This window comes from Halobacteriovorax sp. ZH5_bin.2, assembly GCF_043196375.1.
Taxonomy (GTDB): domain Bacteria; phylum Bdellovibrionota; class Bacteriovoracia; order Bacteriovoracales; family Bacteriovoracaceae; genus Halobacteriovorax_A.
The window spans coordinates 1-230,686 of record NZ_JBEBMJ010000006.1 but is presented as its reverse complement, the minus strand read 5'-3'; the positions used below and the strand labels follow the sequence as shown (position 1 = coordinate 230,686).

The 230,686-nt window shown below is 37.3% G+C and carries 226 protein-coding genes and 1 tRNA gene (1 of these 227 cut by a window edge); 135 read left to right on the top strand and 92 right to left on the bottom strand.

Annotated features, from left to right (window positions below; all coding sequences use genetic code 11):
- A protein-coding gene (locus tag ABMA76_RS15090) for an efflux RND transporter permease subunit (protein ID WP_393062062.1) crosses the window boundary here: on the top strand, nt 1-762 show its 3' end. The gene continues 2,394 nt to the left of window position 1, outside the view; only the last 762 of its 3,156 coding nucleotides appear in the window; the start codon falls outside the window, past its left edge; it ends in the stop codon at nt 760-762.
- On the top strand, nt 755-2,155 hold the full coding sequence (locus ABMA76_RS15085; protein WP_393062060.1) for an efflux transporter outer membrane subunit: 1,401 nt from the start codon (nt 755-757) through the stop codon (nt 2,153-2,155). The genes ABMA76_RS15090 and ABMA76_RS15085 overlap by 8 nt, the downstream gene beginning before the upstream one ends.
- Here the strand turns inward: ABMA76_RS15085 and rlmN (ABMA76_RS15080) are convergent.
- Nucleotides 2,133-3,179: a 23S rRNA (adenine(2503)-C(2))-methyltransferase RlmN gene (gene rlmN, locus ABMA76_RS15080; RefSeq protein WP_392857081.1), complete on the bottom strand. Its 1,047-nt coding sequence runs from the start codon at nt 3,177-3,179 to the stop codon at nt 2,133-2,135. The two genes, ABMA76_RS15085 and rlmN (ABMA76_RS15080), sit on opposite strands and share 23 nt — an antisense overlap.
- Nucleotides 3,180-3,230: 51 nt before the next feature.
- On the opposite strand from rlmN (ABMA76_RS15080), the gene ABMA76_RS15075 reads away from it, so the two are divergent.
- A complete protein-coding gene (locus tag ABMA76_RS15075; protein WP_392857079.1) occupies nt 3,231-4,004 on the top strand; it encodes a dienelactone hydrolase family protein in 774 nt (257 codons plus the stop codon).
- A gap of 51 nt (nt 4,005-4,055) precedes the next feature.
- Here the strand turns inward: ABMA76_RS15075 and ABMA76_RS15070 are convergent, their stop codons facing one another.
- Nucleotides 4,056-5,309 (bottom strand): hypothetical protein, encoded by a 1,254-nt coding sequence (locus ABMA76_RS15070; RefSeq protein ID WP_393062058.1) that lies wholly within the window; start codon nt 5,307-5,309, stop codon nt 4,056-4,058.
- A 122-nt stretch (nt 5,310-5,431) separates the two neighbouring features.
- On the opposite strand from ABMA76_RS15070, the gene ABMA76_RS15065 reads away from it, so the two are divergent.
- The gene (locus ABMA76_RS15065) at nt 5,432-5,809 is read left to right on the top strand and encodes a thiol-disulfide oxidoreductase DCC family protein (RefSeq protein WP_393062056.1); all 378 of its coding nucleotides are present in this window, start codon (nt 5,432-5,434) and stop codon (nt 5,807-5,809) included.
- Here ABMA76_RS15065 and rlmN (ABMA76_RS15060) read toward each other — a convergent pair.
- Nucleotides 5,804-6,841 carry a 23S rRNA (adenine(2503)-C(2))-methyltransferase RlmN gene (gene rlmN, locus ABMA76_RS15060; protein ID WP_393062066.1) on the bottom strand — a complete coding sequence of 346 codons (1,038 nt, stop codon included), beginning with the start codon at nt 6,839-6,841 and terminating at the stop codon, nt 5,804-5,806. The two genes, ABMA76_RS15065 and rlmN (ABMA76_RS15060), sit on opposite strands and share 6 nt — an antisense overlap.
- Nucleotides 6,841-7,200: a hypothetical protein gene (locus ABMA76_RS15055; RefSeq protein WP_392911253.1), complete on the bottom strand. Its 360-nt coding sequence runs from the start codon at nt 7,198-7,200 to the stop codon at nt 6,841-6,843. Before ABMA76_RS15055 ends, rlmN (ABMA76_RS15060) begins: the two co-directional genes overlap by 1 nt.
- Before the next feature lie 52 nt (nt 7,201-7,252).
- Here ABMA76_RS15055 and ABMA76_RS15050 point away from each other — a divergent pair, with 52 nt between their 5' ends.
- The 3 genes from ABMA76_RS15050 to ABMA76_RS15040 all read left to right on the top strand — a co-directional run bounded on the left by ABMA76_RS15050 (nt 7,253) and on the right by ABMA76_RS15040 (nt 10,256).
- Nucleotides 7,253-8,125 carry an RsmB/NOP family class I SAM-dependent RNA methyltransferase gene (locus tag ABMA76_RS15050; RefSeq protein WP_393062054.1) on the top strand — a complete coding sequence of 291 codons (873 nt, stop codon included), beginning with the start codon at nt 7,253-7,255 and terminating at the stop codon, nt 8,123-8,125.
- Nucleotides 8,126-8,131: 6 nt separating this feature from the next.
- Complete coding sequence (locus ABMA76_RS15045; protein ID WP_393062052.1) at nt 8,132-8,509, top strand: Kazal-type serine protease inhibitor domain-containing protein; 378 nt, start codon at nt 8,132-8,134, stop codon at nt 8,507-8,509.
- 157 nt (nt 8,510-8,666) lie between these two features.
- Nucleotides 8,667-10,256: a methyl-accepting chemotaxis protein gene (locus ABMA76_RS15040; RefSeq protein ID WP_392911261.1), complete on the top strand. Its 1,590-nt coding sequence runs from the start codon at nt 8,667-8,669 to the stop codon at nt 10,254-10,256.
- A 14-nt stretch (nt 10,257-10,270) separates the two neighbouring features.
- On the opposite strand, the gene ABMA76_RS15035 is transcribed toward ABMA76_RS15040, so the two are convergent.
- The 4 genes from ABMA76_RS15035 to ABMA76_RS15020 are packed head-to-tail and all read right to left on the bottom strand — an operon-like array spanning nt 10,271 to nt 13,390.
- The gene (locus ABMA76_RS15035) at nt 10,271-11,080 is read right to left on the bottom strand and encodes an ABC transporter permease (RefSeq protein WP_392911263.1); all 810 of its coding nucleotides are present in this window, start codon (nt 11,078-11,080) and stop codon (nt 10,271-10,273) included.
- Nucleotides 11,080-11,877: an ABC transporter permease gene (locus ABMA76_RS15030; protein ID WP_393062050.1), complete on the bottom strand. Its 798-nt coding sequence runs from the start codon at nt 11,875-11,877 to the stop codon at nt 11,080-11,082. The genes ABMA76_RS15035 and ABMA76_RS15030 overlap by 1 nt, the downstream gene beginning before the upstream one ends.
- A complete protein-coding gene (locus ABMA76_RS15025; RefSeq protein WP_392911267.1) occupies nt 11,870-12,862 on the bottom strand; it encodes an ATP-binding cassette domain-containing protein in 993 nt (330 codons plus the stop codon). The genes ABMA76_RS15030 and ABMA76_RS15025 overlap by 8 nt, the downstream gene beginning before the upstream one ends.
- A 6-nt stretch (nt 12,863-12,868) precedes the next feature.
- Entirely contained in the window at nt 12,869-13,390 is a 522-nt protein-coding gene (locus ABMA76_RS15020) for a TrmH family RNA methyltransferase (RefSeq protein WP_393062048.1), read from the bottom strand.
- Between the two features lie 37 nt (nt 13,391-13,427).
- Between ABMA76_RS15020 and msrA the strand changes: the two genes are divergently transcribed.
- A complete protein-coding gene (msrA, locus tag ABMA76_RS15015) occupies nt 13,428-13,907 on the top strand; it encodes a peptide-methionine (S)-S-oxide reductase MsrA (protein ID WP_392911271.1) in 480 nt (159 codons plus the stop codon).
- A gap of 236 nt (nt 13,908-14,143) precedes the next feature.
- Complete coding sequence (locus ABMA76_RS15010) at nt 14,144-14,398, top strand: hypothetical protein (RefSeq protein WP_392857052.1); 255 nt, start codon at nt 14,144-14,146, stop codon at nt 14,396-14,398.
- Between the two features lie 13 nt (nt 14,399-14,411).
- Here the strand turns inward: ABMA76_RS15010 and ABMA76_RS15005 are convergent, their stop codons facing one another.
- Nucleotides 14,412-15,368, bottom strand: coding sequence for a DMT family transporter (locus tag ABMA76_RS15005; protein ID WP_392911273.1), 957 nt, complete (start codon nt 15,366-15,368; stop codon nt 14,412-14,414).
- A gap of 254 nt (nt 15,369-15,622) precedes the next feature.
- On the opposite strand from ABMA76_RS15005, the gene ABMA76_RS15000 reads away from it, so the two are divergent.
- Complete coding sequence (locus ABMA76_RS15000; RefSeq protein WP_392911275.1) at nt 15,623-15,877, top strand: hypothetical protein; 255 nt, start codon at nt 15,623-15,625, stop codon at nt 15,875-15,877.
- Between the two features lie 33 nt (nt 15,878-15,910).
- On the opposite strand, the gene ABMA76_RS14995 is transcribed toward ABMA76_RS15000, so the two are convergent.
- A complete protein-coding gene (locus ABMA76_RS14995) occupies nt 15,911-17,914 on the bottom strand; it encodes a urocanate hydratase (RefSeq protein WP_392911277.1) in 2,004 nt (667 codons plus the stop codon).
- 163 nt (nt 17,915-18,077) lie between these two features.
- Here ABMA76_RS14995 and ABMA76_RS14990 point away from each other — a divergent pair, with 163 nt between their 5' ends.
- Nucleotides 18,078-18,551 (top strand): CarD family transcriptional regulator, encoded by a 474-nt coding sequence (locus ABMA76_RS14990; RefSeq protein ID WP_392911279.1) that lies wholly within the window; start codon nt 18,078-18,080, stop codon nt 18,549-18,551.
- A gap of 4 nt (nt 18,552-18,555) precedes the next feature.
- Here ABMA76_RS14990 and ABMA76_RS14985 read toward each other — a convergent pair whose 3' ends face one another.
- Complete coding sequence (locus ABMA76_RS14985) at nt 18,556-19,437, bottom strand: trypsin-like serine peptidase (RefSeq protein WP_393062046.1); 882 nt, start codon at nt 19,435-19,437, stop codon at nt 18,556-18,558.
- 189 nt (nt 19,438-19,626) lie between these two features.
- Here ABMA76_RS14985 and ABMA76_RS14980 point away from each other — a divergent pair, with 189 nt between their 5' ends.
- Together ABMA76_RS14980 and ABMA76_RS14975 are read left to right on the top strand one after the other, a co-directional pair.
- A complete protein-coding gene (locus ABMA76_RS14980; protein WP_392911283.1) occupies nt 19,627-20,916 on the top strand; it encodes a hypothetical protein in 1,290 nt (429 codons plus the stop codon).
- Nucleotides 20,909-21,379, top strand: coding sequence for a hypothetical protein (locus ABMA76_RS14975; RefSeq protein ID WP_392911285.1), 471 nt, complete (start codon nt 20,909-20,911; stop codon nt 21,377-21,379). Before ABMA76_RS14980 ends, ABMA76_RS14975 begins: the two co-directional genes overlap by 8 nt.
- Before the next feature lie 36 nt (nt 21,380-21,415).
- On the opposite strand, the gene ABMA76_RS14970 is transcribed toward ABMA76_RS14975, so the two are convergent.
- The 6 genes from ABMA76_RS14970 to ABMA76_RS14945 form a co-directional block, all read right to left on the bottom strand.
- A complete protein-coding gene (locus ABMA76_RS14970; protein WP_392911287.1) occupies nt 21,416-21,919 on the bottom strand; it encodes an NADPH-dependent FMN reductase in 504 nt (167 codons plus the stop codon).
- Nucleotides 21,920-21,935: 16 nt separating this feature from the next.
- Entirely contained in the window at nt 21,936-22,919 is a 984-nt protein-coding gene (locus tag ABMA76_RS14965) for a succinylglutamate desuccinylase (RefSeq protein ID WP_392911289.1), read from the bottom strand.
- Nucleotides 22,920-22,928: 9 nt separating this feature from the next.
- Entirely contained in the window at nt 22,929-24,149 is a 1,221-nt protein-coding gene (ilvA, locus tag ABMA76_RS14960) for a threonine ammonia-lyase (protein WP_393062044.1), read from the bottom strand.
- Between the two features lie 9 nt (nt 24,150-24,158).
- Complete coding sequence (locus ABMA76_RS14955; RefSeq protein WP_392911294.1) at nt 24,159-24,677, bottom strand: FxsA family protein; 519 nt, start codon at nt 24,675-24,677, stop codon at nt 24,159-24,161.
- A gap of 103 nt (nt 24,678-24,780) precedes the next feature.
- Entirely contained in the window at nt 24,781-25,539 is a 759-nt protein-coding gene (locus ABMA76_RS14950; RefSeq protein WP_392911296.1) for an SH3 domain-containing protein, read from the bottom strand.
- Nucleotides 25,540-25,591: 52 nt separating this feature from the next.
- Entirely contained in the window at nt 25,592-26,011 is a 420-nt protein-coding gene (locus tag ABMA76_RS14945) for a TerB family tellurite resistance protein (RefSeq protein WP_392911298.1), read from the bottom strand.
- Between the two features lie 202 nt (nt 26,012-26,213).
- Between ABMA76_RS14945 and clpS the strand changes: the two genes are divergently transcribed.
- The 7 genes from clpS to ABMA76_RS14910 all read left to right on the top strand — a co-directional run bounded on the left by clpS (nt 26,214) and on the right by ABMA76_RS14910 (nt 34,308).
- Nucleotides 26,214-26,570, top strand: a complete 357-nt coding sequence (clpS, locus tag ABMA76_RS14940) for an ATP-dependent Clp protease adapter ClpS (RefSeq protein WP_392857024.1) — start codon at nt 26,214-26,216, stop codon at nt 26,568-26,570.
- 18 nt (nt 26,571-26,588) lie between these two features.
- A complete protein-coding gene (gene clpA, locus ABMA76_RS14935; RefSeq protein WP_393062042.1) occupies nt 26,589-28,925 on the top strand; it encodes an ATP-dependent Clp protease ATP-binding subunit ClpA in 2,337 nt (778 codons plus the stop codon).
- A 377-nt stretch (nt 28,926-29,302) separates the two neighbouring features.
- Complete coding sequence (locus ABMA76_RS14930) at nt 29,303-29,821, top strand: hypothetical protein (protein ID WP_021266390.1); 519 nt, start codon at nt 29,303-29,305, stop codon at nt 29,819-29,821.
- A 292-nt stretch (nt 29,822-30,113) separates the two neighbouring features.
- A complete protein-coding gene (gene miaB / locus ABMA76_RS14925; protein WP_392911302.1) occupies nt 30,114-31,589 on the top strand; it encodes a tRNA (N6-isopentenyl adenosine(37)-C2)-methylthiotransferase MiaB in 1,476 nt (491 codons plus the stop codon).
- Nucleotides 31,590-31,683: 94 nt separating this feature from the next.
- Nucleotides 31,684-32,310 carry a hypothetical protein gene (locus ABMA76_RS14920; RefSeq protein WP_393062040.1) on the top strand — a complete coding sequence of 209 codons (627 nt, stop codon included), beginning with the start codon at nt 31,684-31,686 and terminating at the stop codon, nt 32,308-32,310.
- A complete protein-coding gene (locus ABMA76_RS14915) occupies nt 32,298-33,341 on the top strand; it encodes an aminopeptidase (RefSeq protein WP_393062038.1) in 1,044 nt (347 codons plus the stop codon). The genes ABMA76_RS14920 and ABMA76_RS14915 overlap by 13 nt, the downstream gene beginning before the upstream one ends.
- Nucleotides 33,342-33,357: 16 nt before the next feature.
- Nucleotides 33,358-34,308, top strand: coding sequence for a hypothetical protein (locus ABMA76_RS14910; RefSeq protein ID WP_392911309.1), 951 nt, complete (start codon nt 33,358-33,360; stop codon nt 34,306-34,308).
- Here ABMA76_RS14910 and ABMA76_RS14905 read toward each other — a convergent pair whose 3' ends face one another.
- Entirely contained in the window at nt 34,309-35,130 is an 822-nt protein-coding gene (locus tag ABMA76_RS14905) for a hypothetical protein (RefSeq protein WP_392911311.1), read from the bottom strand. It lies immediately after the preceding gene.
- 121 nt (nt 35,131-35,251) lie between these two features.
- On the opposite strand from ABMA76_RS14905, the gene ABMA76_RS14900 reads away from it, so the two are divergent.
- Nucleotides 35,252-35,674 (top strand): hypothetical protein, encoded by a 423-nt coding sequence (locus ABMA76_RS14900; protein WP_392911313.1) that lies wholly within the window; start codon nt 35,252-35,254, stop codon nt 35,672-35,674.
- Nucleotides 35,655-36,053, top strand: a complete 399-nt coding sequence (locus tag ABMA76_RS14895) for a hypothetical protein (RefSeq protein ID WP_392911315.1) — start codon at nt 35,655-35,657, stop codon at nt 36,051-36,053. Before ABMA76_RS14900 ends, ABMA76_RS14895 begins: the two co-directional genes overlap by 20 nt.
- Here the strand turns inward: ABMA76_RS14895 and ABMA76_RS14890 are convergent.
- Entirely contained in the window at nt 36,033-36,830 is a 798-nt protein-coding gene (locus ABMA76_RS14890; RefSeq protein ID WP_393062036.1) for a hypothetical protein, read from the bottom strand. The genes ABMA76_RS14895 and ABMA76_RS14890 overlap by 21 nt on opposite strands.
- Nucleotides 36,831-37,009: 179 nt before the next feature.
- On the opposite strand from ABMA76_RS14890, the gene ABMA76_RS14885 reads away from it, so the two are divergent.
- Entirely contained in the window at nt 37,010-38,470 is a 1,461-nt protein-coding gene (locus ABMA76_RS14885; RefSeq protein WP_392911319.1) for a hypothetical protein, read from the top strand.
- On the opposite strand, the gene ABMA76_RS14880 is transcribed toward ABMA76_RS14885, so the two are convergent.
- Both ABMA76_RS14880 and ABMA76_RS14875 read right to left on the bottom strand, forming a co-directional pair.
- Complete coding sequence (locus tag ABMA76_RS14880) at nt 38,471-40,099, bottom strand: ChaN family lipoprotein (RefSeq protein WP_392911321.1); 1,629 nt, start codon at nt 40,097-40,099, stop codon at nt 38,471-38,473.
- A 15-nt stretch (nt 40,100-40,114) separates the two neighbouring features.
- Complete coding sequence (locus ABMA76_RS14875) at nt 40,115-42,943, bottom strand: hypothetical protein (protein WP_392911322.1); 2,829 nt, start codon at nt 42,941-42,943, stop codon at nt 40,115-40,117.
- A 221-nt stretch (nt 42,944-43,164) separates the two neighbouring features.
- Between ABMA76_RS14875 and ABMA76_RS14870 the strand changes: the two genes are divergently transcribed.
- The 9 genes from ABMA76_RS14870 to ABMA76_RS14830 all read left to right on the top strand — a co-directional run bounded on the left by ABMA76_RS14870 (nt 43,165) and on the right by ABMA76_RS14830 (nt 60,663).
- A complete protein-coding gene (locus tag ABMA76_RS14870; protein ID WP_393062034.1) occupies nt 43,165-44,037 on the top strand; it encodes a hypothetical protein in 873 nt (290 codons plus the stop codon).
- A 28-nt stretch (nt 44,038-44,065) separates the two neighbouring features.
- Complete coding sequence (locus tag ABMA76_RS14865; protein ID WP_392911326.1) at nt 44,066-44,647, top strand: RsmD family RNA methyltransferase; 582 nt, start codon at nt 44,066-44,068, stop codon at nt 44,645-44,647.
- A gap of 51 nt (nt 44,648-44,698) precedes the next feature.
- The gene (gene coaD / locus ABMA76_RS14860) at nt 44,699-45,178 is read left to right on the top strand and encodes a pantetheine-phosphate adenylyltransferase (RefSeq protein WP_392911328.1); all 480 of its coding nucleotides are present in this window, start codon (nt 44,699-44,701) and stop codon (nt 45,176-45,178) included.
- On the top strand, nt 45,178-46,404 hold the full coding sequence (locus ABMA76_RS14855; RefSeq protein WP_393062032.1) for a pyridoxal phosphate-dependent aminotransferase: 1,227 nt from the start codon (nt 45,178-45,180) through the stop codon (nt 46,402-46,404). Before coaD ends, ABMA76_RS14855 begins: the two co-directional genes overlap by 1 nt.
- A gap of 64 nt (nt 46,405-46,468) precedes the next feature.
- Nucleotides 46,469-47,470: a hypothetical protein gene (locus ABMA76_RS14850; protein WP_392911332.1), complete on the top strand. Its 1,002-nt coding sequence runs from the start codon at nt 46,469-46,471 to the stop codon at nt 47,468-47,470.
- Nucleotides 47,471-47,473: 3 nt separating this feature from the next.
- Complete coding sequence (locus ABMA76_RS14845) at nt 47,474-48,607, top strand: hypothetical protein (RefSeq protein WP_392911334.1); 1,134 nt, start codon at nt 47,474-47,476, stop codon at nt 48,605-48,607.
- Nucleotides 48,608-48,722: 115 nt separating this feature from the next.
- Nucleotides 48,723-50,048: a PhoH family protein gene (locus tag ABMA76_RS14840; protein ID WP_392911337.1), complete on the top strand. Its 1,326-nt coding sequence runs from the start codon at nt 48,723-48,725 to the stop codon at nt 50,046-50,048.
- A gap of 14 nt (nt 50,049-50,062) precedes the next feature.
- Entirely contained in the window at nt 50,063-50,626 is a 564-nt protein-coding gene (locus ABMA76_RS14835; protein ID WP_392911339.1) for a PilZ domain-containing protein, read from the top strand.
- A gap of 239 nt (nt 50,627-50,865) precedes the next feature.
- Nucleotides 50,866-60,663 (top strand): beta strand repeat-containing protein, encoded by a 9,798-nt coding sequence (locus ABMA76_RS14830; RefSeq protein WP_393062030.1) that lies wholly within the window; start codon nt 50,866-50,868, stop codon nt 60,661-60,663.
- Nucleotides 60,664-60,759: 96 nt separating this feature from the next.
- Here ABMA76_RS14830 and ABMA76_RS14825 read toward each other — a convergent pair whose 3' ends face one another.
- Together ABMA76_RS14825 and ABMA76_RS14820 are read right to left on the bottom strand one after the other, a co-directional pair.
- Nucleotides 60,760-61,071: a hypothetical protein gene (locus tag ABMA76_RS14825; RefSeq protein ID WP_392856983.1), complete on the bottom strand. Its 312-nt coding sequence runs from the start codon at nt 61,069-61,071 to the stop codon at nt 60,760-60,762.
- Between the two features lie 135 nt (nt 61,072-61,206).
- A complete protein-coding gene (locus ABMA76_RS14820) occupies nt 61,207-61,818 on the bottom strand; it encodes a DedA family protein (RefSeq protein WP_392911343.1) in 612 nt (203 codons plus the stop codon).
- Between the two features lie 126 nt (nt 61,819-61,944).
- Here ABMA76_RS14820 and ABMA76_RS14815 point away from each other — a divergent pair, with 126 nt between their 5' ends.
- On the top strand, nt 61,945-62,685 hold the full coding sequence (locus tag ABMA76_RS14815) for a hypothetical protein (protein ID WP_393062028.1): 741 nt from the start codon (nt 61,945-61,947) through the stop codon (nt 62,683-62,685).
- Between the two features lie 39 nt (nt 62,686-62,724).
- Here ABMA76_RS14815 and ABMA76_RS14810 read toward each other — a convergent pair whose 3' ends face one another.
- On the bottom strand, nt 62,725-63,327 hold the full coding sequence (locus ABMA76_RS14810) for a peroxiredoxin (RefSeq protein ID WP_392911348.1): 603 nt from the start codon (nt 63,325-63,327) through the stop codon (nt 62,725-62,727).
- A gap of 285 nt (nt 63,328-63,612) precedes the next feature.
- On the opposite strand from ABMA76_RS14810, the gene ABMA76_RS14805 reads away from it, so the two are divergent.
- From ABMA76_RS14805 to ABMA76_RS14790, 4 genes are all read left to right on the top strand, one after another.
- Nucleotides 63,613-64,224, top strand: a complete 612-nt coding sequence (locus ABMA76_RS14805) for an ATP-dependent Clp protease proteolytic subunit (protein ID WP_021266245.1) — start codon at nt 63,613-63,615, stop codon at nt 64,222-64,224.
- A gap of 40 nt (nt 64,225-64,264) precedes the next feature.
- Nucleotides 64,265-65,572, top strand: coding sequence for an ATP-dependent Clp protease ATP-binding subunit ClpX (gene clpX / locus ABMA76_RS14800; protein WP_021266518.1), 1,308 nt, complete (start codon nt 64,265-64,267; stop codon nt 65,570-65,572).
- A gap of 336 nt (nt 65,573-65,908) precedes the next feature.
- On the top strand, nt 65,909-68,317 hold the full coding sequence (gene lon / locus ABMA76_RS14795; protein ID WP_392911351.1) for an endopeptidase La: 2,409 nt from the start codon (nt 65,909-65,911) through the stop codon (nt 68,315-68,317).
- A 129-nt stretch (nt 68,318-68,446) separates the two neighbouring features.
- Complete coding sequence (locus tag ABMA76_RS14790) at nt 68,447-68,671, top strand: hypothetical protein (RefSeq protein WP_392911353.1); 225 nt, start codon at nt 68,447-68,449, stop codon at nt 68,669-68,671.
- Nucleotides 68,672-68,694: 23 nt separating this feature from the next.
- Here the strand turns inward: ABMA76_RS14790 and asnB are convergent, their stop codons facing one another.
- Nucleotides 68,695-70,275, bottom strand: coding sequence for an asparagine synthase B (asnB, locus tag ABMA76_RS14785; protein ID WP_393062026.1), 1,581 nt, complete (start codon nt 70,273-70,275; stop codon nt 68,695-68,697).
- 128 nt (nt 70,276-70,403) lie between these two features.
- Between asnB and ABMA76_RS14780 the strand changes: the two genes are divergently transcribed.
- Nucleotides 70,404-70,865, top strand: a complete 462-nt coding sequence (locus ABMA76_RS14780; protein ID WP_392911358.1) for an Lrp/AsnC ligand binding domain-containing protein — start codon at nt 70,404-70,406, stop codon at nt 70,863-70,865.
- On the opposite strand, the gene ABMA76_RS14775 is transcribed toward ABMA76_RS14780, so the two are convergent.
- Complete coding sequence (locus ABMA76_RS14775) at nt 70,862-71,656, bottom strand: sulfite exporter TauE/SafE family protein (RefSeq protein ID WP_393062024.1); 795 nt, start codon at nt 71,654-71,656, stop codon at nt 70,862-70,864. The two genes, ABMA76_RS14780 and ABMA76_RS14775, sit on opposite strands and share 4 nt — an antisense overlap.
- Before the next feature lie 184 nt (nt 71,657-71,840).
- On the opposite strand from ABMA76_RS14775, the gene ABMA76_RS14770 reads away from it, so the two are divergent.
- Nucleotides 71,841-75,311: a hypothetical protein gene (locus ABMA76_RS14770; protein WP_393062022.1), complete on the top strand. Its 3,471-nt coding sequence runs from the start codon at nt 71,841-71,843 to the stop codon at nt 75,309-75,311.
- A 9-nt stretch (nt 75,312-75,320) separates the two neighbouring features.
- Here the strand turns inward: ABMA76_RS14770 and ABMA76_RS14765 are convergent, their stop codons facing one another.
- The 9 genes from ABMA76_RS14765 to folE2 form a co-directional block, all read right to left on the bottom strand.
- Nucleotides 75,321-75,890, bottom strand: a complete 570-nt coding sequence (locus ABMA76_RS14765; protein WP_393062020.1) for a hypothetical protein — start codon at nt 75,888-75,890, stop codon at nt 75,321-75,323.
- 21 nt (nt 75,891-75,911) lie between these two features.
- Nucleotides 75,912-76,715, bottom strand: coding sequence for a hypothetical protein (locus tag ABMA76_RS14760; protein WP_392911366.1), 804 nt, complete (start codon nt 76,713-76,715; stop codon nt 75,912-75,914).
- 156 nt (nt 76,716-76,871) lie between these two features.
- On the bottom strand, nt 76,872-77,366 hold the full coding sequence (locus ABMA76_RS14755) for a hypothetical protein (protein WP_393062018.1): 495 nt from the start codon (nt 77,364-77,366) through the stop codon (nt 76,872-76,874).
- A 241-nt stretch (nt 77,367-77,607) separates the two neighbouring features.
- The gene (locus ABMA76_RS14750; protein ID WP_392911370.1) at nt 77,608-78,168 is read right to left on the bottom strand and encodes a hypothetical protein; all 561 of its coding nucleotides are present in this window, start codon (nt 78,166-78,168) and stop codon (nt 77,608-77,610) included.
- 1 nt (nt 78,169) lies between these two features.
- Nucleotides 78,170-78,955 (bottom strand): hypothetical protein, encoded by a 786-nt coding sequence (locus ABMA76_RS14745; protein WP_393062016.1) that lies wholly within the window; start codon nt 78,953-78,955, stop codon nt 78,170-78,172.
- 97 nt (nt 78,956-79,052) lie between these two features.
- On the bottom strand, nt 79,053-79,553 hold the full coding sequence (locus ABMA76_RS14740) for a hypothetical protein (RefSeq protein ID WP_393062014.1): 501 nt from the start codon (nt 79,551-79,553) through the stop codon (nt 79,053-79,055).
- 241 nt (nt 79,554-79,794) lie between these two features.
- Nucleotides 79,795-80,289, bottom strand: coding sequence for a hypothetical protein (locus ABMA76_RS14735; RefSeq protein WP_393062012.1), 495 nt, complete (start codon nt 80,287-80,289; stop codon nt 79,795-79,797).
- 327 nt (nt 80,290-80,616) lie between these two features.
- Nucleotides 80,617-80,692, bottom strand: a tRNA-Val gene (locus ABMA76_RS14730).
- Nucleotides 80,693-80,811: 119 nt separating this feature from the next.
- Nucleotides 80,812-81,750 (bottom strand): GTP cyclohydrolase FolE2, encoded by a 939-nt coding sequence (gene folE2, locus ABMA76_RS14725; RefSeq protein ID WP_392911378.1) that lies wholly within the window; start codon nt 81,748-81,750, stop codon nt 80,812-80,814.
- Between the two features lie 239 nt (nt 81,751-81,989).
- On the opposite strand from folE2, the gene ABMA76_RS14720 reads away from it, so the two are divergent.
- Complete coding sequence (locus ABMA76_RS14720; protein ID WP_021266029.1) at nt 81,990-82,199, top strand: hypothetical protein; 210 nt, start codon at nt 81,990-81,992, stop codon at nt 82,197-82,199.
- Nucleotides 82,200-82,212: 13 nt separating this feature from the next.
- Nucleotides 82,213-83,055, top strand: coding sequence for a hypothetical protein (locus tag ABMA76_RS14715; protein ID WP_393062010.1), 843 nt, complete (start codon nt 82,213-82,215; stop codon nt 83,053-83,055).
- Here ABMA76_RS14715 and arsH read toward each other — a convergent pair.
- From arsH to ABMA76_RS14685, 6 genes are all read right to left on the bottom strand, one after another.
- Nucleotides 83,052-83,702 (bottom strand): arsenical resistance protein ArsH, encoded by a 651-nt coding sequence (gene arsH, locus ABMA76_RS14710; RefSeq protein WP_393062008.1) that lies wholly within the window; start codon nt 83,700-83,702, stop codon nt 83,052-83,054. The two genes, ABMA76_RS14715 and arsH, sit on opposite strands and share 4 nt — an antisense overlap.
- Entirely contained in the window at nt 83,702-84,712 is a 1,011-nt protein-coding gene (gene arsB, locus ABMA76_RS14705; RefSeq protein WP_392911384.1) for an ACR3 family arsenite efflux transporter, read from the bottom strand. Before arsB ends, arsH begins: the two co-directional genes overlap by 1 nt.
- A gap of 1 nt (nt 84,713) precedes the next feature.
- Nucleotides 84,714-85,130, bottom strand: coding sequence for an arsenate reductase ArsC (locus ABMA76_RS14700; RefSeq protein ID WP_392911386.1), 417 nt, complete (start codon nt 85,128-85,130; stop codon nt 84,714-84,716).
- The gene (locus ABMA76_RS14695; RefSeq protein WP_392911388.1) at nt 85,127-85,543 is read right to left on the bottom strand and encodes a MerR family DNA-binding protein; all 417 of its coding nucleotides are present in this window, start codon (nt 85,541-85,543) and stop codon (nt 85,127-85,129) included. Before ABMA76_RS14695 ends, ABMA76_RS14700 begins: the two co-directional genes overlap by 4 nt.
- 213 nt (nt 85,544-85,756) lie before the next feature.
- Nucleotides 85,757-86,248 (bottom strand): hypothetical protein, encoded by a 492-nt coding sequence (locus tag ABMA76_RS14690; RefSeq protein ID WP_392911390.1) that lies wholly within the window; start codon nt 86,246-86,248, stop codon nt 85,757-85,759.
- Nucleotides 86,249-86,386: 138 nt separating this feature from the next.
- Nucleotides 86,387-87,712: a dihydroorotase gene (locus ABMA76_RS14685; RefSeq protein ID WP_392911392.1), complete on the bottom strand. Its 1,326-nt coding sequence runs from the start codon at nt 87,710-87,712 to the stop codon at nt 86,387-86,389.
- A gap of 55 nt (nt 87,713-87,767) precedes the next feature.
- Between ABMA76_RS14685 and cysS the strand changes: the two genes are divergently transcribed.
- From cysS to ABMA76_RS14670, 3 genes are all read left to right on the top strand, one after another.
- On the top strand, nt 87,768-89,228 hold the full coding sequence (gene cysS / locus ABMA76_RS14680; RefSeq protein WP_392911394.1) for a cysteine--tRNA ligase: 1,461 nt from the start codon (nt 87,768-87,770) through the stop codon (nt 89,226-89,228).
- 99 nt (nt 89,229-89,327) lie between these two features.
- Nucleotides 89,328-89,828 carry a hypothetical protein gene (locus ABMA76_RS14675; RefSeq protein ID WP_392911395.1) on the top strand — a complete coding sequence of 167 codons (501 nt, stop codon included), beginning with the start codon at nt 89,328-89,330 and terminating at the stop codon, nt 89,826-89,828.
- Nucleotides 89,829-89,876: 48 nt separating this feature from the next.
- Complete coding sequence (locus tag ABMA76_RS14670) at nt 89,877-92,000, top strand: patatin-like phospholipase family protein (protein ID WP_392911397.1); 2,124 nt, start codon at nt 89,877-89,879, stop codon at nt 91,998-92,000.
- Here ABMA76_RS14670 and lgt (ABMA76_RS14665) read toward each other — a convergent pair.
- Entirely contained in the window at nt 91,987-92,766 is a 780-nt protein-coding gene (gene lgt / locus ABMA76_RS14665) for a prolipoprotein diacylglyceryl transferase (protein WP_392911399.1), read from the bottom strand. The genes ABMA76_RS14670 and lgt (ABMA76_RS14665) overlap by 14 nt on opposite strands.
- 57 nt (nt 92,767-92,823) lie before the next feature.
- On the opposite strand from lgt (ABMA76_RS14665), the gene priA reads away from it, so the two are divergent.
- From priA to ABMA76_RS14645, 4 genes are all read left to right on the top strand, one after another.
- Nucleotides 92,824-94,860, top strand: a complete 2,037-nt coding sequence (gene priA, locus ABMA76_RS14660; protein WP_393062006.1) for a primosomal protein N' — start codon at nt 92,824-92,826, stop codon at nt 94,858-94,860.
- Between the two features lie 3 nt (nt 94,861-94,863).
- The gene (locus ABMA76_RS14655) at nt 94,864-95,457 is read left to right on the top strand and encodes a LysE family translocator (RefSeq protein WP_393062004.1); all 594 of its coding nucleotides are present in this window, start codon (nt 94,864-94,866) and stop codon (nt 95,455-95,457) included.
- 103 nt (nt 95,458-95,560) lie between these two features.
- On the top strand, nt 95,561-97,027 hold the full coding sequence (locus ABMA76_RS14650; RefSeq protein WP_392911405.1) for a sensor histidine kinase: 1,467 nt from the start codon (nt 95,561-95,563) through the stop codon (nt 97,025-97,027).
- Complete coding sequence (locus tag ABMA76_RS14645) at nt 97,011-97,742, top strand: hypothetical protein (protein ID WP_393062002.1); 732 nt, start codon at nt 97,011-97,013, stop codon at nt 97,740-97,742. The genes ABMA76_RS14650 and ABMA76_RS14645 overlap by 17 nt, the downstream gene beginning before the upstream one ends.
- Here the strand turns inward: ABMA76_RS14645 and ABMA76_RS14640 are convergent.
- Complete coding sequence (locus ABMA76_RS14640) at nt 97,739-99,085, bottom strand: D-alanyl-D-alanine carboxypeptidase (protein ID WP_392911409.1); 1,347 nt, start codon at nt 99,083-99,085, stop codon at nt 97,739-97,741. The two genes, ABMA76_RS14645 and ABMA76_RS14640, sit on opposite strands and share 4 nt — an antisense overlap.
- Complete coding sequence (yidD, locus tag ABMA76_RS14635; protein ID WP_392911410.1) at nt 99,082-99,321, bottom strand: membrane protein insertion efficiency factor YidD; 240 nt, start codon at nt 99,319-99,321, stop codon at nt 99,082-99,084. Before yidD ends, ABMA76_RS14640 begins: the two co-directional genes overlap by 4 nt.
- 69 nt (nt 99,322-99,390) lie before the next feature.
- Here yidD and nth point away from each other — a divergent pair, with 69 nt between their 5' ends.
- The 3 genes from nth to ABMA76_RS14620 are packed head-to-tail and all read left to right on the top strand — an operon-like array spanning nt 99,391 to nt 101,523.
- Nucleotides 99,391-100,041 carry an endonuclease III gene (gene nth, locus ABMA76_RS14630; protein ID WP_392911412.1) on the top strand — a complete coding sequence of 217 codons (651 nt, stop codon included), beginning with the start codon at nt 99,391-99,393 and terminating at the stop codon, nt 100,039-100,041.
- The gene (locus tag ABMA76_RS14625; protein ID WP_392911414.1) at nt 100,038-100,715 is read left to right on the top strand and encodes an alpha/beta hydrolase; all 678 of its coding nucleotides are present in this window, start codon (nt 100,038-100,040) and stop codon (nt 100,713-100,715) included. Before nth ends, ABMA76_RS14625 begins: the two co-directional genes overlap by 4 nt.
- A 28-nt stretch (nt 100,716-100,743) precedes the next feature.
- Complete coding sequence (locus ABMA76_RS14620) at nt 100,744-101,523, top strand: DUF2797 domain-containing protein (RefSeq protein WP_393062000.1); 780 nt, start codon at nt 100,744-100,746, stop codon at nt 101,521-101,523.
- Here ABMA76_RS14620 and ABMA76_RS14615 read toward each other — a convergent pair.
- Nucleotides 101,500-101,868, bottom strand: coding sequence for a hypothetical protein (locus tag ABMA76_RS14615; protein WP_393061998.1), 369 nt, complete (start codon nt 101,866-101,868; stop codon nt 101,500-101,502). The genes ABMA76_RS14620 and ABMA76_RS14615 overlap by 24 nt on opposite strands.
- A gap of 63 nt (nt 101,869-101,931) precedes the next feature.
- On the opposite strand from ABMA76_RS14615, the gene ABMA76_RS14610 reads away from it, so the two are divergent.
- Nucleotides 101,932-102,783, top strand: coding sequence for an alpha/beta fold hydrolase (locus tag ABMA76_RS14610; protein WP_393061996.1), 852 nt, complete (start codon nt 101,932-101,934; stop codon nt 102,781-102,783).
- Here ABMA76_RS14610 and ABMA76_RS14605 read toward each other — a convergent pair.
- The gene (locus tag ABMA76_RS14605; protein WP_393061994.1) at nt 102,780-103,445 is read right to left on the bottom strand and encodes a type 1 glutamine amidotransferase; all 666 of its coding nucleotides are present in this window, start codon (nt 103,443-103,445) and stop codon (nt 102,780-102,782) included. The two genes, ABMA76_RS14610 and ABMA76_RS14605, sit on opposite strands and share 4 nt — an antisense overlap.
- Nucleotides 103,446-103,859: 414 nt before the next feature.
- Here ABMA76_RS14605 and ABMA76_RS14600 point away from each other — a divergent pair, with 414 nt between their 5' ends.
- Nucleotides 103,860-104,333 (top strand): hypothetical protein, encoded by a 474-nt coding sequence (locus ABMA76_RS14600; RefSeq protein ID WP_393061992.1) that lies wholly within the window; start codon nt 103,860-103,862, stop codon nt 104,331-104,333.
- Between the two features lie 8 nt (nt 104,334-104,341).
- Here the strand turns inward: ABMA76_RS14600 and ABMA76_RS14595 are convergent, their stop codons facing one another.
- Together ABMA76_RS14595 and ABMA76_RS14590 are read right to left on the bottom strand one after the other, a co-directional pair.
- A complete protein-coding gene (locus ABMA76_RS14595) occupies nt 104,342-104,530 on the bottom strand; it encodes a hypothetical protein (protein WP_393061990.1) in 189 nt (62 codons plus the stop codon).
- Between the two features lie 181 nt (nt 104,531-104,711).
- The gene (locus ABMA76_RS14590; RefSeq protein WP_393061988.1) at nt 104,712-105,968 is read right to left on the bottom strand and encodes a M48 family metallopeptidase; all 1,257 of its coding nucleotides are present in this window, start codon (nt 105,966-105,968) and stop codon (nt 104,712-104,714) included.
- Between the two features lie 32 nt (nt 105,969-106,000).
- Here ABMA76_RS14590 and ABMA76_RS14585 point away from each other — a divergent pair, with 32 nt between their 5' ends.
- The 3 genes from ABMA76_RS14585 to ABMA76_RS14575 are packed head-to-tail and all read left to right on the top strand — an operon-like array spanning nt 106,001 to nt 108,421.
- The gene (locus ABMA76_RS14585) at nt 106,001-106,759 is read left to right on the top strand and encodes an MBL fold metallo-hydrolase (protein ID WP_393061986.1); all 759 of its coding nucleotides are present in this window, start codon (nt 106,001-106,003) and stop codon (nt 106,757-106,759) included.
- 25 nt (nt 106,760-106,784) lie between these two features.
- Nucleotides 106,785-107,258 (top strand): thioredoxin-dependent thiol peroxidase, encoded by a 474-nt coding sequence (bcp, locus tag ABMA76_RS14580; protein WP_393061984.1) that lies wholly within the window; start codon nt 106,785-106,787, stop codon nt 107,256-107,258.
- Nucleotides 107,259-107,290: 32 nt separating this feature from the next.
- Nucleotides 107,291-108,421, top strand: coding sequence for a hypothetical protein (locus ABMA76_RS14575; RefSeq protein ID WP_393061982.1), 1,131 nt, complete (start codon nt 107,291-107,293; stop codon nt 108,419-108,421).
- 33 nt (nt 108,422-108,454) lie between these two features.
- Here the strand turns inward: ABMA76_RS14575 and ABMA76_RS14570 are convergent, their stop codons facing one another.
- Nucleotides 108,455-109,465, bottom strand: a complete 1,011-nt coding sequence (locus tag ABMA76_RS14570; protein WP_392911432.1) for a phosphatase PAP2 family protein — start codon at nt 109,463-109,465, stop codon at nt 108,455-108,457.
- A 163-nt stretch (nt 109,466-109,628) separates the two neighbouring features.
- On the opposite strand from ABMA76_RS14570, the gene ABMA76_RS14565 reads away from it, so the two are divergent.
- Nucleotides 109,629-110,726 carry a hypothetical protein gene (locus tag ABMA76_RS14565; protein ID WP_393061980.1) on the top strand — a complete coding sequence of 366 codons (1,098 nt, stop codon included), beginning with the start codon at nt 109,629-109,631 and terminating at the stop codon, nt 110,724-110,726.
- Nucleotides 110,714-111,313, top strand: a complete 600-nt coding sequence (locus tag ABMA76_RS14560) for a hypothetical protein (RefSeq protein WP_393061978.1) — start codon at nt 110,714-110,716, stop codon at nt 111,311-111,313. The genes ABMA76_RS14565 and ABMA76_RS14560 overlap by 13 nt, the downstream gene beginning before the upstream one ends.
- Here ABMA76_RS14560 and ABMA76_RS14555 read toward each other — a convergent pair.
- The 3 genes from ABMA76_RS14555 to ABMA76_RS14545 form a co-directional block, all read right to left on the bottom strand.
- Nucleotides 111,303-112,340, bottom strand: coding sequence for a thrombospondin type 3 repeat-containing protein (locus ABMA76_RS14555; protein ID WP_392911438.1), 1,038 nt, complete (start codon nt 112,338-112,340; stop codon nt 111,303-111,305). The genes ABMA76_RS14560 and ABMA76_RS14555 overlap by 11 nt on opposite strands.
- 20 nt (nt 112,341-112,360) lie before the next feature.
- Nucleotides 112,361-113,731, bottom strand: a complete 1,371-nt coding sequence (locus ABMA76_RS14550; RefSeq protein ID WP_392911440.1) for a hypothetical protein — start codon at nt 113,729-113,731, stop codon at nt 112,361-112,363.
- Nucleotides 113,732-113,829: 98 nt separating this feature from the next.
- Nucleotides 113,830-114,057, bottom strand: coding sequence for a DUF4911 domain-containing protein (locus tag ABMA76_RS14545; protein WP_392856875.1), 228 nt, complete (start codon nt 114,055-114,057; stop codon nt 113,830-113,832).
- 142 nt (nt 114,058-114,199) lie between these two features.
- Between ABMA76_RS14545 and ABMA76_RS14540 the strand changes: the two genes are divergently transcribed.
- The 7 genes from ABMA76_RS14540 to ABMA76_RS14510 all read left to right on the top strand — a co-directional run bounded on the left by ABMA76_RS14540 (nt 114,200) and on the right by ABMA76_RS14510 (nt 122,839).
- Entirely contained in the window at nt 114,200-114,928 is a 729-nt protein-coding gene (locus tag ABMA76_RS14540) for a hypothetical protein (RefSeq protein WP_392911442.1), read from the top strand.
- Between the two features lie 8 nt (nt 114,929-114,936).
- Nucleotides 114,937-117,147, top strand: coding sequence for a LysM peptidoglycan-binding domain-containing protein (locus ABMA76_RS14535; RefSeq protein WP_392911444.1), 2,211 nt, complete (start codon nt 114,937-114,939; stop codon nt 117,145-117,147).
- Nucleotides 117,148-117,234: 87 nt separating this feature from the next.
- Entirely contained in the window at nt 117,235-119,772 is a 2,538-nt protein-coding gene (gene topA / locus ABMA76_RS14530; RefSeq protein ID WP_392911446.1) for a type I DNA topoisomerase, read from the top strand.
- A 5-nt stretch (nt 119,773-119,777) separates the two neighbouring features.
- Nucleotides 119,778-120,698 carry a DUF368 domain-containing protein gene (locus ABMA76_RS14525; RefSeq protein ID WP_393061976.1) on the top strand — a complete coding sequence of 307 codons (921 nt, stop codon included), beginning with the start codon at nt 119,778-119,780 and terminating at the stop codon, nt 120,696-120,698.
- A gap of 91 nt (nt 120,699-120,789) precedes the next feature.
- The gene (locus ABMA76_RS14520) at nt 120,790-121,902 is read left to right on the top strand and encodes a hypothetical protein (protein ID WP_393061974.1); all 1,113 of its coding nucleotides are present in this window, start codon (nt 120,790-120,792) and stop codon (nt 121,900-121,902) included.
- Complete coding sequence (locus ABMA76_RS14515) at nt 121,890-122,414, top strand: FMN-binding protein (RefSeq protein ID WP_392911451.1); 525 nt, start codon at nt 121,890-121,892, stop codon at nt 122,412-122,414. Before ABMA76_RS14520 ends, ABMA76_RS14515 begins: the two co-directional genes overlap by 13 nt.
- An 8-nt stretch (nt 122,415-122,422) precedes the next feature.
- Entirely contained in the window at nt 122,423-122,839 is a 417-nt protein-coding gene (locus ABMA76_RS14510; RefSeq protein WP_393061972.1) for a hypothetical protein, read from the top strand.
- Here the strand turns inward: ABMA76_RS14510 and ABMA76_RS14505 are convergent.
- Genes ABMA76_RS14505 through ABMA76_RS14495 form a run of 3 tightly spaced genes read right to left on the bottom strand, consistent with a single transcriptional unit; the run spans nt 122,836 to nt 124,677 of the window.
- Nucleotides 122,836-123,327 carry a DUF501 domain-containing protein gene (locus ABMA76_RS14505; protein ID WP_392911455.1) on the bottom strand — a complete coding sequence of 164 codons (492 nt, stop codon included), beginning with the start codon at nt 123,325-123,327 and terminating at the stop codon, nt 122,836-122,838. The genes ABMA76_RS14510 and ABMA76_RS14505 overlap by 4 nt on opposite strands.
- Complete coding sequence (locus ABMA76_RS14500) at nt 123,324-124,055, bottom strand: hypothetical protein (RefSeq protein ID WP_393061970.1); 732 nt, start codon at nt 124,053-124,055, stop codon at nt 123,324-123,326. The genes ABMA76_RS14505 and ABMA76_RS14500 overlap by 4 nt, the downstream gene beginning before the upstream one ends.
- A complete protein-coding gene (locus ABMA76_RS14495; protein ID WP_392957769.1) occupies nt 124,042-124,677 on the bottom strand; it encodes a DUF3943 domain-containing protein in 636 nt (211 codons plus the stop codon). The genes ABMA76_RS14500 and ABMA76_RS14495 overlap by 14 nt, the downstream gene beginning before the upstream one ends.
- Nucleotides 124,678-124,752: 75 nt before the next feature.
- Between ABMA76_RS14495 and ABMA76_RS14490 the strand changes: the two genes are divergently transcribed.
- The gene (locus ABMA76_RS14490) at nt 124,753-125,763 is read left to right on the top strand and encodes a hypothetical protein (protein WP_392911459.1); all 1,011 of its coding nucleotides are present in this window, start codon (nt 124,753-124,755) and stop codon (nt 125,761-125,763) included.
- A 64-nt stretch (nt 125,764-125,827) separates the two neighbouring features.
- Nucleotides 125,828-127,417, top strand: a complete 1,590-nt coding sequence (gene gshA / locus ABMA76_RS14485) for a glutamate--cysteine ligase (RefSeq protein WP_392911460.1) — start codon at nt 125,828-125,830, stop codon at nt 127,415-127,417.
- Here the strand turns inward: gshA and ABMA76_RS14480 are convergent.
- Nucleotides 127,409-128,326, bottom strand: a complete 918-nt coding sequence (locus ABMA76_RS14480) for an aspartyl/asparaginyl beta-hydroxylase domain-containing protein (RefSeq protein ID WP_393061968.1) — start codon at nt 128,324-128,326, stop codon at nt 127,409-127,411. The genes gshA and ABMA76_RS14480 overlap by 9 nt on opposite strands.
- Nucleotides 128,327-128,501: 175 nt before the next feature.
- A complete protein-coding gene (locus tag ABMA76_RS14475; protein WP_392911463.1) occupies nt 128,502-129,608 on the bottom strand; it encodes a hypothetical protein in 1,107 nt (368 codons plus the stop codon).
- Nucleotides 129,609-129,747: 139 nt separating this feature from the next.
- Between ABMA76_RS14475 and ABMA76_RS14470 the strand changes: the two genes are divergently transcribed.
- From ABMA76_RS14470 to ABMA76_RS14445, 6 genes are all read left to right on the top strand, one after another.
- Entirely contained in the window at nt 129,748-130,389 is a 642-nt protein-coding gene (locus tag ABMA76_RS14470) for a GNAT family N-acetyltransferase (RefSeq protein WP_392911465.1), read from the top strand.
- Nucleotides 130,376-131,623 carry a diaminopimelate decarboxylase gene (gene lysA / locus ABMA76_RS14465; RefSeq protein WP_392911467.1) on the top strand — a complete coding sequence of 416 codons (1,248 nt, stop codon included), beginning with the start codon at nt 130,376-130,378 and terminating at the stop codon, nt 131,621-131,623. The genes ABMA76_RS14470 and lysA overlap by 14 nt, the downstream gene beginning before the upstream one ends.
- Nucleotides 131,624-131,632: 9 nt before the next feature.
- Nucleotides 131,633-132,196, top strand: coding sequence for a hypothetical protein (locus tag ABMA76_RS14460; RefSeq protein ID WP_392911469.1), 564 nt, complete (start codon nt 131,633-131,635; stop codon nt 132,194-132,196).
- The gene (gene dmeF, locus ABMA76_RS14455) at nt 132,186-133,118 is read left to right on the top strand and encodes a CDF family Co(II)/Ni(II) efflux transporter DmeF (protein ID WP_392911471.1); all 933 of its coding nucleotides are present in this window, start codon (nt 132,186-132,188) and stop codon (nt 133,116-133,118) included. Before ABMA76_RS14460 ends, dmeF begins: the two co-directional genes overlap by 11 nt.
- Before the next feature lie 152 nt (nt 133,119-133,270).
- Nucleotides 133,271-137,341: a tail fiber domain-containing protein gene (locus ABMA76_RS14450; RefSeq protein WP_393061966.1), complete on the top strand. Its 4,071-nt coding sequence runs from the start codon at nt 133,271-133,273 to the stop codon at nt 137,339-137,341.
- Between the two features lie 110 nt (nt 137,342-137,451).
- Nucleotides 137,452-138,231, top strand: a complete 780-nt coding sequence (locus ABMA76_RS14445; protein ID WP_392911474.1) for a hypothetical protein — start codon at nt 137,452-137,454, stop codon at nt 138,229-138,231.
- A 56-nt stretch (nt 138,232-138,287) separates the two neighbouring features.
- On the opposite strand, the gene acnB is transcribed toward ABMA76_RS14445, so the two are convergent.
- Nucleotides 138,288-140,852, bottom strand: coding sequence for a bifunctional aconitate hydratase 2/2-methylisocitrate dehydratase (gene acnB / locus ABMA76_RS14440; protein ID WP_392911476.1), 2,565 nt, complete (start codon nt 140,850-140,852; stop codon nt 138,288-138,290).
- Nucleotides 140,853-141,018: 166 nt separating this feature from the next.
- Between acnB and ABMA76_RS14435 the strand changes: the two genes are divergently transcribed.
- The 4 genes from ABMA76_RS14435 (at nt 141,019) to ABMA76_RS14420 (ending at nt 145,946) form a co-directional block, all read left to right on the top strand.
- Complete coding sequence (locus ABMA76_RS14435) at nt 141,019-141,912, top strand: hypothetical protein (RefSeq protein WP_392911478.1); 894 nt, start codon at nt 141,019-141,021, stop codon at nt 141,910-141,912.
- Nucleotides 141,913-141,979: 67 nt separating this feature from the next.
- Nucleotides 141,980-143,410 (top strand): beta-Ala-His dipeptidase, encoded by a 1,431-nt coding sequence (gene pepD / locus ABMA76_RS14430; protein WP_392911480.1) that lies wholly within the window; start codon nt 141,980-141,982, stop codon nt 143,408-143,410.
- Complete coding sequence (locus ABMA76_RS14425) at nt 143,410-143,763, top strand: hypothetical protein (protein WP_392911482.1); 354 nt, start codon at nt 143,410-143,412, stop codon at nt 143,761-143,763. The genes pepD and ABMA76_RS14425 overlap by 1 nt, the downstream gene beginning before the upstream one ends.
- Nucleotides 143,764-143,798: 35 nt before the next feature.
- The gene (locus tag ABMA76_RS14420; RefSeq protein WP_392911484.1) at nt 143,799-145,946 is read left to right on the top strand and encodes a hypothetical protein; all 2,148 of its coding nucleotides are present in this window, start codon (nt 143,799-143,801) and stop codon (nt 145,944-145,946) included.
- A gap of 36 nt (nt 145,947-145,982) precedes the next feature.
- Here the strand turns inward: ABMA76_RS14420 and ABMA76_RS14415 are convergent, their stop codons facing one another.
- The gene (locus tag ABMA76_RS14415) at nt 145,983-146,876 is read right to left on the bottom strand and encodes a 1,4-dihydroxy-2-naphthoyl-CoA synthase (protein ID WP_393061964.1); all 894 of its coding nucleotides are present in this window, start codon (nt 146,874-146,876) and stop codon (nt 145,983-145,985) included.
- A gap of 110 nt (nt 146,877-146,986) precedes the next feature.
- Between ABMA76_RS14415 and ABMA76_RS14410 the strand changes: the two genes are divergently transcribed.
- The gene (locus tag ABMA76_RS14410; RefSeq protein WP_393061962.1) at nt 146,987-147,283 is read left to right on the top strand and encodes a hypothetical protein; all 297 of its coding nucleotides are present in this window, start codon (nt 146,987-146,989) and stop codon (nt 147,281-147,283) included.
- A gap of 17 nt (nt 147,284-147,300) precedes the next feature.
- On the opposite strand, the gene ABMA76_RS14405 is transcribed toward ABMA76_RS14410, so the two are convergent.
- On the bottom strand, nt 147,301-147,651 hold the full coding sequence (locus ABMA76_RS14405) for a NirD/YgiW/YdeI family stress tolerance protein (RefSeq protein ID WP_392856824.1): 351 nt from the start codon (nt 147,649-147,651) through the stop codon (nt 147,301-147,303).
- 64 nt (nt 147,652-147,715) lie between these two features.
- On the opposite strand from ABMA76_RS14405, the gene ABMA76_RS14400 reads away from it, so the two are divergent.
- Nucleotides 147,716-148,126: a hypothetical protein gene (locus tag ABMA76_RS14400; RefSeq protein WP_393061960.1), complete on the top strand. Its 411-nt coding sequence runs from the start codon at nt 147,716-147,718 to the stop codon at nt 148,124-148,126.
- Here ABMA76_RS14400 and ABMA76_RS14395 read toward each other — a convergent pair whose 3' ends face one another.
- Complete coding sequence (locus ABMA76_RS14395) at nt 148,127-148,606, bottom strand: globin domain-containing protein (protein ID WP_393061958.1); 480 nt, start codon at nt 148,604-148,606, stop codon at nt 148,127-148,129.
- Between the two features lie 124 nt (nt 148,607-148,730).
- On the opposite strand from ABMA76_RS14395, the gene ABMA76_RS14390 reads away from it, so the two are divergent.
- From ABMA76_RS14390 to ABMA76_RS14380, 3 genes are all read left to right on the top strand, one after another.
- Complete coding sequence (locus ABMA76_RS14390) at nt 148,731-149,750, top strand: ABC transporter ATP-binding protein (protein WP_393061956.1); 1,020 nt, start codon at nt 148,731-148,733, stop codon at nt 149,748-149,750.
- Between the two features lie 93 nt (nt 149,751-149,843).
- Nucleotides 149,844-150,389 carry a YceI family protein gene (locus ABMA76_RS14385; RefSeq protein WP_392911496.1) on the top strand — a complete coding sequence of 182 codons (546 nt, stop codon included), beginning with the start codon at nt 149,844-149,846 and terminating at the stop codon, nt 150,387-150,389.
- Between the two features lie 86 nt (nt 150,390-150,475).
- Nucleotides 150,476-150,658: a hypothetical protein gene (locus ABMA76_RS14380; RefSeq protein WP_392957766.1), complete on the top strand. Its 183-nt coding sequence runs from the start codon at nt 150,476-150,478 to the stop codon at nt 150,656-150,658.
- Here the strand turns inward: ABMA76_RS14380 and ABMA76_RS14375 are convergent.
- Nucleotides 150,655-151,479 (bottom strand): RluA family pseudouridine synthase, encoded by an 825-nt coding sequence (locus ABMA76_RS14375; protein ID WP_392911500.1) that lies wholly within the window; start codon nt 151,477-151,479, stop codon nt 150,655-150,657. The genes ABMA76_RS14380 and ABMA76_RS14375 overlap by 4 nt on opposite strands.
- A gap of 6 nt (nt 151,480-151,485) precedes the next feature.
- Entirely contained in the window at nt 151,486-151,788 is a 303-nt protein-coding gene (locus tag ABMA76_RS14370; RefSeq protein WP_392911502.1) for a hypothetical protein, read from the bottom strand.
- A gap of 29 nt (nt 151,789-151,817) precedes the next feature.
- Here ABMA76_RS14370 and ABMA76_RS14365 point away from each other — a divergent pair, with 29 nt between their 5' ends.
- From ABMA76_RS14365 to lgt (ABMA76_RS14355), 3 genes are read left to right on the top strand one after another with little or no spacing between them, the layout of a single operon-like run.
- Complete coding sequence (locus ABMA76_RS14365) at nt 151,818-152,717, top strand: radical SAM protein (RefSeq protein ID WP_393061954.1); 900 nt, start codon at nt 151,818-151,820, stop codon at nt 152,715-152,717.
- A 22-nt stretch (nt 152,718-152,739) separates the two neighbouring features.
- Nucleotides 152,740-153,207 carry a DUF2489 domain-containing protein gene (locus ABMA76_RS14360; protein ID WP_392856806.1) on the top strand — a complete coding sequence of 156 codons (468 nt, stop codon included), beginning with the start codon at nt 152,740-152,742 and terminating at the stop codon, nt 153,205-153,207.
- Nucleotides 153,207-154,004 carry a prolipoprotein diacylglyceryl transferase gene (gene lgt, locus ABMA76_RS14355; protein ID WP_392911506.1) on the top strand — a complete coding sequence of 266 codons (798 nt, stop codon included), beginning with the start codon at nt 153,207-153,209 and terminating at the stop codon, nt 154,002-154,004. Before ABMA76_RS14360 ends, lgt (ABMA76_RS14355) begins: the two co-directional genes overlap by 1 nt.
- Here the strand turns inward: lgt (ABMA76_RS14355) and ABMA76_RS14350 are convergent.
- The gene (locus tag ABMA76_RS14350) at nt 153,961-154,167 is read right to left on the bottom strand and encodes a hypothetical protein (protein ID WP_021266340.1); all 207 of its coding nucleotides are present in this window, start codon (nt 154,165-154,167) and stop codon (nt 153,961-153,963) included. The two genes, lgt (ABMA76_RS14355) and ABMA76_RS14350, sit on opposite strands and share 44 nt — an antisense overlap.
- Nucleotides 154,168-154,258: 91 nt before the next feature.
- On the opposite strand from ABMA76_RS14350, the gene serS reads away from it, so the two are divergent.
- Entirely contained in the window at nt 154,259-155,539 is a 1,281-nt protein-coding gene (gene serS, locus ABMA76_RS14345; protein WP_392911508.1) for a serine--tRNA ligase, read from the top strand.
- 7 nt (nt 155,540-155,546) lie between these two features.
- Here the strand turns inward: serS and ABMA76_RS14340 are convergent, their stop codons facing one another.
- On the bottom strand, nt 155,547-156,083 hold the full coding sequence (locus ABMA76_RS14340) for a GNAT family N-acetyltransferase (protein WP_392911510.1): 537 nt from the start codon (nt 156,081-156,083) through the stop codon (nt 155,547-155,549).
- A gap of 104 nt (nt 156,084-156,187) precedes the next feature.
- Here ABMA76_RS14340 and ABMA76_RS14335 point away from each other — a divergent pair, with 104 nt between their 5' ends.
- Together ABMA76_RS14335 and ABMA76_RS14330 are read left to right on the top strand one after the other, a co-directional pair.
- Nucleotides 156,188-157,297 carry a ParA family protein gene (locus tag ABMA76_RS14335; protein ID WP_393061952.1) on the top strand — a complete coding sequence of 370 codons (1,110 nt, stop codon included), beginning with the start codon at nt 156,188-156,190 and terminating at the stop codon, nt 157,295-157,297.
- 2 nt (nt 157,298-157,299) lie between these two features.
- Nucleotides 157,300-157,713, top strand: coding sequence for a hypothetical protein (locus ABMA76_RS14330; RefSeq protein WP_392911514.1), 414 nt, complete (start codon nt 157,300-157,302; stop codon nt 157,711-157,713).
- Between the two features lie 286 nt (nt 157,714-157,999).
- On the opposite strand, the gene ABMA76_RS14325 is transcribed toward ABMA76_RS14330, so the two are convergent.
- Nucleotides 158,000-158,938, bottom strand: a complete 939-nt coding sequence (locus tag ABMA76_RS14325) for an HD-GYP domain-containing protein (RefSeq protein ID WP_392911516.1) — start codon at nt 158,936-158,938, stop codon at nt 158,000-158,002.
- A 509-nt stretch (nt 158,939-159,447) separates the two neighbouring features.
- On the opposite strand from ABMA76_RS14325, the gene ABMA76_RS14320 reads away from it, so the two are divergent.
- The 4 genes from ABMA76_RS14320 (at nt 159,448) to ABMA76_RS14305 (ending at nt 163,269) form a co-directional block, all read left to right on the top strand.
- Nucleotides 159,448-160,095: a 2-hydroxychromene-2-carboxylate isomerase gene (locus ABMA76_RS14320; RefSeq protein ID WP_392911518.1), complete on the top strand. Its 648-nt coding sequence runs from the start codon at nt 159,448-159,450 to the stop codon at nt 160,093-160,095.
- The gene (locus ABMA76_RS14315; RefSeq protein ID WP_392856785.1) at nt 160,092-160,649 is read left to right on the top strand and encodes a peptidylprolyl isomerase; all 558 of its coding nucleotides are present in this window, start codon (nt 160,092-160,094) and stop codon (nt 160,647-160,649) included. Before ABMA76_RS14320 ends, ABMA76_RS14315 begins: the two co-directional genes overlap by 4 nt.
- Before the next feature lie 97 nt (nt 160,650-160,746).
- Entirely contained in the window at nt 160,747-162,606 is a 1,860-nt protein-coding gene (locus tag ABMA76_RS14310; RefSeq protein WP_393061951.1) for a hypothetical protein, read from the top strand.
- 3 nt (nt 162,607-162,609) lie between these two features.
- On the top strand, nt 162,610-163,269 hold the full coding sequence (locus tag ABMA76_RS14305) for a Type 1 glutamine amidotransferase-like domain-containing protein (RefSeq protein ID WP_392911522.1): 660 nt from the start codon (nt 162,610-162,612) through the stop codon (nt 163,267-163,269).
- Here ABMA76_RS14305 and ABMA76_RS14300 read toward each other — a convergent pair.
- From ABMA76_RS14300 to cmoA, 3 genes are read right to left on the bottom strand one after another with little or no spacing between them, the layout of a single operon-like run.
- Nucleotides 163,264-163,644, bottom strand: a complete 381-nt coding sequence (locus ABMA76_RS14300) for a YbaN family protein (RefSeq protein WP_392911524.1) — start codon at nt 163,642-163,644, stop codon at nt 163,264-163,266. The two genes, ABMA76_RS14305 and ABMA76_RS14300, sit on opposite strands and share 6 nt — an antisense overlap.
- Nucleotides 163,644-164,573: a tRNA 5-methoxyuridine(34)/uridine 5-oxyacetic acid(34) synthase CmoB gene (gene cmoB, locus ABMA76_RS14295; protein WP_392911526.1), complete on the bottom strand. Its 930-nt coding sequence runs from the start codon at nt 164,571-164,573 to the stop codon at nt 163,644-163,646. The genes ABMA76_RS14300 and cmoB overlap by 1 nt, the downstream gene beginning before the upstream one ends.
- 7 nt (nt 164,574-164,580) lie before the next feature.
- Entirely contained in the window at nt 164,581-165,333 is a 753-nt protein-coding gene (gene cmoA / locus ABMA76_RS14290) for a carboxy-S-adenosyl-L-methionine synthase CmoA (RefSeq protein ID WP_392911528.1), read from the bottom strand.
- A gap of 169 nt (nt 165,334-165,502) precedes the next feature.
- Here cmoA and ABMA76_RS14285 point away from each other — a divergent pair, with 169 nt between their 5' ends.
- The 3 genes from ABMA76_RS14285 (at nt 165,503) to ABMA76_RS14275 (ending at nt 168,460) form a co-directional block, all read left to right on the top strand.
- The gene (locus ABMA76_RS14285) at nt 165,503-166,147 is read left to right on the top strand and encodes a hypothetical protein (RefSeq protein ID WP_393061949.1); all 645 of its coding nucleotides are present in this window, start codon (nt 165,503-165,505) and stop codon (nt 166,145-166,147) included.
- A complete protein-coding gene (locus ABMA76_RS14280; protein ID WP_392856771.1) occupies nt 166,144-166,896 on the top strand; it encodes a response regulator transcription factor in 753 nt (250 codons plus the stop codon). The genes ABMA76_RS14285 and ABMA76_RS14280 overlap by 4 nt, the downstream gene beginning before the upstream one ends.
- A 106-nt stretch (nt 166,897-167,002) precedes the next feature.
- Nucleotides 167,003-168,460 carry a nitrogen regulation protein NR(II) gene (locus ABMA76_RS14275; protein WP_393061947.1) on the top strand — a complete coding sequence of 486 codons (1,458 nt, stop codon included), beginning with the start codon at nt 167,003-167,005 and terminating at the stop codon, nt 168,458-168,460.
- Nucleotides 168,461-168,468: 8 nt separating this feature from the next.
- Here the strand turns inward: ABMA76_RS14275 and grxD are convergent, their stop codons facing one another.
- Together grxD and ABMA76_RS14265 are read right to left on the bottom strand one after the other, a co-directional pair.
- Nucleotides 168,469-168,858, bottom strand: a complete 390-nt coding sequence (gene grxD, locus ABMA76_RS14270) for a Grx4 family monothiol glutaredoxin (protein ID WP_021266492.1) — start codon at nt 168,856-168,858, stop codon at nt 168,469-168,471.
- A gap of 88 nt (nt 168,859-168,946) precedes the next feature.
- Nucleotides 168,947-169,600 carry an alpha/beta hydrolase gene (locus tag ABMA76_RS14265; protein WP_392911536.1) on the bottom strand — a complete coding sequence of 218 codons (654 nt, stop codon included), beginning with the start codon at nt 169,598-169,600 and terminating at the stop codon, nt 168,947-168,949.
- A 109-nt stretch (nt 169,601-169,709) separates the two neighbouring features.
- Between ABMA76_RS14265 and ABMA76_RS14260 the strand changes: the two genes are divergently transcribed.
- Both ABMA76_RS14260 and ABMA76_RS14255 read left to right on the top strand, forming a co-directional pair.
- Complete coding sequence (locus tag ABMA76_RS14260; RefSeq protein ID WP_392911538.1) at nt 169,710-170,345, top strand: 50S ribosomal protein L25; 636 nt, start codon at nt 169,710-169,712, stop codon at nt 170,343-170,345.
- Nucleotides 170,346-170,417: 72 nt separating this feature from the next.
- Nucleotides 170,418-170,864 carry a DUF962 domain-containing protein gene (locus ABMA76_RS14255; RefSeq protein WP_392911540.1) on the top strand — a complete coding sequence of 149 codons (447 nt, stop codon included), beginning with the start codon at nt 170,418-170,420 and terminating at the stop codon, nt 170,862-170,864.
- A gap of 2 nt (nt 170,865-170,866) precedes the next feature.
- Here ABMA76_RS14255 and grxB read toward each other — a convergent pair whose 3' ends face one another.
- Nucleotides 170,867-171,514, bottom strand: a complete 648-nt coding sequence (gene grxB / locus ABMA76_RS14250) for a glutaredoxin 2 (RefSeq protein WP_392911542.1) — start codon at nt 171,512-171,514, stop codon at nt 170,867-170,869.
- 82 nt (nt 171,515-171,596) lie between these two features.
- Between grxB and ABMA76_RS14245 the strand changes: the two genes are divergently transcribed.
- Nucleotides 171,597-173,483 (top strand): MFS transporter, encoded by a 1,887-nt coding sequence (locus tag ABMA76_RS14245; protein WP_392911544.1) that lies wholly within the window; start codon nt 171,597-171,599, stop codon nt 173,481-173,483.
- Between the two features lie 16 nt (nt 173,484-173,499).
- Here ABMA76_RS14245 and ABMA76_RS14240 read toward each other — a convergent pair whose 3' ends face one another.
- Both ABMA76_RS14240 and ABMA76_RS14235 read right to left on the bottom strand, forming a co-directional pair.
- Entirely contained in the window at nt 173,500-175,500 is a 2,001-nt protein-coding gene (locus tag ABMA76_RS14240; protein WP_393061945.1) for an alkyl/aryl-sulfatase, read from the bottom strand.
- Between the two features lie 115 nt (nt 175,501-175,615).
- Nucleotides 175,616-177,607, bottom strand: a complete 1,992-nt coding sequence (locus ABMA76_RS14235) for a transketolase C-terminal domain-containing protein (protein ID WP_392911548.1) — start codon at nt 177,605-177,607, stop codon at nt 175,616-175,618.
- A 548-nt stretch (nt 177,608-178,155) separates the two neighbouring features.
- Between ABMA76_RS14235 and ABMA76_RS14230 the strand changes: the two genes are divergently transcribed.
- The 5 genes from ABMA76_RS14230 to ABMA76_RS14210 are packed head-to-tail and all read left to right on the top strand — an operon-like array spanning nt 178,156 to nt 183,184.
- Nucleotides 178,156-179,586, top strand: a complete 1,431-nt coding sequence (locus tag ABMA76_RS14230) for an aldehyde dehydrogenase family protein (protein ID WP_392911550.1) — start codon at nt 178,156-178,158, stop codon at nt 179,584-179,586.
- Between the two features lie 19 nt (nt 179,587-179,605).
- Nucleotides 179,606-181,276 carry a hypothetical protein gene (locus ABMA76_RS14225; protein WP_392911552.1) on the top strand — a complete coding sequence of 557 codons (1,671 nt, stop codon included), beginning with the start codon at nt 179,606-179,608 and terminating at the stop codon, nt 181,274-181,276.
- Nucleotides 181,276-181,995, top strand: coding sequence for a glycerophosphodiester phosphodiesterase family protein (locus ABMA76_RS14220; RefSeq protein WP_392911554.1), 720 nt, complete (start codon nt 181,276-181,278; stop codon nt 181,993-181,995). The genes ABMA76_RS14225 and ABMA76_RS14220 overlap by 1 nt, the downstream gene beginning before the upstream one ends.
- Nucleotides 181,996-182,003: 8 nt before the next feature.
- Nucleotides 182,004-182,645, top strand: a complete 642-nt coding sequence (locus ABMA76_RS14215) for a hypothetical protein (protein ID WP_393061943.1) — start codon at nt 182,004-182,006, stop codon at nt 182,643-182,645.
- 8 nt (nt 182,646-182,653) lie between these two features.
- On the top strand, nt 182,654-183,184 hold the full coding sequence (locus ABMA76_RS14210; RefSeq protein WP_392911558.1) for an NUDIX hydrolase: 531 nt from the start codon (nt 182,654-182,656) through the stop codon (nt 183,182-183,184).
- A gap of 1 nt (nt 183,185) precedes the next feature.
- Here the strand turns inward: ABMA76_RS14210 and ABMA76_RS14205 are convergent, their stop codons facing one another.
- Both ABMA76_RS14205 and ABMA76_RS14200 read right to left on the bottom strand, forming a co-directional pair.
- A complete protein-coding gene (locus tag ABMA76_RS14205) occupies nt 183,186-183,707 on the bottom strand; it encodes an NYN domain-containing protein (protein WP_392911560.1) in 522 nt (173 codons plus the stop codon).
- Nucleotides 183,691-187,647: a hypothetical protein gene (locus ABMA76_RS14200; RefSeq protein ID WP_393061941.1), complete on the bottom strand. Its 3,957-nt coding sequence runs from the start codon at nt 187,645-187,647 to the stop codon at nt 183,691-183,693. The genes ABMA76_RS14205 and ABMA76_RS14200 overlap by 17 nt, the downstream gene beginning before the upstream one ends.
- 203 nt (nt 187,648-187,850) lie before the next feature.
- Between ABMA76_RS14200 and ABMA76_RS14195 the strand changes: the two genes are divergently transcribed.
- A complete protein-coding gene (locus tag ABMA76_RS14195; RefSeq protein ID WP_393061939.1) occupies nt 187,851-189,203 on the top strand; it encodes a hypothetical protein in 1,353 nt (450 codons plus the stop codon).
- 1 nt (nt 189,204) lies between these two features.
- Here the strand turns inward: ABMA76_RS14195 and ABMA76_RS14190 are convergent, their stop codons facing one another.
- Both ABMA76_RS14190 and ABMA76_RS14185 read right to left on the bottom strand, forming a co-directional pair.
- Entirely contained in the window at nt 189,205-190,968 is a 1,764-nt protein-coding gene (locus tag ABMA76_RS14190) for an ABC transporter ATP-binding protein (RefSeq protein ID WP_393061937.1), read from the bottom strand.
- A 143-nt stretch (nt 190,969-191,111) separates the two neighbouring features.
- Nucleotides 191,112-191,489 (bottom strand): hypothetical protein, encoded by a 378-nt coding sequence (locus tag ABMA76_RS14185; RefSeq protein WP_392911568.1) that lies wholly within the window; start codon nt 191,487-191,489, stop codon nt 191,112-191,114.
- A 103-nt stretch (nt 191,490-191,592) separates the two neighbouring features.
- Between ABMA76_RS14185 and ABMA76_RS14180 the strand changes: the two genes are divergently transcribed.
- Both ABMA76_RS14180 and ABMA76_RS14175 read left to right on the top strand, forming a co-directional pair.
- Nucleotides 191,593-192,207, top strand: coding sequence for a hypothetical protein (locus ABMA76_RS14180; protein ID WP_392911570.1), 615 nt, complete (start codon nt 191,593-191,595; stop codon nt 192,205-192,207).
- 44 nt (nt 192,208-192,251) lie between these two features.
- The gene (locus ABMA76_RS14175; RefSeq protein ID WP_393061935.1) at nt 192,252-192,857 is read left to right on the top strand and encodes a hypothetical protein; all 606 of its coding nucleotides are present in this window, start codon (nt 192,252-192,254) and stop codon (nt 192,855-192,857) included.
- Nucleotides 192,858-192,859: 2 nt separating this feature from the next.
- On the opposite strand, the gene ABMA76_RS14170 is transcribed toward ABMA76_RS14175, so the two are convergent.
- Nucleotides 192,860-193,687, bottom strand: coding sequence for an Fpg/Nei family DNA glycosylase (locus ABMA76_RS14170; RefSeq protein ID WP_393061933.1), 828 nt, complete (start codon nt 193,685-193,687; stop codon nt 192,860-192,862).
- 245 nt (nt 193,688-193,932) lie between these two features.
- Between ABMA76_RS14170 and ABMA76_RS14165 the strand changes: the two genes are divergently transcribed.
- From ABMA76_RS14165 to ABMA76_RS14135, 7 genes are all read left to right on the top strand, one after another.
- A complete protein-coding gene (locus tag ABMA76_RS14165) occupies nt 193,933-194,781 on the top strand; it encodes a hypothetical protein (protein ID WP_392911576.1) in 849 nt (282 codons plus the stop codon).
- A 146-nt stretch (nt 194,782-194,927) separates the two neighbouring features.
- Entirely contained in the window at nt 194,928-196,145 is a 1,218-nt protein-coding gene (locus ABMA76_RS14160) for an SIR2 family protein (protein ID WP_392911578.1), read from the top strand.
- 2 nt (nt 196,146-196,147) lie between these two features.
- On the top strand, nt 196,148-198,067 hold the full coding sequence (locus ABMA76_RS14155; protein ID WP_392911580.1) for an ATP-binding protein: 1,920 nt from the start codon (nt 196,148-196,150) through the stop codon (nt 198,065-198,067).
- Nucleotides 198,068-198,160: 93 nt separating this feature from the next.
- On the top strand, nt 198,161-198,337 hold the full coding sequence (locus tag ABMA76_RS14150; protein ID WP_392911582.1) for a hypothetical protein: 177 nt from the start codon (nt 198,161-198,163) through the stop codon (nt 198,335-198,337).
- A 261-nt stretch (nt 198,338-198,598) separates the two neighbouring features.
- Nucleotides 198,599-199,267, top strand: a complete 669-nt coding sequence (locus tag ABMA76_RS14145) for an ion channel (RefSeq protein WP_392911584.1) — start codon at nt 198,599-198,601, stop codon at nt 199,265-199,267.
- Between the two features lie 52 nt (nt 199,268-199,319).
- Entirely contained in the window at nt 199,320-199,919 is a 600-nt protein-coding gene (locus tag ABMA76_RS14140) for a hypothetical protein (protein WP_392911586.1), read from the top strand.
- A gap of 113 nt (nt 199,920-200,032) precedes the next feature.
- Nucleotides 200,033-200,578, top strand: coding sequence for a GNAT family N-acetyltransferase (locus tag ABMA76_RS14135; RefSeq protein ID WP_393061931.1), 546 nt, complete (start codon nt 200,033-200,035; stop codon nt 200,576-200,578).
- Nucleotides 200,579-200,700: 122 nt separating this feature from the next.
- Here the strand turns inward: ABMA76_RS14135 and ABMA76_RS14130 are convergent, their stop codons facing one another.
- Nucleotides 200,701-201,666, bottom strand: coding sequence for a tRNA-dihydrouridine synthase family protein (locus tag ABMA76_RS14130; RefSeq protein WP_392911591.1), 966 nt, complete (start codon nt 201,664-201,666; stop codon nt 200,701-200,703).
- 148 nt (nt 201,667-201,814) lie between these two features.
- Between ABMA76_RS14130 and ABMA76_RS14125 the strand changes: the two genes are divergently transcribed.
- From ABMA76_RS14125 to ABMA76_RS14110, 4 genes are all read left to right on the top strand, one after another.
- Nucleotides 201,815-202,102 carry a trypsin-like serine protease gene (locus tag ABMA76_RS14125; protein WP_393061929.1) on the top strand — a complete coding sequence of 96 codons (288 nt, stop codon included), beginning with the start codon at nt 201,815-201,817 and terminating at the stop codon, nt 202,100-202,102.
- Nucleotides 202,103-202,225: 123 nt separating this feature from the next.
- Nucleotides 202,226-202,597: a hypothetical protein gene (locus tag ABMA76_RS14120; protein WP_393061927.1), complete on the top strand. Its 372-nt coding sequence runs from the start codon at nt 202,226-202,228 to the stop codon at nt 202,595-202,597.
- 241 nt (nt 202,598-202,838) lie between these two features.
- The gene (locus ABMA76_RS14115) at nt 202,839-203,363 is read left to right on the top strand and encodes a hypothetical protein (protein WP_392911595.1); all 525 of its coding nucleotides are present in this window, start codon (nt 202,839-202,841) and stop codon (nt 203,361-203,363) included.
- A 22-nt stretch (nt 203,364-203,385) separates the two neighbouring features.
- A complete protein-coding gene (locus ABMA76_RS14110; protein WP_393061925.1) occupies nt 203,386-203,907 on the top strand; it encodes a hypothetical protein in 522 nt (173 codons plus the stop codon).
- A 61-nt stretch (nt 203,908-203,968) separates the two neighbouring features.
- Here ABMA76_RS14110 and ABMA76_RS14105 read toward each other — a convergent pair whose 3' ends face one another.
- Nucleotides 203,969-204,769, bottom strand: coding sequence for a DNA helicase (locus ABMA76_RS14105; RefSeq protein WP_392911599.1), 801 nt, complete (start codon nt 204,767-204,769; stop codon nt 203,969-203,971).
- 358 nt (nt 204,770-205,127) lie between these two features.
- Between ABMA76_RS14105 and ABMA76_RS14100 the strand changes: the two genes are divergently transcribed.
- The 4 genes from ABMA76_RS14100 (at nt 205,128) to ABMA76_RS14085 (ending at nt 208,573) form a co-directional block, all read left to right on the top strand.
- Complete coding sequence (locus ABMA76_RS14100) at nt 205,128-205,583, top strand: hypothetical protein (RefSeq protein ID WP_392911601.1); 456 nt, start codon at nt 205,128-205,130, stop codon at nt 205,581-205,583.
- A gap of 379 nt (nt 205,584-205,962) precedes the next feature.
- Nucleotides 205,963-206,712, top strand: coding sequence for a type 1 glutamine amidotransferase domain-containing protein (locus tag ABMA76_RS14095; protein ID WP_392911603.1), 750 nt, complete (start codon nt 205,963-205,965; stop codon nt 206,710-206,712).
- A gap of 118 nt (nt 206,713-206,830) precedes the next feature.
- Complete coding sequence (locus ABMA76_RS14090; RefSeq protein WP_392911605.1) at nt 206,831-207,583, top strand: substrate-binding periplasmic protein; 753 nt, start codon at nt 206,831-206,833, stop codon at nt 207,581-207,583.
- 69 nt (nt 207,584-207,652) lie between these two features.
- A complete protein-coding gene (locus ABMA76_RS14085) occupies nt 207,653-208,573 on the top strand; it encodes a glutaminase (protein ID WP_393061923.1) in 921 nt (306 codons plus the stop codon).
- A 4-nt stretch (nt 208,574-208,577) separates the two neighbouring features.
- On the opposite strand, the gene ABMA76_RS14080 is transcribed toward ABMA76_RS14085, so the two are convergent.
- From ABMA76_RS14080 to ABMA76_RS14070, 3 genes are all read right to left on the bottom strand, one after another.
- A complete protein-coding gene (locus ABMA76_RS14080; RefSeq protein WP_393061921.1) occupies nt 208,578-209,210 on the bottom strand; it encodes a hypothetical protein in 633 nt (210 codons plus the stop codon).
- Between the two features lie 93 nt (nt 209,211-209,303).
- Nucleotides 209,304-209,894: an HAD-IB family hydrolase gene (locus tag ABMA76_RS14075; protein WP_393061919.1), complete on the bottom strand. Its 591-nt coding sequence runs from the start codon at nt 209,892-209,894 to the stop codon at nt 209,304-209,306.
- A 71-nt stretch (nt 209,895-209,965) separates the two neighbouring features.
- On the bottom strand, nt 209,966-211,015 hold the full coding sequence (locus ABMA76_RS14070; protein WP_393061917.1) for a hypothetical protein: 1,050 nt from the start codon (nt 211,013-211,015) through the stop codon (nt 209,966-209,968).
- A 193-nt stretch (nt 211,016-211,208) separates the two neighbouring features.
- On the opposite strand from ABMA76_RS14070, the gene ABMA76_RS14065 reads away from it, so the two are divergent.
- Nucleotides 211,209-211,463 (top strand): hypothetical protein, encoded by a 255-nt coding sequence (locus tag ABMA76_RS14065; RefSeq protein ID WP_393061915.1) that lies wholly within the window; start codon nt 211,209-211,211, stop codon nt 211,461-211,463.
- Nucleotides 211,464-211,752: 289 nt separating this feature from the next.
- Nucleotides 211,753-213,120: an ATP-binding protein gene (locus ABMA76_RS14060; RefSeq protein WP_393061913.1), complete on the top strand. Its 1,368-nt coding sequence runs from the start codon at nt 211,753-211,755 to the stop codon at nt 213,118-213,120.
- Here ABMA76_RS14060 and ABMA76_RS14055 read toward each other — a convergent pair.
- Nucleotides 213,100-213,936: a protein-L-isoaspartate O-methyltransferase gene (locus ABMA76_RS14055; protein WP_392911618.1), complete on the bottom strand. Its 837-nt coding sequence runs from the start codon at nt 213,934-213,936 to the stop codon at nt 213,100-213,102. The genes ABMA76_RS14060 and ABMA76_RS14055 overlap by 21 nt on opposite strands.
- Nucleotides 213,937-214,050: 114 nt before the next feature.
- Here ABMA76_RS14055 and ABMA76_RS14050 point away from each other — a divergent pair, with 114 nt between their 5' ends.
- Nucleotides 214,051-214,599, top strand: coding sequence for a GNAT family N-acetyltransferase (locus ABMA76_RS14050; protein ID WP_392911620.1), 549 nt, complete (start codon nt 214,051-214,053; stop codon nt 214,597-214,599).
- 1 nt (nt 214,600) lies between these two features.
- On the opposite strand, the gene ABMA76_RS14045 is transcribed toward ABMA76_RS14050, so the two are convergent.
- A complete protein-coding gene (locus ABMA76_RS14045) occupies nt 214,601-215,605 on the bottom strand; it encodes a cytochrome-c peroxidase (RefSeq protein ID WP_392911622.1) in 1,005 nt (334 codons plus the stop codon).
- Nucleotides 215,606-215,753: 148 nt separating this feature from the next.
- Between ABMA76_RS14045 and ABMA76_RS14040 the strand changes: the two genes are divergently transcribed.
- From ABMA76_RS14040 to ABMA76_RS14020, 5 genes are all read left to right on the top strand, one after another.
- Nucleotides 215,754-216,359, top strand: a complete 606-nt coding sequence (locus ABMA76_RS14040) for a hypothetical protein (protein ID WP_392911624.1) — start codon at nt 215,754-215,756, stop codon at nt 216,357-216,359.
- A complete protein-coding gene (locus ABMA76_RS14035) occupies nt 216,360-217,553 on the top strand; it encodes a DEAD/DEAH box helicase (RefSeq protein ID WP_393061911.1) in 1,194 nt (397 codons plus the stop codon). It begins immediately after the preceding gene.
- An 89-nt stretch (nt 217,554-217,642) separates the two neighbouring features.
- The gene (locus tag ABMA76_RS14030; protein WP_393061909.1) at nt 217,643-218,953 is read left to right on the top strand and encodes an ATP-binding protein; all 1,311 of its coding nucleotides are present in this window, start codon (nt 217,643-217,645) and stop codon (nt 218,951-218,953) included.
- Nucleotides 218,950-219,342, top strand: coding sequence for a response regulator (locus ABMA76_RS14025; protein WP_393061907.1), 393 nt, complete (start codon nt 218,950-218,952; stop codon nt 219,340-219,342). The genes ABMA76_RS14030 and ABMA76_RS14025 overlap by 4 nt, the downstream gene beginning before the upstream one ends.
- A 63-nt stretch (nt 219,343-219,405) precedes the next feature.
- Nucleotides 219,406-220,245 carry a methyltransferase domain-containing protein gene (locus tag ABMA76_RS14020; protein ID WP_393061906.1) on the top strand — a complete coding sequence of 280 codons (840 nt, stop codon included), beginning with the start codon at nt 219,406-219,408 and terminating at the stop codon, nt 220,243-220,245.
- Here ABMA76_RS14020 and ABMA76_RS14015 read toward each other — a convergent pair.
- A complete protein-coding gene (locus ABMA76_RS14015; RefSeq protein ID WP_393061904.1) occupies nt 220,242-221,642 on the bottom strand; it encodes a hypothetical protein in 1,401 nt (466 codons plus the stop codon). The genes ABMA76_RS14020 and ABMA76_RS14015 overlap by 4 nt on opposite strands.
- A gap of 116 nt (nt 221,643-221,758) precedes the next feature.
- Here ABMA76_RS14015 and ABMA76_RS14010 point away from each other — a divergent pair, with 116 nt between their 5' ends.
- Nucleotides 221,759-222,673 carry a hypothetical protein gene (locus ABMA76_RS14010; protein WP_393061902.1) on the top strand — a complete coding sequence of 305 codons (915 nt, stop codon included), beginning with the start codon at nt 221,759-221,761 and terminating at the stop codon, nt 222,671-222,673.
- Here the strand turns inward: ABMA76_RS14010 and ABMA76_RS14005 are convergent.
- Nucleotides 222,670-223,050, bottom strand: a complete 381-nt coding sequence (locus ABMA76_RS14005; protein WP_392856656.1) for a response regulator — start codon at nt 223,048-223,050, stop codon at nt 222,670-222,672. The genes ABMA76_RS14010 and ABMA76_RS14005 overlap by 4 nt on opposite strands.
- Nucleotides 223,040-224,215 carry a PAS domain-containing protein gene (locus ABMA76_RS14000; RefSeq protein WP_393061900.1) on the bottom strand — a complete coding sequence of 392 codons (1,176 nt, stop codon included), beginning with the start codon at nt 224,213-224,215 and terminating at the stop codon, nt 223,040-223,042. The genes ABMA76_RS14005 and ABMA76_RS14000 overlap by 11 nt, the downstream gene beginning before the upstream one ends.
- 177 nt (nt 224,216-224,392) lie before the next feature.
- Between ABMA76_RS14000 and ABMA76_RS13995 the strand changes: the two genes are divergently transcribed.
- Genes ABMA76_RS13995 through ABMA76_RS13985 form a run of 3 tightly spaced genes read left to right on the top strand, consistent with a single transcriptional unit; the run spans nt 224,393 to nt 227,044 of the window.
- A complete protein-coding gene (locus ABMA76_RS13995; protein WP_392911642.1) occupies nt 224,393-225,052 on the top strand; it encodes a hypothetical protein in 660 nt (219 codons plus the stop codon).
- A gap of 13 nt (nt 225,053-225,065) precedes the next feature.
- Nucleotides 225,066-226,169, top strand: a complete 1,104-nt coding sequence (locus ABMA76_RS13990; RefSeq protein ID WP_392911644.1) for a serine protease — start codon at nt 225,066-225,068, stop codon at nt 226,167-226,169.
- Complete coding sequence (locus tag ABMA76_RS13985; RefSeq protein WP_392911646.1) at nt 226,169-227,044, top strand: GNAT family N-acetyltransferase; 876 nt, start codon at nt 226,169-226,171, stop codon at nt 227,042-227,044. Before ABMA76_RS13990 ends, ABMA76_RS13985 begins: the two co-directional genes overlap by 1 nt.
- A 25-nt stretch (nt 227,045-227,069) precedes the next feature.
- Here the strand turns inward: ABMA76_RS13985 and ABMA76_RS13980 are convergent, their stop codons facing one another.
- A complete protein-coding gene (locus tag ABMA76_RS13980; RefSeq protein WP_392856647.1) occupies nt 227,070-227,543 on the bottom strand; it encodes a hypothetical protein in 474 nt (157 codons plus the stop codon).
- Nucleotides 227,544-227,797: 254 nt separating this feature from the next.
- Here ABMA76_RS13980 and ABMA76_RS13975 point away from each other — a divergent pair, with 254 nt between their 5' ends.
- Together ABMA76_RS13975 and ABMA76_RS13970 are read left to right on the top strand one after the other, a co-directional pair.
- Nucleotides 227,798-228,118 (top strand): response regulator transcription factor, encoded by a 321-nt coding sequence (locus ABMA76_RS13975; protein WP_393061898.1) that lies wholly within the window; start codon nt 227,798-227,800, stop codon nt 228,116-228,118.
- Between the two features lie 70 nt (nt 228,119-228,188).
- Entirely contained in the window at nt 228,189-229,112 is a 924-nt protein-coding gene (locus tag ABMA76_RS13970) for an ATPase, T2SS/T4P/T4SS family (protein ID WP_393061896.1), read from the top strand.
- Between the two features lie 46 nt (nt 229,113-229,158).
- Here ABMA76_RS13970 and ABMA76_RS13965 read toward each other — a convergent pair whose 3' ends face one another.
- Complete coding sequence (locus ABMA76_RS13965; RefSeq protein ID WP_393061894.1) at nt 229,159-229,788, bottom strand: transposase; 630 nt, start codon at nt 229,786-229,788, stop codon at nt 229,159-229,161.
- Between the two features lie 48 nt (nt 229,789-229,836).
- The gene (locus tag ABMA76_RS13960) at nt 229,837-230,442 is read right to left on the bottom strand and encodes a hypothetical protein (RefSeq protein WP_393061892.1); all 606 of its coding nucleotides are present in this window, start codon (nt 230,440-230,442) and stop codon (nt 229,837-229,839) included.
- Nucleotides 230,443-230,686 lie beyond the last annotated feature (244 nt).

Below are 230,686 nucleotides of genomic sequence, written 5' to 3'. Positions count from 1 at the left end.
GACAAAATCCCTCTCTCTTCAATCGTGACAGTTAAAGAAAGCAGTGGCCCAGATTATATCACTCGCTACAATTTATACCGCTCGATCGAAATCACTGGTAGTCCTGCTGCTGGTTACTCTTCGGCCCAAGCTCTTAAGGTTATGGAGGAAGTTGCACGCCAAACACTAGATGAAGGGATGGGCTATGAGTGGTCAAATATGTCCTTTCAAGAAAAGAGATCACAAGGCTCAGGTGCAATTGTATTTGTTTTTGCTCTGATTTTTGTCTACCTCATTTTGTCTGCCCAATATGAAAGCTGGTCTCTACCTCTTAGTATTCTACTAGGCACACCTTTTGCGATTTTTGGAGCAATGCTCTTTGTTTATCTGGCCCGTCTTTTTAGCAATACCTACGAAAATAATGTCTTTATGCAAGTATCCCTCGTTATGCTTATAGCAATGGCCGCAAAGAATGCAATTCTCATTGTTGAATTTGCTAATATCAATTTTAGAGAAGAAGGGATGAGCTTATTTGATTCAGCAATGGATTCGGCCAAACAGCGTTTAAGGCCAATTCTTATGACGGCCGTCTCTTTCATCTTAGGGGTTCTACCTCTGGTCTTTGCTACCGGGACAGGTTCGGAATCTCGAAAAGTAATGGGAATGTCTCTGTTAGGAGGTATGACTATTGCTACTGTTATTGGAATCTTCCTCTATCCCATGCTCTTCGTCTTTATTGGCAAGTTATTTGGTTATGAGAAGAAGGAGAAGGATAGTGAATAGAATATCTCTTTCTTTATTCTTACTAGTTTTATTTGGTTGCGCTGTTGGCCCTGAGTATAAACGTCCTGATATGCCTGCTCCCTCTAAGTATCGCTATGACAATAACAAGAAAGATATTCAAATGAATGAACAGTGGTGGGAGGTCTTTAATGATAAACAATTGTCAAAATTAGTCGCTATTGGATTAAAGCAAAATTTAGATATTAAGATTGCATTGGCCAGAATAGAAGAAGCGGCAGCTTTTTATGGATTTAAAAAGAAGGATTTATATCCTTTATTCAATTATCAAGGTAATTTCCAAAAGGGCAATTATTCTCAAGGTGCAGTATTTCCAGACTCTGTTGAGTCATCATTTCTTACTGCTTCCGTTCAGTGGGAAATCGATTTTTGGGGAAAGCTTAGAAATGCTAACGAAGCGGCCCGTGGCCAGCTACTTTCCACTACGTATGCTTATGACTCAGTTCGACTACAAGTAAGTGCTGCAATTGCTACAGCATACTTTCAATTATTAAAGAATAAGGTTTCTTTAAAAATAGCTAAGGCAACAGTCGATACAAGGGAAGAGTCCTATCGAATTGTTAAGGCACGATTCTACAATGGAACTGTTTCTAAGTTTGACTTAAATCAGGCCCAGGCACAATTATCTTTTGCAAAAGCATCAGTCCCTCGATTTGAAAGGGCGATTATTGCCAGTGAAAATCTTATTCGTATTCTACTAGGCCATAATCCAGGTAAGCTTAAGATAAAAGTAACCCAAGACATAACACAGGCGATGATGGTGCCTGATATTCCTATCGGAATCCCCTCTGATGTACTTAGAAGAAGGCCAGACGTTGCCCAGGCCGAAGCAAGTCTTAGGGCCCAAAATGCAGAAATAGGAGTGGCCGAGGCCAATCTCTTTCCAACAATTAGCTTAACAGGTGTTGCTGGAAATTCAGATAGTAGCTTTAATCCTTTTAGCGGTGAATTTATATGGAACCTAGGAGCGAATTTAGTTGGGCCTCTGTTTCAGTGGGGACGAAATCTTGATTTGATTGATGTGGAAAAAGCACAGTACAAACAATTACTCTATTCTTATAAACAAATAGTTCTAGGGGCATTTCGAGATGTCGAAGATTCTCTTGTTGCAGTTAATACGATTAATCGTGAATCCATTAACTTCAGAGAGCAGGTATTGGCCCTTAGGGAAGCTAAGAAGATTTCTTTAAATCGTTATAATAATGGTGTGACTAGTTTCCTTGAGGTACTTGACAGTGAAAGAGCGCTTTTTGAAAGTGAACTTAATTATATAAGTATAAAGCAAGATAATCTCATCGCTTATGTAAATCTCTATAAGGCACTCGGAGGAGGCTGGGAGCTTAAAGAAGAAACTACTTCTGAGAAGGCAAATTAAGTTTTTCGTATTGTGTTTTTAATTGGCCACAAGCTGCTAAGATATCATCACCTTTTGTCTCTCTAACGGTACAAGTAAGTCCTGCTGCTTGTAGAGATCTTTGAAACCATTCAATATGTTCATCGCTTGGGCGCTTAAACTTACTTTCTGGGTATTCATTAAAAGGAATAATATTAATCTTTGATTCCTTCTTAGGAAGGTTTTCAATAAGCCCATCAATATCTTCTTGAGTATCATTAAGGTCTTTTATTAAGAGATACTCATACATAATTCGTCGAGAATTCTTAACTGGAATTGATCTTAGGGCCTCAAGAAGGTCATCAACTTGGTAGCGCTTATTAATTGGCATCAGCTCCGAGCGTAGATTATTTCTAATAGCATGAAGAGAGATGGCCACATTGACGTCAGGTAACTCTTCCCATTGCTTGATCTTTGGGACAAGTCCTGAAGTGGAAATCGTAACCTTGTGCTTACTAAGAGCGATTCCAAGTGGGTCTGTTAAAAGGTAGCAGGCCTTCTTAACATTTTCAAAGTTATGAAGGGGTTCACCTTGACCCATAAAGACGATATTTGAAATCTGATACTTCGGATCGACATTCTCTTGCATCCACTTAGAGACAGTTAGGTACTGTCCGACGATTTCTGATGTTTCTAGGTGTCTTGTTAGTCCCTGTGTGGCCGTATGACAAAAAGTACAACCAATGGCACAGCCGACTTGTGAGGAAATACACAGAGTCGATCTTAGGCGCTTATCATTCTCGCTTTCAATAAGTACGGCCTCAATTGAGTTCTTATCATCTAAACCAAGGAGAAATTTTCGCGTACCATCTTTGGAAAGGCCCTGCCAAAGAATCTTAAGTAGCGATAAGTCATATTCCTTTGCCTTTTCTCTGACAACACGTGGGGCATTCTCCCAAGTGTCAGGATTAAAATTTAACTTTTTATAGACCCACTTTCCCATGATTTTTGCTTCATCATATGGGAAACTTTCTAAAGTTAAATTATATAGGCTTGTTTTTGTCATAATGCATAATTATCTGATTGCGTTGTGGCAGTCAATATTTTAGGAGGAAAAATGAGAATTTTACTGCCAATTTTGATGGTGATGGGCTTTGCAAGCTGTTCATCTGTGACAACGAAGGATGTTGACTACAAAGTAGGGGATAAGAGTTATCGAGGCTATATGGCCCTTACTGGCGACGAGGATAATAAGAAGCCAGGCGTTGTCGTTGTTCACGAATGGTGGGGACATAATGATTATGCGAGAAAGCGTGCAGACCAGCTTGCAGCTCTTGGCTACAATGCTATTGCCCTTGATATGTATGGAGATGGAAAGACGGCAAACCACCCAAAAGATGCTATGAAGTTTTCATCTGAGGCCTTTAAGAACCCAACACTTCTTAAAGCAAAATTCAATAAGGCCGTGGATCTTTTAAAAGAACAGCCAAGTGTCGATGCTGAACGCATTGGTGCTATTGGATACTGCTTTGGAGGGGCCGTTGTTCTTTTTAATGCGACTCAAGGAGCTGACCTAAAAGGAGTGGTTTCATTCCACGGGTCTTTATCAGGTATAAAACAAGTGACGAAGAACTCAAAAGCAAAGCTTTTAGTCATTAATGGTGCCGACGATCCACTTGTAACAAAAGATGATATTACCAATTTTAAGAAGGTTATTAGAAGATCACAACTACCAATGAGGTTTGTGAATCTACCTGGTGCAACTCATGCCTTCACAAATCCAAAGGCGACTGAGAATGGAAAGAAATTTAATCTTCCTTTGGCCTATAATGAAAAGGCAGATAAAGAGTCTTGGGATTTAATGAGAGAGTTTCTACAGAATACACTTTAAATAAAAAAGGCCACTCATTGAGCGGCCTTTATATTTTTTTCTTTTTACTACTTATTCACAAGCTGGAACTTCTACCCAAAATCTATCTGCATGGTATCCATCTAGCGTATAATCTTCAAAGCTAAACTGTCTTGTAAGCTTCTCATCAACTTTGATTGTTTTCCAATTTGTTGTCACAGCGTTGTCACAATCAAGAGCGACATTTGCAAGATCAAGAGTTGAAAGAAATTTGTTCTTAAGTGGTAAGTTTACCTTACAAGCTTGGAAACTTCCTTTTTCTCCTTCTGTAGCACAAGTCGTTGCTTTTTCAGTTGCTAGAACCATTAGATTTGAATCTTTTCTAAAGATTGTAATATCTTGAGTAACAGTATCAAAAGCAGTCCCATTATTAACAAGGGTACTTTTTAGAGTATTTTTTAAGCTGCTAATTTTATCCCCAAGTTTATGTAGATCACATGCCGCTGGAGTTTCTGCATAGAACTTAGTCTGACATGCAAAATTTTCTGCAAGTGCAACTCCATCTCTGTCACTTACTTTTGTTCCAAAGTCTGCATCACCTTCAATTTTACCGTGAAGCATACCTGCTACTTTTCCATCAACTAGGACAGGAGAACCTGTTGAGTTCCAGTCGATAGCACAGTTTGAAAGAACAAAGTTCTTTGAATCTTTTGATCCGTTAATTGTTGTTAGTAGTGAATCTGTTAGACCGTTACACTTCTTCTTTGCTCTTGTGTATTTCCCTTCAGAAACAGCGTAGTTAACTTCAAATCCTCTTTTGAAACTTGTAAGTTCAAAAATCTTATTTTCTCCACCGAAGTTGATACCTTGGTTAGTTGTTTCAAGAAATCCAACTTTTGATTTCTGCTTTGTTGAAACAAGAACAATTTCTGAATATTTTTGGTTTTCAATTGAAGAACAAGTATATGTAAAGCCTTTAAGGTCTTTGAAAGCAACTTCTGAACAAGCTGAATCTAGCCAGTCTGAGTATGATTGATCTTTTTGTCTACTTGGAAGACATTTCTTAGCTGTTGCAATTAGGTTATCGCCAACAAAGAAGGCCGCACATGTTTGAAGCTTTCCACGATTAAGTTTACCCATCATTAACACTTGGTCGATACAACCATCTTTTGAGAAGCGGTCACATACGAAATTAGCTCCTGCAACTTCTGATGCAACAGCGTCACCTTTTAGCCCTTGGCTATTAATAGTTGGTCCCTTGTCCTCATAAATACTTGAACGGTTCCCACATGAAGTTAGGTTTAAAAGGGTAATGGCACTAACACCAAGAAGTAGAATTTTCTTCATAGATTGCTCTCTCGATAATAGGGTAAAAGTTGGCAAAATCTAGCATAATAAATATGAACAATGTAGTTCTAACTCAGCAAATATAATTTTTACAATTTCCCAGATGGTGTAGAATGGAGAGTATGAATATTATCTTTATCGACGGTAAGTGCTTAATATGTAATGGCCTCGTCAAGATTATTTATCGAATCGATCGCAAGAAGAAGGTTAAATTCTGTCATCTACAGGACCCAAAAGCGCTGGATTATCTTCAACAAGATTTTGTTAAGAATCTCTCAACAGTGGTTTTCTATCAGAATGGTGAGATTTCAACGAAGTCAGATGCGGCCATTGCGGTAATGGTGGAGTTAGGTCATTGCTATTTTAAAGTCTTTAAAATAATACCTAGGCCACTAAGAAATTGGCTCTATGAAGTCGTTGCAGAAAATCGTTACCGACTTGGTAAGGAGTTAGAGACTTGTCCGATTCCTGATAAGGATTTAGCAAGTCGCTTTCTATGAATCTTGTGATGTTAACTGGCCACAGGCCGCTAGTATATCATCGCCCTTCGTTGTGCGAATCATGGCGTGAAAGCCAAGTTCGATGAGGCCCTTCTTAAACTCTTCGACGGCCGCCATCTCTGGCCTCTTATAAGGAGCGCCTGGAAATTCATTAAAAGGAATGAGATTAAAAATAACGGGCATTCCTTTTAATAGTCGACCAATCTCTTCCACATGTTTTCTTGTATGATTTAAGTCGCGAATAATTAAATATTCAAAAGTTAGAAACTGGCGCTTCATTAATTTGATCGTCTTAAGCTCATCAATTAACTCTGCAATAGGGTAGGCTTTGTTGAGTGGAATGAGCTCATTTCTTTCTTCATTAAATGGAGAGTGGAAGCTGAGGGCAAAGTTAACACTTCCTAGTTCACTGAATCTTTTGATACCTGGTAAATATCCGGCCGTTGATAGTGTGATCTGTCTTGGGCCTAATCCCATGCCTTCTTTTGTTTTTAGAACTTCAATGGCATCCGCTACATTATCAATATTATGTAGTGGCTCACCTTGTCCCATGAAGACAATATTAGGGGCCGCCTGATGGCCTTCAAACTTCTCTTTGATATAGGCATAGGCTTGCATATATTGCAGAATAATTTCTTTCTTCTCTAGCGAACGTGTTAACCCCTGCGTTCCTGTAAAACAGAATGAGCACTTCATGGCACATCCAACTTGAGAGGATAGGCAAAGCGTATATTTCTTTTGAAAGGGGACACATACTGTTTCCACAGTTCGTCCGTCACTTAACTTAAAGAGAAGTTTAACTGTTTTATCATCAACTGATTCTTGAATCTTAGCGATTTCAAGTAGGTCAAAACAATATTTTTCTTCTAATAGCGAGTAGAGTTTTTGAGGTAGGCCAGTAATTTCTTTAAAGGATTCTGCCCCATGTTTATAAACTTGGGTATAGATCGTTTGAGCATGAACTCTGGTAAATCCATGCCCAGTGATGAAGTCTTCAAGACTTGAAAGTGGGGTAGAAAAGAATGATTCTATTAGATCATCCCCATTTTCTTTGCTTGTTCCATCATTTGCTCACGCTGCTCTGGAGACATATTCTGTAGCATTTCTTGCATTTTTTGTAGCTCTTCTGGTGACATTTGAGACATCATCTCTTGTGCCTTAGCATACATATCTTGCTGGTTTTCAAATTTTTTCATCGTAAAAATGATTTTCTCAGGGCCAATCTCACTGTCGATCATTTTCTTTTCTCTTAGTTCTTCGAGAACTTTATTAAGGCTTAGGCCTTTATTATCTGCAACTTCATACATCTTTTCAGTAGGAAGAGATACTTTCTTTTCAGGGAAGCCATTGGCGCTTAAATTCTTGATAATTTGATCAATAAATTTTTCCATTTCAACATCCTTTTCTTTGCTCGATTAGGTCATATTTAGTAACATGATGCGCATGAAAAACCAAGCTGCAGCAACGAAAGGCCCTGAGGGCTTTGAATATTTTTACTCACAAATGTGGGGATCCCGATGGAGTTCTCTAAAAGATTCTTTTACTAAGAAAGAAGAGAAGGCCTATCGTCGAAATAAGTGGTTTTCAGGAGAATTTATTGATTCAGATGAACTAATCCCAGATGTGTATGCCAAGGGAGAGGTAACGGAATCTGAAGAGATTAAGTCCCACTATGTGATGGATGCTGCTAGTGTTATTGTTGCTCGTAATCTCAAACCAACGCCCGGCTCCAAAGTTCTTGATATGTGTGCGGCACCTGGCGGTAAGAGCTTAGTACTATTTGAAGAAATGGAAGGTAAGGGACACCTTGTTCTAAATGAGCTTTCACGTAACCGTAAAGAGCGTTTACGTCGAGTTGTTTCAGAGTATGTCCCGGAAGAAATGAGAGATATCATTGATATCCGTGGTTTTGATGGTAATAAGTATGAGCTTAACTTAAAAAATGAATTTGACTTTGTTCTACTGGATGCCCCTTGCTCTGGAGAACGCCATACTATAAATGATCAAAAATATCTTAATATGTGGTCAAAGAAGAGAACGAGAAACCTTGCTGGTCTTCAATACTCTCTACTTTGTTCTGCTCTTCTAACGCTAAAAAGTGGCGGTGAAGTTCTCTACTCAACATGCTCTATTTCTAGTCTTGAAAATGATGAAGTGATCGCTAAAGTCCTGAAAAAGAAAGGCGATCAAGTTGAGCTTGTTCATGACCTAGATACTTTCGGTTTCGGTGAGAAAACTGAATATGGTACAATATTTCTACCTGATAAAGAGGGATCAATTGGTCCGCTCTATATGTGTAAACTTCGAAAAAAGTAGGTTGGTATGAAATTTCTTTTGGCCCTAATTCTTGCTGTAAACAGTTATGCATTTAAATGTACAAAAGAATATCGTCCGGTATGTGCTAACGGTAAAACATACTCAAATCGTTGCATGGCCCAAATGGTAGACGCCACGAATATTAAGGATGGCCCTTGTTCTAATGATAAGAATAACTCTCTAAATAAAAAACACTCAAGACCACAGGGAACTTCTCCGATGAAGCCTCATCGTCCAAAGGCCAAAGCTCCGTGTATCTGTCCAATGATTTGGATGCCAGTGTGTGGAGTTGACGGGAAAACCTACGGTAGTGCTTGTAATGCAAACTGCGAAAAAGTGCAAATAAAACACCAGGGCGCATGTGAGAAGATTGAAACCCACTAATTTTACTTTTGGCTTTTTTAATTTTTTTTCCTATGTAAGCTGTGAATTTTCAACAGGTCCAATTCTATTTATTTTCACCTTGTATAGGTTTAGTTAAAAGACTGAACTTTAATTAAAAATGACTCTGTACGATACTTCAGTGTATTCTGGAGGATTAATGAAGAATAAGAATTTTAAAGTTAAATTGATCTTATTATGTTTCTTTTTGTCAGTTGTCAGTATTGTCATTAGTACTGTCTCTTACTTTGGTGTAAGTGACTTAAGTGCGCAATCTAATTTCTTTAATGAAAATATTATTCCACGAAGTTCTCTACTTAGTGAGATGGATGTCAGTTATCAGAAAACGCGAATTCAAGTTAGGACCCTAGGACTTGAGGACTTAGATCGTAAGAATCGAAATAATGCGATCTCTAATACGATTAAGATGATTGATAATTATGAGTTAGCTGCAAATAAGTTACGTAGTATAATCACAGACCCTGAAGAACAAAAAATATTTAATGAGCTACAAGTTCAGTGGAGTGACTTTAAGAAAGTTGGTGCTAGAGCGCTTGAGCTTGCAAAGATTAATAATGAGGAAGCAAGAGCGGAACTGCATGAAATTTTCTTAGTTCATTGTCCAGAAGCTGCCGAAAATTATCAAAGAGTTCTAGATAAGTACAACACACGTTTATCAAGAGAAGTTATTTCTTCTGCATCTGTTGTTAGTGCAACAGCACGTAGTTTACAGATTACTCTTGTAGTTGTTTCATTAATTGGAATTGTTTTTGGATTCTCTATTGGAGTAGTGTACGCTTCAAATATTTCTCAAAAAATTAAAGCAACGATCTCTGCTCTTACAAATACATCTCGCTCCCTTACAAAGAGTGCAAAGAATATCGCAACAACTTCAAATGAACTATCTTTGTCTAGTGAAAGACAAGACTCTTCACTTCAAGAATCTTCTAGTTCATTAGAAGAGATAAGTTCAATGGTGAGAATGACGGCAGATAACGCACAAAAGTCTAATAATCTTGCACAAGATAGCTTAGCTAAGGCCGCTGTAGGTAAGAAGATTGTAAAGAAGATGATTCATTCGATGAATGGAATCGACAGCGATATTGACGTCATGGTTGAGGAGTTCTCAGATAATAACAAGAAAATGCTCCACATCGTAGAGCTTATTAATCGAATTGAGGAAAGAACTCAAGTTATTAACGATATTGTTTTTCAAACAAAGCTTCTTTCATTCAATGCATCAGTTGAGGCCGCAAGGGCCGGTGAAGCCGGGAAGGGATTCGCAGTCGTTGCCGAAGAAGTTGGGAAATTAGCACAAATGAGTGGGAATGCCTCTGTTGAGATTTCAGATATGGTTAGTACAAGTGTTAATGAAGTGAACTCAATTGTTGAAGAGTCAAATATGAAACTTTCTGGGTTAGTTCAGAAAGTAAGAAATAGTGTAACGTCGGGTTCTGATGTCGCTAATCAGTGTGGGCAAATTCTTGAAGAAATAGTTATTAGTGTAGAGAATGTGACAAATTCTATTACTGAGATTTCATCTGCAACCTTCGAGCAATCTAAGGGGATTACTGAACTGCAGAGCTCAATTTCAAGTATTGATGTGTCTTCAAAGTCTAATACGGGGATTGCAAAGGGAGCATCAAATATTGCGGATCAATTATTGAATGAAGTAAGTTTCGTGAACCGCTCAATTGGTGAGATCGAGCTTGTTTTCTTAGGTGAGGAAGAAAGAAAACAAGCCGCATAAGTTTAATTTTGACTTTAAGAAGAAGCCGAATCGTAGACTTGTAGTCCTCGCTCCCAAAGTTTTAATAAAATAAACCAAAATACACTAGTGGCAACTACCATAATAAGAAGGTAGTGCCACTTACTCATATCTAATAAGAAATGAATCGGTGCCGAACCTACTAGTAGTATCGGTACGAGGGTCGAAAACACTCTCTTTGTTGCTGCCCCGTAAATAAGATCAGGCCAGCGCGAAAGTTGCTGCATCTGCATTCTAAAGAAGTTAATCCCAACCCCTTCAACCAACCAAAACATAGCGCAGCTAATAACAAATTCCACGACAGCAAGTAGTGCAAGCGACAGCGTTAGAAGTAGAGGAATAAGTGCCCATTGTAATAGGTTAAAACCATTAAGGTTTGCATAGTAACTAAATACTGCGATTGCAGGAATTAGTGTTGGAATAGATGATGGCCTAATATTGCGAAAGAAGACACTGAAGATCGAACTTAGAGGTCTTAAGATCGTATAGTCTAGCTGTCCAGACTTAAGGTCATCACTAAAGCGCCAAAAATTTTGGCTTAAGATAATCATGTGAAAACCATCGACAAGTAAGACATAAGATAGAAAAAGCATAAATTGGTTTCGATTCCACCCCATAACCATATCCACGTGATCAAAGATAAAATCAACAGTAAAGTAAGCTGAACCAAAAAACATTAGATCCATCATAACCATGAGGACAAAACTTGTGCGAAAGCTCATAGCAACGGCCGTACTTGTTGAGATAAACTTCTTATATACTGATAGGTAGTGTTTAACTTCTGAACTAAAAGAACCAAATCTCATTACATCCCCGCCGCTGTATAAAGTCTAATTCCACGCTTCCACGTTAGAGCACAAATGATACTTACAAGAAGTAGCCAAGGACCTAAGATACTGAAGAAACTCGCGTAACTTACGGCCTCACCCATAAAAACTTTAATTGGATAATAAGTAAGATATGGAAAAGGTGTATACATTAGGATTTCTCTAAAGAAGTCCGGATATAGTTCTAGTGGAATAATTGCGCCTGATAAAAAAACTGTGACCATTTGAAGCATAACTCTTAAGATCCAAGTCTCTTCTAACCAAAAGGCCATAACACCAGTTAAGTATTGTAGAGAAAACCAAAAGAGGCTTACAAAGAGACAAACTCCAACACCGTTAAGTAGTGTCGGTAAGTCAACACTTGGTAAAATTCCAATTAGTGAAAATAGGAATATTGCAAAGCCTGTTACAAAAAGCTGAATGAATTGAAATCCAATAAATGAAGCCGTATGGAATTCCCAGAAATTAAAAGGGTAGATCAGATAAGTTGAAATTCTTCCCATTCTGATATCAAGGGCCAAATTAAGTGCCGTGTGCCCTTGAGCAAGCTGTGAAACCACAAAGGCCCAAACGTGATAAGTAAGCATGGCCTTAAGTGTATAGCCTTTAATTGTGGCACTTCCCGTACTTTCAAAAATGGCCGTCCACAGATTGTACTTAATAAAAAGAAAGACTAGTGCCGGTCCAATAATCTGGAGAAAGAAGTTTAGACGGTAGGCCGTGTACTTTACAATGGAGATCTTAATGGTTTGCCACCATTTGATAAGATTAGACATTACTTAGAATCTCCGGGTTCTCCATGATCTTCTTCATGACTTTCTCTATTGGAAGTTTTTCTGTATGAAAATCAATAACTGGGTATTTTGATAAAATGGCCGCAGAGATTTCTGAGAGTTCTTCTTTATCAACTCTTAACTCAACACTTGACCCATTATCTAGAAAGTCGCAATCAAGTTTAGACCAAAAATCTTCTTTGGTATCAATTGCTTTATCAAAGCTGAAATAGACAGACTTTTTATCCCCGAGAATCTTTTCAAGATTTTGAAGTGGCCCATCATATGCTTTCTGTCCTTTTGAAATAAGAACAAGGTCCTTACAGAGCGCCTGAACATCGGCCATATAATGTGAGGTTAGAATAATCGAGAGATCATTTTTAGCATGATATTCTTTTAAGAAATTTCTCATATTTTCTTGGGCCACAAGATCAAGTCCAATTGTAGGCTCATCTAAGAAGAGTACCTCTGGCTCGTGTAAGAGAGAGGCCATGAGCTCTAGCTTCATTCTTTCACCAAGAGAAAGTTTTCTTACATGGATATGAAATAGCTCAGTAACATCTAAAAGTTCCCCCATGTAGCCAAGTTTCTTTTTGAATTGGTCATCTGGGATTTCATAATATTTTTGAAGTAATTGGAATGAGTCCATTGCCGGGATATCCCACCACAGCTGCGACTTTTGTCCCATAACCAGAGCAATCTTCTTTCTAAATTCCTTATCTCGTTGCCAAGGCTTGTATCCTGCAATTGTGACTTCTCCGCTTGAGGGAACAATTATCCCTGTCAGCATCTTCATAAGGGTCGTTTTACCAGCTCCATTTGGACCTAATAAACCTTTGATTTCTCCCTTTTCAACTTTAAAGCTAAAGTCGTTTACGGCATACTTTGTAATGGGATTTCGATTAAAGAAAGATTTAATACTTCCTTTAAATCCTTCTTCTTTCTTATAACTGGTAAACTTCTTTGTGAGGTTATTTGTTTCAATCATTTTTTCTTACTCGCTAGCGTGTTGGTTAGTGTACTCGTACATGACAATACTGGCCGCAATGGAAACATTTAACGATTCAGTCATTCCATATTGCTTAATCTTAAGCCTTTTGATCCCTGGCATCTCTTTTAGAGGCCCAAACTCTTCATGGCCAAAGATGAAGGCAGACTTCTTAGGAAGTTCACTCTTATTTAGATAAGTTTGTGCATGAGAGTCTAGAGTTAGGGGAGTGTAGCCAAGTTCATTAATGCGCTCAACCGAATCTTCGATATTATCGTAGAAGAAAGTCTTCACTCTTTTAAGTGCACCTTTTGCAATTGTGACATCAAAGAATTTCGTTCCCACAATATGAACTTCGTGAACACTGTAGATTTCACAAGACCTCAGGATCTTACCAATATTAAAACCACCCTTTAGATGATCTAAAATAATGATGATTTCATGTTGTCCATGAACGGCTTTTTCTTTAGCTATTTCTAGCTCTTTTTCCAATTTCTTTTCTAAGAATTTTCTTGTTTTCTTGCTCATATGTCGGTTAAATTACGAAATAAATCGGAGGTTTGCAATGAACAATATTGAAGTCGCAGTATTTGGAGCAGGGTGTTTTTGGGGTGTCGAAGAAACCTTTCGAAAGCTTGCGGGAGTTCTTGAAACCGAAGTGGGCTATGCTGGTGGAAATAGTGATCATACAACATACGAAGAGGTCTGTACTGATACGACTGGGCACGCTGAAGTAGTTAAAATCACATATGATCCATCAATAATTAAATTTGAAAACCTAGTAGATATCTTCTTTAATAACCACAATCCCACAACCCTTAATCGTCAGGGAGTTGATATTGGCTCTCAGTATAGAAGTGTGATCTTCTACAGTAACGAGTCCCAAAAGGAAGCTGGAGCAAAGGCCATAAAAGAGCTTGAAGAAAGTGGTTGCTTTAGAAATCCTATAGTTACTAAATTGGAATTATTGAATAATTACATCAAGGCAGAAGAGTACCATCAAAAGTACTTGAAAAAGAAGGGACTTACGAGTTGCTCGCTATAGATTTTACTGAATTTATAAGTCCATGTTTTTATTGAGAGTGACATAGGAAGATGGCACTTTGAAATTATCTAAATCAATAAAATAGCTACGATTCATCTCTTTGTTCACTATTTAACTGCTTGTAATTCGATTAAGTTAAATTTCTCGTCTGAATTACCCAAAACCTTTGCATAATAACTAAATAGCCAAAACGGTTCTAGAGGGTTGCGAATTGGTTAATGACGAGGAGAACATAAATGAATATTGAGAACTTTAGAGAGACTTTTATTGCCCATGCAAGAGATGAGATTAAATCAATCGTTTCTCAATCAAAAATTAAAGGTGAGTTTGACTGCAGTGTCTTTAATGAGAAGTTAACAATCATTTGGTCGGAAGCACAAATCAATGGCCTTACCGAAGATGAGTTCGCAACTATAGTTGAAGAAGTTATCCCAACTCAAATCGATAATGTAATCTTTCCATTCACAAACGATATACCACTAGCAGCTTAGCGCTGTTTATAAATTATACTCGGGTATCGTTGACAACAGACGATGCCCCGGTATTTTCTATTAAGTCACTATCTTCACTTTCATCTTTTTTGATATTAGTAAATCTTGGTACAAGCGCTACTGATATAACGATGACAATTGAACCAGCAATGGCAGTCGGATCTAGCGTCTCTCCAAATAAGATATAGCCAAATAATGCAGCAAAGATCGATTCACTTAAGAAGACTAGTCCTACAATATGGGCAGGAATACTTCTTTGTGCCGTAATCTGAAGAGAGAAGGCAATCAGTGAAGAGAAAATCGATAGTATTAAAAATCCCCACAGTGGAGAAGGGAAGTTTAGGGGGGAGTTCGTGTAAAGAACTGCTAAGCTCGTTGGCCCTTCATAAATCAGTGCAAAAACGAATCCCATGATTCCCATAAAAATACATTGGAGAAAGTTAAAGCGAACAGCTTCGACATCATTGGCATATCGATCAGTTGCAATGATGTGTAGTGAGAAGAAGACTGCTGAAGCAATAACAAAGATATCTCCCAAATTAAAATTACTAAAGTCCATACCATTCATCATCATAATTCCAAGCATTGATGTTGAAAGTAGAAGCCAGAATGTTTTACGAACTCTCTGTCCTAAAAATATCACAGAAATTATCGGAGTAATAATAGCGTAGAAGACTGTGAAAAAGCCGGCTTTTGCCATTGTTGTCATGGCAATACCAACAGTTTGCAGCTGAAGGGCCATCATCAGAAGTGCTGAGCAAATGAGACCACCTAGAACTTCATCTTTTTTACTGGCAAGTTTTTTAAAGTCATTTCTAAAAAGTAGAATCAGAAAAGCGAATGAGCCAGCAAAGATATAGCGTAGCGAGTTTGACCACACTGGTGAATAGTCTGTTAGTGTAAATCGAGTTCCGGCAAAACCAAGACCCCAGATTGCACAAGCAATACTTAATAAGATGATACCTTTCATGGCGACAATATAATTCGCTTTTAAAAAGAAAACAACGAAGAGTTTCGACAAATGGACAAGTTCATTAGTTTTTATTTATTGCCAAGGAAAACTGACAAAAAATCACCATATCATCATTCAATTTTATTCAGATGGATAAAAATAAGTCATTGAATTTATTGAATTGCATGAATTAATTCTTAGAAATTAAAAATTGCTGCAAAATGAATAAGTAGAAATAGAGTACACGTACTTATTTTTCGGGGGACGTTCGAATGCAAAAAGATAATTTCAAACAAACTTTTTTAAATGAAACAAGAAATGAGGTGCAAGGAATTTACTTAGAAACAACAACAGATGGAGATTTTAATGCAGACCTTTTTTCTGAAAAACTAACGCCAATTTGGACAGCAGCTTCATTAAATGGCCTAGACGAATTTGAATTTATATCACTGGTCGAGGATATTATTAATAAAGATGCCCAGGAAATTTACTACCCCTTTAGTTTAAACTACAAAACTGCGGCATAAGAGTAAGCTCCCATAGTGGGAGCTTTTCTTTTTTTAAAGCAATTTATCATCAACTAAATTTGGAAGCGTTACTTTTAAAAGAGGCTCTTTTTCCATCGCTCTCTTAATTGCAAATGTGGCACCTTCATTACGTGCCCAACTTCGACGATTAATTCCGTTATTTACATCCCAAAAAAGCATCGACTTGATACGACGATCACAGTCTTCACTTCCATCGAGAACCATTCCGAAACCACCGTTCATAACTTCACCCCATCCGACACCACCGCCGTTATGAAGTGAAATCCAAGTAGCACCTCTAAATGAGTCACCGACAAAGTTTTGCACGGCCATATCTGCTGTAAAGCGAGATCCGTCATAAATATTTGAAGTCTCTCTGAATGGAGAGTCTGTTCCTGACACATCATGATGGTCGCGTCCTAGAACAACTGGCGCTTTTAGTTTCCCATCGCGAAGTGCTTTGTTAAAAGCAAGTGCAATCTGAATACGCCCATCACTGTCAGCATATAAAATACGAGCTTTAGATCCAACAACAAGATCATTTTCTTTTGCACCTTTGATCCAAGTGATATTGTCTTGCATTTGCTGAGTAATCTCACTTGGAGACTCTTGCATTAGTTTCTCTAGAACTTCAGTTGCTAGTTTATCTGTTAGATCAAGATCTTCTTGTGTACTTGAAGTACAAACCCATCTAAAAGGTCCAAAACCATAATCAAAACACATTGGACCCATGATATCTTGAACGTATGAAGGATACTTGAAATCTTCAGTCGATCCTTCCTTCATGATGTCGGCACCAGCGCGTGATGCTTCTAATAAGAATGCATTTCCATAATCGAAGAAATACATCCCTTTGTCGGCAAGCTTATTAACAGCATTAACATGTCTTACTAAGCTCTTTTGAACTTCAACTTTGAATTGTTCTGGATTATTTGCCATCATTTCATTTGATTCTTCAAATGTTAGATCAGCAGGGTAGTAGCCTCCGGCCCATGGGTTGTGAAGAGATGTCTGGTCTGAACCAATATCAATATAAATATCGCTTTCAGCGATCTTCTCCCAAAGATTAATAATATTTCCTTGGTAGGCAAGTGAAACAGCTTCTTTATTAACTTGGGCCTTCTTAATTCTTGCCATTAGTTCGTCAAGGTCAGTGAATACTTCATCAACCCAACCTTGTTCATGTCTTGTCTTAACTGCTTTTGGATTTACTTCCGCAACAACTCCAATACAACCTGCTATTACCGCAGCTTTTGGTTGTGCTCCCGACATTCCACCTAGCCCTGCAGTAACAAAAACTTTTCCAGCAGTCTCTGTAACCGCTTCTTTAGAAATTTTTCTTAGAGCATTTAGAACTGTAATTGTTGTTCCGTGAACAATTCCTTGAGGCCCAATATACATAAATGAACCAGCTGTCATTTGTCCGTATTGAGTGACACCAAGAGCGTTGAATTTTTCCCAATCATCAGGCTTTGAATAATTTGGAATCATCATTCCATTTGTCACAACAACTCTTGGTGCATCTTTATGTGACGGAAATAAACCAGCAGGGTGACCAGAGTAGAGAACTAGTGTTTGCTCATCTGTCATCGTCGCAAGGTATTGCATTGTTAAAAGATACTGTGCCCAGTTTTGAAAAACGGCACCATTTCCACCATAAGTGATGAGCTCATGTGGGTGTTGGGCAACAGCGTAGTCTAGGTTGTTTGAAAGCATTAACATGATTGCAGCGGCTTGCTTAGACTTATGTGGATACTCATCAATTGAGCGTGCATGAATTTTGTAATCTGGGCGGTAGCGGTACATATAGATGCGTCCGTACTTCTCTAATTCCTCTTTAAATTCTGGAAGTAGTTCAGCATGAAGATCGCTTGGGAAGTAGCGAAGTGCATTTCTTAGCGCTAACTTTTCTTCTTCTTGAGATAGAATTTGTTTACGTTTTGGAGCGTGGTTAATATCCTCTTCATATTTCTTATAATTTGGTAAAATCTTAGGAATACCCTCTAATATAGCTTCTTTAAAACTATCCGTGCTCATTCTTAAATCCCCTTAAAATAAAGTATATTAGAAGACATATATCACTTTTGGGATGAAGTAAAAAGGATTGAGCGTCAATTGACGCTACCTATTAACGAATAGATTGCCTTCGAGAAATTCTAATTCATTTGTGATATAATACTTATCTAACGAAAGGGGATTTATGCCAAAATTAGAAATAGGACAAGAGGTAGTATCGATTAACTTTGGAGTTGGCGTAATTACTGAAATCAAAGATATGAGTGGAGCGGAGTTCTACATTATTGAATCTTCCCAAGGACGTTCAACAACAATGATTCCAACAGTAAAGGAAGATGCATTTAGACCTTTAAGTAGTCCTACTGAATTAGAAGAAACTCTTGATAAACTTTCGCAAAATAGTGAAATCAGAAAATTCGATTCTAAAAAAGATCGTATCAATTTCTTTAAATCAAATATTCAAAAACAAGATATTGATACTTTCGTTGATAACATTCAGCAGTTACTTCAAATTACGGACAAAGGTTCGGCCGAGTCAAAGTACTTAGAAATGCTTTTAGAAAATCTATCTGTGGAAGTTGGTGCAGTCTTTAATGAAGATCTTAACCAAGCAAAAGAACGTGTGAACTCTTGCTTGGATGGTAAGTTTAGTTTTTAGATTTTTAGTCTTTAAGGAATAGAATTCTTGTAATTCTAAATACGTCTTCGCCACCGCAACCATTCATGTTACAGTGATTCGCTTCGTAGCAATCTTTTCTTGGATTGTATCTGTAGTCTTGGTCACCACGAACAAGGATACCTTCAACTAGTCCTGTTTCTTCGTTGAAAACAGCTGAACCAGAGTTTCCAGAGAAAGTGTCTAGATTTGTTGAAAAGCTATTCCAGTCTTTTTTGCGAACATATGCATCTGTTGCTACTTTTGATGGAAGCCCTGATGGGTGTCCGATAACAAAGATTTTTTCACCTTTTTTAATATCTCCACCATGAACATCACCTTCTTTACGATATTCAAGTGGCTTGCGATCAGTTACTTCTCGATTTAATTCGATGATTGCAAAGTCTTCTCCGTCTGGTTTTACACGCTCTAGACGTTGAGCAACAATTCGACGACAGCTATAAACATTCTTATCGTGAATTGTTCTTGCATCATCTTTTGGTGACTTCTTAGCATAGTCAAATACCCAGTAGTTATCGTAACAGTCTGACTTTGAAGTCATACAGTGACCAGCAGTTATAACATATTGTCTATTATCTTTTTCAACTAGAAAACCTGAACAGTCGGCAACATCAACTTGCTTATTGAATCTCTCACCATCACATAATTCAATTTTTGAATCAGCAGCAAGGTAAGTGTCCTTAGTATTCTTTTTAAGTTTTGATTTTGGGATCATTGCTAAAGTAGACCTTTGGGCGTCTAGTTTATTTTGATCAGTAACTTCGAATTGGTCCAGGCGATTATCTTCACCATAAACAACTTTATCAATGGCCATCGATGAAAGGTTAACAGTAAAAACAGCCGCTAGCAGGGCAAGAGAAAAGTTCATTTATTTATCCTTATTTTGTGAGTGGCGCATTAAAACAATGAGGCATTGAAAAGTACAGAAAAGGGCCTTAATAAAAAATTACAAATTCTTACATCCCATGTAAATTATTTACGTTGAGTTATAAGTATCCATAATCACATCTAAAGTTATATATCGCCTAAACCGATAAGTCCTTAAGATGAGAGACTTATGAAGAAAAATACAATTTTAACTTTTATATTTTTGGCCGCACTAAATACGTCTTGTCAGCTAACTAGTGGTGATTTTTTAAGCGGAAAGGCCCAAAGTATGGCCAAGAGGGTTTCACGTGAAAGTGATATTCTCGATGTCGTTGATGATGTTGTGCGTGAAGAAGAGGGCCAAGGCGTTAATGAAGACTTGCGTGATCTAACTGACAACTATTCTAATTTTCCAACTTCTTATGATATAACAGATTATATAAATGGTACTGTGGGTGCTCTTGGTACTCAGTGTTCGATGACCGATCAAGAACGTGAATGGTCATTTGTTAAGAATGTTGGTTCTGGCTCTTTCGGTGCCCGTAAGGTTTTGGCCACGATTTATCAATCGTGTCGGCCAATTAATACAATCATTGACTCAGATACTCCAAGCTTAAGTGGAGTTTCAACTCAAGAAGCAACATTCAGTAATGGAACAGACTTTAAACAAAGAGTTGTCCATGATCGTGCTGCAATGGTGAGATCTCATGAGATTTTACGAAAGCTAGATCAAGACCCTGGTTATCCTGGTGAGGGATGTATGGATGCAACGAAGGTTCCACCTGTTTATGGTTATGGCTCACGTAAAGGGCTTCGCAGTAAGGAGATTAATCTGTTTACTCGTGGGCAAGGTGTTTCAAAAGATGGTGCGAAAGCATCTGGTATCGATTGTTCTGAATTCATTTCGGCCGCTTATGCAGCAGAAGGACTAAAGTTTACAACTAATGATCGAGACTATCGTTCACTAACGACGACTTCTCTTCACGATACTGTAAAAAGTAAGAACTCATGTATTAAGCCGGTGAAATTCGATTTACCTTATTCTCTTCATTCGGGTGATATCATTAACGTAAAAGGAAGCCATGTTGTGATGGTTGATACTATTGGTGAAGATCCTTTGGCGATTCGAAAATTTTCTGAACTTGGCCGTTGTGATGATATTACAATTAGTGATTTTAATTTTACTTATATCCATAGTGGTGCTCTTAAGAATTATGGGCCGGCCAGAGTTGATGCAAAAACTCACGCAAAGCATCGTTCAACGATGTTTTCTACTTTAAGAACAAAAGCAGTTGCTTCATGTAAAGCGATTATTGCTAAGCAAGAGCATTCAAGTGAAATGATGTCGGGACGATTTAGTATTCTAAGACATGATTCTGCAAATTCTGCGTGCTGGTATGATGAACCAGCAAAGCTTAAGGGCGAAAGTTGTATCAATCAATGTCTTCAAGAAGAAATAAAAGGAGCAAGGAATGTATAAATTATTAATTGCTACTATTATATTTTCTCAATATAGCTATGCTAAAGAGATTTGTCCTTTTAATAAGGATGTTAAAAAAGTAGCTGCTCAATTGGCCGAAATTGAAATGAGTGGCATTAGACTTATTAGTGGTACAAAGGATGAATGCTTAAAAGAGAAATATCAAAAGTATTATCGATTCAATAAAGATCCTGATTATGATGCACCAAAGTCGTTGCAATATATTGCAGCTTCAGAAAAGGCAATTAAAATCTCTGAGGTAAAACTTATTGATAAAGATGTACATTCTTATGAGGCGAAGTACACAGTAAATGTAGAAGACTTAAAGGGAAAAAAGAGCGTCGTAAAAGACAGCTTTCGCTTTTATATCAATGTGTCTGAAAGGGCACAGCAAGGGGATGGTTGCGCCTCTGTTATTGAACCACCAAAGAAATTAATTTTACTAAAATCATGTAAGAAATAAAAAAGCTCCTTTCGGAGCTTTTTCTTTATGTGAAATTTAGGCAAGTTTTACTAAGCTTGCTAGCGCACCCTTCGCACCTTCTTCATTTAATTGCTTGCTGTAATTCGTTAGAAGTTTACGGCCAACAATATGAAGTCCAATGAAAGAAAGTTGATTTTGCATTGCTTGGATTACGTATTGACCGCCTCCACCAGAGTGTGTTCCAAGAACAGCTGGCTTATCAACAAATGCTTCACGCCATGATTCTCCCCCTGAACGAGATACCCATGCTATGGCATTAATAAATGAAGGTGTAACAGATCCATTGTATTCTGGAGTTAAGAAAACAAAACCTTTTGCTGCAATAAACTTTTCAGTTAGTTTTACACCATCTTCTGGAATTCCATTCTTTTCTTCTTCAGCTGTATATAGTGGAAGTTTGTAATCACTAATCTTTACGATTTCAAAAGATCTTCCTGTTTCCTGTGCTAATTCAAGAATCTTGTCTGCCATTTTTAGATTCATTCCGTCACTTGAAGTAACGATTAAAAAATCACTCATTTTCTCTCCTGATTTGTTATTCTAATTCTTTAATAAGTAGTAGTGCTCTTTGCCCTAAAATAACTTTAGAGTTTGGAAAAATCATACGTAAGTTATCTTCCGGAGCGAGGTACTTTTCGTTATTTTGGGTAAAAATATGATCACCTTTTTTAAAGAGAGTAAAGTTTGCGCTTTCTTCCTCCTCAAAAGTAAAACTAAAGTCATCATATTCTTTATTGATTGAAGCATAGATTGTAAATGCTTTTGGAAGAGCTTTATCTTTTAGCTCTTTAGAGCTTAAAAGGGATTCTATTGTCTCTTGCGCTGCTTTGAATTTTCCTTCGGGGTTCTTTCCAAAAGGATAGACCTTTCCTAATTCAACGGTGGCGCTATAGGCATTTAGCTTTTCAAAACTAAAGGAACTAAATACTGTTGATTCCTTATGAGAAAACAAAGATGCTTGAACCCCCATATTTGCTAGTACTAAGTTAAAGTGATGATCTTGTTTTCGATCCTCTGACTTAGGTACAAGTGCAAAGCGCTCCATCTCACTTTTCTTTAGGGCACAATGAAGGTCAAAGTGGAAAAGTTGTTTACCTTCGTACTTAGCAACAAAGTCATAGCATTGTTTCTCAAGAACACTTGCTCTTTTGACCTCATAGTTTTCAGGCAACTCTTTATAAGCTCCATTAAAGCAACGATTTAAATTGTATTCACTAAAGCGCTTACCAATATTCATGGCCTTTGGGTTACCAAAGATAAAGAGAATTGGAGAGTTGATGATAAGTTCATCACGATAAATCTTCTCTAGCGTCTCATTTGTAAACTCTATTGGTGCAGTTTCATTGCCATGAATACCGCAAGAGATTATGTAGATATCATCTGTTGTTACTAAGTTAGGCGTGACTTCAATGATACCTGTATCATGAATTTGAAACTGACAATTATCACTATTAAAAGTGCTCGTTCCAAGGCCATCTTCATTATTTCTTGTTGTCTTTAAGAAGTTTAATTCACTCATTAGCAGGCCCTAGACTCTTTTGGCACTAAGGCCCATTGAGTTGAGTTCATCAACAATCTCTTTAATGTGGAGATGACCTCTCGTTTCTAGAGAGAATTCAACTTCTGTTTCACCGAGGACGCTTGTCGTGAAGGCCCTATTATGATGAATCTCTAAAATATTTGCCTGTTTTGAGCCAATGATATTTGAAATTCTTGCAATTGTTCCAGGTGTATCAGGAACATTAACGATAATTGAGCAAGAGCGCCCAGAAGTAATGAGACCTCTTTCAATGATGCGATCGAGGATATTTAAGTCAATATTTCCACCGCTGACAACTAGGACAACAGTCTTTCCTTTTATATCTTTGAATTGATCGTATAAAAGGGCCGCAACTGAAGTTGCTCCAGCACCTTCACAAAGCACCTTTTCATATTCAAGAAGAGTCACAATAGCGTGTGAGATTTCAGTTTCTTTTACTATAACAATGTCATCCACATATTTTTTTACAATATTAAATGTATTATCAAGAACAGTTGTGACAGCGATTCCATCAGCAATTGTCTTTCTTTTATCGATTGTAACAATTCTATCTTGCTCGATAGAAGTTTTCATAGCAGGCATTTCTACTGCTTCAACTCCAATTATCTTCGCTCTGCTTCCACTTTCTTTGATGGCCGTTGAAATACCTGAGATGAGGCCACCGCCTCCAATTGGAATAGCAACAAGATCGACATCAGGTAATTCATCAATAATTTCTAAACCAATTGTTCCTTGGCCAGCAATAATATCTTTATCGTTAAATGGGTGAATAAAAACTTGTCCCGATTCTTTTTGAATCTCAAGTGCCTTTTGGTAAGCATCATCATAGAAGTTTCCGTGAAGGATAACTTCCGCTCCAAATTTCTTTGTGCCTTGAATTTTTGCTAGAGGAGTTGATTCAGGCATAACAATTGTTGCTTGAATACCAAGTTGTTTTGCTGCAAGGGCCACGCCCTGAGCATGATTTCCTGCAGAAGATGCAATAACACCCTTATCTTTTTCTTCTTTTGTTAATTTAGAAAGACGATTAAGGGCCCCTCTTATTTTATAGGCTCCCGTTAACTGCAAATTTTCAAGTTTCAAGTAAACTTGGCAGTCAAACTTCTCACTCAATGTTGTCGAGTATGTTAAAGGTGTTTTAATAATACGATTTTCAATAGCAAGCCTTGCATCTTGAATATCACTTAGCGTTACGTTCGTTGTTGTCATAATGAGATCTTACTTCTTTTCGTAATCAACTTCAAATGTGTTCTCATCTACTTGGATCGGGCCATTTTGAGTGCCTTCATGACGGGCCTGAGAATTATAGGCATTTCCTGAATAAGAAGAAAATCCACCACCATTTTTAAATGAATAAAATTGCATATTGCCACTTTCAATTGAGCTCATAAAGAATTTTTTCAAATAAATAAGCCAGATATGACGAGTTAGTGGAAGAACCATTGATAGTCCTAGGACATCTGTAAGAAAGCCTGGAGTTAAAAGGAGAAGACCTCCACCAAAGACAAGAAGTCCATGGATAAAACTATTGGCAGGCACTCGGCCTTGGGCAAGCTCTCCTTGGATCTTGGCAAGTAGTGCTGCTCCTTGCGATTTTGCTAGGGCCGCTCCGATTACACCAGTAATTAGAACTAGTAGAAAAGTATTTCCTCCACCGATTTGACCACCAATTGAAAAGAGTAGGTAAATCTCTATTGCAGGAATAACAGTGAATAACATAACTAATATTGGAAACATGGTACCTCATTTATTTTTGTGTACCTATAAGATGGGATGAGATTTAAGGATGTCAAGGTTGGGAATTTCGAAGAGTCGAAATTCCCATTGTATGTTATTGATATTAAATAGATTTTAAGTTCTTAGAATCGTAAACCCAACCTTCGTGAGTTGATCCTTTTAGATAATTCTTATACTTGATTTGAACCCAGTCACCGTCTGTTTTTAAGATCTCGACACGCGTATTTGGTGCAACAACTTCAAGCTTTTCACCCTTTGTACTTGGGATTGCTCTTAAGTTAAGGAACTTAACCGGAGTGTGGAATGACTTTTGGATTGCTACAACAGCGGGCTTAACAATTTCTTTTGTTACAATTTGAGTCTTAGGCTCAGATTTGAAAATCATTGCACTGGTAATTAGTGAAACTGCAATAATTGAGGCGGCAATATAAAGAGGTTTTTGGTCTTTGTACTCTTTGTTTTCTTTATTCTCTTTTGATGGAATAACTTCTGGTGCAGACTTAAGTTCGATTTGCTCTCGAACATTCTTTTGATTAATGATTATTGACTGAAGAAGTGACTCGAGCCTTTCAAATTTCTCGTTTACTTCTTTTGTTTCAAACCTTCTCTCAAGATCTTCGATCTTTTTGTATAAGTTATCCTTTTTCTCTTCTCTTTCTATATGTGTTTCAACATCTGATGCGACGACTGTCTGAGTTGTTGATTGAAGTAAGTTTGAAATAGGACTTTTAGAGGCTTTTTTTTCATTTTTTTCGAGTAAATTTGAAAAGTTGAAATTACCTTGAAAATCGTCATTCATAAATTGTGCGGCTTTCTTTAATGAGTTCTCTAGATTTTTGTTAGAATCAACACTCTCTTTCATTAAACTTCCTTGTCATAAATTTTAATTACTTATAAGAGTGTAGAGAATAGTTTTAGACTTGAAAAGTTTTTAAATACTCTTTCACATCTGCTTGTGCACTCAAGAAGTACTTCTTCTCAAGAACAAGAGCATTGGCAATGTAGCTAATCTCATTTGACTCTACATTGTCGACCTCACCATCGGCAGCGGCAATTGCAAATAGTGCCTTTAAGACTTGATAGCGCTCGTGTTGTGACATAATCTCAACAAGTGGTTTACAGTAACTTCTGGTATCAAGTCCAGAAAGCTCTTTCATTTTCTCGATAGAGTATTCAGTTATTAACTCGGCTTCCTCGGCATTTAATTGTGTCATACCTGTGATAATCTTTTTCATCTTTGATTTTTCATTTTGACTGACGTGAAAGTCCGAGTAGGCGATACGGGCAAGAAGTCCACAGATGCATGAGATGATAACTTTTCTTTCATCGTTCATATTTGGAAATTTATTATTCAAGTATGCGTGTATCTGATTTATAGAATCTGATTGATGATCGGCCTTCAGTGATTTGAAAAATTCGAAGAAGTTCATTATGGACCTTTTTTAGAGATTTTCAGTCGTATATACCTTGTAAAGAGTAACACAGATGGGCGATAATGGAAAAAAAGAAAAAAATTTAGAAAGTCGAGGAAGTAAATTGGATAAGTTTGAAGTTGGCGATATTGACATTAGAAAAATGAATACCATCTTTAGTACTGAAGAGGATGGTGATGTAGCACTAGAAGATAAAGTAAGGGTTAAGAAGCCTTCTAAATATCATGTCATCCTACATAATGATGACTATACGACAATGGAGTTTGTCATTTGGGTGTTGATGCATATCTTTAATAGAGGTCAAGAAGAGGCCATGAAGATTATGCTCGATGTCCACAATAATGGACGAGGGGTATGTGGAACCTATTCATATGAAGTTGCGGAAACAAAAATGAATAAGGTTATGTCTGAAGCAAAGAAAGAAGGACACCCACTACTTTGTACTGTTGAGCCTGAATAGGCACAGGAGAATTATAAAATGATGTCAAAAAAATTAGAAACCATCATTAATGAGTCAATTCAAAGAGCAAATACTTTGAAGCACGAATATCTGACTCTTGAAAATGTCCTTTTGTCTCTACTTGCAGATGAAAATGTAAGAGAGATAATCGAATATTGTGGTGGTGACCTTGAAGAAATTGAAAGTGAGCTTAACGAGTTTATCCACGATGAATCTAACTTTAGTATTCTATCAGAGGATCAAATTGAGTCTCTTTCTAAACAACAATTCGTTAACGATGAGTTAAGGGAGCTGGCACGAGAAAACGGGATTGTTTACCAACCTGAAATCTCAATGTCTCTACAAAGAGTCATTCAAAGGGCCGCGATTCATGTGCAGTCCAGTGGAAAAAGTCAGATTCTAGGAATCAACCTACTCGTTTCTTTGTTTCAAGAGAAAGAAAGCTTTGCTCTTTATTCTCTTCAAAAGCAGGGGATTGAAAGGTTCGATATTGTTAAGGCAATTTCCCATGGACTTGGCCCAGATCAAGATGAAGAAGAAGTTCCTCGTATTGAATATGTTGAGGGGGAAGAACCTCAATCTCGTTCTAAGAAAGGAGATTCTTTCTTAGCTAAGTTTACTGTTAACTTAAATGAGCTAGCTAGAGAGAATCGTATTGACCCTCTCGTTGGTCGAGAAGAAGAGGCCCTCCGAATTGTTCAAATTCTTTGTCGTCGCCGTAAAAATAACCCACTTCTTGTTGGAGAAGCCGGAGTTGGTAAGACTGCGATTGTGGAAGGTCTAGCACAACGTATTGTTGAAGAGAAAGTCCCAGATATCTTAAAAGGTACAACTATTTTCAATCTTGATATGGCCGCCCTTGTTGCAGGAGCAAAGTTTAGAGGTGATTTCGAGCAAAGAGTTAAGGGTGTTATTAAAGACCTTGAAAAGCTCGATAAGGATGGGAAAAAGGCGATTCTATTTATTGATGAAATGCATACCGTAATGGGTGCCGGAGCAACTTCTGGTGGAAGTATGGATGCCTCTAACTTATTAAAGCCTGCTTTAAGTCGTGGAGTTGTTCGCATCATTGGCTCAACGACATATGCTGAGCATAGAAAGTTTATTGAAAAAGATCCGGCATTTAACCGCAGATTTCAAAAAATTGATGTGGATGAACCTTCAAATGAGGACACAATTGCTATCTTAAAAGGACTGCGACCTAAGTTTGAGTCTTATCATGGTGTTAAGATCTCTGACAACATAATCAAGGAAGCCGTGGCCTTAACATCTCGCTACCTAATGGATCGTAAAAATCCAGACAAATCAATTGATGCCATTGATGAAGCAGGTGCTTTAAATCAAATTCGACCTGAAAGTAAGAAGAAATCATCGATTACAAAGAAGGATATTGAAGATGTTGTGGCCAAAATGGCCAATATTCCAAAGATTACTGTTGAGACGACTGAAAAAGATAAGCTTAAGGATCTAAATAAGAATCTTAAAATGCTTATTTTTGGACAAGACCATGCAGTAGATGAAGTGTCTCAGGCCATTTATATGTCTAAATCTGGTCTTGGTGATGAAGGAAAACCTATTGCTAGCTTCCTATTTGCAGGCCCAACCGGAGTAGGGAAGACAGAGTTAGCTAAACAACTTTCCATCCAACTAGGTTGTCACCTTGAGCGCTTTGATATGTCAGAATACATGGAAAAACATTCAGTCAGCAAGCTAATTGGTTCGCCTCCTGGTTATGTTGGCCATGATCAAGGTGGTTTATTAACAGATGCTGTTAAGAAAAACCCACATTCTGTTCTACTACTTGATGAAATCGAGAAAGCACATGTGGATATCTATAATATTCTTCTACAGGTGATGGATCATGGGTCTCTAACTGACTCTCAAGGGAGAACAACAGACTTCACAAACACAGTGATAATCATGACGACGAACGCTGGAGCTAAGGAAATGGATAGCGGATCTATTGGCCTTGCAAAGTCATCTTCAAAGAATACAGGTAAGAGAGATCAGACAATTAAGAACTTTTTTAGCCCTGAATTTCGTAACCGTTTAGATGGAATTGTACACTTTGAGAAACTTTCTACTGAGTACATTGTTAAAATTGTTGAAAAATTCGTTTCACAACTTGAAATTAAGTTAGCTGCTAAAAATATTGAGATCGTTTTAAGTGAAGAAGCTAAAATTTGGCTTGCCGAAAATGGATTTGATGAAAAAATGGGGGCAAGACCAATCGCTCGAATCATCGATCAGAAGCTTAAGAAGCCAATTTCTACTGAAGTTCTATTTGGAAGTTTAACTCACGGTGGAAAAATAGAAGTAGTCGTTGAAAACGATGATCTAAAATTGAATTTTTAAAACTTTTCTAAGACAAATGACAATCAAACTTACATTTTTTAAATGCTGAAACTGCCCTGAAAGGGCAGTTTTTGCTTATTCTTTTGAAAAAAAATGAAAAAAAATCGCTTAATTTTTTTATAAGAGTAAGTCCGAAACTAACGTCTATCAGGAAGATTAGAAAGTTTTGTGTTTTTTGGAAAAGCCTTGCTGTCGGCTCGTTTCGAGGTTTTCTTTAAAAATAATGTAAAGTAATTTCAAAATTAATCCGAAGTTAAAAAGGAACATAGGGAAATAAAAAAGATGCTTATGCTTATCAAAAAGTAATTTTTTATTTGCACACAAATAAAATTATGTTTACCATAAACATAAGTATTGAAAAAACCAGGAGGATGTCAATGGCAGTTAAGAAAACTACTAAAAAGACAACTAAGAAAAAAGTAGCTAAAAAAGCTACAAAAAAAGTAGCTAAGAAAGCAGCAAAGAAAACTGCAAAAAAAGCTACAAAGAAAAAAGTAGCTAAAAAAGCTACTAAGAAAGTTGCAAAGAAAGCTACAAAGAAAAAAGTAGCAAAGAAAGCAACTAAGAAAGTTGCAAAGAAGGCAACTAAGAAAAAAGTAGCAAAGAAGGCAACAAAGAAAAAAGTTGCAAAGAAAGCTACAAAGAAAAAAGTAGCAAAGAAAGCAACTAAGAAAGTAGCAAAGAAAGCAACAAAGAAAAAAGTTGCTAAAAAAGCTACAAAAAAAGTAGCTAAGAAAGCTACAAAGAAAAAAGTTGCAAAGAAAGCTACAAAAAAAGTAGCTAAGAAAGCGACTGCAAAGAAAGCAACTAAGAAAGTAGCAAAAAAAGCTACAAAAAAAGTAGCAGCTAAGAAAACAGCAAAAAAAGCTACAAAAAAAGTTGCTAAAAAGAAGTAAGAAACACAATTCTTAATTCAATAATGAGTCGGCCCGCTTTAAGCGGGCCTTCTTATTTTCAAATCTATTTACATTCCACCCAAAAACATCTAAAAAAAGACCATATTATCGCCAGATTTTATAGCTGATACGATAAGAATAATTCAATGATTTCAACACATTACAGTCTTTTAAACTGTAGTTATCTCCTTGGTTTTCTCGTCATTTCAGTTACTTATAAGATTATCATCTCTTAATTCTGCCCGTAGGTTGGTCAGGGGAAATGAAAGAAAGGCGTTAGAAGGATAAGTTCATGACAACAGATATTTCTCCAACAGGTCTAGGTGTAAGTAAGCAAAATCACGTTGCTTCATCATTTATTGATGAAAAGTCAGGTGATCGTATCGTTCAATTGGGTGATGTGACATTTCCACCAAGAAAGGTTTGGATGAAAACATACGGTTGTCAGATGAATTATCATGATACTGAACGTATTCTTTCACACCTAAAGAATTTAAATTTTTCTCATACTGAAGATTTGGAAGAGGCCAGTCTGGTTCTTTTCAATACATGCGCCGTTAGGGAACTTGCTAATAATAAATTTTATTCACAATTAGGTGAGCTAAAGCATTTAAAACAGCAAAAAGGTGATGATCTTGTTATCGGTGTTGGTGGATGTGTGGCCCAAACTGAAGGGAAGGATCTTGTTAAAAAATTTAAGCACCTTAACTTTGCCTTCGGTCCAGATACAATTGATACAATTAACGATATGGTTTACCGCACATATGCAGGGGATGATAAATTCTCTGTTAATACTTGGGACCGCTCAAGTAATTTTTCAATTGAAACAAAAATTAATCATGGAACACCACAAGCATTCGTAAATATTATCAAAGGGTGCGATAAATATTGTACATACTGTATCGTTCCTTACACTCGTGGCCGTGAACGTTCAAGAAAACAGGCCGAGATTGTTGAGGATGTAAGAAGACTCGTTGAATACCAAGGTGTTCAAGAAGTTATGCTACTTGGTCAAAACGTAAACTCTTTTGGAAAAGAAAATGGAGAGCGATTAAGTGATCTAATCATGGATCTTGACCAAATTAACGGCCTTGAAATTTTAAGATATACAACTTCACATCCGTATGATGTGTCGGATGACTTAATTGCAGCTCACGGAGCAGCGAAAAAACTATCAAAACATTTACACTTACCAGTCCAATCTGGTTCAAATACTGTTCTTCAAAGAATGAATCGTGAGTACACTAAAGAACATTACCTAGGGCTTCTAGAAAAACTTCGTGCTGCCAGGCCTGATATTGTTCTTTCAACTGATATTATCTGTGGCTTCGTAAATGAAACAGATGAAGAACACAAAGAAACACTTGATTTACTTGAAAAAGCTCAATTTGATTTCATTTATTCATATGTTTACTCACAAAGAAGTAAAACTCGTGCTGCAAAAATGGAAGATTTCCTAACTCAGGAAATTAGAAAGTCACGTCTTCATGAGGTACAAGCTTTTCAACTTGCAATTCAAGAAAAGATTCGCGCTAAGATGGTTGGCAATGAATACCGCGTGCTAGTCGAAGGTTCGAACACAATGAAAGGTGAAACGAAGTGGAAGGGGAGAACAAATTGTAATCGCCTAATTCACTTTAAGGGACCAGCAGAAAACGAAGACCTTAATCTTAAATGGCATTGGGTTGACGTTAAGTGTATTTCGACAACTGCACTCTCTTGCCAGGGTGAACTACTTCAAGATCATGGTCGCCGCTTAAATAAGTAGTTGTAATGACAAAGTTAAATGGAGTTCTTTGCCTAAATAGGCATTGATGAGTTCGTAAGTTGTAAAATATCCTTGAGTATACTTTGAGGATATTATGAAATTACGCTTACCCTTACTTTGTAAAATTATGTTCTTAGGCCTTTTATCGATGAATTCAATGGCCCTTACAGAACTTGATCTCGACTTTAACTACAATAAGAATATCTTTGGGCTTGATCGCCAGTCTTATGAAACAAAGAGAACATATGCTGGATCAGTTACATTCTACTTTCTTTCTAAAACTGGGATAGAGTTTAATATTTCTCAATCTGAGAATGAAATTATTGGAAAGTACGACAACTCTGACCTTTCGACAGGCCTAGTAATTGAAAACGAATATACCAATATTAAAACTCAAAGCTTTGGAATTGGTATTAGACAGGCGCTTTCTGGCCGTAAATCATTTCTTCAACCGCTCATCTCATTAGGTTGGAGTAGACAACAATATACTCTTTATTCAACAACTTTAGTTAAGGACTTAGATACTTCAACCGAATATCTCATTAAGTCTGGAGAAGAGAAGTCGAGTTATGATGCAATGTTTGGTGCCTTTGCTCTAAAAATGATGCTAACAAGAACTTTCTCAATTAAGGGCTCAGTAAGAACGGTCTTTCGTGCTTTCAAATTTGAAGAGGCGAGAGATCAGCTAAGTTATAACGCTGGGATCTCATGGTTATTCTAAAAAGAATCTTTCAATACTCTCTTTTATTAAGCTGTCTATCATGTGCCAAGATCAGCTATCTAACAGAACAAGGTATTGGCCAAGTGGATATTCTTTGGAGTGCTAGAAAGAACCATGAAGTTTTAGAAGACCCAAAAGTTAGTGAAGAGTATAAAGCCAAAATTAAACAAATCGAAACTTATAAGACTTACTTCTATAATTATTGGCAAAGGCCATCGACAGATATTTATTCTAAGACGACTCTCTTGAAGTCTCGTGCAGTTACTTACCTGGTTATCGCTTCAAGGCCAAATGAAATTAAGGCCCGTAAAGAGTGCTTCACATTCTATGGCTGCTTTCCTTACTTGGGTTTTTTTAAAGAAGAGTCTGCTACGGAATTTGCTAAGGGGCTCGAAAGAGAAGGGTATGAGACTTATACAAGGGATGTCTTGGCGTACTCGACGTTGGGAAACTTTGACGACCCCATTCTTTCTTCTTTCTTTGAATATGGAAAATATAGCTTAACAGAAACTGTCTTTCATGAACTATTTCACACTATCTTCTTTGCAAAGAGTGAGGTTGATCTCAATGAAAATCTTGCTAATTATTTTGGCGAACAAATGCTCATCGAATATTACAAAGATGATAAAGAGTTGGACGGTTACTTTAAAAATCTAGAGCTAAACTCTAAGCTTAAAAAGGCCGTCACTGATCACGCTCAAAAGCTTAAGGATATCCTAAAGCAAGATGATTGGGAGAATGCAAAGAAGGAATATCTTTCAAAGACGATGCCTAAGGAGCTTACCAGTCTATGCACTAAGCTTGAGGTGACAAATTGTTGGCCCGCAAAAATGGAGTGGAACACGGCATCTCTAGCTGCGTTTATGACTTATGAGAAAAGCCAATCTTATATCACTCAGTACGCAAAGCAATTTAATGGAGACCTTAAGGCTCTTTTTGCAAATATTGAGCAACGTTATGAGAAGTATCTCGATGACGATATCGAGGGAAGTTTTGAGAACTATCTTTTTAATTCCAAATCGTTAAATTAGTGATATCTTTCTTGTTATGAAAAACAAGAAGCACTTATTTTTTATTGATCCAATCGAAAAACTTGTCACAAAGAAAGACTCTACAATCTTAATTGCCTTAACGATGCAAGAAAGAGGTGAGGATGTTTACGTTCTTTTTGAAAAGGACTTCTTTGTTCAAAATGCTAATGGTATTCAGTTCGACTGCTATCGAATTAGTGGAAAGATTAATGAAAACTTCTATGTTGAAGACTTCAAAGTAGATGAATCTTCAGAGGTTGTTTCGGTTGATTCAAATACGACGATTCACATGAGAATCGATCCTCCATATGACTCGCGCTACCAGCGCTATCTTTGGATGCTTAATTTCCTTACTGATATGTATGGTGTTCAAGTTTTAAATAACCCATTAGGGATTATGAAGCACAATGAAAAGCTTGCGGCCTATACTAGAGAGTTAAGTCTCGACAGTTATGTGGGAACTTCTTTGTCGGGAGCAAAGAAATTTGTTTCGATACTTGAGGCCCGTGGCGTTCAGGAATTGATTTTAAAGCCTTTAGATCTCTATCAGGGTATTGGTGTTCAAAAAGTGTGCTTAAACGAATTTGAGGGGCATTTTAAGGCCAAATGCGATGAGTTTAAAGGTCCTGTTGTTGTACAAGAATTTGATAACTCAGTTATTGAAGGTGAAATTCGTACAATTTTCTACCAAGCTAAGGAGTTGGGAACAATTCTTAAGGTTCCTAAAGAAGGAGAGTTTCTTGCCAATATTGCACAAGGTGCAAAGTACTCAGCAGTAGAATTAGACGCTCAGGTAAAGGCGGAATGTCAGCATATTTGCGAAAAGCTTATGGCCGATGGAGTTGATTTAATTGCATTTGATATTTTAGGTGGAAGAATTTCTGAAGTAAATGTGACGTGTCCAGGCTTAATGGTGGAGGTTTCTTCTGCTATGAAAAGAAACCTCGCACTCGATCTATTTAAATAATTACATTCTTGGAGCTGACGCTGGAAAGTCCTTTGTCGAGTCAGTTGAAAACTGAAGATCAAAGGCGACACAGTCATTTGGCCATACCGATGCCATTGGACAATAACCATTTGTTACGGCATCACTTTGGCTATAGCCTTGGTTTAAATAGTATTGGCAAGACCAATCCCACTGAACATCAAGAATGTCCACAATCATTGGCCCGTAAGTTGTCGGTAGTGTTGAGCCAGAAAATTCCTTAACTTTTGAAACTTCTTCATTTGCAATATCACCAAAAGTTACAGTTCTTGTTAAGTTACAAGGCTGTCCTTCGGCCCTAAGACAAAGCTTAATTCTTAGTTTCTTATATTGTTGTGGATTATAGTGACATTTAACGCCGTAATCGTCGTAAGTTCCTTGAGAAGGAGCAGTTCTTGGACGGACGCGAATATTAAAACGAGAGTCTGTGTAGAGCATTGCTTGACCTGTTCCAAGTGATGTTGAGGACCATCTTACATTGGAGCCAGAAGAAACACGTGAGTTTCCGTGCAGGATAATACTTCCAACGGTATAGAAGTTTTGAGTTTGGCCACCATCGGCATCACCCTCTTCGTTACCGCTACCGTAACCATCACCTGGATCAGTTTGCTCATTATTGCCATTATCATCGCTGTCATCACTGCCATCACCCCAGTCCCAGCCTCCGCCGTTACCGTTTCCAGAGTTATTGTTATCCCAACCATTTCCATTAGAGTTACTAAAATTAGCTCTAGAGTTAGTCGGCTGAGTACAGCTCGTTAATGTCATGAGTACTAAAGTTCCCAATAATATAAATTTTCTCATGTAATCCTCGTTCTTACATTTCCTCACTATTTTATCGGTAATCTATTGAATATACTTTAATCTTCACTTAAGTGTTTAAAATCTCAGTAGCATTTTTTCTAAAGCTTGCTAAAATTATGTTGTGTTAGTTAAAAAAGAACTTATTCGAAAATTAGTGGATGAATTTTATCAAGTTGCCAATTACTTGATTCAAGATCAGTTGCAGGCGATGCAACTTATTATTGATGTGGCAACAGGCTTCGTTGCCCAAGATAGTCAGACTCTCTATAAGATTGATAATGAATACTTTGAGCGTCAATTCTTATTAAAGTTAATATCGTTGGCCAAGCAAAGAAGTGAGCAAATCCTAAATAATAGAAGTGGTAAATTGAATACAGTTGAACAAAGGGCGTGTCTTTACCTTTTTGAGTTTAAAGGTGAGGCCGTTGATGATATCTCAGAGATCCTAAAGATTTCACAACAGCAAGTCTTATCTTATATTGATCAACTACCGCATAAGAGCATTAATCTAAATGAGAGCTTTGATGGAAGAACAATTAATTAATAATAATCTGAAAAAATGTTTCTTTTCAAAGCAGATGACCTATTTAGAAAGTCGTGACTTTGTAAAAAATGAACAACATATTTCTCAATGCCTAGATTGTCGCCAGAAAATACTGGAGTATGAGCTTAAAAAGCAAGAGCTCATAAACGACTTTAATTCGTATCAGGCCAACACTGAAGTTGAAGAAATTCTTTTGCGTGAGCTTGATGAGTTAATCCCCGAGTTAGAAGAGGATCAGATAAAGGGGAGTCCGATTATAAGAAAGCGTCAGTACAATCTGAGCTTGAAGGACTTCTTTATTTTCATTTCTTTTGGAATTCCACGAAAATTACAATTGATCATTGTGGCCACGCTAATCTTAGCGGCGTGTATTTACTGAGAGAGTGAAGATTGCATAGTACTTACCATCTTCGTCTTTTAGATCTTTGACAATATTAGGGATTTTATTCATATTTCCGAGAGCTTTCTCAAAAATTTTGTGTATATCATCGTCTTCAGACGATTTTAGAATCTTTACAATTTCTGCATTCCCTTCTTCGTCATAGCGAACAACGGCCCTGAGTTCTTGAGCTGAAGCAGAGCGCAGGCTTTCTTGGACATAAGGCCTTTCATTAACTCGATTTCTTACTGAGATTTGAACAGAGTTGATATATTGAATGGCAACACGCTTATAGAAAGCATAGAATACTTTTTCAAATTCATTGAGCTTGTCTGGGCTAATCCCTTTTGGAGGAAGAAAACTAACTGTGGCCTCTTGAACGTGAGATAACTCGTTAGTCCAATTTGCATCTTTAAAGCTTTCCTTAGAAATTCTTTTTTGAAGAATCTGATTTTTTTGTACAGATTCTTTCTTGGCCGCTTTGATGATTCTTTGTTCTTCTTTCTTTGATAGGGCAGATGAGCGGCTTTTTACCTCTTGATCCACGCGCTTAATTTCTTTTTCGCTATATGATGGTTTACCGTAGGCGAGTTGACCAAATAGGTTTTGATTATCCTGGGCCTTATCAAGTCCAATCTTTCTAACTTCAATTTGCTTAAACTTAAGTTTTATCGGCTCTTCTTGTGCCAGTTTTTTAGATTCGCCGGCATCGAATACTAGACTTAGTATTAATGCATGCAAAACGAGGGAAAATAGGATTGTTATATAGTTGATCATTTTTCTCCGGCCGGATTTTCCTATAAAAATTGTACCATTTTACTTGGTTAGGGACAAAGGAATCTCCTTTAAACTGGTAAAATTTGTCTACTCTTTATTCTAGCGCAATGAGTAGGTAGAATTAAAGTGTGCTAGTTGGCGCAATAGTAAATGAATTACGTAATTTTAAGGACTTATGGATGAGTAAACCAGTTCAATACAAATTTTCAAAGGTGAGATTAGGAATATTAGGTCTATCTTCTGTCTCAATTTTAGTCATTGCTTATATGTTAAGTGGTGTATCAAGTAGTTATAAACTGGTTTCAACAATTCAAAATGGAATTCAAATTTGTAGCACACGAGTTCAGCAGACCTACACGGCCGCAGTAGCAGGAGATATGAATTCTACATATCTTGATAGTAACTTTACGGCCCAAACTGGAGAGTGTTTCGCACAAGTCTCAGACCTAATGACTGAGTATGGAAAATTCTCGTCAGCTATCGTTAAAAAATTTAATACAGTTAGCTCTAATGTTCACTGGTTTCATGAGAGTTTAAGAAGTACAGGGAAGGGGTTTTCTGTTACTGATAAAAACTTCTCTAGTAATGTTGATGAAAAATTCTCTCAATTTGAAGATGCTGCTGATGCGGGTTCAATTCTTATCGAGAATCACTTTGAAACAATTTCTAATTCACTTTCAAATATTAAAATTTCACTTGCTCTTGTCGCAGGAGTTTTCTTATTTACTTTTGCATGGGAATTAATCTTTAAGAAAATTGTTATGCAAAGAAGAAAAGATCTTGAGGATGAAGCCTTAAGTTTACTTATGCTTAACCAAGAAGAGAACTTCGATGAGATCGAAAGTGTTATTATTAATGCTCTAGAGCTTAATGAAATGAAGCATTGCTCAAGACTTTACTCAGCACAAAAACAAAATTTCAAAAAAGAGAAGAGAAAGGCAACGATCTCTTCTAATGAAAATAAAACTTTTGGGATGGTTCTTTCTGACGATGATCAAGATGCAAAGCAAGTTGCAGATCAAATTTGGTCTATGAGTGAATCAAATGAAAGTGGTGATAATGAAACAAATGTACCAATGGTACAAAGTTGTGAAATATCATCTGTAAATCGTTTCATCGCTTGTAAGGTACAAGATCAGTACAAAGAGCAGGGAATCGAATTTAAAATTGATACTAATGAAAAAGAAATCATTGGTGAGAGAGAAACAATTGAGCAGATTCAATATAATATTCTTTTAGATGCAGCTAAGAACTCAATCAATGCAGAGGAAGATAAGAGGACAATTGAAGTTCAAGGTAAGACTCTTGGAGCAATTTACTATCTAAGTATTTCATCATATGGAGAGAGTAAAAACTCAACTGAGCTTGAAACATCTGTACAAATAGTAAGAGAGCTTCTGAAAGATATCTCAGGACGTCTCGAGCTTGCAAATCTTTATAACGACGATTTACAACCAGTTGGGCGTAAGTATAAGTTAATCTTTAAGACAAAAGATGTTGTTACTGCTACTTCTGCCGCTAAAGCAGAGAGTGTTGAGCAGGGAGCTGAGGAGTTTACGGAAGCTAAGGAAGATACTTCTAAGAAAGTTACTCGCATTGAAAAGGGTACTAAGCGCGAAATTATGCAAAGACTAATGTAATTAGAACTCGCGTTTTTTTAGCTTTTTAATTTCTACTAAATTTCCAATTTCATTTAACAGGCTTTGATAGTTTTCATTTGAGTAATCATCTGATGCTACAAGCCTGTATACATCTTTATACTCAATTCTATTTGCTGCAAAGTAGTAGTCGAAGATAATGTCGGCCAGCATATGGGATACTTTTCGTGAAGCCTTGTGAAGCTGGTAAAGGTTTAATCCCTTAAGCTCTTCATTTACATTGACCCTTTTATTACAAAGCTTTAAACATGCCTTAAAGACCATCTTATCTGTCTTCTTTACCTGTTTATTGTGACGGGCCATGTATTGAAAGTCTTTATACATATTACATTTTCGATACGGATTAAAGAGTTTAGAACAAAAATACGCGCTTATATAATTATGAACGAGATAGACAAATAAATTTGTACGATCTCTTTTGTTAAAGAAGCCCACAATTTCCTTTTCTGGAATCTTTAACTTTGACTGGTGAATATGAATTCCTGCTAAGTAAGAAATTCGATTTATGGAATAACTTGAGCAGTAGTAGGCTTTCTTGCATGGAAGCTTAAACGTTTTTCCATGTTCAAGTAGCTTATTATAAAAGCCAATGGCCTTCTTTGACTTAAGTTTACTAATTGTATTCTTTACTCTCTTTAGGCTTTGTTGATCGAAGATCCTAAAGTCTTCAACCTCTCCAATTGGAATATCAAGATTTAGAGTATTATTGATCTCGTGACAGAAGTAAGCAAAGTTATCAAAGATATTGTCTGAGAACTTAAGTGTTCCAGTTTCAATAATATACTCGTGAATATCAAATTCTGGATCATCGGCCAAGTGCTCATACCAGTAAATTTGAGACTCATACTTAAGCCAAGGAGGTGAGTTTACAAGAACGAACTCTCGCATATTATACTTAACAATTTGGTCTGATCTAAGTTTATTAGTTTCAACTAGCTTCCAGTACACCTCATCAGTATTTTGATGAATTATCGTTTGAACGACACCTTTATTGGCAAAATCGAAAACCTTTTGAGGGAGCTTGTTAGGAACGATGTGTAGCTCACCAAAGAGAATGAGTAGCTTCTGCTCAGGGTTTTCCCTATGATAAGTTGCAATTTTTTTTGCGGCCTTCTTGTCTCTTTGCTCAAGGTTACCTTTGGTATTAAGGGCAAGAATTGAAATATTATGATCCTTAGCAAGGTCAAAGAAAATCTTGTAAAAAGTCCAAGGAAAACGCCATGAGTTTTTGTAGTTAATTGACTCTAAGAACTCAAGCTCAGTAATTGCACCTTTTAGGTAAGAATCAATATAGAATTGATGATTGATATGAATGAACTCCACACCAATAGCAAATTGATAATCACTTTTTGCTAGAATGCGAATGATACGCTCGAGATTTCTCGTACTCTGATCAAAAGTGTGAAAGTCACCAAGGTAGATAATATCAGAGGAGTCAATTGATTCGTATAATTGACTTACACTCGACTTTTGAAACTCGCGGCGAGCGTAGCGCTGTTGATCTTGCCGATATTTCTTTAGTAGAGGCGTGGGCTCTCCTTCAAGAGAGTTGGCCTTATTTTTAAAATAGCGGTAGATACTCCGGTGAGTCTCATCGACTTTCAATTGCATAAGTCTATGATATCACTAATTATTTATTTGACCAATAATGATATTATTTAGGGTGTTATTTATAAGAGCAAATGTCTCATTTACGTTTTGAGCAACTTGATCCTGCTCAGCAAGTAATGAGTTCAGCTCGATAGCTGCAGGTACTTCAAGTGACTGAATAATTGTTGAGATAGGTGTTCCAACGGCACTTGTAAGAATGAACTGAATGAATTGTAGAAGTTGAAGTTCCCCGTGTAGGTTAAGAACTTCAGTATCATTAGAAATTAGTCTAAGCTTCGTTGTGTGTTCAGACTTTTCAAAGATTGCACTTGTTAGTGGAAGGTGAATGTCACTTCTTTCACTAATAAGAGTTTCAAGATAAATATCTTGGTTGTTTGGATAAATTGGAGTCTTTGGTAGAGCGACAATTTTTCCAATTAGTGCATTTGAAGAGTAATCGTACTTCATCTGAACCTTTCCACTATTTACCTGATCACGGTAATTTCCAATGATAATTTTCAGGTGAGAAAGGATACAGCTTGTGTGCCAAGGCCAGCGCTTAGCAAGTAGATTGATTGTATCAACCTTAGATGCAAGTTTCTGTGTATATACTGAAAAATCTGTCTTCAGAATATCTTCTTTTGAAAGAGTGATATCTTGTAGAGATTCAATATGATGAGTTGGTAAGAATTCCGTCTTCTCTAGGAATTTTGGAATTAACATGGCATTTAGTTTTGCCTTAGTCTTCTTAAGTCCACCATTGAAAGTAAGTTGAGTAATTTGTTTACCAATTGTTGTCTTAAAGAACTCTCTAAATAGGTTGATATTTAGATTTGAAATCTTAGGAAGAAGTCCAAAATATTGGAAGTAAGCATTACCATACTCCTCAATTTTCGCTTTTAGAGAATCAATTGTTGTTAGCTCAAGTTTAATATCATTTTCGTTCGTGAAATCGACAATTAGAAGATATGGGTAGCGCTCTTGTGGGTTTAAGTTAAAACCTAAAAGATCATAATTCTCATCTTCACGATAATTTGAAAGAGACTCCACACTGAAGAACTGGTCAAAAGGAATACAACTCTTAGTTAAGTTCTTAAAGTATTGTGGGTGAGTGATTTTATCACTTTCGCTATTATTGCTTAGAAGCTTTCCGTTTAAGATAGCATCCTGGTGGAATTCAAATGATAGTCCACACTTTGTCTCATTTGAGAAAAGTGGAGCGTCAATGGCCTTCTTATTTGCGAATAATTTATCAATTTCTTCAACGAAGAAATCAAACTTAGAGAAGTGAGTTAGGTCACCATTCATATTCACAGATAGGCATGACTCTTTTAGAAGAGTCGAGTTTACATCCGGGTTACCGAAGATATCTAATTTATTTTCAACAACGCGTTTTGAGAAGATGTAGAAGTAGCGAGGGATTTCACCCTTGCCCTTAAGTCCTTCTAGATTAAAACGCATTAGTAGCTTGTATTGCTTAAATAGTGCTTCGTTCTTTGCTGCGTGAGAAGGAACGAAGAGCTTCTGGTTAGAGAAGACGTACATATAACCACTATTAGAAAGATGCTCCCCATTTTGCATAATATTTGTAATGAGGTAGTGGTGTGGGTTCTTTTTAGGTATATTAACTAAATTAACAAGTATTCTATCGTAGATACTTTGTTGAACCTCTGTTGCATCGAGTAGCGCAAATTGTCCACTAGCTGTGATTCTCGATTTATTCGACTTCTGTTTAAAGAGCGAAACGATTAAAGAAATTGGATCCTTATTCTGTCTTGGAGCAAGGTAGACTAAGAAAGTCATGAATTGAATTTCTTGGAATATCTTTAAGTATTGCCCGTTAACATAGTTGTCGCCTCTAAACTCTGGACAGATAATTTCTTGCCAAGCTTCTGTCGAGTTATTCTCCTGAGCAATCCAGTGAGAGATTGTCAGAGAATTGAGGAAGTTCCCTGTAAATAGTGTACTTAGGCACTGTGGTTGTGCATTGAAATTAAAGTATCCACCATGATTTTCAATCCACTTTGGAAAATTAATTAAGAGATTATTAATCATTAGACCAGAGTTACGATTACTAAAAGCATGAGAGTACTTATCTGTTTCATTATGAAATAGAACAACTGATAGCTCGTTTGGAATTTCATGATTTAAAACTTTAAAGAACTCAATCGGGTTAAGGTCTTTAAGGATAGAGCTAAGCTCTAGAATACTATCACCAAAGTTCTCATTTGGCCTAAACCAGCTGTATTCATTAGTTCCGAGAGCACGGCTCGATAATTCACGTGAGCTTGATACTTTAAAGATCTTACTTAGTGTCGAGTTTGGATTTAGAATCTCATTCTTAGTAAGAGTCTTTGAATAGAAAGAGCTCAATTGAGATAGAAAGCGAACCTTTAAGATATAGACGCTAATAGAACGAAGGCAGTAAACTTTTAAAAAGTCCTGGATGCACTCGTAACTTGGGCCGTTCTTGTCATCAAGTTGTGCCCAAAATTGATTAAAGTCGCTAACTCCCTCAGGGTGAATCCCATTGTGAGTCGTATATTCAATAAATTCTTGAAAAAGAGATTGTTTAAGACTGCGGTTGCGGTTCTTGAAAGACTTTACTTGTGTCTTTGCTTCAGTAAAAAGTTCAAATACGATCTTTTTAAACTTCATGCTTCCCTTAGTTAGTAAGCTTTCACCACGCCATTTAGGAATGATGTGATCACTAACAAGGAATTCTCCGCTTTGGACTGATGGAACAGGAGTGGGTCCGCCTGCAGATGCTGCATGCTCTTGTACCTCAAGGCTTTCTGCCTCGGCACTAGGTCCAGGAATATTGTTAATCAGCCAGTTCTTAGCTGAAAACGATGAATCTTTCACTTCGCCTGTTGTTCCATATAATAATCAGACAATCCTCAAAACTTTAAGATGGTTAACATTCTAAACTATGTAAGGAAAGTCGTGTGTTGCGTCTTTAAATTGGTAGTAAAATATAACTATGGGCATTCATATTGTCATGCTTAAAAATAGAAATTCTCGACTTAGCCTATCTAAGTCATTGATTTTTCAGTAATGTTTATTTCTTAAAGTTTCTGTCATCTGTGTCGAAAAGCACAAGTGATATTGGATCAATAGACGGAGTTTATATGGTTGGAAATAAACCACAAGATGCAGCAGCAAAAAGTGTAGAAACTGGATTTTCTGAAAATGAATTAGATGACATCATGGCAGAGTTCGCAAGCCTCGATAAGGAATTAACCGGACAGCTTGATCAAGGGCCGGTTGCTGAAACTGAAGAAGAAGCACCTGTAGCCGAAACTCCTGTGATGGAAGCTGTTGAAGAGGCCGTTGCGGAAGTAAACCCTCTTGATGCTTTGGAAGCGGAAGCAGATCCTTTAGACGAGATGGTCGCAGAAGCAAACCCTCTTGATGAGATGGTAGCAGAGGTCGAAGAAGGACCAGCGCAAATCGTTGCTCAAGAAGATATTGAAGAAGTTGTTGCTGGGGATTCTACTCCAAGTCTAGAAGAAGTGTTCTCTGAAGGCTTTGATGATGCGGAAATGGATGCCATTATGAAGGATCTTGAAGAAATTGATGCGGCGTCGACTGCGACGACTCTAGAGATGGAAGAAACTCCAGAAACAACAATGATAAAAGATGAAGACAATGAAAACGTACTTGTGATAAATCAAGCGCCTAAAGAAAATCCTGCTCCAACTTTTACACATGTTGCACCAACAAGTGCTGACAGTGGGAAAGTTGCCTTTAGTGCAGCAGGTAATATGAATTTTAATGTAAACTTGACGATCGCTGGATCACAAGCAACATTAAGTGTGGTTGATGGCCGCTTTACACTAACAATGAATGGTGTGGACGTCTCAATCACAGAAGAAGGCTTTAAGGCCTGTATCGAAGGTGGAGCTAATTTTAATATTCCACTTCCGTCGGCCGATGAAGCGAAGAAAGTCGCTTAACATTGTAATAAAGATTAAAAGGTTTTAAATGGCCATAAATATACTTGGTGGGCATGCTAGAGGGCATGCCCTTTTTGTTCCCCCAGAATCTATTACTCGTCCAACGAGTGTAATGCTTCGTCGAAAATTTTTTGATGCTCACCAGGACTTAACAAATTGCCTCTTTGTGGATTTATTTGCAGGCAGTGGAGCTATGGGGTTTGAAGCCTTATCAAGAGGTGCAAAGAAAGTCGTATTAGTTGATGACCATCCAAAAGTTCTTAATGTCTTAAAAAAGAATAAGGCGCAAATTTCCAAGAAAGTAGATACCGTTGAGTTGTCGATAATTAAGCAAAAGGCACAAGCATACTTAAAAACAAGTTTGTCTTACTTAGAGTCTACTTCAGACGAATTTGATGAAAGTTATATTTTTATTGATCCGCCATACGAGTTAAAAGATGTCTACTTAGAATGTCTCAAATTACTTAAAGAATCTTCATTTTCTGGAGAGGTTTGGATCGAGTCAGATCGCCAAAAAGGAATTCTTGAAGCTGATTTAAAAAAACATTCTCTTACATTCTCAAAAGTCTACAAGCAAGGTACGAGTTATATTGCAAGAATTGCATTGTAATCCGGTGTCGTATAAAATTGATTTAAATTTATAAGAGGAATTAGGTACTCAATGAAAAGAGCAATTTATCCAGGAACGTTTGATCCTTTCACAAATGGTCACAAAGATATCTTAATGAGGTCATTAACTGTCTTTGATGAAGTCATTATTCTTGTTGCCCACAATCGAAATAAGAAACCTCTTTTCACTGCTGAAGAACGCGTTGAAATGTTAAATGAAACATTTAAAGACGAGCCTCGTATTAGAGCAGATAAGTGGGAAGGCCTAATTGTAGATTATGCCAAAGCAAATGATATTAGCTCGATCATTAGAGGCTTAAGACCAACTGGCGACTTTGAGGCGGAATTTCAAATGGCCTCGATGAATAAGAGACTATATCCAGAAATCGAAACTGTTTTCTTTATTACAGAAAGAGACAATTACTATGTTTCAAGCTCACTAGTAAAAGAGATTCACAAGCATGGAAAAGTTATCAAGGAATTCGTTCCAGACACAATTTATAATTGGATTTCTAAAAAAGGGAAGATCTAATGAATGTTTCTAAACGTTCTCAAGAAATTAATGAAAGTATTACTTTGAAACTTAATGCTAAGGCCGTTGCCATGGCACAAGAGGGGAAGAAAGTTTATAACCTAACAGCAGGTCAACTTCCTTATCGTCCGCCAAGAGAGCTCGTCGAGTCAATTAGGGGAGAGTTAGACTTTCTTAAAAGCTTTCAGTATAGCCCCGTTGCAGGTGATAGCGAGTTATTAGAAAAGATAATTGACTACGTTGAAACTTCTCGTGGGATTAGTTTTGATGAGTTTGATCATAACTTTAAAGCAGTCGTTGGAAACGGTGGGAAGCATGTACTTGCCAATATCTTTGCGAGTATTGTTGATCCAGGTGATGAAGTTATTGTCTTTGCACCATATTGGATTTCTTATCCACAAATGATTTCTCTTAACGGGGGAGTTCTTAAGGAAGTTAAAGCCTCAGTCTTTAATGCATTTGAGCCTGACCTTGAAGAATTAAAAGAGTTAATTAGTGATAAGACGAAGGCCATTGTTTTAAATAGTCCTAATAATCCTTCTGGGATTTTCTATAATAAAAAGTGGATGAAACAATTTGCTGAGATTGTGAAGCCTTTTGAAAATGCTTTTATTATTTCAGATGAAATTTACTACGAATTAAACTACTACGATCCAAAGCCAACATATTTCTATCAATATGACCGCGAACTCTTATCGCGTACAATTATTGTTGATGGGATTTCAAAAAGCTTAGCAGCAACAGGTTTAAGACTTGGCTACTGTATTGCTCATGAGGATGTTATTGATGCGATTAAGAAGATTCAGGGGCATACAGCTTCGGGTTCTTGTTCACTTATTCAACGTGCTCTTCTTCGCTATAATATGAATCATGTAGATGAATATTTAACTCCAGTAAAAAAACATCTTCGTGAAAATGCTCAAACTCTAAGAGAAGTTCTTAGAGAATATAAATTGGAGAAATGTTGGTATCAGGTAACATCGGCGTTCTACTTCCTCTTTGATTTCTCAAGTGCCCCAATTATTAACAAGTTCAAAACATCAGATAGTGACCAGTCTGATTACTCAGTTGAGATTTGTGAGCAAGTACTTGAGCAAAAAGGTGTGGCGATGGTGCCAAGTGGAGACTTTGGACTACCAAATTGTGCAAGAATTTCTCTAGTTCTGCCAAAAGAAGATTTTAGAGACGCCATTGTGAGTTTAGCTGAGTACTTAACTCAGGAATAGGCTATAAAGATTGGTATCTGATTCCCACTATTAATTAAAGGCTAAGTTAAGAGATAATTAAGCTGTGAATAAGCTAATTGTTTTCAGTATTTATCTCTTAACATCTCTCACTATCTTCACCTCATGTGGTGCAGACGAAGAAATCGAGTTAGAAAGAAGTTATCTTTCTGTGGAAGATTATTTGTCGTCAGGAGACTGTGATAAGGCCTTATCGAAGATGCTTTCGATGAAAGAGCAAAGTGGAGATGCCACTTACTATAAGCTTCTTGCTTCATCTTATGCATGTAAAGCAGGCTTTTCAGTTACCGAATTTTTCTTAAATGAAATTACAAAAATTACAACAGGCGCTGATCTTCTAAGCTCAATGTCAACTTTTACAATGGCCCAGGCCATGACTGATATTGATGATCTTTCGTACTACTACCTTGGCGAGGCCATTGAAGTTCTTACATACTCTGGAGGAATGGGACCTGCAACTAAGGATCCATCGGCCGCTCTTCGTGAAGCGACGTTTGGAAGTTACGGAGCTGCAGATATAAACTCATTTCTAATGTATATGCTCTTTGTTCGAAACGGAATGAGTATGGCCTTTTTTGGTAACTCTGATGCCTTAGGTTCAAAGGGAGCAGGGGCGATTGGAACAAATGAGTGCCTCTTTGCTTATTCTTATTTTGGTGATGTTGATCTCGATGCTTATATTCAAGCAGGTGGCGTTACTGGTGCATGTGATGATGGTGCGGATACTGGAAGCATAGACTTAACTAATGGTGACTCTAGTCTTCATTTAGAGCGCGCCTGTGCAATGGTAACAGACTTTAATAATCTTTTAGATGTTCTTGAAAATATCTCTCTTGGGGATATTACAGATGTTGATCTTTCGACATTCTTAGCTGATATCAGTGCTGTGAGACAAGACTTTGTTGATAATGTGATTACGCCTAAAGGCTTTTCTAATAGTCTTGTGACAGTAAAAAATCAAACTCAATGTGTAACTGATTTTACGGGAAGTGAACTTCAAATTGCTTACTATATGGCCGCATTATTTGAAACACTTCATTCAAGGTAGGTAATGAGGAACTCGCTAAAGCTTCTATTCATTACTCTTTTGACCATTCATACAATGGCCTTTGAAAAGTTTTTTCTTGGAGAGAGTCCTCGAGCAAAACTAATGGGAAATGCATGGATGGGACTTGCCAATCAGGACTCATTTACTATTTTCTATAATCCAGCGAGCCTTGGGGCCAATTACGACATCGACTTATCGCCAGTTAATTTCACATTTGCAGGGCCAAATGCTATTGATGATATGGATCGTTTTACTAACCTGCCAAGTGATGCAGCAGGGATTGCAAATCAGCTAATGGGATTTCCTCTTTATCTAGAAGCATCAAATTTTTCAACAATTAAGGCCCATCACTTCTCATTTTCTTATTTTACAAAAAATCGCGCTAATATAGTTTTAAAAAATCGCGTTAACCCTGCCTTTAATGTCGATTACTCATATGATCGTGGCTTTATTACTGGTTTCGCTTTTAATCTAATTGGTGGAGATCGAAATAAGCAGAAAAAGAAGATTATGACAGGCCAGCGCCTTTCTGTTGGTTATTCATTCAAGTATTTAACGAGAGAGGGGACACGTGATAAGTTTGATATTTTTTCAACGAATATCATCACGAAAATTGAAAACGGCCTTGGTTCTATCGATGAAATAAAAAGTACATTTGGATTCTCAAAAGGTTCTGGTTCAGGACATGATATTGGAATTGAATATGCTAATGGCTGGGGAAATACTGAATTTGTTGCCTCCATGGCAATTTTAGATATTGGTGATACTTATTTTAAAAAGACTGAAGGTGATGGAGAAGTGCCTCGTATTGCTATGGCGGTAAATACAGGATTTGCGGTAAAGCAAGATTGGAAGGTTTTTGATTACTCTCTCGCATTGGATGTTAAGCCAATTAATCAAGGTCTTGAATTTGGCCGTATGATTCACTTTGGGGCCCAATTGAATATTCCTTTCTTTGGCTTCTTTGCTGGCCTTGGGGAAGGTTATCTTAACTATGGTGCCGAGATTCGTCTGTGGCCTGTTACGATTACTGCCGGATTTAACAATGTTGAAATTGGTTCTAACTATCAAGAGACAAAAGGTGATCGCCTTTTCATCTTTATTTCTTTATTTGATACATCCATGGATATTTTTTAGGCTTTTGATTGAGTTTCATGACGCACAAAGGTGAACGGCCCTTTTTCTTTGACATCCCTTTTTACCATAACTTAAAATTTAATTAAGAGAGGATTCCTCCCATAATCTTAATGTCATGGAGGGCATTTTGACACGTAAAACCTTTGTTCTCGATACTAACGTATTACTATTTGATCCTAATGCTATTAACAAATTTGGTCCTAACGACGTCTTTATTCCACTAGTTGTTGTGGAAGAAGTAGACCGTTTTAAGAAAGATCAGAATGAGAATGGTCGTAACGCTCGTTACTTCTCAAGAATTATCGATGACCTTCGCAAGAAGGGATCACTAATGGATGGTGTAGAGCTAGACAATGGTGGAACTCTAATTATCTCTGTTGATAAGACAATTGAAAATCAACACGAAACAATTGATTTAACAATTAATGATAATTTAATTCTTGCTTCTGCAATTTTTCTAAAAGAGCAGGGTGAAGATGTTGTTCTAATAACTAAGGACATTAACTTAAGAATTAAATCTGATATCTTAGGCATCAATGCAGAAGATTACGGAATGAAAGATATTAAACTTGAGGAGATTTACTCAGGTTACCGTTTTCTTCCACTGCCAAAAGATAAACTTGAAGAGTATGAAAAGAATCGCTTCCTTCAACTTGAAAATTGGGAAGAGCTTGAAATTTTTCCAAATGAATACTTAGTTGTTCACGAAGAAGGAAATGATAGAAGAAGACTTTTAGGACGCTTTTCAAAAAGTAAATTAGGAATCGTTCCTCTAATCCCAATGAGAGAAGGGGTTTGGGGGATCTATCCAAAGAATATGGAACAACAATTTGCACTAGATGCTCTTCTTAATGATGATATCAAATTAGTGTCTCTTGTTGGTAAGGCCGGTACTGGTAAGACTCTTCTTGCAATTGCCGCAGGTCTTGAGATGACAATTAATCAAGAAAAGTATTCAAGACTTCTTGTCTCTCGTCCGATTCAGCCAATGGGTAAAGATCTTGGTTATCTTCCTGGAGATGTTAACGATAAACTAGGTCCTTGGATGCAACCAATCTTTGATAATATGGATTTCCTATTTGATCAAAGAAGAGCAGGAACAAGTTCTTCATATGTTGATCTAATGGATCACGGACTTCTCCACATTGAACCACTAACGTATATTCGTGGTCGTTCAATTCCTGGTCAGTACCTAATCGTTGATGAGGCACAAAACCTTTCTCCACACGAAGTTAAAACAATTGTAACTCGTGCCGGAGAGGGAACAAAAATCATCCTAACAGGTGACCCTCAACAGATCGATAGTCCGTACCTTGACGAAATCAACAACGGATTAAGTTATGTTGTTGAAAGATTAAAAACTGAAGAGATCATCTCTCATACGAAGTTAACTGTTGGTGAGCGTTCGGCGCTTTCTGAAACAGCTTCAAAGTTACTTTAAGAGAGGAATAGCGAGTGTCGAGAGCTAATCGTCAACATTTAAGAGCACCTGTTAATCAAGAGATGCTCTATCTTTGTGATGACTATGTTTTAAAAGGCCGCTGTTCTAATATTTCCGAAGGTGGAATGTTAATTACCGATATGGGGCGCGTACCAGCAAGTACGCGCTTTCATACCATGGTATCCCTTATACAATATCCAGAGTTTTCAAAATTAAGCTCTCAGAAATTAGTCAGTATTGACCACAGTGCCTTTGATATCGAAGTCATTCGCTGCGAAGTTGATATTGTTCGCTCATTTGAAGGACTATCTGAAGTCGAAAAAATCTTACTACCGTCGATTGGTGCTAAGTTTTCTCACGTTACTTCGGGGAATATGGCCCTGATTCGATCATATGTAACAACTTTTTCAAAGAATATGATCTATCTTCTAACTCAGTTTGAGAATTCATCAAAGAAGAATGGAAATATTGTACATCTTAGAAAGACAGCGTCGTTACTGGGCTATGACTCTGAAATGAAGCTACCACTTCTTAGAGCAAAAGTTCTTCATGATTATCAATCTTTAGAATCTCTGTAGAAATTTGGTTCCTTTCTTTAACTAAATATCTAATATTACTAACTTTATTTTATTCATAAATAAAAACTTACCTTTTCAATAATATTTACCGATACGTTCATACATAACAGTCTGTAATCGCGTCAGTTTACAGAGGATGACAATAAAAATTGACGACTTTTTCTCGTTGTTCTTTTTTTTTGTCTGTAAGTGGCCGTTATTTAGTTGGATGAAAATAATGAGGTTAAAATCTTTTGAATATGAGCTTTATTAAGTCAGTTAACATTATTTGGATCTTATTAGTGATATTAGTTACTAGCTCTTGTAACTCTAAGATCGCTTTAAGCTTTAAGGATGACTTAAGCTTAACTGAACTTATGTTAACAAGTGATAATGGTGGAGATCAGGTTCTTTCAGAAGAAATTGTTGTGGATAGAGCATCTGCATTCAATATGTATTCATTTGTTGGTAATCAACAGTCAAAAGAAAAGAAGCTTGTTACGTGGGAGCTAGAGTCTGGTAGTGCTATTCTTGCAGAGGATGATGATCAAAAAGCTGTTGCTATTTCGGCCCTTTCAAATGGTCAAGTCAAAGTTAGGGCGCGCCTTAATGATTCAGTATCAAAGTCTGTTGTTATTAACTTTATCGATAATCAAGTATCATTAAAAAATCTATCACTTGAAACATATAATGGCGTATTAAGTATTGATGCTTCATATGTTGGTGATATGAATGATAATTCGTCTGCTACAGTTTTCCTTTGTAATGAGAGTGATACTGTCAATTGTGATCCTTTAAGTGGCGACAGTTTTCTCCTGAATAAAGTAACACCTAACTTCAACGAAATTCTAACAAACTTATCGCCAGTATATAATGCTGGAGAGCTAGTGCGTGTTAGGGTTGTTGCCAGTGACCCAGATGGAGAAGTTGTTGGTAGCTTAGAAGAGGTGATTGAGTTATCTTCGCAACTTTCTAGTTTTGCACTACCTTCTTTTGATATTGAATCGATTAGCAATTCTCAGCTTTATACCAATATCTCAGATGCGAATAGTGTCATCGTAAATATTTCAAATACGGATGATATTTTAAAGTATTGCTTAATTGAAGATGATCCGACAAGACCAGTTTCAACAGCTAGTGGAAGTTGTGATGGAGGAGACTGGAGTACAAGTATTCCTACAGCATTCGTTATGAGCGGAATAGAAGATGAGCGAAATGTATTCTTATGGGTTTCGGATAAATTTGATTCTATAAACACCGTTTCAATTTCTGATTCAATAACTGTCGATAATTCACTACCTGGTTTAGTTTCTGGTATTTCTTTAGGTGAGGTAGGCAGTGACTTAACTGTTACGCCAAGTTTAAGTTGGGCATCAGATGCCATCGATCTCGTTAGTGGTGTTCAAAAATATCAAGTTCGTTTACTAAGAAATAGCGATTCATTTGAAATAGTTTCTTGGACAGATTTCATTAAAGGTTCTAACTTTACAGGCTTAAGTTTATCAATGAGTACTCAATACGATTATGAAATACGTACAATTGATAATGCTGGTAATATTGGAAATGCCGCATTAGCTTCTTTTGTTACAGCATCACAGATTGTAGACCCAACGATGAGTATGCAAGGAAGCACGAGTACATCTCCTGTTTATGCAAATTCAAGTGATGCTCGAAATGTTGATTTAACAATAGGTAATATTGCAGATGCTGCTAACTATTGTCTGATCGAAGATAATTCAACTCGACCAGCTAGTGTCTCTGGGACAAATTGTAACGGAGGCCCTTGGTCATCAACTACGCCGACTTCTCATCTTTTTTCTGTAGGAGAAGGAAGTCGTAGTCTCTATCTTTGGGTGGCGAATTCATTTGGAATAATAAATTTAAATTCAGTTAGTGATTCAATCACTATTGATACAATTGCACCAACATCCATTTCTGGGTTAAGTTTAACTTCTATACCTACAAACTTAACTGAAACACCTATTGTTTCTTGGACGACTGATTCGACTGATTCAACTTCTGGTGTGTCTCATTATGAAATTCGCCTAGAAAGAAGTAGTGATAGTACTACTGTAATTGATTGGTCTGTTTTTGCTAAAGGGAATCGATTAACAGGACTTAGTTTAGCCAATCTTACTGACTATAGAGTTTTAATCAGAACAATTGATAATGCAGGAAATATTTCTAGTAGCACTAGCGACATATTTACAACGAACTCTTCTATTGCTACGCCAGTATTAGAATTAACTGCCTCAAATACTCTTTCAACGGATTATCTAAATATTTCGGACAGCTATGAGGCATCGACTAATATTTCAAATATTACAGATGCTGAAAAATACTGTTTATCTGAAGGGCAGTCGACACAACCAACTTCTACTGCAAATGGTACTTGTGATGGTGGTAATTGGGTAACTGTTGCTCCTTCTAGTCATACATTTTCTGCTGGAGAAGGGAGTCGTGCTCTCTATTTATGGGTTGCAAATAGCGATGATGTCATTAGTACAGTTGTAGCGACAGACTCTATCTTTGTGGATACTATTGTACCTACAAATATCACTGGAACGTCATTAGGTTCAGTTGGAACAGACTTAACAGTTAGTCCAACAATCTCGTGGACAACTGATGGTAGTGATAGTGGATCAGGAGTTGAACATACCATTTTCCGAATTGTTCGTGACTCAGATTCTTTTGAAATGGCAACATGGCAAACCATGACAAATGGTTCATCTTTTACCGGTTTATCCCTTGCCGGAAGTACTGTTTATAGAATTGAATATAAAACTGTGGATCAAGCGGCAAATGAAAGTAGTGTGGACAGTTTAACATTTACAACTCCTTCTATGATGGGGAACCCTAGTATCTCTTTAAGTTCGCCAGATACTACTTCTACAAGTTTTACAAATGCCAACGATGCTGGACTGGCAAATGTTTCCTTGGGTTCAATTTCTGATGCGGTAAAATTTTGTCTTTCTGAAGGCCAATCTACATCACCGGTATCTACTGCAAATGGGACATGTGATGGAGGTAATTGGAGCTTAGTTGAGCCAACGAATATATCATTATCTACAGGAGATGGTAGTAAGACTGTTTATATTTGGGTTGCAAATATAACAGAAGAAATCAATCCAAATGTAACCTCAGACTCTATCACAAGAGATGATACCTTACCGTCGAGTATTTCTGGTTTAAGTGTTGGAACGGTTGGATCAACTTTAACTTCAACACCAATCATTTCTTGGTCTACGGATGCTACCGATACCACAAGTGGAGTCTCTCATTATGAGGCAAGATTGATATTAACTAGTAATTCAAGTGTTATCTCAAATTGGACTTCATTTACTAATAACTCTACAATTGATTCATTATCTCTTTCATATAATACAGAGTACACGGTTGAAGTTAGGGCCCATGATAGTGCTGGAAATATCGGGACAAGTTCAAGTATTAATTTTACGACGGCCGATACAATCGTTGATCCAACTCTTGCTCTTTCATCTGCTGATACATCTTCAACAAGTTTTATCAATTCAGTAGATGTTAACACTGCTGAAGTTTTAATTGGAAATGATTCAGATGCTATTGCCTACTGTCTTTCTGAAGGACAGTCGATTGCTCCGGCATCAACAGTAAATGGAAGCTGTGATGGCGGGGATTGGAGTGGAGTAAGGCCATCTTCATTCACTTTCTCTTCGACTCAAGGAAGTCGTACACTTTATTTATGGGTAGCAAATAGTTTTGGAATCATAAACTCTGGAACAATTAGTGATTCCATTTCAAATGATACAGTTAATCCTACAAGTATAGCAGGACTTTCTCTAGGGGCCATTCCAAATACTCTGGCATCAACGCCTGTTATTTCTTGGACGGGGGATGCTACAGATATAACTTCTGGTGTGGCCACTCACGAAGTACGACTTGCTCGTGTGGCAGGTGATGTGACGGTTGTTGACTGGACAAGTTTTACAAGTGGAAATGCTCTAACAAGCCTAAGTTTAGATAATAATACGCAGTATTCAGTTCAAGTTCGTGCACGTGATAATGCGGGCAATATTGGTCTTTTTGAAAATATCAGTTTCACAACAAGTGCAACACTGGCCGATCCAACGCTGGCCCTTGATGCTTCAAATACTGGATCGACAATTTATGTGAATTCGACAGATTCAAATATTGCGGATGTGGTTATTGGAAATGATACTGATGCTGTTAAGTATTGTTTAAGTGAATCGAATTCAACAAAGCCAGCATCAACAGCAAGTGGAACTTGTGATGGTGGAGATTGGGTTTTGAGTGCTCCAACGCAATTTACATTTGATGCAACAGAAGGCGCTCGCACACTCTATCTATGGGCAGCAAACTCTGAAGATATTATAAGTGACGGTGTGGTTAGTGACTCAATCACTCTTGATCGAGTAGCTCCTACTGATATTACAGGACTAAGTCTTGGCGCTGTAGGACCTAGCTTATCTGAAACACCAACTATTTCTTGGTCAGGTGATTCCACTGATGCAACTTCTGGCGTGAGTCATTATGAAGCAAGATTAATTGAACTTCCAAGTACTGGTATTACAACCTGGTCACCAATCTTAAATGGTGGATCGATTACAGGCTTAAGTTTAACAAATGATACAAATTATCGTATTGAAATTCGTGCTCATGATCTTGCAGGTAATATTGGTAACATTTTAAGTGTTGATTTTACTTCAGCAGATACAATTGATAATCCAACACTTGCCCTAAGCTCAGCAAGTACATCTTCTACAACATACTTAAATAATTCTGATGCAAATACAGCGCAAGTTGCAATTGGTAATAATACAGATGCAGTAAGTTACTGTCTAAGTGAATCCAACTCAACAAAGCCAGCAACAACAGCAAGTGGAACATGTGATGGTGGTGATTGGGTAGCAAGTGCGCCGACTTCTAAATCATTATCAGTTGGCGAAGGGGCCAAAACTTTATACTTATGGGTTGCCAATAGTTTTGGTGTCATTAATGACGGACCAATAAGTGACTCAATTACTGTTGATAATACTGCACCAACAAGTATTTCTGGAGTTTCACTTGGTAGCTCTACTGGAAATCTAACAACAACTCCGACACTTACTTGGACTACTGACTCAACGGATGCTATCTCAGGTCTTTCTCATTACGAGCTAAGACTAGTTAGAGATAGCGACTCAAATGAAGTTGTAAGTTGGGCAACGTTCGTTAAGGGAAATAATCTATCTGGCCTAAGCCTTGATAATTTAGAAACATATCGTTTTGAAATTCGCTCAGTTGATAATGCAGGTAATACGAATGTGGCCGCAACGACAACTTTTACAACAAATTCAACAATTGCTGATCCAATATTTAGTATAGCGGCTTCAAATACAGCTTCTACTTCATATGTGAATGCAACGGATAGTATGCAAGTTGATGTTACTCTCTCTAATATTACAGACGCCGTTAAGTTTTGTTTAAGTGAATCAGACTCAACACCTCCTTTAAGTACGAATGCAGGAAGTTGTGATGGTGGTAATTGGCTTCTTTCAGCTCCAACTAATTATACATTTTCAGCTGGAGAAGGTGATCGTACACTCTACGCTTGGGTTGCCAATAGTGATGATGTAATTAACTCTAGTGCTATTAGTGATACGATACATATCGATACAGTTGCACCAACTAATATTAGTGGTTTTAGTCTAGGGTCTATACCAAATAATTTAACTGAAACTCCAACTCTTTCTTGGACAGGAAATGGAACTGATGCAGGAAGTGGTCTAGCTACAACTCTCGTTCGTCTCGTTGATGCCAGTGATGTAGAGATTGTTCCTTGGGGAAGTTTTACTTCAGGAAGTAATTTTACTGGTCTAAGTCTAAGTGGAAATACAGATTATTATTATGAATTTAAAACTGTTGATAATGCTGGTAATGAAGCGAGTGATTTAAATGCTATGTTCATTACAGTAACACCAATTGCAGACCCTACGATAAGTTTATATTCTGACTTATCTAGTTCAATGACATATATTAATCTTGCTGATAGCCGAATAGCGGACTTAACATTAGGTGATATCGATGATGCGACGAAATTTTGTTTAAGTGAATCTCAGTCAACTAAACCTGTTTCAACAAATTCTGGCTCTTGTGGTGGTGGAGATTGGTTAGTAAGTGAACCTACATCTATCACTCTATCAGCAGGGGATGGCGCAAAGACCGTTTATATTTGGGTAGCAAATGCAACCGATGATATTAATGCCGGTGTTTCAAGTGATTCAATTATCTTAGATGAAACAATTCCAAGTACAACTTCTGCACTTATTTTGGGAAGCGTAGGTAATCGCCTTGATCGTACACCAAATATTAATTGGTCAACAAATGCAACAGATACAAATGGGATTGATTACTATCAATCACGTATTGTTAAAACTAGTGATTCATCAATCTTTCGTGATTGGACGACATTTTCGAAAAATAATCGTATCACAGGACTTTCTTTAGAAAACCATACTGAATATAGAATTGAAATTCGTGCTGTGGATAATGCCGGTAATGAAGGGAATTCTGTTAGTGCAAACTTTACGACTAACTCGACAATGGATGATCCTTCAAACTTTAGCTTAGCTTCACCAGAAGGAAATGAAGATTGGATAAATAAATACCAGAGTAACACTGCTAATATTTCATTTACAGATCCTTCTGAAACTGACTTGTATTGTTTAAGTGAAACTCAAAGTACAAAACCTGTTAGTACTGCAGATGGAACTTGCGGTGGGGGGAACTGGGTTAGTTCTAAACCTACTTCAATTTCTCTATCAGATGTAGAAGGTACACATACTGTCTACCTGTGGCTCGCAAACTCTTCAGGAGTTATCAATACAAATCAAGTCTCTGATTCAATTGGACTTGATAAAACGTCACCAGGAAATATGTACGGTGAGTATCTAGGGGCCATTACTGATATTAATTATACGCCTCCTTTTAATTGGGGATATGATGCTAGTGATGCTCTTTCTGGAATTGATGAAGTTCAAATTAAAGTTACTGAAGGTGCAACCACAGTTATTAACTGGATGACAGCAACTAATGGAATATCTCTTGCCCTTCCTGGTGCTCAACCGGAAACAAACTATTCTATCTGGATTCGAAGCATTGATAATGCAGGAAATTTAAGTGGTACAAGTCAGACTGGATATACAACTCCTGCTCTTATCAAAGATATCAGCTTATCAACTTCTTCGATTTCGAATATGGATGTGGATACAACAGGTCCTAGCGCAACTCACACGGTTACTGTAACAAACACAGGTAATATCAGCTTTAGTGGTATTGAATCTCGTCTTGAAAGCGACTTTATGACATTTGAAATTGTTGCTGACAATTGTGATGGAGTTACTGTCGCTGTTGGTGGAACATGTACTATTGATGTAAGGGCAAATCCATATCGTAATGGTATTTATAGTGGCGCACTTTATGTTTCTGTAGATAGTAATGAGTATTCTGTTGCCTTAAGTGGTGAGGCCACTAATATGCCTGTATTCTATGGACCTCTTGCAATTAGTAACGATCAATCTGACTCTTCTACAGCTACTACTGCTACTCCTGGTCAAAGTTATCAGTATATTCATAATGTGAAAGATGGGCCTAATAGAATAGTTATTGTAAGTGCAACATCTGATTGGATATCTACTCCTGGAGCGAAATTTAATGGTGTGAATATGACTAGTATCACAACTGTTTCAAGTGGATTTGGTAATAAAGTTAGACTTTTTTATACTGTAAATCCTCCTGTCGGTGATGGAATTATTGAAATAACTGGGACTAATAGTACAAGCGGTGCTTCTCATGCTTTTACTTTTTATAACGTTGATCAGTTAAATCCAATTGATTCTAATCAGTCGGATACTGCTACAAATGGTATCGGACAGGTTACAATCCCATTAGTTGATCACAAAGTTGCTATTGTGGCCGTTGGTGGAAGTAATAAAACGGCATCATCAGATATCACTCCTGAAATAGAATCACATCATACAGACGGAGAATATCTCGGGATGTTCACATATCGTAGCTCTTCATCAATTTCACCAACATTTTCTTACGGTTCGAGTGATGATATTGCAGTAGCATCAGTGGTTTTAAATGGATTAGAAAACTCTGCTTCTTTGAGTGCTAGCCCATCGACGATTAATAACTTTGACATTTTAACTGGTACGACCTTTGGGCCTACCCACACTATTACTATCTCAAACTATGGAGGAGCTGCTAGTGCAACAATCCTCTCTCCTGTGATTTCAGGTGATGATGACTTTGTCGATATCGTAGCGGATAATTGTGTTGGGAATACAATTGCCTCAGGTGGCTCTTGTACTGTTGATATTAGACCAACATCTTTTGGAAATACATCTTATGGCGCAAGTCTATTGTTTTCTGATGGTAACTATGAGACGAGTTTAGATGTTAATGGTGAAGCTTCTGGTTTTGATGCAGATATTGATGTACAACTTGATAATACGACAACGACTATGGCCAATTACACTTCAGGCCTCCAGTCTTCGTTTGCTCACACAGTAGGGGATTATGAAAATCGTCTTCTCGTTGTTTCACTAAATCAAGTGTCAAGTGGTAGCATCAGTGCGGTCTCATTTATGGGTGAAAGCTTAACAAAGTTAGATAAACGTAATTTCCAACCATCAAGTAACTATTCCCGTTCAGAAACTTGGTATTTAGTTAATCCTCCTGTTGGAAGCGGAACAATTAATGTATCGTCATCATCTTCACCTAATACTTCAATTATTGCTCGTAACTTTTATTCAGTTAATGTGGACAATCCGATAGAGTTGATTGAAGGAAAAGTCGATAACACAAACCCTACGAGTTTAGATGAAACAGTCGTTTCTTCAGCGGCAGACTTTATTATATTTAATATTGCTGCAAACTCAGCAAGTACTTCTTTTACATCAAATATTTCTCCTGTCGATTCTGACTTCGTTTCTTATAGTGGAAATATTGGCCTTACACAATTCCTCTATCAAAAAGGTGGTAGTTACACATATAGTTTCACACCAAGTTCAACGGCAAGCTCAATTGCTTATCAAGCGATCCGTATAAATAGTGCTATTGATACAACTTCTCTTAGTATTTCAGCTGCTAATGGCTTTGATCTTACAGGTGGGAATACGAGTAGCACAATTCAATATACTGTGCGAAATAATGGAGGAGTTACTTCATCTGCTTTAAATGCGGCTTCGATAAATAGTGGTACGACTTACTTTAGCATTATCACAGACAATTGCGTAGGCCTCACTTTAGCCGCGGGACAGTCTTGTACTATTGATATCGAGGCGACTACTCCTGCAAATGGTACCTTAAATGGTGAAGTCTCTATCAGTGATGGAGTCTTCTCTTCAACTAAGTCGTTGACTACTGTGGCATCTGGACATGCAAGTGATCTCTTTCCATCTTTTGATGCTACAAATTTTACGAGTGCCAACTTCTCGTCAAGTTCTACAACTTATACACAGTCGCATACAGTTGCTTCTGGTAACGATCGTTTATTAGTCGTTAATGTCGTGAGTCACTTTACCATTCTTAATTTTTCGGGAATTACTTATGGTGGAGTTCCACTAACACGTCTTGATACAAGAACACAAAGCTCTGGGGCGAAAACTGAGATTTGGTACCTGGTTAATCCGGCAGTTGGAACTGATGATATTGTTATCAGTGTTAATAATCCATCATTTGATATTGCAATGATGGCCTCAAATTTTACTAATGTTCATCAATCGACTCCATTTGATACAACAAGTAAGGGGGGAGGACAGAGTAGCCTTTCTATATCTGTTGATAACACAGAAATGCAGTATTCGTTTATCTCTCTAGGTAAGGGTGATGATGTCGATGTTGTCGAATCACACACTCCACTAAGCCGTGACTTTATTGATACGTTTGATGGTGGCTACGGTTTAGCAATGTTTATCTATCCTGATAATTTTGTCGAGGATGTAACTATTGATCTCGATTTTGATTACGGCGCTTATATTAGAACAACTATCAATAGTACTTACTACCCGTAATTTAAAAAACATTCATTGACAAAAATAAGGCCCATCACTTGATGGGCCTTAAAACAAAAAAACAAAAATAAAAAGAGAAGAATATAAAGAACAAAACTATAGTTTTGCTTTTATCGAATACTTAAGGTCCTTGATTGTCGCTAGAAGATACTTATCAATAGGCGATTCATTATCAAGGATGCGGCTTTTAAATTCAGCTGTAAGCTGGTCAACTTTAATTAGTAGATCGTTATTAATAACATCATCATTGTTAATTTCTGCAACAAGAGAGTTTGTCTCATTAATTAGGGCAGAGAAGTCTAGCTTTGAGAAATAATCTCTTTGAACAGTACTTTCACAACGGTTAGCTTTTTCGCTCTTAAATGCGTTGAAACTGATAACTTTATTCTGCGTGATTGAATTTAACATTTAGCGGTACTCCAATAATCAATTGCTGTTCATTTTTTTTCACAATTTTTGTGAACAAGCGGGATTATGGAGGAAGAGGCCCGTGCTGTAAACTCAAATTGACGGGCCTTGTAATTTTTTCTGACTTTAATGATTTTAGGCGTTTACGTCTTTTTTCTTCCATTTTGAAACGACGATACCAAGAATTACTGCAAGTGCTACAGCACCAATTACGTAATTACTCTTCTTGATATACTCAATAGCTGTCTCACCAAATTGATAATAAACAGTGAAGTAGACCACACATGAGACAGTTGCTGCAAGAAGGTCTGACAGAGCAAATTTCCAAGCATTCATACGTCCCAGACCGGCCGATAGGAAGAGGGCGTTTCGAAAACCAAACGGAACAAAACGTCCGAAAATCAATGTGAAAACACCATACTTTTTAAAGAAGGCGTTCACCATATCAAGACGTTCTTGAGTAACCATTGAGGCGAAGAAATTGATTTTAAAAATTTTAGGACCTAGGTAGCGTCCAATAAATCCGTAACAAATTAAATCTGAAAGATAGGCCCCAAGAAATACTCCAAAGAAAAGTGGGTATAAATAATCCGGATTCTTGGCCGCTAGAATGGCCGAAGTAAATAACATGAGATCTTCCGAAATGGGAATATTAAAACCAGCTAAGAGTAGTAGACCAAAAATAATGAATGGTGCCATGTGGACGTGAGTGTTGATATAGAGCATGATCTGATCAATGAATTCCATTTTATCTCCTAGCGTAACTGTAAAAAAATCAGATTAAGAATATCCTAATTTGATTCAATATGCATTAGTTATCAGCGCATTTTTCCTCCCTCAAATTTAAAACATTTCTCTGGTAATATTGGTGCCGTGAAAAAGAGAATATTGAGATCACTCATTATTTTTTATATTGGTTTAAATACGAACCAAGTATATGGAAAGGATTTGGACTTCTTTTTAAAGTCTAAAGGGGATAACCATAATTACTTTATTCAAACTTCGGCGTCTCTGGGAATGTTTAAAGAGAAAACGTCTAGCCAAGTTTTGAAAACTCAAAAAAATTCACCAATGACATTAACTGCTGGGCTTTCTTATTTTCCAACAACAATAGAAAAACTTTCAATAGTTGCTCTTGGTAGCATTTCTTATCTTGTTGGCTCAGAAGTTGAAAGTGATAGTGGCAGCACCTTCTCAAATAACTTAAAACTAAAGCCAGAGCTTGGGGCAAGCCTTTACGCACATAAATCATATACTCATCGCAATTCAACTGGTTTTTTTGCTGGAGTGGATTACGAATTATTTAATGTCTACAAATCAAGTGAGCTCTTAAATGGAGGGGCCCTTGATGTTGAAACGAAGCGTATTTACTATGGGACTGTTGGTTTAACCTTTGCGCAAAAAATGATTACACCATTTGTCTTCAATTTGGGCTTTTCTCAGTCTGTAAATTCGCAAAGAGGTCTAAGTGGCCAGCGCTATCAAGTCAACTATAGTCAAAAATATAGTGAGAATATGTGGTATCACATCTTTGCTAAACGCCATGAGTTAAAAAATGATTATCGACAACTAAGTATCACTCGCTTGGGAATCGGAGTAGGATTTTATTATTAAAAAAGGCCCTCAGTAGAGGGCCTTCATATTTCTGGCTAATTATAGCTTGTTGAAATACTCTTGTGATCCTTTTGGATCTGGCTTCATTGTATCAGCACCTTTTGTCCAACCAGCAGGACAAACTTCTCCGTGCTTAGCTGTAAATTGGTAACCATCTACAAGTCTTGCAACTTCTTCAACATTTCTACCAACTGATAGGTTGTTGATTGAAACGTGTTGAACGATGTTGTTGTCATCGATGATATAAGTTGCTCTAAATGCAACGTCACCTGATGGCATAAGAGCACCGTATGACTTAGAAACTTCTTTTGTAAGGTCTTCTAGGATTGGGAAGTTGATATCACCAAGTCCACCTTCGTTTCTTGACTGCTTAGTCCACGCTAGGTGAGAGAAAGCTGAATCAACAGAACAAGCGATAACTTCACAGTTAAGGTCTTTGAAAAGTTGAATCTTATCAGAAAATGCTGTGATTTCTGTTGGACATACAAAAGTAAAATCTAGTGGGTAAAAGAAAAGAACTTTCCACTTTCCTTTGAAATCTGAAAGTGAAATTTCTTTGATTTCACCGTTAACTACTGCGTTACCTTTGAATTCTGGTGCCGCTTTTGAAACTAATGATGTTGGGTAAACTGTTTCAGTCATAATATTCTCCTGTTTTCTGCGCGTATAACTATTGAATAGTTTATAAATTCTTGCGTTAAATTAAACCGCAGGGCCAGGGGAAATTCAAGACCTGCAATGTTAAAATTCGTTCATCTTTTTGTAAAAAAAGAAAAAGTAGAGTAAATAATTTCAGTTGCTTAAGCTGGAATTTAATCAGAAAATCGCAAATATTTATCTAAAGATATAGTCCCAACCCACCGAAATGCTGAATGCAATAGACAAATTTATTGGAAAAGAGTCCAAATATATATCTAGGGAGAAAAAATGATGGATCCAAAGGCACATATACCTAACCCAATTGTTATTGAGCAAACGGCAAGAGGTGAGAGACAATACGACATTTATTCAAGACTACTTCTTGATCGAATTGTATTCTTAGGTACACAAGTTAATGACACAGTTGCCAACCTACTTATTGCTCAGATGATGTTTCTAGAGCAGAGTAATCCAGAAGATCCAATCCATTTCTATATCAATTCACCAGGTGGAAGCGTTTATGCTGGACTTGGTATCTACGATATTATGCAACACGTATCTTGCCCAGTTTATACATACTGTGTAGGTCTTGCGGCATCTATGGGATCTCTGCTTCTAACGGCAGGGGAGAAGGGACACCGTTACTCTCTTCCACACTCAAGAATCATGATTCACCAACCACTTGGTGGAGCTCAAGGTCAGTGTTCTGATATTCAGATTCAGGCAAATGAAATTCAAACATTAAAAGACCAACTAAATGGTATCTATATTAAGCACTCGTCAGTTGATATGACGATGGAAAAAATTGTTGCAGCAACTGACCGCGACAATTACCTATCTCCACAAGATGCAATTGAGCTAGGTATTATTGATGGTGTTATTGAATCTAATAAGAAGTAAGATATAATTCTATTTTAGAATTAAAACTAAAGGACAATGAATGACTAAAAAAGATGGATCATACAATAGTTCACTTTCTTGTAACTTCTGTGGGAAGTCTCAAAAAGAAGTTAAAAAGCTAATTGCAGGACCTGGTGTTTATATCTGTGATGAGTGTATTGAATTGTGTAATGAAATCATTTATGAAGATACGGTTAAGTCTGTTTCTAAGGCCGCTCTTGATAATGTTCCAAAGCCACATGAGATTAAGCTTCACTTAGATCAGTATGTAATTGGACAAGACAGAGCAAAGAAGATTATCTCTGTAGCCGTTCATAATCACTATAAGAGAATTGCTCACGGTGATACGAAGAGAAAAGATGATTCAGTAGAACTTGCAAAGTCAAATATTCTACTAGCTGGGCCAACTGGTTCTGGTAAGACTCTTATCGCTCAATCACTAGCAAAGTTTCTAAACGTACCATTTGCAATTGCTGATGCAACTTCACTTACTGAAGCTGGTTACGTAGGGGAAGACGTTGAGAATATCATTCTTAATCTTCTTCAAGCATGTGACTACGACGTTGAAAGAGCTGAGCGCGGTATCGTTTATATTGATGAGATCGATAAAATTGCACGTAAGTCAGAAAACCCGTCGATTACAAGAGACGTTTCTGGTGAAGGTGTACAGCAAGCACTTCTAAAACTAGTTGAAGGTACTGTTGCTTCTGTTCCTCCAAAAGGTGGACGCAAGCACCCTCAACAAGAATTCATCCAAGTTAACACAAAGAATATTCTTTTCGTTGTTGCTGGTGCATTCGTAGGGCTTGATAAAATTATTGAAAAACGTATGACGAAGAGACCAATGGGACTTGTTGCAAAACAAACTGTTGATGCTGAAGAGTCTGTTATTCAAAAACTTGGTGGTATTGAAGCAGAAGACTTAACAAAGTTTGGACTAATCCCTGAATTTATCGGACGTCTTCCTGTAAACGCACTTCTTGAAGAGTTAGATGAGGACGCACTTGTTTCAATTCTAACTGAACCAAAGAATGCGATTACTAAGCAATATCAAAAACTATTTGAATTTGATGGAATCGAACTAGAATTCGAAGAAGAAGCTCTAAAAGCAATTGCTCAAACAGCTCTTACTAGAAAGACTGGAGCACGTGGACTTCGTGCCATTATCGAGCAAACAATGCTTGAAGTAATGTATGACGTTCCAGCAAATGATAAGGCCAATAAAGTTGTGATTACTGCTGCTTCAATTGCAGGTAAGGAATCACCTCGAGTTGAAGAAGGTCCAAGAAAAGAGAAAACTTCAGCAAGCTCAACTTTAGAAGCTAAGAAAGATATCGAATCAGCTTAAGAGTTAATTATTTAAAAATTAATATATAGCTTAAGAGGGCCAGGCATTTTGTCTGGCCCTTGTTCGTTTAGGCGGTGTAGAAATTACACTACTTCTCAAATGTCAGTTTTTTTTAGCTAAACAGTCTTCTCCAGTCGGATAACTTAAGTGCTTGTAAATATAGGCCTATGCACTGTGAATTTATTGAGGGGCATAAGATTCCGACCAAAAAAAGTTTCAAAATATTTATAGGTTCTTGATACAATTTATAAAAGGGTTAGAGATTAGACATGAAGTCTTCCCATCTTTCCTTTTCCCAGAATTTTTTTGACAAGTATTAATAGTGCAGGAGGTGCTATGTCAGACAAGAAGTCAACTGAGTCGAAGAGCCTACCGTTACTTCCGCTAAGAGACATGATTATTTTTCCACACATGGTTGTTCCACTATTTGTAGGAAGAGAGAAGTCAATCAACGCCCTTGAGGAAGCATCAAAAAATGGTAACGAGCTTTTTCTAGTTACACAAAAGGATGCAAGTATCCTAAACCCAGATCGTGAAGATGTTTACAATGTAGGAACTGTTGTAAATATCATTCAAATGCTACGTCTTCCAGATAATACTGTTAAGGTACTTATCGAAGGGAAGTACAGAGCAACTATCGAGGAATTTGAAGCAAGAACTGAAGGTTACTGGGCAGAAGTAACTAAATGTGTTCCAGCTGTTCCTGAACAAGTAAAAATTGAAGCTACGGTAAGATCGATCAAAAACGTATTTGAACAATACGTGAAGCTTAATAAGAGAATTCCACCTGAATTACTTATGAGTATCTCATCAATCACTGATCCTTCAAGATTAGCTGATATTATCGTTGCACACCTTTCAATGAAGATTCCTGAGAAACAGGAAATTCTTGAAGCGGTAGATATTGAAGCACGTCTTCAACTTCTTCTTGAAAAAATGCAAGGAGAGATCGAGATCATTAACGTTGAGAGAAGAATAAGAACTCGCGTTAAGTCTCAAATGGAAAAATCTCAGAAAGAGTACTACTTAAATGAGCAAATGAACGCTATCCAAAAAGAGCTTGGACAAAAAGATGAGAAGTCTGAAGTTCAAGAAATGGAAGAGCGTCTAGCTAAGAAGGTTATGCCTGAAGAAGCTGTTGCTAAAGTACAAAAAGAGATTAAGAAACTTAAGTCAATGTCTCCAATGTCAGCAGAGTCTGCCGTTGTAAGAAACTATATTGACTGGATGCTTTCTCTGCCTTGGGGAGAGTATACAGAAGACAACAATGATGTAACTCATGCTAGAAAAGTTCTAGATGATCATCACTTTGGAATGAAAGATGTTAAAGAAAGAATTCTTGAGTATCTTGCAGTAAGAAGCCTTGTTGGTTCAGAAGGAAAGGGAACGATCCTTTGTCTAGCAGGTCCTCCAGGTGTTGGTAAAACATCAATTTGTCAGTCACTTGCTGAATCACTAGGTAGAAAATTTGAAAGAGTTTCTCTTGGTGGTGTAAGAGATGAATCTGAAATCCGTGGTCACCGTCGTACATACGTAGGTGCAATGCCAGGTAAGATCATCACTGCTCTTAAGAAAGCAGGGACATCAAACCCAGTAATCCTTTTAGATGAAATTGATAAGATGACATCTGATATGAGAGGGGATCCTGCAGCAGCAATGCTAGAGGTTTTAGACCCAGCTCAAAATAAGAACTTCGGTGATCACTATATTGAAGTTGAGTACGATCTATCAAAAGTAATGTTTGTTATGACAGCAAACGACCTAGGACAAATCCCTGGTCCACTTAGAGATAGAATGGAGATCATTAACCTTGCTGGTTACACTCCAATTGAAAAAACTCAGATCGCTAAGAAGTACCTTGCACCACGTGCATGGAAAGACAATGGACTAAACGATTACGAATACTCAATCTCTGATAATACAATCATGGAAGTTGTTCGTGGTTATACGAAAGAAGCTGGTGTTCGTGGACTTGAAAGACAGTTCAATACGATCGCAAGAAAGATTGCTACTGATGTTGTGACGAAGAATGTTGAGAAAGGTAAGAAGTTCTCAATCTCTTCAAAGCAAGTTCAGAAATATCTTGGTCCAGTTAAGTTTGATGATAATGTAATTGAAGAACAACCAGAAGTAGGATTAGTAAATGGTCTAGCTTATACTTCAGTTGGTGGTTGTCTTCTACATATTGAAGTTATCGCAGTTCCTGGTAAGGGTGGTATCCAAATCACTGGTAAGCTAGGTGAGGTAATGACTGAATCGGCTAAAGCAGCAATGAGTTATGTTCGCTCAATCGCTGGCCGTCTTGGAATTGATCAAGAATGGTTTGAGAAGCATGATATCCATATTCATGCACCTGAAGGGGCAACTCCAAAAGATGGCCCATCTGCAGGTATCACGATGGTTACAGCAATCACTTCGGCAATCTCTGGAATCCCTGTAAGGCAAGATGTTGCCATGACAGGTGAGGTAACAATTAGAGGACGTGTTCTTCCAATTGGTGGCCTAAAAGAAAAAATGCTAGCAGCAAAACAGGCAGGAGTAAAAACAGTTGTTATTCCTGAAAAGAATAGAAAAGACCTTCTTGAGATCCCACCGGAAATCAAGCAAGGACTATCAGTTCACCCTGTTTCACATGTTGAAGATGTACTGAAACTAGCTCTAAACTTAACAGAGCCAGAGAAGTTCATGCAGCATGTAGGGCTGAAGGTTATTGACTCTGGGAAAGGGATGGAAGTAGCTAACTAAGCTGCTTGCCTCCTATTAAAAAATTAATACTTGTTAAATTTGGTCCTGCTTATGCAGGGCCTTTTTTATTTCAGCAAGTTATAGAAATAGCAAAAGATCGCGTATAATAGGTAGGAATAGGAGTTGATAATGAATAAGAAGCTTTTAATAATAATTTCTCTCGTGGCCACTAGTAATGCTTTCAGTTTGCCTAAGAATTTTGGGTATCGCTCAAGACTAAAAGCCTGTCTCGATAAGGCCATAAACTCTTCTTGTAACTATCAAGTAAAGGGTAAGTCTGTAAGTGGTGAGTGCCGTGAGGCAAAGAAAGGTAAGAGGCTCATTTGTGTTAACTTAGATAAGCTTGATAAATAAAAACACCTCTTACGAGGTGTTTTTTATTCTCCAGAAGTACCGTAATTAGGCAGAACTCGCGCTGATGGATCATCAACCTGGCAGTTCTCCCATTCCTTATTAGGCATCCAAAAGTCTGTAATAAGGCCCGAAAGTCCTGGAAAGTGTCCTTCAAAGAGATCACGATACATAAGAGATTCTTTCGTAAATGGAGTTGCATATGGGTGTTTTTCATGGGCCTTAGAAAGCTCTTCTTCGCTATATTTTTCTTCTGCTAAGGCCTTTAGCCAATCAACCATATCGTGCCCAACAGCGTCTGAGAAGGCCGCTTTTTCACGCCATAGAATTTCATCAGGAAGATAGCCACTATGATCAAAAGCTTTTCTAAGTAGATACTTTCCTTCTCCTGACCAGTTCATCTTAAGCTCTGGGGCAATCCCCATAACGTATTCGATAAAGGCCTTATCACTAAAAGGCACACGGGCCTCAAGTGAGTGAGAACTAATCGAGCGATCTGCTCTTAGAACATCATAGAGATATAATTCGTGAACACGTTTTTGTGCTTCCTTTTGGAACTCAAGAGGACTAGGGGCAAAGTCTGTGTACTTATAGCCAAAGAGTTCATCACTCACTTCTCCTGTTAGTACAACTTTCACATCTGTTTTTTCACGTATGTACTTACACACAAGTGACATACCCATTGAAGCTCGAATTGTCGTGATATCCCACGTTTCAAGCTTGTGAACAAGTTCTCCAAGGTGCTCAAATGCTTCTTCTTTCGTAAAGATGACTTCATGGTGCTCACTACCAAGGTAGTCAGCAACAATTCGTGCATATTTTAAATCAATTGGGTTTGTATCAATTCCAACGGCAAATGTTTTAATTGGGCGATCACTAAGTTTGGCCGCGATTGCACATACTAGTGATGAATCAAGTCCACCTGAAAGGAGGAAACCTACTGGAGCATCAGCATCAAGACGCTTTCTTACACCCTCAACTAAGTGATCGTGAATCCCTCGATAGACGTCCTCTAAGTCTTCTTTTGTGCGTGATTTAATCTTTCGAACATCAAAGTATGGAGTAAATTCACCATCGGCATAGTAGTGCCCTGGTGGAAATGGTTTGATATCTTTACATAGGCCTTGTAGCGCCTTTACTTCACTAGCAAAAGCGATCTTACCTTCCTCAAGGCCATATCCATAAAAGAGGGGACGAATACCAATTGGGTCTCTCCCCGCATAGAATTTTCCCTCGCGTTCAATAACAAAAGCAAATTCTCCATCTAGTGACATAAGAAGCTTTTCGATACCATACTCTTCAAAAATTGGAATAATGACTTCACAATCTGAATCTGATTTAAACTCATAGCGATCAATATAGTCAGTTTTCAATATACGATGGTTATAGATTTCGCCGTTACAGACGAGGTGTGTTTGAGACTTTGAGATGAAAGGCTGAGAGCCGGCTTCACTTAGGTCCATGATAGCAAGGCGGTGAAAGCCCATTATTCCTTTAGCTAACCCGTGGATCGCCCTTTGGTCTGGCCCGCGGTGAGAGATAAGATCAAACTTCTCTGCAAATTCTTTTTCTTCAACTTTTCCCGTAAAAACACTAAATCCACACATGAAAACCTCCATATTTTTAGTAATATTCGGCTTTTTTTAATAAATTCTCAATAATGAACACCTAGAACTATGAGTTATTTAATAAATAGTCTAAAATGCTGATAGATTAATAATTTCAGGGGAGCATTGTGGCCAATAACTACGAAATTGATAGTATTGATAAGAAGATTATCAAACTTATGGAAAAGGATGCCCGTATGCCATTTCTTGAAATGGCCAGAAAAATAGGGGTTTCCGGCGGGACAATCCATCAAAGAGTTGAAAAACTAAGAGAGGCAGGTGTTATTGTTGGAAGCACCATCAAGGTCGACTATACAAAACTAGGTCATAATGTTGTGGTTCTCTTGGGCCTTCACTTAGTTAATGCTCGTGATATCCACAAAGTAATCGATAAACTTGAGAAGATGGATGAGATTGTTGAAGCTTATTATACAACTGGTGACTACGCTCTAATTGTAAAAATCATCGTTAAGGATATTAATCATTTTCACGAATTTCTCATTGGAAAAATACAAATGATTAAAGAGATTCAATCGACAGAATCTTTCATCAGCTTAAAACAAGTCATTAATAAGAGCCTAAATGTTTAGTGCCCTAAGTATGTAAGAGTCTTCTTTACTGCTATTCCAATTAATAGCAGAGCAAAAAACTTCTTAAGAATAGCTTGATTGGCAACACTTGAAATCTTTGCTCCAAACTTCGTAAAAAAGAAACTTGCGATAGAAATTCCAAAGAAGGCCGGTAGATAGACGTATCCAAGAGAGTATTCTGGTGTGGCCTTGCCTAGGCCATTGTATATATAGAATGAACTACTAAAAAGTGCGATCGGGATTCCTAGAGATGCTGAAACCGCCACAGCATTCTTCATTTGATAACCACGCCAAGTAAGGAAAGGAACGCTAATTGTCCCTCCGCCAATTCCAAGAATTGATGACTTAAGGCCGATAATAAAACCTGTGAAATTAAATAATAGACTAGAAGTTTCTTTTGGTTCTTCTACCTTTGATTTGTAAAAAATCATCTTTAGAGATACGAGGTAAAGATAGCAAATAAAGATAAACTCGAGAGTTTGGGCCTCTACGATGTTTACGAGGTAGGCACCGGCACTAATTCCGATAATCATTGGAAATAAGAATTTCTTCGTAATACCAAAGAGAAGATTTCCCATATTGTAATGCCTAAGAGTTGAAGCACTTGCCGTGATAACAATTGTTGCAAGGGAAGTTCCTAGGGCCATATACATTCTAATATCTGGAGAGAATCCTTGTTTATGAAATAAGAATAATAGAGTTGGAACAATGACAACGCCTCCTCCAATACCAAAAAGGCCTGAGAGCGTTCCAACAAATGCACCAACAAGTAAGTAGAGTAAGAAAATCATGCTACCAATATGCACTCTTAAATAAGCTAAGACAAGAAGTATACTTGTTCATTATTGTCAGAAATTGACCCAAAATAATTGATTATTCGAGAGATATTTTTACTTAGGTCTGCGTCAACGCAAAAGTTGCCACATGCTTATTTTAAAGGCTTTTAATGAGAAAATAGAGGTTAGTGAGGACCTTATGAATCTATTTAAAAGTAAAACAAAAAAGAACTTATCTGAAACAAACTCTATCGCCGACATCGAAGCGACTCAGGCCAACTTAGATCTACAAATTAGTGATGAAAGAAAACTAATTGGAGAATATGAAGAGATTAATAAATCTCTAAGAAAAGAAGTTGAGCTACAAAAGATTAAACTTCAAAAAACAGAAGTTGAATTAAGGAGATTACAAAGCACACTAACTGATGAGCATGCAGATAAGGAGATTCTTGAAAAGAGAATCGAAAAGATTCAACAACTTAATAGTGAGCAAGAAGGTCATTTAAAGGAATTGTTAGAAGAAAAGCAATTAGTTATAAGCTCTATTGTCCAACTGAAAAAACAAGTTGAAGACATAAACAATTCTCATCGTTCAAACTTAGATGAATTAGGTCGCATCAGAGTTGAGCTTGGTAATTTAAAAGGTGAGGAAGTCTCACTTAAGAATAAGGCGTCTGTTTTAAATGGGGATAAGGCATTTAATTTGGATACACGTTCTCACTTAAAAGTAGAAATAGAAGAAACTAAAAAAAGAATCTCTAAATTAAGACTAGTTATTGAAGAAGATAGCAATACGATAAAAAAATGTGATGCAAATATCTCTGAACTTGAAAATGAAAAACATAAGTTAGATGCTGAAATTTCTAAGCTTATTGAGAAAACACAAGAGGTTGTTGAAAAAAAGCATAGTGAAAATCAAAAACTCGAAAATTTAACTTTAAAGGTTCAAGATGTAAAAAGTGAAAAGCTGAATCTAGAAAAGGATCTTGAGTTACAACTTTTAGACTTAAAGGTTATTGCTTCAAAACAAGCGAAGTTAAATCAAGATATTATCGCAGTTGAAACATCGATTAAGACGCTAGAGAGAGAATCTGAGTCACTACGATCTGAAGAGATGAGTGAACTTGAAATTATGTCTGGACTTGAGTCTGAAATCGTAGCAAGAGAAAAAAAGAAGCAGGAACTATTACAAGACATTCAACTTTTGAAAGTAGAGTCTCAAAATTTCAAAGACAAAATTGAAGAAAATACAATTAAATCGGAGAAATTAGAAAGAGAAATCAGTGAACTTAAAGAAACTGAGAGTATTTCACTTATTGAGATTGATCGTCTCGATAGAGAGTATAAGAAAACTAAGAGAGAACATGACATTGTCTTAGCTCAGTCTCTTAGATTAGAAAAAAGTGTACAAGATTATCAGAGTGAAGTCGATCGACTAGATACAAGTGTTGAAGAACTTCTAACAAAGAAGCATAAGGCAATCTTAAATAATGAAAATCGTGAGTCAAAAATCTCTTCTCTACAGAGGCAAATTGAAGAGGGAAGTAATCGTATTAGCGAAATTCGACTTGAGATACAAGATTTAAAAGGCCGCGATGTTGAAGCAAGGCAAACACTAATTGATCTAGGACTTGAGCAAAAGAATGTTGAATACCAAAAACAGGCACTTCAAGATCAAGCTGAAAACTTAAGAAAAAGTATCGAATTACTTAATAATAAAATTGAAAAGTCACAAGCAGCATATGAACTCTTAAATTCAGACTGTGAGTCTCAAAATAACTTAATAAAACAATTAGCTGATGACGAGAACTCTTTAAGTGATACTAATAATAAGCTGCTTGTAAAGATTGGGAGTCTGAAAGGACGCATTCAAATTGGTGACAATCGTATTGAAGTCAAAGGTCTTGAGATCGAGGAGCTTGCTAAAGAGAACCAACGTTTAAACAATATTTCAGAAAGCCTGTGTGATAAGTTGAATAAGACGGTTCGTATGATCGAATCTTTAGATGCAAAGATTTCAACTTTTGAGAATCAAATTAAGGCCCTTGATTTTGAAATCAATGCGAACCAAGTATCTTATGATGAAGCCCTCCTTAAAATTAAAGAAATGGAATCAAAAACTCTTAACCTTAAGGATAAAGTTCTACGTAAGTCAGATGAACTTAAGGGCCTTACTTCTTCACGAAAGAGATTTGAAAGACTTGCTAATAAGAAAGTTTCTTCTGTTGAAAGGCTTAAGGTTGAGTTGAGTGAATTGAATGAGGGGATTGAATCTGAATCAAAACTCTTTACAGAAACTCTTTCTAGAAAGAGAGAGCTTGACGACGAGTTAACTTCATTAAATCTTGAGGTCTCACAAAAACAAGAAAAATCTAATAAACTTCAATCTGAAATTTCTTCAATTGAGGCAATGATAGAAAGTGATGAAAAGACAATTCTACAGTTAGAGGATTCAATTGTTAATCAGGGAGAAGTTCTTAAGAGATTAGAAAGCTCTCGCTTAAGCCTACTAGAGCAACATAAGGATTTAAATAATCAACAAATTGTTAGTAACGAAGAACTTACTAAAGTTGAGAATGACTGTTACTCACTTAGAGTGTCGCTGGCCGATCTTGAAAAAGAAATCAATGATATTGAAGCAAATTTAGAGTCAAATATTCTTCGCAAGGTTCAGCTAAATGAAGAAGCAAAGAAATTAGAAAAGGACACTCGAATTGCTAAGGCCGATATCGTTAAACTAAATAATGAAATCGAGCAAAGTGTTAGTGAATTAAAGGTCGTTGAAGAATCTCATAAAAAGAAGTTAGAACTTCTACAAGTTGAACTTAATGAGAAAGAACTAGTTTCTAAAGAACACTATAGTCGCCAGAATAAGCTTACTGAAGCAAAGAATTTATTAAGCTCAGTTGAAAATGAACTAAATGGTGTTCTTTCTGAGAAAGAACTTCTTAAGAATGGAATTAATAATTCGACGAAATTGAAAGGTGAGCTACTTCTTAGAAAGGACGAATTAGCGCAAGAAATCTCTGGAATAAAAGATGCAAATAGAGAAAGTCGTCATATCCTTTCTGGCCTGTCTCTTGAGATTTCTAGTTTAAAGAATGAATGTAGCCAGCTTGAAATTAGCTATAATGAAGAGTTGGAAAAGTCTAAATCAATTGTTAGCTCTATTGATATTCTAAGAAATCAAGCAAGAGATCTAAAATCTAAACAAATTAATGAGCAGAAACAACTAGATACATTAAAGCAAAATGTTCAGCCAGCAGTTGATGAATTGGCCTATGTAGAAAGACAGGTCGAAGCAGGGAACCTTTTAAATAAACTAGAAGTTGCATTATCTCGTGTAGAGTTTGATGCAAATCTTTATGCTGAAGATGATGCTCTAATTCTTATTCGCGATGAGAACATCCTTTTTAATATTTCGACATACCTCGAATCACTGCCATTTGTATTCTCTAAGATTGATGAGGTAAAAATCAACTTAACAGCTGAAGAGGCAATCGCAATTGCTGCTCGTGGAGAATTACGTTGTGATACCGAATTAACGAAAGAGCTATTGAGAGATAATGTAAAAGGGAAGTTTAAGAAAGGACTTCGTTTTAAGATTTCTAATGGACAGATTAAAGTTGAAATTCTAACTAAAGAAAAAAGCCTAGGCGCAAGGGCCTAGGCTAACACACTACTGACAATACGGGATGTCATATTTTTTTGTGAAAATCTCTTTGTATTCTCTGTCTCCACGTCTTCTGTTGCGGATAACTTCTTTTTTAAGGGCAATTTCTGGTGTTTGGTTTTGTCGATAAACCGTCTTAACCATTCGACAGTTTCTATCTTTTCTCCCGTAGCAAACTTTTTCTTCTTTCTCTACTTCTAGTGGATAAGTAAGAATTTTAGATCCGACTACGATATCTTTATAACGATCACCTTCCTTGCTACCTCCAAGCCAAATTCTCTTATAGATTGGGTATTTTGAAATAGATTGGATTTGATCATTATTAATACAAACGTCAAAAATAGAAATGTGTCTACCTAGATAAGCAACATCACCATCTAGCTGTAGATCGAAGTTTTTCTTTACATACTTTCTAATTGTCTTCCAGTCGTACTGCTTTAATTCTTTTAGATCATCAACGCCGCCGACAATACCGCCAGTTCCAGCATCAACGCCACCATTATTTCTAACAAGTGCACTAATTCCACCTGTTCCTGCAAATGCATTTAATGCAAGGGCCAGAAATAATATAGTCATTATTGATTTCATTATAAAACCTTATTCCTTTCTCATTGTGTCAGTGGCCATGAATGTGAATGTTTTAATATCACCTAGCATGCCTTCTTTTTTAGTTACTTCAATTTTTTTGTAAAATGCTTCCTGGTCAATCTTGAGCCATGCTCGATAGCCTTCTGGGCTCAGCCCTTCTGCATAGAATGCAATAAGATTTTTTTCGGCAAGATCAACATCTTGAGTTTTTACATATTTTTCAACTAAGTTAAGTCCAAGTCTTTTTACAAGTTTTGGAGAGAACTCAATTTGTTTGTCACCAGTAGTGTACATATTCGTCTTAGTTAGCTTTAAAACTCCAAGGTCTAACATGCGATCTGCTGTTTCCGCTCCGCTCATACCATATCTATATTGGATATACTCATTTGTGATAGGGGACATTGAAGCTAGGCAGTAGATTTCTGCAAAAACCTTATCGTAGAACATTTCTTTATTAGCTTCTTCGCTATATTCAAGATTGCCTGCTGTTGAAATAGGAGACTTCTTTTGAATTTCACTTGCTACTTTTTCAGGAAGATTCTTTAAAAGGAGGCCACCATTTGGGCTATCAATTAAGCAAGTATATAGTCTTACAAGAGTTTGATAACCTGGCCTATTTTCTTGAGCTAATAGACGCTTTAGAGTTCTTTGGTGAATACCAGACTTCTCTGAAAGTTTACGAAGTCCAATAGATTCACTTCTAAATTGCTTTAGATGTGTTCTTAAATCTAGAGCAACTTGCTCTTTGAGCCCTAGTGAAGGAATGGCCTTCTCTGGTAACTCATTGATTATATTGGAGCTTTCTTCTCTCATTATGCCTCAAGTATTTTTGGCGATCTTACCACTTTTCATAATTTTATTCATTTAAGCAGTAAAAATTACAAAGGCCGAAGCAGTGCCTCGGCCAATAGTTTTATTTATAGCAAGCGCCCCTTAGGGAAAGGCGCTCACCTAGGCCCAAGCTTATAACTAGTTACAAGCTGGGATTTCGAATGACTTAGTGAAAAGTACTTCTACTTTGTCATCGTGATCACGTCCACCACGACGAGTAACTTCTGAAACAGTGATATCTCTAACAACTGGTTGAGTTTCCATTTTTGTTACTGTTTTACAGTTGTTTTCTTTTTTACCAAAACAGATTTTTCTTGTTACTTCTCTTGAGATTGGGAAAGTTAGTGTTTCGTAACCAACAACGATATCTTCGTATCTGTCACCATCACGGCTTCCACCGATCCACTTTCTTTCGTAAATTGGGTATTGGCTTAGAGTTACAAAGTTTTCACCTTCAACACATACGTCGAATGCAGAAACGATACGTCCAACAAATACTGAGTAACCAGAAGTGATTTGTAGCTTGTGGTTAGCTTTAACCTCAGCTCTGATTGTATCCCATGAATCATTTGCAGATAGTGCAAAAGATGAAACGCTTAGTAGTGCAGCAGCAAGTGCGATAATTTTTTTCATAAATTCCTCCGTTTGTTTGTTATCAAAAAATTGATTTATCAATTTCAATATTTTTTAAGTTGTTTTGATGAAATGAAATTAATTTGATTGATATGAGGTGACAATTTTTTCTATGGAGAAGGGGATTTTTGTCCGACATTGTCTTAATTCTTGAGTTTTGTCATGACAAATGGACAAATGAGACTAACTTTTTACAAAAAAAGGCCGCTTGCGCGGCCCTCTAGTCTATTTAATCTAAATTTTATTGGCAGTATGGAATGATATATTCCTTTTTAAATGAATCTTGCTCAACTTCTCTAGGTCGATCACTATTCTCTTTATAGATGACAACTTTCTTTACCTTAACATTTTTAATTGTCTCAGTTGTCACTTCCTTATCTATCTCGCGACAACGTTTTCCACGATTATTGCATACCTTTTCACGTGTTTTGTAGTTAATAGGGTATTTTAAGAATTGATTACCAATTAAAACACTCTTGAAACCATCTTTATCAGCACCACGTTGATTCTTTCCAACGTATTCTGTTCGATAAACTGGAAACTTTCTTGTTGTTTTAAGTTGATCTCCATCAACACAAGTTTCAAATACACTCACTGGTCTCGATACAAATACTGTTCGACCTTCAAGCTTAACGTCATCATTTCTCTTTGTAACATCGAGAATCTTCTGCCACGAAGTTTGCGGTCCAAGCTTCGAGAAGTCGTCTTTAGTCGGCTTAGGGCCTCCTGAAACGCCTCCAACACCCGCATAAATCGACATTGTCGAAACGATAGCAATTAATTTTTTTATACTATTCTTCATATTACTTCTCATTCAAAGTATCAGTTACCATAAAGGTAAATGCTCTCTTTGTTCCTTTTGATTTGTCTTCCTTAGCAATGGCAACCTTTTCTTCAAATGCTTTTGCATCGACTTGTAGCCAGCGATCATATGCTTCTTCACTTAGTCCTTCTGCAAAGAAGGCGATGATATTTTCACCATATGACTCAGCATTTTGTTCCTTGCTATACTTTTCAACTAGTGACAGACCCAGGCGTTTTAATGTCTTGGCACTAAAATTAGCTTGGTTCTCTCCAAGGGTATAGTGACCACTTTTCGAAATTCTTAGGGCCTTCATTTCAAGCATTTTTTCCACTGTAAGCATGCCGCTCATACCATAACGATATTGAATTAATTCGTTCGTAATAGGTGCGCAAGCTGCTAATATGTAAATCTCTGCAAAAGTACGATCGTAGCTCATTTGAGTTTCGATATCTTGGTGATACTGTATCTTTTCTGAGATCTTATTTGGATTACACTTCTTTATTTCTTTTCGAATGACTTCTGGGACAAGATCCAGGAGTAGGGACTCGTTACTTGTATTAAAAATGACTCGATAGATTTTAAAAAGAGTTTGATATGTAGGCTTATTTTCTTTGGCCAGGATTCGATAAAGTGTTCTTTCACTAACTCCTGTTTTTTCAGATAAAAGACGAACTCCAATTTTTACGCTCTTGTACTCATCTAGCTTTTTTGCCAGATCTAAGCTTACTTGCTCAATTGGCCCGAGGGGCGCTTGAGATAGTTGTGGGGTGTTCATTTTATCCATAGAAAGCTTGAATAGCATGAGTCGATTCTGTTATCCACTCATGCTATAAAAAGTATAGCTTAAGTACCTTAGGGAAATACTTAAGCTATTGAATTTATTAGTTACAAGCTGGGATTACGTATTCTTTCTTGAAAAGAGTCTTTTCAATTGTACGATCGTTTGAACCAACGTTTCTTCTAACAACTTCTTTTACAGATACGTTCTTAGTAAGGTCTTGGTTAACTGTATAAGCAACTCTTTTACAGTTTTTCTCTTGGCTGTTACATACTTGCTTGTATGAAATATAAGTAGTTGGGAATGAAAGGATTTCATAACCAACGATTACTGATGCATATCCATCTTCGTCAGCTTCTGGGTGAGTTTTTCCAACTTTAACGATTTCGTAGATTGGGAATTCTCTAGTAGTAACAAATTGGTCACCATCTAGACATACGTCAAATGAGCTTACTGGACGACCAACAAATACAGTTGTTCCAGCAAATGATAGATCGTAATCAGCAGCAACTTCAGCTTTGATTGTATCCCATGAGTCGTTTGCAGATAGTGCAAAAGATGAAACGCTTAGTAGTGCAGCAGCAAGTGCGATAATTTTTTTCATAAATTCCTCCGGTTTATTAGACATTCAGTTTTAGTTTGAAGCCTTTAATTAATTAAGTTGTTTTGATGTAGAGGTTATATTTTTGACGAAAGCAGATGTCTAAAAAACACAAAGAATATTTACTTTTTCTGTGACAACGGCAGTAGTGTGGGACTTTTTAGCTGTCATCAGTGGATGGATGGCAGTAGAAAAAGAAAAGGCCGAGCATAAACTCGGCCTCTACTTTTATATGTACTTGAAATTAGTTACAAGCTGGGATTTCGAATGACTTTGAGAAAAGTACTTCTACTTTATCATCGTGATCGTGTCCACCACGACGAGTAACTTCAGAAACTGTGATGTCTCTAACTAGTGGTTGAGTTTCCATTTTAGTTACAGTTTTACAGTTTCTGTCTTCTTTACCAAAACAGATCTTTCTAGTTACTTCTCTTGAAATTGGGAAAGTTAGTGTTTCGTAACCAACAACGATATCTTCGTATCTGTCACCATCACGGCTTCCACCGATCCACTTTCTTTCGTAAATTGGGTATTGGCTTAGAGTTACAAAGTTTTCACCTTCAACACATACGTCGAATGCAGAAACGATACGTCCAACAAATACTGAGTAACCAGAAGTGATTTGTAGCTTGTGGTTAGCTTTAACCTCAGATCTGATTGTATCCCATGAATCATTTGCAGATAGTGCAAAAGATGAAACGCTTAGTAGTGCAGCAGCAAGTGCGATAATTTTTTTCATAAATTCCTCCGTTTGTTTGTTATCAAAAAATTGATTTATCAATTTCTATATTTTTTAGTTGTTTTGATGAGGAAAAATTAAAGTAGTTGCCTCAGCTCGTAAATAATTTGGCCCTTTGAATGTTATTTCGTTCGACATTGTCCAATTGTGACAATTTCCTTATGACAAATTGGTATGAAATAAGACAAATGGAATAGGTTTAGATAATAAGTAGAAAATGGATATCGAATTTATGAAGTTGAATTTAAAGAAGGTAGAATTAAGGCAAAAAAAAAGAACTCTTTAGAGTTCCGATTTTTTTTCTTTTGAATTTAACCACAAAAAAAGTGGTGGGCGATGACAGGATCGAACTGCCGACATCTACCTTGTAAGGGTAGCGCTCTCCCAGCTGAGCTAATCGCCCTCCGATTTGAAGTGGAGTTAGAATAAGGATTTCACTCTCACTTGTCAATACTAAATTTAAAAAAGTTTAATATTTTTTTGAAAAAAAAAGCCTCTAAATAAGAGGCCTTTATATTTGGATTAAATTTTTGGATTTTCTTTTCTGATGTATCCAACAGCATTGTGGCTGTGAAGACTTTCTAAGTGCTCAACCTTTGCTTGCCAGTCTAGAATCTCTTCAGCAGAGTTTAGAACCTCTGAGATACGTCTCGTAGAGTGCTCAACGAACATTGGGTTGTCACCATTAAGAATAGCGAATGCCTGCTCATCAAGTCTCTTAACAAGAGATTGAGTTTCTGTTGGAAGAGCAATTCTCATTAGATCAACTAGGTCTTCAAGATGGAAGTTAGACTCTGCCTTATAAGTTGCAGTGATTGTCGCTACAGATCTTTGAGAGTGAGCAGAAGCGATACCACTTCCTTCAGTTGTCTCTCCATTTCTGTACTGCTCTTCGTATTGTTTTGACATCGAAAGAGAACATGGACAAGTTGATGAGTATTCGTATTCCATCGTAAGGTTGATTAGAGGAATACCATCACGTCCTTCAACACCTTCCATTGATACTTTATAGTATTGCCATCCCCAGTTTCCTGACTTTAGTGACTGTTGTTTAACAGGGTAGTTAAAATCTAGAGTTAGATGGGCCTGTGGAATTAGTGGCTCAGTATCGTAGTCACGAAGATCCGTACGGTATCTTCTTAGTACTGTTGCAAAGAATTCGTTATTAACATTCTTTTCTAATCCTTCAGCTTGCAGGATATTACAGAAGCGAGACATATTTGCACCTGTCTTATGTGCTTCTAAGAATACGAACATCGAGGCCTGTGCATCTGTTGATCTAACAGTTCCGTCTCTGTGCTCAAAATTTAAAGGGATGCGAAATCTTTCAATACCAACTTTTGGAATGGCGATATGAACTTCATTAGCTGTCTTTTGAAAGTCATTTAAACCTGTTTCATCTTTGATTTGGCAATTAAGGATGTCTTCGCGGCTATTTCTAAGTGCTTCAATATTTTTCATGTGAGTCCTTTTGTTCCTTATGCAGAGGTAGGTGTGGTCCAACCCTTGGTTTCATTAATAATAGCACGTTTTAACGTGTTCAAGCACTTTTGGCAAACGAACTCCGTAGTAATTATAAGCCTATACAGTGTTTGTATAGGTCTTTATGAACGTAAGTTACTGAATTCTGGGAAATAACCTCATTTAATAAGCCTATTTTTTCTAAATAAGGTAAAATAGAATGTGACGAGGAGCTTGATATGAAGGAAAGATCCCTAAGAGTCGAAAATTTCATCAGGTACTTTGGTGAGATTGAGGACGTCAAAAAGCAGATTGAGTGTTGCCCGAAATGTGGGGCCAAGTTCACTGTTACTCATTTGGCCGATCATGATAACCTCTACATCCACGAAGAGGTTACTTGTGAGAATTGTACTTATGGTACAGAGGAAACACTTCATATACTGAACTAATTAAGGAAGAGTAGTGAAGCCAATATTAATTATTGCTGTCATCGCCAGCCTGGGAGCTGGTTTCTTTATTGGAAAGTCTCAAGCACCAAATCCCGAAATTAAAATCAAAGAAGTCGAAGTCGAAATCATCAAAGAAAAGAAAGTCGAAGTGGTCAAGGAAATCCCTGTTATTGATAAGACAGGGGATGAAGCACTTGCTCAAGCCTTTACACTCTTTCTTGCGGCCTTGGGACTTGAAAAAATAAAAGTTGAAAAAGAAGAAGTTAAAGAGATTATGAAAGATCCAAGGGACTTCATTGCAAGAAATTCAATTAAAGAAAAATTAGCGCCTAAGCGAAATGCTGAAAGAGATAATGATTCAAGATGGGGGATACCACGCAATGAGACAGGCATAAGCACATCGCAAGAGGCTAAAATTTATGAGCGTGTGAAATTTTCTCCAATTCCAGCGATTACTGAACCAACTGTTTTTCTAGCAAAGTCAAAAATCATTAATGATGCGAAAGAGCTACAAAAAATTAATGGATCTTATTCAGGTCAGATCAACTTCTTTGAAGGTAAATACAAAGGTCAAAGACATCGCCTTGTTTTAAATGTCGACTACTTTGCTTCTGATGATGGTAAGGGGACTGACGGGCAGTCTGAGATTCTCTTATATGATGAGAGTGGAAAGAATTATTCTATCTCCCGTGGGACAGGTGGTAATCGCAATATCTTAAATGGTGAAGACGGTTCTTTTGTTATTAAGATTGTCGACAAGTCTTTTATTCATTTTATTACAAAGTATAGAATGAAAACTGGTAATTACTACGAAGATGGAAAACTTGTAGGAATTGCCAAACTTAGCGAAAATTAATTCTTACGTTCACTATAGCGGTCAACTAAGAACTCGGCGTGGTCACGAGTTAGGTAAGTAAAGCGCATAAGCTCTTCCATCACATCGACGACACGGTCGCGAAAACTTGATTCCTTCATTGAACCATCTTCTTCAAATTCTTGATAGGCCTTGGCCACTGAAGATTGATTTGGAATTGTTATCATACGCATCCAGCGTCCAAGAACTCGCATATTATTGACGGCATTAAAGCTTTGAGAGCCACCACTCACTTGCATGACTGCAAGTGTTCTTCCCTGTGTTGGACGAACGGCACCAATTGATAGGGGAATCCAATCGATTTGAGTTTTAAGAAGACCCGACATATTTCCGTGAAGTTCTGGGGATGTCCAAACTTGCCCCTCAGACCAAAGGCTAAGCTCTCTTAGCTCTTTTACTTTCGGATGATCGACACTTCTGTCAGAGTCATATGTTGGAAGGCCATCGGGATTAAAGAATTTTACTTCTGCTCCCATGTATTCAAGAATGCGACCTGCTTCTTCAGCAAGTAGTCTTGAGTATGAACGCTCTCTTAGTGAACCATAAAGAATTAGGATTCTGGGTTTATGTTCAGATGGTTTTGTCTCTGGTGCTTTTAAATTAAATTCTTCGCTTTCTAAATACTTCATTAGTATCTCCACTTATTTGCAATTTTAACGAGACTTAACATTACCGGTACTTCAATGAGAACACCCACTACTGTTGTTAGTGCCGCTCCTGAATTAAGACCAAAAAGAGCTATTGCTACAGCGACTGCAAGCTCAAAGAAGTTACTGGCCCCAATCATTGAACCAGGTGACAAGATATTATGTGGTAAGCACATTTTGCGACCAATTCCCCAGCTAACAAAGAAGATAAAGTAAGTCTGAATTGTAAGAGGAATTGCTATTAGTAAGATATGTAGTGGATTAGCTAAAATCTTCTCCCCTTGGAAGGCAAAGAGAAGAATAAGAGTTGTTAAAAGTGCAACAATGGAAATAGGCTTAAGTCTTGCCATAAAGACTTCACTGAACCATTTTAAGCCAAATTTTTTGATTAAGACTTTATTTGCAATATAACCAGCAAGTAGTGGAATTACTACGAAGATGACAACTGAACTAATAAGAGTGTCGTATGGGATAGAGATACTTGTTACTCCTAGTAAGAATTGAACTATTGGAATGAAGGCCACAAGGAGAATTAAGTCATTAATGGCAACTTGAACGAGAGTGTATTCTGGATCGCCCTTTGTTAGATATGACCAGACAAAGACCATAGCCGTACAAGGTGCGGCTCCTAGAAGAATGGCCCCTGCGATATATTCTTGTGCAAGCTCTGGACTTAAATAAGCTGCATAAATTTTTGAGAAGAATAACCATGCAAAGAAGGCCATGGTAAAAGGTTTTATAAGCCAGTTGATAATTACTGTTAGACTTAGGCCTTTTGGGTTCTTTCCAACATCTGCGATGGAGTTAAAATCGATTTGAACCATCATAGGAAAAATCATAAGCCACACAAGAATAGCAACAGGTATATTTACTGTGGCAATATTCATATCACTTAAAACAGTGATTGATGCTCCAAGAACCTTACCTAGAACGATTCCAGCTACAATACAGATTGTTACCCAAATACTCAAATAGCGTTCAAAAAATCCCATCTTATATTCTCTCTTCTAAGTTAGTTATCATTGTCTTTATTTCGTCTCGTACTCTACGGTAGACATTTAAAATCTCTTCTTCGTCATTAAGAACTTTTGTGAGGCGAGGAGGATCATCAAAACCGATATGAATGATCTTGCCACCTGGAAAGTAGGGACAATTCTCATTGGCGTCACTACAAACAGTGATAACGATATCCATTTTTGCGTCTAGTTCGTCAGTTGTATTTGATGTGTGAGTTGAAATATCAACACCAACTTCTTTCATCAGTTTGATGGCATAGGGATTGAGTCCATGCTTCTTTGTTCCTGCTGAATAGAAGTTATACTTGTCGCCTTTTAGGGCCTTGCCCCAGCCTTCGGCCATTTGAGATCGACAAGAATTTCCAGTGCAAAGAAATAGGATATTCTTTTTCATTTTCTTTCCTTCGTTGATAGAAAGCAGTCAAGAATTGGGCAGTCACTAAGCGGCTGACTTTCATCAACACAGCAAGTGGCAAGTCCTTGAAGTGACTTCTTCATCTTCTTTAAGTCTTTTATCTTTTCATTTATTTCATTAATTTTAGCTTCTGTTTTGGAGAGAACGTCACTGCACTTTGCGTGATTCTTTATCTTAAGATCTAAGAGTTCTTTTGTTTCACTTAATGTGAAGCCAAGCTCTTGTGACCTTTTAATAAATTTAATTCTTGTGATGTACTCATCAGGGTAGTACCTGAAAGCACCTTGCTTTTTAGGTTGAATAAGAATGCCTTTTCGCTCATAAAAGCGAATGGTTTCAAGATTTACACCGGAGGCATCGGCCAGTTTTCCTATGGTCAGTTGCGTTTTCATTTTCATAATATACAGTCTGTACCATGGTACAGAGTCAAGTTAAAGTATTGACGTACAAAAGAGGAAAAGACAAATTCCCTTGCTTTAATATTGTCGTGTGCTTTAATTTATAATGAGTGTCGTAGGAATTAAAAAGCTTAACGAAAATTAAGCTGTTTGATAATTAGACAGTAACCTCACTGTAGAATAGAAGGTTACTGTCATATTTAAGTCTTATAATTTTGTACACTTAATCTTTAAAGATTTTACAAGTGTTTTACTCTTCTTCGATTCTTGAATAATATAATCGTTAAAATAGATATCTTCATTTGAGTTGAATTCAAATGATGGAGCGCTTGTTGAAATAACTTGTTCATCAAGTTCAATTATACCATTAAAGTCATCAAGTCCGATTGAGAATGTTACACGTAAAGTATTCACTTCTAACAACTCTGTTACAACCTTTACTTGGTAAGAATTTTCGTAGAAAGAGTTATTGCATACAATTTCTTTTGGATTATTTTTTGTTGCTGTAGGTAAATATACTTCAGGCATTAAACAAGTATTCTGTTCTAGGGAGTCAACTTGAACCCAGGTCTTACTAAAGAGCTTCTTTTTTAATTCAAGTCTCTCAACAGTATCAGTTAACTCACATGAATAACTGGCATATGACGAATATGAAAATATTGATAATAGAATAGTTAAAAAAATGTTTTTTAAAAACATACTTGCTCCTTGGTCAATTAATCTTAAAGTTCTGACCTTCTATCAAAATTATCACAAGGTGTCAGCATATTTTTTGTTTATGGTTAGGGTGTGAAATATATACTTAAATTATGTTAAAACATATAAGTTGGACTTCAATTATTTTCCACGAGTAATTGGTTGGGCCTGAACTTTAATGGCCTTTCCGTGATCCATGGCAACCTGTCCGCTAACAATTGTATAAGTCGGTGTTCCTTGAACTTCCATTCCATCAAAAGGTGTCCAACCCACTTTAGAAGCTTGGTCTTCATTTTTGATTGTGAATCTCTTATTCATATCTAGGATTGTCAGATCACCATCGATGCCTTCCTTAATAAAGCCTTTATTAAGCTTAAAAAGCTTTGCTGGATTTTCTGCTAGGTAAGTCACGATATCAGAAAGACTTAAGCGGCCGGCCTCTACGTGAGTTAGCATTACTGGTAGCATTGTTTGCACTCCAGGCATTCCCGAAGGAGATGCTGGGTAAGGCTGATCTTTTTCTTCAAGAGTGTGTGGAGCATGATCACTTCCAAAGACATCAATCACACCAGCTTTTAAACCTTCCCAAAGTCCATCGGTGTGATCTTTAGTGCGGATAGGTGGATTCATCTGAGCAAGAGTTCCTATCTTGTCATAGATATCTGGAGCAAAGAGAGTTAGGTGCTGAGGTGTCACCTCAATTGTACAATGCTCTTTTTGATCTTTTAAAAATTCGATTTCATCTTTTGTTGTCAGGTGAAGGATATGAACCTTGCGTCCAGCTTTTTTTGCCACCTCGATAATCATCTTTGTTGATTCAAGGGCCGTCTGAGCATCTCGCCACTTATAATGTGCGTGAACGTCTCCGTTGGCATTGTCTCTAATGGCAACATTGGCATGAAGTCTTTCCTCACTTTCTGAGTGAACTGAAATATGACAGTTTAAAGTCTTAAAGATCTCAACTAATTTGTCTGTATCATATAAAAGAAGATCGCCCGTTGAGCTTCCTAGAAAGATCTTAACACCAGAGCAACCAACCATATCTTGGGACTTCACAAGTTCATCAAGGTTATTGCCACTTGCTCCAATGAAGAAGCCAAAGTTTGCATATGAAGTCTCTTTGGCAATATCGACCTTTACTTGTGTTGCCTCAACACTCGTTGTTGCTGGCTTTGTATTTGGCATCTCAAAGAATGTGCAAATTCCACCAAGGACAGCGGCCTTAGAGCCGTGAGCGATATCTTCCTTGTGAGTTAGTCCCGGCTCCCTAAAGTGGACCTGAGAGTCGATTAAGCCTGGAAGAATATCGAGTCCCTGTGCGTCAATGACTCTCGCTGCATTTTCGAGCTCATCCTCGCTAAATTTAGCTAATTTAACTATCTTCCCGTCTTTTAATCCGATATCTTCTTGCCAGCTTTTTTGTGATGAGTGTAGAGTGCCGTTTTTGATGATTAGGTCGAATTCCATGACAGTTTTCCCTTTTTCGGTTATTCTATCTGCATAAAAAATAGAGGAGTTGATAGTGTCACTAGTAGTTTACAATACTTTAACAAAGAAGAAAGAAACTTTTACGCCATTAGAGGAAGGTAAGGTTAAGCTTTATCTTTGTGGACCTACTGTTTACGGACCGCTACATATTGGAAACTTTCGTGGGCCTATCTTTTTTAACTTCGCAAGAAATTGGATGGAGCATATCGGCTATGATGTGAACTTCGTTTATAACTATACTGATGTTGATGATAAGATCATTAATAAGGCCAATGAAGAGGGTGTTGATTCACTTGAAATTTCTGAACGTTATATCAAGTATTTTCAAGAAGACTTTGGTCGTTTAGGCCTTCGTCCTCACACACATAACCCAAAAGTAACAGACTTTATTCCTGAGATTATTGAATACGTTCAAGGCATTATCGATAATGGTATGGCCTATGTTGTTGAGGGGGAAGTTTTCTACGAAACAACAAAGCTTGATTCATATGGAGAGTTATCGGGAGTAAATCTTGATGAGCTAAATGCTGGTGAACGAGTTGATGTTGACCAAAGAAAGCACGACCCGAAGGACTTTGTTCTTTGGAAGCCTGCTAAACCAGGAGAACCATCATGGGATTCTCCATGGGGGAAAGGTCGTCCAGGGTGGCACATCGAGTGTTCTGCTATGATTAAGTCGATCTTAGGTAAGTCAATTGATATTCACGGTGGTGGTATTGATTTAATTTTCCCTCACCATGAAAACGAAATTGCTCAAGGTGTAGGATGTAATTCTTGTAAGTATGTGAACTACTGGATGCATAATAACTTCATCAATATGAGTGGAGAGAAGATGAGTAAGTCCCTTGGGAATATCATCACTGCTCGTGCATTTATGGATGAATATCACCCAGAGATTTTAAAGTATATTATGCTTTCAACTCACTACCGTTCAATGCTTGATGTAACAGATGAAAAAATTGATCAAGCCTTTGGTGGTGCCATTCGTGTTTACCGCGCACTTCAAGTGGCAAAGCATGCAGCACAGTTTGAAACAAATGATAGTGCAAAAGTTAATAAGAAACTTGCTGAAGACCTTAAGCGTCTAGATGCCAAGATTGAGAAAGCATGTAATGACGACTTTAATACAAGTGAGATGATGTCTGCGATTTATGAAGCAGTTAAAACATTCAATACATTAAACCTTGAAAAGAAAGCAAAGGACGTAAACTCTGCTCCAACGGCAATTGCATTCACTGAATGGATTGCTAAGTATGGAAAGATGAGTGCTCTTTTTGCCATGGACCCAGAACAATTCTTATCTGAGATCAAAGAGGTTCAAGTGAGAAGAAAGGGAATTGCCCTTGAAAAAGTTAATGAACTTCTGGCAAAGCGTGCTGATGCTCGCGCTGCTAAGGATTGGGATGCAGCGGATGCGGCACGTGACGAATTAAACGCTCTAGGAATTGACTTCCAAGAAAGCGGAGATGAAGTGACGTGGTCAGTTCGTGTCTAATGGCCGAACACCAATTGTAATTGTTTCTTAAAAGACCTTTATATTCTCTCCTTGTGGTAATTTTATTTATATACGCAATTGACACGAGGAGAATTTTTTATGAAAAATCTAGTAATTTCAACAGCTTTAGTACTTCTGTCATCAAGCTCGATGGCCCAAATAAACTCTAAGCAATTTGTGGACTGCTTTGTTAAGGCCTCAAATGAAGTCATTGCTGAGCTTCACGTAAATGGTTCAAAAAGTAAAAAGAAGAGACTATGTAAAGAGCTTTCGCAAGAAATGGTTGATCGCTTAATCGAAAAATTTACAGTGATTGAAGGCGGAGAGCTTAAGTATTACTCAGCAGATAGTATGGGTAAAGAACGTATGATCGACATCTACGACTATATTAAAGATGATATGAATTGCTATGGAAACGCTGTCGAAGGGCAGGGTGGTTCTCTATTTGGTGCTCTTGCTAATTCATTTTCTTATAACAAGAATTTAAAGCTAACTGATATGGCCCTTGATAAAATGGCCGGGCAAGATCTTTGGGATAAGGCATTTAGCCCAAGCATCTATAAAAATTTGAATGATTTAGATTTATCATATTGCAAGTAAGTCTAAGCTTTACTTGGCACAAATAGAGGAAGCAAATACAATACTAGAATGAATCGTTTTATCCTACTATTGAGCTTCCTCTTTTGTTTTCAACCTTTCGCGAAACAAATTAATACTGCCCTTGTCATTAGTGGTGGTGTCTCCCTTGGCTCATATGAGGGCGGTTTCTTAAGTTATCTAACTGAATTTGAAAAACTAAATTACCAAGCACAGCGTACTCCGCAAATTTATGCTGGAGCATCGGCCGGTAGTATGAACGCTCTGATTACTTTCCTTGAAGCGGGGAGAGTTCGGGGAGAAGATTATATCGTTAAGGATTCTTTGTTCTGGCGACTTTGGGTTCCGTTAGGAATTGATCGGTTAGCTGATTATAAACAAATGTCCATGACCAACTTCTTGTCAAAGAAACCTATTCAAGCGATGTATAAAGATGCACGCAAAATTTGGAATGAAGGTTTAAGAGCTGATATCGATATTGTTTTCGGAATTACTCTTACACAGAAGAAACCAGAGATTATTGAAGTCTATAAAGGTGGAAGAAAGTTTCCTCAAATGTTAAATGAAGCAATCTTTCGCATTCGTGGACGTGGCGAGGGGAAGCCTCCTATTATTGAAAACTATCCTATTGCGACTAATTCCACGAGACAAATTTATTTACCGTTTACTAAGAATCAAGATGAAAATTTAACGAAACTTCTACAAGTTATTGAAGCATCAGGTGCTTTCCCATTGGCATTTAGACCAGTTGATATTGAGTATTGTAAGTATGAAAATTTTAAAAGAAAGAAAAATTGCCCAAAAAAATCGATAACGAAGAGGACTTTTATTGATGGCGGAATGTTTAATAATATTCCTCTGACTATTGTTAATAAAGTATCTAGGCATAAGGTCGCCAAAGATAATTTACTTCTTATCATTGATCCAAGCGATGAACACTTACTTTATGAAACGCGAGAATTTCAGGGGAATGGCAAAGAAGTTGCAAAGTATGTTCTTGATATATTTGATAGCTTCATCGGCACTGCACGCTCTCGTGAAACTATCGCTTTTTATGAATCACCAAGCTTTTCTAATTCGATGAGTTCAACAGTTTCTCTTCCTTTGGCCTCTTCTCCTATGTATGCTTTCTTTGGTTTTTTTGAAGAAGACTTTAGGCGTTTTGACTTCTTAGTTGGTTATGCTGATTCAAAAAAATTTACAAGGGACTATATAAGAAAGAATCTTACTGGACGAAATTTTAAAAAACCTAGTCGGGTTCAGTTTGACCAAGATGAGGTCTGTATTGTAGACGTCGTTGAATTAAAGGATTTTGACCATATTTGCCTTGAAAAACTTAATAAGAATTTAAAGACAATTCTTAGGATTTCTGTTGCAAAGGTTATTGAAAATTGTGAGCAAGGACTTGAGCTAAATTTATGTTATAGGAAGGAGTTGCTAAAAAAGAGTCGTCTATTTGAAAATCGTTATAAAGAATTTAAGTTCAAGCAAAGAGAGAATATTACGCAATACACTTTAAGGAAGCTTAAGGATGAAAGTTTTCTTTTTAATGAGCTACATAAGACAGAAAAGAGGATAAATCGAAGTGATGCACCTTATTTAGTGATCAATAAGTTACATACTTCAATCGACTCTTATACTGACAAGTTGAATGCTACTGAAAAGTTTGTCGCAAAATTAGGTTCAAAAGCCTACCTTGATTCGATTTATTATATTCCCTATGATTCATACTTTTCAATTGATCTGGGAACACTTGCTGAAATTACCTATTCTCGTGCAATTGATGACTACTCCCGAAGCGTAAAGAGTTGGCGTTGGAATGTTGGGCTAATGTTAAATTCAGTTATGGACTTTCAAGAGTCTAAAGATGATGACAATGTCTATATTCCTAATGTTGGAATCGAGAAAACAATGCTCAACTGGTCTGATGAAGTTTTACAAGTCTCATTAGGGTTACGTGGTGGTTATATGTTTTCAAGTGCTGATAAATATGGATCGACGGATTGTGATACAACTCGTGCAAATTTTAAGTCTTGCTCAGGTATTTATGGACAACTCTATCCGCTATTTACAATATATGAAAAAGTACGCGTTAAACCATTCGTACACTATGTTCACGCAAATGAGAATAAAGAATTCGGAACCGGCCTTGAGCTTGGGCTTAACCTTTGGTAACAGGTTTATATAGAATTAAGATAAATCCAACTATAATGAGTGGTATACTTAAAATCTGTCCCATATTAAGGGCCATTCCCTGTTCAAAAGCAACTTGATTTTCTTTGAAGAACTCTACAAAGAAGCGCCATGAGAACCCACCGATGAAGATGATTCCTAAAAAGCGACCAGATTGCCATTTGTTGTGAAATTTCGAATAAAGAAAATAAACAATTCCAGAAACCGCAAAAAAGCCTAGTGCTTCATAGAGCTGAGTAGGGTGGCGAGGGATATTATCGGCACGAACAAATTTAAAGGCCCATGGAAGATTTGTTGGGTGACCAAAGATCTCAGAATTCATAAGATTTCCAAGTCTAATAAAGCCTCCTGTCATAAGGGCCGGGGCCGCAACGAGATCAAGAAGCCACATGAGAGGAACATCTTTAACTCTTTTCTTGAAGGCATAAATTGAAACAATAACACCAAGAAAGCCACCATGACTTGCTAGTCCACCTTTCCATACATAGAGAATTTCAAGTGGATTACTTAAGTAATAACCTGGCTCATAAAAGAGACAGTGTCCAAGGCGTGCACCTACAACACAGCCAACGATCATATAATTTAAAAGTGAGCTAACTTCGTCTGTTGTAAAGTCTTTTTCTTTGATTAGGTAGCGACGACAATAGCGCTCACCAATAAAGAAACCAACGATAAACATTAGTGAATAATAACGAACAGCAATTGGTCCGATTCTAAAAATTTCTGGATCAACATTCCATGTAATCATATACTTATTGTATGATGTTAGTGTAGGTTTTACACTTACTTTTTATTTTTAATTCTTATGCAAGACGTTAACACACTAAACGCTCAACATTATTGCCAAGTCGCGGTTGATTATCCAAAACTTCCAAGTGTTCTTACTTACAAGACACTAGGTGAGGAAATTCCTGTTGGTACCCTTGTGGAAGTTCCTCTCGGCCGAAGAAAGGCCAAGGGTGTTGTTGTGCCTTTTACGATCACGCAAAAGGAATTAGAAGATACAATAACTAAGTACAAGTTAAGACCAATTAATGAAGTGCTAGCTCCTGAATTTGCTTTATCAGAGAGTGAAATGAAACTCTATGATTGGATGTCTCGCTACTATCACTATAATCTAGGGCGATTGACCTGGGATTGCTTACCTAAGATTTTAAAGCGCCCGCGTGAAGTTGAAACTCAATTTGGAGATAACCAAGACTTTGAGCATGAACTATCACCACTCCAAAAACCTATTTATGAAAGTATCAATGCAAAACTTGATCTTGGCTTTGATCGCTTTCTCGTTCATGGTGTGACTGGCTCTGGTAAAACTTTAATCTATCTTCACTTGATTAAGAATGTATTAAAGAAAGGAAAGAGTGTTCTCTTTTTGCTTCCTGAAATTAATTTAACGCCTCAGTTTATGGAGACGTTTAAAAAATATTTAGACTGTCCAATTCTTCCTTACCATTCTGGAGTAACGCCTTCTCACAAGAATGCTATTTGGAAGTTCTTAAAAAAATCAGATCGCCCAGTACTCTTAATGGGAGTGCGCTCAAGTGTTTTCCTACCTGTTGAAAACCTAGGTCTTGTTATTGTTGATGAAGAACACGATAGTTCATTTAAGCAAACAGATCGTTGCCCATACAATGGGCGTGATGTGGCCATTAAGAAAGCACAGCTCTTTAACGCTCCAGTTGTTCTTGGAAGTGCAACGCCTTCACTTGAAAACTACTATACTTTCTCAAAACTTAAGCCAGAGAATTACTTCTCGCTTGAAAAGAGGGTTGCCGGTGGCTTTCCTGATATTGAATTACTGGATTCGCGATCACACGGAGCGAAGAAAGATATGGATGCTCTATCAATTTGGCCTTTTGAAAAGAAGTCAATTGATATGATTAGTGAAGCTCTGGATAGAAAAGAGCAAGTACTCGTTTTTGTAAACCGTCTCGGCTTTTCTAATTATCTTCAATGCCGTAGCTGTGGTTATAAATTTGAAGACCCAAATACAGGTGTGCCTCTAAGATATTTTAAAAATAAAAATATTCTTTCGAGTTCTCATTCAGATTATCAAATCCCGCGACCAGAGATTTGTCCTGAGTGTGGAAATATGAATCTTCTTCAAAAAGGCTTTGGAACAGAAAGGCTGCAAGAAGTCTTACAAGACTTTTTCCCGACTAATAAAATTGAAAGATTTGATCGCGATGAGATCACAAACCTTGATAAGCTAGAGGATAAACTTGAGCGCTTTCACAAAGGTGAGATCGATATCTTTGTCGGGACCCAGATGCTCTCTAAAGGTCACAACTTTAAGAAGGTAAATCTGGTTCTAATCTTGGGAACAGATTCAATGCTAAACTTTCCTGACTTTAGGGCCATGGAAAAAGCTTATCAGATGATTGTACAAATTCTAGGACGAGCGGGACGCTATTCAAATCACGCTAAGGTAGCAATTCAAACGATGCTTCCTGATAACACGATGTTTGATTTTATCAAGTCACATAGCTTTTCTGGCTTTTATGAGTTCGAGTTAACGACTCGAGAATTCGGTCTTTTTCCTCCTTATACTAAGATGGCCAATATTCATGTTTCGGGTAGAGATCGTGATAAGATTATTGCGAATCTCTCAAGTGAAATCCATAAGCTACGTGGCCTCATGGGTCAGCTTGGTATCGATGGCCAGGTCTGGGGCCCAACTCCTGCCATGATTGAAAGACGTGCGAATATGTTCACGTGGAGCATGTCTCTAATGTGTAAGAATGGGGGAGATCTAAATCGAGTCTTGCAGATTTTTCGCGCCCAAAATAAGATCGACTATTCCTTCTCTTTAAAGATCGATGTCGATCCAATGGATACTTAATTTATGATTACAAAGATATTAACTAGTTTCTTTTTTATCGTTGCACCACTTTGTTATTCTCCAGGGCCTGCGAATGTAACCTTGGCCGGACTTGGTGGAACTTATAGCTTTAAGAAAACGCTACCTTTTATTCTTGGGCTTTGGCTTTCGACAATCTCTGGTCTTTTGATCTGTCTTTATGGTGCGACTGATTTCATCATGAAGCACGAGAAGATCATGACATACTTACCAATCTTTGGAGCTTTATACTTATTCTATATGGCCTACAAGAGTCTTACGAATGTAAAGGAAGTAAAGGTTAATAGCGAAGAAGAAAGCTCGAAAGGCCCCTCATTTTTGGAGGGAGCAATTTTTCAGGCCCTCAATCCGAAGTTCTTAGTTTTCACAATTAGTGTCTACTCACCATTTTTAAATGAAGGTAAACTCTTTCTTACTCTTTTTAGTGCTGTCCTATTTTTTGGCGGAGCTAGCGCTCATTTACTGTGGTTCTTTATGGGCAATCGCTTGGCACATGTCCTTGGTGGAAAGAAGGCGCAGTACTTCTTCAGCTTCTTACTCGTTGCAGTAGGACTGTGGATGATATCGACATCTTTGTAAGTTGCTGATATTATTATTGTCATTAGTTTGGACTCATTCTTTTAAAACTATTTCTATTTACAAACTGCTTGCTAAATCTAAATAACGCAAGTAGATATAGAGCATGGACAAAACACCAGCTCGCTTTTCATTTATTATTCCGACTGTTATGGGGGTAGTACTTACTTTAAGCTTCTTTGTCTTAGGGATTGCTGCTTATCACATCCATAATAATCAAGAAAAGGTGCGTTTTGAAAATGATCGAGAAATCATTTCAAGACAAATCGTAGACTCACTTAAGCTTCCTATTTGGAACTTAAATAAAGAGTATATTCAAAAAATTTCTAATGTTTTTGTAAACTCAAGTGATCAAACCGTAAGATCAATTACAGTAAAAGATGAGAGTGACAATCTTCTTAGCCATATCTCCCTTGTTGAGGCCCCTGCTCCTAAGTATGTTAATCCTGAAATTATTATCGAAAACTTCGATGTTTCATATGAAGGGAAGAATATTGGGAATGTTGAGATTATTTTTTCTAATCGTTTAAATGCAATTTATGTCCACAATATCATGAAAATGATTGGGTTGTGGTTTGCCTCTGGTTTAGTTTTATCTTTAATTGTTACTTCAATTGCATACTATTACTTATTCTTTAGCCCACTTAAGCACTTTGTTAATCGAACGAGCCTCATTGCAAGTGGAGACTTTCGACCAATTCGTGAAAAATTTGCTTTAAATGAACTATCTTTCTTTGCAAAAACTTTAAATAAAACCCTAAAAGAAATTATTCTAAGAGATGAGAAATTAAAGCAATACAATGTGGAGCTTGAAGCTACTGTTAGTAAACGCACTCAAGAGTTATATGAACAAAGAGAAAGAAGTCATGAGTCTGAAAGACTTGCGGCCTTAGGACAAATGGCAGCAGGAATTGCTCATGAAATTAATAATCCTTTATTTGTTATCTTGGGCAATCTTAATCGTCTGAAGAAATGTGTGAGTGGCGAGAAATGCGAGTATATTCTTGAAAAAGTTGAAGTCGCGGCTGATCGAATCACTGAAATTGTAAAAAGTATGTCGACGATGTCACGTGATGGGCAAAAAGACTTAAAAACAGTCATTCGATGTGAGGAACTTGAGTCAATTGTCTTAGCGATTTGTAAAGGCCGTTTGACCGAAAAAGAGATTGGTCTTAGTTTTCATTATGACAAAAGTTCTCAAGGAAACCTTATTTATGCAAACAAGACTCAGATTAGTCAGGTTCTTGTTAACTTAATCAATAATTCAATTGATGCAATTGAAGACCTTGAAGAGCGGCATATAAATGTTGTTATTAAACAAGACTTTGAAAATCTTTATATTGAAGTCATCGATAGTGGAAAGGGGATAGACCCTCGTATTGAAAGTCGTATTATGGAGCCATTTTATACGACAAAAGATGTTAATAAAGGGACAGGTCTGGGCTTAAGCTTGTCGTATGAAATGATGTTAAATAACGACGGTTATTTAAAGTATGATCCAAAAGCAGAGAATACAAAATTCATTATCTCACTACCGAAATATAGTGGAGGTATGAGTGAACATATTCACTAAGGTTCTTATCGCCTTCTCATTTTCAATTTCAATTTTTGCTGCAAAAGATATTCTCGTCGGAGCCTATCATTTTCCACCTTTTTACATGAAAAAAAATGGAGAAAAAAGTGGGGTTTTACTAGAGATGATTGAGGAACTTAATAAAGTTCAAAACAAGTACCATTTTAAAATTATCGAAACATCTGCAAGACGTCGTTACCGTGACTTTACATCAAGTCGTTGTGATCTGATTTTCTTTGAAAGCCCTAAGTGGGGCTGGAGTGATCATCAGATTAGTTATGTGATGACTCCTCCTTTTTCATTTGGTGGTGAAAAGTTTATCGCATTGAAGAAAGATAGAAATCAAAACTACCTAAAGCAACTAAAGAAGAAAATGATTCTATTATTTGATGGCTACCACTACGGCTTCCTCGATTATGAAGTTGATAAAAGCTTTAATGCTAAGATTGTTTATACTAACTCTCACGAGGGAAATATTCTCAGTATTCTTAAAGGCAGGGGTGATATTGCTATTGTTACAGAGTCTTATTTAGATATCTTCTTTGACAAAAATAGCGAACTTAAAGATAAGCTTATTATCTCTGAACATTATGACCAAGTATATGATCATCGGGTTATTATGACGAAGTCCTCGCATATTTCAAAAGATATGATGATGAGTCTTTTAAAACAAATAAAAGATAGGCCTTGTTGTCGTAAACTATTCAAATTTTAATTTAACTCATACATTAACAACTCGCTAAAGCGCTCCTTTGAGCGTCTCCACGCTTTAGCATCTTGACGGAGTTGTTCATTCTTTAGGGAGTTTTCTCCCATCAGCAGCTTTCGTTTTTTGGGATTATTAATCATAATACAAAATGTTACGGGATCAGCTTCAAAGCTTCTTCCGCAAATATTATAAACGTAATCAAGACTTCCTGTTTTGTAACGATACTTTTCAAAACCAGCTTTTGTTAAATACTTACGGTGAAGAGAGCCACTGTGACCAGTAATTGAAAGTAGGTTAATAAAGTAGTGATTACCAAATTTCTTATAGGCATTTTTATTGATAAATTTCACGATGTCCTGTGCTTGCATTTCAATGTCAACGCTTAGGCCGGAGCTATTTGTGATGTCTCCCTTCACGGGTAGCTTTAAATCTTTAACCATTTTTTGGGCAGCATCTTTCAGGTTATCTTTGTTTGTTGCTTTTAAAACTAAGGTTTCGATAAAGAGATTGTTTGAGTACTCGAGAGAAAGTTTTACCATATCCAAAGATGGAACAGAGTAGATTGAATTTAAAATTTTTGACTTAGTAAACTTCTTTTCAAAAGTAATACCACTTGTTTCTATTCCGGCCGTCTTTAGGTGGTTGTTGAAGTAGTGAGCATTAAAGAGTAGTGAGTTTCTTAAAGGAACTTCTAGGAAGTAGCTGTCTGTTTTTGAATAGACCCATTCTTCTTTTTTACTATTGTTAAGATGACGAAAGCCTTCTCCTGGACCAAGCTTTTTAGTCGCTCTATTTACATTGAAGCCATCGTGAATAGGAAAAATTTCTTTATTATCGCGGCCAATAGATTTGAAGCGGTTAAAGTTTATATTAAGTCCTGAAATACTTTGATTATAAGGCTGATCATCAAGGCCAACGTTACCAATGCGACTTAAGTTGACAAAGTTATTGATGATAACGAGTTTTCCCTCTACTTTTTTTATACCGGCGGCCTTTACGGCATCCACAAGATCAAATGCTTGGGCGGTAAGAAAGTAAGGATCACCCGAAGTACTTAGGATCAGGTCACCTTTGAGAATACCATTTGAGATATGCCCACGTGTGGCGATGGTCGTTTTAAATCGATAGTCAGTCCCTAACTTATCCAAGATATAGTAGGCCGAGAAAATCTTGAAAATAGATGCGGGAATAAAAGTACTCTTTGTATCTAGGGATCTAGATTTGCCACTATCCCATTCTAAAAAATAGCTTAATTCATCACCTTTATTTAAAAATTCTTTCTTTAATTTTTCAATTGAAGTTGTAGCAAGAGCTGCCAGTGAAAATAAAAATAAAACCAAGTACTTCATTTATGTCCATCCTTATGACTACAGTCTGGAGTTACGGGATCATGGCCGCCCTTGGCCCATGGGTGACAGCTTAGAATGCGTTTTGTCGTTCTCCAAAAGGCAACGTGAAAAGGCAATTTACTAAAGGCCTCGATGCCATATTGGGAACATGTTGGCGTATAGCGACAATTAGACCCGAGAAATGGGGAGATTGCCAGTTGGTAAAAGCGGATTAATTTGATGAAAACGTATCTCATTACGCGTTATTTTAGCATTTTCATGGATAATTTGCTAAATTTTTGTGGTTCAAATTAATAGGAAAGAAGATGTTAAAACAAGAAAGAGCAAACTATATTGTTGAGGCGCTTGAGGAGCTTTATCCAGAAACTCCAACGCCGCTAGATCATACGAATGAGTTCACATTACTTATTGCTGTGCTTTTGTCAGCGCAGTGTACTGATGAACGAGTTAATCAAGTAACGCCAGCGCTTTTTGCAAAGGCCGACAACGCACGTGACATGATGAAATTAACACAAGAAGAGATCAAGGAAATCATTAAGCCTTGTGGGCTTTCTCCTAGAAAGTCGAAGGCCATTTATGACCTTTCTCGCATTCTCGTTAATGAACATGAGGGAGAAGTTCCAGCAAGCTTTGAGGAGCTTGAAAAGCTTCCAGGAGTTGGTCACAAAACAGCTTCAGTTGTTATGGCCCAAGCTTTTGATGTTCCAGCATTTCCAGTCGATACTCATATTCATAGACTTGCTCAGCGTTGGGGCCTAACTAAGGGAAAGAATGTCGATCAGACAGAGGCCGACTGTAAGAAGCTATTTCCAAGAGATCTTTGGAATAAACTTCACTTGCAAATTATCTTCTATGGGCGTGAGTATTGTAAGGCGAGGTCATGTTTTGGTCTTGAATGTCCAATCTGTCGCCATGTTTATCCAAACCGTAAATCAAAAGTTGAGACAAAAAAATGAGAGTTACACGAATTAATGACTTCGATATTTTACTACAAGAGGGGAGCACTAAAAAATCTATTATTGTTCTCCATGGATATGGAGCAAGCTTTCAAGATTTAGCTCCTTTATATCAATACCTTGATCCTAAGGATGAATTTAATTGGTACTTTGTCGATGGGCCAATGAAAGTTGATATCGGTATGGGAATGAAGGGAAGTGCATGGTTTCCGATTGACATGGTAGGGCTACAGCAGGCATCAATGGAAGGTCGTATCGAAGACTTCTTCTCACAAAGTGTTCCTGATGGTATTGAAGATATGCGTGATCGCCTTATTCATCTAATTAAGGAAATTAAAAAGAATAGTGATGAAGTGTACCTTGGTGGATTTTCTCAAGGATCAATGATGAGTCTTGCGATTGCTTATAAAGAACCGGAATTAATTAAACGCTTATTTCTTTTATCATCAACTCTTTTTGATGAAGGGCATATCGCGGAGAATACGAAGCATATTAGACATATTCCAATTTTTCAATCCCATGGAAGTGCAGACCCAATTCTGCCATTTTTCTTGAGCGAGAAACTTAAGACTTATCTTGAAAAGGTTGATGAATACGAGTTTCATCCATTTCAAGGTGGCCATGAGATTCCAATGCCCGTGATTCAAAAGTTAAAAACATTCTTGGAGAAATAAAATTATGTTAAGCGGAAATATACGCAAAATGAAAACATCTCTTGAAGATGGTTTAGCACATTATCACTTACCTTTAGGTGATGAGCTACTTTATATGAATGATCTTTTAGGAAAGAAAATCAAGCTAAGCTTTGATGGTCAGATTAATTCAATTTATTCAGGAGAGTTAATAAAGAAGTCCTATTCTCAAGGATACTCATATAAGGAAATGATCACTCTTGCTCAATGTGACACTTGTATTGTAAAGCCAGAGCTTTGCCATTACCACAAAGGGACTTGTCGCGAGCCGAAGTGGGGAGAAGAGAATTGCATGATTCCACACTATGTGTATCTTGCGGTCTCTAGTCATGTGAAAGTGGGGATTACGAGACACACTCAAATTCCTACTCGCTGGATAGATCAGGGAGCTTCATATGCGCTTCCAATTTTAGAAGTTCCTGATCGTAAGACTTCTGGTGAGATTGAAGTTGAGATTGCTAAGGCATTTTCTGATAAGACTAATTGGCGAAAGATGCTCATGAATGAAGTCGCAGACGAAGACCTCGAAATGATTCGAGATCAAATTTATGATGATTTTGCGGATATTATTGATAGCTTTGGCCTTGATGATATTGAAGAAGAAGTTACTCATATTGAATACCCTGTGCTTGAATATCCTACGAAAGTTAAGTCAATTGGTTTTGATAAGAGCCCTGTTATTGAGGGGACTTTAATGGGAATTAAAGGTCAGTATTTAATTTTAGATACGGGATGCGTGAATATGAGAAAGCATGGTGGTTACTTTTTAAGTGTCGAGCTCGACGTCTAATCCACATTCTTTTGCATGTATTTGAACCATATTCTTAACTTCTCTAGTTGAAATAAGATGATCGAGTAGTGAAAACTTTTGAGCTAAAGGAATTGCGCAACCATTATCACATTTTGCATCAGAAGTGATGATATTCAAGTGTTCAACTGGTTTTGTATTTTGGAAACTTGCGATCCACTTAAAATGTTCAAGAATTTTATTGGAAATATTTTGAGTGATCTCAGGACGTCTATCCAAGTTGTAAAGAAAGCGACCTGTATCTTTTTGGCGTCCATTTACTAATATATGAATGACGCCTTTTTCTTTTAGATGTAGACTATTACTTAAACACTTTGGACAAAACATTACTTTTCCTTAAATTTAAGTATAATTATAAAAGCTAAATAAAAATTAATCAAAGGGTAAAATATGGAGCCAATTAAGAGAGCGATCCCTATGCGCGATGGTGTAAAGCTATACACTGAAGTGGTTGAGCATGGGGCAAAGTACTGGCTAATAGCGACTCATGGAATAGGGGAGCATTTAGGTCGACATAAATACCTACAAGAAATTTTTGGCTTTGATGTTAATGTCTTTCAATATGATCTACGTGGTCATGGACGAAGTGGTGGTGAGAAAGCTTATATCGACCCATTTGAGCAATATATGCTAGACCTTGAAGATTGCCTTAAGCATTTAAGAGAGAATTATAAAATGGAAGATTATATTCTCTATGGGCACTCAATGGGGGCCCTTATTACATGTGGCTTTACACAAAATAATCTAAAAGAAGGCTTTTATCCAAGAGCAATTATCGTCAATGCTCCACCTGTTGGTGTTGGTGGCCCATTTGCTGCTGCCGTTAATAAGGTTAAGGGAAATATTTTTAAAAAATTAGCTTCTTTTAAAATGTCGATACCACTAGGTGGTCTTGTGGATTTAAATACTCTTTCACATCGAAATAAAGTGATTGAGGAATTTAAAAATGATCCTTTCAATCTTCAAAAGCTTCACACAAAACTCCTGCTGGAAATGGTTGCTTGTAGTAAGAGAGTTTTTTCAAAGCCTATCAATGATAAGGTTGAAAAGTATATTTCTTATGGAACAGCTGATAAGTTAATTAGTGTACCTGAGCTTGAAAAGTATTTGGCAGAAGTTGACACGAGTTTTACTGTAACAAAAATAGAAGGTGCACGACACGAACAATATCAAGAAATTGAAAAGTATCGTACTCCTTATTTTAATTATCTTAGGGATCTCGTTAAAAAATTAATCTTTTAGCGAGCTTGAACATAGTCGATAAAGTTCTTTATGACTTTACGGCCACCTTCATAACCGGCCTTTAATTCTTGCTCCGATAGAGTCATTTCAATATGGCCTTCGACAAAGTCTTGAGATGCTTCAGGGTGTCCTTGAAAGCTAAAGAATGGAAGTGACTCGTGAGCAATTCCATCCAGAAAACAATCGTCTGATGTTGCAAGATGAATAAAGCCTTTTGGCAGCTCCTTGACTTCATAGTGGTGAGTGATGAAGAGACTGAACTCTTCGTCTTTTTTGAAACCAAATTTGTCAGTAAGAACTTTTGTCTTTCTTGTTCCTTCAAAAAGTTGGTTATCAGGTTTCACCATATCAACCTTTGAGCCAAAAATATCGGCAATAAGCTGATGGCCAAAGCAGATACCCATGACTGGAATATTTTTTTCTAATTTTTCTTTCATACGTTTTGCTAGATCAACTTGCCACTCTAGTCTTTGATATACATTTGAGTCTGAGCCGAAGATAATATAGCCGCTGGCCTCTTCAATTTTATCGAGTGAATCACATCCAAATTGAGATACCCAGTGATAGGTCGTAGGAATATTAAAATTTTGAATCATTTGATTCATGCAGTTATATGATGGTTTCGAAATTGCGCAGTCGATTATTGCAATAGGCTTCTTCATGAGGTTCCTTAAAATATGGCCGAAATAGTGTCAATTTGAGAATGCCTAATCTAACAAAATTCTTAAAAAGCTAAAAGAACTTTGTCGTAAAAAGAAATAGTATTTAGTGAGCTTTGACAGTGTCAAACATCCACAAGATATTGGCACTTTTTAATTAAGGGTTTTAACAATCAGTACTTTCTAAGTTCAAAAGATCAAAATCAGAGAAAAATTTTGAAAATTTCTAAGTTATTAAGAGTTCGTCAGCACCAAATGTGAATTCAATACCTTTCAATTTTATAAAGAATCTAAAAGAAAAACTCTTTGTTGACCTAGGTTAAAAGTCTAATTTTATATAAAATCTAACTAAAAACAGGTTAAAGTTAAGGCAAGAATTTACCGATAAATAAATTAAGATTAATTCGGGGGGATATCTTGTCAACTGCCAAGAAATTAGATCATGACAATATTGAAAAGCCAGCAGCTTGCGTCGAAGCGCCAAAGGTTTCTGGTTCTAATGATGAAAATCCATCTAATGTTTTAGAGTTCTCAATTACTAAACAAATTAAGGATGTTGATTTATCAAAGTTGGGAGAAAGTTCTGAGGAGAATACTGGTAGTTTGAATAATCTTGATCTTGCAGCAAAGCCAGTTGGTGATATTACTCATACTCAAATTCTAAATCTTGCAAAGAGTTCGACTGAAGTGGATGTGCTTGAAGCACAGGTGAAGTTAATCGCCCTTTTTGTATCTGAGGCCAGGCTACTTGAGGGCGAGCTGAATAAATATATTCACGCTATTCACAAACAAAGCCCACAATCAAAGAAGTATCTTCTTCAAATGAGGAAAGTCGTAAAAGACTTCTCTAATATTGAAAAGATTCTCGAGAAGGCCAGATCTGTAAAATAAATCGAGAATTAGCGACTAGCTATTTGAAGTAGCTTATCTTCTTTTGATTTCTTAGAGTCTTTATCTTTCTTTGACTCTTTTTCGTCTTTTTCAGGACCTTGATCTTCAACTGGGATACTTTTAAGGATCTCTGTTGCAGATACATTCATGCTAAATCCAAGACATGCGATAACGGCCATTGCTAGTACAAGTTTCATAAATTCCCTCACGTATATAATTATGCTTAGAATAGAAAGGATTTGGGCCTTAGACAAAGAGAATCGCTCGGGGGTTGTAATTTTTTTTAACATGTAAGATTGAGACGAGATTCTTACAGGAGATTGGCTTCTGGGAAAGCAGGGTAAGGTTGGACGGTGCCAAACTTACCCTGAATATTTGTTATTTCTTAATAAATGTTTCTAAGAACTTCACTCTCGTTAGTGCTGGTGGGTGAGAGTGGTAGAAAGAGCTATAAATTGGATCTGGAGTTAGGGTACTCGCATTATCCTTGTACATCTTCACAAGTGCATTGATTAGCTCTTGAGGGTCCGAGTGAGTTGAAGCGAACTCATCGGCCTCAAATTCGTACTTTCTCGATGCCCATGATGAGATAGGTGTAATAAAGAAAGTGTAAATTCCGCTAACGAGTAGGAAGAGTGTTAATGCCATATAAGTCTGTGTCGTATGCACTCCATGCATCTCAAAGAACCATGATGTTTGCATCAGCTGTCCTAGAATAAATAGGCCGATAAAGCTAAAAACAAAGGCCTTGATCATCATCTTAAGAATATGCTTACGCTTGAAATGGCCTAATTCGTGAGCAAGAACGGCTTCTACTTCTGACGCGCTTAGAGTGTTAATTAGAGTATCAAAGAAGACAATGCGCTTACTTTTTCCAAATCCGGTGAAGTAAGCATTTCCGTGACCACTTCTACGTGAAGCGTCCATCACGAATAGTCCCTTACTTTCAAACTCAACTCGCTTCAAAAGCTCGAGAATACGATCCTTCACTTCGCCTTCCTCAAGCTCCGTAAACTTGTTGAAGATTGGAGCAATAAAAGTAGGGTAGATCCACATTAAAAGTAGTTGGAATGCGCTTAGGAATGCCCAAGCGTAGGCCCACCAATATTGTCCAAGAGATTCCATGATCCAAAGGATACCGTAAATTAGTGGAGTACCAATTATAAGCCCAAGAAGTGATCCCTTGATCATATCTGTAACAAAAGTTTTAAAAGTTGTTTTGTTAAACCCGTACTTCTCTTCAATAACAAAAGTTGTATAAAGAGATTCTGGCAGGCTTAGGATTGAGTTAATAAAGCTAAAGGCCAGGATAAAGAGAGTTCCTGTAAAAAGTGGAGATAGCTCTAGAGCTAGAATTGACTTATTTAGGGCATCTAGTCCACCACCAAGTGTCCAAATCACAAGAATGATATAGCCGATAAAGTTGAAAAGTTGGCCCTTGTTAAGCTTCTCCATCGTATAGCGAGCAGCTTTTTGGTGGTCCTCAAGAGTGATTTTATCTGCGAACTCTTCTGGAACTTTATTAAAGTTCTTTCCAATATGCTTAATATTTCTCTTATCTAGATATGCTTCAACAAGTCCCTTAATACAAAGGACAGAAATAAATACTTTTGATGCCATCGTAAGATTGACCATGTGCTTCCTTTTTTTTAACTTCTATATTTGTTATGACCTTTATATCATGTCAAAAAAAAAGGTATTTGCCTATGAATGTTCATCAAATTTATACCGATTCACCTTTACGCAACTATAACTATATTGTCGAAATGGGCAATGCGGAAGTTGCTGTGGTCGATCCTATCTACCCTGAATTAATCAATGAGTGGTTGGCCGCTAATGAACGCCAACTGGCCGTGGTCCTGCTATCACACGGTCATTATGATCATGTGGCCGGAGTTGAGGCCTTGGTTAAAGAACATGGTGCTCAAGTCTGGGGGCATAAAGACAGCTTTAAAAGTGTTGATCGCATTCTTGTTGACGGAGAAAAGATTCCAACTTCTTTAGGAGAGCTCGAAGTCATTGAGACCCCTGGTCATACGATGGATCACTTGTGCTTTCTATTCTTTGAATCTGGCAAGCAAGTTGAAATTATCACGATGGATACGATCTTTAATGCAGGGATTGGTAACTGTAAGAACGGCGGAAATCTTGAAGTATTCGTTGACACGATTCTTGCCCTAAATGAAAGAGTCGAGGATCAGGTCATTCTCTGGCCGGGGCATGACTATATAAAGAATAATTTAAATTTCACCTTGGCCAATGATCCGGATAATGAAGCAGCAAAACAGTTGCTCGAGCGTGTGGAATCAGAAGGAAGCATCGGATTTCAAACCAATTTTGAAACAGAGAGGAGAGTTAATCTCTTCTTGATGACGAATGATAAAGAAAGAATTAAAGACTTAAGACATAAACGAGACAACTGGTAAATAAAAAACACTTAAAGGAGTTGATATGAGTTTTCCAAAAGTAGGAAATATGGCGCCAGCATTTACAATGCTTAACCAAGACGAACAAAAAGTAAGCCTAAAGGATTTCAAAGGTGACAAGAACGTTGTTCTTTACTTCTATCCTAAGGCCATGACACCTGGGTGTACAACTCAAGCCTGTGGTATTCGTGACTATAAAAAGGAGTTTGCTAAGGCCGATACAGTGGTTTTAGGAGTATCTCCTGACGAGCCAGCACGTCTTGTTAAATTCATCGATAAGCAAAAGCTAAATTTTGACCTTCTCTCAGATCCTGAGCACAAGATTATGGATAAGTATGGAGTTTGGGGACTTAAGAAATTCATGGGTAAAGAATACATGGGTGTTATCAGAACGACTTTTATTATTGGCAAAGACGGTCGTCTGAAATATGTAATGGATAAGGTGAAAACTAAGTCACACCATGATGACGTACTGAACTGGATTAAAGAAAATCTATAGTCCTTTCTTTAATTAATTAGCTGAGGAAGTTTATGAAGGCCCTAATTTTATTTTTACTATTTTCAACAACTTATGCAGCAACACTTGAAGTGATGTCTTATAACGTTGAAAACCTATTCGACACACAAAAAGATGAAGGAAAGAACGATTGGGCTTACCTTCCAAAGAACACTAAGGGAAAGAAAGAAGCTTGTAAGAAAGTTTCTTCAAAGTATCGTCGTGACGAGTGTTTCTCGGCCGACTGGACTCAAGAGAAACTAAATTTAAAACTATCTCAGATTAAGGATGTTGTTTTAAAAGAAAGAAAGAAGCTTCCTGACTTATTAGTTGTTTCTGAAATTGAAAATGAAAATGTCATCGGTCAACTTGCAAAAGTTCTGGGTTATAAGAAATTTTATACTTCAAATTCACCAGATTACCGTGGAGTTGATCTTGCAGTACTTTTTAATGAAACAAAAGATTTTAAATATGTTTCAAAGAAAGAGCATGTTCTTAAAAGTGATTATCTAAAAAAGAGGCCTTCTCGTAATATCTTTGAAGTGCAATTCAAGCTAGGGAAGAATGACCTTTATGTTTTTGCTAATCACTGGCCAAGTCTAGGAAACCCTGATGAAGCAAGAGTGACGGCAGCAACGACTCTAAAAGCCAGAATTGATGAAATCATGAAAAAGAATGCGAAAGCATCTGTACTTGCTGTAGGTGACTTCAATACAATTCCTGAGCTAAAGAAAGCTGGTAATAAGCATCCATTGAGAGATGTTCTCTTAAAAGATGGATCAATTGTAGATGTTGAAAAAGTATTTCGTTCTGAGAAGTCTAATTCAAAGAAAGTGAAAGCGATGCCTCCAGGGACTTACTACTATGCAAGAAACTCTCAATGGAATCACTTAGACCGTGTTTTCGTTCCAAGAGTAATGCTAGGTGAGAAGCATCCTATTAGAGTTGATCTAAAATCATATCAGATCTATGCTCCAGACTTTATTCGTCAACCACAACCACAAAGTGTTTTTGATGAAGATATTGAAGAGATGAGAGATCGTGGCTTTAAGGTTGAAACGAAGAAAGTGCAAACAGCTCCGAATCGTTATGATCACTTAGCGACTAAGAAAGCTAAGGCCGGATACTCAGATCACTTTCCACTTGTTTTCGAATTAAATTACTAAAAAAATAAAGGCCCTCTTAAAGGGCCTTTTTTATTACTTATCAAATACGCTATTAAAATATAAACGAGTACACTCTCTAACGGGATCAACTCCTGCCGGATTTTCTTGATAGAACTTCTTACACTTTGCCATAAAGTCTTTCGCGTAAGTGTCCTTTTTCTTTTTTCCACGGAATTCAAAGTGAAAACCAACGTAGTCTGGTGCAACTACTGGGTGAATCGACATATCCCATTTCTCATTTCTATTTGGGTTGTATTCACTTGCATAAATAAGCTTTCCAGTTAAGTGACCAACGAGAGCACCGACGACTACGTCACTTGCCCAGTGTGCACGATCGTGAACACGAGACCAACCACCAACAGCTGCGGCAGTGTAAGCAAGTACTGGAATAAATTTCGATTTATCTTTGTAGTGTTCTGCAATAACTGTTGCAAAAGTAAAGGCCGTTGTTGTGTGCCCAGATGGGAAGGAAACATTATCGTTATCCCAATTGAAGCCCGTAAAGTCATTCTTGTCTTCTGTTTTATTTGGTCTTACACGACTAAAAGTCATTTTAGCAGCTCTTGTAATTAGTCCTGAAAGAACTGTTGCCTTAAGAGCGACTTTAGAGATTCTTTTAATTTCGTCATTTTGAATAACAACACCTAGAGCGTAACCGGCAGCAGAAAGTTGAATAGGGTAACTTCCGGCTTTCACTCCCCAAAAAGCAATCTCTTCAGAAACTTCTGTGCGATTGTCTTGGGCAAATTGCATAAGTTCTTCATCGTTATTAAAGAGAAGAATTGCCGTACCTGCAGTTGCACCAATTAGTGCAAGCTCATTATTGGTAAGGCCAACAGGAAGTGTTTGATAAGAAGGAGCAAATGTATATTCTCCATAACGGTTAATAATACCATCTTCTTCGTAGCGAGGCTGGAAGACACTGTATTCGCCCATACCAGGGCAGATCCCATCTCTTAGGAAGTCTTCGACTAGACATTGCGCATGTGCATTAATGACGAATACTAGGCATGCTAGTATTCTTAGAAATCTACTTCCTCTCATAATGTCTCCCTAAATAAAATTATGTTTGTGCCATTATATCTTGATAGGGAGTTTACTAGGGTAAATTTGTTGTATTTACACGGGGGCCATAAATTTTAGACAGTTAGCTAGCGGTAATATATTTCCTCAATTTTTAAAGATGAATTTAAGTTAGAATAATTGAATGAGGGGAATTTTATTTCTAATTTTAACTATTTACGGCCTGTGTGCATATTCATCAACTGACTTCAAATACCAAGATCGTTCAAATGATTTTCAAGGGTTAGCAAAAGCGCTAATTGCTGAATACCAATATCAAGACTTTGATGGCTTCTATCAAAACTATTCTGAGCACTTCTTAGCAAATCAAGTATTTGTAAAGGGCGCTGAGAGATTCTTTGTGAAGCTTGGCCTTGAGACCGATGCAGGCAAGCTTAACAAGTTCATTCCACTGGCGGCCGGTGATGTCGTAAATTTCAAAGTTGGAAAGACTCCTATTTCTATCTATTTTGAAAATATCGCAAAGGTTGAAAAGTATAAGATTGTTAAAAGCGTGAAAGGCTTTGTGGCAAATCAAATGAGAAAGGGAAGTTTTAAAAAGTACACCCTCATCGACCTTTTTATCCCAAAGGCCCATGCTGTTGAATGTAATAATCAATTAGAAGAAATCGTTAATATTGATGATCTACAAGCACCTGTTGATCGCTTCAATAAGGATTACCTTATGGCACAAGCAAGCGGTTGTGTGCAAAAGGCCTTAAGCGCTGCTTGGGCAAAAACTGGTGGCCTTGTTCAAGATGTGGGAAGTGGAATTTGGAATTTTATAAAGTCTCCTGTTAAGTCGGCCAAGAAATTTTGGAATAGTGCAGTTGATACATATGAGACAACAAAAGAATTCATTACTCAAATCGATCAAAAATTAGCAAGTCTTGGGGAGGCCTTAGGGGCCTTATCTCTTGAATCTCAAATTCAATTGGTTTGCTCTCTTGTGGGAAGTCTCGGATCAAATGTCCTCGTCAATGTCATTATGAGAGGCCCTCTCGGCCTAGGTAATGCCATGACTTCTCTAGCGTACCTTTCAAAGAGGGTGACTTCATCAGCAAAATTCTTACAACTTCTTGACCAACTAAAGAGTGCGGGGAAGCTAGGAAAAGAAAAAGTGGGTGAGTTAATCAATAAAATTCTTACAACAAAGAATAAAGATGGCCTTGAGAAGGTTAATTCTCTTTCATCTGCTAATTACGTGAACCTAACAGTGGAGTATGCAGCATGCGCGCTTTAATATTTTCACTCCTTATAACTTCTAGCTTTTCTTGGAAGGTTTTTGCGGCTGGAAAGAAGTGTAAAGACCTTGATGCTAAGGTGACAAGAGCAATCGAGTCGCAAAAGATTATGAGCCAAAGAGGAATCAAAGGTGAAATTAGACAAGAGATGACAAGTCTTCTTGATCGTGGTGTCGAGATTGATCCAATGTTCTTTCAACATATGATCCATCGTAAGGGATTCAAGACAACGGGGTTCAAAGATAAGGATCTTCTTGTTGGGCATGCGAAAAAACACGGTGATGAATTTAACTTTGTTAGTGATAGACAATACTTGAGAAATGCTGAGAAATTTGCTCGCTCAAGTGATGATAATATTATCTCTTTTAGAAGTAAGAATGATATTTACCGCTATAATCCTGTCTCAAATGAGTTTCAAGTAATTGAACGTTCTGGAAAGGTGATTGGTACTTATTATCGACCAGATCTAAGAAAGCTAAACGCTGCTAGAAAGAGAGAAAATCTTCCTCCATTTAAGAGTGTTACCGAGTGGTTCATTAAGAAGAAATGGGAGCGCTTTGTTTTAAATAGTGACTTTAAAAAATAGAGAATAACTCGTTAAATATTTTAAAGGCCTGGCTTTTCGCAAAAGCTTCAAAATTTGTAAACCTATTGGCGAAATCTTTTTCGTTTGATTTATTTTGATATAGGTATGCTGTGGCCACCTCTGCAAACATTTCTTCTGGCGATACTGTTGAGTACTCCGAAGGGAAGTTATCATAGGCGATTAACTCATTTGTATTAGTTAATCTAAGCTTTGCTTCTGATAAGTTAATTTCTGGGAGATGGTGATCATTATTGTGTTGGTATGTGAAATGCCTCTCATTTTCAGTTGCAGACCAGCCAACAGAGTTAATAAAGTCTTGGTATAGTTCTGGGTTCTCTTTTTGAACGAAGTGAAAGAACTCGTGAGTTAGAGTCAGGTTGATCTCTTCATCATTTTTTAATTGATCTTTGTAGATAACGATTTGTTTCCACTCTTCATCATACTTGCCTTTTGTTAGCCAGCTTGTCGGATGTGTTGTCTCAAAAATAACAAATTTTAAGTGATTTGTTGTCTCTGTAAATCCAGTGTCGAGTAGTTTTTTGACAAGGCGAATTTGCTTTAAGTTTATTTCTGCAGCAGGAATTAGAAGAATTTTGTAATCTTCATATATCTGCGTTTGAAGAGTACTTGCTTTAGACCTTTCTTTGTCAGTAATATTCTTACTAAACTCAAAATCAACAAAGTCGATAATGCCATTATTATTTAGATCAGTGCCAAATCTTGTTTTGTCTTCAGGAAACTCATCTGTGATATTTTCGTAACCATCACCATCAATATCATTATCCATAGCATCTGGAATTCCATCGAAGTCCTGGTCCAGAAAAATAAAGTAGTTATCATTTCTAATAACATCTTTTTCAATAAAGGTTTCATTTATTGTATAGCGAAGTTTTTCATCGATGGGTGGAAGATTGAATGGGGCGGCCAAGATCGTTTGGGTAATTACCATTGAAATGGCAAGACTCCCTATGGACCAAGGGCGGCCCAGTAGAGAGTTTTTAAATATGTTTTTCTTTTTGAAAATCATGCCTAACTTTTATCCAATTCTTAGTGGTAGTGAGCTGACCAAATATCTGCCCATGCTTCAATGAATCCACCGTGTCCACCAACTAGAGCGTATGAAAGGATCGCCGCTGGGAAGTATAGTGGGCCAAGAAGTGCTGATTGCTTCGCGTGACCTGCTTCATGTCCTGAAGCGAAACGGTAACCTGAGCAGAAGTCTAGCTCAAATAGTCCTGCAGACATCTTTCCTGGTACGATTCCTAGTCCACATACGTCAGCATAGATCTGCATCTTTGAAGCTGCGATTCTGATACGTGGTAGATCAAATTCAATCATTCTCATATAACGATATGGAGTTACAGCTTCTAGGAAGTTTATAAATAAGTTAACTCCACGACTAACTGGCGCAAGAATTACCTTTGTTCCAATAAAAGCAGCTCCTACCATTGTATTGATTAATCCCCAAGATAGGTTTGAAGCAATAACAAATAGGTGCATAAGTGGATGATCTGGATTTGCTGGATCAAATAGAAGGGACTTCTTTCCAAATACGCTTTCGTAAGTTGTTAAGGCCTTATCAAACTCAGCTCTTTGTTCTTGAGTAAGAGCTTCTTGCTTATATTCTTTGAACTTTTCTAATTTCTCAGAGTTTTCTTTCTTACCTGTATTAAGTAGGTTGTTAATATTTTCACTTAACTGTGGTGAAAGAATATTTGCATCTCTCATGGCCTTAAGTTTTGTAAGAGTTTTCTTTGCATCTTGATCGATGATTTTCATCATACCGATATAGGCCATATGTTGCTGTAGAACTTCAAGCTTGAATTCATCATCATTTTCAGTGAAACGCTGCATCTTATCTGAAGAAATCTCTTCGATATAACCAATTGAACGTTTTGTATAACCTTCACTTAGATTTCTCATATAAGTAAGAGAGTAGAGTGCAAGTACTTCGTTTTTTGCCATTTGCTCAGGTGTATTGATAAGACGATTAGTCTCATCTTTACGGTAAGAGTCTTTTCCTGCATCAAAAGTAATTGCGTGGATATCGAGAGTTAGATCTTTAACTTGTTTCATCCAGTTGCGAATCTTCTCTTTACTTTCATTATATTTTTCAACTGTACGCACTCTTCTTCTACGATCATTCGATCCGTAAGTTTGCTTTGAGTCTGTCCAAGTTTCAAACTTTGGAGCACTGTTGATTAGCTTGGCAATTTGTTCTGATTTTATTTGTAGTTCGTTGGCCATCATCAGTTTTGAATCTGATAAGTTTGATTTTTCAGAGCTTTCAAGGCTAAGCTTGAAATCATTGAAGTGATTATTGATACCTTTATTGGTAACAACTTTACAAGAGGCCATTTGAAGGCAGGCAAATACACACAAGGTTGTATTAGCAACTTTTTTAATTGCTGGTGACATAATCTCTCTCCGTTTTTGGTTTACGGTATTTTGTGAGTTATATCATTTAATTTGATTGAGTTAGTCGGATTTGAAATCTTCTCTTAGGTGTACAAAAATTAGTCAATAAATTGTAATTCGATTTCTTGAGCTAATTTATTAAGTAAGTACTTAACTTCAGGTTCTAGGCTAGGGTGGGCCTGTACGATAATGTCGCGATGGCCTTCGTGCTTGTCTCCTTCGATTGTTGAGTAGAAACATAGGCCTTCATTTGCTTCAAGTTGAAAGTAGAAATATGCTGATTCTTTCTTTGGTACTCTTACAATTGTTTTAAATATCTCACTCATAAAATACTCGACAAGTTTGTTTTTTATTTAGTTATTTGGCTTGGCAGTCTTTGCCTATCCACGAAATTTCATTGACTTAAACGCTTTGTAACCTAAAATATTATTAAAGGCCACTCTTTTATCAAGTCATGGAGGACTACAAGTGAAAGATTTCAGGAAGAGATTTCCACTCACTTCAGTATTAATTTTAGCATTGGCAACGACTTCTTGTTCGTGGTCGAAAAGAAAAACTCTTTTTGATGAAGAAGGTTACCCAATTGAAGAAGCGAAGCAGGCCGAAGCTAAACAACAAATGGTTCCTAAGGCCCAGTACGATCAGCTTCTTGAAAAATACGACAAGCTTTTAAAAGATACTAAAGCTCCTAGCTTAGCTGAACAATACAAGGCCAAGGATGGGAAGGGATCGGCTGAGCAAGTACAACTTAGTATGATTGATGATCTTCAAGGCGCAAAGAGTAGTAGTGTTGCTGAAACAGTAGATGTTTTTGCTAATGAAGTGGTTGCCCAAAAGAAGCAAGAACAATCAGATGATGTTCTTCTACAAAAAGAATTAAATCTGCTAAAGCAGGCCGAAGGTCTAATGGCACAAAACCGCTTGGACCAATCTTTAACTATTCTAAAAGATCTTGAAGGTTCAAGACATAGTCAAATTAAAGTAAGAGCAAAGTTCTACTTAGCAGAAATGCTTTTTTCTCAACAAGAATTTGATCTAGCGATGCAGTTGTATGAAGAGATTCTTAGACAACATGCTTTTTCAGGTCTTGTTATTAAGAGTTTAGGAAGACTTATTGTTTGTACTGATAAATTAAAATTAGCAAAGAAGAAAGAGAAGTATTATTCAATCCTTCACGATTTCTTCGGTGAAGCATAGGGCGTAGTTTGAAGAAGAAAAATCTAAGCTTATTATTTTGTATCGTATCTCTTCTCATGAGCATGGGACAGGTGCGCGCACAAGATGATCTTAAGGATCTAGAGCTCTTAGATGATAAAGACCTTCTTATGCTATTAGAAGAAGAGACTGATCAGCCACAGCAAACGGACGTGTCTGAGGAAGTTCTTACTGATGAATTAAATTCGATAAAAAGTGATCAAAAGAAGACCCTTCCTGGTGAAGAGGTTCTAACTGATGAGAATCTACAAAAGATTAATGCCAATAATTTAGAGAATGCAGATAATCTTGAAGAGATTGATATTCTTGCAAAAGATGTTGATACAAAATCACAAGCTACTAATGTCGAGATTGTTGAGCCAGAGAAGGCCAAAGGATCGAGTGCAAGTGATCAAAAAGTAACGATTAATAAAAACCTTTTCAATGTGGGAAGAGAAGAGAAAGAGCTTCTTGATCTTGCAAAATTTGTTGAAAAGAAAATACCAGAAGAAGAGTGGAATGAGCTTGCTACATCGGCAAAGGTCGATAAGTATGTTGTTCAAGAGGGTGATTGGTTATGGAAAATTTCACAAAACCTTTTTGGATCAGGATTCTACTATTCTAAGATTTGGTCAATGAACCCACAAATTACAAACCCTCACGAAATTGAGCCGGGACAAGTTCTTGTTTTCTCAACGGGAAGCGAAAGCTCTTTTCCTAAGGTTGCATTTGGGACATTTGAAGATGATGGCTCACAAGTACGTCGCTCTGAAAATGTTAAGGTCGCATCCTCTGGTGCCTTTTCAGCATACGGTGATGATATAAAGTCCAATTGGCTAAGAGAGAGAAGACAGCTTGTTAATAAAGGTGCGTTCTTTCAATCATTAACTGAATCTTCTTATGATGATGTTCTATCAATGACTGAGATCGAGCTAAATACTGACTATAAGAAGTATGCTCCGCCTATTTCTCGTATCATTATTGAGGAACCTGATAATCAATATGATAAGAATGGAATTTCTTCTATTGAAAGACAAGAAATCACGGTTTCACATGGTTTCTATTTAAATACATTTCTTTCGACTAACCACCTTCAAGACTTAGGGTATATCTCTGATAAGCAAGACGAGTCTGTTCTTATTCTTCGCGATCAGAAAGTCTACGTTAAGTTTGATAAGAGTGTGCAAGTAAGGCCTGGTGATAAATTTTCAATCTATCAACCAGATGGAAAAGTTTCTCATCGTATTTCTGATCGTGAAGGTCTGCGCTATACAATCTTAGGACAAGTGAAAGCGATAAGAGAGTTAGAAGATAATAAGTGGGAAGTATCAGTTGACGAAATTGTTGAAACAATTGAGCGCGGTGCTAGAGTTACAGTTTACACACCTAAGATTGCTAAGATTTTTAAAACTTATAATCCTCGACGTATTGAAGCGGCCATTATTGGTTCATATAAACAACAACAGCGAGGACTAGCTCTAGGAAGTGTTGTTTACCTCGATCGTGGTCGAGTAGATGGCGTTGAGTTAGGAAATGTTTTTGAAGTCTACTCATTCATGGATAGAGGAACAGGAAAGCAAATTAGTTCTCAACCAACATATGTAAAAGGTGAGGCAACTGTTATTACTGTCACAGATAATTTTGCGACGGCCGTTATTTCTTATAGTAATTCAGGAATGGAGCTTGGTGATATTGCTCTGACTAAATCTGAGGCAACTGCAAAGATGGCAGAGCAGCTACGTAATAATACTCGTGCTAAGAATCTTGGCAAGCAAGAGAACCTTGCTCTTGAGGAACTTGATGTTGAGTTGAACTTAGATAATCTTGGAGAGGATCTTCTTAAGCAGGTTGATGAAATTCGCCTTGAAGAAGATGAACTTGAAGAACTTGAACGCCAAGAAAGAGAGAAATCGATCATTAAAGAACAAGCTCGTGATCTTAAAGAACTTGAGAAGCTTGAGAGAGAATTGATTGAAGCTGAAACAAAATTAAATGAGAAGAAGATTGATGAAGATACTTACTTAGAGCGTCAAGATCTGAATTTAATTGAGAAAGGTGTGAAGGCCAAAGATCCTAACGCACTACCTTCAATGAATGAAATCGAATCACAAGAAGGTCTAAAATATATGGATGAAGATCTGAACAGTAAGGAGAACCCTTACGGATTGACTCCATATGACATCGAAGAAATTGAAGAACTATTGAATAGTGACTCAAATTAATCTATGCTAGCAAAAAATATGTTAAGATATCCTTGGTGCGTTCCAGTAACGCACCTTGTTTTTTTATAACAGGAGAAAGTGAACATCATGACACAATCAGAAGTTGTGAGTGAAGCTGCAACAAATGCTGCCTCTAAAAAGGCCTCGAAAAAAGCAGCAAAAAAAACAACAAAGAAGAAAACTGCTAAAAAAACTGCCAAAAAAACTGCAAAGAAAAAAGTAGCTAAAAAGGCGGCCAAAAAGACTGCAAAGAAAACTGCAAAGAAGACGACAAAGAAAAAGGCTTCCTCAGTTAAAGACAAAGACTACAAACTAGTCATTGTGGAGTCACCTTCAAAGGCCAAAACAATTAAGAAGTATCTTGGGCGTGGTTTTCAGGTTGTTGCCTCAAATGGACACATTAAAGACCTTCCAAAATCAAAACTAGGTGTTGATATCAAAGAGAACTTTGAGATTGACCTAGTACCAATAGCTGGTAAAGCAGCAAAGATCGAAAGAATTCAAGAATTAGCAAAAGATGCAAATGAAATCTTCCTGGCACCCGACTTGGACCGTGAAGGAGAGGCCATTGCATTTCACCTTGCTGAAGAAATTGGTAAGAAGAAAAAAATTAGAAGAGTTATTTTCAATGCCGTTACAAAGAATGCTGTAACAAATGCCGTTGAAAACCCAGTTGATCTAAATGTTAATATGTATGATGCCCAAAAGACACGTCGTGTACTTGACCGTCTTGTGGGATATAAGATCTCACCAATTCTTTGGGATAAAGTTCAACGTGGTATCTCTGCTGGGCGTGTTCAATCAGTTGCCCTAAGAATCATTGTTGAAAGAGAAGATGAAATTAAGGCCTTCGTTCCAGAGCAGTGGTTTTCAATTCACGGTGAGATGGAAAAAGATGGAACTCTTTTCGAGTTCAAATACTATGGTGAAGATGCCAAGAAGAAAACAGAATTAACAGATGAAGAGTTTACGAAACAAATTGTAAAAGATGTTAATGGGAAAGAGTTTGAAGTTATTGACGTTAAAAAACGTGAAAGAAAACAAAACCCTACACCTCCTTTTACAACTTCAAAGCTTCAGCAGGAAGCTGCTAATAAGTTAGGATTTACGGCCAAGAGAACAATGATGGTTGCGCAAAGACTTTATGAAGGGATTGCAACAACTGACTTTGGAACTGTTGGTCTTATCACATATATGAGAACGGACTCTGTCAGAACTGAGCCGGAATCATTAAATGCTCTTCGTGAATATGTTAAGGGCCAATATGGTGAGAAGTACTTATCACCAGAACCAATTGAATATAAGAAAAAGGGAAGTAGTAAGGTTCAAGATGCCCACGAGGCCATCAGACCAACTTCTCTTGAATATACTCCAAATCAATTAAGAGGAGATTTAGAGCCAGATGAGCAAAAATTATATGAGCTTATTTGGAATAAGTTTATCTCTTCTCAAATGAGTCAGGCGATTATCGATCAAACAGCTGTAACTTTTGAATGTGAAGGCCACTTCTTTAAGGCAAATGGCTCGATCATTAAGTTTCCAGGTTTTAGAACTGTCTATATGGAAGCAGCTGCTGAAAAAGCTTCACGTCGCGGCGGTAATGATGATGAGGATGAAAATGACACACCAAAGGCAACAGGTGAGCTACCAGTAATTGAAGTTGGTGAGCAAATGCCTGCAAAGAATGGACCTGCTGAACAGGAACACTGGACTTCGCCACCTCCTCGCTATAACGAAGCTTCTCTTGTAAAGACTCTTGAAGAAAAGGGGATTGGGCGTCCTTCTACTTATGCTTCAATTATTTCAAATATCCAAGACCGTGGTTATGTCGAAAAGGTTGAAAACCGTTTTATGTCGACAGAGCTTGGTACTGTTGTTTGTAAGATGCTTATTGAATCGTTTCCGGATGTAATGGATGTTGCTTTTACGGCCAATGTTGAAAAGCTTCTGGATAAAATTGAAGACGGTGAAATTAAGTGGAAGAAAGTTCTTAAGGAATTTTGGCAAGGTTTTGAAAAGACTCTTGAAAAAGCAAAAGAGGAAATGAAGAACCTTAAAAAGCAGGAGATTCCAACGGGAATTCACTGCCATAAATGTGAAGACGGTGAGTACCTTATTAAATGGGGACGTAATGGTCAGTTTCTTGCCTGTCGTAACTACCCAGATTGTACATCGACTCATGACTTTAAAAAGCACCTTGATGGAACAATTGAAATACTTCCAAAGGACTGGTTTAGAGACCCATGCCCAGAGTGTGGAAAGCGTCTCGAAGTTAAGAAAGGTAAGTATGGACGCTTTGTTCGCTGTGAAGAATATCCAAAGTGTGAAACAACTCTTCCTTATACAATCGATGTGACTTGTCCAAAGTGTAAGGTTGGAAAGTTTGCAGAGAAGAAGTCTCGTTACGGGAAAATCTTCTATGGTTGTACGAATTATCCAGAGTGTGAAACGGCCCTATGGAATGAGCCAAAAGTTATGGATTGTCCTGCTTGTGGTTTCGGCGTTATGGGTGTTAAGGAAACAAAGAGATGGGGGAAACAGCTTCAATGTCCTGAGTGTAAGCACTCTGTAGACTGGGAAGATACTCCATTTGCTAAAGAAGAAGCACAAGAGAATAAAGAGTAATCAATATGATCAATAAAAATATGGCCCTTGTTTTTTGCAAGGGCTTTCTTATGGGTATTGCCGACTTAATCCCTGGTGTTTCAGGGGGAACTATTGCATTTATCACTGGAATCTATGATAAGCTTCTGGCCACAGTCGCTGCCATTGATAAAGGTCTCATTAAGGATGCACTAACTTTTAATATAAAGAGTGTTTCAGAGAAGATTGATTTAAAATTCATCATTCCTTTAGGTATTGGAATTCTCGGGGCCATGCTTTCTCTTGCAAGGCTTATGCATTATTTGATTAATCATCACCCTGTACCGACTTGGGGCCTATTTCTAGGGTTGATTTCAGCTTCTATCATTGTCATCGCTAGGGACTTAAAGGATCGTAAGAATCCTCTGGCCCTTGTTATGGTGGCCCTAGGTGCTGCAATTGGTTTTGCTATTACTCAGCTTGTGCCTGTCACAACTCCAACAGATTTATGGTTTATTTATATTTGTGGCCTAATTGGTATAACGGCCATGATTCTGCCAGGTATTTCAGGTTCATTCATACTGTTAATTTTAGGAAAGTATGAATACGTTACAGGTGCTTTAAAGAATCCATTTCAAGAAGGTGCCTTAATTATCATTGGTGTCTTCGCTCTTGGCTGCTTAACTGGTCTAGTTAGTTTTTCTAAGGTTTTAAATTTCTTTATGAAGAATTTCCGCGAGCGCACAATGGCGTTCCTTGTAGGAATTCTTCTTGGGACATTATCTAAGGTTTGGCCTTGGAGAGAAGTGACAAAGTCTGTCGTTATTCGTGGCAAGACAAAGGTCCTTTCTGAGAGCCTTTACTTTCCAACTTCACTTACGCCAGAGGATATTCTAGCTGTTGTGCTTGTTGTCATTGGTTTCTTCTTTGTCTTCTTTTTAGAGCGTAGTGCGAACAGAAACAATTAAAAATATTGTCTAGTTTAGTGACTTGACCTTTTATTTAATTCTCATTAACATCCGTTTGGTGATTCAAACAAAATGTTTAATAGGAGAATAAATGAAAAAGTTGTTTATCGCTTTAATTGCAGCAACAACAGTTAGTGCTGCTACAACACAAGAGCTAGAGAGAAGAATTGATATTCTTTCTAAAGAAGTACAAAGCATGCAATCAAAGGGCCTATCATCTAAGGTAAGCCTCGGTGGTTACGGTGAGATCATCTATACTGACAATAGTGAAGGTACATCTCAGTGGGATACTCTAAGAAACGTACTTTACGTTGGGTATCAATTTAGTGACAAGTGGTCATTCATGACTGAAATTGAAATTGAGCACGCAGATGAAATCTATACTGAATTTGCGGAAATTCGTTATGCTCACTCTGACCTTTTAAACTTCAAAGCTGGTCTTCTACTTACTCCAATTGGGATCGTAAACACTGAGCACGAGCCAACTCGTTTTATTGGTGTTAAGCGTCCAAGACTTGAAAATGCAATTATTCCAACGACTATGCGTGAAAACGGTGTAGGAGTATATGGTACTTGGAATAACCTTGAGTATAAGTACTATATCATGAACTCACTAAAGTCTTGGGATGGATCTGCTGGTTTCTCTGAAGGTGGTGTACGTGGTGGACGTCAAAAAGGTGCTAAAGCACTTGCTGGACACTGGTCACATGTTGCTAGAGTTGATTACGGTTTTGACTTTGGTCTTGATCTAGGTGCTTCTCTTTATATGGGAACAACTAATGGTGACGCTCAAGGTGAGCACAATATCTACGATGTTCATTTAGCATATAACTACAAAGGCCTAATGGTGAAGGCGTTATATGTTTACTCAACTCTTGATGGTAAAGAATTCTCTGCAGCATCTGGAAATGTTGTGGCTGACGTTATGCAAGGTTACTATGTTGATCTAGCTTACAATATTACTCATGGTAAAACTTATTCAATTATGCCATATGTAAGATACGAAAGTTATAACACTCAAGACGATGTTGATGCATCTGTTGGCGTAGCTGATAAAGCAAATGATAAAGAAAATATCACAGCTGGTATTATGTATAAGCCACTTGATAAAGTTTCTTTCAAAGCTGACTTCACTAAACTAAATAATGCATCTAATGCTGGTGAATTAGAAGAAGTAAACTTCGGGATCGGATGGGAATACTAAGATTTTCAAATCTATTCAATATTAAGGCAGTAAAGGGGGTCTTCCTCTTTACTGCTGTTTTATTTCTAGCGAAGGGACAAGCTTACGCTGGGATCAAGGAAACTCTTTCAAAGAAGTATCCTGATTGTGCATTTGTTGAGAAGTCTAAGTTCTTAACGGACAAAGAGTTTGAAACAATAAAATCTAAATATCCAACTCGTGATATTCGACGCTTCTATTCGTTTTATAAGAGAGAATGCAAGAATGAAACGTCGTATGACTTTGTCTTTACGGATACTGTTCGTACAAAGAATCAAGTTCTTCATGTTCATGTGGTAAAAAATAATATTGAAAGTTTAGCGATCGTTAAATTTGAAGAGCCTTCAGAATATAAGGTGAAGCCGAATTGGCTTTCTCGCTTTAAATCACAAAGACCAGATACAATTGATATTGTTTCTGGAGCAACTCTTTCGTCTAATAGTACAAAATTTTTAGTATGGTTGTCGCTATATCTACAAAAAGATATAATCTAGCCTAAGTTATGACGCCGACAGAAAAGAATAACCTATTTATTTCAAATTACTTTATCGTTGTTACGGGGACAATTTATTTTGTGGCCAAGTACTTTATGACAATTGAAGGTGATTGGGGAGCTGAAACCCATCCACTTTCTATTTGGATGCAAAAGCTTCACATCTTATCTGTGCCTTTCCTTCTTTTCTTTGTTGGGACAATTTTTTCAAATCATATCTATAAGAGAGTACTAAGTGGCTATAAGAAATCACGTACTTCGGGAATCTTTCTAATTGGACTCTTTGTGGTTATGAGCTTATCCGGATACTTAATTCAGGTTAGTGATAATGATCTACTTAGGCAATGGTCTGCCTATATCCACCTTGGAGTGTCCCTTGTGTGGAGTCTTGGTTTTACTTACCATCACGTGACAGCAAATCGCTAAGCTTGTTGTAATTTCTTATCAACTAGTTCTCCAATTATATGAGGGCGAACTAAGTGAAAAGCATAGAACATATGAAGACATCTTAGATGATAGAAATCTCTGAGCCCTCCGATACCAGTATCTGTAATCATCGGCATCATATTATCTGGTAGCTCGAGATTCATCTCTTTAAATAACTTCACTCTTTCATCACGATATGATTCATGAATTACTTTCACTTTTTCTTTAAGTTCATCATCAGCATCAATCATGGCCTGAAGCTCTTTTGTAAATCCTTGCCCTTCGATTTGGCTAATGGCCTTGTAGACGACAGGATCGACTAGCCAATAGATCGTAGGGAAGGGAACTTTATCTACAACTGGAGTAACTTTAATTGAAGCTGGGCGACCGTCAGTTGTTCTTGCTGAAACCTCAACAATACCTCTGGCCTCTCTTTTTAAAAAAGCTTCAATCTGTTCAATATCTTTTTGCGTAGTTTGTGTACTCAAAATAGAGATGCTCCTATAGTATAAAAAATTGAAAATGAATTAATATCTTCTCGCGCGCTCTGCTCTTTAAGAATCTCAACCTTGGTACGATCTGTCCGATCGATTAATGTGGTCTTATAAGAGCGATATGCTGCAACCGTAACTTCGGCAAAGAATGGAAAGCGATAGACTTCTTTAACTTGTTCAATACCGACAGAAAGTGACCCTCCAAAAGAGTCATAATTTAGTTTTAGATCTCTACCATTTTTAACGATATTAAAGTCATCAAGGTCAAGTGAGTTAAGAAGCCAGCTAGGACCAAACTTAACATAGAGCTTAAATCTTCTAAATCCAATATGATGTAAAAAATCAACTTCATAGATATCGCTATTAATACGAATTGTCGGGGTAATATTGAAAGATTTGAAGTTTCCATTGCCCGCTAGAACTGTACTGTCGTAGGCAAAGCGTAGGTCACGGGCCCGTCCGAAAGTTGTATGGGACTCAAGGCCAATTTCGACCTTTTCTAGTCGAAATGAAAACTGTGTATAAATACCAAAAGCCTTTGATTCTTCACGGTCTTCGATATCGTATTTATTTTCAAATTGGTCGTCGTCTAATTCGTTAAAAATAGTGTTCTGCAGAGTGAAGCCAGCTCTTAGGTAGAACTCATAAGGCCCTAAAGCACTTCTTGCATTCAAAGAAGCAAGAGAGATCATAAATATGAGAATTAGTTTAAAATTCTGCATGAAAGTAATATCCAATTGATTTCTTATCTAAGTCTGGAGCGATGACTGCATATGCTGTTCCTTCAAAGATTGAAGGAAATAAAGTCATTGGGTTAATTAAGTGACCAAAGAAGTGCCCAACCTTGCTTTCTCCATTTAACAGAGACATGGACAGTTTTTCAAAACCATAACCCATAACTGCTCCAAGTACAGGTGTTTGATAGAGGTCTTGTACTGAAGCTGGTTCGGTATAGACTTCGATGAGAAACTCAAAAATCGTACTAGAGACAAAAGTTAGTGCGAGGGCATCTGCATATCGGTAATTTCGAGCACGATAGTAGAGAAACATTTGTGAACCTGTATAAGGGTGAACCATATAATTCCAAAATGGTTCATCGCGATCGAAGACAATCTTTCCAAAGTTCTTGCGGTAGCTATCCCATGATCCTTCATTTCTTACGGTATCCCATTGAGTTAGGGGGTAGGCAATGAGAGAGATTCCAAAAACAAATTTAACGTCTTTATAGATCTCCTCTTTTGTGTGATCACGATCTTGGTAGAAATACTTTTTTTGTGCAAAAGAAGTTCTTTGCATGCATAGGGTAAGTATTGTAAAAGATAGGGTAATTATAAAACTTTTCACGATGTGATCTTATATAAATTTGGCCACGTTCTGGCCAATAATACATTGCGATAATTAAGCCAGTTCACTAAATATATGAAAAAATTAATCTCTTTCTTATTAATTTTATTTACTTCATCACAAATCTTTGCCCAGAGTTCAAATTATCTTGTCTTTGACGAGAAAGAAGACGGTCGATGGTTTCCAATTCAGCTCTATATCAATGGCTCATTTGACGTTATTCAAAACCCTTATTGGTTTAACCAGAAGGACTACTTTGAAAAGCATAAAATTGTTTGGAATAAGGTGAAGGATCCCATTCATTCAATTAAAAAGAATGGAGGGTTTGATAAATTTCTAAAAGAAGAGTTTTTAAGTAGTCGAGCTTTACCAAATATCTTTCTTCATACATTTGGTGGAGCATACGAAACGAAGAAGCTCATGGAGTACGCTGACTACTATGATATCAAGTGGGCCAAGACTTTCTCGTTCTTTGTCACTTTTGCCATGCACTTTGGAAATGAGGCCAATGAAACAACTCAGCCTGAAGTATCAGCACTTGATCACATCGCTGACCTTTATTTCTTTGATGTGGCCGCATTCTTCTTAGGTTTAAATGACCCCTTTATGAATTTTATGATCGACGAAATGGGGATGACGACTTGGCACTTCATGCCAGTCTATGATGTTGAACATGAAGACTTTTTTAACGTTGGATTAAATTATATCTTGCGCCCGAAACTTCTTCACTTTGATAAGTTTAGGCCCCTTCTTTATATGGGGATGATGAATATGGTGGGACTAACTTACGACAACGGTGATCTCTCTCATTCAATTACGGCCGGGATGGCATTTACAAACCCTCTTGAGCAGAAGGGCCGATTTGTTTACGGCTATTTCCTAGAAACCATGGGAAGACAGGCTGCGTCACTACTCATGAACAGTTCTGAGGACTTTAGAGTCCGTCTAAATCTATATCCTGCACTATTTCACTTCTATGCTGATAGCGCTTCTAATTTTGCTCTTATGCTTGGTCAAACGAAGAATGAAGACTTTGCCTTTGGGATAAATTACGAGCTTCCAATAAGTATTGGGAATCTTAACTAGGTTAAGATTAGCTTGCTTGCATATTACTGAAAGCGTACTATAGATGCGAAATATAGGACGATTTATGATTAAGATTAATAAGCAAGCACTTGAAAACTATCAAACAAAATACGGAAGTGATTCAATTCTAAATGTTAATAAGGGAATTGAAAAAGAAGGGCTTCGTGTACAAGTTGATAGTGGAAAACTTGCTAGCTCAGATCATGACCCAAAATTTGGTTCAAAGCTTCTTCACAAGTGGATAACAACAGACTTTGCTGAGAGCCTTCTTGAGTTCATTACTCCTGTCTCAAAATCTAATCGTGAAACATTGAGTACTCTTGGTAATCTTCAGCACTATGTTTTAGAGCAAGATTCAAATGAAGTAATTTGGCCATCATCAATGCCTTGTATTTTACCGGAAGATAAAGATATCAAACTTGCTTATTACGGCGAGAGTAACTCTGGCCGTCTCAAGACACTTTATCGTTCAGGGCTTGGGCTTCGCTATGGCCGATCAATGCAGGCCATTGCTGGCCTTCACTATAACTTTTCGATGACCGAAGAGTTTTGGAAGAATTGGCATGAATTAAGTGGCAGTGATCTTTCTTTACAACTATTTATTAATGAAGAATATCTCAACCTTTGTCGTAACTTTAGAAGCTACTCAAATGTTCTGCTTTATTTATTTGGAAACTCAATTTCTGTTCATGAGTCTTTTCTTAATGGTAAGAAGCATAACCTCGAAGTTCTTCATGAAGATGAAGTTCATGGTAAAACTTATGGTTCAAAAGAGGGAACTTGTTTAAGAATGGGGGGACTTGGTTATACGGGTGCTTCTCAAAGTGGGATTCGCATCTGTTATAATAGCCTTGATAGCTACTGTGATAGTTTAGAAGAGGCCCTGCAAATGAATTTTGCAGACTTCGATAAGATTGGCCTAAGAAATGAGAAAGGTGAGCTACAACAAATTAGTACTCACATTTTACAGATTGAAAATGAGTTCTATTCAATTATTAGGCCGAAAAGAATTGCCCCTCCTGGAAAGAGTGCTCTTGCTAGCTTAAGAAGTAAGGGGATTGAATATATTGAGGTGAGGCTTCTTGATTTAAACCCATTTGCAAAAAATGGAATTACTAAAACTCAGGCCGACTTCCTTGATGCATTTCTTTTGACGTGCTTGTTCATGCAGGCCGATAAGTGTAATCATGAAATCTACAATGAGATCGAAGAAAATAACCAGCTCATTGTTAAGCTGGGAAGAAGAGCTGGACTAGAAATTGGCCTTAATGGTTCAAAAATCAATTACCAAGAATATCTAACTAATTTCTTTGATCAAATGAGTGAAGTCGTTAATGCGATTTCAGATGGAGAGCGAAAGGAAGAATTAATTTTTGCCATTGAAGAGCAACGTAAGTTAATTGATCCTGTAAATACTCTATCTCAGAAGGTCTTTGATCTTGTCTCACAAAAGGGACATATTCAAGCAATGAGGGATCTAGCTCTTGAACACCGTAAAGAGTTAGCTTCTGAAGATGTAAATCATATTTTTCAAGAAGAATTGGCACTAGAGAAGAATGCATCAATACAGCGCCAGGTGGACTTTGAAAAACTCGACGACGTAGACTTCGAAGAATACGTCGCCGCATATGTTGCTTCTAGCTTTTCAAAATAGAGATTGAATAAAAGTAAGTACTAAGTAAATTAAACCAAATGCGACAGCAAGTAGTGTTAAGTTTACAGTGTGCTTAATGATCTTATAAAGAATTATATTCGTTTGCTTAAGGGTTCTTACCTTAAGAAGAGCTGGAGTAACAGCACCAAAGATTGCATTCACTAGTCCTCTTTGATCTCCCGGAACATTAGGAACCAGAGTAATTCTCATTATTTGCTTAAAGATAAAGTTGATAATCTTTCCAATGATATTCGTTGGACGATCAACTTCTAACATAAGAATAATTCTTTCGTTTTCAGAATTATTGAATGCAAAGTGAAGATAAGTTTCATCAAAGAGTAATGCTTCTCCATCACGCCAAGAATAATCTGTACCATCAATATTGATGTAACATCGATCATCATTAGGAGTTTTAAGCCCTAGGTGGTAGCGAAGAGAAGTGGCAACAGGGTCTAGGTGCTTTGTTAGTTTTGATCCCACTGGAAGGATTGAGTACATGGCACCATTAACGCCAGGAACCTTAGAAACAAGTTCAACAGTTTTTGGACATAATTCTTTTGCTGAGTTTAAAGTTGTTCCATACCAAGTTAGGTAGAATTTTGACCAACCGTACTTATAGAAAGTTCTAAAACCGATATCGTAGTAAGCACTTGAAGTAGGGTCCTTTACTTTATCAAAGTAGCCATTCTCTCTGAGGCTTACGGCCTCGTCGCGAATTGTTTCCCAATTATCTTGAACAAGTTTTAGTTCAGGAAAGTCCGCTAGATTCATAATTGGCCTTGCCGCTCTCTTCTTTGTGAACATATAGAGTAGACAATTTAAAGGTGCAAAAATGGGCCAACCTTTACGCAGATAGAAGTTTAAACTCTCATACCTTTCAGTTCCACGGTAAGCGTAGACATAGCCCATTGAGGCAATACCAAAAAGAAAGAGAAAAATGAGTACAGATATAACGCTAATAGTCTTATCCTCGTTTAAGTTTTAACAATTAGAATCAAATATACATCAAGCGTTTGCTTTCCTCCATGATTTTTCTCATTATGTGTAATGTGTCATTTTAAGGCTAGACTCTTTCTGAAATGGTTCACTCAAGCGTTGGATGCGTAACTATACCTTTGTAAATTGGCTTACATTTCTCCACGCCAACAAATTGAAAAGTTGAACTCTTCACACTGGATACTGGCGCCGTAGCGGTATCAAGGAAGGCCTTGGTTTTTGAAATTTCTGGTTTCGTAAATGTTCCCTTAATCATTTGCTGTAATTCAGGACAATACTTTTCATCAACAACAGAAACAATAAAGTTTTTAAAGGTTTGCTTTTCAATATTGGCGCCACCCTGGGCAACAATTAAATGCTCTTGTGTTGCAACAGCGACATCATCAAATACAAGAAGATCACCGGCAAGAGTCACGCCTGCATTAACCTGTTTAAGATTTGTGTCCCCACCTCGAAAGCCTCCAACTGTTTGCCCTAGACTCGCGGCACTCGTGTAGAGCAGTCCAATAGGGCCAAGTGCCACAACGGCAGCGGCATCGATAAGTCCAACACTTCGAGTATCGAGAAAGTTAGAAATAACATCATCGACTCTAAACCCTGTTAGGACTAAGTTCTTGCCTGATACATTTGCAGTGATATCACCATTGGCCCTTGCTTCAATATTAATGAGGCCAGATAGGCCTAGAGTGGCATCAAAGTATTTGATGATATGGTTAATATCAAGATTATTGTAATTAAAATGAATATCTTTAAGTGTAGCGAGATTAAGAGTTAGGACACCACGATTCTTGCTACCAAAGTCCGGAATATGTATCTGACTTATTTCGACAGTAGCTCCTTCTTTCTTATGAACAATGCAGCTTATACTCTTTAGTTTGAACTTCTGAAGTTGAATACCGACAGCTTTTACTTTTATTTTAGAATTAAGGGCCTGGATGTAGCGATCAAGTTTCTTTGCATTAACATCAATTTCTAAAAAGCTAATATTAACAGAATTAACTTCTAGTTCATTTCTCTCATCTAATTGATACTTTAGATTGTGGAGAACCCACTGGCCGATACTGATTTTTTCAACACGTTCAATTCTCACACCGGCCATGGCAAGAGACTTCTTAATCACCCACTTATAATTCAAGATAAGAACGAGTAGAGTAGTGATTAATATGAGCGCTATGCCTAGAAATATTTTTTTCATGAGTAAAATGATCGGTCACTGGTAAATATTATATATTTGTCACAATTAAAGCATATAAGCAGAATATCTAAAATAAAAACTTTATTAATTGAATTAATTTATTCAACGCTTTTATGAATGCGCTATAATAGATTAAATTATGTTTAAAAAGCTAATTCCTCAAACATTGCAGACACTGTCTAAGACCAGTAGAGAGTATAATTCCTACTGTCCTTTTGTCACTGATCACAAGTCAAGGCCCATACCACAGGGGATAAAGACTCGTTATGCTAGGTATGACGATGCCCACGCAATTGCTCGTATCATTAGTGAAAATAATATTGATCCAAATCTCGACTATTCTTTCTTTTTTGAAAGAACAAAAAAGGAATTGGCCCGTGGTGGGAACTTAAAAGGCTTTCATCTGATCGTTGCCATTCTTGATGAAGAAATCGTTGGCTATGGTAGGTCAATCTTATACACGCAGGAAATGGTGAATCGTTACAAATACAAGGCTCCTGTTGGGTGGTATCTTATGGGACTCACTGTTCTTCCTGAATATCGAGGGTGCGGAATAGGTGATCTCCTAACTCAAGAGCGACTCAAGCATATTGGGCAAATTTCAACGAAGGCCTACTATGTTGTTAATGCAAAAAATAAGACTTCGATTAAAATGCATGAAAAGTATGGTTTTAAAATAAAAGAAAAAGGGCCAGGCTTTTTAAAGATAACATTTAATGGCGGGCTAGGAATACTATATGAATGTAGCTTAATCAATAGGGAATCGAATGGACTTCTTTAATTATAGAAATCATGAGTTATTTGCAGAAGAAAATAAAGTTTCAGACCTTGTTCAAAAGTATGGAACACCACTTTATATATATTCTTTAAAAACATTTAAAAGACACTTCCTCGCCTTTCAAGAGCCTTTAAAAGAGCATCGCCATTTAATTTGTTATGCAGTTAAAGCAAATTCAAATATTAATATCTTAAAAGAGCTAGCTGCGATGGGAAGTGGTTTTGATATTGTTTCTCGCGGAGAGCTTGAAAGAGTTTTGGCCGCAGGTGGACTTGCATCAAAGACTGTTTTTTCTGGAGTTGGAAAATCGCACGATGAAATTGAATTTGCACTTGAGAAAGGTATTAAGTGTTTAAACGTCGAATCTATTGCAGAGCTTCGAAGAATTAATGAAGTTGCGAAAAAAATAAATAAGAAAGCACCTGTTTCTATTAGAGTTAATCCAGATGTGGATGCTAAAACACATCCATATATTGCAACAGGTTTAAAAGAAAATAAATTTGGAATTTCATTTCAAAAGGCACAAGAGGTTTATGAGATTGCTCATTCGTTGGAGCATATTAGTGTTGAGGGAATTGATTGTCATATCGGCTCTCAGCTCACGAATGTGGGACCTTTCTTAGAAGCGCTAGAACGGCTAAAGCAATTAGTTGATACCTTAAGAAAAAATGGAACACCTCTTAAACATATCGATTTAGGCGGGGGCCTCGGGGTAAAATACCGTGATGAAATACCACCTCATCCGAGTGAGTACCTTGCTGAAGTTATTAAAAGTCTTGAAGATTATCCTGAGTTAGAACTCATTTTTGAACCAGGAAGGGCCATTGCGGCCAATGCAGGAATTCTTGTGACAAAGCTTGAATATATTAAAGAGAATGAAGGTAAGTACTTTGCCATTGTTGATGCGGCCATGAATGATTTAATGAGGCCTGCTCTTTATCAGGCGTGGCAAGAAGTCATTAAGGTGGATCAATCGATTAAAGGAACAAAAGAAAGTTTTGATATTGTCGGGCCCGTGTGTGAAACAGGTGATTACCTTGCAAAGGAAAGGGAACTTGAGCTTTGTGAAGGAGAGCTTCTCGCAATCCGTTCTTGTGGAGCATATGGTTTTACCATGTCGAGTAATTATAATTCAAGGCCAAGAGCATGTGAGTTGCTTGTTGATGGCGATAACGCTCGTTTAATAAGAAAGCGAGAATCTTACCAAGATCTTTACTACTTGGAACAATGTGATTAGGATCCAATTATGAATTCAAAAACTGTAACACTAACACCACTCTTTCCAACAACTGAATGGGCCTGGGATATTTCAAAAGACCATGGTAATACTGTTCGTATTCTACACCCGTCGGGAAATGTCTTTATTTCGCAAGTTATATTAAATCGTCAGTCTCGTTTAGAAGGGAACGAACAAAAGATATATGATCTTAACTTAAAAGATGTGGATCTCATTGCTTATATTATGGATTACTTCATTAACAAGGCCACGACGAAACTTAATCGTGGAAACGCTATGATTGTTGCGGGAAATCTTGTTAGTAGTTATCGCTTTCGTCTACCTCTTGGCCCAGAAACACTTCCGTTAGAAGATCAAAAAACTTCTTTTGGTGAATATCGAAAATTTGGTGAACACAAATTATTCATGGATGGCCAAGAAATTAATGTCTTTGTTATTGGAAAAGAAGGCAAGAATGAGTTCTATGCTGTAACTCTTAATGATACCAAAATCGGGGATTTTAATATTCCTAAGCTTGAGCTTCTAAAATTCCCACGCTCATACTTCAGACAAAGCTTTGATCATGAAGCATAAGGAACACTTAGAGCCACATAATTATGTCCTAGAAGATGATCGCCTAGGATCAAATGAGAAGAAAACGATGCTTGTTATTCTTCTGACATTTGTCACGATGGTAGCAGAAATTGGTTATGGATACTTTACCGGATCAATGGCCTTACTTGCTGATGGTTGGCATATGGGATCTCACGTAGGGGCCCTTGCTATTACTGTTATTGTTTACCGCTTGGCCCGTTCAGAAAAGATAAATGAAAAACTAAGTTTTGGTGCAGGTAAGATGATTCCTCTAGGAGGCTACACTAGTGCTCTTATGTTGGGTATTGTTGCCATCGTGATGGGTGTTGAGTCGATTGGGCGATTTTTAAACCCGATGGCGATTAAATTTGAGACGGCCATTCTCGTGGCCATTATTGGTCTTGTTGTAAACGTTCTTAGTGCTGTTCTTCTGTGGGACTCTCATGATCATCATGGGCATGATCACGGTCACGGCCATAGTCACAATCATGTTCATGATCACAACCATCGCTCAGCACTATTACACGTCATTGCAGATGCTCTAACTTCAGTGATGGCCATTGCAGCTCTCTTTGCAGGAAAGTACTTTGGTTGGAATTGGGCCGATCCTATTATTGGTATCCTCGGTGCTATCGTAATCTTGAAGTGGGCCTGGGGGCTTGCCAAAGATACAGTTTGGGAACTTCTCGATGGAAATTCAAAATTATTTGATGAAGAAGAAATTAGAAAACTCTTTTCACACGATGAAGATATTGAAATTGCGGATCTTCATTTATGGAGAATTGCTCCAAATGCTCATGCATGTGAAGTGATGATCTATAACTGCAAACTAAAGGGGAGTGAGTATTACCGTGAAAAAATACTAGCGAAGTACGATATCTCTCACCTTATCGTTGAAGAACGACTTTGTACCAAATCATAATATTGTAAGTTATTAAAATGCCGTTTTTTTGGGGCAACAATGCCCCTGTTTTTTACTCTACTTCTTATCATTTCAGTGCCTTATTTGCCGATTTTTAAATCGTATTAAAATTCTCGTACGAATTTAATTGAGGTCGTCGATAAAGAAGCGAAATGATGAAGATATTTAAAAAATCTTATATTCATATTTTATGCCTGCAGCTACTCATTTCGAGTTGTGTGCCTGAGATTCAACGTCGTGATAATAGCCGCGGAGAAGTTCAGGTTGAAAATATTAGCGTGCAAGGTGATAAGCTTAGAATCGTAGGTTCGAGTCTTCATAAGGTCGAAAATATTCGCATCACTGATAAGAGTGGAGTGACTTCAAATTTTTCAATTGGTTCACAAAATGAAGGGGAGATCATTGCTGATGCTCTTTCCAATACACTTCTGCCTCTTAATCAAATTCTTACGATGACATTAGAGAGTGCAAGTGGTGCAAGTACATTTTCAATCAATGTTGATCTTCCTGATCTTGGAGCATCTCACGGACAGATTCTGCAATACAATGCCATCACAAGAAAGTGGGCCCCGGCCAATCAACCAACTTCAAGTGTGACTTCTGTTAATGGAAAATTAGGTGCGGTCAATCTTACAGTAGATGATCTTTACGACACAGATACAAGTGGTGCCATCTCTGGTTCAATCTTAAAATTCAATGGAACAAATTGGGTTATTGGAACCGATGAAGGTGGTTCATCAACAAATGCAACATCAATTCACAATCGCTTAGTTTCAAATATTTCGCCAACTGATGGGCAGGCCCTTGTTTGGAGCAGTAGTAACTCTTCTTGGGTTCCTTCAACAATCGCAAGTGGCGGTGGAGGCGGATCTGGTGAAGCTAATACTGTTTACTCAACAGGTGGAACTTCTATTTTTAAACAAAAGGTTGGTAGCCAACTTCAGTTTAAAGGCCTTTCTCCATCTTCTGACATTAATATCACTGAAGGTTCAAATTCACTTGGCCTTCAAATAAGTACAGGTAATGGTGCAAACCAACTTCTAAGACTTGATTCTCTAGGAAGACTTCCTGCTATCGATGGTTCACAATTAACAGGTATCTCTGGCGGAGGTGGTGGAAGTGGTGAGACCAACACGATGTCAACGGCCGCAGGTGCTTCTCTTTTTAAGCAGAAGTCTGGTGTGGACTTTGTAATGCGTGGTATTTTAGGCTCATCTGACTTTGTTGTTAATGAAAGTACTAACACGGTTGATCTACAAATTAATACTGCTAATGGTGCGAATCAACTTTTAAGACTTGACTCAAGTGGGCGCCTGCCTGCTATTGATGGTTCTCAGTTAACAGGAATTGCTGCTGGTGGTGGAGACTCAACTTTACAATCACGTGATGTATCGGCCGCTGCACCAACTAATGGTCAGGCCCTTCTATGGAATGATGTAAGTCAACAGTGGGAACCAGCTACAATCACAGCTGGTGGAGCCGGTGGAGAAATTAACACGGCTTCAAGCGCTGGTGGCGAAGCAATTTATCAAAATAAAGTGGGATCAAATTTAGTCTTTAAAGGACTGACTAATACATCGGATATTTCCTTAACTGGAAATGCTAATGATATTCAAATTGGAATTAATACTTCGAATGGAGCAGGACAAATTCTTCGTCTTGATTCTTTTGGAAGACTTCCGGCCTTAGATGGCTCTCTTCTAACTGGTATCTCAGCGTCTGCGTCAGGGGATGCAGTTAGCTTACAAACAAGAGATATTTCATCAACAGCGCCAACAGATGGACAGGTCCTAACTTGGAATAATACTGCTTCTGAGTGGGAGCCACAAACTCTTGCTGCCGCTAGCTCTGATGCAACAACTCTTCAAACGAGAACTATTTCAACGACAGCTCCTGCTGATGGGCAGGCCCTTGTTTGGAATAATGCAACTACTCAATGGGAACCCCAAACAATCGTTTCTGGTGGTGGCTCAGGTGAGAATAATACCATTTCAAGTGCTGGTGGAGTTTCTCTTTTTAAGCAGAAATCAGGTGTTGATTTAATTTTAAAGGGCCTTCAAGGTTCAACTGATTTTGCTATCTCTGGAAGTGCCAATACAGTAGACCTTCAAATTAATACGTCAAATGGTGCAAATCAACTTTTAAGGCTAGACGCCTCTGGACGTCTTCCTGCTCTCGATGGTTCTCTTCTAACTGGAATTGCTGGTGGAAGTTCTGATGCAACGGCCATTCAGTCTCGTACCGTTTCTTCTGTTGCTCCTTCAAACGGGCAGGCACTCTTATGGAATAGTACAAGTTCTCAGTGGGAGCCGACAACAATCGTGACAGGTGGAGCTGGCGGAGAGGCCAATACTGCTTCTAGTGCTGGCGGGGAAGGTTTATTTCAAGCAAAGGTCGGAACCAATCTTGTCTTTAAAGGCCTTACTGGTGGTGCAGACATTACACTGACTGGTAACACTAATGATGTACAAATTGATGTAACAACGACTAATACAGCTAATCAACTTCTAAGACTTGATGCTTTTGGGCGTCTTCCTGCTGTTGATGGATCTCAGCTAACAGGAATTATTACTTCTGATAATACAATTCAATCACGAGCTGTTGCTGCGACTGCACCAACTGATGGTCAGGCCCTTGTGTGGAATAACACAGCTTCACAGTGGGAGCCACAAACGATTAGTGCTGGTGGCAGTGGAGAAGTTAACACGATCTCAAGTGCCGGTGGTGCGACTTTATTCAAACAAAAAACAGGAAGCGACCTTGAGTTAAAAGGTCTAACTGTAACAAGTGATCTTGCGATAACTGAAAATGTAAATGATGTCCAAGTTGGAGTGAATACTTCTAATGGGGCCAATGAACTTCTTCGCCTTGATGGCTTTGGCCGTCTACCTGCTATTGATGGTTCTCAGCTTACAGGGATTTCTGCTGGTGGTGAAACCAATACGGCAAGCAATAGAGGTGGGGACTTCGGCCTATATTCTCAAAAAGTTGCAAGTGACATTCAATTTAAGGGCCTAACTTTTAGTTCTGATTTTTCAGTGATTGACGTTGGGACATACTTAGATATTTCTGTTGGAAATACAAATGTTGCTGATGGACTTCTTCGTCTCGAGTCAGATGGAAGCTTACCATCTCTAGATGCAACGAATCTTTACAACCTTCCTGCAAGTGATACAACTCTACAATCGCGTGCGGTTTCAGCGAATGCACCAACAAATGGACAGGTATTAACTTGGAATAGTTCATTTTCAGAGTGGGAGCCGGCCGACTTAGTTGCTCCAGGTGATGACCTTGGAAATCATATGGCCACTCAAAACTTTCAAATTGGGGCCAACTATATTTCTTACTCGGGACTTGATGAAGGTCTCTATGTAAACCTTGGTGGTAATGTTGGTATTGGAACAAACACTCCGGCAGCAGATCTTCATATTTCAGACTCTCATGCAGAAATGAAAATACAAGATACGAACACAGGAATCTCATCGGAAGTAAATTTTACTTTTCTGGCCGATGGCTCGGAAGCTGGCTTTGCTCTTTTAAATTCAAATTATGACTGGGCCTCTGATTTTCCAGATTCCTCTTGGTCTGATGTGATGTTATTTCACTCTGCACCAGAGACTGCTAATGGAATGCGTATGCATGCCTTTGCTGGTGATATTAATCTTTCTGTTGGAGATGCAATATTAACTGATGTTGTAAACGTAAACGGTACTAATGCCAACGTAGGTATTTTAACGACCTCACCAAGCGCTTCTTTCGCTCTTGATGTAAACGGTGCTGTTCGAGGGACTGCTGCATTTGATTCAACATCAGATGAACGACTAAAGAAGAAAGTAGTGACAATTTCAAGTGAGGTTTCGATTCTCGATAAAATCTCTCTTCTTGATGGTGTCTATTTTGAGTGGAGAAAGGATGAGTTTCCACAAAAGAATTTTAAAGAGGGTAGAGATATCGGTGTCATTGCTCAAAATGTAGAGAAGGTCTTTCCTGAGGCCATTTCAAAAGACGAAAACGGCTATCTAAGTGTTGCTTATGCCAAATTAGTTGCTCCACTTATTGAAGCTGTTAAGAGCTTATTTTCAATTTCAAAAGATCAAGGAAGAGATATTGCTTCCCTTGAGGCCCGCACAAAACAACTAGAAGAAGAGAATCAAATGCTTAAAGATGCTCTTTGTGAAATGAATCCAAAAGCGAAGATCTGTTTAGTTAAAGACTCTAAATAGTTGTAATTAGAAACTAATCCTATGGTTTTACAGTAGATTTTATAGGCTCCCTTGAGTTTAATTGCGTTGCGTTATACAAGTTCATCAAGAACAAAACACGGGACGATTCTATGAGATCTATTTATCTATCACTATTGATAGCGTTAACGACATTTAGCGCAAGTTCTGCCATGGCCCAGACACCAAAGCAGAAATTCTGTAAAGAAAGAGAGAATAAGCACTTTGTTAGAAATCAGATGATGACAAAGACTGGTGCGCGCATGGGCTTTAGAAATTACGGGGGCCTTCTTAATGGTGGAGTTTGTTGGTGGCACTCTCGTTTTCATCGCAATGCTCTTTATCTTGGGATCTTCAAGCCTGAGTATTCTAAACCATCAGAAGATGAAGTGAAGAATATCATTAAAGCAATTCGTCGAGGCCGCAGTGTCGTTGAGATTCCTGGCTATCGAAACTTAAGAGAGTTCTCAGCTGATAATGACTACTTAATTCAAAATGAACTTGAAGCTTGGCAAAAAACTGATGGATTTATCAATCAGCAGTGGGTAATTGGTTTACTTGGAGCACCTAAGCGAAGTGCTAATGGTATGAGAAAGATGATGGATGGCCTTTATGAGCGTGTTGTGAATCAAGGTGATGTCACTTATCAAAAGCTGCAAATAAAAGGGATCGATGCACACGCATGGCTTGTTGTTGATATGAAGAAGACTAAGACTGGATACGTTCTCTATGCTGTTGATAGCAACTTTCCAGGACAGTTACAAAAGGTGCACTATAATTATGGGGATAAGTTCTTTAGCTACAATTATTGGTATGGAGAGTTCGCTCCTTATACGGGAAGGAAAGTTGAGATCAAAAGAGTTAAGAAAGTAATTAAAAAATTCTGCAAATAAAAAAAGGGAGCTTAATAGCTCCCTTTGATTTTTGTAGTTTTAGCACAGTATTTTGATCACGCGTTGTCATCAATCGAGAAATTTTCCATCTGGTCGAAATTTAGGTAACGATAGATTGAATCATCTTTACCTTCAAGTGGCTTCATCATTGATAGATACTCATCAACTTTTGGAATGTATCCAAGTTTCGCACAGATTGCAGCAAGTTCTGCTGAACCTAGATAAACCTGAGCACCTTTACCAAGTCTGTTGTTGAAGTTACGTGTCGAAGTTGAGAATACTGTTACACCGTCTTTTACACGCGCTTGGTTACCCATACATAGTGAACAACCTGGCATTTCAAGTCTTGCACCAGCAGCTGCAAATTTCGAGTAATAACCCTCTTTAGTTAGTTGGTCTTTGTCCATCTTTGTTGGAGGACATACCCATAGTCTTGCATCAGCTTGACCTTGACCATCAAGAACAGTCGCAGCAGCTCTGAAGTGACCAATATTTGTCATACATGAACCGATGAATACTTCATCAATTTTATCACCTTGAACGTCACTCATTTTCTTAACGTCATCAGGATCATTTGGACAAGCAACGATTGGCTCTTTCATTTCATCTAGATCGATTTCGATAACAGCAGCGTACTCAGCATTTGCATCCGCTTCCATTAGTTCACCATTTTCAATCCAGTCTTGAACTTCAGCAATACGTCTTTCAAGTGTTCCAACGTGACCAAAACCATTTGCGATCATTGACTTCATAAGAGCAACGTTTGAACTTAAGTATTCAACAACAGTTTCGCGACTTAGCTTAATTGTTGAACCAGCAGCACTTCTTTCTGCTGTTGCATCTGTAAGTTCGAATGCTTGCTCAAGCTTAAGGTCTGGTAAACCTTCCATTTCTAGAATACGACCAGCAAAGATATTCTTCTTATTTTTCTTTTCTACAGTAAGTAGACCGTCTTGAATTGCTTGGTAAGGGATCATATTTACAACGTCACGTAGAGTGATTCCTGGTTGTAACTTTCCTTTAAACTTAACAAGAACAGACTCTGGCATATCAAGTGGCATAACTCCTAGAGCAGCTGCAAATGCAACAAGCCCTGAACCAGCTGGGAATGAAATTCCAAGTGGGAAACGAGTGTGAGAGTCTCCACCAGTACCAACAGTATCTGGGATTAGAAGACGGTTTAGCCAAGAGTGGATAATACCATCACCAGGTCTAAGAGCAACACCTTCTCTGTTTCTGATATAGTCTGGAAGAGTCGCGTGAGTGATAACGTCACTTGGCTTTGGATAAGCAGCAGTGTGACAGAATGATTGCATAACTAGATCAGCGTTGAACTTAAGGCATGCAAGCTCAGTCATCTCATCTCTTGTCATTGGACCTGTTGTATCTTGAGATCCAACAGTTGTCATTTTTGGAAGACATGAAGTTCCTGGAAGGATACCTGTTACGCCACAAGCTTTTCCAACCATTTTTTGTGCAAGAGTGTAGCCTTGACCTTCGTGCGCTTCAGTTGTGTGAGGCTTAGCGAAGATTCCTGAGTCGTTTGCAGTTCCTTGTCCAAGTTCTGCTCTTGCTTTATCTGTTAGCATTTTACCAATAATTAGAGGAACACGACCACCAGCTCTGAATTCGTCTAGAATTGTTTCTGGGGCGATGTCGTATTTTGCAAGTTCTTCACCCTTATCATTTAGGATTTTCCCTTCAAGAGGGCGAACTTCAATTACTGTACCTGTTGTAAGTGCTGATACATCAATTCCTTGAATTGGAAGAGCACCTGAATCTTCAGCAGTGTTAAAAAAGATCGGAGCAATTGTTGAACCGATGATTACACCACCACGTCTCTTGTTAGGTACGAATGGGATATCTTCACCAATGTGCCATAGAAGAGAGTTACAAGCTGACTTTCTTGAAGAACCTGTACCAACAACGTCACCTACGAAAGTAACAGGAAGGTTAAACTTTTCTTTAAGATCAGAAATTTGCTTTGGACCTTCTGGGAAAAGTGCTCCTCCCATAACATTTGCGTGAAGAGGGATATCCGCTCTTGTGAATGCAAATGGAGCAGGTGAGAAGTCATCTGTATTGATTTCACCGTCTACTTTGTAAACGACAGTTTTGATTGATTCATTGATTTGTGGCTTGTTTGTAAACCACTCAGCATTTGCCCAAGACTCGATAATTTCTTTAGCAATTGCATTTCCACCGTCTGCAAGTTTCTTAACGTCGTCGAAAACGTTAACTGCAAGAGGAAGATTCTTAAGTTCTTTAGCAGCAAGTTTTGCAAGAGCTTCATCATTTCCTGCAACAATATCAACTAGACCTTGAAGGTTGAAACCACCAACCATTGTCCCTAGTAATTCAACTGCATATTCTTTTGAAATAAGTGAACAAGTTTGTGCACCCTTCGTAATCCCAACTAGAAAGCTTGCTTTAACTTGAGCAGCTGGATCAACACCTGGGTTGATACGATCTTTAAGTAGATCAAGTAGCTCTTGTGTAGGCGCAGCTTCAAGAAGTTTAACAACTTCAGTAGCTTGTTCTTTTGTTAGTGCTAATGGAGGAATACCTTCTTTGGCCCTTTCCTCAACATGTGCGTGATAATCTTCTAGAAAATTAGACATAGATCCTCGACTTTTTGAGTTAAATTCAGTTTTTTGTATTTGATTTATACATGCATTTTTACCACCTTTTAGGCCGTTTTACTAGTCGTTATCAGCTTTTAGAAGGCTTGACTAAATTAACTTTTTTTAACTCACTGCATATCGTTGGACAGTCGATAGGCAGACTATGAAAAAGCAAGAATTCGAATTGGAATTAGAAAAGTTGTGTGAACAAATCTTCTTTAAAGAAGAACTTTTGGAGTATATCAATGTCCATAAGTCTTATATTCAACACTTTTCAAAGGCACTAATGAAGGAATTGGGTTGTAACGTTCTCATGGGAGGCCCAGACTCAGGAATCTTTGGAGACATTCCGCTACAAACGAGAAAGCAGGTCAATTGGATTGAGGTCTACGCTGGCACAAAGGCAATCGTTGAGCTTAAAAATATCTACGGCCAGAAGCGTTACTTATCTGTTAGTACTTCTAAGCTCTCCCATATGGTGGCAATGTCAGATGAAAGCGATTTTACATTATTGTTAAATGATGTCCTACGTCCTGGTTTTGTGGCCGGGATTGATTTTGACTTTTTGCGATATAAAGGAGCCGCCTCCATTACGATTTCTAAGTCTCGTGCGCGTGCCGCTCAAAAGCATGGTGGGGCGATCTTTGAAAATGTCTTACTCATTCATAACTTAGGAACAAGTGATTGTAAGAGATATGATTATAAACCAGATCTAAAGTGTAACTCGATTAACCTTGCGGTTGATTATCGCCACTATAATATTATTTTAAATATTGAATCCTCTGGTAAGGACTCAACAGTTCGCAAGCTCTATCTTTCGCGTGGAGCAAATCTCAGAAATTACTTTGAAAAAGAGGGGAGTATCGATATCTACCATATGGATGTTAAGCGTAGTCCTCACTTCAATGAAAACCTCTCCCTCGATAAATATGATGGTGTTTACCTAAGTTGGCGTCCTCATATTGTGGATAAATACCTAATTGAAGAAGCACAGAATCATCCCAAGTTTCCTCACTTTCCTAGTTCTGAGGAGGAAGCAGGTGAAGAGGCCGCATAGCATTTGGGCTTTTCTAAAATTGATCTTCATAGTAGATTGTTAAAAAACATAACAAGTAGGTTATTTTATGAAGCAATCACGTGTCGAACAATTAAGTCCAAAATATGTTTGGTCTAACTTTCAAAAACTACTAGATACTCCAAGACCTAGTTATCACGAAGAAGCGGTACAAACTCTACTTCTCTTATTTGGGAAGAGTTTAGGCTTAGAAACTTATCGCGATGAAGTAAATAATGTCATTATAAAGAAGCCAGGACAACTGGGGGGTGAAAACTCAGCACCAGTTATTCTTCAAGGTCACCTTGATATGGTCGCTCAAAAGAACGAAGGCAACCCTCATGATTTTAAAAAGGATCCAATTACAACTTTTATCGATGGAGATTGGGTACGTGCTAATGGAACAACTCTTGGTGCCGACAATGGTATCGGTTGTGCGTTTGCAATGGGGCTTCTTGAAAGTAAGGATATCCCACATCCGCCTCTCGAATGTGTTTTTACGGCCTGTGAAGAAGCTGGAATGCACGGAGCAATTGGCCTAAAAGGCGATCACTTTGATGGAAAGATTATGCTAAACCTCGATACTGAAGAGGAAGATGAGCTTATCATTGGTTGTGCTGGTGGTGTTGATCTTATCTTTGAAAAAGAGTTCAGTGAGGGACAAGCAAATGGTGTCCATCAAAGAGTTGCTATTAAAGGTTTAAAGGGTGGACACTCGGGAATTGATATTCACCGTGGACGCTTAAATGCTAATAAACTTATTCCAGAAGTTTTTGCTGGAGTTGATGATATTCAACTTGTTTCGATTAAAGGTGGGTCTTTAAGAAATGCAATTGCTAGGGAAGCCTTTGTCGACTTTTATACAAGTGAAGAAAGCCTTCTCAAAATTCGTGGTAATTTTGAATCTCTATGGGAGAAGAATCAAGATGTTGAAGCTGGCCTAAAATTTGAGTTATCGTCAATTAGTGAAGAGGCAAAGGCCCTTTCAATAGAAGATTCAATACTTGCGCTATCTTCAATTAGTAATTGTCACCACGGTGTGAAAGCGTGGGATGAGCACTTTGAAGGCGTTGTTGAAACATCGACAAACTTAGGTGTGATCACTCTTGAAGAGGGAAAATTTAGCATGGCAAATCTTATTCGTAGTGCTAGTGAAGAAGCAAGAGATAGCTTTGCTCAGGAAATGATTTCAGCTCAAAGCGAACTTAATTCTAATGCTATTCTTGAAGGTGCATATCCTGGTTGGAAGCCAAATCCAGAATCTAAAATTCTTTCAGTTACTGGTGAAGCTTTTAAAGACTTAAGAGGTCAGGCCCCGAAGATTTCTTCAATTCACGCAGGTCTTGAATGTGGAATTCTTTCAAAGGCCATGCCTGATGTCGATATCATAAGCTTTGGACCGACGATAACAGGGGCACACTCGCCAGATGAACAAGTTTCGATTTCATCAGTTGAAAAGACGTGGCTTCTATTCTTAGAAGTTATCAAGAGGCTTATGTAATGCTAGCGATTGGCCTACAAAATAATATTTCAACTCTCTTTGTCTATTTGATCGTTGTTCAAATTCCAATGATCATTACATATCTCTTTGCTAAGGATTTAGGGATTTCTAATCTTTGGCTATACTTTGTTTGTCTTATAATTGGGCTTAGAGTTGCATTTTTTAAAGATGATCACTTTAAAAGAAAGGTAGAGTCAAAACTCTTTAAGCAGCTTCAAATGAAAAATGGCAAGTCTCCTTCAAAGAGTGAGATTGTTAAGGCGTTAAATCTATCTGTTGGGCTTAGGGATATTATCTTCTTTGCTAACTTAATTATCGTTTTAGTTTTAACGGCATTTTTTAATCAATTTTAACTGCGTAAAAATATCTTAATCTCGATAAGAATGGTGTGGAATATAAATATATTTACACCATTCTTATCTTGATACTTGTCCTCGAAGGCTGTCAAAAACGCAGTCGTACGATTAGCTCTGTAGGCTCAAATCTCCAAGTTGCCAAAGGTGATTTAACAGCACGTCTTGTCTCAAGAAGATTAAATGGACAAAGGATCGTTATTGAAGGGGAGTGCTCAGATGGTATTCCTGTTAGCTTTTTTTCTAATAATCTAGTTAAAGACCAACATTTATCCACTGAATGTCGAAATGAGAAGTATCGAAAAGTTTTATACTTCCAAGCTGATGTTGTCGGTCATCAAGATATCTATGTTACTCAAGATGGTTACTCCGCTATTGTGACAATTCCAAGTGTTGTCACTCGTAGGCCTGGCAAAGTAATTGTTGATACACCAATGGAAGGCTACTTCTATGGGCGTACTATTTACGTCTCTGGACGTTGTCAATTAAAGGGAACTGTCTTTATTCGAGGAAGATATATTCAAGATTTTGTTAAAGCTGTGGGATGCTCGAATGGGCTTTTTCTTACTCCCATATATTTTTCAAAAATTAATGCAGAAGCAATGGAGACCTATCTTTTTATCAATCAGGTGGATGCCTATGGTAATAGCTCTGAAATGACTATTAAGAAGATTAAGTTCAGAAATGATGACCATTCGATTTTTTTAAGTGAGTCAATTGTTGGGGCACTTAGTGACACGCTAGAGGTGACAGGAAGTTGCAAAGGTTTTGATCAAGTCAGTATTGATGGAAATATTGTCAACTGTCGTAATGGAAACTTCAGTTATAAGCTTGATTTAGGGCCACGAAAAAGTCCTGATCGTCTCCTTTATCAAGTTCCTGTTGAAGGACTGAAAGGAGATTATCGTTCAAATCTTCGAATGCTCTTTTATTATTATAAAACAGTTGAAACCACTCCACATTTTTTTTCTCCACGGGGTAAGTATGATGAGAGTGCTAGAGGCAGACATATTATTAGTGGAACTTGTGGTAGAACTTATATAAATGGAAATGTGAGGCTCTATACTAAGAAGTCTGAGAATATTCTTCGGGATGGCCACAATATTCCACTAAGACAAGATGATGGTGCCTTCATTATCTACCCCGAAGAGTATGACCTAGATGGTGAGACGACAGTCTTTGCCGAGTGTAATGATTTTTATATCGACTATAAAACAAATAACTTCTCAACATCATTTGACTATATACCTTCAAATGAAATTCAACTCGCTCCAAAAGGTTTGGATGTAAATAGTATGAATCATATAATTGAAGGGGCATGTTCTCAAGGAACCTCTGTTCGCTTGCTTGACCTGAGTAATGAAAATGTTGAACAGGCCAAGTGTGTAAATGGGAAATACTCAATTGAGGTGACATCTTCACAAATGGCCGGAATAAACCAATATGAAATTTTCGAAGTTAACTTATTTGAAAATTATCAAGGGGCCAAACAGCTAATTGATGTTAACTATAATTATGCGGTCGCTTTTCCTTATCAGTTTTTACAAGAATCACCCGTTCCCGGGTGGGGTTCTAAAGAGTCTCCACTTAGTTTTTATTGGAAGTATCACTATAAATCTGAAGTTAATGATATTTATTATGGCTACTATTCAAAGAATAGTTATATTCAGGTGGAGTGGAAGAAGCTGCCACAAAATACCAATCAATTACTTCTCGATGGCCATGAATTACTTAGATTGGGGTATAAAGAATGTGAAGAGGTGCAGGTCTACTTTCAATCTGTTGATAAGAAAAATAGGAAATCAATAATTATTGAAACGGACCCTATACGCTTTGATTTCACCCCTCCTGATGAGGTTCAGGTTGAAGAAATTGATTATTCACCGTTATTTAGAAAACAATTACCAAAATTCCACTTTAAAGATGCCGATGATAATTGTGTAAGCGACGATAAATTATTTTATAAATATACTCTTTATCAAGTTGTCTTTTCCAAAGAAAATGAAGAAGAAGTTATCGATCGAAAAATTATCGATGAGTTTACTATATCGAATTTCCTTAAAGAGAGTTTTTTTGAAAGAAAATACGACCTTGATGGAAATTATCAAGTCGGGGTCACTATTTATGATCGAGGTCAGAATGCAACGAAAGAGTATTTATCAATTATTTTCTCATGGAAGTAGAGAGATCGAGGGGGCATGGATGCCCCCGTTATATCATTAGTAATGCCAAGGAAATTGAGAGAAGTCTTTTTCACGCTTTTCAACAAATGCGTCACGTCCTTCTTGTGCTTCTGGAGTTCCATAAGCAAGTCTCGTTGCTTCACCAGCAAATAGTTGTTGACCAACTAAACCATCATCAAGAAGATTGAATCCAAACTTAAGCATACGCATTGCTGTTGGAGATTTAGAGTTCATCTCTTTTGCCCACTCAAGCGCAACTTTTTCAAGATCAGCATGAGGAACAACTTTATTTACCATACCCATTTGGAAAGCTTCTTCGGCACTGTAGTTAAAACCACAGAAGAAAATTTCACGAGCACGTTTTTGTCCACATTGGCGTGCAAGATATGCAGAACCATAACCAGAGTCGAAAGAAGCAACATCTGGATCTGTTTGCTTAAAGATGGCATGCTCTTTTGAAGCAATGGTCATATCACAAACAACGTGAAGAGAGTGTCCTCCACCAACGGCCCAACCTGGAACAACAGCAACAACAACTTTAGGCATAAAGCGAATTAAACGCTGTACTTCAAGAATGTGTAGTCTTCCAAGTTTTGCTGGATCAGGAGTTCCATCACCATCAACATATTTGTATCCATCTTTTCCACGAATTCTTTGATCTCCACCTGAGCAGAATGCCCATCCACCGTCTTTTGGCGATGGCCCGTTACCAGTGATAAGAACAACACCAACATCACTCCACATTCTGGCGTGATCAAGGGCGCGATAGAGCTCATCTACTGTTTGAGGTCTGAATGCGTTGCGACACTCTGGGCGGTTAAATGCAATTCTAACTGTCCCTTGGTCTATGGCGCGGTGGTATGTAATGTCCTTGAAATCGAAGCCTTCGACTTCTTTCCAAGCACTTGGGTCAAAAATATCTGAAACCATGTGATCTCCTTTTGTTTCGCTCAATATAAAATGCCTGAGCTAAAGTGTCATTCATAACTTTGTGTGCGGCCAGTCTAAACAAAATGAAGATGGTGTGAGTTAATAGTGATATGAAAAATCTCATTCTTTTTACATTTCTATTCTTTCTAGGACTCAGTGTTAGTGCAGAGGTAACGGTTGTCATCGATGGGAATCGTTATTTCTGTAGTGAAGATGGCAGACCTCCCCAAGATCGCCAGTGGCAATGTGTTGCTCACTGTGACTCAAGATCATCGGATGGTGAGTGTCGTAGGTATAGGGAAGACTTCTGCGGTATCAACGCTGTCTGTATTCCTTATTGCGAAACTCGTTCTTCTAGTGGAGTGTGTCGACGCTACGGAGACGATATTTGTCGCTCAGAGGACTAGATGTCGTTTGAAGTCGACTAAGGCCTAAAGACCTCAAGCTCTTCTATTTCAACATAGAAGTGCTTTGACTCATTATCTGTTTCTCCCTTCATAAGAAAAAGGGTTTGATAATTATAGTCAGTATCAAGTCCAAGTAGGCTTGAGCGAATCTTTACGAGAATGAGTCCGTGCTCATCCTTAACAAGGTAGAAATTATTTTTTAGCTTCTTATGAATTCGGGCCTTCAGGGTAACTTCTTTGCCATCACTTGGATTCCTCTTTAAGTTCTCTGAAGTATAGAGGCTTCCTTGTTCTTGCCCTAGAAATTTCTTTGGGCCCCCACAAGAACTTAATAATATAGCAAAAGAAGCAATGAGAAGTTTATTCATAGAAACCATTATATTTAACTTGTTGGTTTTTGACTATAGGGCAAGCGCCAGAGATAATTAATCCATGAAATTAATCTCACTCTTATTATTTACTCAATTATCTTTCGCTAGTATCGGCGGTAAGTGGCTTGGCGCTGGAGCTGTTAAAACTCCTAAGGCAACTCAAGAATGCTCTGAAGTTTATTTTCGTTTATTCTACGATGGGAAGAAATTTAAAATTCAAGAAGGTGGTTACAACTGTAATGGCCTTAGTGCTGAATATCCATACTCTGTCTTTGATGTTAAGGGCCCACTTCTTTACTATAAAGGAGAGGTTTCTGGACTGATCAATAATGACGAGTTAACGATCTATTCTAAAGAAGATGGCTTTTCTCTACGCTTTTACTTTGTCGCTGAAGAAGAAGTTGAGGTCACTGAGTCTTGGAAAGAGGGAAGTGATTACTTAATTATTACGTCGAAACTATTGAGAAAATAATTAAGCGGCCTTTTTAAAGGAGTCCACTCGCTCCTTGTTCTCTAAAAAATCTTCAAACTCCCTGCGTAGAGTTGCATCAACCATTCCGTCTGAAATATATTCGGCCACATAGTAGAAGCACTCTCGCCAAGCTCTTTCTAACTTGGGATTCCAGGTGTTCATATGAAAGAGCATAAGTGTTTGAATAAATGCTTCTTCAAATATGGGAAAATAAGTCTCAGATACTTCGTACTTAATTTGATTTCCTCCCAGTCCTTGGAGGTAGTATTTTAAATACTCTGGGTTTTTTAAGTTATTGATCGTGATACTAAGGGCCCTGATAAAAGACGCTTTCAATTGTTCGCGGTCCATGTGAGCGAAAACTTTTTGCATGCCTGGCTCGAGGATAATGACATTATCAAAGAAGGCATTTGTAAAGTTTTTAAGATTAGGCTCAATTCTCCTAAATGATTCAGTAATTAGTTCTTTATCAAAGCTCATAAAGTCTCCTGGGCGCTACAACTTACTCATCGTTGGCAACATAATTTCTTTTGAATTAAGATTTCTTAAATTCTCTCCAAACCCTGTATTTACAGATTGTCCTACTTAGGAGAGTCTAGGGTTAATGAAAGTTTTAGCAGTAAATAATTTAACTTATAATTTTGATCAAAAATCAATTTGTCAGTTTGATAAGATCTCTTTCGATCTTAGAAAGGGTGAGGTCTTAACTCTTCTTGGGCCTTCTGGAACAGGGAAGACGACTTTATTTAATATCCTTACTGGAAAGTTAACACCATTAAGTGGTGAGGTTGAAAAATCAGAGGGACTTAAAATTGAAATGGTCTCTGGTGTTGATAACCTTAACTGGGACTTAACGGTTTTTGAAAATATTGAAAGTCATTTACTTGCTCACGAGCCAAGTGCTGATACGAATCGCGTTCGTGATATGATTGAAATTTTTGGCCTAGAATACAAGGATCACAAAAAGCTCGATCAACTTTCGGCCGGACAATTACAAAGACTTCTCTTTGCTCGCTCAATGGTCATTGCACCAGATGTGCTTTTACTAGATGAACCCTTTTCAAATATCGATGAATTTCTAAAGGCAACACTATGTCATGAAATCTTTGAAATCTTTAAAGAGAATGAAATCTCATTAGTTTTTGTCACTCACAATTTAAAAGAAGCGTATTCATTAAGCGATCGTATTATTTATCTTAGTGGTGCTAAACTTCAAACTTATCAAAAACCACAGGAATTCTATGATAGGCCACTGTCAATTGATGCTGCTCGCTTTGGTGGCATGATTAATCTCGTTGCTGGCCCTATTGTTGAGAGAAGTGGTGACAAGGTTGTCGTAAAAAATGACTTTGGACAATTTGAATTAATCGATAATCTTAAAACAAATAACCAATTTGTTTACTTGGCCTTTCGTCCAAAATTCCTAAAAATAGTTGAGGAAGGTGGACATCTAAAAGGACGAGTGAAGGCAATTATCAGACATGGTGAATATGATTTCATTGAAGTTGCAACCATGAATGCCAAGGTTCTAAGATTTCAAATGGCCGAATCATCTCAGGTGAGTGTTGGTTCGCAAGTAAAACTTGCCATCGATCTTGAGAATGCCTTTCTTCTGCCTGTTTAACTAATTTTTACCAAAACTTAATTATTGGTGCACCCCGTTTTCTCTTAGAATACTTACAAATATTGTCGTTGTGGTATCGTTGGAGGAAAGAGAATGAAGTTATTAATTATCGGTTTTTGTATTTTACTTTCTATTCTTGCATTCGCTAGAGAAATTGATACCGATAAGAGTTTCCTAAAATGGCACGCAAGTAAAGTTGGTGGACAGCACTGGGGCCATGTCAAATTTTTAAAAGGAACAATTGAACACGATGATAAGGGTGAGCCAGTTAAAGGAACTTTCACTGTTCAGATGAATACAATTGATGTTCGTGATCTTGAAGGGGAGTGGAAGGATAAGTTACAAAACCACCTTCGTGAAAGTGACTTCTTTGAAATTGAAAAATATCCAATAGCGACTATGGTAACGAAATCAATTACAAAAATCGCAAAGAATAAATATAAGGTTGTGGCCGACTTTAAAATCAAAAAGGTAACACGTCCTCTAACTTTTAATATGAATTACGATGGCAAAAATGCCACGGGGAAAGTTAGCTTTGATCGGACAAAATTTGGCATCAAGTATCGATCAACTTTATTGGGCACTGTGGCAGACAAGGTTATTCACGACAAAGTTGATTTAGAATTCAACGTTCAATAAGCTGAAATTACATGTGAACATGAACACGTAGCATAAGAATTAAGTAATAGATGCACGTAAGTTTATTCTATGCTAAGTTTTGGCGTATGAAAGCCGGAAAAATCGAAATCGCATTCTTTGAAAAAGACCAATACTTATTCCCAATTAATCGTCGTAGCAAGAACCCTATTGTCGATTATAAGAATGAACTGATTAAGAAATCAATTGCAAAAGAATTAAATCTTAAGGTTAAGAATATCGACCTAAAAGATTATAAGAAACCTAATTAGAATAGCCTCTTATCTTGAGGTAATTCGATAGTGACAAGATTCCCACTTCTCCAAGGATCATCAAAAACAAGTTTAGATGCGATAAGGGCAAGGCCAGTATCGTTCACATTTCCTTTCCCGTAGCGTGGATCACCCATGACTGGAAAACCTAATTCTGTGAATTGAATTCTAATCTGGTGTTTACGTCCTGTAATAAGATTGACTTCAACAAGGGCCGACTTTTCAAGATACTTCTTAACTTCGTATTCTAAAATGGCATTTTTCCCGTCGATTACACTTTCAAGGCGCTTGGCCTTTTCTGGCTTACCTTTAACTTCGGCCTGATATGTTTTTTGAATTTTATGATTCTTGATTTGTTCAGAAAAAGCGCGGGCCGCTTTCTTTGTGTAAGCAATCATCATAACACCGGCCGTTTCTTTATCAAGGCGGTGGATAAGAAATGGTTCTCGTCCTGTACGCTTGTGAATTTCTCTTATGATCGTGTATTCATCACCATACTTTGTTCCTTGGCAAAGAAGTCCTGCTGGCTTGAAGTAAACTCCGTAGTGGTGAGTTTCGTGTAGACACTCAACAGTGCTCATATCAAATTCTGTAATATTTGGGTCAACGTAGAGCTTGATCGTTTGGCCGCGTTTAATTTCATACTTGGCCTTACGAATTCTCTCTGGCTTAGCAGACTTCGTCCAACAAGCACCTTGTTTCATAAGGTTTTTGATTTTTATCTTTGATAGCTCAATTCCTGCCTTTGCACATTTTTCTGCCAGTAGGTCTGCTGCGGTTGTATCTGAGTAGGCTTTCGCCGTTACACTAAATTTTTTCATAAATTATTATCCATTAAAATAAGGACAACCGCTGCATCCACTTTGGCAACAGTCATTAATATCGGCTTCTTCATCAACTCTAAGGTTTGGTGAAACAAGAGATAGGGTATAAGTTTTTACGCCGCGAACATTTCCAATTAGAGTGAAAAGTTCAGGGCTTTGAATTGGTGTCTCCATTGTTCCTAAATTTAGAGATAGGGCCAAGTGGTGAGCTATCGAGTGAGAATCACATAGAATATTGAACTGTGCCTCATTATTTAGAGTTACTAGGTATTTCTCTGCATATGATTCAATGATATATTCTTTCATAAATAATCCAAATCAATTAAGGTAGCGCCATGTTTTATGACTTTCCGATAAAATATCACGAACCTGTTTTTCGTCCTCCTTCTGAAGGACGCTCTCTTCTTATACAACAAACCATTGGTTGCTCCAATAATAAATGTACATATTGCAATATGTATCGTTCCAAGACCTATAAAGAGAGAAACAGCGTTGATGTAATCGAGGATATCAAGAAGGCCGCAGCCTATTATCGCCGCTTTGATATGCGCCCCACTAAAGTATTTTTATGTGATGGTGATGCCCTTGGTGCACCGACAGAGGACCTTTATAAGAGTCTTTTGGCCATTCGTGAGGAATTTGGAGAGATTCGTGTTGGCGTCTATGCAACTGCCCAGAATATGCTGGATAAGTCTGAAGAGGAACTACATTTCTTAAAAGAAGCAGGGCTTGGGATTGCTTACCTTGGTATGGAGTCTGGCTGTGACAAAGTCCTTCATATGACAGTTAAGGGAAATACCGCCCAAGATATGATTGATGGGTCCAAGAAAGTTATGGATGCTGGCATGAAGTTATCGGTAATTGCTATGCTTGGACTAGGTGGGAAGAAGCATACTGAGACTCATGTGAAAGAGACGGCCCGCGTTCTATCTGAGATCTCTCCTGATTACCTTTCTTTTCTTACGACAATGGCCGTTGAAGGAACGCCGTATTACCGAATGGTACAGCGTGGCTTTGAAATGCTGACTACTAAAGAGATTCTAGGGGAGATGCACGATATCTTATCTGGCATTCAAGCTTCTCGAGAAATTTTACTTAGGATTAATCATGTCTCAAATATGTATCCAATTGGAGGGAGTCTTCCTCAAGACCAAGACACGATAATTCAACAGGTTAAGCAATGGTTTGTTGAAGCACCTGAAGGAACATATCCACCAAAACCTTCACATATGTAGGAATTCGCAGTATAAATTGGCCATGACTCAACAACAGTATAATATCGCATTTATCATTCTATCAGTTTTAGTATTCATCCTTTCAATGGGAGTAGGCTTCTTCTATATCAAGCTTAAGCAAGAGACGAAAAAGCGTATCGCCGAACATGACAAGATGGAAGCAAAAGAGAAAGAAAGGCAGGCCTTTGTTCGTGACAGCCTTATTACAATTGCTCGTGCTTTTGTACAAAAACAATGTGAGGCCAGTGAAGCTTGTATCCGTTTAAGAATGCTTATTGACCGCGTGGACTTTGTTGAGAATGAAGAGTATCCAATTATCTTTTCGATGTATGAGGAGATTAAACACTTTCCAACACATCAGGCCCGCAAAGACCTATCAAAGCAAGAGCGCTTCTCACAAGATAAGGAGCGATTTGCCATTGAAGACAAACACATGGATAATTTAACTATTGAATGTAATAAGCTAATAACAAATCTTATGGTTAATTAATGCACTACTATGTCCACAATCTTAATCCAATTGCTATCGATTTTTTGGGTGTTAAGATTGCGTGGTATTGGCTGGCCTATTTCTTTGGCTACTTCTGGACACTATATTTAGGTAAATACCTCATTAAAAGGGAAGGGCTAAGTGTCTCTTTTCATCATTATTTAAACTATCTCTTTGCTGGCTTCTTTGTCATGCTTGCCGGTGGAAAACTCTTTTACATCTTCTTTTATAATTTTAGTTACTATGCTGCGGACTTAAAGCGCATTCTCTATTTTTGGCAGGGTGGAATGAGCTTTCACGGTGCCCTTATAGGTGGCGCACTATGGACCTATTACTACGCTAAAAAGCATGGCCTAAAATTCTTCGCCTTGACAGATATTGTTCTAACATGTGTTGGACCGGGCATTATGTTTGGTCGAATTGCTAATTTTATTAATGGTGAGCTGGCCGGAAGAGTTTCAGATGTTCCCTGGGCCGTCATCTTTCCAAGATTATATGATTCTAATCCTCGCCATCCTTCACAACTTTATGAAGCCTTTCTTGAAGGATTAGTCTTATTTCTTATTTTATTTATTTTGAAAAAGAATTTAAAAAGACCAGCTTTAAACTCTGGCCTTTTTCTTATCATCTATGGAATTGGTCGTTTCATTGTTGAGTTCTTTCGAACTCCTGATCCACAAATCGGGCTTTTCTTTAACCTCTTTTCTGTGGGGCAATTCTACTGTTTTGCGATGATACTCATTGGAGTGGCAATTATTTTTTGGCCTTCTCGTTTATCGCATTCTCGTACTGCTTAAGTAACTCTGGATCAACTTCAGTTGGCGTGATCTTACGAAAACTCTTACGAGCATTAATCATATTCTCACACTTGTGGACGGCACCGTCACCTTCAACTGGAACGTTTTTACGCCCATCTTTCATCCAAGTAATTTCTTTTCCACAATAACGACATGATGCCATGAGTAACTCCCTGATTTTAAAGCAATTTAGAGTGTCAATTTTAGTGGTTTTAGGTTATTCTAACAACTATAAAAATAAACTGGAGTGCATAGTGTTAGATATCAAATTTATCAGAGAAAATGTTGATTTAATGAAGGATGTAATTGCGAACAAGCGAGTTGGTCTTGATCTTGATGAACTTCTTTCAATTGACTCTAAACTCTCTGAGCTAAAGACGAAACAACAGGATTTACAAGAGAAGAGAAATGCTCACTCGAAATTAATCCCAAAAGCATCTAACGAAGAAAGGCCAAAACTTATTGCTGAAGGTAAAGAAATTGCCAACGAGCTTAAGGAAATGAATCCAGAAATTAGTGAACTTGAAGAAAAATTTAAGGCACTTATGTATGTTGTTCCAATGGTTCCATCAAAAGATGCACCAGTTGGAAAAGATGACAGTGAAAATGTTGTCAGTCGTGTTGAAGGTGAGAAGCCAAATTTCTCATTTGCGCCAAGACACCACGTTGAAATTTTAGAAATGAATGAATGGGCTGAATTTAAGAATATCGCAAAGGTTTGTGGGTCACGTTCTTATTCTCTTAGAAATGATATGGTTCTTCTTGAGATGGCCATGCACCGTCTAGCTCTTGATATGCTAACGGAAAAAGGCTTCACATTAGTTTCATCGCCATCAATGGCAAGAGAAGATGCTCTTTATGGAACTGGTCACTTCCCAACAGGAAGAGAAGACGCTTACTATATTCCAGAACATGATATCTACCTTTCGGGAACGGCAGAAGTTCAATTAAATAGTCTTCACGGTGGTGAGATTATTAATGAATCAGATCTTCCTATCCTTTACGCTGGTTTCTCTCCATGTTTTAGAGGAGAAGCGGGAAGTTATGGTAAGGATGTAAAAGGTCTTATCCGTGTCCACCAATTCCAAAAAACAGAACAATTCGTTATCTGTAAAGGCGATGAAGCAGAATCTGAAAAATGGCACAAGTCACTACTTGAAGCTGCTGAAGAGTTCTGTAAGGCCCTTGAGCTTCCATATCAAATCCTAGAAGTATGTACAGGGGATATGGGTGCTGGAAAATATAGAATGTACGATATTGAGTGTTGGGTACCAAGTGAAGAGAAGTACCGTGAAACTCACTCATGTTCGGCACTTCATGACTGGCAATCAAGAAGAACAAACACTCGCTACAGAGATGCAGATGGAAATGTTAAACACGTTTTCACTTTAAATAACACGATGGTTGCAACTCCAAGAATTCTTGTTCCTTTCATTGAAAATCATCAACAAGAAGATGGTTCAATTTATGTTCCTGAGAAATTAAGAGCATATATGGGTGGAAAAGAAGTTCTTAAGGGACGTAACCGCCAATAGGTTGACTTTATGAGGGAAGGATCAGGCTTATTGTCTGAACTCCCTGCTCACTTCGTGATAACTTGAGCTCACATCCATGCGTCTTTGTCATGGATTGGGCCAAGCCTATCATTTGCGTATTTGTACTAAGCATCTCACCCTTCAGGATTCTTACTCCTCGAGATCTCGCCTCAAGAATTAATAAACTTAGTAACTCTTTACCAATACCAATACCTTGGTATTTATCAATGATTGTAATGGCAAACTCTGCAATAGCTGGATTGTCTCGTTGAATATCGAATCTTGCAACACCCATTGGATGAGAAGGGCTTGTGATAGTCGCGACTCCGATAGCGTAGTGAAACCTCTTATCATACTCCGTGAGATTGATTAGCTCTTTTGCTGTTAGTCCCTTCTTTGCACCAAAGAAACGGTGATAGATGGACTTTGGTTTCATTTCATGGATACCTTCAAGTAACATCTTCTTATCAAGAGGGCCGATTTCACGAATCTGTGCTTTATGGCCTGCAAAATCGTAAATATGGTCTAGAGCTAAAGCTTCCACACTGAAATAGTATCACAGCTTCATTTGAGAGTATGAATTTTTTGACACAGCCTCCACTAAATGCGTAAAATTATAAGTAAAGTACTTATGGAGGAGACTTAATAATGGATAATTTCTACCCACTTAAAAAAGTGGCCGATATATATGGTGACCCAAATTTAAAATTTGAAATTCAAGATCTTGAATCTGCAGGGCAAATTCCTGCTTCTCGTAAGTACAGAAGTGGTGCAATCTTTAGAAAAGGTTGGCCAGTAAATTTACTTCCAAAAATTGGCGAACAAGTTGGATATTTCAAGAAGTTTGAAAAGTCGACTTCAGTTTGTGTTTTCACGACAAAAGGTGGAGTTCTTAAATCAACTCTTGCTCTAAATCTAGCTCGTACAGCTGCTCTTCATGGACAGCGAGTATGTGTGGTTGGGCTTGATATTCAAGGCGATGTGACGACATCTCTTGGTTATGATACTGAGTCTGATGATAGTGGAAGCCTCGATGAGCTTATTCAAAAACTAGATCAAACTAAAGGCCTTTGTGATTACTTCTCTGGAGAGGCAACTCTCGATGAAGTAATCGTTCAACTAGGAATGCCTAATTTATTTATTATTCCAGAGACTCCTGAGCTAGTAGCTCTTAACGACTCATTAAATAATATAAACCGTCGCGAGTTTTGGTTAAAAGAAAGAGTGATTGATCCGCTTAAAGAACATTTTGATCTTGTGATCATGGATTGCTCTCCTAATTGGAATAAGCTAACGACTAATGCACTTGTGGCCAGTGATGCACTGATTTCGCCTCTAGAGTGTAAGATTAATAATTTTAGAAACTTCAGGGTATTCTCTCACTTCTTAAAAGAATTTAAGGATGAGATGAGATTAGATTTTGAATCAATCTTTGTTCCAACAAAGTATTCGACAAATAAGAAGTTAAGTAATGATATCTTAAATTGGTACTATCAAAATGTTGCAGGTTGTACGACTGTTGGTATAAAAGAATCAGTAAGTGCTGAAGAGGCCATGGCGCTTAATCTTTCGATTGCAGAGCATGCTGCAGGGAAGGCCATTGCAAAAGACACGGTCGAATTATTCAAACAAATTCATCAGGCCATTTCAAATTATCATGTAAGAAAGTCTGAACAAAATGAACTTCCTGGCCATCAGGCGCGAGTTTTCGGCGGACTTGGGCAAGCGAATTTTGGAAATTTAAGTAATAGGTTTTAATTATGGCCATTGGTTTAAATGATTTAACAGCTAAGAAACAGACCAAGAAGGTTGAAGTTACTCCTGCTGTTGTTGCAGTTGAAAAAGTTGTAGCACCAGATGTAAGTGTTGAAGATACGCTTGAAAAACAACAAAGGCCTTGGGAAGGAAAGTTTCAGGCCCAAAAAAGCTCTGTGGCCAATCAAGCTGTTAAAAGAGCGAGAGAAATTTCTGTTAAGAATGAGCTTCATGCAAAAGAGCTTAGAAAGAGTTTTACTAGTGCTCAGAAAGAATTAGAAATTAATCAATATATTGAAAACCGTGAGAAAGAGTTTGTTGATTTAGATTCATCTAAGAATATGCTTAAGTCAAAGAATCGCATTAAGATGCAGCGCTCTTTATTTAAGAGGCTAAGGGATTCAATTTTTAGGTCTTAATTTCATATCAATATTAAAATTATGAAATTCTTTTTCATTAAAGCAATGAAGAATTTTAGGGGAGTACTTCTCGATAACATCTTTCGAGTTAGCTCCTCTGAAAAGCTCATTAAAGGCATTAGAGCACACTTGCTTTGTGAATTTATGTTTGATTCCACTACACTGTCTAATAAAATCACAAGAATGAGGATAGCCTCGATAGCACTTCATTGATTCAATATCACATGTATTTTCATCCACTACCTTTGTATTACAGGAAGTGAGTAGAAAAATTAAAACTGCTATACTAGACAATATTTTCATCGATTAATATATCCTTAAACTTGTTAATGACATCATGTTCGTAATGATCAAGTTGATTCATCGTTAATTCAGTTAATGCATCTCTTGCATTCATCTTATGCACGGTAACCATTTTATCGTAAGTATTTACTAGTGAGATAATCATTATGGGAAGACTTAATTCCTTTAGACGATTTGGTCCTGAACCACCCTTGACTTCCTCGTGATTGACGATAAGGTCGAGAACTCCTTTTGTTACCCATGGCCTATCTTTTAGAGCACTGACTGCATCTTTGACGTGTAGGCTATAAACTCTTTGCTCATCATCACTTAGTTCTTCTTTCATCTTTTTAAAGAGTTCTTGATCCTGACTATTTAAGCGCGTGATTCCAACGTCGTGGAGTAGGCTTGCCGTTGCAATATTTGAAATTTCAGTATCATTGCAGCCAGCTCTAATTGCGAGTCTAGTGGCAAGGGTTGCAACATTCATTGAGTGCTCAATAATTAAATTCGTATCGACTGTTTTTTTATCAAAGAATTGTTTTAAGGCATCTGGCCCTGAAGAGAGAACTTTTTTTAGCTGGCCAGCAGCAAGCTCAGTCATTTGATAATTTTCTTCTTTGTCTGGTGCCTTCATTGTTTGTTCGATGGCGGTTTTACAAGCTCCATCAACAACTTCAATCTTCTCTTTAATTGGTAGGTCAAGGTCTTGAAGCTTTGAATCTAGAAGTTCTCTGATATATTGTTGATATTTTTCAACATCCGCTTCAAGAATATAGAACTTTGCAACTTGTTGCTTATTTAACTTTTCAAGCTTTTCACGTGAGATAGCACTGCCTGCCTCTTGATACTTAAGATAGGTTTCTTTAAAGTAAATATATAAATCAAACGTTATGATGCTTTCTGCTTCAATTGTTGTGATTCTTAGAGGGTAATAATTCATAAATCCTAATTCATTAAAACTATTAATAAAGTCTATTAATTTAATTCTATGGTGAATTTAGAATTTACACAACTATAGAGACTTAGCACTACTTGTGTTTATTGAGAGGAATGTAAAGTGCCACAAGAGTTCCGATGGGTTTTCGCTTAATTGTAAACTTTATCTTAAGTAATTCGCAATATGAGGGAATGATGAAGTGGACAAAACCGGAACCTTTTTCTCCTAAAGTACCAAAGCTGATCACCTAGTTTTAAATCGACCCTTAATGACTTGTGTAGAGTTACTAAATCCACAAGATAGACTTCATTAGGTAAACATATTTATTTGTATAATCGAAATTTAAAATATTTTGATTTTGAGCTTTGAAAGTCTCGTTATTAATCTGTACAATTGTCTGCGTTGCGAGAATTTCTTTTGCTGGAATGAAAAGAAGAAGTAATAATAAAATTTACTCTCTAAAAGAGTGTGATTTTATTTAAACAAACTTTAAATAACAATTGTGTAGCCAAATGAAAAAAAACTTGAATTTCTATTTTGATTTCACGTCTCCTTATTCATACCTAAGTATGTTGCAACTAGATGCAGGGCTTTTGGCCGAGAAGTATGAGATTAATTATTGCCCCGTAATGGTGGGAAGGCTTTTTGCCTTAAATGAAATGAGCGCACCTGCGCAAGTAAAGAATAAGGCCTTGTACTTATTTAAAGAAGCCTTAAGAACAGCTGAGCACTTGGGTGTAAAGCTAACGTCACCAAAGATGCTTCCATTTAACTCTTTACCTTACTTAAGAATGGCCCTGGGACTTAAGAATGATAAGTTAAAACAAGCAGCATTTATTCTTGAAACATTTCATTATGGTTGGAAGTACGGTCACGATTTTAATGACTATAATCAGTTTAAAGAGTTTATTACGAAAAAATGTTTGACACTAGAAGAGTACGAGCGTTTAGATAGTGATCGTAACTTAAAGAAAGAGTTAAAGCTTGATATTAATCGTGCCTTTGATAAAGGAGTCTTCGGTGTACCAACATTTGAAGTTGACGATGATTTTTATTGGGGTAATCACAATATTGACTTTCTCGCAAAAAATAAATTTTTAGATTATAATGAACACGAAGAATTTGTTAACTTTAAAAAGTTCTTCGAGGAAGAAAAATGAAATTGAAATTAAAACTACTTTTTATTCTATTAATTGGTCTTAGTGTACATGCAAACACTAAGGTTATGATGAAAACGAATTATGGTGACATCACAATTAAGCTTTATGATAAAAAGGCGCCTGAGACAGTAAAGAACTTTTTAAGCTATGTTAACTCTGGTTTCTATAATGGAACTATTTTTCACCGTGTAATTGATGGATTCATGATTCAAGGTGGAGGATATGATACAAGCCTTAAAAAGAAGAAGACAGAAAAGCCAATTAAGAACGAAGCGACAAATGGTTTAAGTAATGTTCTTGGAACAATTGCGATGGCAAGAACTTCTGTTATTAATTCCGCAACATCACAATTCTTTGTGAACGTAAAAGATAATACTTTTCTTGATCACTCTGGGCCAACGCCATCACAATATGGTTACGCAGTATTTGGAAAAGTTATTAGTGGGATGGCCGTTGTTAACCGAATCAAGAAATCAAAGACTGGAAGAAATGGCCCATTTCAAAACCTTCCAGTATCAAATATCGAAATTAAGAAGGTTTACGTCCTTCCTTAATTCTTAAACCTTACAGAAGTACTCAAATATATAGCTCGCAAATAGCAAATTCTTCGTAGGGAAGAATTTGCTATTTTAGTTAAGATATAATCTGAGTATGGGCTCATTAAAGATAAGTAGCAAAACAAGTAATAAATTATCTAGTAAATCGAATTTAAGTTATTCTAAATTTAATCAAATTAATGGCAAGCATCCGCTTCAGGACAGTTGCCAAGATTCCTTTATTACATACCAGGTACGAAAGAGGCACGGGGGAAGTGTTGCTTACTTTAACTTTGAGCTAGCTAAGGAGATGGGGCTAATCCCTGAAGAGCATGAAAATAGCCTTACAAAAGACCTTGCTCAAAAAATTCTCGATACATTCTCCATCGTGATCATTAATGAATATGACATTGAAAATGGTGTTGAATATCCAAAAGATGAAATCTTACCAAATCGCTACATGGCAACTCGCTATCTGCAGCTTCAGCACCCAAATAAGCAGGGGAAGACTTCTGGAGATGGCCGCTCGATTTGGAATGGAGCAGTCAATCACAATGGAGTTACTTGGGACGTCTCAAGTCAGGGAACTGGGGCAACAAAACTTTCTCCTGCAACGCACATCCAAAATAAGTACTTTAAAACCGGAGACCCTTCTATCTCTTACGGTTGCGGCTATTCTGAGTTTGATGAAGGTCTTGCAACTCTTATGTTCTCAGAAGTTATGCAAAAGAATAATTATGAGACGGAGAGATGTCTTGCCATTATTAAATTTAAAGATAATATCTCAATCAATGTTAGGGCCAATAATAATTTAATCAGGCCTTCTCATATGTTTAATCACCTTAAACAGGCCAACTTTAACGCCTTAAAAGATATTGTTAATTACTATATTGATCGTCAAAAAATGAATAATGCTTGGCAGAAGGTACCCAAGACAACGAAGGCGAGATATCGTTACTTTTTAAAGAAGCAAGTTGAAGTATTTGCAAAGCTTGCGGCAAATTTTGAAGATGATTATATCTTTTGTTGGCTGGATTGGGATGGAGATAATATCCTTATGAATGGGGGAATTATCGACTATGGCTCAATTAGGCAATTTGGACTCTATCACCATGAATATCGCTTTGACGATGTCCAGCGCTATTCAACCACAATTAAAGAACAAAAAGATAAGGCCAAGTATATTGTTCAATCCTTTGTACAGATTGTGGATTTTTTAGAAACTAAAGAGAAGAAGCCTATTGCAGAATTTGCAACAAGCGAGTATCTCGAAAAATTTGATGAGATTTTTGAAACTCAAAAGAAATATAATCTGATTTCTAAAATTGGTATTTCTCCAAAATATCATGATTGGCTAATTCAAAAAAACTCTCAAGAGATTGAGGAGCTACAAAGGTCTTTTTATTATTTCGAAAAAGCAAAATCTAGATTTGGACTTTATGAAGTTAGTGATGGAATTTGCTGGGATGCAATTTTTAGTATGCGCGATATTTTACGTGAGTATCCGCAAATGATATTAAGTCGAGGAGAGTGGATTACTCGTGATGAGTTTATTAATATTGCTAAGTCTAGTTATGCAAGTAAGGCTGACTTAGAGATTAATTCATACCGTGCAAACAAAATTGACTCTTTTCAAGATTCTTATATTAAGTTAATTAATTTGGTTTCAAAGAAATCAAAGAAGAGATTTGATGAAATACTTTTAGAAGTTGTCATGCGCTCATCAATCATCAATAAGTATGAAAGAGTAACAGGGGATAGTATCGCTCGCATTGTTGAATCAATGATGAAGAAGTATAAGAAGTTCGATCCACAAACGATTTTCAATGTGGTTCATGACTTTAGGGAAAATCAAACATTCGACCCTGATAATATCAGTCCAAAGAGTGAGCGTGTTGCAAATGAGAAGAAGCATTTAAGGCCTATTGTAAAAGAGCTTCTTAAAATAGTCAGAGATCACAGAGAAGGCATATAGCAAATGAAAATTGGACTATATGGTGGTGGCGACTTTTGTGATAATGTCGAGATTGATGAGCATATTCTTGAGCTTTGTAAGAGCGATTCACCAAGCATAACTTATATACCTGCAGGATCTTATGAATCTGAATTAGAATTCATTGATTTAATTATGGCCTATAAGAAAATTGGTTTTAAGAGATTTATTCATCTTCCTGTTGATCATGAATTTGATCGAACTCTAAAAGAAGAGGCCCTTCAAAGTGATGTGATTCACCTAGGAGGAGGAAATACCTTTTATTTTCTAAAACATCTTAAAGAAAGTGGAATGTTTGAAGAACTGATTGAGTATGTAGGGCGAGGGGGAATTCTAACAGGACTCTCTGCTGGCGCCATTATCACAACTCCCAATATTTTAACGGCCTCTTTCCCTCCTTGGGATCGCGATGATAATGAAGATGATGTAACTGACTTTAATGCCATGAATATTATTGACTTTGAATTCTTTCCACATTATCGCAAATCAAAACGTTATGATGACGAACTAAAGAGACATTCGATTCTATCTCGTTATCCAATTTATGCATGTCCAGATGGAAGTGGGCTCGTGGTTACAGATGAAGAAATTGTTGTTCACGGAGAGTGTTATATTTTTGAAAAAGGTCAGAAATATAAATTATAACTTTCTTTTACTCGGTCTTGTCAGTAAGAAAACAATAACTCCAATTCCAATTAATGAAACGATGACTTTAATCGTTGGATTAACATCTACATAAATTAGAGTGTAAGAAAAGAGTGCTACGATCATTGAGATGGCAATAATTTTTGACTTCACACTGACAACACCATACTTATTCCAATCTGTGATAATTGGACCAAATACTTTGTGATCCAGTAACCATTGATAGTATTTTTCATTACTTTGCGAAAAGAAGTATGCACTTAGTAGTAGAAACGGAGTTGTAGGAATAAGAGGAAGAAAGATACCAATAAAGGCAAGAATCACAAATGCAATTCCAAAGCTTAGGTAAATGGCCTTTCTACTCTTATTAATCATTAAAAAGTCTTTATTGGTGAATTAGGCTTCTTCTTTGCTCTAATACAAAACCTTACTGGAGCAGGGTAGCCTTCAACTGTTTTAGTTTTATCTTCTGGGTCCAAGAAGTCTTCAAGAGATTGATGTGGAGGTGGACACCATTTTGTTTGTCTCTGCTCTTCAAAATTCGTTGTTGAAACAGAAACAACTTCCATATCAATAAAGCCTGTACGATTAATCCAATTCTTAAGACAACTAAGAGTTGGTAGAAACCATACATTTCTCATCTTTGAATAACGGTCTTCAGGGAAGAGGCAAATCGTTTCTTCACCAGGAATACCAATTGTTTCCATAATCATCTCACCACCGGGAACAAGTGACTCTCTAATTGAGATTAGCTGCTCAAGAGGATGACGGTGATGGTAGAGAACACCCATCGAGAAGACAACATCAAAGAATGATCTAAAATTTGGAAGGTCTTCAATTCCAAATAATTCAAATTTTAAATTGTCGTATTTCTTAAAATGATTGATAAATTCAAATTGGGCCTGGTTATGTAGGACTGGATCAATTCCAATAACTAGTTTTGGATCTTGCTTGGCCATTTCAAACATATAGTAACCATTGTTACAGCCTACATCTAAGACAACCTTATCTTTTAAGTCCGGAAGAGACTCTTTTAATCTTTGCCACTTCTTATCGGAACGCCATTCTGCATCAATGTCGAGTTCACCAACTTGAAAAGGTCCCTTTCGCCAAGGAATAAGCTTTGTTGCCGTCTCTAGAGTTTCTTTTGAATCTTCTTCTAGAGAAGGAATGATATCGAAGATCTCTTTATATTCTCTTTGGTACTTTGTACGAAACATTTGAATCTTTTCGCCTTTAAGCTTTCTTAAAGATTCAATATCAACTCGATTACCAAATTTTTCTAAGTATTCTAAATTATCCATTCTCTTCCTATTTGATACATAGGTAACAAGCAAAATTATACCATCTAAAAATCATTTCAGATTTCTTAAATCCTGCTTCATCAAGCATTTTAAGTTGTTGTTGTGGAGTAAGAGGTCTAAGAACATTTTCGAGGGCCTCTCGCTTTTGGGCAATCTCCATCTCACTATAACCATTTCTACGTTTGAAATCGTAATATAGATCAATGAGTAGGTTATCAATTTGCTCGTCTTGGCAGATGATTTTTTCCGCTAAGATAAAGCAGCCATTATCATTTAGGCCATTGTAGATATTTTTAAGAACATCAAGACGCTCTTCGACTGGTAGGAATTGAAGCGTATAATTCATAATTGCCATACCAGCATTTTCGATTTTTACATCAGTAATTGATTCCTCTAGTAACTTAACATGATCTTGTAAGCCGTGTGACTTAAGCTTCTGCGCAGCTTTCTCAAGCATCGGTCTTGATGTATCAATCCCTATAAATTGAGGTAGCTCTTTATCGTTTTGGCGAAAGTAGTCGGCCATTAAAAGCATTGTTGTTCCTGTCGAACATCCAAAATCATACACTGTTCCTGACTCATAAAATCGTCTTGTCAGGTCGATGATAATTTTGTGAATCTCATGATAATTAGGAATACTACGTGACACCATGTCGTCAAATACAGAGGCCACATCTTGATTGAATTCAAAATCTGAGATTTTTTCTATTTTCTTTGCAAAGACATTGTCTTTACCAGCGTTTAAAAATTTATTTTCCATGTGGCGAAACTAGAATATCTTTTGGATATTGTCCAATCTAGTATAAAAAATACTCCATCTTTTCTCTTTAATTTCAATGATTTACTGATACGCGTGATTTTTTCCTTTGAATAAGCAATTTTTATTGGTATGTAAACAAAATATATATTGAAATAACAGCGCAGGTTCTATGAATAACGAATTGGATAGAGGGGAAGCTTTTAACGAAACGCTAAGAGTTTTATCCCATGATTACTCGGGGCATATGCATTTGATTAGATTTTGTATTGATGAGTTAATGCAAGATCAGGATCAAGATAACCCATTTGTGAAAAAATTAAACCAAGGTCTTGAACGTTTTGAGAATGATTTAAATCTTCTTAAACAATCGACGCCATACTTCTTAGATGAAGATGTTCCTTTAAGTAAAATTGCAGCAAGGGCCTTCGGTCAAGTACGTATCTACTTAAAGAAACATTATGCAGATTTAACATGGTCTATTGAAAATGATTCAACCGTAAAAGGTTCTCAGGCCAATGACTTATGTGAGATCTTGTTCTCTTTTGCCCACTTATTTTCGACTCTCGCAAAAAAAGAAGGCCGAGAGACATTTCATATCACCCTAGAAATTAAAGACGAGTTAAGAAAATTAATTTTTATTAAGTCAGAATTAAACAAATACTTAAGACAAGAGTTAGATTCCATCTTAAACTTAGGTGACGAAAACGAAAAATCATTAAGAAGATATATCGGAATTCATAACTTTCTTGCGAAGGGGAAGGATTACGAAATTCTTGATGGGGACAACAATTTATCGGTGAGGTTTGAATTATGACAATGGCAACGGACAAGGAAATTTGGATTTTAGAGGATGATGAGGGATGTCGTTTTGTTTACGAACAAACGCTCGTTCACCGCTACAACAACTTAAGATTCTTTACTTCAATTGAAGAGTTTCAAAAGGCTCTTTCTAACACAGAAAAGAATCCTGCTCTTATAATTGCAGATCTTATGCTTGATGATGGTAACTTTATGACGTACCTAAATCACTCAAAAGATCGACGCTTAATGGTGATTCCATTTATCATTGTTTCAAGTATTGATGATATCGATGCTCTGAGATTCTGTTTTATGGAAGGTGCACTTGATTACTTAACGAAACCATTTAAGAAAAATGAATTAATCGTTAAGATCGAAAATGTATTTAATGGTAGCCCAAGAAGAATGGTACAACCAATTGCACATAAGTCGATGCTTCTAGACGGAAAAGAAGTTGAGCACTTAACAAGTAAGCAAAAACAACTTCTGGGATTATTTATTAATTCTCCACATCGTATCGTAAGCCGCGATGATATCTTAGATAATGTTTGGGGCGACACAACTGTTCACCCAAAAACTGTCGATGTTCACTTATATAACCTAAGAAGAAAACTTCATGACTATGGTTATATCATTCGTTCAGAAGGTGGCGGTAAATGGTCCCTAATTCCTGATACTTATGAAAAAGCTGCAAGTACAGATGAATCAAATGTTTCATCTAGTAGTAAAGATAGTGAGAACTCAGTATCAGAAAATTCATTATAATTTTTAATTTTTATAAATCGCCTCTACAACTAATAGAGGCGATTTTATATTTAGAAGAAGTTGATTTAAAACAATTATAGTCAATATGATTGAGACGAGACGCCAAGTGAATAAACCGAATAGTAGCTTCAATAAGGAGCTATTAAATTCGAATATCCATTATTGTCACATCGATTTTGATGGGGTGTGTACTTACGTCAATGATCTCTATCTTGGTTATGGCCTGAATATTGGGACCAATCTTTTTAAATATACTCCTGATGATAAAATGGAGTTCTTCCTTAAACAATTCGAGAAAGCAAAGAAAGGAGAGGCATGCCACTTCTTTTCTGAATGCATAAATTTACTGGGGGAGAGAGACCTGTGGGAAATATGGCTTCAGCCAGGCTATTCAGCGACTGGTAGAGAACCTTCTTATATTGAGGTTTATAGCCGAAATACAAATGCCGGCCCTGAAAATTTTATCTCTACTCTATTTAAAAATTTCTATACTGCAACTGATGATGACTTATTTATTTTAAATAATCAGCTTGTTATCTTAGATATTAATAAGGTAACAAAGCAAAGTCTTGTGGGAGAAAAGTTTTCTGAAGTTATTTTCGATGATGAAGAATATCTTTTCTTTTTAAATACATTTGAACAAGCAAAACGTCTTGATGGTGTTGCTCTTAAGGTAACTCATCCTATTTACCGAAAGCGCCGCTCGAAAAAACGCTTTTGTCGCATAAGTGTAACCTATATTGTTATTCAAGGTGTTGGCCGCTATATGGTTCAGATTCGTGATGTTCATCAAGAACATACCAATCGCATCACCTTAAAAATGCAAGAAAAGCAATTTGAAGAGTTTGAACGATGGCGCTCTCTTGGACAAATGTCTGCTGGTATTGCTCACGAGATCAATAATCCATTGTGTATTATTCGCATTCAGGCCGAACAGCTAAAAGATCGTTATGCCGGTAAGATCAAAGACTCTGACCCTGGGTACCTAAAGAAATTAGAAAGTATTATTAAGCAAGTTGATCGCATTGAGAATATTGCAAATAGTTTAAAAATTTATTCTCGCTCATCAAATTCTATCTCAAAAGAAGTTCACAATCTTGATAATTTAATTCAAGACTCTTTAGGACTTTTTCAGGCCCAAACAGGGCGTGAGATTTATATCGATTTCAAAAATCCATTTAGTGAACTTGAGGTTGCTTGCAAGAAGAATGAATTCTATCAAGTCGTTTTAAGTCTTCTTACAAATTCTTATCAAGCAGTTCATAAATTTGAAAGCTTGGAAAAGTGTTGGATTAAAATCTGGGTAGAGGAATCAATGCTTGATCACTTCACTATATATATTCAAGATGGTGGTGATGGAATCAAGGATAAGGACGTTAAGGATATTTTTACACCTTTCTTTACGACAAAAGATGTAGGAGAGGGAACTGGACTCGGATTAAGTATTTCGAAAAAGTTAGCGCTTGAAAATAATATGATTCTTGATTTTGAAAAAGACTTTGAATATACAACATTTTCAATATCGCTAGGCCAAAACGTTGTAAGGCCTAGCGTCGATTCTTAAAAAACTAATTAGCTATTTAGAATTTCTTGTAATTGTCCTGATTGGAACATTTCAGTGATAATATCGTTACCACCTACAAGCTCACCCTTAAAGTAAAGTTGTGGGTAAGTTGGCCAGTTAGAGTAAGCTTTTAGACCTTCTCTAATGTCCATATCTTCTAAAATATTAAATGTCTTATATGGTTTACCTACAGAGTTTAACATTGCAATTGTATTTGCAGAGAAACCACACATTGGCATATCAGGTGTTCCTTTCATGAATAAGAAAAGGTCAGCTGACTTAATTAGTGTTTCGATTTGAATATTAAGTTCTTGTGACTTATCAGCACCAGAAACTGCTTCTCCTTGATTAATAGGAGTTGATTCTTTACCAAGAATGTTGAATGGGTTATCGCTCATATTGATTCCTTTATTTCCTGAGTTTCAATTTCTTCTATCTTACCTAATAATGGCAGTTTTGGAAATAGCTTAGGGTAAGTGTCGGAAATTAAAGACGCTCATTCAACCAGTTACGTAGCTGAATCACTTCATCGATATCAATTTCATGCTCCATTTCATAGGCATGGAATTGTGCATTAGCTCCCAAAGACACCAAATGATCAATTCCTGCTCTTGTTTGATTGATATCAATGACAGGATCAAGACTTCCATGGGCACAGAAAATATCTGTTTGCTTTAGGCAAGTCGAAAGCTCTCGAGGGCATCTTTCTGGGTAGATTCTTGGTGACAAGAGAATAATTCCTCCAAGCTTATGCTCTAGCTGGTAGGCCGTCTCAAGGCTAACACAGCCACCTTGTGAGAATCCTCCAATAAAAATATCGCTATAATCAATATGCTCATTATTGGCCACGATCTCATCAATAATCTTTGTTAAAAGTCTGACACTATTTTCTATGCCTGGAACTGGATTATTGGGTGGAATATCGTACCAACTGTAGCCAAAGTAATACTTCTTTGGAGCGTTAAGCAGTAGGTAACTAAGGCCTGTGACATTAATTTCCTGAGTAAATACTTTATATGATTCCAGGCTATCACCTAGGCCGTGAAGGATAATCATGACCTTTTGTGAACTCGTTGGAGTGATGTCACTTGCAGGTATATAGAATGAGTCGAGTAGCTGTGTTTTTAAGTCGGTTTTCATAGGGAAAAAATATGTGATTGTGTGTTTTTATTCAAGTTTTATCTAAATTTTTTTTATGAACAGTCGATAGAATACTATCTATTGAATCCACGGAACACAGGAGGAAAATGTGTCAACAACTAGTATTTTAAAAGTTGAAACAAGAAAACCGGGAAGATCAACAACTCAAATGAGAAAAGACGGATATATTCCAGGAACTATTTATGGCAAAGGTTTTGCAGGAGCTCAATTTATGGTTCCAAAGCAAGGTCTTTCAAAGTTTTTACACACTTCAGGAAAAGTATTTGAAGTAGAGTTCGAAGGTAAGAAGCATCTTGTAACTCTAGCAGACGTACAGAGAGGACACCTCGGAACAGACTTTGTTCATTGCTCATTCCACAAGGTATCAGCAAAAGATAAGGTTGTTATTTCACTTCCAATTCACTTTGTTGGTGAAGCTGTTGGAACGAAAGCTGGTGGTCTAATTAACTTCAATATGCATGAAGTTGAAGTAGAAGGTTTACCAAAAGATATGCCAGAATCACTAGAGTTCGATATCACTGGTCTTGAGCTTGATGGACACTGGTCTCTAGAGCACTTCACTCTACCAACAGGTCTTACTTGGGCACATGAGCCAACTGCATCAGTTGTTTCTTGCCACCTACCAAAAGTAGTTGTTGAGCCAGAAGTTGAAGAAACTGAAATGGTTGTTGAAACTCACGCTGACGCTGAAGCGGCAGAAAAGAAAGAAGAAGCAGCTTCATAATTTTTAAAAAAATGATTATGTTATAATGAGGGGAGGCCATATGGTCTCCCTTTATTATTTTGGAGCACTCAAATGAAATCATTAGATACATGGCTTGAAATGTACGGTGAATCACATCAGAATAAAATGAATCAACGTATTCATGAAGTATGTGTTCCTCTCATCACTTGGTCTTTACTTGGAATGTTTTGGTGTATTCCTAGGCCAGCTTTCTTTGGTTATTTTAATTGGGCCTGGGCCTTTGTTATTGTGGCCAGTCTCTTTTATCTTTCATTAAAGAACTTAAAGGCCATTAGTGTTGCGCTAGCACTTGTGATTCCTTTTATGCTCTTAACTCAATTCTTCTTCGTAGAACTTCTCGCAGAGTACTTTCTAGTCACATGGATTGTTATTTTTGTTGTTGCTTGGATAGGACAGTTTATTGGGCATAAGATTGAAGGAAAGAAGCCTTCATTCTTTGAAGATCTTCAATTCCTTCTTATTGGACCGATTTGGGTTTTCTTAGGTAAGAAGTCCTAGCGCTAGTTGCGCCAGAAATCTTCATGATATTTAAAATTCGTTAGCTCTTTCACTTTCTGAAGGTAGATGTGAATTTGTGGAGGGAATTGATATTCCGGAAAGATATACATTCCCCATAGATGTGAGGCTAAAAGAATATCTAGAATTGTAAATTTATCACTCTCATAAAACGGTAAAAGCTTTGCCGGAAGTTGAGAAAGTGTTTGATCAAGGCCGTGTAAGTACTCTGCCTTATTTTGTGCAAGTAAGTGAAATGGACCACGCTTGGCCGACTTCTTATTGATAAAATATTCTCTCGCCTCAGGAGTGAATTCTTTTGACCATGCCCAGTAAGGCATACATAAGTTATGAACGTCTTTTCCAAGTTGATCAAGATAGTCACTTAGGAGCTTAAAGCTTTCGCTATTTAGTTTTGAAAGATTTAGATCCTTGTCGCTGTGAATTGCAAGGGCCTTGATTATATCAAGTGACTCGTTCATGATCTCGCCATCAATTTCCATTATTGGTAGCATCTTTGTTCCAGTAAGCTCGACAGGTGTCTTCTCATCGTTGTAATCTAAGACAACTGATTCATATTCGATTCCAAAAAAACCAAGTGCCATGCGAACTCTTACACAAAATGGACAGTGGATATAGTGATAAAGTTTCATATAGATTCCTTTCGGGTTTGTGCGTCATTACGTATCAGTAAATAATAGTACAATATTGTTAAGAATTATTTAAGGAAAAACAATGTCATTAGCAATGCTCTATAAAGAAAGAAAGTTTTGGCCTCTATTTTGGACGATGTTCCTAGGTGCCGCAAACGATAATGTATTTAAAAATGCTTTAATTATCTTAATTACATATAAGAATGTCTCATTATTTGGACTGGGTGCAGAATCTCTTGTGGCCTTTGCCGGAGGAGCGTTCATCCTTCCATATGTCTTATTCTCTGCAACATCTGGTCAAATTTCAGACCACTTTGATAAGGCACAAGTAATTAAAGTTACCAAATATACAGAGCTTGCTTTCATGATCGTTGGTGCAATTGGACTCTTATTAGAGAACTATGGCCTCTTAATGCTGACACTATTTCTCATGGGTGGTCAGTCCTCATTCTTTTCACCAGTAAAGTTTTCTTCTCTTAGAACGATATTAAGAGATGATGAGTTAACGACGGGAACAGCACTTATTGGTGGGGGAACTTTCGTGGCCATTCTTATCGGGACAATTATTGGGGGACTTGCAGCTTCTGCTCCTGATGCAACTAGTACCGCGGCATTTGCTATCTTGGCCTTTTCTGTCTTAGGAATCATTTCAGCGCGTTTTCAAAATAAGATTAATGATATCAATGAAGATGTTAAAATTGATTATACATTTGTAAAACCGACTTTTAGGCTTCTTAGAGACTCTATGAAAGAGAGGAACTCGTTTCGTGCCATGATGGGAGTTTCTTGGTTTTGGTTCTTAGGCTCATTTGTTCTTTCAGTTATGCCAGCCATTATTAAGAATGTTTTCTACGGTAGTGAGATGGTAACAAATATTTTCATGGCGACATTCACGGTAGGGATGGGACTAGGGTCTTGGATTTGTTCAAAGCTATCGGGTAAGAGAATTGAAGTGGGAATGGTTCCGGTTGCGGCAGTGGGGATGTCTCTTGCTGTTTTTGATCTCTACTATATTTCAACTCAGTGGCCGATGTCTGTAACAGGCGCACTTATGCCACCAGCCGAATTCTTTGCACAACCGCTTGCTCTTAGAGCGATTATTGATCTACTTCTAATTACAATATTTGGTGGAAACTTCTATATTTCACAATTAACTTTTATGCAGCATAGTGCTCCTTTAGAGAAGCTTGCTCGTACAATTGCGGCCAATAATATTTGGAATGCTATTTTTATGGTAGTTGCGGCCGTCTCAATTATTGTCCTAAATAAGATGGGCTCAACTGCTCTTGATAATCTTCTTATTCTTGGTGGGCTGAATCTAATCTACGCTGGGATCAGCTACTACTTCTTCCATGAAGAAATGTGGCGTTTTGTTATTCAGCTTTTAACAACTTTTCTTTACGACATTCAGATTGAAGGTGAAGACAATATACCAAAAGAAGGAAGACTTGTAATTGCTGCAAACCATACTTCTTTTGTTGACTGGGGTGTGGTGATGAGTCTTTCACCAAGACCTATTCGTTGGGTCATTGATCATCGCTATTATAATATTCCGGGGCTAAAGCAGTTCTTTATGCAAGGGCACTTAATTCCAATTGCAACGAGAAAAGAAGATCCTAGAATACTTGATGAAGCATATTCAAAGTTAAATTTGACACTGAATGAAGAGCGTTGTGTAGGCTTCTTTCCTGAAGGATGGATCACTCGTGATGGTGAGCCAAGAAGGTATCAGCCTGGAATTAAAAAAGTCGTTGAGCAGACTAACGCACAAGTCGTTCCAATCGTGATTAAAGGCCTCTGGGGAAGTTTTTATTCATTTTCAGGAAAAGGTGTTTTTAAAGGAATTCGTTGGAATTTTTTAAAGCGTAGGAAAATTAGAGTTGTGATTCTACCTTCTATCCCACCAGAAAACTTCTGTTATAAAGATCTCGAAGAAAAAATGGTCGTAGAATATAAAAAGCCTCTGTAGTACAGAGGCTTTTTTTTTAAGGTGTCACGATATTAAAGGTACTAGGGAAGGTATCGAGAGTTTCATTGAGATTATCAAATACTTTCTTATCTCCACTATAGTTAATATTTTTCTCGTCAAGCTCAGCAAAGGAAAGTGCTCCCATGGCAAGTTTAACAAATTGGCCATGCTTTAATGAGATGCTTGCATTATCATCAGAGGCCAATTGACGATTTTGTTCTTGTGGCTTTCTCTTTGAATAATTAAGAACGCTATTTCTTAATGTTAGATAATACTTTTCATTTCTATCTGTAATATTCAGCTCAAGAGTTAAGTCAGTACCGTTGGCCTTTTCTGAATTGACTCGCACAGAGAGATAGTCGAGGAGTAACTCTGTATCCATTTGAGAGAGAATTGCTGGTGAGGCCGTAGGCGGTGCCGGCTCACCGACTCCATAGCGTAGCTCTTGAGCTCCTTGAATATAGAAATTTCTCCACGTGGCATTCTCTGCTTGATAGGCCAATTGTTCATAAGTGTCAGCTAATAACTGCTTGGCCTTGACGTTCTTTGGTTGAGCAAAAACAAGCTTATTTAAAACTTCAGCAACAAAGCGGTATTCACCAACTTTATAATCCTTAATGGCCATCTCGAGGACATCTCCAGCTCCTCCCATATAGGCAATGGTTTTCTTTGCTGACTCAACCGCTGGCAGAGGGTTAAGGTGTGCTGGGTTTCCATCAAAGAATCCTAGATACTTATCATATACGGCCCTAGTGTTATGACTGAGACTTCCGTAGTAGCCACGATTCGCAAAGCTTTTTGCAAGATTCTTATTAAGCTCGATACTGTCGGCAAGTTCTGTACCTGAAAGTCCTTTGTTTAAGCGATTCACAGATTGATCGTGAATGAACTTATAGAGATCTCTTTGAGAGACCATATGAGAGACGACACGATCATTTCCAAAGGTTGGCCAATGGTGTGAGGCAAAGAGAATGTCGGCCTTAATATATTTCTCAAGAGCTCGTTGAATATGCTTAGACCACGTAAGGCTATCTCTAACTTGAGCACCTCTTAGTGTTTGAATATTATGCATGGTATGGCTTAGGATCTCGGCACCACAAAGAGCATTATCTCTTGGGAAGTAGGCCATCATCTCTGTCGGGGCCTCTGCTCCAGGTGTGAACATAAAATCGATGGTGACACCATCAACAACTAAGCTTCTGTCTTTATCAATTGTTATTGTCGGCTTTGCAATAGCATACTCACCATTAGGAGTGTAGCTTCCTAGCCCTGTTCCAACCGAACCTTGTGGACCAAAGTCTAATGTTCGTGCATACATATACTCAGCACGGCGACTCATGGCCGTACCTGCAATAACATTTTCACTTACTGACTCATAGACAAAGTCTTTTGGTGCAATCACTTGAATCTTTCCACTTTCTAGCTCTTGCTTACTTGCCATTCCATAGATGCCACCAAAGTGGTCGATATGAGAGTGGGTGAAAATAATGGCAGTGACAGGTAAGTTTTCAACATTCTTTCTCACAAGCTCTAATGCTGTTTTTGCCGTCTCTGTTGTCATGAGTGGATCAATAATAATCCAGCCTTTTTTTCCGCGAATAAAAGAAACGTTAGCAAGGTCAATTCCTCTTACTTGGTAGATATGATCAGAGACGCGAAAGAGTCCATTAATCGATGTTAATTGAGACTGACGCCATAGACTTGGATTGACTGTCTCTGGTGGTTTTCCTTGAGTGAGAGAAGGGAACTTGGCAGGATCAAAAATTTCCTTCATACCATCTTTCGACTTAATTGGCCCTTCCAGTTTTGCAATAAAGCCTTTTTGAGAGTCTTTAAAGTCTCGGTCGTCATCAAAATTTAATTCTTGTGTAACCTTCTTGTGAGCATCAAGCGTGTATCGTGATGCGGGTTTAGAATCATTTGAAAATGAATATCTTGAACCACGAGTGCAGCTTAAGAGAGAACTTAGAATTAGAATGGGGACAATGAGATACAATACTTTCTTGGAATGAAACACGATTCCTCCTTATTATTTATTATTTTGACTTAAGGGGGATATCGGCTAAAGCTTGGTTATTATGGGCCTAAGAAAGGTTATAAAAAAGGCCTCATTACTGAGGCCTTAGTATTAATTAGAATTGATTGATCATTGCATCTGCATCAAAGCCAAATTTCTTATAAAGCTCAAGTGCAGTATAAGAAGATTGACCGAAGTGGCCATCATTTCCAAGAGACTTCATATTAAATTCAAGTCCTTCTTGTTTTAGAGCGTGACATAACATCGCACCAGCACCAGCTGTTAGTTGGTGATCTTCAACAGTGACAATTTTATTTCCATTCTTTGCTAGTTGATCTTTAAATGTTTCAACATCAATCTTGTTAATGAATGGGTTATTAATAACTGTAATATTTTTTCCCTTTGCTTCAAGTTCTGTTGCAGCTTTAAGGGCCTGTTGAACAAGTGGACCGTGAGTTACGATGATTCCATCTGTTCCTTGTCTTAGAACTTGTGCTTTTGCCCAACCGTAGCTTCCACCTTCAGTATATGATACTGGGTGTTTTTCACGGCCAAAGAAGAATACTGTTGTTTCTGGTGTTTCACCTTTATTAACAGCTTCTTCGTATCTCTTAATCGCTTGATACATTAGGCTTTCAGCTTCTTCTTTTGTTGAAAGAGCAATAACTGTTGTATTTGGAATACCTGCAACAGCAGAGAAGTAAGTTGTCGCTTGGTGAGAAGCACCATCAGCAGCATCTTGGAATCCTGTGTGTGAGAATAAGCAAATCACAGCACCTTGTGAAAGTTGAGACATAATTAAAGGAAGGTTTCCTTTTGTGACACCAAATTGTGCAAATGTATCAACAACAGGAATGAATCCTTGTTTTGCCATACCAACTGCAGTTGAAACCATATTAGATTCTGCAATACCAATATCGACATAGTGGTTAGGGAATTCTTTATGGAAGCCCGCAACACCAGTTGAACCTGCAAGGTCAGACGTTACAGAAAATACTGGAAGCCCTTCTTTTGTTGCCTTAATCATTGCATTGGCAAGACCTGGTTGAACCTTGTCTGAAGGTGTTGAACTCTTTGATCCTTCTTTAGGAGCTGGCTTTGAAGCTAGGATTTCATTTGCCCAATTTGTAAATTCTTCAGGACAAGTTTCACCGCTATAAATTTCTTCAAGGAAAGAGATAAGTTTTTCATCATATGCACCTAGTGGATAACCATGTCCACCAGACTTTGCTTCTTCAGTCGCTTTAACGCCGTAACCTTTGATTGTCTTGATAACAAGAGCAACTGGCTTAAGTTCATTTGATTTTGCTTTTGCAATATTTTCTTCGATTGCTTGGTAAACTCTTTCTAGGTTGTGTCCTTCTTCGATTCTAACAACATCCCAACCCATTTCTCTTAGGGCCAAAAAGCTTCCTTTCATGTCAAAGCTATCTTCTGTAATACGTCCACCAAGTTTAGTGTTATTATCACTGACGATCATAACAAATGGATTCATCTTTCCTTTCTGTGCAAGTCCCGGAATTGCTGCCATTGCTTCTCGTGCTTCACCTTCCATACAACCACCATCTGAGATTGTACAAATAGTTACACGATCGTTTCCAATTGCTCTATCTGCAAGAGCAAGACCTTGAGCTTGAGGAAGTCCTGAACCTAGAGGACCGTTAGAAATGAAAACACCTTCTGGGTTTAGGTGAGCTTCACCGTGACCAGTAAGTTTAGAAGTTATTGAACGGAAACCTCTTAGGCTTTCGAATGTAAGGCCATCAAAGCCTAGGTTTGCACGAAGAGCATAGATTCCGTTTTCTGCGTGACCAGCATCGTTTACAAAGTTAAATTTCTCAAACCAATTTGGTCCTTGTGAGAACATAATTGAGTGTAGGGCACTCATCATCTCAGCGAAAGCCGCAGGGCCTCCCCAGTGGCAAGCTGCTCCACCAATAACTGCGTGTTGATTCATTAGGGCAACAAGAGCTCTTGTCGCTTTTGGGTCAGCAAGAGTGATTTCTTCTCCCGCTAAGTTATGAATTTTAGTTGCATAAATTGGGGCCGTCGTCGGTGCCGATGCAAGATGATTTTTTACTTTTAATGGGCTGATAGTTGCAGTCATTAACTTCTCCGAATTCGTTGATTTTCAATAACTTATAAAAGGTATCACGAGGGAATTTTTTCTGGCCAGAGAATATTTGCTGACCAAATAGTTTGGCACTTTGGGCCGAATCCGTAAAACGTAAATATCTGAAAATACAGTAACTATAAATTTATTAAGTTTTATTTTAGAATGACGATAAAATCTATAGAAACTGTTGTTAAACACAATTTATCTATTTGAAATAACAAGGGGTGGTAGCGATGTGTGATGCATGTTCAGCTGCAGGGCGTAACTGGTCATTGGCCAACGGACCTCGCAGAAGCAAGATGATTAAAGCAAGATTGTACTCAAGCTTCAATGGTAGAGAAGTTAAAATTAAACTTTGTTACTTATGTTCCATCAAATTATTTATGGGAGGCGAAGACCTCTTCTTAAAAAATAATCCATCCTTGAATTATGAATTGACCACCCAGCATGCAGGTAGTGAATTCGATTTTTAAGCAATATTAATTGACCCATTATTTTCACAATAGATACAATACCACCTTAAGCAAGGTGGTTTTTTTATGCAAAATTTTTCGCAATTTCGTTCCTCATTTGTGGACGATGAATTTCTTTATGGTGAGAACTCAATAGAAGTCTTAAATAAATACGATCAAAGTATTTTAAATGAAGTGGATCTCTTAGCTTCTTATCAGTACGAAAAAGTTATTCAGTCTTCACTTAATGCATTTGAGGAGTTTCAAAATTTCGATAGCGCACAAAGAAGCAAACTACTTTTAAAACTTGCTGATTTCTTAGAGGAAGAGGCCGCTTTCTTTTCTCATCTAATTTGTCTAGAAGCGGGGAAGCCAATTAGCTATGCTAAGGGTGAGATTGCTCGCTGTGTGGAAACTATTAGACTCGCTGGCGAGAAGGCACGTCATCACAGTAGTGAAACTCCTGATCTTTCTTATGGGCCAGGAGCTGATAAGATGGCCATGGTTCGACACGAACCAGAGGGAATCGTTTTTGGCATCTCTCCATTTAACTTTCCACTAAATCTCGCTCTTCATAAAATTGCTCCAGCACTTGCTGTTGGTTGTAGCATTATCGTTAAGCCTTCACCGCAAACGCCAATAACTTTACTGGCCTTTGCAAAACTACTTTCACGAGTTGGCTTCCCAAAAGGTGTTGTGAATATTGTGATCTGTGAAGACGAGCTTGCACAAAGATTCTTAGAAGATGAGAGAATCAATGTTTTCTCATTTACGGGAAGTGCAAAAGTTGGTTGGGCCCTTAAGGCCTTAAGTGGAAAGAAGAAGTGTCTTCTGGAGCTTGGTGGGAATGCTGCTGTTATTGTTAATGACGTTGAAGACATGGAGGCCGTGACATCTCAAATTGCTACGGGCTCATTTCTATACTCGGGACAAATTTGTATCTCGACTCAAAGAGTTTTCATTGCCAGTGAAATCTTTGATGAATTCGTGGAGCAATTTCTTGAGCAAGTTGAAACCATTAGTTCAGGTAACCCAAAAGATGAGAGTGTCATTAATGGCCCTGTGATTAATGAGGGGGCACTTGAGAGAATTCATCAGTGGGTGCAAGAGGCCATCTCAAATGGGGCCGAACTTCTATGTGGTGGCCATATTATCGATGAGGACCACCATATCTATGCACCAACGGTTCTAACGAATACAGACTTGGATATGAAGGTGGTTTCAGAGGAGATCTTTGGTCCTGTCGTGATTCTAGAGCCTTATGACTCATTTTCAGAGGCCATTGAGCTTGTAAATGATTCAAAATACGGACTCCAAGCTGGTGTTTTTACGAACAGCTTAGTAAATATGAAGGAAGCAAGTCAACGAATTGATGTTGGAGGAATTATCTTCAATAACGTCCCAGGATTTCGCATGGATGCCATGCCTTATGGAGGGATCAAGGATTCTGGACTTGGCCGTGAAGGGATCGCATATGCGATGGAAGATTACACTCGCAAGAAACTAATCTTATTCTAAATCTTTGAGGGGAGAGAGGATGAAATCACTATTTTTACTACTAATTAGTTTACAGGCCTTTTCATACGCACCTAATTGGGGACGTGATGCTAAGATTGAAAAGGGTGAGAATCGAGAAAACCTCTACCAACTTTCTCAAGAAGAGTATGAGCAAGTCACGCAAGATGGACTGAAGCATGCACTGGTTTGGCCAGTAAGTGTTACAGGACTTCTCATCCCATATGATGCTTTTAATAATTTCTTTGAACTTCGTGATGAGAAATTTGTTAACTTTGTTTTAACAACTCTTGGTGAAAAGCAATTTGGTATTAATAGTGTTGAATCTTTCTATCAGTGGCTTGGACTTAATCCATACAATGACGAAGATGCTACGGGAATTTACCGCATCCCTTATCCAGAAGGATATAAACCTGACTACTATATGGGTGCCAGTATTGTTGATACGAAGTGGGGGAAAGGTCTGACTTTTAGTTGTGCCACTTGCCACTCTGCTAGTCTCTTTGGCACATCAGTTATGGGCCTTACAAATAAAACAGTTAAGGCAAATGAGCTCTTTGTAAAAGCTAAGAAGCTACTTCCATTTATTCCAACTAAGACTTTCCAAAAAGTTACGAATGCTACTGATGATGAAGTAGCAATGCTTAAGAGAACAAAGAAGAATATTCACGCTGTTGGAGCAGCATCACCAATGGTTCTAGGACTTGATACTTCTCTTCCACAAGTTGCACTGTCTCTTGCTCACAGAAAGCAAGATGCGTATGCTTCAAAGTCGAAACTAAATGAAGTCTTTCCAAGATTTAATCCATTAAAGTCAACAGTTGCTGACTCAAAGCCTATGCCTTGGTGGACACTGAAGTATAAAACTCGTTGGCTATCAGATGGTTCAATTGTTGCAGGAAACCCAATCTTTACAAATTTCCTTTGGAATGAGCTTGGGCGTGGAACTGATTTATATGAGCTAGAAAAATGGCTTCAAGATAATCCTGAAATTATTAAAGAACTTACGGCCGCGGCCTTCTCAACAAAAGCGCCTCGTATTGATGACTTCTTTGATGTTTCAAGAATTGATATTGATGCTGCAAAAAGAGGACAGAAGCATTTTGAAAATCGTTGTCAGAAATGTCACGGTGAGTATCAGAAGAATTGGGACCTTCCATTTTCTGGGCTGATGCCTAAGAGTGAGCAGATCAAAACAAGAAAACTTATCTATCATGAGAAAACTCCTGTTAAGGATGTTGGAACAGATCCATTTCGTTACCAAGGAACGGCTTACTTTGCAGATGCTTTAAATGAACTTGCCATTTCTAAGTGGATGAAGACAGTAGTTGAGCCACAAAAGGGATATGTACCACCTCCACTAAACGGGATTTGGGCGCGTTGGCCGTATATGCACAATAACTCAATTCCAAACCTTTGTGAGCTTATGACTGAGCCGTCAAAGCGTGTGAAGGAATTCTATCAGATCCCAGCAGTGGATCCGATGCTTGACTTTGATTTTGATTGCAATGGTTTTCCTGTGGGAATGGATATTCCTGAAGAGAGAAGAGTTAGAGAAGCATATTACAATACAAAGTTACCTGGACTTTCAAATGCAGGTCACTATAATCGAATCTTTACGGATAAAGAGGGGAACGAACTACTTAGTGAAGAGGATAAATCAGATCTTCGTATGTTCTTAAGAACATTATAATGGCATTCTATCTCGATACTTATATTGCCCATCGTGGTTTACACGACGATAAAAAACCTGAAAATACGATGGCCGCTTTCAAGGCGGCCATTAAACATAATTACGCTATTGAATTAGATGTCCACTTATCAAGTGATGGCCATGTGGTGGTCTTTCATGATGAGACTCTTGAGCGACTTACCGGTAGCAACGGAAAGGTCTCTCAATATACTCTTGATAGCCTAAAACAACTCTACATCAACGAAACAAAAGAGAAAATTCCAACCCTCAAAGAAGTTTTGGAGTTAGTAGACGGACAAGTTCCACTTATTATTGAACTTAAGGTTTACGAACATACGGGGGAGCTTGAGTCTGAAGTAATGAAGATCCTTCAAGGCTATGAAGGGGATTATACAATTCAATCCTTCAATCCATTTACTCTTAAGTGGTTTCGCAAACACTATCCGGCCGTGATTTTAGGCCTTCTTGTCACAAGAGATTTTAGTGACACGACTCTTAACCCTCTCAAACAGAAGCTCTTAGAGAATATGACTTTCATTCCAGTCATCAGGCCAGACTATATAGGCCTTGATATCGACACATACTCAAAGGTACAGCTTAGTATCATCAAGCATTTTACTTTTAATAATATTGTCTTTTGGACAGTAAGAACTAAAGAACAAATGAGGACAGCTAAGCGTTTAGGTGCTAATATTATATTTGAAAATATTAAACCTTGAGTTAATTTATGAAAAAAATCGTAATTGCTATAATCATACTTGCCATCGCCGCCGGTGGTTTCTACCTTTTCACTTCTCAACAATCAAATTCAAAAACAGCCAAGGACATTATGACTTCTCAAGTTCAAGTTGTTGAATTTGAGGATACGCCAGCTAAGAAAATAGCCGCTGGAAATGATGATAGTGCCGAGGCGGTTGAGCCTAATGGTAATGCTGCCAAATTAGATCTGGACGTTGTGGACGATGAGGATCTTGAGAGAAGGCTAGAGGCCAAAGAAGAAGAGTTTGATCGCCTTGAAGAAGAGTGGCTGACAAATGTAAAAGAGTTATTTATTTCTGAGCTCGGACTTACTGAAAAAGAATATAAAGACTATTTGAGTATGAGAGAAGGTCTCTTCAATGATAAGGTCTCTGCTTTTGAAGAAATGCATGAACAGTTAGAAGAGAAGTACGGTGAAAACTATACTTACAATCCTACTGAAGAAGAGATGGCCTTTGATCGCGAAATTCAAAAAAAATATGATGATCTTCTTTTAGAAAAGATCGGAAAGGATGCTTTCATTAAATATCTTGAACTAAGAGATCGTACAAATGAGAAAATCTTAGAGGCAACAAAGCCAAATGATGCCGCCATGCTAATGGAATTCTAGGAGGTAAGATGGAAAAGTGGATTATTAAAGAGAGAAAGAACGTTTATCGTGGCAATATCTTTTTATATGAAACCATTGTTGCCAATCATCCAACGAAGCCAATAGGAGCAGGCCCGTATGACATTATTCGTCTCGCAGATTGGGTGAATATTGTTGCCATTACTGAAGATAATAAAGTTGTCCTCGTTAAGCAGTATCGCTTTGGGAAAGACGTTATCACAATTGAAACTCCGGCCGGAGCTGTTGAGCGCGGTGAAGACCCTCTTGCTGCCGCCAAGAGAGAGCTGGAAGAAGAGACTGGCTACATCAGCGATGAGTGGGAGAGTCTAAGTCCGGTTAGTGTAAATCCTGCTTTTATGAGCAATACTGCTCACTTCTATCTAGCTAAAAATTGTCGTCCTGATGGAAAGCAAAATTTTGATGAAGACGAAGATATCGAGCTAGAACTTGTTCCTGTCGCTGATCTAAAAGAAAAGCTAAAGGAAGTTGATCACTCTTTATCTGAGCTTTGTCTAAGTCGATACCTTCTTCAGTCTTAAATTAGTTTCGCTTGTTCTTACTATACTTCTTAGGCCTAGTCTGTCTTGATTGACCTTGTAGCTCAAACCAATCACTTTCATCAATTTCGTGATAATAGTCGGCTTCTTCCACAAGTAGGCTCGAAGTCGTTTCTGGGATTGAGGCGATTTCAACACGAACACCTTCTGCTCTTAAGTGGCGAACAAGCTCGATATAATCGGAGTCACCAGAAAGAATGATAATTGTATCAACCTTTGAGGCAAGTTGTGTCGCTTTAATTGTCAGAGGGATATCCGCACTCTTGTGGCAAGGGATAACCGAACCGTAGTAGTGATTGTGTAATCGCTCAGTAAGTTTAGAAGAGATATTCTTTCCCTCTCTGAAATAGATCAGGCGATTAAGCCCTCGATTATCTAGGAGTTTTGGGATGAGCGTATCAAAATTAACCATCGTATTTGAGTTATTTGTTATGCTGTGAATACTTCTTTCGATATTGTTGCCATCGATTAGGATGGCAACAGTTTGATTAATGAAAATTTCCATAAAATGCTTCACTTCCGTTTGATTGGACGTAGTCAGCGTGACATTGCTTGATTTGTGCTTCGATCATTTCAATACTCATACCCTTGAAAATCTCGTTTAACTCATCTTCATCAACATCTGCTCTACCTAGTGCACAAGCTGCCAATTCTTCCTTAAACATAATTGAAGGATCCTCTGGCTTACGCTTGTCTACTAAGAATCTTAGTAGCTCACTGATATCAAGACGCTTGGCCTCAAAATCATTGAAGTATTTCTTAAACCACACGTGAGTCCAAGCGATATTAACCACACCTGGGTCTTTGTGGTACTTTAGTAGGTAGAAGAATGCTGTACGTCCAAAGGTCTTTAATTTACCTTTTAGTTTAGCAATACTAATGATTGCGTTCTTATATGCATCCTTGTAACCGCGATCCAGTTCACCACGGTCCAATTTATTATCTGCGTTTCTATCAAAACGAATATAAGTCGATTCGATATTTAACATTGCTCCAATAACAAGAGTGAAGTCTTTCTTTCTCCACCAAATCTTATCAACATCTTCAACACTTCTTGAGAAGATCTCGACACCTTTGATGAACTCGACAACGTGTCCTCTGCTATTGTTATTTACGTATTCTTTTAGACGAGGGAAGTACTTCGAAAGATTTAGCTCTTCCTCTCCAAATAACTTATCAAAGAATTTTGTACGAATACACTTTGAGTCCATGACTGAGAAGCCTGCTTCATCAATTCTAGTATCGCACTCTTTTTCTTCGTATAAGTTTTCTTCGATCAAAGTTGTAATCTTTGCAGCAGTAAAGATTAGTTCAATGAACTCACTCACTTCATCTAGGTTGATAAAAAGGTCACCACCAGAAGTCGCTTGGAAAAGGTCTGATAGAAGAAGAATATTTTCACCAAATGTCTTAAAGTCTTCTGTCCAAAGCCCCATCTCTTCTAGAGCGGCCTTTAGTCCAACGAGTGCATTATTAAGTTGGTTATCTGATAAACCTTTTGACTGTCTTGGAGGAGTTGTATCACCTTCTGTCTTATAACCCTCAAGCATGTGTGGAAGCACATTTCTAAAGAGCATGATTGAGTTAAACCCTGTCTTATTTCTTACGATATCCGCTTGGTAAGTTGGGAAACCATCTTTATTTCTAAAGTAACGGTAGTCGCGTGCAACTTTTGTAAACTCTTCAATAAGAACCACATATGATTTCTTCGTGATTAGTTTATACTCAGGAACTTCTCTTTCTGTTGGGTATTCACGACGATCAATGTAAAGCGGCTTAGGCGTATTCATTCTCTCATTGAAGAATTGGAAAGTCGAATCTGAGAATAGAAGAGTCTCAAATGCGCTATCTGCAATATCGAGGATACGATTAACAGCATCACTTGTAATCATGAGATCAAAGTTCTCACTTCCCGGAGGATCTAGCTCTGAACAAATCCATTTAGAACTACCTTGCTTATCGGCATCATAGGCCGGGTTTGGTTTACATGGAATTGGATACATTAGCTCCGAGCGTGGAATTGGATCAAAAATACGCTGAGTAAAGTCAATTAGTGTACGCTTAAAGTTTGAAAGCTTAAGTAGCTCACTTTCATCTTTAGGGTTATCTGACCTGCGGTTAAGCTCTTTAATTAGCTCATCACCAAATGAAAGAATCTCTTTTGCTGTAAAGTAATTCTTCTTTTCAGTGATAGGGTGGAAGATTGAGCGAGTCTTACGTAGGAGCTCAAGAACCTTCGCCGTATTCTGTACTGACTGAGTCTCGTCAGAGAAGTCTGTGAAGAATGCATCATAAAGTACTTCTGCAAGTGATTGTGATTTTTCAGTTAAGTGGTAAAGATCATCACGATTTAAAATAAGGTTATTACCACCAAGAACAAGTCCCTTAAGGGCCATGGCCTCTGAGTAAAGCTTCCAGTTAAATGGCTCCTTAAACATTCCGCCTGACTCTTTAAGACGAGCGATAAGTGATTTAATTAGTCCATCTTGGTTAACAAAGTCCTTATCAAGAAGGTAATTTGCTAATTCCGTTTTAATCGATAGGAATTGGTTAACATATTCCTTTTTTGAGATAACTTTTCTCGCTGTCTTTGAATCGTCATCTTTAAAAAGCTTAACATTCTCAATATGCATATCGAGGAATGCTAGGTAGCGATAAACAATGGCAACAACATTTACTGTCGACTTAAATTGCTTAAATGAAAGATAATCAACTTCTGGCGGAAGTCTTAAAATATTATCTTTATAATTAAGAACAAGGTTCTTAATAGCGATCCCTTTACCAAGGTCTTCAGGCTTATTAAAGAATTGTTCAATTAGCTTATTAATATCTGTAACTGTAATAACTTGATCATTTTCAAGCTCATTTAGAATAAGGTCTTGAACCGATCTAACTTGAGCGAGGAAGAAATTATTCTTCTCTAGTGGAGTCTTTTCTAGGTATTCCTTAGCTAGATATTTCAGGTCAAAGAATAGGGCCGCAAGAGGGTCTGTCTTTGATAGAAGTGTCATTAGCTCTGGGAAAAGAAGTGTTTCACGGCTACCACCAGTTGTCACAACTTTTAGGGCCATAAACGACTTAACAACGTCTTCGATGAGATCAATGTCATAAAGCTTGATTGTATCATTAGCGAATTTAAGAACATTCATCTCGTGGTTACGAGGAATTGAAATATCTTCGTCTAATAGCTTCTTTGCGTTTTCACTTAGGCGTCCAACTTCTGCGCGGAATTGCTTCTTGATTTCAATTTTACTATTAAAGTCTTTGCCTTCGATCTCTTTAACAAGGTCATTTAAGACATTTACTGATTCAAAAGATCTTAGGGCAACGTTAACAACACCAAGTGAAAGCTCAACATCAGCATAAGAGAAGACTTCTGGATTACCACGAATTAGGTCTCTTTTTGCATAACGAATAAGTGACTTAAGCTTAACGTTAGTATCTTTATTCGTTCCAAGAATTGTTGAGATAAAGTCATCATCTTCATTGAAGAATTCATCAATGATATTATTGATGTCGGCAATCGTAATGATATTTTCTTCTTTCTGGTGCTCGTAAACAAAGAGCTTTAGCTCTTCTAGGTTATTTGCAAGCTTGTTGAAATATTCAGAACCATCTTCAAAGTATTCCTTTTTAAGGAAGAAGATATCAATTGTATTTTGTAAGAAAACTGGGAAGAAAGTGAATAGTTGGGCAAACTCATCAGAATCAACGTAGATACGTGAACCACCAAGAAATAGCTTCTTAGCAAATAGTAGTGAGTTTAGAAGCTCCTTACCAAGTTTAAAGTCTTTAAGGTCTCTTGTAATGTCGAGAATTAGACTTTGAATATCAATGGCCTGTGCCGGCCCAGGGATTTGTTGAAGGATTTCATTTAGGTTTGCAGAAAAGGCATCGGCCTGAGTTCTAAGGATCGCCGAAGTCTTATAATAGTCTTCTTTTGATTTTACTTTTTGTAGCTCTTTTACTGTCGCTACGATCTTAACTGCTGAGCGGTTAAATTCTTTTAGGATTTGAAAGAAAGAATCAATCTTCGTACGAGACATTTGTCCCGGGATATCTCTTTGAAGGAGAGTGTTCAGCTTGAAAAGAAGATCAAGGCCTTCGATAATATCATCAGCAGAGCCTGCTGGATTATCCATATATTTGCGAGCAAACTTCACGATATCTTCGCGGAAGAAGAAACGATTATCTCTAGACTCAACATATTTGAATTTATTTAGTGTATCTTGGACACAATTAAGGTCTTTTTCGATATTAACTTCGAATAATTTTTTGATACGATCCGTGTCGATTTTGCAACTAGCTGAAATTCCGTCATACTCAGCGATGTCTGCACCTTCGACAGGGTCATCATTGACGAAACCACAAGACGAAACTAGTAGTGCTACCAAGAGGTAGGCAATGAAATCTCGTAATTTCAATAACTTAGTGTGTTTAATCATAATTCCCTCACCCAAATTCTAGAAAATTTCTAGTTAAATGAAAAGGAATAACCGAATATTTTGAAATGTTTTTACGAGCTGCGTTAAAAGTGTACACAATTTCTAACAGTATACTGTCAAAAGTGTTAACACTCAGGGTAATAGCTACCAAATCCGAGTTAAAAGCTTCTATTTACGATTCTTTTCTGATTTAATTAATTTTAATGAATAAATTCATCAAAAAAATTACATTATTATGCGTGTCGCTATCTGGCCTTGCTGTCTACGCACAGCTTGACGGAAGTGTGTCTTACGAGAAATTCCAACGTTTAAATGATCCAGCTAAGAAGTCTGAGTACGACGACTGGGCCCAAATCGAAGGAAATTATGAGACGAGAGCGTGGAATGGTAAAGTCTACGGTGAATTTGCAGCAAGGGCCTATGTCACAAAAGAGCCGGCCTTTAACTTTTCAATGCCTGAGGCCTATATCGAGTTCAAAGATGAAGATAATCGTATCTCACTTGGTCGACAGCTTCTTAGGTGGAATGAGAATGAAGACTACTGGCTACTTAGTACACTGAACCCAAATCAAGGTTTCTACCTACTTTCTGAAAAGAAGGAAGGCCTAGTCGGTATTCAATACGATCGCAAGTTTAATAAGAATCTCAATTTTTCAGTATTCTTCTCATACTTCTTTGTTCCGGGGATGAACCCAGGACTTGAGATTGAAAATGGGGATGTATCGAGTAAGAGTGAGTGGGTAAGGCTTCCTCCAAAGTACACGGTACTTGAAGGTAATGTTCTTCCTCTTTATTACACAATTGATATGCCTAATATCTATAATGATGTTGTAAAGAATAAGTCTCTTGGATTTAGACTTTCTGGAACTAATGAAGAGAAGAGCTCAGAGATTTCGGCCTTCTTTATCTATAAGCCACAAAATAGCCTACAGATGAATGCTGATGCTCGCTTTGATCAAGATCGCGACGTTATTGCTGTTGATGCTTCTCCGGTTGTTAACCACCATCTTTATTATGGGATTCAGTATAAGCAGCAGCTAGGTGACGTCCAAATGGTTGCCGGTATTGATATGAGTGACCCGACAGCGACTTTTGGAAATGACTTTAAGGTTGTTGACTTTAGTCGTGAAGAAAATAAGAAATTCGAATCAGAATATTTCAATATCGAGCCTAACTACGAAAAAGAAAGTTACGCCTCTGTCTCATTTAACGTAAACCAAGGTTACTATATGTTTTCTGTAAACTATATCAACCTTCTTACTAATAATGAGCGTGGATCAGATGATTTCTTCTCTGATACGGCGAAGTGGAGTAATGCTCTTGGGATGCGTGGGCGTTATTACTTTAATGACTTCATCAATGTGATGGGGGATTTAAAATATGACTTTGATCGCGATGATATTATCTTAAAAGCTGAAGCGACTTATGCTTTCTGGCGTGGTGCTGCTAGTTTAAATTTAGGTGCCGAGCTGATTAAGTCACCAAATAAGAATTCTTATTGGTCAGCTTATCGAGCTAACGACACCATTTATTCTTCACTTAAATTTGCTTTCTAGTTTAGGCAGTTCCTGTCTGAACACTCCATAGAGCTTTATAAATACCTTCTTGAGCGATCAGTTCTTCGTGAGTTCCACGTTGTTCAATCTTTCCTTCATTTAAAACACAGATTTGATCCGCGTGAATAATCGTTGAAAGCCTGTGGGCAACCATGACTGTTGTACGCCCTTTTGTGATTGTCTTAAGAGAGCGCTGAATGGCCGCTTCTGTTTCATTATCAATTGCACTTGTTGCCTCATCAAAAATGAAAAGCTTCGGATCTCTTAAGATGGCACGAGCAATGGCAATACGCTGCCTTTGGCCACCTGAAAGTTTTTGACCGCGCTCTCCAACAATGGTCTGATAACCATTTGGCAGAAGCTCGATAAAGTCGTGTGCTTCAGCAAGCTTTGCCGCTCTCATGGCATCAACTTCAGATGCACCTTGTGAGCCATAAATGATATTTTCAAGAACTGTTCCATGAAAGAGGTAAGTTTCCTGCGAAACAAAACCAATATGTGAGCGCAGTGAGTTTTGTTTTAGCTCACGAATATTGTGGCCATCAAAATTTACGGCCCCTGTTTGCGGATCATAGAAGCGTTGAAGAAGTTTTAGCATTGTGGACTTTCCTGAACCAGTAGGTCCTACTAGGGCAATGGTTTGTCCTTCTTCAATTTTTAGATTGATATCTTTAAGACCTGTATTGTCTTCTTCATCATATTTAAAGTTGATGCCACTAAATTCAACAGCGCCTTTAAATTCTTGAAGCTCTTTTCCACCATCAGTTACTTTAACTTCTGTTTCAATTAACTCCATCACACGAGACGTTGAGGCCATCGATCTTTGGTAGAGATCAAAAGTTTCACCAAGTCTTGTTAGTGGCCAAAGTAATCTTTGAACCAAAAAAATTAGAACTGAGTAAGATCCAACTTCTAGCTTTCCATCAAGAACGTCGATACCACCGATGATAAGGGTAAAGAGGAATCCACATAGAACGGCCATTCTAATGATTGGGCTAAAAGAAGAAGAGACGCGAATGGCATCTTTATTGGCCTTGGCATATTGATTTGATTGTTTCTCGAGGCGTTCGTATTCAAATTTTTGAGCAACGTATGATTTTATTGTCATCATCCCCGCAATATTATTCACAAGCATACTGGCAAGAAGACCAGCTTCGCTTCTAACATTTTGATAACGAGGTTGTACCTTCTTTTGAAAGTAGAAACTTCCCCAAAGAATAAATGGTACTGGTGTTAGTGATAGGAGGGCGATTTGCGGTGAAAGATAAAAGAAGATTGCACCAATTGAAACGACTGTTGTTAGGGTTTGGATAATATCATTGGCCCCAACATCTAAGAAGCGCTCAAGTTGGTTGATGTCGTCATTTAGAATGGTCGCTAAATTCCCTGAGTTATTATCTTGGTAGAAAGAAATATGTAGGTTTTGGAGGTGATCGTAGGCTTCCATTCGAAGGTCGTGTTGAACTTCTTGAGCAAGTCCGCGCCACCAAAGTTTTAAAAGGTATTCAAAGAGGGACTCAAGGGCCCAAATAATAAAAGTTAGAAAACCTAGGATATAGATTTGATGGATTTTATCAGAGACTCCCATGCCTGCGAGAAATGAGTCTTCTTGTTTGACAACTGTGTCAACGGCAAGACCGATAAGCAGGGGAGGAGCAATATCAAATACTTTATTTAAGACTGAAAAGAATGAGGCCGTATAGATTTGGCCGCGTTTATTTTTAAAATGATTAATTAATTTTTGTAATGGGGATTGAGTTTCCATTTAGACCTCGTGTGCGTGTACTTTGTAGTGAGAGCATTATGGCCTAAATTTCTTAATTTGAAAAAGTTCCTCAGGTGTACTCAGATTATATTGAATCGAAGTGCTTGTTGAGTACACCTGAGGGTAATCGAAGTCACCCTATATTAGATGACTAAACTGCTGGCAAATTCAAAATTTACCTTCAGTTCCTTGTCACTAGATGCTGAAGCGTCCCTCGCCTCAACACTCGCGCTGGCCTGTTCTTGTTCGGCCGCTTCCGCGAAATAATTATCAATTGTTTGCTCGTAATCTTTTAGAAGTACTTCTTTAAGTTCTTCTTTCGATACTTTTAAAACACTACAAACTGTATTCAGTGAACGTAGTGGCACAGAGCATAGTCCGCGTTCAATATTACTTATAAATTGTCCGTTCTTATAACCTAGGCGGTACGACAATCCTTGTTGTGACACCTTAGGTGATAAAGAACGTCTTTTGACTCTAATTAATTCAGCGATGTTCTCAAACACTCTTCTTTCTTTCATCCATAACCTCCAGTTTTATTATTTACCAACTATTGTTATTGGTACAACATGATGATAATATGTTTAGGCAATATTATTTACTTACAAATACGTAAGGTTTACTATGTCAATAAAATTAAAGGCTTACACGTCAAATCACAAGAAAATCTTTAGGGAAGCGGAGATAGAGGCCCTCTATGGTGCCAAGTTTGAGTATTTAGATGAGCTTCCATTTGAACTTTCTCCAGGTGAAATACTCATTTTAGATTTAGATGAGATCACTGATGAGATCATTGAGAGGGCCCAGTACACGAGAGTTAAGTTTGTGACGCTGGTAGACACACTCAAGCAACACAACTTAAATCGCCTGCTACCAATTGGAGGCCATCTCTTTGCAGTTAAGGGCACACCGTTTGAAGATTTCATGGAAATTCTCACAAGCCGTATCCATCAAATGGAAATGTTTAAGATGCTCCATCTTGTTAGTCATACCGACACTGAATTATTTCGCTTTATCTTAAGGGCCGGCAACGGACAGAAGTCTAAATTAAGTGAACTCATTTTTGGCTCCACAAGTGAGAGCACGATGGATGTTAACTTAAGCCGCTTAAGAAAGAAGTTACGTGATCCTGAAATTGGTGATGATTTCTTTCGTATTATTACAAAGAGCGGAAGGCTTTATATTGTGAGTCGTTTAACGAATTACGAAATTCCAAAATATTTATTAGAAAAAAATTAAGATTTCATTGAAGTACTTTCAAGTAAAATTACTTGGAGGTAGAGATGAAAATTTTGGCCTACACAACAGATAATAGAAAGCTCTTTTATGCGGATGCTATTGAAGAAGCATTCGGACTTCCTATTGAGTACATTGAAGAACTACCTTCTAGTACAGGTATTGGGGAGCTTCTTATTATTGAACTCGATACTATCCCTGATGATTTAATTGAAGAGATTAAATACACCACACTTAAATATGTCTATGTTATCGAAGACTTCTCTCAAAGAAATCTTAATCGCTTCCTACCACTTGGAGGAAATCTTTGTGTCTTAAAGAGTATGAAAGTGGATGATTATATCGAGGCCCTCTTTGGCCGCTTTCATTTGATGGAAAAATATAAACTCTTTCATGTCATTAGTCGCACCGATATGGAACTCTTTCGCCTCATCAATCGCGTGGGAAATGGCGAAAAGGGGAAGCTCTCTGATATTCTCTTTGGTTCAACAAGTGAGAACACAATGGATGTAAGCCTTAGCCGCCTTCGTAAAAAACTTCGCGACCCTGAAATTGGAAATGATTTCTTTCGTATCATTACCAAGAAGGGAAGACTCTATTTGGTCAATCAGCTAAATAATTACAAAATTGATGAATCTCTCTTAGTTGAATAATTCTACTTCTGGCACTTCGGACAATAGTAAGTCCCACGCTGTGCAAGTGTGATCTTCTTCACTTGCGTCTTCTTACAAAGCTGACAAATCTTCTGATAGAACACCACAAGATTTTTTACGCCTTCACCTTTTTCACCAAAGGCATCTTGGTAGCCACCTGAAAAAGTCGTGCCCCCTGTTGCGATGGAATCATCAAGAACAATTCTTATGGCCATGAAAACTTTTTCTAACTCAAGCTTTGTGAGTGTCTTCATTCGACGAGTCGGGCGAACTCCAGCGTGAGCACAAATCTCACTTGCCATATAATTACCAACACCCGAAAAAAAATTCTGCTCCAAAAGAAATGGTTTTAAAACTTTATTAGGCCTTTCTTTTTTTAGCATCAAAAGATACTCAAGTGTGAACTCTGCCTTAGAAACATCTGGGCCTAGTCGAGTTAACCAAGTCGCTTCATTAGGTGGAGAGTAGAGATGAAAAACACCAAAGCGCCTCGGGTCAATATAGCCCAAGTGCAGCGGGCCTTTGGCATTTGTGCCAATGAGTTTTATGTGAGTATGCTTTTCAGTAATTTCTTCAGTTGCAATCCTCCACGATCCCGACATCCCTAATCCTGAAATCGCACGCCACTCATTGCCATGTGTATCGGTGAAAAAGAAGCGCAGAACTTTTCCCTGGCGTTCGACTCTTTGGAGAGTCATGCCCTGTGGGTTGAAGTCCTTGTCCTTCACAATTGAATCACTCACATCTGAGTAGACTACGTCTTGGATCTTCATTGGGAGAACGTGGGATAATTGTGATTTGATTGTCTCAACTTCTGGAAGTTCTGGCACTTTTCATTCCTTTTTTTGTGTGAGGAGTAGCTTAACATTTTCGAAAATTTTTTTGAATTTTTTTCGAGTTTTTTATCTTTAGGTGCGGTTTAGTTTGAGGTTGTAAGGTGTTCATTTTGTTATTGGGGTGGTTTGGATGGTGTGTATGTAGCTGGAATTGTTGAGGTTTTGGTGATGTGGGAGGGTTAAGTTTTAGGGGGAGGATGGCGATGGGGGACTGATTTAAAACTTTAGAGGGAGTACCAATGAAACTTGATGAGCTCAAAAAAGAGAAGTCTTTGTTATTTATCGATATCGAAACAATCAGTAAGAAAGATATTGTTCAAATAGGTATAACTAAATGGTGTAATGAGACACGTCAGCTTGAAGTTGTTTTTAATCAAATCGTAAATCCTAAAGTCGAACAACATGAAATAAATCGTTTTGCAGAATCTGTACATTTCGTTTCAGAGTATCAATGGGCCAAGGCAAATACTGTAAGAGAATATTACAGTGAGCTTTCGTCTAGTTTAAAGGATTCAGTTGTTCTTCATTGGGGAGGGCAAGATTGTAAGATTTTGAATGATACTTTTGATTATTTTGGTTTAGATTTAATCCCTTATCGATCAGTTAATTTATTCGATTTCTTTTTTGAACAAAAGAGACTTATCGATGCTGCTTCTGAAATTGGAATTAAGAATAATGCATTTCACGATGCTTCATTCGACTCTTTTGTAACAGGGGTACTATTTGCAGTACATCACTTCGACTATGAAATTTCACCAACAAATCATGCATTGATGAAAAAGTATGATGACGACTTTAAGTCCCATCATAAAGAATTTCGTGTGACTAAAATTAAGCAGGGTTCTGGAAAGTCTGGAGAGGTTTGCCTGACAGGCTTCAAGAAAGGTGAAAAATTAAAGATAGCAGAGACTCTTGCAGATCTAGGTTTTCGTATAAGAGAAAATGTTACGAAAGATTTGGATTATCTAATTGTGCCAAGTGGTGACTACAAGAGAAGTCCATCAAAAGAGAAGAAGGCTATTGATGGTGGGGCGAAAATTATTCAGTACGATGATTTTAAAAACTTTATAAATAAAAATGTTGCGTAAAAAAAATAAGACTTCAGTACATTTTTTTTACGCAAGATCAATAAAAGAAACCTTGAGAGTAGTTTTAACATTAAAAAGTTTTAATTAGAGCTCTTATGATTTTGTGTGTGAAGTGATTTGATAAGTAATACTTAAGGGAGAAGAACGTGTCTATAAATATACATTTCTACAAAGGTTCTCTTAACTGTATCGAAGATACTAAAACGTTAGAGAACTTATACGATATCAAGGATGGAGATCCGGAAAAGATTGCGTTAGTTCATATAAAATCTGAATTTCGAAAGGTTTTGCAAATTAATAATTTATCTTTTTTCCTAGGTGCTGGCTGTTCTTCTCTTGTCGATGGCGAAGGGAAAGAACTCGGAATCCCTGTGATTAAGCCTTTAACTAAATTAATTATTGATAAGCTTACGAAGACAGATGTAGATTATTTAAAGGATAAGGTAAAGATTAATCTCACAGATACTAATTTTTCAGATAACTTAGAAAAGATCATGGAGGTCTTGGAAAATTATAAGCTGTACCTCGCTTTGACCAATCAGTCTATTACATCTGTTGACAAGGTAATATCAAAAATCAAGTCTTTAGTTTTTGATCAGTGTAATTCCAGATCGGAAGAAGTTATTTCGGTTTATGAATCATTTTATAGAAAACTCATGATTAGAAATAATACACTCCAAAGGTGTACTATTGTTACACCCAATTATGATTTATTTAACGAATTAAGTGCAGAAAGAGTAGGCGTTGAGTATTGCAATGGCTTTTCTGGTTATCATGATAGACGTTTTAATCCAGGAGTTTTTTCTCATGTATATGCTGAAAAGATTGGAATAGGAACCAAGGTAACAACTATTAGTAACTTTGTATACTTACTTAAGTTACATGGTTCAATTTCTTGGATGAGTGATAAGCATAGCCTATATGGAGTGTCTGAAAAGTCTGTAGCTGCTGATGATAAAGGAAAAGATTTTGGTAATATGATGATTTATCCAACACCAGCAAAACAATCTTCAAGTATGTCATCTCCTTATTCTGATCTTTTTAGAATATTTCAGTCAAAGTTATCGGAGAAAGAGAATATTTTAATATCCTTGGGATATAGTTTCTCAGATGAACATATTAATAACGTCATATATCAAGCATTGTCCTCATCAAAGTTTAGATTAGTAGTGTTTTCTTCTGTGACTGATAAAGTGAAAAAGTTAATAAAGCTAGATGACCCTAGAATATGGGTTATTGGAGGAGAGTTTGAAAATGAGAATATTCACTATTTTAAGACTTTTATAGAAAAAATTTTGGAATCAGATATAAGTAATAAGAAAGAAGAGACAATTAAAAATACCTTGAAAAGCACTTTAGGTTAAAAATGAAAGATAAGGTCATTGGAAAAGTTGTAAAAATCAATACTGGAAGCATTGAAGCAGAGTTACTAGAAGGAGCAGAGAGTCATGTTGTTAACTCCTTTGAAGATATTTATGAACATTCTCTTTTGGAGAGTTATCTTGGAGTTCGTGTTGGTAGCGACATTGTAATTGGTGAGGTTGTTGGTTTAAAAGAGAGAGATTCAAGTCCCTCTGTTCAGAAGAATGAGTCATTCTCAAACGCAAAGAGTAAAGTTGCAAAGTATATAGAAATTGCACCAGTAGGGACCCTTTCGGTTTTTCCCGAAAAAGAGTTTGAGTTTGGAGTTTCTAAGTATCCACAGATCTATGCAGACGTAATCTTCGTTGGAAAAGAAGAGTTAGATATCATCTTTGATGTCAACAGTGCAGAAGAATACTTTGCCGACAGTAAAAATACGAAACTTAACTATCTTTCAGTAGGAAGAAGTACAACTTTTAAAAACTATGAAGTTAAAATTGAGCTTAATAAGTTTTTTGGTTCCCATAGTGCTGTGCTTGGAAATACAGGTAGTGGGAAGTCCTGCACAATCTCATCTGTACTTCAAAATCTTTTCAAAAAGACATCTTTCTCACCTCTTGGTGCAAGTTTTATAATTTTTGATGTAAATGGGGAGTACTCAGACGCATTAGATTACCTTAACTCTGAGTACGATAAAAAAGTTGTAACTGTTTCAAGTCTAGAACCAAAAGAAGGGGAGGAATTATTTGTTCTTCCTCACTGGTTCCTTTCTTTCGATGAATGGGCACTACTGTTAAAAGCAAGCGATAAGTCTCAAAAGCCTATCTTGAGGTTGGCTCTAGGTATGTCAGGATTGCTGGAAGGCGAAGAGGAGGGGACTGAAAAGTTGGTCGCACACTTGCTTGCTTCTTGTATAAAAGGAGCGTGGTTAAATTCTATGTCTCCCGTATCAACTGCTCAAGTAATGAAGGTTTTGTTAAGTAAGTTTGGCAATTCTCTCTTGGATCATACTATCTTGACGAAGTTCAAGTTCAATTCACAGTATGGTAACTTTCCTGATGGAAATGATCAAAAGTTTCTTGATGAACTAGAGTCCTTTGTTTTACCGAATGTTGAGATTCCTGCTTATTCAAATAAACCCTTTGCATTTAACAATATGGAAAAGTATTTAGAATTTGCAATTCTTTATGAGGAGGCTCATGGGAATAAACAAATAAGAGACTACTGTTCCCAGATGCTTACTCGCTTTAAGGCTCTAAAAGATTACGAGGAATTTGAGTTTTTGCGTGGTGACTTAGAAAGCTTTATCTCTAAAGAAGAGTATTGCAACAAGATGTTGGGATTGTCTGAAACGAAGGATGGTCTTGTTAAAACAAGTCAATTCACAATTTTGGATTTAAATGCTGCTGAAGATGATGTTGTTGAGATTTCAACAGCTGTTATCTCTAGAATGATTTTTGAGAGATTAAGAAAAGCTGAGAATAGGAATAAGTTTCCTGTTAATTTTGTTCTTGAAGAGGCTCATCGATACATTTCTGTAAATAGCGGTATAGATTTCGAAGCTAGAAAAATATTTGAAAGAATAGCAAAGGAAGGACGAAAATTTGGTTTGTTTATTCTTTTGTCCTCACAACGCCCTTCAGAACTATCAAAAACAGTACTGTCTCAATGCTCAAGTTTTATTGTTCATCGTATTATGAACCCTGATGATTTGATTCACATAAGAAAGATTGCGCCAAGTGCATCTGACGTAATAATCAATAGACTTGTAAGTTTGCCGACGAGACATGCTTTAGTATTTGGAGCAGCATCAAAACTACCAGCAATATTTAAGGTTAATAGGGCCGATCCATTACCAAAAAGTGATAATAATAAAGTTTCAGATAATTGGTTTGTCGAAGAAGGGAAAAAGATAAAGTTATAATTTTTTTAAAATATAATAAGATCCAGGTGCTTTTTATTTACGTATGGTCAATGAGAAAGACCTGAAACCGAAGTTATTAACTGGGAATAGTATATGAAAAATATGTTCTTTAAAGAGAAGGTGTTGTTTTACACTCAAACTGTTTTTCCGTTGATAGGAGGAGGAATGATGCTTGGTGGAGATGATCTTTCTTTAAAAGGAAGTGGCATTGTTATTATATTTATAGGAATTATTTTTTTACATAATTGGATGAATTCAATTTCCAAATAAATATAGTTTCATATATGAATCCGTCCCTTGAAACAAGATAAAGCAATAAGGTTCCTGGTGCTTTTTCTTTAAGCAATTTCAACGAAAAGGCACCTGGAATCAAAAAACTCATATGAGATAATAGAATAATTTGTAGCGATTGAATAAGTAGTTTCACTTTAAAGGAATGTTTCTTATGTACTTATCCTGTTCAATTAAATTTCCGATAAGTACATAAGGTTATACTTTAATTATTTAACTTATTTTCTTGGCGGGGGTGTCATGGTGGGGAAGACTGAAAAAGAAAGGGTTCGAGGTTATTTAAAAAGTACAAGAAAGAAAATAAAGTATGTATATCATGATAAGGAAAAATATTTTGGTATTGAAAGATACTTTACAATTATATTGTTAATAACGAGATTCTTTTCTGTGATAAGTCTTTTAAGATGTTCTGTCATAAACAAATATCTAACACTTAAGATTTGTATTGAGGTATGGGTGGTTTTAAAACCATTAATACTTTTCATACTATTGTGTATTAACATAGAGGAAAATATTCGTTTCTATATAGCTAGCTATTTTCTTTTTGACCTTTTTTCTGTCTTGTTTAACTTGGTATATTTAAGAGACTTAAATTCAGAGGCAATATCTTATAATAGGAATCTAATATTGCTAAACTTTAATTTTGCTGAGCTTGTATTGGGATTTTCTAATATATATTACTCTAACAATAGTCTTATTGCTAACTGTGAAAAAGTTCACAGTTGGGTCGATTATGTTTACTTTAGTTTAGCGACTTCTACAAGTGTTGGCTATGGTGACATGACAACAACAGATAAACCAACTGCTATTATTCAAATGTTTTTATCATTTATATTTATTGCGATTGTATTTTCTACTTATATTTCAAGAAGGGAAGAAAAATCAATAGAATTGAGAAAAGATACTTAAATCATTTGAAATTAGACGTGTTTATATATAGAACTATTCTTTAGGAGAAAGTATGTTTAATCTTAGAAAAGTTTTACGATTCTTATTTCCTAGTGAGAAGGTATCACGTTTAAAATATATTTTGTTAGGAACTGTTTTGCCTTTGGGGACCTTGCTTTTTAGCTTTAGGGCCTATGCTGATTACATTATGTTTGGTGACGATATTGATGGACCTATTTATTATCTTTTTCATTACTTTGAAAAACCGTGGGTGCCGGAACATTTAAGTGGTTGGGAAACTGCGCCTTTAGTCCTCAATCCTAGCTTTTTCTACGTTCAGATATTTGCAATTTTTCTGCTCATTTTTGTATTAATTAATTTTGCAGTATACACAACTCTTAGGACTCGAACAGTTATTCGTAATTTTCCAAAGGGTAGTGTTTCATTTATCTTTGCACTTATGGTGCAACCCTATGCTTTGATAGCTTTTATTTTCTTACTTCTTGTCTCTCCAGATGATATCTACCAAATTGAAAAACAATCTAGAATGCGAAACTATTTACTATTTGTATGCGGTGTCGTCGTTTTTACAATTACCTTAACTCTTTCAGATAATGGAAGCATGATTATTAACGATATTGATAAACTTCTTGAAACTAGTGGAATTAATTAGAAAGAGTTTTAAAATGATTCTAGGTCCTTTATCGTTGACTAGGCGTAAAGAAAAAGCACTAAGAACCAAAGTTTTATGAGCACTTTTTTACTTTTGTGAACTATAATTGAATTATGAAAATTGAAACTCAAAGACTTATCCTGGCCATCCCTTCTTTAGATCGAGTAGACGATATATTGAAGTTTTATCAAGACAATGAAGCGCATCTTGCACCTTGGGATCCTAAGAAACCCGAGAACTTCTTTACAAGAGAATTTTGGAAAGAGAAAACTCAAGCCGCTATCGATGAATTTGAAAATGGTGTGTCAGTTCGTTTTAATATCTATCTTAAAGATAGCAGTGATCTAATTGGAATGGTTAATTTCACAACTCTAGAAAGAGGCCCTTTTCAGAACTGTCGAGTTGGTTATAAATTAGGGGAGAGCTTTCAATCTCAAGGTTATATGAATGAGGCCCTATCTCGTGGAATCGAATACATTTTTGATGAATTAAATTTTCATCGTATCGTGGCCAATTATATTCCACATAATAAGCGCAGCGGAAATTTACTAAAGCGTCTCGGTTTTGAAGAACATGGTACTGCCAAGAACTACTTACATATTAATGGAAAGTGGCAGGATCATGTGCTGACAAGTAAAATAAATCCTAATTGGAATTAAATGTAACTGGATTCTAAAATTGAACTTTGCTTTTAAAAGTAAGTTTTTTAAATTCGCCTCCTCTTTCTAGTCACTTAATGCGGCTCTAACGAAAAAGTATCACGTACTAGGTGCTTGATGATTTAATCTAAAAAAGCCGCATTAAGATCCTGCTCGAAAATCCATTCAACAACATCATTATAATGCTCGATAGACTTGGCCTTCTTCACCTTCTTATAAACCTTGTGTTCATTTTCAAAAATGTCTTTGAAGTAGAGCCAGTGACCGCGCATCTTTTGCAGATAGTCTGACTTGGCATTATCCATCGAGAGGTATTCTTCAGTCATAAGCTTGTGCATTTCAATGAATTTTGCCAGGTAAGTTTGCTCGTTAAATTTGGAACCTTTGATTTGGGCTATGAGAGCTGGGTTTGAGAGGCCCGCGCGTCCTACCATCCAGCGATTAATCTGTGGAAATCTTGCCTTATAGGCCTTGAAGTCTTCGACCGTATTAATATCTCCGTTATAGCAGGGAGGTGTATTTAAAAGAGGTAGGCACTCTTCAAAGGCATCAAGATCCACGCCGCCAACATAAATCTGTTTTCCGTAGCGAGCATGGATTGTGAAATCATTAATTTCCAATTTATTGATCATGGGAATGATCTCTTTTATCTCAGAGACATCCTCACGCCCAAGGCGAATCTTAACCGTAAATTCGATGGGACATTTTTCTTTAATTCCCGTTAAGAGTTTTTCTACTTTATCAGGATGAAGTAGAAGACCTGATCCCTTCGTTCGATTGGCAACCATTGGATAAGGACACCCCATATTCAAATTAACTTTTTTAACACCAAAGTCTTTATAGATATTGGCCACATACAAGAATTGATCAATTTCCTTTGTGAGGATTTGGGCCGTTGTAGGAATAAGGTTCTTCTCTGGTAGAACATCATGAAGCTGACGTTGGTTGAGCTCGTTTGATTCTTTCGTCACAATATAGGGAGCGATGGCACTATCAGCGCCAGAAAAGGTCTGCTCCAAGGCATTGCGATAAACATAGTTGGTTACGCCGCGAATGGGGGCGAGGACCAGGTGATCAGTAAAACTCATAGCTCATTTACTACACCAAAATCGTTCCTTTGGTATAGAAGAATCAAGGGGCCGTGTAACATATAAATCTTTCACGATTATATTTGTTTAACGTGTGATTATTATATGTGTGTTAAATCTATCTCACCGCAAATAATTGGAAAATATTATGAAAAAGCTATTATTAGGATTAATTCTTTTATCCCTAAACACATATGCCTCTCTTGGTGGAGAAGAGATTTATAATTATCAATTCATGCGAGTTGGTACAGTAAATGGCTGCAAGGCCGTTTTATTAGAAGACGATATTGCAATTACGGCGGCCCATTGTGTAGTCGGTGGAGCAAATGAATTCTTATTTCATATGAAGCTATATGATGGGAGAAATCTATCTGCTGACTGGATTCCAGTTAAGAATATTGTCATTCATCCAAAGTACAATAGTAAAAAGAAGTAGACATATGATCTTGCCCTTGTTTTCTTAGAACGTGTACCTTCTGAATCGATTGATTATTTCAAAAAAGCTCCATTAGAGCTGAATAAGAAATTTTTAATTTCGAATGATTCAAGTGCACCCTTGGTGCTTTTTTCTCAACTTTCAAGTGGCCAGGGCGGCGTGGCCCCATGGTATCTATCTGAAGTAAAATTAAAGAAGAATTTCAAAAATCGCCCGGCGAATTCTTATCTTCCAGCTGAGAATAACAAGGTTTGTCCTGGGGACAGCGGTGCTCCGATATTTTCAGTTACTGAATCTGGTGAATATCAATTGCATGCTCTCGTTAGTGGGGGAACAGAAAACTTAAAGTACTTCATTGAGAGAAACTATCGTAACCTAAGAGGATACTTTGTTCTCGCACCTCAATGTGATGATGTTTTGAAAACATTCTATGCCGTTCCGCTTGTAAGGCATCTGGAATGGATCAACGCCACGATAAAAAGCTCCCTTAATTAAAGTTCCATGTGCTTTACCTTTGCACAAGACTCTTAATCCTCTCGATTGATCTAAGTGTCTGGAATTAATGACTTTTGTCTAAACTTTTTACAGATAAATAGTTCATGTATTTCAACTTAGTCCTATATGCATTTAGATGTCATGATATTTTTTATTTAGAAAAATGAATTTATGAACTGAAAAACACACGATCCAAAGGGAGTATCTTATGAAAAAAATGCTATTAACTACTATGTTACTTATGTCCACTTCAGCATTTGCAGGGACAAATGATGTCGCTAGAACGTCTTATAAGCCCCTTAAAACCGTAGTACCAACTGGAAAGGCATTTACATTTGAGCGTAATATTACGTTAAAAGCGGGAACAAGTTCAAAGGTCATCGCTGGAGATAACTCAACATTTTGTAGATTGCATTACACTAAAAATGACAAAACAGATAGAATCATAAGCACAGGAAGTAAGCTTAATATTCATAAAGTATCACAACAACTTAATGAAGTTTTTAAAGATACAATGACTTCAACAATGGTAATCTCATTTAATATCTTAGAATATAGCGTGAAAATAGATCTAAGCAAATCAGGTAAGACATATCTTAACTGCTTTAAAAATAGAGAAGAAAATTCTGTAGCTGGTTTTCATGAAGTAAGAAGTGATGCAGAAGCTTTTACTAATGATGAACTTAGAGATTTATTACTAGACACTGTAGTAGTTCCAAGGTTTGAAAAAGTTGTAATTAAACCTGTAGCTTTTGAGGCCGACTAGATTAAAGTTGTTAGGAGTTCATATGAGAAATTACTTCTTTATTTTAGTATCGCTACTCACGCTTTGTTCAACGAAGGTGCTTGCCTCTGATTTTGAATATGTAAGTTCAAATAATGAGTCTATTTTAGACTATGATGAAACTAAAGTTTTATGTGAAGTTGTTATGAATATGAATAGTGGTGCTACAACTTTAGGTTTCATAAAGAAGTACTCAAATAAAATTCCAAGTAAAAGCTCTTACTATTTTCTTCGTGAATACGGAACTAGTATCAATTGCTATGGTAGGTCCTTTATTTATTTTGTTCTATATAAGGGCCATGATGACGATATTAAAGCACTGCTCGATGCAGGTTATGACGTTAATTGGATCATTGAAGACACACGTGGCAGAAAAATGACGATGCTAGATTATTTGAATATTTTGTATAAAGAAGAGACAAACGAAATATATAAAGACTTAATTAGAACAAAGATTAAAAGGGTTAGGCGTGCAAGAGGAAAGACATGCACTCAACTCAAGTACGATATTTGTGAATTCCAGTAAATATGTTCCATGTGCTTTATCTTTGCATAACGCAAATTTAAAGCACACTGATCTATCTCAATTACAAATCAAAAAAACGAACTTCAGATCCATCCCATCCAATTTGAAAACTATGATCCTTCTTTCCAGCGAAAGTTACGTCAACAACTTTTGAATCACGCTTGAGTCGATAAAGAAGAATAATCTTATTTATTAAGCTTAGATCGAGTGGGTTAGGAAGACGTATATCGTCCACAGTTGGGCGTTTGTCGATTCGGTCTTCAACATCACGAACGATTTGCGATATGAAGATTATGATTGCACCAGTTTCTTTTGCATAAGTTTTAAGCTTCTCCGCCTGAGTTTGTAGAGGTGGATTGGTTCGCTTTTCATCGAGGAGTTGTAGATAGTCCACTATGATAAATGAGCCAGGAGCGATCTTTTCTTTTGTTTTCTTGATGATGTAGTCTGCGCTGATGTCATCGGAGTAGTTGAGTTCAAAGCGATCATTATTTTCGCCAATGCTTTGGTCATAAGTTCCAATACGGGCAGCATATTCTTTGTGAGTGTGGGCCAGTGTAAAGCAGAAGCTTTTTGTGCGATTGGCATTGATGGCTTGAACGAAGAGGCCAAGGGCAAAGCTTGTTTTTCCCATGCCCGGTCTTGCTCCAATGAGAATAAGGTCGCCATTGTTTAAGTAGTCTAAGATGTCGCTATACTTTTGTGGTAAGAGTTCTTGGGACTTGGACATCAATAGTGACCAAGAAGAGAAGCCTTCTTTGCGTGCAATTTGGTCTAGTGCTTCGGACATGGTAATGTCTTGCTCTTTCTTCAACTTTTTGGCATGACTTTTTAAAACGAAAATAGGTGATGATAATTTCATCTGAAACCTCCAACTTGGCCGTATAAACAATCCCTTCTTATGTCCTAGCCTTATTAAAGGTTAGATATAGAAATTTGATTCATTCTGCACTCTAGTGCTTTCCCTTTGAAGGGGGGAGGCGTGAATAATCACCTAGCTAATATGTTAGTGCTCAATGAGGGTTTGTGCAAGCACTAGTTCAGTATCGATGAACTAGAACGCTTATAGTTTACTGAAAACCCTTGTTGCGCCTGAGCTTAGGGAAGAGATGCTCTTGGAGTGCCTCAAGCATGAAAAATCTGCAAAGGGGCAATAAAAAAAGAGACGATACGAAATAATATGTTAAGTAACATAAAATACAAATTTTAAGGATTTACATATGAATAAGGCATTCTTCTTAATTGCTCTAGCGATCTCTCTAAATGCAAGTGCGGCAATGGACTTCAATAAGGTTCGTAATATGTTTAAAGAGGGAAGTTCTCTGAGCAGTCCACAAATACTTAATGAGATTCAAGGCAGAGTTTGGAATGGCCGCTGTTATCAGCCAGATTCAGTTAATGAGAAATTAGGTAGCATTCTCTATATCAGAAAAAATAAATCATATGAGCTCTTAACAGTAGTTTCTAATTATGAGAACTATCTTGATTCGATGACTAGATTTGAACTTCTGGACAAGTATGAAGATTCATTCTCAGAACTGAATTTAGAGTCTGACCTTAATATTTCTCATAACAGTGGGAATAGAACGATTTACAGAGGCTCAGGCGAGTATCTCGTGTCCAAGTATCGAAACTTCACTGGGAATTTAAGATACTGCATCTATTTCGAAAGATAATTAAGTATAAAATGTTCTTATCTCACCTCTGTTAAAAACTTATTTTTCTTATCTATGATTTCTGATCATTATTGATTAACTAAATGGAGGGAAGAATGAAATCTATTATTATCATGACCTGCGCGGTCTTATCATTAAACGTTTTTGCACTAGATATTGGTACTGCTAGAGTTGAGTCTCTATACTTTCAGGTTACATGGTGAGGCGAATTTTCATCACCGTATTGATTTTCGATCACCAAGTATTATTGCAGTTGCTAAGCAAAAATTTTCTTGTATTACTTTTTAAAGAAAAAGACCGTTTTCAACCTATGTAAAGGAAATCAAAAAATACCCACGCTATATTAACTCCATAATCAACAAACGATGAAGGAGAAAATATGCGTATGTTATTTAAGGTTTCAGCTTTACTACTTACTCTAGGTCTAGGGACTAACACTTTGGCCAAGTCAAATCAAAAGGTTCTTATCGTGGTAACTAGTCACGACAAACTAGGTAATACTGGCAAGAAGACTGGTTTTTGGTTACCAGAATTAACTCATCCGTATTACGAATTAACTAAGGCAGGTATTAAAGTTGATATCGCCAGTCCACAAGGTGGAAGTGCACCGATTGATATGAATAGCTTTGTCGAAAAAGATAGCTTTAATGATCGCTTCTTAAAAGATGCAAAGCTTATGGCCAAGGTCATTCGCACAATTCCACTAGCAAAGATTAAACCAAAAGATTACGCGGCCGTCATTTATAGTGGTGGTTCAGGAGCAATGTGGGACTTTGCTAATAACAAGGATGTTAATCGTATCTCAAAAGAGCTCTATGAAATGGCGGGAGTTGTCTCAGCAATTTGTCATGGAACGGCCGCGCTTTCTGATATCAAATTATCTAATGGAAAGTATCTTATCGATGGTAAGAAGTTTGCCGCTTTCACAAGAGAAGAAGAGGCGTTGATTGAACAACTTGAGATCATTCCTTTCTTACTAGAAGAGAAGCTAGCTCAAAGAGGTGGCAAGCATATCTATGGTAATGCCTGGAGTGAGAATGTCATCGTCGATGAAAGATTGGTTACAGGGCAAAATCCTGCCTCCGCAAAGCAAGCAACACTTAAAGTTATTGAATTAATAAAGAAATAAATAAATTCTCCCACCCGTTTAAAGGTGGGAGCTCTTTAACTCACTAACACGTTGATTTCGCGAAAAGATAGCGCGTATCTTCTTGTCAATACTATTTGGTTAATATAGCCTTTTAGGCGTGATGGTAAAAATAAAACTCCTTTTAACGGTTACTCTTTTTCACGCTACTTTGCTGAATGCAAGCTTCGCAAGTGAAATAAAGACGATCGAAATCTCGACTCCTAAATGGGATGGCTTTACGAATAAAGACGGAACAGGGCTTTATTTTGAACTGGTAAAAAAAGCTTACTCTCTTTCAAATATCAAAGTTAATTATACATTCGTTCCATGGCCTAGGGCCGTTAAGTATGTAAATGAAAATTTCAAAGATGCCATGCTCGGAGCTTATAATAGTGATGAAGAATCAATCTATCCAAATTATCCAATCGATGTCGAATATACACTTGTGATCTATAAAAAGAGTTCTCTAAAAGCTTGGAAAGGTGTAGAGGGCCTAAAGGGTCAAAGAGTCTATTGGGTTCGTGGCTATAATTACCATGAATATATAAAAACTAAATTAGACTGGAGAGAGCTTCAAGATACTAATCAAGGTTTAAAACTTTTAGAAAAGGATCGAATAAAGTTCTTTATCGACTCTAATAATACCCTTATGCCTAAATTAAAAGAATTAAAGTTTGATTTAAGTAAATATGTCATTAAGCCAGTTATTACAAAGAATCTCTATGTCAGATTCTCTCGTACTAAGAAGTCACAAGAGCTTATTAAGATCTTTGATCAGAATATGGCCAGACTACTTAAGACTAAAGACCTCGAAAAAATCTATAAAAAGTGGAATCATAAAATGCCAGATTTTACTAATATCGATAAATAGTAGGTAAGAGTTTCATTAAAATCAAAAATAGAATTAAAAAAGTAGAAGTTTAAAGTTATATTAATTCCCATGGAAGAGAATTATACACAGATTTTAGAAAGGATTTATGCTGAAATCCTACCAATTATTGGCAAGGGAAATGTTGCTGACTATATCCCCGAACTAAGTAAGGTTGACCCTAACCAATTCGGTATGTCGATTTGTACCAATAATGGGCATGAGTATATTATTGGTAACGCCCAAAAGTCATTTTCCATTCAATCAATCTCTAAAGTCTTTTCATTAGTTCTGGCGTATCAGAAACTCGACTCAAAATTATGGTCTCGTGTAGGCCTTGAGCCTTCTGGAAACCGCTTTGATTCACTTGTGCTTCTTGAAAATGAAGGGGGAATTCCTCGCAATCCATTTATCAATGCTGGTGCCATCGTTGTCGTGGATACGCTAATTGACCTCTATGACGATCCTGTGAATGAGGTTTTAAAATTTGTTCGCGAGCTAAGTGGTAACGATAGTATTTTTATTAATGAGTCTGTAAGGGCCTCAGAGCTTGAATGTGCTAATCGAAATTATGCCCTGACATACTTCATGAAAAGCTTTGGTAATATTAATAATGAAGTTTCAAAAGTCATTGATGTTTATACAACAATTTGTTCGATCGAAATGTCATGTGTTGACCTAGCAAGATCTTTTAGACTTTTTAGTTCGAATGGACAAAACCCTTGGAATGGAAAGAAGATTTTAACGAAGAGTCAAAATAAGAGAATGAATGCCATAATGATGACATGTGGTCTCTATAACTCTGTAGGAGACTTTGCCTACCGAGTTGGAATTCCTGCAAAGTCTGGAGTTGGTGGGGGTATCGTTGGTGTAATCCCAAATGAGATGTCGATTTCAACTTGGTCACCTTGCTTAGATGATACAGGAAACTCTTTAGCGGGAATTGAAGCACTAGAGCTTTTTACAACATATTCTGAGCAATCAATTTACTAAAAGATTAAAGTTGTAAGAGACATTCTTTTGCCTTAAATGGGCCAAAATCTTCACCTTTTAATAACTCTTCGTAACATGGGGCCAAGTCGTCTTCACTGATTATTTTATCTGCTGTTAACTCGAGACAGTTAAATGTATAAGTCGCAAAATCTTTTGTTTCCTTTGCCATCGCTGTACAAAATTCAGCAGCAGGTTTACTAAAGCGAGAGTTTGCAGCATAGCTTAGGCATTGATAACCATTGAACGTCGAGTACTTGGCCACCTCATCACAAGTTGCTAAGATATTATCATCAAATTCTTTATTTACAGAAACCTCAACGCAGGCAACTGCATTCACTGAGTTCTCTTTTACTTCTTTTGCAATATTAATACAGTTTTGAGCAGCATTCTCTGGATAGCTTTTCCCCACTGCTTTTCTTACACAAGTCATAGCATAGTATGTTGAGTAATTTGCAATCTCTGAACAAATAGGAATAACGTTGGTATCTAAAGGTCCACCATTTTTTATGATCCTCTTACAAAGTGAAGCATCTTGAGGATACTTCTTACCAATTTTTTTACATAACTCATTTTCAGATGCCTTAGTTGCAAAAGTTAAAGAGATAAGTGCAACGATGATAATTTGTTTTTTAATCATATATATTCCTAGGTGTAATTTAATTTGTTTAATGTAATTGATTTAACCAAGGAATGTACAGATTACAAAGTGAACTATGTATTAATTATTGAGCTAAATTTTTTGCCAGCACATATAGGCCTCATCTGCTAGTTCTAGCAGCTGCTTATCTTCTGCGGTGTCACCATAGGCGAAGATCTTTTCAAAGCTTGAGAGGTCATACTTCTCTTTAACTCTCTTGGCCTTCATATAACCAGTACAATCGCCATTATGATAGCTTCCTGTACAGATACCAGCTCTAGTTTCTAGAGAGGAGCAGATAAGCTCAAATCCATTTTCCTCACACCATGGGGCAAGGTAGATATCCAAAGAAGCCGATACGATGACAATCTTACTTCCAAGTTTTCGATGACGCTCAATCTCTTCTTGGGCATTATTTCTAATAACTTTTGGAAGAAATGATTTGGAAAAGCTAAGGCCTTGATCTTTAAGTTTTGAAGCATTCTGTCTTGTATAGGCATACTTGACGATGAGGGCGCGCATTCTTGGCCCTGAAAGAAGCTTTAATTTATAGGCCAACACAAAGGGAGAGAGTAAGAATTTACCAAGTCTTAGCTTTCTCTTGCTAACTGAATAATAGATAAATTCTGTAAATGTATCTTTGAAGGTTATCGTTCCATCAAAATCAAATAGGGCCAAGTTCATGATGAAATTTTAAGGTAAGCTAGACAGCATGTCATGAAATAAAAAGGCCCTTAAATAAGGGCCTTTGAGTGTTATCTACTTTGAAGCCAACTTAAAACAAGGTTGTAATAATTTGTTTCAAATTCGCCATAGCTCGATAGGGGGGAGGTTGAGCTATTTAAGATATCATTAAATTGATATTCAAAATTATTCATCACATTGGCCGGGGCAACACAGGCACCAGTAAAGACTCGATCAGAAGGACAGGGAGCTGTGTCGATTGTATCAAGGCCATGCCAACGATCTTTTTGTATAAATAATTTAAAGGCACTTGTCCCTAAACCTTGTGATTGGAGGTATGCTACGATTGTCGTATATAGGGGATAAGCATTGTAACTCCCTGACTCGGCCTGACCGTCAGCGACGATATTACGTGATGGTGCATACTTATTGTGGTAGCTTGCCCACTGCTTAGCACTCAGAATAGGAGCACCTGATGATAGCTCTGCTAAACCTTCAACCCACCAACCTGGTGTAACATTAAAGCCATGTTCATTATGATTGAATTGAGAGTCTAAGATATGCATAAGCTCATGTTTATGGAGAGTATACTCATAACTAAAGCCATTATCAGCATTACTATTATAGGCACTAACAACGAGTGCTGACCCGTGACCTGATCCATGGGATGAAGTTCTGTTAAGGACACAAATACCAATCCTTCCACCAAAGGCAACAGTGATTAGATCTGTGTTATTTAAGTTGAGATGACCAGCAAACATCTCAAGATTAACTTCTGCCATTGCTACAATCTTTTGTAGAATGCTTTGTGGAACACTATCGCTTTCTGCTGCTATCTCAAAATGATCTGACCAAAAAGCTGGCCTTCCATGACATGCAGGTTCTTCATAATGTTGTGTTCTGGAAATATAGACTCCACCATCTGTTGAGCTCGGCTTTGTTGTAATTGCAGGAACCATATTCATCTTACTTTTGACTTTCTCAATACTAAGGCCACTTGCGCCCCAACCGAAATTGCCTCCATTTGCCTGAGGTTCATCATCTCCTCCAGGGTCACACGAAGTAAGAAGTGAAGAGATTATTAAGAGTAGAAATGTGAAGGTTGATACTTTTTTTAACATCAATATCCTTTTTTTACTGTATGTTATTGAATTTATTATTGTAGCACTAGGTGTGATAGGTGTTTACTAAGGGTATTTTCTATCTATCGATTGAATCTATTGGAATAAGCTAATTGATAAGAAGTACAAACTCATGGCCAAAGCATCGTTTTCGACGTAGCAATAGGACCCATAATAAATTAGGGGACCACTTATGAAATCACTTTTATTAGCAGTACTATTTTTAACTCCATCATTCTCTTTTGCTGCTTCAGAAAGTCAGTTAATTAATACTTTAGAAAATGCGCTACGCTTTGAAGGTTATGTTGTTCTTGATCAAGTGAAAGAAAATGGCGAGTACACAGAAGTTGATTTCTATGTCGGCGCTTATGGTGAAGAGAGATTCACAAGTTGCTTACTAAGAAATGATCAATTAGTCAGCTGTAAGGATAATTGGTTTAAGCTATAAACTGGTAGAAAAGATATAAAAAAGCCCTAATCAATGAAAAGGGCTTTTTTGTTAAGCCGCACACGCAACGATGTGCTGTACGCAGAGTGGTCATTCTCAAACAAGAACTATCACTAACTACATATTATCAGTAAAACATATTCATAGATTTAATTTTGGTTAAATTCTTCTAAATCTTACATATCCATGTAAGTGCTGTGTTTTAAGGATTCCTAGAGATAAGATTTCCTATGTCCTCTAGACTAAATAAGTCTTATGGGGTAACATCCTCCTCGATATCGAGGAAAATTTGAATATTAGTAATAAAGCAGTCCATGCATACATTAATTACATCGTCGAAAATAATGATGATCCTAAGTCTTTCTTTGAAAGCTTAGGTTATGACTATTCTCTTATTAGTGATGAAAAAAAGTATATGACATGGAATGATTACCGCCTCATTACGGAATCTCTTAATGACAAATACGATAAGTTCTATGAAGGAATGACTAAACACGGCCTAACAAATAAGTACGTTAAACGAGTCCTTGATATTCTTTCAAGAATGATTAGCTTTCGTTTTGTAGGTGACTTCATTTTAAAGTATTCGTTTAAAACATTCTATACAGATGCTGTGAAGATAGAGCTGGTTGAAACAGGGAAAACTTCTTTTGATATTAAGCTTACCTTTGATCGACCTGAAGATATTTTTCCAGTCTTTGTTGATATGTATCGTATTGTCTTCTTGGCCCTACCAAGAATGGTTTCTGAGTCCATGTCTTGGGATGTGGAGATTACTCAAAATGAGAATGTCTTGATATACCACGTTGATGAGTATTCAAGCGCACCGTCTATTTTTGCTACTATTCAGATATTTATTTTAAGACTATTTAAACTCGATAAATATTATAAGAATCTTATTATTGAAAACCTTCAGCATAATAACGAATTGGAAAGAGCAAATCTTGAGCTAGAGATGGCCGAAAAAAAGATTCGTGAGGCCCATAAAGAAGTCTTACTTGCCAATCGCATTATTAGCCATGATATCGCAAATAAGATGCTTATTGTTGAGCATGTGAAAAGGCTTATCTCTCGCGGAGAAGTAGAAAAGGCCAATCAGAAATTGGATCTCTATTATAAGTCAGTAAAGGCGATCATTGAAAATACGAGAAATGTTGTCGATGACAATTCAAACTCATTTAATATGTCTGATGTTTCGATTAAAGAAATGCTGGAAGAGCTGATTTTTGAATATCAGGATCAGGCATCAGAGAAGAATATCAAATTAGTTCTCGATTCAAATGTTGATGCGCAATTTTCGATAAGGACAAATAAAGAAGCACTAAAAGATAGTGTCTTAGGAAATATCCTTCAAAATGCGATTAAATTTTCTCCTGAAAACTCAGAAGTTAAATTTAAGCTAGAAGTAACTGGTAGTGAATTCTATCTTTCTTGTAAAGATCACGGTGTTGGGATTGAGGCAAGTTTAGTGAATGAAATCAACCGAAATGAAGATAAGATCTTTAAGAGTACGGTTGGAACACATGGTGAGAAGGGAAGAGGACTTGGCCTATTCATCATTCGTAAAGTTTGTCGTGAACTCGGGCTACATGTTCGCTTTGTTTCTGAACTTGGAAATGGAACGAAGGTCATTATCTCACAACCATACAAATGTTGATTCATTCTGTTTCATCATATGGCGACATGTAATATCAATTTCCTTATTATTCGGATAAATTCTTAATGTATTAGTTAGTGCCATTGGTTGATTAAATTCAGAGATCTTATGTTTTGTTGTCGTCGTCACAGGGACAAAGCTACAGGCCACGGCCTTTGTTGAGATAAAGCAGCCTTCTTCATCATTCTTTTTCAACACATATAAAATATCAGAATTAAGATCGCCCTTGAGGACAAAGATTAGAACGGCTCCATCACCAAGTTGCTTATGAAAGACCGCAGGAAGGTCATAAGCACCTGCTGTAAAGATTGCCCTGTCATAAGGTGCGTCCTCGATATATCCCTCTGTAGCATCACCTTGCATAATCTTCACATTCTTTATATGAAGTCTGTCTAAGCAGGAGTTGGCCCTGTCGACGAGTTCGGGAATAATTTCAATACTGATAACTCGGCCATCCTTTCCGATAATATGGCCCATTAAAGCCGCATTCCATCCACTACCTGAGCCAAGTTCAAAAACTTTGTGCCCTGGTTTGAGCTCTAGAAAGTCGAGTATTGTTAAGACAAACGAAGGCTGTGAAATTGTGGATATGACCTGTTCATCTCCAAAGATAGCAAGGGGATGATCAGCATAAAGTATTGAAAGATACTCTTCAAGATTTTCATCTGTAATGGTGATCCACTTATCTGGATAGTCTCTGAGGTAAGGGACGAACATATGGCGTGGAACACTATAGTAGGCATCGATAACTTCCTTCGAAAAACCTGTGTTTTGAGCGATAAAACGATCTTGAAATTCTTTATATAATTCCGTCATTCACTTAGATTAATGATTAATAAGAATTTTCTCAAAGTAAGATTGGTAAAAACAAGGCTTAAGAAAGTTTAGCTCATCATTGTCATAACTTTTACTTTTTAATATATTTTGTTCATGAAAATTGAAACTCAACGTCTTATTTTGGCCATCCCTAAAGCTGGGGATGAGGTTGCGACACTCGAATTCTATAGAGAAAATGAAGAGCACTTGGCCCCTTGGGATCCTAAGAAGCCTGATGACTTCTACACATTAGATTATTGGGCAAATAAGGGCAAGGCCGCAAAAGAGGAGTTTGAAAATGAGACTTCTGTTCGTTTTAATCTATTCTTAAAGGATAGCAACGACCTCATCGGTATGGTTAATTTTACAACTCTTGAAAGGGGACCTTTTCAGAATTGTCGTGTTGGCTACAAATTAGGTGAAAAGTTTCAAGGATACGGTTATATGAGAGAGGCCCTCTCTGCTGGTCTTGAATATCTATTTAATGAACTTAATTTTCACCGTGTGGAGGCCAATTATATTCCACAGAATTTACGCAGTGGAAATGTATTAAAGGCCCTAGGTTTTGAAGAACATGGAATTGCCAAAAACTACTTAATGATAGCAGGTAAGTGGCAAGACCATGTCCTAACAAGTAAGTTAAATCCAAATTGGAGAGCTTAATCTAAGGTAAGCTAGGTATTTTTGTTAGCTCTCTCATAACTTCTTCTTTTGTTTCTAGCGTTGAAAGAAAGGCCATGATGTCCTCACGATCTTGTTTTTCAATTTCTATCCCAAGCTGAACCTTTCCCATGATATAGATCGCTTGATCTAAGCTGGCCACACTTCCATCATGAAAGTAAGGGGCCGTTTTAGTCACATTACGAAGAGGTGGAACCTTGAAGTATTCTTTATCATCTTCATTCTTTGTGAAATTATAGCGTCCAAGATCTCTTTTAATAGATTTTGTGTATTGGTAAGGGTCTTCGACAACACCAAATTTTTGATACATTTCACCACCAAGTAATTGGCCACTATGACAACCAATACAGCCGTATTCCACAAACTTCTTCAGGCCTCTTGTTTCTTTTGTTGTTAGGCGCTGTACATCGCCATCAAGATAATCATCAAAGCGAGAGGGACCTACAAGTGTGCGCTCAAAGGCACCAATTGCTTGGGCACTTAGTTGTGCAAGCTTCTTAGCATCTTCCTTTTTGATATTTATAGCAAATGCCTTAGAAAAGTCCTGTGCATAATTATTGCTAACGAGTTTCTCTTTTAGGTGCTCTTCATTATCAAGGTTAAAAGGTACTTTGATAAAGAATGACTTAATTGCTTGTTCTTCGACATCTTTTCGATTTCCATCCCAGTGCTGTGAAATCTGTCCTGCTGTATTGATGAGGGTTTGAGCATTGCGAGGCGCTGAACGATCTTTAGTCCCCTTCGATTTTTTCAGGCCATCTGAGAAGTGAAGTTGTGGTAGGTGACATCTCGAACAACTTACGGTTCCATCTCTACTTAATCTCGTGTCATAGAATAACTTTTGTCCTAGTGTGATGACTTCTTCCTTAGGCCTTTGTTCCCCAAAGTATTTGATGGAATTTAGGCTAGTACCAAAGAGATCTGATACTGGATTAGTACTCGTACAGGACGTGATAATAAATATTGATAAGAATAATATTTGTTTCATTTTACTTCCTCTTGTTAAGTTTGTTAGGTCTTCGTAGAGGAGGTCTAAATTGTTACATAAAATATAATTTCTTAATAATATTAGTCGCTTATATGTTTGTTTGAGTGTATTGCTAAAGTATTTTAAAAACTGAACCGATACATGACTTATGAAAAAAATAAGCGTTCTTTTATTCTTAGCTACTTCCATATTTGCTCGAAATGAAGTTGACCACTACAAGTACTCTCAAAAGTGTCCGGATGGTTACCTTTATAAACTAACGGAAGTGAATGGAAAGAATAAGACTACTACATTTAGTTGTGTGGCCGACTCTGGGAAGGTTCACCCTGAGTATTCATTTAGAATTGCAAATTGGAAGAGTGGAGATTATCTACTAGAAGAGAATGCTGGAAAAGTTACAACGAAATTTAAATATAATAAAGAAGGGAAGGTTCAATCAGTTACGCAATCTCTAAAAGGCGTGAACTTTTCAAATAAATGTGATTTTAATTATAAGGCCGGAAAGCTTGTCCCAACTAAGAATTCTCAATGTAAGGAAATTCAAAAAGAATTCGGTAATATGACAACATCAATCAAGCATGAGGTCTTTTGTGAACCTAATGCTACTGAGTCTGCATGTACAACAAGTGATGGCCGTGTCTTTAGGCCTTCAACAAAAGAAACAGGTGTTCTTAGGTACTTCTATGAGAACGGGCATGTTGTTGATGAAGTTGAGGTTTCGCCGTCTTCAAATAGTCGTGCAATTTCTAAGTAAATGACTTGTTTCAAAACTCTAAATTTATCTCGCTCAACACTTGAGGCCCTAACTGGTCTTGGCTACATTGAGGCCACACCAATTCAAGAAAAGTCGATACCACCATTACTCGAGGGGGCAGACCTTCTTGGTATCGCGCAAACTGGTACCGGGAAAACTGCTGCCTTTTCTCTACCTATTATTGAAAAATTTATTAAGAATAAGATAGAGATTGCTCCTAATCATTGTCGTGCCATTATACTTGCTCCCACTAGAGAGCTTGCTACCCAAATAAATGATAGCATCATCTCATTTGCAAAGGGGACGTGCCTAAGAGCTGCCTTAATTATTGGAGGAGTCAGTAAAGATCCACAAATCGTTTCCATGAGTTCAGGTGTGGACATTGTTATTGCAACTCCTGGCCGCTTCATTGATCTCATGAATGATGGTGCCATTAAAGTTTCACACACGGAGTTCTTTGTTTTAGATGAAGCCGATATGATGCTTGATATGGGATTTTATGAAGGAGTTAATGACATTGCAAAAAAGATTCCGATGACTCGTCAAACGGTTCTACTTTCGGCAACCATGCCAAAAGAAATCGAGGCCCTCGCGAATGCAATACTAAGAGATCCAATAAAAGTCGAGATTACTCCAGAGTCATCAACTGTTGATAAGATTAAGCAATCTGTTTATTTTACATTGGCCGAAAATAAGAACTACTTGCTCTTAAGTTTACTCGAAGATAAATCAAAGTCGCGTATACTTATTTTTTGTAAGGCCAAGTACGCTGTTGCTGAACTTGTCGAGTTACTTAATCGTAGTGAGATCAGTGTCGGAGAAATTCATAGTAACCTAACACAGGGGCAGAGGAATAAGGCCATTGAAGATTTCACAAATGGTGAGATACGAGTCCTCGTTGCAACAGATATTGCCTCTCGTGGAATTGATATTGATAATGTGGACATGGTCATAAATTATAATATGCCAGAAGATGCTACTTATTACGTTCACCGAATTGGACGAACAGCAAGGGCCAATAGAGCGGGAGCAGCTATATCCCTATGTAGTGAAAAAGATCTACCATTTCTTAGAAATATACAAAAGCTAATTGGAACGAAAATTACTCAGGTACTAGATCATCCCTTCCATCACGATTATCCCTTTACAAAACCTAAGTCAAAGAAGCGTTATCGAGGACATCGCCGACGCTAGCTTTTAGGACAAACTTTTCTTTAGATTTCTTAAACCCATGTCTTACTCATTTCTCTTATAATGAAATATCTTTAATTAAGTGAGGCAATATGCAAGGCCAAGGTGAGCATCAAGATAAATTCAAAATCATTAAAGAAATTTTTAATATTAATCAACACATCAGTGGTGAAGAATATATTAAAGAGCTGTTAAAGAATATCGCGAGGTATCTAAATATCGACTTCATCTTTGTAGGAAGACCAAAGGAAGGTAAATCGAGTGTGATCGTTACAGATTTTGCGATATCAAATGGCCAATTTATTGATAATCTTGAATATGATCTAGAAGGTACTCCCTGTCATGATGTTATCACTGGTAAGCGCGTTTGTATGCACGCTAATAATGTATGCTTAGAATTTCCAGAAGACCTAATGCTACAGGATATGGATGTTGATGCTTATATTGGAGCTCCAATACTTCTTCCCTCTGGAGACTTTCTTGGGTTAATTATATTTTTAAGTACTAACCCTATTAAAGATCCTAGTTTTCTGGAATCTGCCGTCGACCTTTTTGCAAGTCGAATAGGAGTTGAATTGGCAATGATTAGCGCTAATCAACGAATTGATGATCTCAATGAGATAATAGCTAAAGAAGTGAAAGAAAAAGAGGAGGTGATTAAAAAGACCCATGAGACTCTTCTTGAACAAGAAAAGCTTGCGGCCCTAGGGCGTCTGACAACAGGGATTGCCCATGAGATAAGAAATCCTCTTAATCTTATTTTAAATGCCGGTAAGGTTGCTAGCTCTATTAATACACGTCTGCTAGAAGGTGATACTAAGAGGTTAAAAGATCTCAATAAGGCCCTTGGTATTATTACAACTCATAGTTTAAGGATAAAGAATATTCTCGAAATTATGTTAGATACCAGAGTCAACGGTAAAAAGAGGTATTCATTAAAGATGCTAGTTGAAGAGTCGTATAAGTATGCTCAACATGCTTTAAGTTTGCAAAATGATGGGGTTGAAATTAAGTTCAAGCATTCTCTAAATACGAGTGAGGACCTTCATGTATTCACCAACGATATCCAATCAGTCTTTATCAATCTCTATGAGAATTCTATCTACGCTCTTCATAAGAAATATAGTCGTTCACAAGGGCAGCCAATTCTCTCAGTTCATACATACGAAAAAGGTCAAGATATTCTAATTGAAGTTAAGGATAATGGGGTAGGGATTGCTGAGAATATATTAAATAATATTTTCGAACCATTCTTTACGACTAAATCAGGCCGAGAAGGCTCTGGGCTTGGCATGTCGATTATTAAATCAATTGTAGAAAAAAATAATGGTGAAATCTTTGTCGAATCAAAAGAAGGTGAGTTTACAATTTTTAAGATTCGTTTTCCTAAGGAGAGTTCATGATAAGGGTTCATGTCTTACTCGTTGATGATGAAGAGGATATCCTATTCATTTTTGAGCATATTTTTGAAGATTGGGTTAGAGCAATTAAGATGCTCCTTTCATTTTCAACTTCTGGTGCTGAGGCATTAAAAATTCTTGAAAGCGAAAATGGCCATGATGTTATCCTGATCTTATCGGATATCAATATGCCAGGTCTCGATGGATTTGAACTCTTAAAGCAAGTGAATGAGAGATTTCCCAATATTGATACAATTATGATTTCTGGTTACTCAAGTGCTGCCTACCATAAGAAGGCATCTGAATTAGGAGCTCTTGACTATTTTGAGAAACCCGTCGACTTTGAAAAGCTTATGAAATTATTGACGGAACGCTATCCCGAATTAAACTAGAAAGCATTACATTATCCAATATTTTTAGTTACCTCATTTAGAAATAAGTGCTAGGTTGAAATCATGTTCTTTCAAAAATCTGATAAAAAATGGAAAAAGGTTCTAGCTGAACCAATCGATAAACAAAGTAAGTTTTTAAATAAAATTTGCAAGATCAATAAAAGAGACTCGCTTGTTCTTACAGAGCGATACTTCGATGGTATTGATTACCCGTTAATGGCCGAAATTTTTAAGTCTGTGAAGACGATCATTTCTCGTGGAGAGTTTGATCCTAGTTTTCGTGACTTAATCTATGACCGACTCCTACGTATTATTGATATTGAACACCTGTACCCAGAAGAATATGAAGATGGAAATGAGTGTAATGGTGATGATGATAATGTGATCTTTGGTGAAAATTACCATGTCTACACTGCTTGTTATGACGATCTAGATCTTCTTATTAACTTCATCAATTCAAGAGATGATATTAAGAGCGTATGTGATTTAGGATCAGGCACTGGCCGTGCTCTCTTGTATATGGCCCTTATGATGAATAAGAAATTGAATTATCTAGGACTTGAATTAGTCGATGAGAGAGTTCAATTTACAAACTCTGTCTCTGAACATTTTCAATTAGATCACGTTAAATTTCAAACATGTGACTTCTTGGAAAATCCTGAAGCCTTTGCAGGCCATGATGTTTACTACCTTTATGATTCCGTCGGCACAGAGAATGTTCCAAGACTAGTTTCTCATTTTAAAGATCTAATTGATTCTGGATCAAAATTCTACTTACTCTTTATTTCTGGTTGGGATGAGATCATGCTAAATGCACTCGATAATCTCTGCGGCCTAAAAAAGATAGAGTCCCATACTAGTCGTAAACAGGAAGGGCGTGTTGTAAATTTCTATAGTACTTAGAATCGATACTCAACACCTATACTAAAGCTCGTCTCAAACTCATTACTCTCTTGTCCCGTAAGGCTATATTGGTGTCTACGTTGATTGAGTGTTCCATTGTCTGCCTTTGCTTCAGCAAAGAAAGAGAAACCGTTCGCTCTACCAACATCATATTTCGACTTAATTGAGATACCTCGGCCATCTTGATCATTAAAATATGTTTTGACATATGTTTGCCAGTCGTCAGCTTTATATGTAAAGCCCAGACCTACTTCGTTGGCCGATTCCCCTAAAAGAGACGTCTCAAAAGAGAAGTGATAAGTCATTCGAGATTGTGTTAGTAAACTAGCTGAGATTTTTCCGCTAACTCCTCTTTCATTTAAGAATGCTGCAAACTCTGGCCAAGTGATCTCCCCAAGAGGTGTTTCAAAGGTATAAGTATCAGTGTAATGCTTATTCAGCATAATCTCATCACTAAAGGCATTTACAGCTTCCCAAGTTCTACCGGAAAGGAGAGTGGCCAAGAATGAGATATTGGAAATGAATTCCTTTGTTGAGTTGATTTCATCTTCTTCAATTAGGCCTTGTTGATGAAGGGCATGGGCATAGTGGGCCAAGTCGCTCATATTTGAGTTTGGGTCATACTGATAGTAAATAGTAGAGATAACTTTGTTTAAAATATAGTGAAGAGCATCACTTTGATCAAATCTTCGATTGATGATACTTTCTTCTGCAATATCTTCGGCCAAGCTTATCTGGGAATTAATTCCTGCCGCTGATATTACTGCTTCCTGATTAGGTGTTGTCCCATCAATAGAGTAGCTTACAGCACCGCGATTATAGGTTGACATAAATGCCAGATAGAAAGCACCAACGCTATGATATGCTTCATCGCCAACCCATAATTGAATCTCACTTCCACCGAATTCTTTTACAGCTTGTGCATGGGCCACCTCGTGAACTAAGGTATAATTTGTACGAGAAATCCACCAAGAGACTACTTGATGGGCCATGTTGATCGAGGCCCTAACAGCAGTATGCTCGTTATAACGTTTATGATCAGTGATAACGTTGTAAAATACTTTACTAACGTTTCTTATATTATGGTACCACTCGACGGCACCATCTCGATTAAAGCGATTCTTAGAGAAGCTTAGAGTTGAGATTTTAAAATTACCTACACTTTCCGCTAGCTCATCAAGGTCTTGATCACTCAAGTCAATTCCGAAGTTGCTCCCTGTTTCGTCAACAAGTACCTTAAATTCATATCGTTCCTTATCTAGTTGAGATGCATAGACATCATCCTCTGTAGAGGTATTTGTGACCGCACAGTAACTAGACTGCTGTCCAAGAATTAGACAAAGAAATAGGGCGTACATCATGCTAACGATGTGATTTTGGGTATTTTTCAAATTCATGAAGTTATATATCGCAAGTCTAATGCCAACTGATTCTTTGAATTTCTAGGAATATATAGAGCTAATTTAAGTTTTATTAAATGCCTATGCCAAATAATATAGAGAGTGGAGGCATCATGAAAAAATTGGTTATCTGTTCAGACCTTCATGAAGGTTCTGAAAAAAATATTCGTTCAGGTTATAACTTTGCCAAAGCACTCGGGTTAAAACCTTCGCTCTATCATATTGATACAATCTCTCCTCAGCTAGAAAAACAATTTCACTCGACATCCACTCGTTCCCGTCGAATTAAGGATCCTGTGTGGAGAAAGAATATTGAAGAAACCTCACTTGAGATGGTGAATGCAACTTTGGGACGACTCAATATTTCTAAAGAAGATATTGAATTTGAAAATTTTGAAGGCTCAATAAATGAAGGGATTGAGCACTTAAGTGAAGACCCGGATATGGAAATCATATCGGTCGGTGCTAGTCATCACGGTGAACTTCATCGCTTCTTTCTAAACACATTTGCGGAGAAGTCATTGTTCAATTTAAATAGAGATGTACTCATCACTAAGACCTCTGTCGAAAATTTTAAGAAAATTACTTATCTAATACCTTATGAGTCTCTTGATGAGGAAAACCTTGCAACAGTCGCTCATTTAGCAAAGTGTAATAATGCAAAGGTACATATGGACTGTATCGTTCCATTAAATTTCGTTAGTTATAATTTAGAAGTCTTTCCTGATGGGCCTTATCCTAGAGAAGTCCTAACTAACGAAATGTCTGAACTTCATAAAGGGGCCGAAGATGAGTTACAAAAGGCAGTGGCAATCCTAAAAAAACAAGGGATTGATGCAAGTTATACGTTAAAGATGATTTTGAATGCTGAACCCGGACAGCGACTAGAAGAACTCATTAGAAGTGAAAAATCAGACCTTGTGGTTTTGAAACCCCAACACTATATTTTTGAGCACTTATCACTAGGAAGCGTAACGTTGGATATAATGAAAAAAACGGAATGCAACTTATATCTTCTCCATGTTTAGGCAACATCCTCTTCGATGGTTCTCTTTAATTCACTAAAGTCGACAGGCTTATTGAAGTAGTGTTTTATCTCAAGCTTGCTGACTTCTTCTAAAGTTTTTTGATCTCCATATGCAGACATCATGTAGATTAAGATACTAGGGAATTGTTTTTTTACTTCTTTAACAAGTTCAATTCCATTCATATTAGGCATGTTGATATCTGTCACAAGAACAGTGATATCATTTCCTTCTTCACTATGAAGCTTTTTAAGTGCATCTTCCCCAGAAAGAGCAAAGTGAGTCTTAAACTTCCCATCTAAGACATCCTCTTCGAAAATCATTTCAATAAGATCGAGTAGCGCCTCTTCATCATCTACAAATAGTATACTAGTCGCCATCGCTATGCCTCCATCGCTCTTTAGGGATATTTAGGGTCACCTCTGTCCAGTGTCCAATATCACTCTTAAATGAGATATCAATTTTATCATTTTGAAGAAGGAATTTTGCGATTGCAAGGCCTAGGCCTCCTCCTGTCTTTTGGGACGTTGAGGAGAAAAATGGAAGAGTGATATTTTTAACATAGTCTTCAGATATACCAATACCAGTGTCATGTATCTTGATTAAGAGTGCTTGGTTTGTTTTGTTAACTTCAATGCTAACTTTTATTTCTTTTTTTATACTTTCTTTTGCCTCTTTTATTGCGTTAATTGAGTTTTTAAGAATATTTTTTAGGGCCTGGATAAAATTTGGCCCAGTAATAAATAAATTATAATCCTTGATGTCCTCAGGAAGAGTTAGCTTGATTTCTTGTTCTTTTAGCTCCTGCTTAAAATCAATGGTCATACTCTTATCGACTAGCTTCTTTACATTAAAGATTTCTTTTACATTAGAGACGGAGCGAAATGTAAGATCAATTGTCTCAACGATATCATTAATACGTTTGTTAGCATCCCTCATCACAGAGAGTAGGGTTTCAATTTTTTCTAATCTTTGTTCTTTTCGAAAAATTTCCGCTCTTAAAATTTGATACGAGTTTAATGTAAGAGTTAACGGGTTTTTAAGTTCGTGGGCCATACCTTTTGTTAGTTCAAGAATACGCTGAAAGTTGGCCCTTTCTATTTCACCTTCCTTCTTCTTTAATAGCTCCTTTGCCTGCTTCTCAACGATCTCCATAAGCTCCATTTCTGTAAGCTTTCTTATGGTGATATCACAAATATATCCTTCTAGGGCCACCAGCTCGTCATTTTCAAATATACCAATACCTTGCTCCCAAACATAAATATAATGTCCTTTCTTGTGCTTTACTCGATACTCGATAGTAAAGAAGGTTTTATTATCGATGGCCATCTCTACTTCTTTCGATACCCTTGTGATGTCATCTGGATGGTAAATATCTGGAAAAGATAATTCCTTGTTATTGATAAATTCCTCGGCCTTATAACCTAGGATCCTCTCAACCCCTGAGGTCATAAAGAGCATTGTCCAATGCTTATCATTTAGACATCGATAGGCAATGCCATCAATATTTTCTAAGAGAATGTCGAGATTAAGCTTGTTTTTCACAATTTCTTCTTCGGTAACGACATATATAGAATGGATTAAAGAATGTTTAATTAAATAATTAACTCAAGTGATTGGTATTACTAGAAATTAAAGGCCGTTCACTCTATGTACACAGGCGTAGATATTTCAAATCTTAAGTAATTTATCAAAAATTCATTTAATCTCAATCTTACAACTATGATGAAACTACTTAAAACTCTATTCTTATGTATTTCAATTTTATGGAGTACTGTTCAGGCCAACACTTTTGATTATCAGTGTATGGATGCTTATAAGGATAAGATCGAGTCTTTGTATCCTAAGGATCAGTCTGCCAATGAGGACAAGAATGATTGGGTATATAAGTTAAAAGGCTATTACTGGCTAGCAAAGGTTGTTAGTCATCCTGTTGCAGTTTTCATTGTGGCCTTTGTTCCATTTTCAATACCTATTGTTCTCGGAATTACAGCGGTTGCTTCATTCTTTGATATTTTGAAGAACGAGAAAGGGATCATTGGAACTTATATCATTTTAAAGATGTCGGAATTGTCAGAAGAAGAAATTGCTAATCAGGATATTGACTCAAAAATAGAAGAAGAAGTTCTTGAACTACAAGAGAATAAGTATAGCCGCGAAAACAACCTCTTTTTTACATTCGTTAATCGCGTCAACCGCAAATATAAGAATACAAACTATTCGTACGAAGATGTACGTAAGGCCGTAATTGAGATAGCGACTCAAGATGACGGCCTATGTAAACGTAAGGGAAAAGAAAAGTTTATCTCTCTTAATCGTTTAATCCGTTTAACAAAGAAAAAGCTTAACTCTAATAAAGGTTTAACTAAAAATGCGCTTTAGATTATTATCACTTTTGATCACTTTTTTTATCTCTTTTAATGCTCATGCGGAACTATGTACTGAAGATCAGGAACTGTCTTCGCTTCAAGAAATTGCGAGACTAATGCAAGTGATGAGTGTCGATGATATTTATATTACGAATATAATGGACTTAAGGAAAGAACGTATCAGGGCCTACGTAACTCAGGTTAACCGTATCGAACGAACTTGCTCTTCAATTCCGATCTATAGGGCCATTATTAAACTTTATGAAAATATCAACTATCCTAGTGTTTATTTAAAGTATGTTCTTTCAAATCAAAGAAGAGACCTCAATATTAAAGAATATGTAGTTGGTGATGAATGGAATCGTACTCATATTGGTGAAAATGACACTCCAGATGTTGAAGAGCTTAAGAGCTCAATCCTTATCACTGGTCTTGGTGTTGTGAATACAGCGAATAAGCTAACACTTACAAATGTTGGAACAGCTTTCTATCTTGGTAAGTATGAAGGTGAGCACCTTGTTGCAACGGCCGCCCATGTTATTGATCGCGAAAATTTCAATGATATGCTCTTTCATTTTATTGCAGGGCCAAAATTTTCTTTGAAGGCAAAAGAGCTAATCTTCTATAGCGATGATATTGATTTTGCAATTGTATCAATCAATATGGAAGATAAGGAAGCAATCCTTATGAAGACTGTTTCTGCAGTTAAGCTTAACTTCGATAAAGTAGCTGAAGAGGGAACACCTCTAACAACAGTAGGGTTCGGTTTCTTTGATAATGAGAAACTAGGACTTGCTCGCTATGAAAACTCTAACGACTGCCAAATCATCTTTGGTGATGATAAAGTTAAAAAGCTTGATAAGGTCTTCTCAATTGCAACAGGCTGTGATGCTTCTGGTGGAGATTCAGGGTCTCCAATCGTTGACCGCAATACTGGAGAGCTAATTGGAGTGATTACTAGAATTCAAACTGAAAAGATTGGACTGACATCAAAGCAATTAATTGAAGAAAAAGAAGAGAATGCTTCAAGCATTTGGAATGATGGAAGCTTTGCAACTTCGATGAAATATATCAAGGCAGAGTTAGAGAAAATGAATAATCCAATTATTAAGAGCTTATTGGAAATTTAATGAAAAAGATACTTCTTGATTTGTTATATGACAGTTCAGCACTCGTTAAGTTTTGCAAAAGTAAGGGCATTTCAGTACCAAGGAAATATTCATCAATTCGTAAAAATGATATTAAAAAGAGCTTAAGTGATGAGTCTATATATACTCGTCATGATGAGAAGAAAAATAAATACTTTTATCAATTCTTTCCTTCATACGATATAGGTCTAAGAATTATAAAAGTTGATGTTCAAGTTGCTCCAAAATGGTCTCTAGGTGAGACGAAGGCCATGGTTGAGGATGTGTTTAATAATGTTAAACGCATTAAAAGGGCCCATTTCTATGTTCCAGTAAATTCTCGATTATATAATCAGTTGCTCGATTTAGGTGGGAGAAGTCGTGGTGAGGAACTTTTGGCAAGTGTTGATGATGGCCTAAAGTATCTTTCAAAATATGAGTATGATAAAAATGTTAAAGTCGTGAAACTCAACAAAGACTTAAGTGACGAGGTAGCCGATATTGAATATCTTGCTCACAAGTTCAGCACAACATCACGCTGTGAGAACTTTCCTCGTAAGATGTTTCTTGGTTTTGTCGAGAACCTTATCAAGTATAATGTCGATGCATTAGTTGCTGTTGAGGATGGTAAGGCGATTGGCTTTATTGTTCCAAGTATTTCAAGGACTAATGTTGGCCATATTATGTCAATCTCTGTTCACCCAGATGCTCAAGGGCGAGGCGTTTCAAAACTCTTATATAATGAGGCCTTAAAATATTATAAGAAAAAGAAAATATCAGTTTATGCTGGTGTTTCATCGACCAATGAGGTTCTTGGCTTTTCGAAAAAGCTTAAACGAAGAGCAATGTTCGCTTATATCGAATTAATACGAAAATAAAAAAACCTCCGTTCGGAGGCATTTCTTAAAAATACTTTTCAAAGCAATAACGATTTATATAATTCTTATCTTTTATAAAGTGCATAAGTGCTGCTACTTGTGAGCACTGTGCTAGGGTGATTGTTTCTTTTTGTTTTTCAAAACATTCAAGCCCAAGGCGAGTGATATCTTCTGTGTAGGCCTGTGCCTCAGCATGAGCTAGGCATTGATCAAAGTTAAAAGCTCCACCAAACTGTGTGCCACAAATTGCGCGGGCCTTGTTTTTGTCTCTCATAAAGATCATTTCTTCTGCCACTGACATACATTGTTCATAAGTGATTACTGTTAAGTATTTCTCCTGACAGCGATAGAGCATTGGAGTGATATCTTTTTCATATGGCATTTGAATCGCAAAGTTCACACAGCCTTGAAATTCATAATCGCAACTTGTTTGATCCTCTAGGCAACCTGCTGATGCATTTAGAGTAAATAGAATGGCAATTAACGATAAAATCTTCATTTGTCCCTCTCATTTTTAGATACACCTACTTAATTAACTCTATTTAGTTTATTTGACACTGCTTCTTGTAATACTTACTTAAAAGGGGCGCGGGCACCTATCGAGATTTCAGTGGGTTAGTGGTGATTGTTGCTCAGATAAGTTAATTATTTAGGGACTAGTAACCGATAGGAATAGTAGGAGATATTTTATTTAGAAGTTTTTGGTTTAATGGGGAGATTTTTATAAAAACCTTAGAGGCAGAGTTACTCAATTTGGCCAAAGAATGTCGTCTTTACTCACGTGGTAAAAATCAATCACTATGTCTAAATCGTGTTGCTAAAACCTTGGAATCTTTAACAAAATCAGTTGATCAATCAGCAATTTCACCAGAGAACCCCTTAACAGCAAGAGAGGCAGAAGTGCTGGAGTTGGTCTCACTTGGTTACACAAATAAAGAGATGGCCAATGCTCTTTCAATATCAGAAAAGACTATTGAGTATCATATGAGCTCTATATTCAAAAAAACGCAAGCTAGTAAGCGAACTGAAGCTGTCACAAATGCTCTAAAATTCAAATGGTTAGAGGCGTCCTAGGGAAGTCCCTAGGTGAATTAATTTGAAATAACAAATAAGCTTACAGTAGATAATAACTGTAGGAGAAATGATGAAAGATCAATTAGAAGAAGTACTTGGAAGTTTATACAAAATTGTTTGTGATGAATCTGTTGATGAGATCAGTGTCGGTGCCTATCATGATGTATCGGTAAAAAGGCTTGACGGGTGGCAGTCTGTTCAATGCTTCAATAATAAAGATGAGTACGAAAGAGTGATCAATTCTCTTAAGGAAAATTTCGGTATAACTGATAAACAGGTTTCTTTTTCTAGGTACATAACAGAAGTGCTAACTGTTTCAGTTGTTCTTTCGCCTATATCAATCAAAGGACCAGCACTTAAGTTAACAAAACTACCTAAAAAGATTTTATCTCTAGAAGATTATATTTCATTAAATGCACTTACTGAAAAAGGAAGAGATGTCATAGAGAAGATCGTTGAATCAAATAGAGGTGTTCTTTGTGCAGGAGACTTTGGCTCAGGTAAGACGACTCTTTATAATACAATTCTAAATCTTCTACCCAAAGAGAAGACACTGGTTTCAATTGAAACCACTCCATCGATCGTTTTTTATCGAAACTTAGTGACAAGGCTTATGCCGCGTGGAAAAGATGCTGACTCTATTCTTGAGGTCATGAGTGCTGCGGAAGAGAGTAGGAGTGATTATATTACCCTTAGTTATTTAGATGAAAGATTGAGTTACCCATATATTGATCTCGTTAGAAATAATGCCGTTGGTGTTGCATGTGCTGGTGGTAGTGGCCCTGTTAATACAATTGATCGCTTAATTCGCCAGTCAGTCGTTTCCTCATACGGTTACAACTTAGAAGAGGCGGCCCTCGTGGTTTCTGAAGTTTTCAAATATATTATCTTTCAAGAAAAGAAAGCAGATAGTGAAGATCGATTTATTTCTTCAATTCATGAAATCGTATTTGAAAAAGGTGAAATAAAACTTAAACCACTTTATGTCCCTTAAATGGGGCGCTAAATGGGGCGCGGGTACCAATCGAGAATTCCAATACTTATATTGTAACCTTGAAGTCCTTGAGTCTTTTTAGATATAGTGCAGATATACTTTGCTTTGGAGTGAAGTAGCTCTTCTTTAAAGACTTTCTAATACAATCATCAAATTCAGTATCATACCTTCTCTCTATTAGTTGTTCTGCCTCTGTATAATCGATATGTGGCCGATACTGAAAAAGCTCTGCCTCAAATTTTGAAAAGTGTAGTGATGTGTAAGGATAGTCAATACAAGCTTCAGAGATTCCTGCCCGTATCGGATTTTGGTAAAGGTAGCGATAAACATTATACAGATAATTTTGATCTGCCACGATAGACCACTTATAACGATTACTAAATTTATGATTGATTCTACTTGTCCTCAAAGAAATTAAATAACTAATTCGCCAGTTAAAATGCATCATAAAGCGATCGATATTTTCATCGGGAGTAGTAAGTAGGAGATGGTAGTGGTTTGACATGAGAACAAAACAGTTTATTTGTACCTTTTCTTTCTCTTGTGCATAAATTAAAGACTCTTTACAAATATCCCATACTTCATTCATGGGAATACTAAACCAGTCTCGGTTATTATTTCGTGTCGTCACATGGTAAGGATAATCTCCTTGGCGGATTAGCTTCTTCTTTGGCATTACTTACTTCCTCGCTAAAAAAAATGGCGCTTAGAGCGCCAGATTTTGCTATTTAAGTTTTTTATAGAGCTGATAATTAATACATGCGATTAGAGGTGTTACGATAAAAAGACCTAGTCCAAGTGAAAGCACTGCAAGTAGAGCAAGAACAAGGTAGGTGAGTGTTGCTGCTAATATAATTTGATAGTTTTCTGAAAAGATTTTTCTACTTTTCTCAAGTAGATCCCATGCTTTTGTATTTTGTTCATCTTGTTCAAGACTTAAAGGCATAACGAAGAGATAAGAAGCAAAGAAATAAACCCCTGGAATAATAAAAAGAATAACGCCAAAGAAAGTAATCAGCGTCGATAAAGAGCCCGTTATAAAAATCAAATTGAATTTTTCTTTTGGTATAGAAAGAAAATCGTAAATCGTAAGTTGTTTTTGTGTTTCTGATCTTGTGATCGCTGTGTAAGTTGCTGCTAAATAAAATGGTGTGATAAGGCACGAAGAAAATGGAATAGCGGAGAGTATCCAGACCAGTAGAGTGAAGGCCAGTGTAAAGCCACTGTATATTAAGGCATTGTCTTTATACGTTTGCCATCCAGTATCTAAAACTTCCGATAACTCATTTATTGTTTTTGACTCTTTAAAATTAATTAGTAGTTGATTCATATTTACCTCACTTGTTTGTAGAAGTAATAGGCGCCTAAGATCTTTTACGCATTTAAATTTCACTTTGATATTAAGATTTTTCAAAATGGGGCGCGGGTACGAATCGAGAATTCCAGTAGTTAGTTGCTAAAATCTCATAGGGTATGGGCAAAAGAGGTTTTGGTACGCGGCTGAGGTCAATTTTCCAGTGCAACTCCGGTAATTTGATAAATGAACACCCTTGTTCTAATAAATAATTGCCAAA

Coding starts and splice junctions, on each gene's coding strand:
- rlmN (WP_392857081.1), bottom strand. CDS start 3,179: ATGACAAAAACAAGCCTATATAATTTAACTTTAGAAAGTTTCCCATAT.
- ABMA76_RS15075 (WP_392857079.1), top strand. CDS start 3,231: ATGAGAATTTTACTGCCAATTTTGATGGTGATGGGCTTTGCAAGCTGT.
- ABMA76_RS15070 (WP_393062058.1), bottom strand. CDS start 5,309: ATGAAGAAAATTCTACTTCTTGGTGTTAGTGCCATTACCCTTTTAAAC.
- ABMA76_RS15065 (WP_393062056.1), top strand. CDS start 5,432: ATGAATATTATCTTTATCGACGGTAAGTGCTTAATATGTAATGGCCTC.
- ABMA76_RS15055 (WP_392911253.1), bottom strand. CDS start 7,200: ATGGAAAAATTTATTGATCAAATTATCAAGAATTTAAGCGCCAATGGC.
- ABMA76_RS15050 (WP_393062054.1), top strand. CDS start 7,253: ATGAAAAACCAAGCTGCAGCAACGAAAGGCCCTGAGGGCTTTGAATAT.
- ABMA76_RS15045 (WP_393062052.1), top strand. CDS start 8,132: ATGAAATTTCTTTTGGCCCTAATTCTTGCTGTAAACAGTTATGCATTT.
- ABMA76_RS15040 (WP_392911261.1), top strand. CDS start 8,667: ATGAAGAATAAGAATTTTAAAGTTAAATTGATCTTATTATGTTTCTTT.
- ABMA76_RS15035 (WP_392911263.1), bottom strand. CDS start 11,080: ATGAGATTTGGTTCTTTTAGTTCAGAAGTTAAACACTACCTATCAGTA.
- ABMA76_RS15030 (WP_393062050.1), bottom strand. CDS start 11,877: ATGTCTAATCTTATCAAATGGTGGCAAACCATTAAGATCTCCATTGTA.
- ABMA76_RS15025 (WP_392911267.1), bottom strand. CDS start 12,862: ATGATTGAAACAAATAACCTCACAAAGAAGTTTACCAGTTATAAGAAA.
- ABMA76_RS15020 (WP_393062048.1), bottom strand. CDS start 13,390: ATGAGCAAGAAAACAAGAAAATTCTTAGAAAAGAAATTGGAAAAAGAG.
- msrA (WP_392911271.1), top strand. CDS start 13,428: ATGAACAATATTGAAGTCGCAGTATTTGGAGCAGGGTGTTTTTGGGGT.
- ABMA76_RS15010 (WP_392857052.1), top strand. CDS start 14,144: ATGAATATTGAGAACTTTAGAGAGACTTTTATTGCCCATGCAAGAGAT.
- ABMA76_RS15005 (WP_392911273.1), bottom strand. CDS start 15,368: ATGAAAGGTATCATCTTATTAAGTATTGCTTGTGCAATCTGGGGTCTT.
- ABMA76_RS15000 (WP_392911275.1), top strand. CDS start 15,623: ATGCAAAAAGATAATTTCAAACAAACTTTTTTAAATGAAACAAGAAAT.
- ABMA76_RS14995 (WP_392911277.1), bottom strand. CDS start 17,914: ATGAGCACGGATAGTTTTAAAGAAGCTATATTAGAGGGTATTCCTAAG.
- ABMA76_RS14990 (WP_392911279.1), top strand. CDS start 18,078: ATGCCAAAATTAGAAATAGGACAAGAGGTAGTATCGATTAACTTTGGA.
- ABMA76_RS14985 (WP_393062046.1), bottom strand. CDS start 19,437: ATGAACTTTTCTCTTGCCCTGCTAGCGGCTGTTTTTACTGTTAACCTT.
- ABMA76_RS14980 (WP_392911283.1), top strand. CDS start 19,627: ATGAAGAAAAATACAATTTTAACTTTTATATTTTTGGCCGCACTAAAT.
- ABMA76_RS14975 (WP_392911285.1), top strand. CDS start 20,909: ATGTATAAATTATTAATTGCTACTATTATATTTTCTCAATATAGCTAT.
- ABMA76_RS14970 (WP_392911287.1), bottom strand. CDS start 21,919: ATGAGTGATTTTTTAATCGTTACTTCAAGTGACGGAATGAATCTAAAA.
- ABMA76_RS14965 (WP_392911289.1), bottom strand. CDS start 22,919: ATGAGTGAATTAAACTTCTTAAAGACAACAAGAAATAATGAAGATGGC.
- ilvA (WP_393062044.1), bottom strand. CDS start 24,149: ATGACAACAACGAACGTAACGCTAAGTGATATTCAAGATGCAAGGCTT.
- ABMA76_RS14955 (WP_392911294.1), bottom strand. CDS start 24,677: ATGTTTCCAATATTAGTTATGTTATTCACTGTTATTCCTGCAATAGAG.
- ABMA76_RS14950 (WP_392911296.1), bottom strand. CDS start 25,539: ATGAAAGAGAGTGTTGATTCTAACAAAAATCTAGAGAACTCATTAAAG.
- ABMA76_RS14945 (WP_392911298.1), bottom strand. CDS start 26,011: ATGAACGATGAAAGAAAAGTTATCATCTCATGCATCTGTGGACTTCTT.
- clpA (WP_393062042.1), top strand. CDS start 26,589: ATGATGTCAAAAAAATTAGAAACCATCATTAATGAGTCAATTCAAAGA.
- ABMA76_RS14930 (WP_021266390.1), top strand. CDS start 29,303: ATGGCAGTTAAGAAAACTACTAAAAAGACAACTAAGAAAAAAGTAGCT.
- miaB (WP_392911302.1), top strand. CDS start 30,114: ATGACAACAGATATTTCTCCAACAGGTCTAGGTGTAAGTAAGCAAAAT.
- ABMA76_RS14920 (WP_393062040.1), top strand. CDS start 31,684: ATGAAATTACGCTTACCCTTACTTTGTAAAATTATGTTCTTAGGCCTT.
- ABMA76_RS14915 (WP_393062038.1), top strand. CDS start 32,298: ATGGTTATTCTAAAAAGAATCTTTCAATACTCTCTTTTATTAAGCTGT.
- ABMA76_RS14910 (WP_392911309.1), top strand. CDS start 33,358: ATGAAAAACAAGAAGCACTTATTTTTTATTGATCCAATCGAAAAACTT.
- ABMA76_RS14905 (WP_392911311.1), bottom strand. CDS start 35,130: ATGAGAAAATTTATATTATTGGGAACTTTAGTACTCATGACATTAACG.
- ABMA76_RS14895 (WP_392911315.1), top strand. CDS start 35,655: ATGGAAGAACAATTAATTAATAATAATCTGAAAAAATGTTTCTTTTCA.
- ABMA76_RS14890 (WP_393062036.1), bottom strand. CDS start 36,830: ATGATCAACTATATAACAATCCTATTTTCCCTCGTTTTGCATGCATTA.
- ABMA76_RS14885 (WP_392911319.1), top strand. CDS start 37,010: ATGAGTAAACCAGTTCAATACAAATTTTCAAAGGTGAGATTAGGAATA.
- ABMA76_RS14880 (WP_392911321.1), bottom strand. CDS start 40,099: ATGCAATTGAAAGTCGATGAGACTCACCGGAGTATCTACCGCTATTTT.
- ABMA76_RS14865 (WP_392911326.1), top strand. CDS start 44,066: ATGGCCATAAATATACTTGGTGGGCATGCTAGAGGGCATGCCCTTTTT.
- coaD (WP_392911328.1), top strand. CDS start 44,699: ATGAAAAGAGCAATTTATCCAGGAACGTTTGATCCTTTCACAAATGGT.
- ABMA76_RS14855 (WP_393062032.1), top strand. CDS start 45,178: ATGAATGTTTCTAAACGTTCTCAAGAAATTAATGAAAGTATTACTTTG.
- ABMA76_RS14845 (WP_392911334.1), top strand. CDS start 47,474: ATGAGGAACTCGCTAAAGCTTCTATTCATTACTCTTTTGACCATTCAT.
- ABMA76_RS14840 (WP_392911337.1), top strand. CDS start 48,723: ATGGAGGGCATTTTGACACGTAAAACCTTTGTTCTCGATACTAACGTA.
- ABMA76_RS14830 (WP_393062030.1), top strand. CDS start 50,866: ATGAGCTTTATTAAGTCAGTTAACATTATTTGGATCTTATTAGTGATA.
- ABMA76_RS14825 (WP_392856983.1), bottom strand. CDS start 61,071: ATGTTAAATTCAATCACGCAGAATAAAGTTATCAGTTTCAACGCATTT.
- ABMA76_RS14820 (WP_392911343.1), bottom strand. CDS start 61,818: ATGGAATTCATTGATCAGATCATGCTCTATATCAACACTCACGTCCAC.
- ABMA76_RS14810 (WP_392911348.1), bottom strand. CDS start 63,327: ATGACTGAAACAGTTTACCCAACATCATTAGTTTCAAAAGCGGCACCA.
- ABMA76_RS14805 (WP_021266245.1), top strand. CDS start 63,613: ATGATGGATCCAAAGGCACATATACCTAACCCAATTGTTATTGAGCAA.
- clpX (WP_021266518.1), top strand. CDS start 64,265: ATGACTAAAAAAGATGGATCATACAATAGTTCACTTTCTTGTAACTTC.
- lon (WP_392911351.1), top strand. CDS start 65,909: ATGTCAGACAAGAAGTCAACTGAGTCGAAGAGCCTACCGTTACTTCCG.
- ABMA76_RS14790 (WP_392911353.1), top strand. CDS start 68,447: ATGAATAAGAAGCTTTTAATAATAATTTCTCTCGTGGCCACTAGTAAT.
- asnB (WP_393062026.1), bottom strand. CDS start 70,275: ATGTGTGGATTTAGTGTTTTTACGGGAAAAGTTGAAGAAAAAGAATTT.
- ABMA76_RS14775 (WP_393062024.1), bottom strand. CDS start 71,656: ATGATTTTCTTACTCTACTTACTTGTTGGTGCATTTGTTGGAACGCTC.
- ABMA76_RS14770 (WP_393062022.1), top strand. CDS start 71,841: ATGAATCTATTTAAAAGTAAAACAAAAAAGAACTTATCTGAAACAAAC.
- ABMA76_RS14765 (WP_393062020.1), bottom strand. CDS start 75,890: ATGACTATATTATTTCTGGCCCTTGCATTAAATGCATTTGCAGGAACA.
- ABMA76_RS14760 (WP_392911366.1), bottom strand. CDS start 76,715: ATGAGAGAAGAAAGCTCCAATATAATCAATGAGTTACCAGAGAAGGCC.
- ABMA76_RS14755 (WP_393062018.1), bottom strand. CDS start 77,366: ATGAAAAAAATTATCGCACTTGCTGCTGCACTACTAAGCGTTTCATCT.
- ABMA76_RS14750 (WP_392911370.1), bottom strand. CDS start 78,168: ATGAAGAATAGTATAAAAAAATTAATTGCTATCGTTTCGACAATGTCG.
- ABMA76_RS14745 (WP_393062016.1), bottom strand. CDS start 78,955: ATGGATAAAATGAACACCCCACAACTATCTCAAGCGCCCCTCGGGCCA.
- ABMA76_RS14740 (WP_393062014.1), bottom strand. CDS start 79,553: ATGAAAAAAATTATCGCACTTGCTGCTGCACTACTAAGCGTTTCATCT.
- ABMA76_RS14735 (WP_393062012.1), bottom strand. CDS start 80,289: ATGAAAAAAATTATCGCACTTGCTGCTGCACTACTAAGCGTTTCATCT.
- folE2 (WP_392911378.1), bottom strand. CDS start 81,750: ATGAAAAATATTGAAGCACTTAGAAATAGCCGCGAAGACATCCTTAAT.
- ABMA76_RS14720 (WP_021266029.1), top strand. CDS start 81,990: ATGAAGGAAAGATCCCTAAGAGTCGAAAATTTCATCAGGTACTTTGGT.
- arsH (WP_393062008.1), bottom strand. CDS start 83,702: ATGAAGTATTTAGAAAGCGAAGAATTTAATTTAAAAGCACCAGAGACA.
- arsB (WP_392911384.1), bottom strand. CDS start 84,712: ATGGGATTTTTTGAACGCTATTTGAGTATTTGGGTAACAATCTGTATT.
- ABMA76_RS14700 (WP_392911386.1), bottom strand. CDS start 85,130: ATGAAAAAGAATATCCTATTTCTTTGCACTGGAAATTCTTGTCGATCT.
- ABMA76_RS14695 (WP_392911388.1), bottom strand. CDS start 85,543: ATGAAAACGCAACTGACCATAGGAAAACTGGCCGATGCCTCCGGTGTA.
- ABMA76_RS14690 (WP_392911390.1), bottom strand. CDS start 86,248: ATGTTTTTAAAAAACATTTTTTTAACTATTCTATTATCAATATTTTCA.
- ABMA76_RS14685 (WP_392911392.1), bottom strand. CDS start 87,712: ATGGAATTCGACCTAATCATCAAAAACGGCACTCTACACTCATCACAA.
- ABMA76_RS14675 (WP_392911395.1), top strand. CDS start 89,328: ATGAAAAATCTAGTAATTTCAACAGCTTTAGTACTTCTGTCATCAAGC.
- ABMA76_RS14670 (WP_392911397.1), top strand. CDS start 89,877: ATGAATCGTTTTATCCTACTATTGAGCTTCCTCTTTTGTTTTCAACCT.
- lgt (WP_392911399.1), bottom strand. CDS start 92,766: ATGATTACATGGAATGTTGATCCAGAAATTTTTAGAATCGGACCAATT.
- priA (WP_393062006.1), top strand. CDS start 92,824: ATGCAAGACGTTAACACACTAAACGCTCAACATTATTGCCAAGTCGCG.
- ABMA76_RS14655 (WP_393062004.1), top strand. CDS start 94,864: ATGATTACAAAGATATTAACTAGTTTCTTTTTTATCGTTGCACCACTT.
- ABMA76_RS14650 (WP_392911405.1), top strand. CDS start 95,561: ATGGACAAAACACCAGCTCGCTTTTCATTTATTATTCCGACTGTTATG.
- ABMA76_RS14640 (WP_392911409.1), bottom strand. CDS start 99,085: ATGAAGTACTTGGTTTTATTTTTATTTTCACTGGCAGCTCTTGCTACA.
- yidD (WP_392911410.1), bottom strand. CDS start 99,321: ATGAGATACGTTTTCATCAAATTAATCCGCTTTTACCAACTGGCAATC.
- nth (WP_392911412.1), top strand. CDS start 99,391: ATGTTAAAACAAGAAAGAGCAAACTATATTGTTGAGGCGCTTGAGGAG.
- ABMA76_RS14625 (WP_392911414.1), top strand. CDS start 100,038: ATGAGAGTTACACGAATTAATGACTTCGATATTTTACTACAAGAGGGG.
- ABMA76_RS14620 (WP_393062000.1), top strand. CDS start 100,744: ATGAAAACATCTCTTGAAGATGGTTTAGCACATTATCACTTACCTTTA.
- ABMA76_RS14615 (WP_393061998.1), bottom strand. CDS start 101,868: ATGTTTTGTCCAAAGTGTTTAAGTAATAGTCTACATCTAAAAGAAAAA.
- ABMA76_RS14610 (WP_393061996.1), top strand. CDS start 101,932: ATGGAGCCAATTAAGAGAGCGATCCCTATGCGCGATGGTGTAAAGCTA.
- ABMA76_RS14605 (WP_393061994.1), bottom strand. CDS start 103,445: ATGAAGAAGCCTATTGCAATAATCGACTGCGCAATTTCGAAACCATCA.
- ABMA76_RS14595 (WP_393061990.1), bottom strand. CDS start 104,530: ATGAAACTTGTACTAGCAATGGCCGTTATCGCATGTCTTGGATTTAGC.
- ABMA76_RS14590 (WP_393061988.1), bottom strand. CDS start 105,968: ATGGTCAATCTTACGATGGCATCAAAAGTATTTATTTCTGTCCTTTGT.
- ABMA76_RS14585 (WP_393061986.1), top strand. CDS start 106,001: ATGACCTTTATATCATGTCAAAAAAAAAGGTATTTGCCTATGAATGTT.
- bcp (WP_393061984.1), top strand. CDS start 106,785: ATGAGTTTTCCAAAAGTAGGAAATATGGCGCCAGCATTTACAATGCTT.
- ABMA76_RS14575 (WP_393061982.1), top strand. CDS start 107,291: ATGAAGGCCCTAATTTTATTTTTACTATTTTCAACAACTTATGCAGCA.
- ABMA76_RS14570 (WP_392911432.1), bottom strand. CDS start 109,465: ATGAGAGGAAGTAGATTTCTAAGAATACTAGCATGCCTAGTATTCGTC.
- ABMA76_RS14565 (WP_393061980.1), top strand. CDS start 109,629: ATGAGGGGAATTTTATTTCTAATTTTAACTATTTACGGCCTGTGTGCA.
- ABMA76_RS14560 (WP_393061978.1), top strand. CDS start 110,714: ATGCGCGCTTTAATATTTTCACTCCTTATAACTTCTAGCTTTTCTTGG.
- ABMA76_RS14555 (WP_392911438.1), bottom strand. CDS start 112,340: ATGATTTTCAAAAAGAAAAACATATTTAAAAACTCTCTACTGGGCCGC.
- ABMA76_RS14550 (WP_392911440.1), bottom strand. CDS start 113,731: ATGTCACCAGCAATTAAAAAAGTTGCTAATACAACCTTGTGTGTATTT.
- ABMA76_RS14545 (WP_392856875.1), bottom strand. CDS start 114,057: ATGAGTGAGATATTTAAAACAATTGTAAGAGTACCAAAGAAAGAATCA.
- topA (WP_392911446.1), top strand. CDS start 117,235: ATGACACAATCAGAAGTTGTGAGTGAAGCTGCAACAAATGCTGCCTCT.
- ABMA76_RS14525 (WP_393061976.1), top strand. CDS start 119,778: ATGATCAATAAAAATATGGCCCTTGTTTTTTGCAAGGGCTTTCTTATG.
- ABMA76_RS14520 (WP_393061974.1), top strand. CDS start 120,790: ATGAAAAAGTTGTTTATCGCTTTAATTGCAGCAACAACAGTTAGTGCT.
- ABMA76_RS14515 (WP_392911451.1), top strand. CDS start 121,890: ATGGGAATACTAAGATTTTCAAATCTATTCAATATTAAGGCAGTAAAG.
- ABMA76_RS14510 (WP_393061972.1), top strand. CDS start 122,423: ATGACGCCGACAGAAAAGAATAACCTATTTATTTCAAATTACTTTATC.
- ABMA76_RS14500 (WP_393061970.1), bottom strand. CDS start 124,055: ATGCAGAATTTTAAACTAATTCTCATATTTATGATCTCTCTTGCTTCT.
- ABMA76_RS14490 (WP_392911459.1), top strand. CDS start 124,753: ATGAAAAAATTAATCTCTTTCTTATTAATTTTATTTACTTCATCACAA.
- gshA (WP_392911460.1), top strand. CDS start 125,828: ATGATTAAGATTAATAAGCAAGCACTTGAAAACTATCAAACAAAATAC.
- ABMA76_RS14480 (WP_393061968.1), bottom strand. CDS start 128,326: ATGGGCTATGTCTACGCTTACCGTGGAACTGAAAGGTATGAGAGTTTA.
- ABMA76_RS14475 (WP_392911463.1), bottom strand. CDS start 129,608: ATGAAAAAAATATTTCTAGGCATAGCGCTCATATTAATCACTACTCTA.
- ABMA76_RS14470 (WP_392911465.1), top strand. CDS start 129,748: ATGTTTAAAAAGCTAATTCCTCAAACATTGCAGACACTGTCTAAGACC.
- lysA (WP_392911467.1), top strand. CDS start 130,376: ATGGACTTCTTTAATTATAGAAATCATGAGTTATTTGCAGAAGAAAAT.
- ABMA76_RS14460 (WP_392911469.1), top strand. CDS start 131,633: ATGAATTCAAAAACTGTAACACTAACACCACTCTTTCCAACAACTGAA.
- dmeF (WP_392911471.1), top strand. CDS start 132,186: ATGAAGCATAAGGAACACTTAGAGCCACATAATTATGTCCTAGAAGAT.
- ABMA76_RS14450 (WP_393061966.1), top strand. CDS start 133,271: ATGATGAAGATATTTAAAAAATCTTATATTCATATTTTATGCCTGCAG.
- ABMA76_RS14445 (WP_392911474.1), top strand. CDS start 137,452: ATGAGATCTATTTATCTATCACTATTGATAGCGTTAACGACATTTAGC.
- acnB (WP_392911476.1), bottom strand. CDS start 140,852: ATGTCTAATTTTCTAGAAGATTATCACGCACATGTTGAGGAAAGGGCC.
- ABMA76_RS14435 (WP_392911478.1), top strand. CDS start 141,019: ATGAAAAAGCAAGAATTCGAATTGGAATTAGAAAAGTTGTGTGAACAA.
- pepD (WP_392911480.1), top strand. CDS start 141,980: ATGAAGCAATCACGTGTCGAACAATTAAGTCCAAAATATGTTTGGTCT.
- ABMA76_RS14425 (WP_392911482.1), top strand. CDS start 143,410: ATGCTAGCGATTGGCCTACAAAATAATATTTCAACTCTCTTTGTCTAT.
- ABMA76_RS14415 (WP_393061964.1), bottom strand. CDS start 146,876: ATGGTTTCAGATATTTTTGACCCAAGTGCTTGGAAAGAAGTCGAAGGC.
- ABMA76_RS14410 (WP_393061962.1), top strand. CDS start 146,987: ATGAAAAATCTCATTCTTTTTACATTTCTATTCTTTCTAGGACTCAGT.
- ABMA76_RS14405 (WP_392856824.1), bottom strand. CDS start 147,651: ATGAATAAACTTCTCATTGCTTCTTTTGCTATATTATTAAGTTCTTGT.
- ABMA76_RS14400 (WP_393061960.1), top strand. CDS start 147,716: ATGAAATTAATCTCACTCTTATTATTTACTCAATTATCTTTCGCTAGT.
- ABMA76_RS14395 (WP_393061958.1), bottom strand. CDS start 148,606: ATGAGCTTTGATAAAGAACTAATTACTGAATCATTTAGGAGAATTGAG.
- ABMA76_RS14390 (WP_393061956.1), top strand. CDS start 148,731: ATGAAAGTTTTAGCAGTAAATAATTTAACTTATAATTTTGATCAAAAA.
- ABMA76_RS14385 (WP_392911496.1), top strand. CDS start 149,844: ATGAAGTTATTAATTATCGGTTTTTGTATTTTACTTTCTATTCTTGCA.
- ABMA76_RS14380 (WP_392957766.1), top strand. CDS start 150,476: ATGAAAGCCGGAAAAATCGAAATCGCATTCTTTGAAAAAGACCAATAC.
- ABMA76_RS14375 (WP_392911500.1), bottom strand. CDS start 151,479: ATGAAAAAATTTAGTGTAACGGCGAAAGCCTACTCAGATACAACCGCA.
- ABMA76_RS14370 (WP_392911502.1), bottom strand. CDS start 151,788: ATGAAAGAATATATCATTGAATCATATGCAGAGAAATACCTAGTAACT.
- ABMA76_RS14365 (WP_393061954.1), top strand. CDS start 151,818: ATGTTTTATGACTTTCCGATAAAATATCACGAACCTGTTTTTCGTCCT.
- ABMA76_RS14360 (WP_392856806.1), top strand. CDS start 152,740: ATGACTCAACAACAGTATAATATCGCATTTATCATTCTATCAGTTTTA.
- lgt (WP_392911506.1), top strand. CDS start 153,207: ATGCACTACTATGTCCACAATCTTAATCCAATTGCTATCGATTTTTTG.
- ABMA76_RS14350 (WP_021266340.1), bottom strand. CDS start 154,167: ATGGCATCATGTCGTTATTGTGGAAAAGAAATTACTTGGATGAAAGAT.
- ABMA76_RS14335 (WP_393061952.1), top strand. CDS start 156,188: ATGGATAATTTCTACCCACTTAAAAAAGTGGCCGATATATATGGTGAC.
- ABMA76_RS14330 (WP_392911514.1), top strand. CDS start 157,300: ATGGCCATTGGTTTAAATGATTTAACAGCTAAGAAACAGACCAAGAAG.
- ABMA76_RS14325 (WP_392911516.1), bottom strand. CDS start 158,938: ATGAATTATTACCCTCTAAGAATCACAACAATTGAAGCAGAAAGCATC.
- ABMA76_RS14320 (WP_392911518.1), top strand. CDS start 159,448: ATGAAAAAAAACTTGAATTTCTATTTTGATTTCACGTCTCCTTATTCA.
- ABMA76_RS14315 (WP_392856785.1), top strand. CDS start 160,092: ATGAAATTGAAATTAAAACTACTTTTTATTCTATTAATTGGTCTTAGT.
- ABMA76_RS14310 (WP_393061951.1), top strand. CDS start 160,747: ATGGGCTCATTAAAGATAAGTAGCAAAACAAGTAATAAATTATCTAGT.
- ABMA76_RS14305 (WP_392911522.1), top strand. CDS start 162,610: ATGAAAATTGGACTATATGGTGGTGGCGACTTTTGTGATAATGTCGAG.
- ABMA76_RS14300 (WP_392911524.1), bottom strand. CDS start 163,644: ATGATTAATAAGAGTAGAAAGGCCATTTACCTAAGCTTTGGAATTGCA.
- cmoB (WP_392911526.1), bottom strand. CDS start 164,573: ATGGATAATTTAGAATACTTAGAAAAATTTGGTAATCGAGTTGATATT.
- cmoA (WP_392911528.1), bottom strand. CDS start 165,333: ATGGAAAATAAATTTTTAAACGCTGGTAAAGACAATGTCTTTGCAAAG.
- ABMA76_RS14285 (WP_393061949.1), top strand. CDS start 165,503: ATGAATAACGAATTGGATAGAGGGGAAGCTTTTAACGAAACGCTAAGA.
- ABMA76_RS14280 (WP_392856771.1), top strand. CDS start 166,144: ATGACAATGGCAACGGACAAGGAAATTTGGATTTTAGAGGATGATGAG.
- grxD (WP_021266492.1), bottom strand. CDS start 168,858: ATGAGCGATAACCCATTCAACATTCTTGGTAAAGAATCAACTCCTATT.
- ABMA76_RS14265 (WP_392911536.1), bottom strand. CDS start 169,600: ATGAAAACCGACTTAAAAACACAGCTACTCGACTCATTCTATATACCT.
- ABMA76_RS14255 (WP_392911540.1), top strand. CDS start 170,418: ATGAAATCATTAGATACATGGCTTGAAATGTACGGTGAATCACATCAG.
- grxB (WP_392911542.1), bottom strand. CDS start 171,514: ATGAAACTTTATCACTATATCCACTGTCCATTTTGTGTAAGAGTTCGC.
- ABMA76_RS14245 (WP_392911544.1), top strand. CDS start 171,597: ATGTCATTAGCAATGCTCTATAAAGAAAGAAAGTTTTGGCCTCTATTT.
- ABMA76_RS14235 (WP_392911548.1), bottom strand. CDS start 177,607: ATGACTGCAACTATCAGCCCATTAAAAGTAAAAAATCATCTTGCATCG.
- ABMA76_RS14230 (WP_392911550.1), top strand. CDS start 178,156: ATGCAAAATTTTTCGCAATTTCGTTCCTCATTTGTGGACGATGAATTT.
- ABMA76_RS14225 (WP_392911552.1), top strand. CDS start 179,606: ATGAAATCACTATTTTTACTACTAATTAGTTTACAGGCCTTTTCATAC.
- ABMA76_RS14220 (WP_392911554.1), top strand. CDS start 181,276: ATGGCATTCTATCTCGATACTTATATTGCCCATCGTGGTTTACACGAC.
- ABMA76_RS14215 (WP_393061943.1), top strand. CDS start 182,004: ATGAAAAAAATCGTAATTGCTATAATCATACTTGCCATCGCCGCCGGT.
- ABMA76_RS14210 (WP_392911558.1), top strand. CDS start 182,654: ATGGAAAAGTGGATTATTAAAGAGAGAAAGAACGTTTATCGTGGCAAT.
- ABMA76_RS14205 (WP_392911560.1), bottom strand. CDS start 183,707: ATGGAAATTTTCATTAATCAAACTGTTGCCATCCTAATCGATGGCAAC.
- ABMA76_RS14200 (WP_393061941.1), bottom strand. CDS start 187,647: ATGATTAAACACACTAAGTTATTGAAATTACGAGATTTCATTGCCTAC.
- ABMA76_RS14195 (WP_393061939.1), top strand. CDS start 187,851: ATGAATAAATTCATCAAAAAAATTACATTATTATGCGTGTCGCTATCT.
- ABMA76_RS14190 (WP_393061937.1), bottom strand. CDS start 190,968: ATGGAAACTCAATCCCCATTACAAAAATTAATTAATCATTTTAAAAAT.
- ABMA76_RS14185 (WP_392911568.1), bottom strand. CDS start 191,489: ATGAAAGAAAGAAGAGTGTTTGAGAACATCGCTGAATTAATTAGAGTC.
- ABMA76_RS14180 (WP_392911570.1), top strand. CDS start 191,593: ATGTCAATAAAATTAAAGGCTTACACGTCAAATCACAAGAAAATCTTT.
- ABMA76_RS14175 (WP_393061935.1), top strand. CDS start 192,252: ATGAAAATTTTGGCCTACACAACAGATAATAGAAAGCTCTTTTATGCG.
- ABMA76_RS14165 (WP_392911576.1), top strand. CDS start 193,933: ATGAAACTTGATGAGCTCAAAAAAGAGAAGTCTTTGTTATTTATCGAT.
- ABMA76_RS14155 (WP_392911580.1), top strand. CDS start 196,148: ATGAAAGATAAGGTCATTGGAAAAGTTGTAAAAATCAATACTGGAAGC.
- ABMA76_RS14150 (WP_392911582.1), top strand. CDS start 198,161: ATGAAAAATATGTTCTTTAAAGAGAAGGTGTTGTTTTACACTCAAACT.
- ABMA76_RS14145 (WP_392911584.1), top strand. CDS start 198,599: ATGGTGGGGAAGACTGAAAAAGAAAGGGTTCGAGGTTATTTAAAAAGT.
- ABMA76_RS14140 (WP_392911586.1), top strand. CDS start 199,320: ATGTTTAATCTTAGAAAAGTTTTACGATTCTTATTTCCTAGTGAGAAG.
- ABMA76_RS14135 (WP_393061931.1), top strand. CDS start 200,033: ATGAAAATTGAAACTCAAAGACTTATCCTGGCCATCCCTTCTTTAGAT.
- ABMA76_RS14130 (WP_392911591.1), bottom strand. CDS start 201,666: ATGAGTTTTACTGATCACCTGGTCCTCGCCCCCATTCGCGGCGTAACC.
- ABMA76_RS14125 (WP_393061929.1), top strand. CDS start 201,815: ATGAAAAAGCTATTATTAGGATTAATTCTTTTATCCCTAAACACATAT.
- ABMA76_RS14115 (WP_392911595.1), top strand. CDS start 202,839: ATGTCCACTTCAGCATTTGCAGGGACAAATGATGTCGCTAGAACGTCT.
- ABMA76_RS14110 (WP_393061925.1), top strand. CDS start 203,386: ATGAGAAATTACTTCTTTATTTTAGTATCGCTACTCACGCTTTGTTCA.
- ABMA76_RS14105 (WP_392911599.1), bottom strand. CDS start 204,769: ATGAAATTATCATCACCTATTTTCGTTTTAAAAAGTCATGCCAAAAAG.
- ABMA76_RS14100 (WP_392911601.1), top strand. CDS start 205,128: ATGAATAAGGCATTCTTCTTAATTGCTCTAGCGATCTCTCTAAATGCA.
- ABMA76_RS14095 (WP_392911603.1), top strand. CDS start 205,963: ATGCGTATGTTATTTAAGGTTTCAGCTTTACTACTTACTCTAGGTCTA.
- ABMA76_RS14085 (WP_393061923.1), top strand. CDS start 207,653: ATGGAAGAGAATTATACACAGATTTTAGAAAGGATTTATGCTGAAATC.
- ABMA76_RS14080 (WP_393061921.1), bottom strand. CDS start 209,210: ATGATTAAAAAACAAATTATCATCGTTGCACTTATCTCTTTAACTTTT.
- ABMA76_RS14075 (WP_393061919.1), bottom strand. CDS start 209,894: ATGAACTTGGCCCTATTTGATTTTGATGGAACGATAACCTTCAAAGAT.
- ABMA76_RS14070 (WP_393061917.1), bottom strand. CDS start 211,015: ATGTTAAAAAAAGTATCAACCTTCACATTTCTACTCTTAATAATCTCT.
- ABMA76_RS14065 (WP_393061915.1), top strand. CDS start 211,209: ATGAAATCACTTTTATTAGCAGTACTATTTTTAACTCCATCATTCTCT.
- ABMA76_RS14055 (WP_392911618.1), bottom strand. CDS start 213,936: ATGACGGAATTATATAAAGAATTTCAAGATCGTTTTATCGCTCAAAAC.
- ABMA76_RS14050 (WP_392911620.1), top strand. CDS start 214,051: ATGAAAATTGAAACTCAACGTCTTATTTTGGCCATCCCTAAAGCTGGG.
- ABMA76_RS14045 (WP_392911622.1), bottom strand. CDS start 215,605: ATGAAACAAATATTATTCTTATCAATATTTATTATCACGTCCTGTACG.
- ABMA76_RS14040 (WP_392911624.1), top strand. CDS start 215,754: ATGAAAAAAATAAGCGTTCTTTTATTCTTAGCTACTTCCATATTTGCT.
- ABMA76_RS14035 (WP_393061911.1), top strand. CDS start 216,360: ATGACTTGTTTCAAAACTCTAAATTTATCTCGCTCAACACTTGAGGCC.
- ABMA76_RS14030 (WP_393061909.1), top strand. CDS start 217,643: ATGCAAGGCCAAGGTGAGCATCAAGATAAATTCAAAATCATTAAAGAA.
- ABMA76_RS14025 (WP_393061907.1), top strand. CDS start 218,950: ATGATAAGGGTTCATGTCTTACTCGTTGATGATGAAGAGGATATCCTA.
- ABMA76_RS14020 (WP_393061906.1), top strand. CDS start 219,406: ATGTTCTTTCAAAAATCTGATAAAAAATGGAAAAAGGTTCTAGCTGAA.
- ABMA76_RS14015 (WP_393061904.1), bottom strand. CDS start 221,642: ATGAATTTGAAAAATACCCAAAATCACATCGTTAGCATGATGTACGCC.
- ABMA76_RS14010 (WP_393061902.1), top strand. CDS start 221,759: ATGAAAAAATTGGTTATCTGTTCAGACCTTCATGAAGGTTCTGAAAAA.
- ABMA76_RS14005 (WP_392856656.1), bottom strand. CDS start 223,050: ATGGCGACTAGTATACTATTTGTAGATGATGAAGAGGCGCTACTCGAT.
- ABMA76_RS13995 (WP_392911642.1), top strand. CDS start 224,393: ATGATGAAACTACTTAAAACTCTATTCTTATGTATTTCAATTTTATGG.
- ABMA76_RS13985 (WP_392911646.1), top strand. CDS start 226,169: ATGAAAAAGATACTTCTTGATTTGTTATATGACAGTTCAGCACTCGTT.
- ABMA76_RS13980 (WP_392856647.1), bottom strand. CDS start 227,543: ATGAAGATTTTATCGTTAATTGCCATTCTATTTACTCTAAATGCATCA.
- ABMA76_RS13970 (WP_393061896.1), top strand. CDS start 228,189: ATGAAAGATCAATTAGAAGAAGTACTTGGAAGTTTATACAAAATTGTT.
- ABMA76_RS13965 (WP_393061894.1), bottom strand. CDS start 229,788: ATGCCAAAGAAGAAGCTAATCCGCCAAGGAGATTATCCTTACCATGTG.
- ABMA76_RS13960 (WP_393061892.1), bottom strand. CDS start 230,442: ATGAATCAACTACTAATTAATTTTAAAGAGTCAAAAACAATAAATGAG.